At 64.9% G+C, this 230,686-nt stretch carries 206 protein-coding genes, 7 tRNA genes, 1 other RNA gene, 2 pseudogenes and 1 riboswitch (2 of these 217 cut by a window edge); of the genes and pseudogenes, 77 read left to right on the forward strand and 139 right to left on the reverse strand.

Going from position 1 to position 230,686, the window contains the following annotated elements; translation table 11 throughout:
• Positions 1-550 carry the beginning of an NAD(P)/FAD-dependent oxidoreductase gene (locus FB389_RS04650; protein WP_142111591.1) on the reverse strand. 872 nt of this gene lie to the left of the window's left edge, so 550 of the gene's 1,422 nt are visible here — the first part of the coding sequence; it begins with the start codon at positions 548-550; the stop codon falls past the left edge of the window.
• Between the two features lie 57 nt (positions 551-607).
• Between FB389_RS04650 and FB389_RS10840 the strand changes: the two genes are divergently transcribed.
• Positions 608-739: a hypothetical protein gene (locus FB389_RS10840; protein ID WP_281282024.1), complete on the forward strand. Its 132-nt coding sequence runs from the start codon at positions 608-610 to the stop codon at positions 737-739.
• Here FB389_RS10840 and FB389_RS04655 read toward each other — a convergent pair.
• The 4 genes from FB389_RS04655 to FB389_RS10895 form a co-directional block, all read right to left on the reverse strand.
• Entirely contained in the window at positions 736-1,698 is a 963-nt protein-coding gene (locus FB389_RS04655) for a Ppx/GppA phosphatase family protein (protein WP_142111592.1), read from the reverse strand. The two genes, FB389_RS10840 and FB389_RS04655, sit on opposite strands and share 4 nt — an antisense overlap.
• 33 nt (positions 1,699-1,731) lie before the next feature.
• Positions 1,732-2,292, reverse strand: coding sequence for a DUF501 domain-containing protein (locus FB389_RS04660; RefSeq protein ID WP_425467269.1), 561 nt, complete (start codon positions 2,290-2,292; stop codon positions 1,732-1,734).
• 152 nt (positions 2,293-2,444) lie between these two features.
• Entirely contained in the window at positions 2,445-2,945 is a 501-nt protein-coding gene (locus FB389_RS04665) for an FtsB family cell division protein (protein WP_142111594.1), read from the reverse strand.
• Positions 2,946-3,048: 103 nt separating this feature from the next.
• Positions 3,049-4,002: an HNH endonuclease family protein gene (locus FB389_RS10895; protein ID WP_142111595.1), complete on the reverse strand. Its 954-nt coding sequence runs from the start codon at positions 4,000-4,002 to the stop codon at positions 3,049-3,051.
• Between the two features lie 257 nt (positions 4,003-4,259).
• Between FB389_RS10895 and FB389_RS04675 the strand changes: the two genes are divergently transcribed.
• Positions 4,260-6,635: a serine hydrolase gene (locus tag FB389_RS04675; RefSeq protein ID WP_142111596.1), complete on the forward strand. Its 2,376-nt coding sequence runs from the start codon at positions 4,260-4,262 to the stop codon at positions 6,633-6,635.
• Between the two features lie 259 nt (positions 6,636-6,894).
• Here FB389_RS04675 and FB389_RS04680 read toward each other — a convergent pair.
• Positions 6,895-8,150, reverse strand: a pseudogene (locus FB389_RS04680) (IS3 family transposase).
• Positions 8,151-8,350: 200 nt separating this feature from the next.
• On the opposite strand from FB389_RS04680, the gene FB389_RS04685 reads away from it, so the two are divergent.
• The 4 genes from FB389_RS04685 to FB389_RS04695 all read left to right on the forward strand — a co-directional run bounded on the left by FB389_RS04685 (position 8,351) and on the right by FB389_RS04695 (position 10,348).
• On the forward strand, positions 8,351-8,740 hold the full coding sequence (locus FB389_RS04685) for a hypothetical protein (RefSeq protein ID WP_142111597.1): 390 nt from the start codon (positions 8,351-8,353) through the stop codon (positions 8,738-8,740).
• Between the two features lie 88 nt (positions 8,741-8,828).
• The gene (locus FB389_RS10425) at positions 8,829-8,981 is read left to right on the forward strand and encodes a hypothetical protein (RefSeq protein WP_170207877.1); all 153 of its coding nucleotides are present in this window, start codon (positions 8,829-8,831) and stop codon (positions 8,979-8,981) included.
• 151 nt (positions 8,982-9,132) lie between these two features.
• A complete protein-coding gene (locus FB389_RS04690; RefSeq protein WP_211344950.1) occupies positions 9,133-9,432 on the forward strand; it encodes a hypothetical protein in 300 nt (99 codons plus the stop codon).
• Complete coding sequence (locus FB389_RS04695) at positions 9,407-10,348, forward strand: HIRAN domain-containing protein (RefSeq protein ID WP_142111599.1); 942 nt, start codon at positions 9,407-9,409, stop codon at positions 10,346-10,348. Before FB389_RS04690 ends, FB389_RS04695 begins: the two co-directional genes overlap by 26 nt.
• Positions 10,349-10,825: 477 nt before the next feature.
• Here the strand turns inward: FB389_RS04695 and FB389_RS04700 are convergent, their stop codons facing one another.
• Positions 10,826-11,740 carry a hypothetical protein gene (locus FB389_RS04700; RefSeq protein WP_142111600.1) on the reverse strand — a complete coding sequence of 305 codons (915 nt, stop codon included), beginning with the start codon at positions 11,738-11,740 and terminating at the stop codon, positions 10,826-10,828.
• Between the two features lie 329 nt (positions 11,741-12,069).
• Here FB389_RS04700 and FB389_RS04705 point away from each other — a divergent pair, with 329 nt between their 5' ends.
• Complete coding sequence (locus FB389_RS04705; protein ID WP_142111601.1) at positions 12,070-12,894, forward strand: hypothetical protein; 825 nt, start codon at positions 12,070-12,072, stop codon at positions 12,892-12,894.
• A gap of 126 nt (positions 12,895-13,020) precedes the next feature.
• Here FB389_RS04705 and FB389_RS04710 read toward each other — a convergent pair whose 3' ends face one another.
• Positions 13,021-13,695 carry a TetR/AcrR family transcriptional regulator gene (locus FB389_RS04710; RefSeq protein WP_170207878.1) on the reverse strand — a complete coding sequence of 225 codons (675 nt, stop codon included), beginning with the start codon at positions 13,693-13,695 and terminating at the stop codon, positions 13,021-13,023.
• A gap of 52 nt (positions 13,696-13,747) precedes the next feature.
• Between FB389_RS04710 and FB389_RS04715 the strand changes: the two genes are divergently transcribed.
• The 7 genes and pseudogenes from FB389_RS04715 to FB389_RS04735 all read left to right on the forward strand — a co-directional run.
• Positions 13,748-15,079, forward strand: coding sequence for an ABC transporter permease (locus FB389_RS04715; RefSeq protein ID WP_211344951.1), 1,332 nt, complete (start codon positions 13,748-13,750; stop codon positions 15,077-15,079).
• Positions 15,079-16,857 carry an ATP-binding cassette domain-containing protein gene (locus FB389_RS04720; RefSeq protein ID WP_142111603.1) on the forward strand — a complete coding sequence of 593 codons (1,779 nt, stop codon included), beginning with the start codon at positions 15,079-15,081 and terminating at the stop codon, positions 16,855-16,857. The genes FB389_RS04715 and FB389_RS04720 overlap by 1 nt, the downstream gene beginning before the upstream one ends.
• Before the next feature lie 10 nt (positions 16,858-16,867).
• Positions 16,868-17,305, forward strand: a complete 438-nt coding sequence (locus FB389_RS10900) for a hypothetical protein (RefSeq protein ID WP_342776018.1) — start codon at positions 16,868-16,870, stop codon at positions 17,303-17,305.
• Between the two features lie 24 nt (positions 17,306-17,329).
• Positions 17,330-17,806 carry a hypothetical protein gene (locus tag FB389_RS10905; protein WP_342776019.1) on the forward strand — a complete coding sequence of 159 codons (477 nt, stop codon included), beginning with the start codon at positions 17,330-17,332 and terminating at the stop codon, positions 17,804-17,806.
• A gap of 6 nt (positions 17,807-17,812) precedes the next feature.
• The gene (locus FB389_RS04730) at positions 17,813-18,562 is read left to right on the forward strand and encodes a ParB N-terminal domain-containing protein (protein WP_342776020.1); all 750 of its coding nucleotides are present in this window, start codon (positions 17,813-17,815) and stop codon (positions 18,560-18,562) included.
• 60 nt (positions 18,563-18,622) lie between these two features.
• Positions 18,623-18,820: a hypothetical protein gene (locus FB389_RS10910; RefSeq protein ID WP_342776021.1), complete on the forward strand. Its 198-nt coding sequence runs from the start codon at positions 18,623-18,625 to the stop codon at positions 18,818-18,820.
• A 346-nt stretch (positions 18,821-19,166) separates the two neighbouring features.
• Positions 19,167-20,174: pseudogene (locus FB389_RS04735) on the forward strand (recombinase family protein); the annotation flags it as partial.
• Here the strand turns inward: FB389_RS04735 and FB389_RS10685 are convergent.
• The 6 genes from FB389_RS10685 to FB389_RS04760 all read right to left on the reverse strand — a co-directional run bounded on the left by FB389_RS10685 (position 20,094) and on the right by FB389_RS04760 (position 24,886).
• Positions 20,094-20,606, reverse strand: a complete 513-nt coding sequence (locus FB389_RS10685) for a hypothetical protein (protein ID WP_246043521.1) — start codon at positions 20,604-20,606, stop codon at positions 20,094-20,096. The pseudogene FB389_RS04735 and the gene FB389_RS10685 sit on opposite strands and share 81 nt — an antisense overlap.
• A gap of 121 nt (positions 20,607-20,727) precedes the next feature.
• Positions 20,728-20,800, reverse strand: a tRNA-Ala gene (locus FB389_RS04740).
• A 95-nt stretch (positions 20,801-20,895) separates the two neighbouring features.
• Complete coding sequence (locus FB389_RS04745) at positions 20,896-21,966, reverse strand: hypothetical protein (protein WP_142111604.1); 1,071 nt, start codon at positions 21,964-21,966, stop codon at positions 20,896-20,898.
• Positions 21,967-22,043: 77 nt separating this feature from the next.
• Positions 22,044-22,703, reverse strand: a complete 660-nt coding sequence (locus FB389_RS04750; RefSeq protein ID WP_246043522.1) for a GNAT family N-acetyltransferase — start codon at positions 22,701-22,703, stop codon at positions 22,044-22,046.
• Between the two features lie 3 nt (positions 22,704-22,706).
• Positions 22,707-23,954 (reverse strand): molybdopterin molybdotransferase MoeA, encoded by a 1,248-nt coding sequence (locus FB389_RS04755; protein ID WP_142111605.1) that lies wholly within the window; start codon positions 23,952-23,954, stop codon positions 22,707-22,709.
• Positions 23,951-24,886: a UTP--glucose-1-phosphate uridylyltransferase gene (locus FB389_RS04760; RefSeq protein WP_142111606.1), complete on the reverse strand. Its 936-nt coding sequence runs from the start codon at positions 24,884-24,886 to the stop codon at positions 23,951-23,953. Before FB389_RS04760 ends, FB389_RS04755 begins: the two co-directional genes overlap by 4 nt.
• Before the next feature lie 79 nt (positions 24,887-24,965).
• Here FB389_RS04760 and FB389_RS04765 point away from each other — a divergent pair, with 79 nt between their 5' ends.
• Positions 24,966-25,601 (forward strand): 5-formyltetrahydrofolate cyclo-ligase, encoded by a 636-nt coding sequence (locus tag FB389_RS04765; RefSeq protein WP_142111607.1) that lies wholly within the window; start codon positions 24,966-24,968, stop codon positions 25,599-25,601.
• 71 nt (positions 25,602-25,672) lie between these two features.
• Here FB389_RS04765 and mscL read toward each other — a convergent pair whose 3' ends face one another.
• The 5 genes from mscL to FB389_RS04790 all read right to left on the reverse strand — a co-directional run bounded on the left by mscL (position 25,673) and on the right by FB389_RS04790 (position 31,866).
• Positions 25,673-26,083, reverse strand: coding sequence for a large conductance mechanosensitive channel protein MscL (gene mscL, locus FB389_RS04770; protein WP_342776022.1), 411 nt, complete (start codon positions 26,081-26,083; stop codon positions 25,673-25,675).
• A 42-nt stretch (positions 26,084-26,125) separates the two neighbouring features.
• Complete coding sequence (locus tag FB389_RS04775; RefSeq protein WP_142111608.1) at positions 26,126-26,788, reverse strand: SAF domain-containing protein; 663 nt, start codon at positions 26,786-26,788, stop codon at positions 26,126-26,128.
• A 70-nt stretch (positions 26,789-26,858) separates the two neighbouring features.
• Positions 26,859-27,050, reverse strand: a complete 192-nt coding sequence (locus FB389_RS04780) for a hypothetical protein (RefSeq protein WP_142111609.1) — start codon at positions 27,048-27,050, stop codon at positions 26,859-26,861.
• A 15-nt stretch (positions 27,051-27,065) separates the two neighbouring features.
• Entirely contained in the window at positions 27,066-31,409 is a 4,344-nt protein-coding gene (locus FB389_RS04785) for a hypothetical protein (RefSeq protein ID WP_142111610.1), read from the reverse strand.
• Between the two features lie 384 nt (positions 31,410-31,793).
• Positions 31,794-31,866: transfer RNA gene (locus FB389_RS04790), tRNA-Arg, on the reverse strand.
• Between the two features lie 140 nt (positions 31,867-32,006).
• On the opposite strand from FB389_RS04790, the gene FB389_RS04795 reads away from it, so the two are divergent.
• Complete coding sequence (locus FB389_RS04795; RefSeq protein WP_142111611.1) at positions 32,007-32,444, forward strand: OsmC family protein; 438 nt, start codon at positions 32,007-32,009, stop codon at positions 32,442-32,444.
• Between the two features lie 87 nt (positions 32,445-32,531).
• Here FB389_RS04795 and FB389_RS04800 read toward each other — a convergent pair whose 3' ends face one another.
• The 3 genes from FB389_RS04800 to FB389_RS04810 form a co-directional block, all read right to left on the reverse strand.
• The gene (locus FB389_RS04800; RefSeq protein WP_142111612.1) at positions 32,532-33,494 is read right to left on the reverse strand and encodes a universal stress protein; all 963 of its coding nucleotides are present in this window, start codon (positions 33,492-33,494) and stop codon (positions 32,532-32,534) included.
• A 132-nt stretch (positions 33,495-33,626) separates the two neighbouring features.
• Positions 33,627-34,544, reverse strand: coding sequence for a C40 family peptidase (locus FB389_RS04805; protein ID WP_246043523.1), 918 nt, complete (start codon positions 34,542-34,544; stop codon positions 33,627-33,629).
• Positions 34,542-34,705, reverse strand: a riboswitch (cyclic di-AMP (ydaO/yuaA leader). (Overlaps the previous gene by 3 nt.)
• A 133-nt stretch (positions 34,706-34,838) precedes the next feature.
• Positions 34,839-35,540: an iron-dependent transcriptional repressor DtxR gene (locus FB389_RS04810; RefSeq protein WP_142111613.1), complete on the reverse strand. Its 702-nt coding sequence runs from the start codon at positions 35,538-35,540 to the stop codon at positions 34,839-34,841.
• A 130-nt stretch (positions 35,541-35,670) separates the two neighbouring features.
• Between FB389_RS04810 and serC the strand changes: the two genes are divergently transcribed.
• Together serC and FB389_RS04820 are read left to right on the forward strand one after the other, a co-directional pair.
• On the forward strand, positions 35,671-36,789 hold the full coding sequence (serC, locus tag FB389_RS04815) for a phosphoserine transaminase (protein ID WP_142111614.1): 1,119 nt from the start codon (positions 35,671-35,673) through the stop codon (positions 36,787-36,789).
• Complete coding sequence (locus FB389_RS04820) at positions 36,790-37,059, forward strand: DUF2530 domain-containing protein (protein WP_142111615.1); 270 nt, start codon at positions 36,790-36,792, stop codon at positions 37,057-37,059.
• Positions 37,060-37,241: 182 nt separating this feature from the next.
• Here the strand turns inward: FB389_RS04820 and FB389_RS04825 are convergent, their stop codons facing one another.
• From FB389_RS04825 to FB389_RS04835, 3 genes are all read right to left on the reverse strand, one after another.
• Positions 37,242-38,084: a hypothetical protein gene (locus FB389_RS04825; RefSeq protein WP_142111616.1), complete on the reverse strand. Its 843-nt coding sequence runs from the start codon at positions 38,082-38,084 to the stop codon at positions 37,242-37,244.
• A gap of 375 nt (positions 38,085-38,459) precedes the next feature.
• Positions 38,460-39,602, reverse strand: a complete 1,143-nt coding sequence (locus tag FB389_RS04830; protein ID WP_142111617.1) for a DUF3027 domain-containing protein — start codon at positions 39,600-39,602, stop codon at positions 38,460-38,462.
• Entirely contained in the window at positions 39,599-39,982 is a 384-nt protein-coding gene (locus tag FB389_RS04835) for a cold-shock protein (RefSeq protein ID WP_142111618.1), read from the reverse strand. The genes FB389_RS04830 and FB389_RS04835 overlap by 4 nt, the downstream gene beginning before the upstream one ends.
• Positions 39,983-40,115: 133 nt before the next feature.
• Here FB389_RS04835 and FB389_RS04840 point away from each other — a divergent pair, with 133 nt between their 5' ends.
• From FB389_RS04840 to FB389_RS04850, 3 genes are all read left to right on the forward strand, one after another.
• Positions 40,116-40,721, forward strand: coding sequence for an NYN domain-containing protein (locus FB389_RS04840; protein WP_142111619.1), 606 nt, complete (start codon positions 40,116-40,118; stop codon positions 40,719-40,721).
• 115 nt (positions 40,722-40,836) lie between these two features.
• Positions 40,837-41,559: a response regulator transcription factor gene (locus FB389_RS04845; protein WP_142111620.1), complete on the forward strand. Its 723-nt coding sequence runs from the start codon at positions 40,837-40,839 to the stop codon at positions 41,557-41,559.
• A gap of 23 nt (positions 41,560-41,582) precedes the next feature.
• Positions 41,583-43,358: a sensor histidine kinase gene (locus tag FB389_RS04850; protein ID WP_142111621.1), complete on the forward strand. Its 1,776-nt coding sequence runs from the start codon at positions 41,583-41,585 to the stop codon at positions 43,356-43,358.
• Here the strand turns inward: FB389_RS04850 and FB389_RS04855 are convergent.
• On the reverse strand, positions 43,348-44,046 hold the full coding sequence (locus FB389_RS04855; protein ID WP_246043524.1) for an HD domain-containing protein: 699 nt from the start codon (positions 44,044-44,046) through the stop codon (positions 43,348-43,350). The two genes, FB389_RS04850 and FB389_RS04855, sit on opposite strands and share 11 nt — an antisense overlap.
• A gap of 151 nt (positions 44,047-44,197) precedes the next feature.
• Complete coding sequence (gene groL, locus FB389_RS04860) at positions 44,198-45,820, reverse strand: chaperonin GroEL (RefSeq protein WP_142111622.1); 1,623 nt, start codon at positions 45,818-45,820, stop codon at positions 44,198-44,200.
• 211 nt (positions 45,821-46,031) lie between these two features.
• Here groL and FB389_RS04865 point away from each other — a divergent pair, with 211 nt between their 5' ends.
• Positions 46,032-47,339, forward strand: coding sequence for a glycoside hydrolase family 15 protein (locus FB389_RS04865; RefSeq protein ID WP_142111623.1), 1,308 nt, complete (start codon positions 46,032-46,034; stop codon positions 47,337-47,339).
• Here the strand turns inward: FB389_RS04865 and FB389_RS04870 are convergent.
• The 5 genes from FB389_RS04870 to FB389_RS04890 form a co-directional block, all read right to left on the reverse strand.
• Complete coding sequence (locus FB389_RS04870) at positions 47,336-48,037, reverse strand: LytR C-terminal domain-containing protein (protein ID WP_170207879.1); 702 nt, start codon at positions 48,035-48,037, stop codon at positions 47,336-47,338. The two genes, FB389_RS04865 and FB389_RS04870, sit on opposite strands and share 4 nt — an antisense overlap.
• A gap of 60 nt (positions 48,038-48,097) precedes the next feature.
• Positions 48,098-48,385, reverse strand: a complete 288-nt coding sequence (locus FB389_RS04875; RefSeq protein ID WP_211344952.1) for a DUF3263 domain-containing protein — start codon at positions 48,383-48,385, stop codon at positions 48,098-48,100.
• 136 nt (positions 48,386-48,521) lie between these two features.
• Positions 48,522-48,594 (reverse strand) — tRNA-Thr (locus tag FB389_RS04880).
• 117 nt (positions 48,595-48,711) lie between these two features.
• The gene (locus FB389_RS04885) at positions 48,712-49,524 is read right to left on the reverse strand and encodes a DsbA family protein (RefSeq protein ID WP_142111626.1); all 813 of its coding nucleotides are present in this window, start codon (positions 49,522-49,524) and stop codon (positions 48,712-48,714) included.
• Positions 49,525-49,696: 172 nt separating this feature from the next.
• The gene (locus tag FB389_RS04890; RefSeq protein ID WP_142111627.1) at positions 49,697-51,403 is read right to left on the reverse strand and encodes a serine/threonine-protein kinase; all 1,707 of its coding nucleotides are present in this window, start codon (positions 51,401-51,403) and stop codon (positions 49,697-49,699) included.
• 197 nt (positions 51,404-51,600) lie between these two features.
• On the opposite strand from FB389_RS04890, the gene FB389_RS04895 reads away from it, so the two are divergent.
• The 3 genes from FB389_RS04895 to FB389_RS04905 all read left to right on the forward strand — a co-directional run bounded on the left by FB389_RS04895 (position 51,601) and on the right by FB389_RS04905 (position 56,678).
• Positions 51,601-53,871 (forward strand): bifunctional alpha,alpha-trehalose-phosphate synthase (UDP-forming)/trehalose-phosphatase, encoded by a 2,271-nt coding sequence (locus FB389_RS04895; RefSeq protein WP_142111628.1) that lies wholly within the window; start codon positions 51,601-51,603, stop codon positions 53,869-53,871.
• Positions 53,872-54,062: 191 nt separating this feature from the next.
• A complete protein-coding gene (locus tag FB389_RS04900; protein ID WP_142111629.1) occupies positions 54,063-55,184 on the forward strand; it encodes an ABC transporter ATP-binding protein in 1,122 nt (373 codons plus the stop codon).
• A 177-nt stretch (positions 55,185-55,361) separates the two neighbouring features.
• The gene (locus FB389_RS04905) at positions 55,362-56,678 is read left to right on the forward strand and encodes a DUF4032 domain-containing protein (RefSeq protein ID WP_142111630.1); all 1,317 of its coding nucleotides are present in this window, start codon (positions 55,362-55,364) and stop codon (positions 56,676-56,678) included.
• A gap of 41 nt (positions 56,679-56,719) precedes the next feature.
• Here the strand turns inward: FB389_RS04905 and rlmB are convergent, their stop codons facing one another.
• From rlmB to FB389_RS04925, 4 genes are read right to left on the reverse strand one after another with little or no spacing between them, the layout of a single operon-like run.
• Entirely contained in the window at positions 56,720-57,661 is a 942-nt protein-coding gene (gene rlmB, locus FB389_RS04910) for a 23S rRNA (guanosine(2251)-2'-O)-methyltransferase RlmB (RefSeq protein WP_142111631.1), read from the reverse strand.
• Complete coding sequence (gene cysS / locus FB389_RS04915; RefSeq protein WP_142111632.1) at positions 57,661-59,100, reverse strand: cysteine--tRNA ligase; 1,440 nt, start codon at positions 59,098-59,100, stop codon at positions 57,661-57,663. Before cysS ends, rlmB begins: the two co-directional genes overlap by 1 nt.
• Positions 59,101-59,149: 49 nt before the next feature.
• Positions 59,150-59,668, reverse strand: a complete 519-nt coding sequence (gene ispF, locus FB389_RS04920) for a 2-C-methyl-D-erythritol 2,4-cyclodiphosphate synthase (protein WP_142111633.1) — start codon at positions 59,666-59,668, stop codon at positions 59,150-59,152.
• A gap of 32 nt (positions 59,669-59,700) precedes the next feature.
• Complete coding sequence (locus FB389_RS04925) at positions 59,701-60,183, reverse strand: CarD family transcriptional regulator (protein ID WP_142111634.1); 483 nt, start codon at positions 60,181-60,183, stop codon at positions 59,701-59,703.
• 124 nt (positions 60,184-60,307) lie between these two features.
• On the opposite strand from FB389_RS04925, the gene FB389_RS04930 reads away from it, so the two are divergent.
• The gene (locus FB389_RS04930) at positions 60,308-60,790 is read left to right on the forward strand and encodes a hypothetical protein (RefSeq protein WP_142111635.1); all 483 of its coding nucleotides are present in this window, start codon (positions 60,308-60,310) and stop codon (positions 60,788-60,790) included.
• A gap of 70 nt (positions 60,791-60,860) precedes the next feature.
• Here the strand turns inward: FB389_RS04930 and pstB are convergent, their stop codons facing one another.
• The 6 genes from pstB to FB389_RS04960 form a co-directional block, all read right to left on the reverse strand.
• Positions 60,861-61,640 (reverse strand): phosphate ABC transporter ATP-binding protein PstB, encoded by a 780-nt coding sequence (gene pstB, locus FB389_RS04935; RefSeq protein ID WP_142111636.1) that lies wholly within the window; start codon positions 61,638-61,640, stop codon positions 60,861-60,863.
• A gap of 82 nt (positions 61,641-61,722) precedes the next feature.
• The gene (gene pstA, locus FB389_RS04940) at positions 61,723-62,634 is read right to left on the reverse strand and encodes a phosphate ABC transporter permease PstA (RefSeq protein ID WP_142111637.1); all 912 of its coding nucleotides are present in this window, start codon (positions 62,632-62,634) and stop codon (positions 61,723-61,725) included.
• Between the two features lies 1 nt (position 62,635).
• Positions 62,636-63,664, reverse strand: coding sequence for a phosphate ABC transporter permease subunit PstC (gene pstC / locus FB389_RS04945; RefSeq protein WP_142111638.1), 1,029 nt, complete (start codon positions 63,662-63,664; stop codon positions 62,636-62,638).
• Between the two features lie 87 nt (positions 63,665-63,751).
• A complete protein-coding gene (gene pstS / locus FB389_RS04950) occupies positions 63,752-64,903 on the reverse strand; it encodes a phosphate ABC transporter substrate-binding protein PstS (RefSeq protein WP_142111639.1) in 1,152 nt (383 codons plus the stop codon).
• A gap of 136 nt (positions 64,904-65,039) precedes the next feature.
• Positions 65,040-65,747 (reverse strand): response regulator transcription factor, encoded by a 708-nt coding sequence (locus FB389_RS04955; RefSeq protein ID WP_142111640.1) that lies wholly within the window; start codon positions 65,745-65,747, stop codon positions 65,040-65,042.
• A complete protein-coding gene (locus tag FB389_RS04960; RefSeq protein ID WP_246043525.1) occupies positions 65,725-66,927 on the reverse strand; it encodes a sensor histidine kinase in 1,203 nt (400 codons plus the stop codon). Before FB389_RS04960 ends, FB389_RS04955 begins: the two co-directional genes overlap by 23 nt.
• 165 nt (positions 66,928-67,092) lie before the next feature.
• Between FB389_RS04960 and phoU the strand changes: the two genes are divergently transcribed.
• Complete coding sequence (gene phoU, locus FB389_RS04965) at positions 67,093-67,743, forward strand: phosphate signaling complex protein PhoU (protein ID WP_142111641.1); 651 nt, start codon at positions 67,093-67,095, stop codon at positions 67,741-67,743.
• An 87-nt stretch (positions 67,744-67,830) separates the two neighbouring features.
• Here phoU and FB389_RS04970 read toward each other — a convergent pair whose 3' ends face one another.
• A complete protein-coding gene (locus FB389_RS04970) occupies positions 67,831-68,571 on the reverse strand; it encodes a phosphoglyceromutase (RefSeq protein WP_142111642.1) in 741 nt (246 codons plus the stop codon).
• A 175-nt stretch (positions 68,572-68,746) separates the two neighbouring features.
• The gene (gene mshA / locus FB389_RS04975) at positions 68,747-70,009 is read right to left on the reverse strand and encodes a D-inositol-3-phosphate glycosyltransferase (protein WP_142111643.1); all 1,263 of its coding nucleotides are present in this window, start codon (positions 70,007-70,009) and stop codon (positions 68,747-68,749) included.
• 233 nt (positions 70,010-70,242) lie between these two features.
• Between mshA and FB389_RS04980 the strand changes: the two genes are divergently transcribed.
• Positions 70,243-70,542, forward strand: coding sequence for a (2Fe-2S)-binding protein (locus FB389_RS04980; RefSeq protein WP_142111644.1), 300 nt, complete (start codon positions 70,243-70,245; stop codon positions 70,540-70,542).
• Between the two features lie 124 nt (positions 70,543-70,666).
• Here FB389_RS04980 and FB389_RS04985 read toward each other — a convergent pair whose 3' ends face one another.
• The 13 genes from FB389_RS04985 to folP form a co-directional block, all read right to left on the reverse strand.
• Positions 70,667-70,999, reverse strand: a complete 333-nt coding sequence (locus FB389_RS04985; protein WP_142111645.1) for a histone-like nucleoid-structuring protein Lsr2 — start codon at positions 70,997-70,999, stop codon at positions 70,667-70,669.
• A gap of 80 nt (positions 71,000-71,079) precedes the next feature.
• On the reverse strand, positions 71,080-71,265 hold the full coding sequence (locus tag FB389_RS04990; RefSeq protein WP_142111646.1) for a hypothetical protein: 186 nt from the start codon (positions 71,263-71,265) through the stop codon (positions 71,080-71,082).
• Positions 71,266-71,290: 25 nt separating this feature from the next.
• Positions 71,291-72,751 carry a lysine--tRNA ligase gene (lysS, locus tag FB389_RS04995; RefSeq protein WP_142113557.1) on the reverse strand — a complete coding sequence of 487 codons (1,461 nt, stop codon included), beginning with the start codon at positions 72,749-72,751 and terminating at the stop codon, positions 71,291-71,293.
• A 163-nt stretch (positions 72,752-72,914) separates the two neighbouring features.
• Positions 72,915-73,835 carry a carboxylating nicotinate-nucleotide diphosphorylase gene (nadC, locus tag FB389_RS05000; RefSeq protein WP_142111647.1) on the reverse strand — a complete coding sequence of 307 codons (921 nt, stop codon included), beginning with the start codon at positions 73,833-73,835 and terminating at the stop codon, positions 72,915-72,917.
• Positions 73,836-73,887: 52 nt separating this feature from the next.
• Positions 73,888-75,576 (reverse strand): L-aspartate oxidase, encoded by a 1,689-nt coding sequence (locus FB389_RS05005; RefSeq protein WP_142113559.1) that lies wholly within the window; start codon positions 75,574-75,576, stop codon positions 73,888-73,890.
• A 110-nt stretch (positions 75,577-75,686) separates the two neighbouring features.
• A complete protein-coding gene (gene panD, locus FB389_RS05010) occupies positions 75,687-76,130 on the reverse strand; it encodes an aspartate 1-decarboxylase (RefSeq protein ID WP_142111648.1) in 444 nt (147 codons plus the stop codon).
• A 138-nt stretch (positions 76,131-76,268) separates the two neighbouring features.
• The gene (gene panC / locus FB389_RS05015) at positions 76,269-77,180 is read right to left on the reverse strand and encodes a pantoate--beta-alanine ligase (RefSeq protein ID WP_142111649.1); all 912 of its coding nucleotides are present in this window, start codon (positions 77,178-77,180) and stop codon (positions 76,269-76,271) included.
• Between the two features lie 10 nt (positions 77,181-77,190).
• Complete coding sequence (locus FB389_RS05020; RefSeq protein WP_246043526.1) at positions 77,191-78,123, reverse strand: Rossmann-like and DUF2520 domain-containing protein; 933 nt, start codon at positions 78,121-78,123, stop codon at positions 77,191-77,193.
• Positions 78,120-79,820, reverse strand: a complete 1,701-nt coding sequence (locus FB389_RS05025) for a PH domain-containing protein (protein WP_142111650.1) — start codon at positions 79,818-79,820, stop codon at positions 78,120-78,122. Before FB389_RS05025 ends, FB389_RS05020 begins: the two co-directional genes overlap by 4 nt.
• Positions 79,817-80,314 carry a PH domain-containing protein gene (locus tag FB389_RS05030; RefSeq protein WP_142111651.1) on the reverse strand — a complete coding sequence of 166 codons (498 nt, stop codon included), beginning with the start codon at positions 80,312-80,314 and terminating at the stop codon, positions 79,817-79,819. Before FB389_RS05030 ends, FB389_RS05025 begins: the two co-directional genes overlap by 4 nt.
• Positions 80,292-80,774 (reverse strand): DUF3180 domain-containing protein, encoded by a 483-nt coding sequence (locus FB389_RS05035; protein ID WP_142111652.1) that lies wholly within the window; start codon positions 80,772-80,774, stop codon positions 80,292-80,294. Before FB389_RS05035 ends, FB389_RS05030 begins: the two co-directional genes overlap by 23 nt.
• Positions 80,771-81,985: a 2-amino-4-hydroxy-6-hydroxymethyldihydropteridine diphosphokinase gene (gene folK / locus FB389_RS05040; RefSeq protein ID WP_142111653.1), complete on the reverse strand. Its 1,215-nt coding sequence runs from the start codon at positions 81,983-81,985 to the stop codon at positions 80,771-80,773. The genes FB389_RS05035 and folK overlap by 4 nt, the downstream gene beginning before the upstream one ends.
• Entirely contained in the window at positions 81,973-82,875 is a 903-nt protein-coding gene (folP, locus tag FB389_RS05045) for a dihydropteroate synthase (RefSeq protein WP_246043527.1), read from the reverse strand. Before folP ends, folK begins: the two co-directional genes overlap by 13 nt.
• A gap of 159 nt (positions 82,876-83,034) precedes the next feature.
• On the opposite strand from folP, the gene FB389_RS05050 reads away from it, so the two are divergent.
• Positions 83,035-83,235 (forward strand): hypothetical protein, encoded by a 201-nt coding sequence (locus FB389_RS05050; protein WP_142111654.1) that lies wholly within the window; start codon positions 83,035-83,037, stop codon positions 83,233-83,235.
• A gap of 180 nt (positions 83,236-83,415) precedes the next feature.
• On the opposite strand, the gene folE is transcribed toward FB389_RS05050, so the two are convergent.
• The 6 genes from folE to dacB all read right to left on the reverse strand — a co-directional run bounded on the left by folE (position 83,416) and on the right by dacB (position 90,392).
• Positions 83,416-83,982, reverse strand: coding sequence for a GTP cyclohydrolase I FolE (folE, locus tag FB389_RS05055; protein ID WP_142111655.1), 567 nt, complete (start codon positions 83,980-83,982; stop codon positions 83,416-83,418).
• Positions 83,982-86,105: an ATP-dependent zinc metalloprotease FtsH gene (ftsH, locus tag FB389_RS05060; protein WP_142111656.1), complete on the reverse strand. Its 2,124-nt coding sequence runs from the start codon at positions 86,103-86,105 to the stop codon at positions 83,982-83,984. Before ftsH ends, folE begins: the two co-directional genes overlap by 1 nt.
• Before the next feature lie 144 nt (positions 86,106-86,249).
• Complete coding sequence (hpt, locus tag FB389_RS05065) at positions 86,250-86,804, reverse strand: hypoxanthine phosphoribosyltransferase (protein WP_142111657.1); 555 nt, start codon at positions 86,802-86,804, stop codon at positions 86,250-86,252.
• Positions 86,805-86,841: 37 nt separating this feature from the next.
• Entirely contained in the window at positions 86,842-87,903 is a 1,062-nt protein-coding gene (tilS, locus tag FB389_RS05070; RefSeq protein WP_142111658.1) for a tRNA lysidine(34) synthetase TilS, read from the reverse strand.
• A 3-nt stretch (positions 87,904-87,906) separates the two neighbouring features.
• Complete coding sequence (locus tag FB389_RS05075) at positions 87,907-88,956, reverse strand: zinc-dependent metalloprotease (protein ID WP_246043528.1); 1,050 nt, start codon at positions 88,954-88,956, stop codon at positions 87,907-87,909.
• 38 nt (positions 88,957-88,994) lie between these two features.
• Complete coding sequence (gene dacB / locus FB389_RS05080) at positions 88,995-90,392, reverse strand: D-alanyl-D-alanine carboxypeptidase/D-alanyl-D-alanine endopeptidase (protein ID WP_142111660.1); 1,398 nt, start codon at positions 90,390-90,392, stop codon at positions 88,995-88,997.
• A gap of 483 nt (positions 90,393-90,875) precedes the next feature.
• Here dacB and FB389_RS05085 point away from each other — a divergent pair, with 483 nt between their 5' ends.
• A complete protein-coding gene (locus tag FB389_RS05085) occupies positions 90,876-91,391 on the forward strand; it encodes an inorganic diphosphatase (RefSeq protein WP_142111661.1) in 516 nt (171 codons plus the stop codon).
• Positions 91,392-91,465: 74 nt separating this feature from the next.
• Here FB389_RS05085 and FB389_RS05090 read toward each other — a convergent pair whose 3' ends face one another.
• The gene (locus FB389_RS05090) at positions 91,466-92,998 is read right to left on the reverse strand and encodes a C40 family peptidase (RefSeq protein WP_142111662.1); all 1,533 of its coding nucleotides are present in this window, start codon (positions 92,996-92,998) and stop codon (positions 91,466-91,468) included.
• A 482-nt stretch (positions 92,999-93,480) separates the two neighbouring features.
• Between FB389_RS05090 and FB389_RS05095 the strand changes: the two genes are divergently transcribed.
• The 3 genes from FB389_RS05095 (at position 93,481) to FB389_RS05105 (ending at position 96,928) form a co-directional block, all read left to right on the forward strand.
• The gene (locus FB389_RS05095; RefSeq protein WP_142111663.1) at positions 93,481-94,803 is read left to right on the forward strand and encodes a bifunctional o-acetylhomoserine/o-acetylserine sulfhydrylase; all 1,323 of its coding nucleotides are present in this window, start codon (positions 93,481-93,483) and stop codon (positions 94,801-94,803) included.
• 140 nt (positions 94,804-94,943) lie between these two features.
• Positions 94,944-96,158 (forward strand): homoserine O-acetyltransferase MetX, encoded by a 1,215-nt coding sequence (metX, locus tag FB389_RS05100; protein ID WP_142111664.1) that lies wholly within the window; start codon positions 94,944-94,946, stop codon positions 96,156-96,158.
• Positions 96,159-96,187: 29 nt separating this feature from the next.
• Entirely contained in the window at positions 96,188-96,928 is a 741-nt protein-coding gene (locus FB389_RS05105; RefSeq protein WP_142111665.1) for a maleylpyruvate isomerase N-terminal domain-containing protein, read from the forward strand.
• Positions 96,929-96,971: 43 nt separating this feature from the next.
• Here FB389_RS05105 and FB389_RS05110 read toward each other — a convergent pair whose 3' ends face one another.
• The 6 genes from FB389_RS05110 to FB389_RS05135 all read right to left on the reverse strand — a co-directional run bounded on the left by FB389_RS05110 (position 96,972) and on the right by FB389_RS05135 (position 105,310).
• Positions 96,972-98,501, reverse strand: a complete 1,530-nt coding sequence (locus FB389_RS05110) for a restriction system modified-DNA reader domain-containing protein (RefSeq protein ID WP_142111666.1) — start codon at positions 98,499-98,501, stop codon at positions 96,972-96,974.
• A 350-nt stretch (positions 98,502-98,851) separates the two neighbouring features.
• Entirely contained in the window at positions 98,852-99,367 is a 516-nt protein-coding gene (locus tag FB389_RS05115) for a MarR family winged helix-turn-helix transcriptional regulator (protein ID WP_142111667.1), read from the reverse strand.
• A 52-nt stretch (positions 99,368-99,419) separates the two neighbouring features.
• Positions 99,420-102,329 carry an FAD-binding and (Fe-S)-binding domain-containing protein gene (locus FB389_RS05120; RefSeq protein WP_246043529.1) on the reverse strand — a complete coding sequence of 970 codons (2,910 nt, stop codon included), beginning with the start codon at positions 102,327-102,329 and terminating at the stop codon, positions 99,420-99,422.
• 70 nt (positions 102,330-102,399) lie between these two features.
• A complete protein-coding gene (locus FB389_RS05125) occupies positions 102,400-102,933 on the reverse strand; it encodes a hypothetical protein (protein WP_142111668.1) in 534 nt (177 codons plus the stop codon).
• A 2-nt stretch (positions 102,934-102,935) separates the two neighbouring features.
• A complete protein-coding gene (locus FB389_RS05130) occupies positions 102,936-104,087 on the reverse strand; it encodes a TFIIB-type zinc ribbon-containing protein (protein WP_142111669.1) in 1,152 nt (383 codons plus the stop codon).
• Entirely contained in the window at positions 104,084-105,310 is a 1,227-nt protein-coding gene (locus tag FB389_RS05135; protein WP_142111670.1) for an SHOCT domain-containing protein, read from the reverse strand. The genes FB389_RS05130 and FB389_RS05135 overlap by 4 nt, the downstream gene beginning before the upstream one ends.
• Positions 105,311-105,632: 322 nt before the next feature.
• Here FB389_RS05135 and FB389_RS05140 point away from each other — a divergent pair.
• Positions 105,633-105,708, forward strand: a tRNA-Thr gene (locus tag FB389_RS05140).
• Positions 105,709-106,416: 708 nt separating this feature from the next.
• Here the strand turns inward: FB389_RS05140 and FB389_RS05145 are convergent.
• The 8 genes from FB389_RS05145 to topA form a co-directional block, all read right to left on the reverse strand.
• The gene (locus FB389_RS05145) at positions 106,417-107,256 is read right to left on the reverse strand and encodes a hypothetical protein (RefSeq protein ID WP_142111671.1); all 840 of its coding nucleotides are present in this window, start codon (positions 107,254-107,256) and stop codon (positions 106,417-106,419) included.
• A gap of 1,342 nt (positions 107,257-108,598) precedes the next feature.
• Positions 108,599-109,171 carry a hypothetical protein gene (locus FB389_RS05150; RefSeq protein WP_142111672.1) on the reverse strand — a complete coding sequence of 191 codons (573 nt, stop codon included), beginning with the start codon at positions 109,169-109,171 and terminating at the stop codon, positions 108,599-108,601.
• A 435-nt stretch (positions 109,172-109,606) separates the two neighbouring features.
• On the reverse strand, positions 109,607-111,175 hold the full coding sequence (locus FB389_RS05155) for an alpha/beta hydrolase (protein ID WP_142111673.1): 1,569 nt from the start codon (positions 111,173-111,175) through the stop codon (positions 109,607-109,609).
• A 5-nt stretch (positions 111,176-111,180) separates the two neighbouring features.
• On the reverse strand, positions 111,181-112,362 hold the full coding sequence (locus FB389_RS05160; protein ID WP_246043530.1) for a DNA polymerase III subunit delta': 1,182 nt from the start codon (positions 112,360-112,362) through the stop codon (positions 111,181-111,183).
• Positions 112,359-113,006: a dTMP kinase gene (gene tmk / locus FB389_RS05165; RefSeq protein ID WP_142111675.1), complete on the reverse strand. Its 648-nt coding sequence runs from the start codon at positions 113,004-113,006 to the stop codon at positions 112,359-112,361. Before tmk ends, FB389_RS05160 begins: the two co-directional genes overlap by 4 nt.
• 59 nt (positions 113,007-113,065) lie before the next feature.
• The gene (locus tag FB389_RS05170) at positions 113,066-114,133 is read right to left on the reverse strand and encodes a Gfo/Idh/MocA family protein (protein ID WP_142111676.1); all 1,068 of its coding nucleotides are present in this window, start codon (positions 114,131-114,133) and stop codon (positions 113,066-113,068) included.
• Positions 114,134-114,179: 46 nt separating this feature from the next.
• Positions 114,180-114,689, reverse strand: coding sequence for a DUF4190 domain-containing protein (locus FB389_RS05175; RefSeq protein WP_211344954.1), 510 nt, complete (start codon positions 114,687-114,689; stop codon positions 114,180-114,182).
• A gap of 80 nt (positions 114,690-114,769) precedes the next feature.
• Complete coding sequence (gene topA / locus FB389_RS05180; protein WP_142111677.1) at positions 114,770-117,487, reverse strand: type I DNA topoisomerase; 2,718 nt, start codon at positions 117,485-117,487, stop codon at positions 114,770-114,772.
• Positions 117,488-117,646: 159 nt separating this feature from the next.
• Between topA and FB389_RS05185 the strand changes: the two genes are divergently transcribed.
• Both FB389_RS05185 and FB389_RS05190 read left to right on the forward strand, forming a co-directional pair.
• Positions 117,647-118,411, forward strand: coding sequence for a response regulator transcription factor (locus FB389_RS05185; RefSeq protein ID WP_142111678.1), 765 nt, complete (start codon positions 117,647-117,649; stop codon positions 118,409-118,411).
• Positions 118,412-118,421: 10 nt separating this feature from the next.
• A complete protein-coding gene (locus FB389_RS05190) occupies positions 118,422-120,020 on the forward strand; it encodes a sensor histidine kinase (protein WP_142111679.1) in 1,599 nt (532 codons plus the stop codon).
• Positions 120,021-120,733: 713 nt separating this feature from the next.
• On the opposite strand, the gene FB389_RS05195 is transcribed toward FB389_RS05190, so the two are convergent.
• The 5 genes from FB389_RS05195 to FB389_RS05215 all read right to left on the reverse strand — a co-directional run bounded on the left by FB389_RS05195 (position 120,734) and on the right by FB389_RS05215 (position 127,253).
• Positions 120,734-122,860, reverse strand: a complete 2,127-nt coding sequence (locus FB389_RS05195; RefSeq protein ID WP_142111680.1) for an efflux RND transporter periplasmic adaptor subunit — start codon at positions 122,858-122,860, stop codon at positions 120,734-120,736.
• The gene (locus FB389_RS05200; protein ID WP_142111681.1) at positions 122,857-123,918 is read right to left on the reverse strand and encodes a hypothetical protein; all 1,062 of its coding nucleotides are present in this window, start codon (positions 123,916-123,918) and stop codon (positions 122,857-122,859) included. Before FB389_RS05200 ends, FB389_RS05195 begins: the two co-directional genes overlap by 4 nt.
• Positions 123,919-124,006: 88 nt before the next feature.
• The gene (locus tag FB389_RS05205; RefSeq protein ID WP_246043531.1) at positions 124,007-125,173 is read right to left on the reverse strand and encodes an ABC transporter permease; all 1,167 of its coding nucleotides are present in this window, start codon (positions 125,171-125,173) and stop codon (positions 124,007-124,009) included.
• A gap of 50 nt (positions 125,174-125,223) precedes the next feature.
• A complete protein-coding gene (locus FB389_RS05210; protein ID WP_142111683.1) occupies positions 125,224-125,967 on the reverse strand; it encodes an ABC transporter ATP-binding protein in 744 nt (247 codons plus the stop codon).
• Positions 125,967-127,253, reverse strand: coding sequence for an efflux RND transporter periplasmic adaptor subunit (locus FB389_RS05215; RefSeq protein ID WP_170207881.1), 1,287 nt, complete (start codon positions 127,251-127,253; stop codon positions 125,967-125,969). The genes FB389_RS05210 and FB389_RS05215 overlap by 1 nt, the downstream gene beginning before the upstream one ends.
• A 239-nt stretch (positions 127,254-127,492) precedes the next feature.
• Here FB389_RS05215 and pgi point away from each other — a divergent pair, with 239 nt between their 5' ends.
• Entirely contained in the window at positions 127,493-129,184 is a 1,692-nt protein-coding gene (pgi, locus tag FB389_RS05220; RefSeq protein ID WP_142113569.1) for a glucose-6-phosphate isomerase, read from the forward strand.
• 56 nt (positions 129,185-129,240) lie between these two features.
• Here pgi and FB389_RS05225 read toward each other — a convergent pair whose 3' ends face one another.
• Positions 129,241-130,779 carry a DUF7059 domain-containing protein gene (locus tag FB389_RS05225; protein ID WP_142111685.1) on the reverse strand — a complete coding sequence of 513 codons (1,539 nt, stop codon included), beginning with the start codon at positions 130,777-130,779 and terminating at the stop codon, positions 129,241-129,243.
• A 206-nt stretch (positions 130,780-130,985) separates the two neighbouring features.
• On the opposite strand from FB389_RS05225, the gene FB389_RS05230 reads away from it, so the two are divergent.
• The 3 genes from FB389_RS05230 (at position 130,986) to FB389_RS05240 (ending at position 136,415) form a co-directional block, all read left to right on the forward strand.
• Entirely contained in the window at positions 130,986-132,575 is a 1,590-nt protein-coding gene (locus FB389_RS05230) for a S1 family peptidase (RefSeq protein WP_142111686.1), read from the forward strand.
• Positions 132,576-132,589: 14 nt separating this feature from the next.
• Positions 132,590-132,994 carry a hypothetical protein gene (locus tag FB389_RS05235; protein ID WP_142111687.1) on the forward strand — a complete coding sequence of 135 codons (405 nt, stop codon included), beginning with the start codon at positions 132,590-132,592 and terminating at the stop codon, positions 132,992-132,994.
• A 97-nt stretch (positions 132,995-133,091) separates the two neighbouring features.
• Positions 133,092-136,415 carry a ricin-type beta-trefoil lectin domain protein gene (locus FB389_RS05240; RefSeq protein ID WP_142111688.1) on the forward strand — a complete coding sequence of 1,108 codons (3,324 nt, stop codon included), beginning with the start codon at positions 133,092-133,094 and terminating at the stop codon, positions 136,413-136,415.
• Here FB389_RS05240 and FB389_RS05245 read toward each other — a convergent pair.
• Complete coding sequence (locus FB389_RS05245) at positions 136,405-136,995, reverse strand: helix-turn-helix domain-containing protein (RefSeq protein WP_142111689.1); 591 nt, start codon at positions 136,993-136,995, stop codon at positions 136,405-136,407. The genes FB389_RS05240 and FB389_RS05245 overlap by 11 nt on opposite strands.
• 67 nt (positions 136,996-137,062) lie before the next feature.
• Here FB389_RS05245 and FB389_RS05250 point away from each other — a divergent pair, with 67 nt between their 5' ends.
• Both FB389_RS05250 and FB389_RS05255 read left to right on the forward strand, forming a co-directional pair.
• On the forward strand, positions 137,063-137,893 hold the full coding sequence (locus tag FB389_RS05250; RefSeq protein WP_246043532.1) for a class I SAM-dependent methyltransferase: 831 nt from the start codon (positions 137,063-137,065) through the stop codon (positions 137,891-137,893).
• Between the two features lie 101 nt (positions 137,894-137,994).
• Positions 137,995-139,008: an LLM class flavin-dependent oxidoreductase gene (locus FB389_RS05255; protein WP_142111690.1), complete on the forward strand. Its 1,014-nt coding sequence runs from the start codon at positions 137,995-137,997 to the stop codon at positions 139,006-139,008.
• Positions 139,009-139,077: 69 nt separating this feature from the next.
• On the opposite strand, the gene FB389_RS05260 is transcribed toward FB389_RS05255, so the two are convergent.
• On the reverse strand, positions 139,078-139,788 hold the full coding sequence (locus FB389_RS05260; protein WP_142111691.1) for an endonuclease/exonuclease/phosphatase family protein: 711 nt from the start codon (positions 139,786-139,788) through the stop codon (positions 139,078-139,080).
• Between the two features lie 6 nt (positions 139,789-139,794).
• Positions 139,795-140,886 (reverse strand): lipoate-protein ligase small subunit, encoded by a 1,092-nt coding sequence (gene lplB / locus FB389_RS05265; protein WP_142111692.1) that lies wholly within the window; start codon positions 140,884-140,886, stop codon positions 139,795-139,797.
• Between the two features lie 54 nt (positions 140,887-140,940).
• Between lplB and FB389_RS05270 the strand changes: the two genes are divergently transcribed.
• Positions 140,941-143,382 carry a DEAD/DEAH box helicase gene (locus tag FB389_RS05270; protein WP_246043533.1) on the forward strand — a complete coding sequence of 814 codons (2,442 nt, stop codon included), beginning with the start codon at positions 140,941-140,943 and terminating at the stop codon, positions 143,380-143,382.
• Positions 143,379-144,020: a type II toxin-antitoxin system PemK/MazF family toxin gene (locus FB389_RS10560; RefSeq protein WP_211344956.1), complete on the forward strand. Its 642-nt coding sequence runs from the start codon at positions 143,379-143,381 to the stop codon at positions 144,018-144,020. The genes FB389_RS05270 and FB389_RS10560 overlap by 4 nt, the downstream gene beginning before the upstream one ends.
• Here FB389_RS10560 and FB389_RS05280 read toward each other — a convergent pair.
• The 4 genes from FB389_RS05280 to FB389_RS05295 form a co-directional block, all read right to left on the reverse strand.
• Positions 144,004-144,336, reverse strand: coding sequence for a hypothetical protein (locus FB389_RS05280; protein WP_142111693.1), 333 nt, complete (start codon positions 144,334-144,336; stop codon positions 144,004-144,006). The genes FB389_RS10560 and FB389_RS05280 overlap by 17 nt on opposite strands.
• Before the next feature lie 28 nt (positions 144,337-144,364).
• Positions 144,365-144,763, reverse strand: coding sequence for a TadE family type IV pilus minor pilin (locus FB389_RS05285; protein ID WP_142111694.1), 399 nt, complete (start codon positions 144,761-144,763; stop codon positions 144,365-144,367).
• 2 nt (positions 144,764-144,765) lie between these two features.
• Positions 144,766-145,092: a DUF4244 domain-containing protein gene (locus FB389_RS10690; protein WP_246043534.1), complete on the reverse strand. Its 327-nt coding sequence runs from the start codon at positions 145,090-145,092 to the stop codon at positions 144,766-144,768.
• 235 nt (positions 145,093-145,327) lie between these two features.
• Positions 145,328-147,379 carry a heavy metal translocating P-type ATPase gene (locus FB389_RS05295; RefSeq protein WP_142111695.1) on the reverse strand — a complete coding sequence of 684 codons (2,052 nt, stop codon included), beginning with the start codon at positions 147,377-147,379 and terminating at the stop codon, positions 145,328-145,330.
• 74 nt (positions 147,380-147,453) lie between these two features.
• Here FB389_RS05295 and FB389_RS05300 point away from each other — a divergent pair, with 74 nt between their 5' ends.
• The 3 genes from FB389_RS05300 to FB389_RS05310 all read left to right on the forward strand — a co-directional run bounded on the left by FB389_RS05300 (position 147,454) and on the right by FB389_RS05310 (position 149,414).
• Positions 147,454-147,792: an ArsR/SmtB family transcription factor gene (locus FB389_RS05300; RefSeq protein WP_142111696.1), complete on the forward strand. Its 339-nt coding sequence runs from the start codon at positions 147,454-147,456 to the stop codon at positions 147,790-147,792.
• A 175-nt stretch (positions 147,793-147,967) separates the two neighbouring features.
• Positions 147,968-148,858 (forward strand): DNA-methyltransferase, encoded by an 891-nt coding sequence (locus tag FB389_RS05305; protein ID WP_142111697.1) that lies wholly within the window; start codon positions 147,968-147,970, stop codon positions 148,856-148,858.
• A complete protein-coding gene (locus tag FB389_RS05310; protein ID WP_142111698.1) occupies positions 148,851-149,414 on the forward strand; it encodes a hypothetical protein in 564 nt (187 codons plus the stop codon). The genes FB389_RS05305 and FB389_RS05310 overlap by 8 nt, the downstream gene beginning before the upstream one ends.
• Positions 149,415-149,591: 177 nt before the next feature.
• On the opposite strand, the gene FB389_RS10435 is transcribed toward FB389_RS05310, so the two are convergent.
• The 4 genes from FB389_RS10435 to FB389_RS10445 all read right to left on the reverse strand — a co-directional run bounded on the left by FB389_RS10435 (position 149,592) and on the right by FB389_RS10445 (position 152,762).
• On the reverse strand, positions 149,592-150,131 hold the full coding sequence (locus FB389_RS10435; protein ID WP_170207882.1) for a type II secretion system F family protein: 540 nt from the start codon (positions 150,129-150,131) through the stop codon (positions 149,592-149,594).
• Positions 150,128-150,688, reverse strand: a complete 561-nt coding sequence (locus tag FB389_RS10440) for a hypothetical protein (RefSeq protein ID WP_211344957.1) — start codon at positions 150,686-150,688, stop codon at positions 150,128-150,130. Before FB389_RS10440 ends, FB389_RS10435 begins: the two co-directional genes overlap by 4 nt.
• Before the next feature lie 98 nt (positions 150,689-150,786).
• Positions 150,787-152,043 carry a TadA family conjugal transfer-associated ATPase gene (locus tag FB389_RS05320; protein ID WP_170207884.1) on the reverse strand — a complete coding sequence of 419 codons (1,257 nt, stop codon included), beginning with the start codon at positions 152,041-152,043 and terminating at the stop codon, positions 150,787-150,789.
• Complete coding sequence (locus FB389_RS10445) at positions 152,040-152,762, reverse strand: CpaE-like family protein (RefSeq protein ID WP_170207885.1); 723 nt, start codon at positions 152,760-152,762, stop codon at positions 152,040-152,042. The genes FB389_RS05320 and FB389_RS10445 overlap by 4 nt, the downstream gene beginning before the upstream one ends.
• A gap of 107 nt (positions 152,763-152,869) precedes the next feature.
• Here FB389_RS10445 and FB389_RS05325 point away from each other — a divergent pair, with 107 nt between their 5' ends.
• Complete coding sequence (locus FB389_RS05325; protein WP_142111701.1) at positions 152,870-153,661, forward strand: HAD family hydrolase; 792 nt, start codon at positions 152,870-152,872, stop codon at positions 153,659-153,661.
• Between the two features lie 490 nt (positions 153,662-154,151).
• On the opposite strand, the gene FB389_RS05330 is transcribed toward FB389_RS05325, so the two are convergent.
• The 7 genes from FB389_RS05330 to FB389_RS05360 all read right to left on the reverse strand — a co-directional run bounded on the left by FB389_RS05330 (position 154,152) and on the right by FB389_RS05360 (position 158,807).
• Positions 154,152-154,955 carry a formate/nitrite transporter family protein gene (locus tag FB389_RS05330; RefSeq protein WP_142111702.1) on the reverse strand — a complete coding sequence of 268 codons (804 nt, stop codon included), beginning with the start codon at positions 154,953-154,955 and terminating at the stop codon, positions 154,152-154,154.
• Between the two features lie 62 nt (positions 154,956-155,017).
• Entirely contained in the window at positions 155,018-155,446 is a 429-nt protein-coding gene (gene dtd, locus FB389_RS05335; RefSeq protein ID WP_142111703.1) for a D-aminoacyl-tRNA deacylase, read from the reverse strand.
• A gap of 10 nt (positions 155,447-155,456) precedes the next feature.
• Positions 155,457-155,876, reverse strand: coding sequence for a type II toxin-antitoxin system VapC family toxin (locus FB389_RS05340; RefSeq protein ID WP_142111704.1), 420 nt, complete (start codon positions 155,874-155,876; stop codon positions 155,457-155,459).
• 3 nt (positions 155,877-155,879) lie between these two features.
• On the reverse strand, positions 155,880-156,158 hold the full coding sequence (locus FB389_RS05345) for a type II toxin-antitoxin system Phd/YefM family antitoxin (RefSeq protein ID WP_142111705.1): 279 nt from the start codon (positions 156,156-156,158) through the stop codon (positions 155,880-155,882).
• Between the two features lie 56 nt (positions 156,159-156,214).
• On the reverse strand, positions 156,215-157,348 hold the full coding sequence (gene ygfZ / locus FB389_RS05350) for a CAF17-like 4Fe-4S cluster assembly/insertion protein YgfZ (RefSeq protein WP_246043535.1): 1,134 nt from the start codon (positions 157,346-157,348) through the stop codon (positions 156,215-156,217).
• Entirely contained in the window at positions 157,348-157,866 is a 519-nt protein-coding gene (locus tag FB389_RS05355) for a heme-binding beta-barrel domain-containing protein (RefSeq protein ID WP_142111706.1), read from the reverse strand. Before FB389_RS05355 ends, ygfZ begins: the two co-directional genes overlap by 1 nt.
• A 182-nt stretch (positions 157,867-158,048) precedes the next feature.
• A complete protein-coding gene (locus FB389_RS05360) occupies positions 158,049-158,807 on the reverse strand; it encodes a hypothetical protein (protein WP_142111707.1) in 759 nt (252 codons plus the stop codon).
• Between the two features lie 116 nt (positions 158,808-158,923).
• Here FB389_RS05360 and FB389_RS05365 point away from each other — a divergent pair, with 116 nt between their 5' ends.
• Together FB389_RS05365 and FB389_RS05370 are read left to right on the forward strand one after the other, a co-directional pair.
• A complete protein-coding gene (locus FB389_RS05365) occupies positions 158,924-159,697 on the forward strand; it encodes a response regulator transcription factor (RefSeq protein ID WP_142111708.1) in 774 nt (257 codons plus the stop codon).
• 3 nt (positions 159,698-159,700) lie between these two features.
• Complete coding sequence (locus FB389_RS05370) at positions 159,701-160,621, forward strand: alpha/beta fold hydrolase (RefSeq protein WP_142111709.1); 921 nt, start codon at positions 159,701-159,703, stop codon at positions 160,619-160,621.
• On the opposite strand, the gene nth is transcribed toward FB389_RS05370, so the two are convergent.
• Complete coding sequence (gene nth / locus FB389_RS05375) at positions 160,611-161,312, reverse strand: endonuclease III (RefSeq protein WP_142111710.1); 702 nt, start codon at positions 161,310-161,312, stop codon at positions 160,611-160,613. The genes FB389_RS05370 and nth overlap by 11 nt on opposite strands.
• A 170-nt stretch (positions 161,313-161,482) precedes the next feature.
• On the opposite strand from nth, the gene FB389_RS05380 reads away from it, so the two are divergent.
• Together FB389_RS05380 and FB389_RS05385 are read left to right on the forward strand one after the other, a co-directional pair.
• Positions 161,483-161,842 carry a hypothetical protein gene (locus tag FB389_RS05380; RefSeq protein WP_142111711.1) on the forward strand — a complete coding sequence of 120 codons (360 nt, stop codon included), beginning with the start codon at positions 161,483-161,485 and terminating at the stop codon, positions 161,840-161,842.
• A 30-nt stretch (positions 161,843-161,872) separates the two neighbouring features.
• A complete protein-coding gene (locus FB389_RS05385) occupies positions 161,873-162,595 on the forward strand; it encodes a Crp/Fnr family transcriptional regulator (RefSeq protein ID WP_142111712.1) in 723 nt (240 codons plus the stop codon).
• A gap of 120 nt (positions 162,596-162,715) precedes the next feature.
• On the opposite strand, the gene FB389_RS05390 is transcribed toward FB389_RS05385, so the two are convergent.
• Entirely contained in the window at positions 162,716-163,195 is a 480-nt protein-coding gene (locus FB389_RS05390) for a RidA family protein (protein ID WP_142111713.1), read from the reverse strand.
• Between the two features lie 2 nt (positions 163,196-163,197).
• Entirely contained in the window at positions 163,198-163,362 is a 165-nt protein-coding gene (gene sp36 / locus FB389_RS10450; RefSeq protein ID WP_170207795.1) for a Sp36 family protein, read from the reverse strand.
• A 102-nt stretch (positions 163,363-163,464) separates the two neighbouring features.
• On the opposite strand from sp36, the gene FB389_RS05395 reads away from it, so the two are divergent.
• From FB389_RS05395 to FB389_RS05430, 9 genes are all read left to right on the forward strand, one after another.
• Complete coding sequence (locus FB389_RS05395; protein ID WP_142111714.1) at positions 163,465-165,720, forward strand: transglycosylase domain-containing protein; 2,256 nt, start codon at positions 163,465-163,467, stop codon at positions 165,718-165,720.
• A 5-nt stretch (positions 165,721-165,725) separates the two neighbouring features.
• Positions 165,726-166,685 carry a metallophosphoesterase gene (locus FB389_RS05400; protein ID WP_246043536.1) on the forward strand — a complete coding sequence of 320 codons (960 nt, stop codon included), beginning with the start codon at positions 165,726-165,728 and terminating at the stop codon, positions 166,683-166,685.
• Positions 166,686-166,727: 42 nt separating this feature from the next.
• Positions 166,728-166,801, forward strand: a tRNA-Pro gene (locus FB389_RS05405).
• 610 nt (positions 166,802-167,411) lie between these two features.
• Entirely contained in the window at positions 167,412-167,822 is a 411-nt protein-coding gene (locus tag FB389_RS05410; RefSeq protein ID WP_142111715.1) for a hypothetical protein, read from the forward strand.
• Between the two features lie 183 nt (positions 167,823-168,005).
• Entirely contained in the window at positions 168,006-168,437 is a 432-nt protein-coding gene (locus FB389_RS05415) for a helix-turn-helix domain-containing protein (protein ID WP_142111716.1), read from the forward strand.
• Positions 168,438-168,452: 15 nt separating this feature from the next.
• Positions 168,453-169,073, forward strand: a complete 621-nt coding sequence (locus FB389_RS10565) for a PIN domain-containing protein (RefSeq protein WP_142111717.1) — start codon at positions 168,453-168,455, stop codon at positions 169,071-169,073.
• 447 nt (positions 169,074-169,520) lie between these two features.
• Positions 169,521-169,658 carry a hypothetical protein gene (locus FB389_RS10460; RefSeq protein WP_170207887.1) on the forward strand — a complete coding sequence of 46 codons (138 nt, stop codon included), beginning with the start codon at positions 169,521-169,523 and terminating at the stop codon, positions 169,656-169,658.
• Positions 169,659-169,785: 127 nt separating this feature from the next.
• Positions 169,786-169,995 (forward strand): hypothetical protein, encoded by a 210-nt coding sequence (locus tag FB389_RS05425; protein ID WP_142111718.1) that lies wholly within the window; start codon positions 169,786-169,788, stop codon positions 169,993-169,995.
• Between the two features lie 140 nt (positions 169,996-170,135).
• The gene (locus tag FB389_RS05430) at positions 170,136-170,603 is read left to right on the forward strand and encodes a MarR family winged helix-turn-helix transcriptional regulator (protein WP_142111719.1); all 468 of its coding nucleotides are present in this window, start codon (positions 170,136-170,138) and stop codon (positions 170,601-170,603) included.
• A gap of 236 nt (positions 170,604-170,839) precedes the next feature.
• Here the strand turns inward: FB389_RS05430 and FB389_RS05435 are convergent, their stop codons facing one another.
• The 7 genes from FB389_RS05435 to FB389_RS05465 all read right to left on the reverse strand — a co-directional run bounded on the left by FB389_RS05435 (position 170,840) and on the right by FB389_RS05465 (position 178,536).
• The gene (locus tag FB389_RS05435; RefSeq protein ID WP_142111720.1) at positions 170,840-171,859 is read right to left on the reverse strand and encodes a Gfo/Idh/MocA family protein; all 1,020 of its coding nucleotides are present in this window, start codon (positions 171,857-171,859) and stop codon (positions 170,840-170,842) included.
• Positions 171,860-171,916: 57 nt separating this feature from the next.
• Complete coding sequence (locus tag FB389_RS05440; RefSeq protein WP_142111721.1) at positions 171,917-172,825, reverse strand: GRP family sugar transporter; 909 nt, start codon at positions 172,823-172,825, stop codon at positions 171,917-171,919.
• A gap of 362 nt (positions 172,826-173,187) precedes the next feature.
• Complete coding sequence (locus FB389_RS05445) at positions 173,188-174,258, reverse strand: 3-deoxy-7-phosphoheptulonate synthase (protein ID WP_142111722.1); 1,071 nt, start codon at positions 174,256-174,258, stop codon at positions 173,188-173,190.
• A 319-nt stretch (positions 174,259-174,577) separates the two neighbouring features.
• Positions 174,578-175,414: a family 1 encapsulin nanocompartment shell protein gene (locus tag FB389_RS05450; protein WP_142111723.1), complete on the reverse strand. Its 837-nt coding sequence runs from the start codon at positions 175,412-175,414 to the stop codon at positions 174,578-174,580.
• Positions 175,411-176,511 carry a Dyp-type peroxidase gene (locus FB389_RS05455; protein ID WP_246043538.1) on the reverse strand — a complete coding sequence of 367 codons (1,101 nt, stop codon included), beginning with the start codon at positions 176,509-176,511 and terminating at the stop codon, positions 175,411-175,413. The genes FB389_RS05450 and FB389_RS05455 overlap by 4 nt, the downstream gene beginning before the upstream one ends.
• Positions 176,512-176,548: 37 nt before the next feature.
• On the reverse strand, positions 176,549-177,205 hold the full coding sequence (locus FB389_RS05460; RefSeq protein WP_211344958.1) for a response regulator transcription factor: 657 nt from the start codon (positions 177,203-177,205) through the stop codon (positions 176,549-176,551).
• Positions 177,202-178,536 carry a histidine kinase gene (locus FB389_RS05465; RefSeq protein ID WP_142111725.1) on the reverse strand — a complete coding sequence of 445 codons (1,335 nt, stop codon included), beginning with the start codon at positions 178,534-178,536 and terminating at the stop codon, positions 177,202-177,204. Before FB389_RS05465 ends, FB389_RS05460 begins: the two co-directional genes overlap by 4 nt.
• Positions 178,537-178,705: 169 nt before the next feature.
• On the opposite strand from FB389_RS05465, the gene FB389_RS05470 reads away from it, so the two are divergent.
• Together FB389_RS05470 and FB389_RS05475 are read left to right on the forward strand one after the other, a co-directional pair.
• Positions 178,706-179,635, forward strand: coding sequence for a hypothetical protein (locus FB389_RS05470; RefSeq protein WP_142111727.1), 930 nt, complete (start codon positions 178,706-178,708; stop codon positions 179,633-179,635).
• 75 nt (positions 179,636-179,710) lie between these two features.
• Positions 179,711-180,655, forward strand: coding sequence for a ketopantoate reductase family protein (locus tag FB389_RS05475; protein WP_142111729.1), 945 nt, complete (start codon positions 179,711-179,713; stop codon positions 180,653-180,655).
• 37 nt (positions 180,656-180,692) lie between these two features.
• Here the strand turns inward: FB389_RS05475 and FB389_RS05480 are convergent, their stop codons facing one another.
• From FB389_RS05480 to recR, 4 genes are all read right to left on the reverse strand, one after another.
• Complete coding sequence (locus FB389_RS05480; RefSeq protein ID WP_142111731.1) at positions 180,693-181,040, reverse strand: TraR/DksA family transcriptional regulator; 348 nt, start codon at positions 181,038-181,040, stop codon at positions 180,693-180,695.
• Positions 181,041-181,094: 54 nt separating this feature from the next.
• Positions 181,095-182,177: an aspartate-semialdehyde dehydrogenase gene (locus tag FB389_RS05485; RefSeq protein ID WP_142111733.1), complete on the reverse strand. Its 1,083-nt coding sequence runs from the start codon at positions 182,175-182,177 to the stop codon at positions 181,095-181,097.
• A gap of 77 nt (positions 182,178-182,254) precedes the next feature.
• Positions 182,255-183,577 (reverse strand): aspartate kinase, encoded by a 1,323-nt coding sequence (locus tag FB389_RS05490; protein WP_142111735.1) that lies wholly within the window; start codon positions 183,575-183,577, stop codon positions 182,255-182,257.
• A gap of 180 nt (positions 183,578-183,757) precedes the next feature.
• Positions 183,758-184,357: a recombination mediator RecR gene (gene recR, locus FB389_RS05495; RefSeq protein WP_142111737.1), complete on the reverse strand. Its 600-nt coding sequence runs from the start codon at positions 184,355-184,357 to the stop codon at positions 183,758-183,760.
• 102 nt (positions 184,358-184,459) lie between these two features.
• On the opposite strand from recR, the gene FB389_RS05500 reads away from it, so the two are divergent.
• Positions 184,460-185,329 carry an SDR family oxidoreductase gene (locus tag FB389_RS05500; RefSeq protein WP_142111739.1) on the forward strand — a complete coding sequence of 290 codons (870 nt, stop codon included), beginning with the start codon at positions 184,460-184,462 and terminating at the stop codon, positions 185,327-185,329.
• Positions 185,330-185,459: 130 nt separating this feature from the next.
• On the opposite strand, the gene FB389_RS05505 is transcribed toward FB389_RS05500, so the two are convergent.
• Both FB389_RS05505 and ffs read right to left on the reverse strand, forming a co-directional pair.
• Positions 185,460-188,099 (reverse strand): DNA polymerase III subunit gamma and tau, encoded by a 2,640-nt coding sequence (locus tag FB389_RS05505; RefSeq protein ID WP_142111740.1) that lies wholly within the window; start codon positions 188,097-188,099, stop codon positions 185,460-185,462.
• A gap of 94 nt (positions 188,100-188,193) precedes the next feature.
• An RNA gene (gene ffs, locus FB389_RS05510) (signal recognition particle sRNA small type) lies at positions 188,194-188,290 on the reverse strand.
• A 200-nt stretch (positions 188,291-188,490) separates the two neighbouring features.
• Between ffs and FB389_RS05515 the strand changes: the two genes are divergently transcribed.
• The gene (locus FB389_RS05515) at positions 188,491-189,132 is read left to right on the forward strand and encodes an SRPBCC family protein (RefSeq protein ID WP_142111742.1); all 642 of its coding nucleotides are present in this window, start codon (positions 188,491-188,493) and stop codon (positions 189,130-189,132) included.
• Positions 189,133-189,138: 6 nt separating this feature from the next.
• Here the strand turns inward: FB389_RS05515 and FB389_RS05520 are convergent, their stop codons facing one another.
• The gene (locus FB389_RS05520; RefSeq protein ID WP_142111744.1) at positions 189,139-190,965 is read right to left on the reverse strand and encodes an AMP-binding protein; all 1,827 of its coding nucleotides are present in this window, start codon (positions 190,963-190,965) and stop codon (positions 189,139-189,141) included.
• A gap of 410 nt (positions 190,966-191,375) precedes the next feature.
• On the opposite strand from FB389_RS05520, the gene FB389_RS05530 reads away from it, so the two are divergent.
• Positions 191,376-193,028 carry a hypothetical protein gene (locus FB389_RS05530; RefSeq protein WP_170207888.1) on the forward strand — a complete coding sequence of 551 codons (1,653 nt, stop codon included), beginning with the start codon at positions 191,376-191,378 and terminating at the stop codon, positions 193,026-193,028.
• Positions 193,029-193,219: 191 nt separating this feature from the next.
• Here the strand turns inward: FB389_RS05530 and FB389_RS05535 are convergent, their stop codons facing one another.
• Positions 193,220-194,416: a sensor histidine kinase gene (locus FB389_RS05535; protein ID WP_142111747.1), complete on the reverse strand. Its 1,197-nt coding sequence runs from the start codon at positions 194,414-194,416 to the stop codon at positions 193,220-193,222.
• A 179-nt stretch (positions 194,417-194,595) separates the two neighbouring features.
• On the opposite strand from FB389_RS05535, the gene FB389_RS05540 reads away from it, so the two are divergent.
• The 4 genes from FB389_RS05540 (at position 194,596) to FB389_RS05555 (ending at position 197,889) form a co-directional block, all read left to right on the forward strand.
• Positions 194,596-195,315, forward strand: a complete 720-nt coding sequence (locus FB389_RS05540) for a response regulator transcription factor (RefSeq protein ID WP_142111750.1) — start codon at positions 194,596-194,598, stop codon at positions 195,313-195,315.
• Between the two features lie 113 nt (positions 195,316-195,428).
• A tRNA-Ser gene (locus tag FB389_RS05545) sits at positions 195,429-195,514 on the forward strand.
• 136 nt (positions 195,515-195,650) lie between these two features.
• Positions 195,651-196,205 (forward strand): hypothetical protein, encoded by a 555-nt coding sequence (locus FB389_RS05550; RefSeq protein WP_142111751.1) that lies wholly within the window; start codon positions 195,651-195,653, stop codon positions 196,203-196,205.
• A gap of 226 nt (positions 196,206-196,431) precedes the next feature.
• Entirely contained in the window at positions 196,432-197,889 is a 1,458-nt protein-coding gene (locus tag FB389_RS05555; protein WP_142113586.1) for an amino acid permease, read from the forward strand.
• 92 nt (positions 197,890-197,981) lie between these two features.
• On the opposite strand, the gene FB389_RS05560 is transcribed toward FB389_RS05555, so the two are convergent.
• Both FB389_RS05560 and FB389_RS05565 read right to left on the reverse strand, forming a co-directional pair.
• On the reverse strand, positions 197,982-198,464 hold the full coding sequence (locus FB389_RS05560) for an Lrp/AsnC family transcriptional regulator (protein ID WP_142111753.1): 483 nt from the start codon (positions 198,462-198,464) through the stop codon (positions 197,982-197,984).
• A gap of 3 nt (positions 198,465-198,467) precedes the next feature.
• On the reverse strand, positions 198,468-199,751 hold the full coding sequence (locus FB389_RS05565; protein WP_142111755.1) for a pyridoxal phosphate-dependent aminotransferase: 1,284 nt from the start codon (positions 199,749-199,751) through the stop codon (positions 198,468-198,470).
• Between the two features lie 192 nt (positions 199,752-199,943).
• On the opposite strand from FB389_RS05565, the gene FB389_RS05570 reads away from it, so the two are divergent.
• Together FB389_RS05570 and FB389_RS05575 are read left to right on the forward strand one after the other, a co-directional pair.
• Positions 199,944-200,243, forward strand: coding sequence for a type II toxin-antitoxin system VapB family antitoxin (locus FB389_RS05570; protein WP_142111757.1), 300 nt, complete (start codon positions 199,944-199,946; stop codon positions 200,241-200,243).
• A gap of 20 nt (positions 200,244-200,263) precedes the next feature.
• The gene (locus FB389_RS05575) at positions 200,264-200,923 is read left to right on the forward strand and encodes a LytR C-terminal domain-containing protein (RefSeq protein ID WP_142111759.1); all 660 of its coding nucleotides are present in this window, start codon (positions 200,264-200,266) and stop codon (positions 200,921-200,923) included.
• A gap of 126 nt (positions 200,924-201,049) precedes the next feature.
• On the opposite strand, the gene FB389_RS05580 is transcribed toward FB389_RS05575, so the two are convergent.
• The 5 genes from FB389_RS05580 to tadA form a co-directional block, all read right to left on the reverse strand.
• Positions 201,050-203,863, reverse strand: coding sequence for an FtsX-like permease family protein (locus tag FB389_RS05580; RefSeq protein WP_170207889.1), 2,814 nt, complete (start codon positions 203,861-203,863; stop codon positions 201,050-201,052).
• A 98-nt stretch (positions 203,864-203,961) separates the two neighbouring features.
• Positions 203,962-204,729, reverse strand: coding sequence for an ABC transporter ATP-binding protein (locus tag FB389_RS05585; RefSeq protein ID WP_142111763.1), 768 nt, complete (start codon positions 204,727-204,729; stop codon positions 203,962-203,964).
• Complete coding sequence (locus tag FB389_RS05590) at positions 204,726-205,406, reverse strand: PadR family transcriptional regulator (RefSeq protein WP_142111765.1); 681 nt, start codon at positions 205,404-205,406, stop codon at positions 204,726-204,728. The genes FB389_RS05585 and FB389_RS05590 overlap by 4 nt, the downstream gene beginning before the upstream one ends.
• A gap of 1,169 nt (positions 205,407-206,575) precedes the next feature.
• Positions 206,576-206,665, reverse strand: a tRNA-Ser gene (locus tag FB389_RS05595).
• Positions 206,666-206,715: 50 nt separating this feature from the next.
• Positions 206,716-207,213 carry a tRNA adenosine(34) deaminase TadA gene (gene tadA, locus FB389_RS05600; RefSeq protein ID WP_281282027.1) on the reverse strand — a complete coding sequence of 166 codons (498 nt, stop codon included), beginning with the start codon at positions 207,211-207,213 and terminating at the stop codon, positions 206,716-206,718.
• 111 nt (positions 207,214-207,324) lie between these two features.
• On the opposite strand from tadA, the gene upp reads away from it, so the two are divergent.
• Positions 207,325-207,966, forward strand: a complete 642-nt coding sequence (gene upp, locus FB389_RS05605) for a uracil phosphoribosyltransferase (RefSeq protein WP_142111767.1) — start codon at positions 207,325-207,327, stop codon at positions 207,964-207,966.
• 195 nt (positions 207,967-208,161) lie between these two features.
• On the opposite strand, the gene FB389_RS05610 is transcribed toward upp, so the two are convergent.
• The 5 genes from FB389_RS05610 to dnaK form a co-directional block, all read right to left on the reverse strand.
• Positions 208,162-208,467, reverse strand: a complete 306-nt coding sequence (locus FB389_RS05610) for a DUF1540 domain-containing protein (RefSeq protein WP_142111769.1) — start codon at positions 208,465-208,467, stop codon at positions 208,162-208,164.
• Between the two features lie 126 nt (positions 208,468-208,593).
• Positions 208,594-209,001 carry a heat shock protein transcriptional repressor HspR gene (locus tag FB389_RS05615; protein ID WP_246043672.1) on the reverse strand — a complete coding sequence of 136 codons (408 nt, stop codon included), beginning with the start codon at positions 208,999-209,001 and terminating at the stop codon, positions 208,594-208,596.
• Positions 209,002-209,135: 134 nt separating this feature from the next.
• Positions 209,136-210,122 (reverse strand): DnaJ C-terminal domain-containing protein, encoded by a 987-nt coding sequence (locus tag FB389_RS05620; RefSeq protein ID WP_142111773.1) that lies wholly within the window; start codon positions 210,120-210,122, stop codon positions 209,136-209,138.
• A 52-nt stretch (positions 210,123-210,174) separates the two neighbouring features.
• Entirely contained in the window at positions 210,175-210,792 is a 618-nt protein-coding gene (grpE, locus tag FB389_RS05625; protein WP_142113590.1) for a nucleotide exchange factor GrpE, read from the reverse strand.
• 5 nt (positions 210,793-210,797) lie between these two features.
• On the reverse strand, positions 210,798-212,681 hold the full coding sequence (gene dnaK / locus FB389_RS05630) for a molecular chaperone DnaK (RefSeq protein ID WP_142111775.1): 1,884 nt from the start codon (positions 212,679-212,681) through the stop codon (positions 210,798-210,800).
• Between the two features lie 214 nt (positions 212,682-212,895).
• Between dnaK and ddaH the strand changes: the two genes are divergently transcribed.
• Positions 212,896-213,654 (forward strand): dimethylargininase, encoded by a 759-nt coding sequence (gene ddaH / locus FB389_RS05635; RefSeq protein WP_142111776.1) that lies wholly within the window; start codon positions 212,896-212,898, stop codon positions 213,652-213,654.
• A 476-nt stretch (positions 213,655-214,130) separates the two neighbouring features.
• Here the strand turns inward: ddaH and FB389_RS05640 are convergent, their stop codons facing one another.
• The 3 genes from FB389_RS05640 to FB389_RS05650 all read right to left on the reverse strand — a co-directional run bounded on the left by FB389_RS05640 (position 214,131) and on the right by FB389_RS05650 (position 217,555).
• Entirely contained in the window at positions 214,131-215,981 is a 1,851-nt protein-coding gene (locus FB389_RS05640) for a heavy metal translocating P-type ATPase (protein WP_142111778.1), read from the reverse strand.
• A 131-nt stretch (positions 215,982-216,112) separates the two neighbouring features.
• Entirely contained in the window at positions 216,113-216,658 is a 546-nt protein-coding gene (locus tag FB389_RS05645) for a PH domain-containing protein (protein ID WP_142111780.1), read from the reverse strand.
• Between the two features lie 117 nt (positions 216,659-216,775).
• Positions 216,776-217,555 (reverse strand): HAD-IIB family hydrolase, encoded by a 780-nt coding sequence (locus FB389_RS05650; RefSeq protein ID WP_246043539.1) that lies wholly within the window; start codon positions 217,553-217,555, stop codon positions 216,776-216,778.
• A gap of 123 nt (positions 217,556-217,678) precedes the next feature.
• Between FB389_RS05650 and FB389_RS05655 the strand changes: the two genes are divergently transcribed.
• Both FB389_RS05655 and FB389_RS05660 read left to right on the forward strand, forming a co-directional pair.
• A complete protein-coding gene (locus tag FB389_RS05655) occupies positions 217,679-217,960 on the forward strand; it encodes an Lrp/AsnC family transcriptional regulator (RefSeq protein ID WP_142111782.1) in 282 nt (93 codons plus the stop codon).
• The gene (locus FB389_RS05660; RefSeq protein ID WP_142111784.1) at positions 217,896-218,990 is read left to right on the forward strand and encodes a DMT family transporter; all 1,095 of its coding nucleotides are present in this window, start codon (positions 217,896-217,898) and stop codon (positions 218,988-218,990) included. The genes FB389_RS05655 and FB389_RS05660 overlap by 65 nt, the downstream gene beginning before the upstream one ends.
• Before the next feature lie 71 nt (positions 218,991-219,061).
• Here FB389_RS05660 and FB389_RS05665 read toward each other — a convergent pair whose 3' ends face one another.
• The 4 genes from FB389_RS05665 to FB389_RS05680 form a co-directional block, all read right to left on the reverse strand.
• Positions 219,062-219,796, reverse strand: a complete 735-nt coding sequence (locus FB389_RS05665; RefSeq protein ID WP_142111786.1) for a nucleoside triphosphate pyrophosphohydrolase — start codon at positions 219,794-219,796, stop codon at positions 219,062-219,064.
• A gap of 25 nt (positions 219,797-219,821) precedes the next feature.
• Positions 219,822-222,332: a glycoside hydrolase family 65 protein gene (locus FB389_RS05670; protein ID WP_142111788.1), complete on the reverse strand. Its 2,511-nt coding sequence runs from the start codon at positions 222,330-222,332 to the stop codon at positions 219,822-219,824.
• On the reverse strand, positions 222,332-223,090 hold the full coding sequence (locus FB389_RS05675; protein ID WP_142111790.1) for an HAD family hydrolase: 759 nt from the start codon (positions 223,088-223,090) through the stop codon (positions 222,332-222,334). The genes FB389_RS05670 and FB389_RS05675 overlap by 1 nt, the downstream gene beginning before the upstream one ends.
• A gap of 192 nt (positions 223,091-223,282) precedes the next feature.
• Positions 223,283-227,203 (reverse strand): DUF7507 domain-containing protein, encoded by a 3,921-nt coding sequence (locus FB389_RS05680; RefSeq protein ID WP_170207891.1) that lies wholly within the window; start codon positions 227,201-227,203, stop codon positions 223,283-223,285.
• A gap of 274 nt (positions 227,204-227,477) precedes the next feature.
• Here FB389_RS05680 and FB389_RS05685 point away from each other — a divergent pair, with 274 nt between their 5' ends.
• On the forward strand, positions 227,478-230,686 hold the 5' portion of the coding sequence (locus tag FB389_RS05685; protein WP_142111794.1) for a DEAD/DEAH box helicase. 157 nt of this gene lie beyond the right edge of the window; 3,209 of the gene's 3,366 nt are visible here — the first part of the coding sequence; the start codon lies at positions 227,478-227,480; its stop codon lies off the right edge, out of view.

A 230,686-nucleotide genomic window follows, 5' to 3' on the forward strand; every position in this document is an offset into this window, starting at 1 on the left:
CTTCGATCCCCGCGAAGCCACCACCGATAAAGGTGAAGGTCAGCAACCGCTTGCGCAGGTCGGCGTCCTGCGTGTGCTTCGCGATGAAGATCCGGTCAAGGATTTTGTTGCGCAGGTACAGCGCCTCTTCGACGTGCTTGAAGCCGATTGCCTCCTCGGCCAACCCAGGAATTGGCAGCGTCCGCGCGATCGACCCAAGGCCCACAACCAACTCGTCGTAGGCGATGTCGAAGTCGTCGCCGATGGCCGGCGAAACGGTGACCTTTTTGTCTGCGTGGTTGATTTGCGTGACCTTGGCTTGCACCACCTCCACGCCGCGCAACGCGCGCAGGAACGGGGCCACTACCTCGCGCCCGCCGATGGCCCCCGAACCGACCTCGGGCAAGAACGGCGCGTACGTCATGTAGGGAAGCGCGTCGACCACCGTGATGCGGGCACGGGACCCGAGGCGACGCCGCAGGCGGCGGGCCGAATAAAGACCAACTGAACCACCGCCGAGAACAAGAATTCGGGGCGCACCAGACTTATTAGTCAAAGACGAACTAGACACACGGGTCTCCTGGGAAGAAACGAATCGATTCCATATCAGACTACGCCAGCATGGACTTTGTCAGAAATTGAGAGGGATTGTGACGTCGCTTACGCGGGCAGCGAAACGCCGCCGCGCGACGCCCTGCGGCCGCGCGACTTCGTCACCATTGCGCGCCGCAGCATCGTCAGCGCCGCGCGCCGCTCCTAGTCGACCAGCGACCAGGCGATTCCGTCCAAGATGTCATGCTCGGACGTCAGAACCCGCGACAGGGTGCGGCCCGCACCGGCGACCTCGGCGCACACGCGCGCCACCACCTCGGACCACACCAGCGCCCCGGCGGCGATGACGTCCACGCGCCCGGGATGCATGAAACCCAGCCCGGCCCGGTAGTCGCGGTCCCCGGTGTACAGGGCGCGCGCCGCCTCCTGCACCTGCTCGGGGGTGAGCATTGCGCCGTTGATGCGTGCTGGATCGTACCGGTCCAGCCCCAGGGCCAGCGCCGTTACGGTCGTGATCGACCCGGCCAGGCCCACCAAGGTCTCCGTCCTGCTCAGATCCACGTGCCGGCGTGCCTCGTCCAGGGCGGCCCGCACGTCGGCGCGCGCTCCCTCAAGTTCCGCGGGCGTCGGCGGGTCGGAGCGCATGTGCCGCTCGGTCATCCGCACGCAACCGACATTCATCGACCAGGCCCCCTGCGGGGCATTGTCGCCCAGCACGATTTCCGTCGATCCGCCGCCCAGGTCCACGACCAGGTACGGGCCCGGGTACACCCCACCGAAGACCCCGGTGGCGCCGCGAAACGACAAGGCGGCCTCCTCTTGCCCGGAGATAACCTCGGGGACCACGCCAAGGATCTGCTTGACCCCGTCGAAGAATGCGTCGCGGTTCGAGGCGTCGCGCGTCGCCGATGTGGCAACAAACCGCACCCGCGTCGCGCCCAGTTCGTCGATCCGCGCCTTGTAGGCGCGCGTTTGCGCGAGCGTTCGCTCCAGCGCGACCGGGTCCAGTTGCCCGGTACGGTCGACGCCCTGCCCCAGGCGGACCACGGTCATGGTGCGCTCAAGATCGCGCAGCGTGCTGGTCCGCGGATCGACGTCGGCCACCAGCAACCGGATCGAGTTGGTGCCGCAATCGATGGCCGCGACGCGCGTTGGTTGTTCAGTCATGACGCTCATTTCTAGGTAAGGGGGCTACCATAATCATGCGGATTCCGCGTCGGAGTGCGGGCGCGCCACGCATTGGCACCGGGCGGGGTCGTAGAGCCGGGCCCGGATCGCCATGGCCAGCGCCTCGTCCCCGAGCGGGTTGATGCCGGGGCCGGCGCTAAGCGCGTGCGCGAAAAGAACGTGGAGGCATTTGACCCGGGTGGGCATGCCGCCCGCCGAGATCCCGGCGATTTCGGGGACATCCCCAAGCGCCTCCCGCTCGGCCAGGTAGGCGCGGTGCGCCGCACCGTAGGCTGCGGCCAGGCGCGCATCCGCCTCCAGCCTCGCCGTCATCTCCTTCATCACGCCCGCTGCCTCAAGGGTGCTTGCCGCCGCGGTGAGCGCCGGATGGGTCAGGTAGAACAGCGTCGGGAACGGGGTGCCGTCCGGCAGGCGCGGCGCGGTCTTGACCGCGAGCGGGCGACCGCACGCGCACCGCGCGCTGATCCCGACGATGCCGCGCGGGGTGCGGCCCAACTGCCAGTTCACCTCGGCGATGTCACCGGGGGAAGGGGTGTGGGAGCGCTCGTCCTGCGATGTACTGAGCCGCGATATCGCCAGGCGATCCGCATCGCTCAACGTTGCCGGCGGGAACTGTTCGGTGGTCGTTTCGGGTGCTTGCACCCCACTATTGTGCCTGCATCCGCGCACCGACATTTGCATAACGGACGAGGCCCGCGCCCCCGCCGCACCTGTTTTCCGATTAGTTATTGGTTCGCGGACGGGTCGGCGGCGCTCGCCGATTCGGCACTCACGTTGGAGTTTCCGGCGACCTCGATCGACTCCCAGAGCGTCCCGTACCAGGAGTCTTCCTTGCCGATCGGGAACGTGACCGCCCCCGGCTCGATGGCCTGCCCCGTCTTGGGATTAGTCTCATCGACGACGGTTTGCGGGTCGATCACGCGGTAACGGGTTTCGCCGTCGTAGCCGTAGCTGAGGCGCTCGCGCGCCTGCGCTTCCACGTATTTCTGGTCCGACCAGCGATCAATTTCGGTCTGCAACTGTGAGTTCGTCGATTTCGCCTGCGATAGCTGCTGTTCGAGTTGGCGCGTCTGAGACTGCTGGTCGACGTAACGCATCGCCGTCGGGACCACGACCGCCAGGGCGCCCAACGCCGCAATCGCCATGATGAGCACCCGCACCGAGGTCGGGCCGACCCACCGCAACCGCTCGGGGCGGGGGCGGTCGACGGATACGCGCGGGCTCATGGGTTCGATTTTGCCGCCCGTACCTGGGAATCGAGCTCGCGGCGCGCGGGGGTGACGCCACCTGGTCCCCGCCAACCGCGCCGGCGCGGCGCGCCCGCAACCGTCAGCCCGCGCGCGACGCCCGATACCCGGCCTTCTGCGCGCCAGCGGCAGTCGCGAAGCACTGCTCGGCCTTCGTCACCTTGTAGTAGCGGCCGCCAGGCACGTGGTAGATCATCGAATTCCGGTTCCCCTTGATCGGGGCGGACGACGGGCATGAGCCACCCGCGCGGGGCGCCACGGGAGCCGACGACTTGCTCGATTTGGTCTTCGATTTCTTTCGCTTCTTCGTTGATGTGACCTTCGCGGCGGCGACGGAGAGGGCCGAGCGGTAGGTGCGCTGCCCGGGGCAGCCCGACAAGACGCGCTTCATCGCTGATTTTTCGGCGGCGGTCACCCACAGGTTGTATTTCGCCTTCACGGAAATCTGCCGCGCGACATAGGTGCACCGGTAGGACTTGTTCTTCGGCAGCCAGGTGGCGGCGTCGCCATCGCTCTTTCGCATGTTCGAGGTGTCGTCGACCGCGAGCAAGTTCAGCGGATCGTTCGCGAACGAGAGCCGCGCGCTCGCGGAAATCTGCTGGGCTCCCTTTTGCCAGGCATCGGAGAGCGCGACGATGTGGTCGATCTGCACATCCGCGCTGCGGGGCCCGCGCACGTAGGAGATCCGTTCTTTGGTGTACTTCGAACGCAGCGTGCCCGTCAGCACGATGCAGCCGTGGGTTCCGGCGCGGAAGATGGTCCCCTTCAGGTCGCGGCGCAAGATGTCGTTGCGCGTGTCGCAACCGTTGCGATCGACGTCCGACCACGCCGGACCGAACTTTGTCCTGGCGTAGCCGGTCTTGGGCGCACGCCCCTTGACCGCCAGCGAATCCAGCACTGCGGTGGCGAGCGTGCTGCGCGTGAACACCTTGGAAACGCCCGAACGCGTCGCCTGCGAGGCGGGGGCGCCGACCGCCACCGCGCCCGCGAATAGCGAAAGTGCCACGAAAATTGCCGAGATCTGCCGTTTCCTCACGCTGCCCGAGTGTAGTGCGGCTGCGGGAAGTTATCCACAATGCCGCATAGACTCTTGAAATTTCTCCGCCCATTTGGGACCATTGCGGGTTTCTGTCCACCCACCCTCGCGACTATAGGTTCTGATACTAATGCGCACAAAAGTCGCGAAACGACGCCGACATTTGATCGTGACGGTACCGCAAAGTGCAAATGGGTTGATTATCGCGTTCAATAGCGCCATTCAGGCGCACCTTTCACACAAAAAGGAACACGCCCTTGAACGCAAACCCCGCCCGCCCGCGCCGCCTCGTCGCGGCGATTGCCGCGACGTCCGTGCTGCTTGGTGCACTGGTCGCCGCACCGGCCACATCGGCTAACGCAGCGGATCCCTCGAATTGGCCACTGATCGTGACCCAGATCGTCCCGAACAACGCGGGAACGGATAACTTCGAATACTTCCAGCTCTATAACACCACCGATGCTCCCATTGACCTCGCAACCAGCGGCTACCAGTTGGGGTACTCGTCCAACTACACGCTGCCGGCATCGACCCGCACCGACTACAACCTCACGGTCTCTGGGACAACTACTACCGTCGCTCCGCATTCCTCCCTGGTGCTGTGGAACAAATACAACACAACGCAGCTAGCAATGGACGACCAGAGCTTCCGGGACTTCTGGGCGGCGCAGAACCCCGCTGCGCCGACCGATTACGCCCTGGGATACGTGACCGGGACGAATGGCATTTCCAACAGCGAATCTCGCGGCATCCGCGTCGTCGCCCCCGACAATTCGCAGGTCAGCTACGCGTTCGACGACAACGCCTCGTACGGGGACAACAAGGCCGCCGTGTTCCGGATCCCCGCCAACCCCGCCATCAAGCAACTCGAACTTCTCTACCCGCAGGCGCTCGCCGCCCCCGGCGCGCTCTTTGACGGCCAGCTGGCCGACCGCGACTACACCGCGGGCGCACCCACCAGCGAAAACCTGGACGGCCTGGTCGACACCAACAAGATCTCCGACATGCTCTCTCGCATGCACCTGATGGGAACCGTGCTCGTGGTCAAGAACGGGGCCGTGACCACCGTCTCGAACGGGTTCGCCGACGCCGAAAACGAGGTGCCGAATTCGCGCGACACGCTTTTCGCCACCGCCTCGCTCGAAAAGGCGATGACCGCAACCCTCATCAAGCAACTCATCGACGCGGGCAAGCTCAGCTTCGACGACACCCTCGGCGAGTTCTACCCGCAAGTGCCGTCCGCCGATTCGATCACCATCCGCAACCTCCTGGAGCACACCTCCGGCATCCGGATGCCCGAGATGCCGGTTTACGTCGATGACTCGGACCCCTCGCAAGGCGAGATCGTCCTGGAAACCCAGGAAGAACAGATCGCGCACGCGATCGATTCGATCACGATCGTGAACCAGGGGTCCTGGTCGTACAGCAATGGCAACTACACCATGCTGGCCGCGATCGCCAGCAAGATCGAAAACGAACCGTTCGAAAAGCTGATGCAGGAGCGCGTATTCGCCCCGGCGGGCATGAACGACACCTACTTCTGGGACACCATCCCGGCAGCTAAGCAAGACAGGGTCGCCAAGGAATACAAGTATCAAAACGGCGATTACAGCACCGAGGGTGGCCCCGTAGCGACCGCTTCGTTGCAAAGCACCCTGCTCGGCGCGGGCAACGTGTTCACCACCATCGACGACCTGCTGAAGTTCTACCGCGAATCCAACGGCGGGGCGATCTTGTCACAAGATTCATATGCGGAGCTCAGCAAGTCGAGTTTGCAAAACGGCTACGCAGGCGGCCTGTACCACTACGTGGGCGTCAAGCGCGCGCGCGGCAGCGCCAGCACCGACGTGGCCGGGGGCCGGTACAACTCGTTCGTGTACGGGTCGGAAAACAACGACGACCTGGTGCTGATCCTTTCGAACCAGTCGTACATTTCCGGCAACCCCGCGCCCCTGACGGGCTACGACCAGTTCGCGGAGTCCATCTACCTGGACCTGGTCGCGGACCCAACGATCGACCAGATCGACACCACGGCCCTGACTACCTCGATCGGGCAGGCCCCCACCCTGCCCGCCAAGGTGAATGTCAGTTTCGTTGGCGATGTCAAGGACAAGCAGATCACGGTCGATTGGGACCCGGTTCCCGCGTCCGCGTACGCCCAGGCGGGCACCTACACCGTCACAGGGTCCCTGGTCGGGTTGCATGGGACCGCGGTTGCCACGGTGGTCGTCGCGGCGGCGCCCACGGGCGGCGGCACGCCGGTTGTGCCGGGGACCGGGGGGACGGGGAACTCGTCGGTCACAAAGACACCGGTCAAGGTCAAGTCGCAGTCAATCAAGGTCTCGACCAACGTCGCCGCGCGCAAGGCTGCCAAGCTCAAGCTCGGCAAGAAGTACAAGCTGTCCTTCGCGGTTCCCGCCAAGGCCGCGGGCGCCAAGGTGACCGTGAGCGTGAAGGGGAAGAAGGTCGGTGCCGCAACGGTCAGCGCGAGCGGCGCGGTTCGCGTCACGATCAAGCTCAAGAAGGGACGAGGCCTGCGTGCCGGCAAGGCCTATAGCCTGAAGGTGAAGGTCGCTTCGACGTCCCTGTCCAAGGCGGCATCCGTGTCGAAGAAGGTTCGTATCGTCAAGTAGTCGGCCGGTGGGGGCGGGCGCGGCCGTGGCCGGCCCGCCCCCAACCCGCTCGTCCCAACGTGGGCTTACCCTGTCCTCGTAGGCATCTGGATTAGCGCGATGCTGGGGTTCCGCGGGGACAAGTGATCGGGGCGGTCGTTCGCGTTGATGTCGCTCCCAATCTGCTGCACTGGGCTGTTGAACGAGCGTGCTGAGACGATGAGGCGGTCGAGCCCCGCGCTCCCAAGCTAGGTGAACCGTCCCAGGTTTTGTGCCGCTTCTATGTGGGGAGCGGCTCTTGGGTAAGGGTCGCGTAGTAGGTCGCCTCGTATTCGTTTGGGGTGACCATGCCCAGGTGACCTGTGAAGCCTGCGGTTGTTGTACCAGTCGACCCATCTGGAGGTCGCGTACTCGACGTCTGTGATCGTTTTGTAGGGGCCGGTGTGGAAGACCGTGGTGGGTTACGCATTCGGCTTTGTATAGGCCGTTGATGGTCTCCATCAAGGCGTTATCGTATGCGTCGCCGGCTGACCCGATCGAGGGTGAGATTTGCTCGAACGCGTGGTGGTCGGTGAACACAATAGACGCGTATTGAGACCCGGCGCCTAAATGGTGTGTTAGTTGTCCAGGCTGGATTTGATGGCCTTGTCTGTCTCGTTCCCAAAGTGCCATCCGTAGCGGGATCATCACAAGGTCGACATGTGTGGTGGTATGGGCGCGGCAGGCCACGATCTTTTGGGAGTACACGTCAAGGATGAACGCGACATAAACCCAACCAGCCCATGTGCGCACATAGGTGAAGTCCATCACCCAGGTGTGGTCTGGGCCAGGAGCTGTGAAATTACACGATTGAGCAGGTCACCGGCCCGAATCCCGTCCTTGGACGGGATCGTGGGTGCGAATGGATTTAGCGCGCGTGATACCGGCCAGACCAAGAGCACGCATCGCCCTACCTACCGCGCCACGGGATGCATCGGGCAGCGCGGTACGCCGGATCAGCACGGTCACCTTCCTTCGCCCGTATAAGCCCTGCGCTGTCATTTTGCGGTAGGTCGTGCCATCGGGCAGAGCGCTGGTGGACCACACGCCCTGACGTACTGCGTTATGGACCCGTGCGTCAGCGATGGTCCGAAGCGCCACACGGCCCTGTTTCCAGGCCCGGTAGGTACGCGCAGCGATCTTTCACGCCCTGATCTCGCAGGACCCAGCAGATCGACCAGGGAGCATACCCCTTGGCGCGCATCTGATCGATGAACCCCATCATCAACGGCCCAGGGGGTCGAGTACACCAGCGAAGAAAGACGTCGCTGCTTTCAGAATCGCGACGTCTTCACCAAGCTGCTTGTTCTCAGCCTTCAGGCGCCTAATCTCGGCGTGTTCTTCGCTGGTGCGACCCTCACGGTTCCCAGCGTCGAAGTCGGCTTGCACCACCCACCTACGCAGCGACTCCACACCCACCCGTTCTTGACGAGCAACAGCGGCGATCGCTTGGGCATTCGATGGGTACTCACTACGGTGCTCGCGTACAAGCCGCACCGCTCATTCCCGAACCTCAAGATCAATCTTCTTTGCCATGACAGCCATCCTCTCAACTCACAAGGAAACGGCATCAAACCCAGGACGGTTCACTCTGGGCCTGAAAAGGATGGGCCGGACGAAGCCAATAACTCCACGCCCGGAAAGCGAAGAAAATCCCCATCCGACCACCCGCGACACGCCCGAGCCATCCACACGTTATGGCCTATAACCCGCCGTTCAAGACGATCATCAACGAGGCCGCCGAAGGCAAGAACGCCAAACGGGAACACTCAACATCTTCCGATGTCGCGTGTTCCCGTAAGGATGTTTGGGTGGACGTCGGTGGACTCAAACTAAGTGTGTGGAGCCGGATCGAGCGGCTGAGTTTGGCTTGGGAGCAGGCAAGGACGGCTACCGTCACAGAAGACGGGCTTCCCCTTTTTACCGAACTTGATTTCGTGACCAACCCGAGGAGACGAGCCCGAACCCCTTTGACGACTCAAGAAGTGGACCCAATCCGAACAGCACTCCTCGACTGCGCGAACGTAGCTTTGACCACCGATCAGTTCCAAGACAGTCAGACTGTTGCAGGAAGGAAGGCGAGCTAATAGGAAACGGATCTGCTCTGTCGGTGGTAATCCGTACCATTGAGAGTGTGTCATCCGACACATCCACACCGAGACAAAGGAGTCTTTCATGCGAGTAGCCGCCTACCATTCGATCAACCCCACCGATCCGGATGTCCATCACGTCCACGACAACTGCCCGAGCGGCCAGCAGATCCCGGCTCACAACCGACGATCCGGGACCAACAACTGGCCGCTCTGCAAGCACTGTCGCGACATGTAGCAATAAGGTGGGGCTTCGAGCGTACCTACGCTCGAAGCCCCACCTTAGGTCCCCCTCTCAGCAGCACTGTCAACGGGCCGTACTCGGTTGGCATCCGTTGAATGTCAATCAACATGGGTTTCGCCTGATTCTTAGGGTGGAGATGATCGGGATGGTCGTTCGAGTCGATGTGGCTCCGGATTTGCTGCACTGGGTGGTCGAACGGGCCGGATGTGACGAGGGGACGATCGAGCGTCGTTCTCCCAAGCCAGGAGACTGGACGTCCGGCACACACCAGCCGAACCTGAAGCACTTGGAGAAGTTCGCCAACGATACTCACACCCCGTTTGCTCTTTTGTTCCTCCCGGAACCGCCGGTGGAAAATGTGCCGATTCAAGACATGCGCACGATCGGCAACGTTGAGACGCTCGCTAGGCTGTCGTGGGATGGGTCTCATCGAAGAGCCCACTGACCCAGGAGGCGCTTCGTTGGCTGGTTTCTTCTCTAGATTGTTCAGTAGTGGTAGAACCGACGCCGAACCTGCAACGCGTATCGCGCCCACCGCTGCTACCAACGAACGCGAAATTGCCGTCTCCTTTCATGAAGATCTGGAAGTCTCGGGAGAGGCCTACCACCGCGATGGAATCGGCAGAATCTTCCGGAGTCTTGGGCGTGCTGAAGGCGGAGTCACGATGCAGACCGCGCACCTTATTCCGGAGCCAGAGAACAAGTACGACAGGACTGCCGTCAGAGTCATCGTCATGGGTGAGCAAGTCGGACATGTTCCGCAGGAAGCCAGCGCAGCGATCTTTCGCATCTGCGCAGGGATCGGGCGCGGCAATGTAGCGACTGTTCTCGCCCGCATTTGGGCACGCAACGATGAGGGGACCTGGAGAGCGCGCGTTACCCTCATGTTTTCCGGAGAACGCGAGACGGAGAAAGACTACGCCGCCGAGCGTCTTGAGGCCGAAGCATATTACGCCGAGCGAGAAGCTGAGAGGGAACGGAAAACGGCGGATAGAGCGGCGCGCGAAGCGGAGAAAGAGGCTCGCCGAACTGCTGGAGCTGTTGACGGGCAGTACTGGCCTCTGCTGAAACCATCAATCGCTGAGCTCAAGAGGCAGAAACGCTTCGAAGAAGCCCGCGATTTGTTAGAGCAATGCATTGACGCCGCCGAACGCGAGAGTGTCATTGTGGGGAGCACTCCGGATCCGTGGCCGTCTGAACAAATATCGGTTGTACTTCGTCGCCTCAAGGAGTACTCACAAGAACTCGCATATTTGGAGCGCTACGTGGCCGCATGTGGGGACCGAGATGCCCCGGAGAGTGTCATGGCACGACTGAGCCGGTCACGCCTCTCAGCCGAACGTGACCAGGCGGGCAAGTAGTAGGCTGCCCCCCGGCCTATACGCCACCGTTTGAGAAGGAGTTCTTACTAGAACACGGTGGACATCGCTAGGCTCAAACCGGATCAGTGGAAGCGGATCGAGCGGCTGGGTTTGGCTTGGGAGCATACGAGACCATCCGATGAAGCTTCGTCAGCCATAGCTTAAATCTGCATCCCGCCAGGCAATCTCCAACCCAAGGAGACGCGCCCGAGAATCCCTGACTGATCAGGAAGTAGACACAATCCGAACCGATCTCAGCAATGGAGTGAGCGTTATGTCAATCACCCGTCGGTTCCACCTAGATCGCAGTACTGTATGGGAGCACACCAGAGATTAGGACGCTGTGAGCACGACAGTCAACCTCTTTAGAGACCTTCGTCAGACCGGCTTTGCGGCCTCTGTCGAGCTCATCTCAGAATCATGTAGCGAGCAAGGGAAAGATGGCCGGGAGTTCCCTTTGGGTACCCCCGGCCTCCACTATGCGGCCTTTTCCTCCGACTTTTTCTTTTCGAGACGGCCAAGGACAAAGACTTTAAAGGCGGCCAGAAGATCGTCTCCGCTCTCGAACGCCCTCATCGTGACTGCAAGGTTTGTGCTGCGACCGCGTTCGAGGCCGCTCTGCTTCTTGAGTCGATCTTTTGGAGTCTTGTTGAGCTTGCCATCTGCACCCCGGACTGCTTGTTCGAGCTGTGCATAGGACAGCACGCTCGTGCCATAGTAGCGGCCCGCAGACATGAGCAGGGTGTGTCGAACCCACCCTGCTGGGACAAGCATGAGAGCCTTGCCGTCAGCGACAGGCAAAGTAATCTCTGCTTCCACCCAGGCTCGCTCCTCTGAGCTCCACACCTGCCTGGTAAAGGCACTAACCTGATGCCCACCCTCTGAAAACTGGGGATACCGAGCCAGCATCTGCGCCGTGAAGTGTGCCAGGGCTTCGAACACAATTCGGGTGGTGATGTCCGAAGTAATGTCACAATCGATACCATCGACAAACAGTGGAAGATCCTCGATCTGCTTGAGCACCCCGATCCGAACCAGGGCCTCAACATCCCCGGTAAGAATATCCCAGATCCCGGTACCGACGACATCCGCCCCTCCATGTCCATGAAAGCCGCGACGGGACATACCGAGCCGGGTCTCCCAAGGCTCGACGAATCGCTGCAAAAGCTGCTCTCCGTGACGGAGGCTGGCCGGAGTGCCAGCAAGGATGCTATCGGTGACTTGTGCAGTGAAGGTATCAAGACACCGGAGTGCATGATCCGCAAAAGGCTCTCCGTGTCCTTGCAACCGAATTGCGTGGGGGTCGACATAGAGACGGTTGTCGGCCGAGACCTCGACATCAACGAACGGAACGGGACCAGGAATCCCATAGTAGGTGGTGATAGTGGGCAAAATGCCCTCCTTCCTTGAGAAACAACCCGAGGAAGGAGCGGAGACCCTTTGTCTCCTCAAACTCCGGTAAGCTGGTTATGACCTTCCAAGTCATACCGCACCCTCGGGTCGGTAACGTCCCTGTTTCGTGGCAACGGAGCAGAGACGAAACTACGTAGCAAGCCAAGATAGATTCTCACCTTGCTCTCAGAAGCGCTCCGGTTGCCGCCGGGGCGCTTCTTTTGTGCCTTTCTAAGTATACCACATCTTGAACCCTTGTGTTTACATGTTCACACTGGGCTACTTGACTATGTGTGCTCGTAGGCTAGACTGTAGCCAGGAGGTCAGAGATGTCTGAGGAACAACAGTCGCAAAAGCGCCCGAAGGGAAGAAGCCCGGCGTATCCGGCGATCAGCTTGGAAAAAGCTATCCAGAGGGTTCGGCAACTGTACGCACGGGATAAGCAGTACGAGATCCCCGTAACTTCACTCCCTGAGATATGGGGCTACGCAAGCCTTAACGGGCCTGCGGGCCTCACCATTTCTGCATTAAAAAAGTTCGGTCTCGTCAACGATGAGGGTACCAAAGACGAACGTCGTATCTCTGTGACAGATTCAGCGGTACACATTTTGAATCATCCGAGTTCTGACGCGAGGACCGAGGCGATCAAAGATGCTGCTCTGCTGCCTCCGATTCATCGTGAGATGTGGGAAACGTATGGAGCACACCTACCGTCAGATGCCAACCTTTTGTGGCGCCTCACCCGTGAACAGGGCTTTACTGAAACCGGTGCCAAAGAGTTCATTCGTGAATGGCGCGAAACCATGGAGTTCGCGGAACTCGGCAAGCACGAAGAGGCGGACCCATCATCCCGCACCTCACAGCACATTGGCGACGACGAGAAGCCTCTCCATCAAGACGACCTGGTTGTTCCCGATACGCCCCGTGACTCTTTGGAACGTGAGGTGGTTTCGCCGGTTCAACAGTTCGACACTGAAGCTCGTGACACCGCGCCCGTTCAAAGTTACCCGATTCCCATTGCACTGCATGGACGACCACCAGTTGTAATCAGTGGCGCCTTTCCGCTATCAGCTCCTGAGTGGGCCCAGTTCAAAGCAGTGCTCGACGCAATGCGTCCTGTTCTCGTCAGAGATGAACTTGGCGGAGACGAGTGATTACCACCGATAGCTTTGCACCGAGTACAAGAATGGCCAAGCTCACCACGCCTTCGCGTATGAGATAGGACACACGGCGACACCGCGGTGGCGCAAACCCTCGTTTGCAAGACGCGTGGCAACTAATTAAGGGGTGCCGCCGGGCTCGCTGTTCCATTCGAGATCGCCGAGGATGTAGCGGTCGATCGTCGGGCCGACTGTGCTTGCGACTTGGCCTATTGAGAGCCCTGCGAGCGGAGGCACTTTCAGGACATAGCGGCCGATCACGAGCCCCAGCAGTTGCGACCCGGCCAGCGACACCCGCACCTCCGGATGGTCGGAACCGAGCTGCGGCGCCAGGCGACCGATGAGCTCTTCACTTACAAACCGAAGGAAGATCCGCCGGGATTCCTCGTGTGTGCCCAGCCCCCGGACGAGCCCGATGAACGCCGGCCCCATACCAGGATCCTCCAGTGCGGTAAGGACTGCTAGCAGGTAGCGGGTGCCCGGTGAGCCATCGCCCGCAGTTGAGCGCTCGGCTAGGAGGTTGGGAAAGCCGCGGGAGCGGAAGGTCTCGGCTATCGCGGTGCTGAAGAGGTTCTCTTTGGTGCCGAAGTAGTAGTGCACGAGCTTCGCGTCGACCCCCGCCGCTTCGGCGACCTTGCGGATCGTGGTCGCCTGATAACCGTGCTCTCCAAACTGAGCGGTCGCCGCTTCAAGAATCTGCTCCTTGCCAGCACCACCGTCTGATCTGGGGCCACGACGAGATGTCGCTGGGGCGACCTCCTCGACTGCCGTCACTTCGTCACCCTTTTGATCCACATTCCCCAGAGTACCAGCGAGGCGCCTATTTCATCAGTAGAGGAAATGTCCTATGCTGATTTCATCGAACGATGAAATAGGAGGTGGGGCGATGCGTGCCCTGATCGTGAAGGAGTTCAGAGAGCTGGCGCGTGATCGCCGCACGTTAGCGATGCTGGTCGTGCTGCCGGTGCTATTGCTGGTGATCTTCGGATATGCGGCGAACTTCTCGGTAGACCGGGTATCGGTGATCGTCGTCGGCTCTGAGGCAGAGGCGCTGGGCGATGAGCTCGGCAGCTACGACGTAGCCGTGGATGATCTTGAGATTGTTCGTATCGACCCAGCTATCGGCGCATCGGATGCCGAGCTGTTGCTTCGGGATCAGGAGGCGGACGCGGTGATTGTCGCGGACAGGACCACCGATGCGGATGCACTGCTGTCGGATCGGATGCGTGTGTATGTCGATGGGAGCGGGTTGTTCACGGCTCAGGCTGCGCAGGCCGTGTTCGTGCAGTTGGCTGCGGAGGACGCGCAGAATCGTATCGCTGACGCGCAGGCATCGGTCGATGGGGCGTTGGCCGACGCGGAGCAGGCGGAAGCCGAGCTGAAGGCGTTCGGTGAGGAACTGGCCGAGTTCCAGACGGCATTTCAACAGGCGCTTGCGACAGGCGGGCCGATGCCTGCCGCCCCGACTCCGCCGACGGGCCTGTCGATGCCCGATCTTCCCGAGATCAGTGCGCCGTCGCTCGATCCGGATGAGCTGGTGACAGTGCTGTTCAACCCGGATTTAAAGACCTCGTGGGTGATGGTGCCGGGGCTGATCGGCCTGATCCTGCTGTTCATCGGCGCCCTCATTACCAGCATCGGCCTGGTGCGTGAGCGCGAGACCGGCACTCTGGAACAGCTCGCTGTGATGCCGCTTCGCCCCTCGGCGATCATCGTCGGGAAGATCACGCCCTACTTCCTCCTCGCCCTCATCGATATGGCGGTCGTGACCGCGCTCGGGGTGTGGCTGTTCGGCGTGCCCTTCGTCGGGAGCCTGTGGCTGTTCAGCATCGCCGCGGTCGTGTTCCTATTCGTCGTGCTCGGCATCGGGGTGCTGATTTCATCGGTGTCGCAGAACACAGGGCAGGCGATCCAGATGGCGATCCTCTTCGTCGTCCCGCAGGTGCTGCTCTCGGGCCTGATCTTCCCGCTCGATTCCATGCCTCTCGGGGTGCGCTGGATCGGCTACGTCCTTCCGCTGACCTGGTTCCGGGAGATCGCTCAGGGCGTCATGCTCCGTGACGCGGGCCTCGACAGTCTCTGGCTGCCGCTCGCGATCCTCACCCTCATGGCTGTCGTCGCGTTCGGTGCTGCGACCGCCCGGATGCGGTTCTCCCTCACACACGGAGGTGCCCGCTGATGCTCCCCACCAGTATCCGCCTTGACGATGCCTCCGTCTTCTTCGGCAAACTCCCCGCGGTGGATGGCTTCACGGGTGCTTTCACTCCTGGCACGGTCACCGCTCTCATCGGTGGCGATGGTGCGGGGAAGTCGACACTGCTGAGACTCCTCGCCGGTCGCCTCAGTCTTCACAGCGGCACCAGCGAAGGCTTGCCGGTCGACCGTCGCGATGTCGGCTACCAGCCCGCGGACTCGGGCGTATGGCGCAACCTTTCGGTTGCGGAGAACATCGAGTTCGTCACCCGCACCTACGGCATCGATCCCGAACAGGCTCGTACCCGCTCAGCGGAGCTGTTGGCACTTGCAGGCCTCGATCATGTCACCGGGCGTCTCGCCGGGCGTTTGTCGGGCGGGATGCGGCAGAAACTCGGCGTGGTACTCGCGACCCTGCACCGTCCCGGCCTGGTGCTGCTGGATGAACCGACCACGGGGGTCGATCCCATCAGCCGCGCCGAGCTATGGAGCCTGATCGCCGGTGCCGCCGCAAACGGGGCAACGGTGGTCTTCGCCACGACCTACTTGGACGAAGCAGAACGCGCCAGCAGGCTGTTCCTCCTCGGCGACGGCAAACTGCTCGCCGCCGGTACCCCGGAAGACATCATCGCGCACACGCCCGGCGTCATCTCGCAAGCGCCCGTCGCCCTCGATGTCGCGCGCCGCGAACTCGCCTCAGCACACGCATGGCGGCGCGGCGACACAGTTTTCCGGTGGGAAGCGAATCCTTGCAACGATCGACCTGAAGGGTTCGAGACCGCGCCAGGTAACCTGGAGAACACGAGCATCGCGCTACTACTCGACCAGGACGACGCGCAGCTCGCCTCTATGAGCGTTGCCGATAGACGCATTCTCGAATCTCGGAAGACCACAGGCAGGCCTCTGGTCGAAGCCATCGATGTCGCACGCAGCTACGGCACTTTCAATGCGCTGGGCGGGGTCTCCCTCAGAGTCCTGCCTGGTGAGGTCGTGGGACTTCTCGGCGGCAACGGTGCGGGGAAGACGACGCTGATGCGTATCTTGCTCGGCCTAGAGACGCCCACAACGGGCACCGCGACACTATTCGGCGAGAAGCCCTCCTTGGAGACCCGCCGCCGTATCGGTTACGTCGCCCAGGGCCTCGGCCTCTACCCCTCGTTGTCGGCGATGGAGAACCTGGAGTTCGCGGCATCCGTTCACGGTGTCGCAGTGAACGAGCAAGCCCGCGACTTCGCCCATCCATTCGGTCGCAACCCGATCTCGTCGTTACCGCTGGGCACGAAACGCAGTCTGGCGTATTTCGCTGCAACCCTGCATGATCCCGAGCTGCTGGTGCTGGACGAACCGACCTCCGGCATGGACGCTCTCACCCGCGCCCGCCTCTGGCGCGACCTCCGCGCCGCAGCAGACGACGGGGCCGGCGTCCTCGTCACCACGCACTACATGCAGGAAGCCGCACAGTGCGATCGCCTCGTCATCCTCACCGCAGGCAAGGTAACAGCGGAAGGCACGGTCGCAGAGATCACCTCTCCACATATCTCGCTCACCGTCACAACCGAACACTGGGAGGAAGCGTTCACACTGCTCCGCAAGGCGGGCATTCCGGCACTCCTCGATGGGCGTACGCTCCGCATCCCCGGCGCAGACCACGACGAAACCCTCGCGCTGCTCGCACCGCTACGCGGAGAAGTCACCATCACCGAGAGCACCTCGACACTCGAAGAGACGATGATGATCTCTGCACTGGATCGCGCTTCGACCTGAATGACGAATCATGCCAGCGCTATCCCTCTGGAACTTCCCCTTCCATTTGAGCAAGGTGTGGGAGGAGGTGCGCACCTACCTGTCAGGAGGTGTGAGCACCATGACGACCATCACCCAGATTTCAGGATCGAGCACACAAGACAGAGAAAAGCTCCTCACGGGAGAGGAGCTTCGCGATCTCCTGTGCCGTCTCCACGAACAAGGCCCGGGAGCTTGGAGCCAAGACGCCGCGGTTCCCAAGCTCATGGAGTACGTGTGCGAGAAGTATGCGGCTCTCGCCGTCAAGCACGGGCTCGATCCGTGGGAGGCAGCATCGGCAGCGTTCGATGTGATGCGTACCTGCGCGGCGCGGGAAGCTCGCGATCCCTGGGCAGTGATCACGCATGCGGTGCGAATCACTTGCATTTACGAGGAACGTGCTCAGGGGCTGCTCTGCTCGGTTCACTAGGCCCGCCGCCCACGCTTTGCCGGGTTGCACGACCCGGAGCGTTTCAATACCCGCGCGTTCCCGCTGACAGATGGCCACCCAGCGTTCTCGACCGATCTGATTGACGAAGACGATTCAGCAGAGCGCGACAACACAAAGCTGCTGGTTCACTCGGTGGTTGAGCACACGATCGAACTCGTCATGCTTCTCGGGTGGCCGGGCGATGCAGCACGCCACAGTGTGGAGCGCATTTGCGATTGCCTCGCGGACGCTGGCTCCCCGAATCGGGCATCCGAGGCGCTCCGGCGTGAGCGGCATGTCCGGGCACTCCTCGATGTCTCTGCACACTCGTGGCTCTCGCTCGTGCATGGTCTGCTCGGCAGGCCGGGGCCACAGTGCGCAGTTGTGTCGGGTCGAGGCGTCCTCCTGCGCTTCCTGCTCGGCGAGACAATCCCGACGCTGCTATCGGATGACGATCTTGTTCGGTCGCTCGCTTTCGTGGCTCCCGGAGCCGGGAGGTGATCAGCCATGAGCGGAAAGAAGGGCGCGATCGAACTCGAACGTGCCGTCTCGTCGATCCAGGTCGGAAGACGGCACCGCACCGACCTCGGTGACCTCGAACCTCTGGTGGCCTCGATCAAGCGAGAGGGTCTGCTGCAACCGATCACGGTCACCCCGGATGGTCTCCTGGTGTGCGGGGCGCGGCGGCTCGCTGCGATCAAGCAACTCGGGTGGAAGACCGTGAACGTGTGGGTGCGCTCCGGCATCTCGGATCGGCTCGGGCAGTTGCTCGCGGAGCAGGACGACAATGTGCTTCACAAGCCGCTCACGCTCTTGGAAGCCGCCGCGCTCTACCGGGAACTGAAGGAGGTGCTCGCGCAGGATGCGGCGCAGCGCCAGGCCTTGACCCGGTTCAGTAGCGACCATCAGCCCGGTATAATCGGCGATGCACATCTTGCCTCACCGTCACACGGCACCCTCGGTAGCGCGAGGAAGCAGGCTGCGGCGATGGTGCCGGGCGGGATCTCGTACACAACGTTCGACAAGATCGGCTATCTCGAACGTGTCGCCGCGGACACAGTGCAGCCCGACAAGCTGCGGACCAGGGCTCAGACGGAACTGGATCGGATCAATGTGGGCGGCGCCGTCGACCCGGGCTACTCCCGTATTCGTGCAGATGTCGATGCTCAGTGGCGGGAGCGTCAAGAGGAACTTGAGCGCCTCGCCCGCGAAGCCCTCGAACGGGTACGCGACACGAGTCGGCGGAAGCGGAAGTAGCCCGCTCGCCCGCTTCCGCCGAAGCGGGATCCAAAGACCCCGCTCCCAACGCGAGTATTCGTGCTGATCTGGACAGACCTCACGGACTGGTGGAAACGCTACGACATCGATCAGCTCGCCTCCGAACTCACCGACGCCGAGGTAGAGCTGTTCTTCACTGCGCTCGACGGCAGCAACAAGTTCGCCGACAGGCTCCGCGTAGCACGAGAGCATCCGCAAGGAACCGAGCCAGCACCACGGCACTTGCGAGCACTCTAAGAATGTCGATGCCAACTCAACGGAAGATGGGCAGGGAATCGGAGACAGCCCCGACGTTCCCGGATGCTGCGGAGAAGCCGTGCGCACCTTGCCTCCATGCGCTACTTCCGCACAACGAGCACAGGCCGCAAGATCACGGCCGAACCACGCGTGCGCGAAGAACCCGATATGCAGCGCCTCGTCGCACTCGTTATCCATCTCGCCGAGCAACTCCACGCCGCAGAGACCCAGCAGGCTCAGCATCGCCCGATCGAAACGCGAGAAGATCACCGATCACCAGACCCGAGCTACCGCAAGCCGTTGCGATCGAAGAAGGAACCGAAGAAGAATGACACTCCTCACGCCCATGCCAGAACTTGAGGTCACCACCGTGGCAACGGCGGTGACCTATCAGCGCGTCTCCACCAAGGAACAAGCCTCCAAGGGCGGTCGTGACGAAGGATTCTCGATTCCCGCGCAGCGCGAAGCGAACACCAGGAAGGCCGAAGCGCTTGGCGCTCGTATCGTTGCCGAGTTCGTTGATGCGGGCGAGTCCGCACGCTCGGCAGACCGGCCAGACCTGCAACGCATGCTCGACTACGTCGCCTCGCATCAAGTGACCTACTGCATCGTCCACAAGGTTGATCGCCTCGCTCGCAACCGGCTCGACGATGTCGAGATTCACCGGGCACTCATCAGCGCGGGCGTCACCCTCGTCTCGGCGACTGAGAACATCGATGAGACTCCATCGGGCATGCTGCTGCACGGCATCATGTCGTCGATCGCGGAGTTCTACTCCAAGAACCTCGCAGCGGAAGTCAGCAAAGGCTTGAACCAGAAGTTCCTCACCGGCGGCACTCCCATGCGTGCGCCCATCGGCTATCTCAACGTACGCAAGCGCGACGACCGCGGCCGCGAGTTCCGCACCGTCGAGCTCGACCCCGAACCCGCACCGCTGATCCGCCGGGTGTTTGAGCAATACGCAACCGGTGACCGCACCGTCGTCGATCTGCTCGCCGAAGCCACCGCCCGCGGCCTGACCACGGTGCCGACACCGCAACGCCCGTCCGGACCCGTTGCACGCTCCGGGTTCTTCAAACTGCTCCGCAACCCGTACTACATCGGCATCGTCCGCTACAAAGGAGCCGAACACCCCGGAGCACACGAACCCCTCGTCGACATCGACACCTGGCACGAAGTACAGACCCTCCTCGACTCGCGCAAGATCGCCTCCGAACGCCGCCGCAAACACGACCACTACCTGAAAGGCAGCCTCTTCTGCGGCGCATGCGGATCACGCCTCCAACTCGACTTCCCCAACAACAAGCAAGGCCACCGATACGCCTACTACGTCTGCTCCGGGCGCGCCTCGAAACGCACCACCTGCACCCGCCGCGCAATACCCGTCGGGGTTGCGGAGCAACTCGTCGCCGACTGCTACCAGAGCATCACTATTACCGAAGCGCAATACGCAGGGCTCGCGGCACGAGTCGAGGCTGTATTCGACGAACGGCTCGCCGCGCGAAGCACGGAACTCGCTGAACTGGCCGCGACGCGGAAGCAACTGCAGGGCGAGAGCGACAAGATCCTCGCCGCGCACTTCGCCGACGCCATCGACCTCGATACCCTGAAACGCCACCAAGACCGCATCCGCGCAGGCATCACCGACATCGACCGGCGCATCAACCACGAACACGACCAGAACGAAGGGCCACGATCGCAGATCACGACAGCACTCCGGCTCTTGATCGACTGCGCACGCCTCTACGCACGCACCGACGACCAGGGCCGACGCCTCGTCAACCAAGCGTTCACGACCGGCATCGAGATCAGCGAAGACGAAGAAGCCAGCATCCGACTAGCCGAACCGTTCACCATCGCGGAACTCGCACCAACACATGTCGGGAGTTCTAGTACGTCTTCAATTGTGGAGCATAGGAGATTCGAACTCCTGACCTCTTCGATGCGAACGAAGCGCGCTACCAACTGCGCCAATGCCCCTCAACGACCCGGCAAGCCACCCGGCTTCCCGAACCGCAGATCAGTCTACCAAACTTCGGCGCACACCATCGCACCTAGGTCCCACGACCGCGGATTTATTCGCCGACCGCCCGGCGGCGCTCCAACACTCCGTCAAGAGCCGCGGCGCCCAGGGCCACGTTCCCCTGCTCCAGGGCGATCCGCTCGCGCTCGTAGGCGGGCCGCTGGGCTTCGCTGATCGCCTCGTCATCGGCCCTTGCGGCGTCCCATTCGGCGATCGTGCGCGACGCGCGTTCGATTTCCGCGCTCAGGGGCGCGGGCTCCCAGCGCGGCGCAGCGGCCTTGCGGGTGTAGGTGGGGCGCGGCACGCGCAACGGCAGCGGCACATCTAGTGCGTCGCCGACAACGGGCGTGCGCGCGGGTTCGGCTGATTCCGCCCCGGGCCGGGCGGCCGACGCAGCGTCGGCGGCGGCGCGGCGCGCATCCACCCGCTCCAGGCGTTCCTCGACGGAGGCCCCCCAGTCAAGCTTTGCCGCACCCGCTTCCGCGACCGCCTCGATGCTTCCGGTTGTCTCGCGCGGACGCGCGACGGGAACGGGCCGGCCCACTCGCCTTGTCCCGGGCCGGGCCGCTGCAATGCGGTTGGCCAACTCCGCGCGGCGCGCCATGCGGGCACGCCGCGCGAATTCGGCATCTTGCCGCTGCTGGCGCACGACCGCGCGGCGTCCCATGACAAGAACCGCCGCGATAAGGGCACCGGGAATCAGCAGCGTAAACGGTGAAAGCGAGGTAAGGACGACTACCGGGACAAGCGCCAGCAGCACCACGCCCAGGACCGCTGTCAACACCGCCCGGCGCCGGGCCTGCGCGCGCCGTTCGCGCATGATTTTGGCGCGCGCGCCCGGACGATCGGGTTGGCTCATGATGGTCACCTCGCGATATGTTGCGCTGTCGCTTGCCGGTAGCAGTTGGCGTTGAGTACCGCCACCCGGCCCGATGCAATCGGAAGTGGGCGCGGTTTCGACCCGTTCCCCGCCCGCGATCGCTAGAACCCGCAGATTCTCCGAAAACCGGTCCTCCGTGCGCGCCTGGGCGGCACGCTCGCGTCCCGTCAGGCGTCCGGGGACAAAGTACGCGATCCACACCAGCAAGATGACGAGCGCGACGATACCTGCGGGTGATTTCACACCACTGACGGTAAGCGTTTACGCTTCCGGCGCGCCGCAGCCCGTTCGGCGTGTCCGACGGTCGAATTACAATGCTGTTATTCTGCGTCGGCGTAGCGCGGCGGCCACGCGTCCCAGCGGGGGCCAAATGGGCCCCTGGCAAGCCACTCCTCGCTGTCGATCGCGAACACGATATGGTCGCGCCACTGCCCCGCGATAAACACCAAACGCGGCCTAATTCCCTCGCTCCGCAGCCCCAGCTTCGCCACAACCCGCAGGCTCGCGGCGTTTTCGGGCCGAATGCAGATTTCAATCCGATGCAGCCCGTATTCGCCGAGCAGAAAGTCGATGAGCATGCCGGTTGCCAGCGGCGCGATGCCCCGGCCCGCCACCTCCTGCGAGACCCAGTATCCAATGACGCCGGATAGCTGCGAACCGTATTCCAACGATCCGACCATGATCTGCCCGGCCAGAGCCCCGTCGACCTCCATTGCCAGCGGCACCCCCTCGCCGGCGCGCCCCTGCCGGTTGAGTCGGGCAACGTACCTACCGAAGGTCGGCGCGCACGGCCACCGGCCCGCGTTCGCGTTTCCCGGCGGACGCATGGGTTCCCAGGGCGCTAACCAGGCGATGTTCGCTCCGCGCAGCCGGTCCCACTCGGCCGCATCGCGGCGGCGCAGGGGCCGCAAGACGATGCTCGCCATCGGCGCCCCCGGTGGCAGATCGTGTCGCAGCACCACGGGCCAGCGGCCGGCCACCTCCTATTGCTCCAGCACCAGGCAGTGCAGTTGCTGCCCGCGCGGAACCGTCACCATCTCCTCGGGCACGACCGCGAGCGCATTCGCGGCCGACAGTGCGGCGATGGAGACCGTCTCCAGGTGGTTCGGATCCCCGACCGGCGTCAGTTCGTAGCCGTTGGCGGGCGATCCGGTGATGGACACGGGCACGAATTCGCGTTCGTGGGGCACCGATTGCCACGTGTGCAAAGAACGAGCGCTCAGCGCCGGTCTGTAAATGTCCGCGTATCCTGCGATGGCCCGCAGTGCGGGTCTGACAAACACTTCGAAGGCAATCAAGGCGGATACGGGATCGCCGGGCAGCGCATAGATCGGCACTTGGTGGTCGTCGGGGCCCAGGACCCCGACGCCGTGCAGCCGCCCCGGCCCCATGGCGACCCGGTCGAACCGCACCGTTCCGAGCGGCGCCAGCACATCGCGCAACGTGTCGCGAGGCCCGCTCGACAGCCCGCCGGTGGTCACGATCAGGTCGGCTCGCACCAGTTGGTCTTCCAGGGCCTCGCGCAGCTGGGAGCGGTCGTCGCTGAGCGGTCCGACCTGGATGGCCGTGGCCCCGGCATCTTGCACCGCGACGCGCAGTGCCGGCCCGTTGGCATCGAAGATGCGCGTGTCGTCGCCGTCGTTATCGCGCCGAGTCCGCGTCGCCGCGTGCAGTTCGTCGCCAACGGTGACGATGACCACGCGGGGGCGCGGGTGCACCGTGACGCGAGAAAAGCCGAGGCGCGCGGCAAGCGCGATCTGTCGCTCACCCATGCGGGTACCCGCGGCGATGACCTCCGCGCCTTCCGCCGCTATGGCCGCGTGCGGGATGATGTGCTCGCCCGGCGCGGGTGGGTAGGCGATGCGCACCTTGACGTCGCCGCGATCGGAATATTCGAGGGGAACCACAGCGTCAGCCCCGATGGGAACGGGCGCCCCCGAGGCGATTCGCATGGCCTGCCCAGCCGCAATCCGCGCGGGCAGTGATGTCGCCGACCAAACCTCGTCGACGACGGGCAACGCCACCGGGTTGGCGGGGGTGGCAGCGGCCAGGTCGGCGGACCGTAGCGCGTACCCGTCGCATCCGGAGCGCGCGTAGTGCGGAATATCGGCTGGCGCGACCAGTGGTTCGGCAAGGATGCACCCAACGGCGTCGGTGACGATGACGTCGAGGGGCGGGATCGGGTTAGCGACTCGCAGAACCTCAGCTAGGTGGTCCCCGACACTCCTCACTTCAGGCCCGCCACGTACCCGTGCAACCAGTCACGGAACCCTTCGCCCAAGTCGTCGCGGTCGGCGGCCAGTTGCACCACGGCCTTGAGGTAGTCCAGCTTGTCGCCGGTGTCGTAACGTCGGCCCCGAAACACGACCCCGTAGACCCCGTGCCCGGGCTTTTGTGGGTCGGCGGCGAGTTCGGCGAGCGCGTCCGTGAGCTGTATCTCGCCGCCGCGGCCCGGCGCGGTTTTCTCCAGGACCTCGAAGACCTGCGGGCTGAGCACGTATCGCCCAATGATGGCCAGGTTACTCGGCGCATCCTCGACGGCCGGCTTTTCGACCAGCGCTTCCACCTGCACGACATCGGTCGACGCGATTGGCTCCGTTCCCATCGTCAGGCCGTCGCCGGTCCCAGCAGGTGCCGCAGAAACCTTGGCGCACCCGTAGAGGTGGATCTGTTCGGCCGGTACTTCCAATAGTGCGATAACCGACCCGCCGGTGCGCTCGGCCACCTCGATCATGGCCGGCAAAATGGGGTCGCGCTCATCGATGAGATCATCGCCCAACAGCACGGCGAAGTGCTCGTTGCCGACGTGGTGACGCGCGCACAGCACCGCGTGCCCCAGCCCGCGCGGCTTACCCTGGCGCACAAAGTGGATGTTGGCCAGATCAACCGGCTGGCGAATGGAGGCAAGCCTGCCGGAATCGCCCTTCTTTTCGAGCGCTTCTTCGAGCTCCGGGACGTTGTCAAAGTAGTCTTCGACCGCGCGCTTGGTTCGGCCGGTGATCAGCAGCACGTCATCGAGTCCCGCGCCCGCGGCCTCCTCGACGACGTATTCGATGGCTGGCTTATCGACGACCGGGAGCATTTCCTTCGGAGTTGTCTTGGTCGCGGGCAGGAATCGAGTTCCGAGTCCGGCGACGGGAATCACTGCTTTTTCGATGGTCATATACCCGACGTTATCCCACATTTGACCAATTTCGGGGAACCTCTCAGGCAATCCTAGAGTTTTCTGCCAGAATGGTTACATGACTGGTCAAATCCAGCACCTGCCCGATCTCGGCGGGCTCGAGCCAGAAGACGCAAAGTCGGTTTTGCGCTCCACCATACGCGAACACCGCGCAACGCGTTCGGCCCGCCGCCGAACCGACGCTGGGGACGCCATCGGCATCATCGGATCGCACCTGGCCACCAAGCGTGCTGACAAAACCGTCGCGCTCTACGCTTCGCGCCCGACGGAACCCTCGACGGGGGCGCTTTTAGAGCGCCTCAGCGCCGCCGGCATCCGGGTCCTGTTGCCGGTTCTGGGCGACGGCCTCAAACGCGAGTGGGGCGACTTCAATGGCCTTAGCGACCTGGTCGAACGCGCCCCGGGGCGTCCGCCGGAGCCGTCCGGGCAGGCCTTCGCGATGCAGGAGGTCGCATCCGCGACGCTGGTGCTGGTGCCCGCGCTTTGCGTCGACACGAGCGGCTGCAGGCTGGGGCAGGGCGGCGGCTGGTACGACCGAGTTTTGGAGCACGTCTCACCGGATGCCTTGGTGCTCGCGGTGGTGTTCCCCGATGAGGTATTCAACATCGACGAGTTCCCCGTCCCCCGCGAACCGCACGACGCAATGGTTCACGGCGCACTGACACCCCAGGGTGTCAACATGTTCATCCCATGACGGCGTGTGGCGCCGTAGGCACGCTGCCTACGGCGCCACACCTGCGCTGCCGCGCGACGCGCGCCCGCGAGTTACTGCTGCGGGCGCTGCTGCGAAAGCAGATCGCGGATCTGTTCGAGCAGGACCACGTCCTCGGCCTTCTTCTCTACTTCCTCAACCGTCGGCGTCTTGGCCGCGCGACGCTCAGCGAGCTTATTGAGCGGCAGAACGATCAGGAAGTAAATGGCCAACGCGGTCAGCAGGAAGTTCAGTGCCTGCGTCAGCACGGTCCCCGGCGTGAAGTGGGCCTTGTTTACGGTGAAAGCTGCGACGGCATCGAGATTCGGTTGGCCGAAGATGGCGGCGATCAACGGCGTGATGACGCCCTCGACCAGTGCCGTAACGACCTTGCCGAAGGCGCCACCGATAACGACACCAACTGCCAGGTCAACCACGTTGCCACGTGCGATAAAGTCCTTGAATCCGTTGAGGATGTCTTTCATGGGCGCGCCTTTCCAGAATGCAATATGGGTAACACGTCCCATCTAATCACTTGTTGCTTGTGCCGTCACCATGACCAGCGTCACGCTCGTGAGCGACCCGTATGCTGCGATGGCTGCCGCCTCGGCGGCCTCCACGCCGACCAGCACCGCATCACTCTGGGCGCCAGACGCACCGCCGCCGGTGGCATCCGGCCAGGGAACCACCAATGCGGATCTCGCCAGTATCCGGGCGCCGCCGTCGGCGTCCGCGTCGGGCACCAGCACGTCCACGCGGTCGCCGGGGCGCAGCGACCGCGCCACCCGCGGTTCCGCGACCGCAACCGGCACCGCCTGCCGGCCACCGGCAAGGTAAGGCGCGAGCGCGTCGTCCCCGACCATGTCGGACGCAATCGCATTCCCGCGGGCAATATCGCGCACGGCGCTGCGCCCCGCCACCTCGGCGATCCGCGCGGTAAGCCCCCACCCCGCGTGGAGGGTGCCGCTCACCGACACCTGTTCTAGGTCCGCGGCGGTCAGGGATTGTCCCGCGCTGATGTCGCGCGCCGCGACGACAATCGACCCCACCGGAGCGGGGCGCGGTAGCAGCGCGGCGATGACACCCACCGCCACCAGCACGATCGCCAGGGGCCGCGTGCGGTACAGCCACCACGCGAGCAATTTGCGGCGCAGGTACCACGGCCGCGCAGAAACCTGTTGGGAGCTCATGGGCCCACGATGGCACCGCGAACCCGCATCCGCGCGCCCCGGGAGCGGCTGTGGATAACTTCTCCACGACCTAGTCGTGCGCGGTTGGCTCCCAATGTGGCGGGACCTCGCGCAGAATCTGCGCGGTCAGCCCGTGCTCGGGCAAGCCACCGCTCATTTCGTCCGCACCGCGCTCGTCGGCCGATGCGCCCGCAACGGGGCCATCCTCGCCGCCCGCGCGTTCGACACGCCGCCGAGCGCGCCCGGGAACCCTACCGGCCACGTCGCGCGCCCCCGCTCATTGCGGCAGGTCGGTCACGACGCGGCGAACGGCGGCGGTCAAGGAGGCATCCACCCGCACCGACCGCTTGGTGATTCCAAGCTCCCGGCGCAGTTCGGTCAGCCATTGCTCGAGCGTCCGCACGGCGCCGTCCAGCCCCAACCAGCGCACCAGGTCGTCGAGTTCGTCATCCGTGTACGCGCTCACCGGCAGGCCGCGCCGGATGTTCGGCGCCAGGATTCCGCTCGCCGTCGTCGACACTGCGCTGACCTGCGCCCCGGATTCCGGTTCGGATGCGCCAGCCTGCGCGCTTCCGGCCCCCTCGTCCAGGGAACGCGCATAGTCGGGAAGCTCACGGGCCGCGGTGGGGCGGGCCTCGTCCTCAATGCTGGCGGCAACGATCGGCAGCGCACCCGTTTCGGTGGTCGCGAGCGCCTGCTCCGCCTGACCATCGGCGGCGATGATGTCCTCGACCCACTGGGCGCTGCGTTGGTCCAGGAGGGTTGGCAGCGCACCCGTGACCGGCGCGTCGGACTCGTGGCGACGCTGGGCGATGGAGAGCACGGCCTGCCTGATCCGGTTAGCCTGTCGCTCGGGGTCAAGGAACAACGACACGGACCAAACCTGCATGACGGTCCACCCCAGCCGCTCCAGCCGCGCCGCCCGCTGGCGGTCACGCACCCGCACGCTCGGTTCGGCAACGTAGGCGTCATCGTCGGTAAGGACCGCGACCAAGAACTCGCCCGGGAAGTCGGGGTGCGCGACGGCAAGCGGGATCTTGTCGCCGCCGGGCAGGCCGTATCCGGTTTCCACCAGCAGCCCCGAATTCCACAGCCGCGCCGCCAGGTCGATGACGAGTTGGTTGGGTTGTTCGGCCTGGTCCGCCACGACAACCTCCTGGTCGGAGCTGACGTAGTCGTGCGCAAATTCGAGCAGATCCCCGAGCAGTTTCGCGCCGGGGGCCTTGAGCCGCGACGGATCAAGATCGTGTGCGCCGAACGAACTGACAATCGACAGCCGGTGGCGCACGTCGCCCAGCATCGACAGCAGCAGGGCCTCGCCTCCGCGTTCGCTCATGGGTCCGAATCGGTGCAGCACGCGACCGTGCGGGGTGCGCCCGAACCCGACCGCGAATATCACCGCGTCGCGGGTGACACCCGAAGCCCCGACCAGGTCGGTGATGACGACCGGCTCCGCCCGGCGCGGGTCGAAGAACATCAGCAACGCCGGGTGCCTGCGCACCTGCGCCAGCAACTCGGCACGGATACGCGCCGCGTGCAGCGGGGTCGAGGTGACGATGAGCAACGACTCATCGGGGCGCGACACGGCCTGATCGATTGCAAGTTCGATGACCTTCTCGATCTCGGCCTTGGTCGATTCGACCAGCCCCGTCTCCTCGTTGTGCATGCCGCGACCATCAACGACGCAAAGCGACACCAGCTTCTCCGCCTGCGGCAGCGGGATGGGGCGCAGGACGTCGCCGTACCCGTGGTCAATCAAGAATTGCGTCAAGTTCGGGTCGCGCGGCACCCAATCCCCGGAAAGCGACACCGATGTGAGTACCTCCCCCAGGGCCCCCACGGCGGTGCCCGACGCGCTGCGCCGATCGCCGACGACCATGACCTGGCGGCCCCGCGCCACCGCGCTCAGCGTGGTCTCCACGCTCAGGTGCTGGGCCGCATCGATGATGACCAGATCCACCGTGCGGTGGGGCGGGGTCAGTTGCGGAACTAGCGTTGGGGTGGCGATCAGTACCGGCCGCAGCCTGCGGACCACGTCTCCGTATCGCTCCAGCGCATCGCGCATCGACGCAAGCCGTTCGTCCACAAGCTCCGCGAACAGTTCATCGGACAGCTCCGCGTGCTCCCCCAGTACGTCGTGAATGTGCCCCGCGGCCGCCGCCTTGATCGGCGGCACAAGCAACCGCAGGTGCTCGGCATCGAGCGCCCGGAATCGGGCCGCGAGCGTCTCGATGCGCGCGCCATCGATCTGCGACAGGTACGGGTCGTTCGCCAATATGTCGTTGAAGGCGGTGGTCCACCACGCCAATTCGAGTTCGTCGGCGATCAGATCCAGCGCAACGCCGCGGCGGGCAACGTCTTCGACAAGCGCCTTGACGCCGGACCGATCCAGCATCTCCAGTACTTCGGCGTGCTCCTGAATCTTGTGCAGGGTGTCGACCGGGATGCGCAATTCGGCAAGCGACGACGCCATCTGGGACAGTTCCAATTCGAAGAACGAGTCCGCCCCGCGCCTGCCAAGCAGTTCGTCTAGGACGGCAACGTCTTCGCTGGCCAGCTGGAGGTGTTCGTTGGCGCGCGCAATCCCATTGGGAACACGCGGCCAGCCGCCATCGGGGAATGCGCGATGCCAGCGCTGGCGCTGTTCCTCGACGTTGATCAATTCCGCATGGAGATCCGCCACATGCGTGCCGGGACGAACCAGGTCGTTGGCGTGTTTGAGGAGGCGGCGCCGTTGCGACCACGACATGGATATCCCCTGTTCGGAACGCCACGCCTTCGTTGCGGTCGCCGCGATGAGTTCTTGCGCCGAACGCTCGAAGGCGGCGGGGACAAAGTCGTTCATCAGGGCGCGCAGATCCATCAGGACCGTCACTTGTTCGCGCCACTGCCCCAGCGTCATCGGGGCGGCCACTTGCAGTTCCTCGGTGATCGTGGCGATGTCGTCCCCGACCGCCACCAACAGGTCGTCCAGCAGTCGTTCCACCCGCACTAGCGCGCGGTCGGCGTCGTTTTGCCCCGCGAAGTGCGCGCTGGACCAGGGCGAAGCCGTCGCGTCTGCGGACAGGCCACCATCGGCGCCCAGCTGAATGATGCGTCGCGCCAGTTCCTGCCTATCGGCGGTGCTCAACGACCGCGCCGCGAGCGCGTCGAGGCGCACGCGCGTGCGCGGTCCATCCGTCGCGCTCGATAGCCCCACCAGCGCCTGCAACGCCTCGTAAGCACTGACTCCCCATTCGGGTCGCGGCGCATGCAGCGATTCCATGGTCCGGGTGAGTTCGGTGCGCACCGTCGTCAGTTCGCGGCGGACCTTCGAAACTCGCTGCACGTCGACGGGGTCGGCGTCGTGGGTCATCGCGCCCAGCAGCCGCTGGGACACCCGCGCGCGCCAGTTTTGATCCGGCGGCACGTCAAGGACCAGCTCCTCCAGATCGAGTTCGTGCAAGCGAACCTTGAGCGACGCGGCTGCCCGCCGGTGGCCGGGAACGTACATGACGGAACGACCGATCGCGGACGCCTCGGCCACGACCGCGGCAACTAGTCCCGTGGTGTCGGTACCAAGCGGTGCGTCCACAAAGATGTGACCGCCCGTTGCGAGCGCTTCCAGCACCCGGCGCCCGGAGGGATCTAGGTCCCCCACGCCGCGTTCCAGGTTCGGGTCGACGTCCCTACCGTCAAACGCAGGCAGTTCCACCGCCAACGAGGCCAGGCTCGGGGCGTGTCCGGCCAGGGCCGCGATGAGCTCGTGGTGTTCCAACCCCACCAACTCATCCAGGTCATCGACCAAGGCCTGACCGGGTTGCGTGAACGTGCCGATCAGGCGCCGCTCGGATAGCGTGAAGTCCTCGAAGACGGCGCGTCCCAAAGCGTCGATGCGGTCCAGTGCCGCCCCGGGGTCGAAGCCCTCGGAATCGAAGGTGGCCTGCGCCAGCGACTGCGGGTCCAGCAACGCGCCGCGGGCGCGCAGGGCGCGCGCCACCACCGGGTTGATTTCGATTGTGGGTTCGAGCGTCAGCTCGAAATCGGCTTGGTCCTTGCCGCGCGGCTTGATGCTAATGGGCCTCAGTAGCACTGGCGCGCGCACGGCGACCGGTTGCGATTCGCGATCGTCCCCGGCGTCGGCGGCGCCCGCGGTGTCTGTGACGCGCATCAAGGCGCTCAGATCCTCGAAGTCCGCCTTCGCGGGGTGCCGCTCGGTCCAGTGCGCCACGCCGATGACCAGGTACATGGGCGCGATGCCGAACTTTTCGGACTGTTCTTTGGCCCGCTCCAGGACCAGGCGCAGGTGGCGACGAGCCGACGGCAGCGTCGCAGTGTCGCGGAAGATGTTCGAGAGGCGAGTCGGCCTGCCGGTAAAGAGCTGCGCGACGCCGGAGGGATGCACCCCGGCCAAATCGAGTTTCGCGTCGTCCAATAGGTCGATGTCTCGCAGCGGTGATCCGCCCGACATCTGCACCAGGGCCTCGCGCCAGCGATCCACCGCGATGCGCACCAGTTCGCTCGCCGAACGGGGCCGAACCAGTTCCGGCGCCGCCACCTTTTCGGGCACGATGCGCGGCTGTGCCGGGGCCTCGCGGCGCGCGCTTGAGCCTTCAGTCATGGAGCCGGATGCCTGATCCACTGAGGTTCCTCCCGTTGGACAGGGCGCCCAAGGATAGGGGCACCCGATCTGACGCTAGCCAAGCAGTGAGGCAAATCCGGCCAGGGCACGCCGGAATGTGCAGAAAAACCGGGCGGGGAGTCGAATTGGACCCGGCGCGGGGCACAAAAACGGCGATGCGCACCACGCAGGGGGGCATGTGGTGCGCATCGCCTAGTTGTCGATCATGCCTTGTTTGTCCGCGGTTCGTCAAGGCGAGCGGCGTCGATCACAGCTCATTGCCGGGGCGGCGGGCGCGGCGGCGCTGGCCTCGTCGAAAAAAACTGCGGACTTTTTGCGGGCTATCGGCCCAACAGCAACCCCGTCCGTTTGACACAAACAGCCTTAGACCTGGCCTTTTACTTGTGCGCCCGATTGGATTCGAACCAACGACACCCGCTTTAGGAGAGCGGTGCTCTATCCCCTGAGCTACGGGCGCAGCGCGCGGGCGCGTGCAGATACTACTGTAACGGTTTTCCGCCACGCGGTCATCGCGCACCCTGCGCGCCGCCCGTCCCACCCCTGGAACCCGCGCCCCGTGCCCGCGTTACCCTGGGCCGACGGTGCCACAATGTTCGTATGACGCAAACAGATCCCAGCGCGTTCCCACCCGTCACTGTCAGCCGCCTCGCGCATCGGCGTTTCGTTGGCCGATCCTCTCGCGGCGGCGAGGTCGCCATCGGCGACGCCTCGTTCCCCGACACCTTCACGCCGGGCGAACTACTAAAAGTCGCCCTGGCGGCATGCGCGGGCTTCACCGCGGAATCGGCCGTCACTCGCAGGCTCGGCGACGACGCCGCCATGACGATCGAGGTCGGCGGCGACAAGGACCCCGCGCAAGACCGCTACCCCCGGTTTGCCGAGCGCATCGAACTGGACCTCTCATCGTTGGACCCCGTTGCCCGCGAACGACTCATCACCGTCGTCACCCGTTCGATAGAGCAGGCTTGCACGGTCGCTCGCACGGTGAAGGCAGGCGCGACAATTGACATGCGCGTTGTGGACCCGCGGGACTGACTTCTTCGGGACCACCCAAGCATTGACGAGGGCCGCTTCGCGGCGCGCCCGCTCCGCGCAGCGGAGCGGGCGACCTCGTCCCTTCCTTTAGACCGCGTCCAGTTCCGCGTCGTCGATATCGGTGCGCTTGTTGATGACGAGCACCGGGCACGCCGAGTGGTGCAGAACCGCCTGCGACGTCGAACCGAGCAGCAGCCCCGCGAAGCCTCCCCGGCCACGCGAGCCGAGCACCAGCAGATCCGCGGTCTTCGAGAAACGCGTGAGCAACTCGGCTCCGGTTCCGTCAACCACCACAATTTCCGGTTCGATCCCGGCGATCTCTGCCTTCGCCTTCGCGACGAGCTTCTCGATCCCCGCGCGCACATCCGCGACGATCTGATGCCGATCGATAGCCGCCGGAAGCCAGGCCAAAATCCCCGATCCCGAAGCGATCGGCACGCCACCGACGACGACCAGCTCCGCCCCCCAGTCCTTCGCCGCCTTCATGGCGACCCGCAACGCGACCTGCGAGGTCACCGAACCATCGACCCCGACGACGATGCGCTTTATGGGTCGCAGCGTAACGGCCGGATGGGTGTCCTCTATCGAGTTTTCTTCCAGGCCGCCCCCGATGGGCTGGGCCGACTGCAACGGAACCAAGACGGTGGGACAGTGAGAGTGCGCGGGCAGTGCCGAGGACACGGTGCCGAGCAGGCGTTCGGGTATGCCCGATCCACCGCGCGTGCCGACCACGACCGCCGACGCTTCCTTGCTCGCCTCAATCAGCGCGGCCGCCGCGTCACCCGGCACCACGCTCGCCGACGCCTCGACTCCTTGCGCGATGGCCTCCTCGCGGGCCTGCTCGGCCACCTTCTTCGCACCGGCGGCAATCGCGGCGTCGTCGAGCGCCGCGTATCCCCCGTCGAGCGATGCGACGGTGAAGGACGGCAGAGAGTACGAGCACAGCGCGATGACCTTGGCACCGTTCTTCTTGGCGAGCCTGATCGCCCACGCCAGGGCTACGCGGCTCGCCCGCGACCCGTCAACCCCAATGACAACTGGTTTTACCATGACATGAACCTCCGCTTCGAAGTCGCTGGAGGAGCCACCACCCACCGGCCCCGTCAGTCAACTCTACTCCGGGATTGCGTCAAGGGACGGGAAAAGCCGCCGCCGCAGAGCATGCGAGACGGATTGTCCAGACTACGAGATGCGAATGTAGACGGGGTTCGATTGGTACATAGCGCGAACGTTCACCGACTTGCCGGGACGCGGCGCATCGATGATCTTCCCGCCCCCAACGTAGATCGCGACGTGACCCGGGCTCCACACGATGTCACCCGGCAGAGCGTCCTTCGCGGACACGACCTTGCCCGCATAACGCTGCGCACCCGAGCTACGCGGAAGCGAGATGCCCAGCTTCGCGTAGACGTAGGAGGTGAAGCCTGAACAATCGAACCCGCTGGGCGTTGTCCCGCCGTAGACGTAGGGAACCCCGACGTAACGCTTCGCTATCTCTACCACGGCGGCGCCGCGCTCCGCGGCATCCGAGGTATCGACGACATCGCTCACGTCATCGCTGTCGGAGTCGCTCTTCGCCGACTTCTTGGTCGACTTCTTAGCCGCGGAGTCGCCGTCGGCGGCGTCCTTGGAAGAACTAGGCTCGTCGTCCTGCGCCTGCGCGTCGCTGGCGGAGTCGTCGCCGGAATCCAGTGCGGTCCGCGTCTGCGAACGCGACGCCGTCGCGGTTGCCGTCCGGGCGGTGACGGTGGCCGCAACCTCTTTTTCCTTTTCCGGCTTGGGCGCCTTCTTGACCTTGAGCTCGCTGGCGTCGTCGTCCCACACCACGCTCGATGCGACGGTGACGGGGGTGACAACGGCGGCACCCAATCCGGCCTCTGCGGCGACGGAGTGCGCATCGGCGGTCGCCGTTGTTTGCTCCGCCGCGATCGCACCCGCGGGGCTCACTACCGAACCGACCAGCATTCCCGATGAAGCGATGACTACGGCCGACCCGCGCCCAACCGCGGCGGCCTTTTGGCCTGCGACCTGCGTTGCAATCGACAACGGTGTCACGGGCCGAGCGTCAGAACGGTGGCGCCCACGTTGCGTGTTACTCACAAATGTCTCCTCAGCCGCCGAGGTGAGCTGTCGGGTTCGGGCGGAGAATGCCCGGCGCGGTCCGCATCGCGCGGCCCGCACTTCACCCCAAGATCACTTCCGTGATCGCTGTTGGTTCCCCCGTCCCAGCCGATGATTCTCGCATGAGGCTCCAAGCGGCGGCTGGGTTTGGCGTTCCGCTTGGGTCGCTTGGCGCCGTACGGCCCAAGCCCCTTTAGGTTAGCTCACCTCAAGGTGAATGTCACGGTCAGGTCACGAAGATTTAACCTTTGGTGGGTGCCGACCCGCCCGGCGCTACTCCGCAACGAACACGTGTTTAGCAAGTTCGGCGGCAAGATCCACCACCGAGTCGCTTCCGACCCCGCCCATGACGTACCGATCCTTGGATCGAGTGATCTCGATCGCATTCCCGGGAATCACTCCCACGCCCTCGAATTGGGCTAGCAGTTCCACATCCGGCTGCAACGGTTCGCCGATGCGCTTCACCGTCCTGACGACGGCCTCCCCATCGGCCACCGATCGCAGCGCTTCGTCGAGCGGGATCACGCCATCCCTGAACAGCTCCCGCGTTTTCTCCTCACCGATTTCTTCCAGCCCGGGAATCGGGTTTCCGTAGGGGTCAAAGTGGGGGTGCTCTAGCAGTTCGACCAGGCGGCGCTCAACCAATTCGCTCATCACGTGCTCCCACCGGCACGCCTCTTCGTGCACGTGGGGCCAGTCAAGGCCAATGACGTCTGTGAGCAGCCGCTCGGCGAGCCGATGCTTGCGCATCACCCGCGTCGCCGTTTCGATTCCCAGCGGGGTCAGCTCGAGGTGTCTGTCTCCCGCGACGACGACCAAGCCGTCACGTTCCATGCGGGACACGGTCTGCGAGACGGTGGGACCCGAATGCCCCAGGCGCTCCGCGATACGCGCACGCAAGGGGACAATCCCCTCTTCCGTCAGCTCGTAGATGGTCTTGAGGTACATCTCGGTCGTGTCGATGAGGTCACTCATCGGGGCCTCCTGCTCCTTGCTCCAACACTCGTACTAGCCTATCGCGACCGGTCGGCGCGCACGCCCAGATATCGTGACAACGGACGGCAAGTGGTCATATGCGCGACCGTTTCGCACTATTGTTGTGCCTGTGGCTGCTGAACTAACTATCCCCTCCTCGATCCTTCCCCTTGACGGCCGATTCGGTTCCGGGCCATCGAAGGTGCGCCAGGACCAGGTGAACGCGCTCGCCGCCGCCGGGCTCACGCTGCTGGGCACGTCCCACCGCAAGGCGCCCGTGAAGGACTTGGTCGGCGCGATCCGCGGCGGACTTGCGGATTTCTTCCACCTGCCGGCCGGCTACGAAATCATCCTGGGCAACGGCGGCTCAACGGCTTTCTGGGACGCGGCCACGTTCAGCCTCGTGCGCGAGCGCGCGGCGCACGGAGTTTTTGGAGAGTTCGGCTCGAAATTCGCCGCGGCAACGTCGGCCGCTCCCTTCCTTGCCGATTCGCTGGTTACCGACGGCCCGGCGGGTTGGGTGGCCCTGCCCGCCGCGGATCCGCGCGCGGACGTCTACGCGTGGCCCCACAACGAAACTTCCACCGGAGCGGCCGCCCCCGTGACCCGTTTGGGCGGATCCGACGCGCTCGTCGTCGTTGACGGGACCTCGGCCGCCGGCGGGTTGCCGATAGACATAGCCAACACGGACGTCTACTACTTCGCGCCCCAAAAGAACTTCGGCTCCGATGGCGGCCTGTGGCTCGCGGCAGTATCGCCTGCGGCCATCGAACGCATCGAGGAGATCGCGGCCTCGGGCCGCTGGATCCCGCAGTTCCTCTCGCTCAAGACGGCCCTGGACAATTCGCGGTCCAACCAGACGCTGAATACTCCGGCCATCGCGTCGCTCGTGCTGCTGGCCGACCAGGTGGCCTGGCTCAACGACCGCGGCGGGCTGGATTGGGCGACGCGGCGCACCGCCGAATCGGCGAGCATCCTTTACGCCTGGGCCGAAAGCACGCCCTACACGACGCCTTTCGTGCAGGACCCCACCCACCGATCGAACGTGGTCGGGACGATCGATTTTTCCGACGAGGTCCCCGCCTGCGCGATCTCGGCAATCCTGCGCGGGAACGGAATCGTGGACATCGACCCCTACCGCAAGCTCGGCCGCAATCAGCTGCGGGTGGCGATGTTCCCCGCCGTCGACCCGGACGACGTGCGCCGCCTCACCGAATGCATCGCGTACGTCGCAGAGAGACTGAGCTAGATGCCCTCCAGCGACCCCCGACCCCAAGACGCCGGTTCGTCCGCGCCGCCCGCACCGGCACGGTCCCGGACGGCGCTGCCCGCACGCCGCCGCAACCTGCTGCCATTCTTGATCACCGGAACGCTGGCCTGGGCGGTCGCGGCCATCGTCGTACTGACCCGCGGCACCATGAGCGGGGATAGCTTTCTTTCTTGCTTGACGACCGCGGTGTCGGGCGTGGTAGTCGGCCTGTGTTCGATCGGCTGGGTCCTGGCCGGCCGGCGCAAGTAACACGCCGGCGGTATCGCAATCGCTCAGGGGACGCTTTAGTGCACCCTCGCAGGCCGCCGCGGCGAACCGCGACGGCGGGCCGGCCCGCCTCCCAGTAGGCCCCTGGCCGCACGAACGAAGGCGGGGCGGCACCCGGCTTTAGAACCAGTGCCGCCCCGCCTTCGTGACGTTCGCGACGATTACTACCGCGTCTCGAAGAAGGTGTCGAGTACCGCCAGGTAGGCGAGAGCGACCGGAAGCCACTCGCGCTCGACTCCGTCGCGGTCGACGCGCTTGACCGTGGCGGTCGACAGATCATGCAGCGACGGCACTGCGTGGTCCGCATCCGCGCTGGCCGCCTTCGCCAGGACCTCGCGGGTCGCGAAGCCCTCGATCAGGCTCATGCCGGCGATCACGAAGTATTCGTAACGCAATTCCTCGTCGCGCGGGTGCAGGTTCAGCACGTCGTTGAAAACCACGCGGTAGCGGTCGGCGAGCCGCGCGATGACATCGTTGCGCTCGGTCTGCACCTGCGTGTCCGCGATGCGCGCGCCGTCCGGCAGGTCGGTCAACACCGGTGCCGAGATCATCATCTGCGCGTAGGTCTGCCACTCCGACGGCGCCGTGTAAGCATCGAAGCTGGCCTTGACGCCGCGGCGCACGACCTCCTCAACCAGCGACCGGCGTCCCTGCGGGGTGTCCAGCTTGCCCGCAAATTCCCCGGCTACGTCCTCAACGTGGGCGAAGACCTCGTCCTTGAGAATTTGCTCGGCGAACAGGCTTCCGCGCGCGCCACCCTGCGGCCCGCCCAGCGTTTCGTACAGATCGACCAGGTAGTCAGCCTTCGTCTGCCAGATGCGAAAGACCGACGACCTTGGAACCGACGCGCTGCGAATGAGATCGTCGAAGTGCGAGTCGTTTAGGTCCAGTGTCAGACCCGCGTTCCAGATGCTGCGGCGCCCGGCGTCGATCATTGCTGAACGAACCTCGGCCGCGGACATGCGACGCCGACGTGCAACGGAGTTACCTCGCGTATTCGTCTGCATCTCTTACCCTCCCTTTACATTCGGATTAGGTTCCGGGAAACCCGGGATACCACTTGTGTTAGACACATCGTATCTAATTCAACTGGGAATTCCCTTACAAAAGAACTCATCAAGGTATTTTCACCCGGTAACGTCGAGAGCTTTTCGCCCGCAAACAGCGTTTCACGACCATTATTACCGTGGTCGGCGAACTTATGTCCGGTAACGAACGATCGTCCTTTTTGTCAGCCTACGCACAAAACCCGCGTATCGCACGCCGGGACACGCGAATTCATCCCATGCATTTCCTATGAGTGTTGCCGGACACTTGAAAGCCCCGTTCACGAATGTGAGCGGGGCTTGGCCACGAAAACGGGCTCCTCGGCTTCGGTAAACCTACAGATCGCGCGGATTGTCCGCGCTCTCACCGGTCGGCGGCGACGTTTCGGCCCCCGCAGCACCATCCGTGCCCACCGCGTCATCGGCTACCACCGAATCATCGGCCCCCGCAGCGCCATCCGTGCCCACCGCGTCATCGGTGCCAGACACATCATCGGCGCCCGCCGCCTTATCGGCAGCAGGCGACGTTACAGTCGCGCCTGCACCAGAGGCGTCCAGGCCCCCACGCCCCGACTTCCCGCGAACGGCCTTGCCTCGCGCATTCTTGGCGCGCTTCGACACCGCGCCAGACACTGAATCGATAGGTTTATCGCCGTCCACATTTTTGTGTTCTGGATCACTATCACCGCCCTCGGCGGACTCGGTTCCTACTGCTTCTTCAATGTCGATCGTCAACTCATCAATGAGCGGCGACGGGTCCGCCCACAGCGACGGTACCTGCGGGGTATCCGTCTCCGAATGAGCCCCGCACCCGTGGTCGAGCGAGACCACCCGTCCGTCGTCGGAGGACCATTCATTGGCGCAAACACCAAAAACCTGGCCGAGCGCACCCTGCAGAGGAACCCAGAAGCCGCACGCGTTGCACGGGGCGCTGGCGTGAATGGCGACCGCGGTCGCGGGCCCGCGATCTGACGCGTACCAGCGCGCCGCCGCTTCGTCGCGCCCATCGCGGCTCAGAATGCGGGTCCGCTCCAGGGCCAGTTCCTCTACCGCGACCTCGTCGATGTCGGGATTGCCGCTTCGCTTGTAGCCGGGTTCCAACCGCGGATCGTCCGGGCGGAAGGGAAGCTCATCACCCGGCCCGATATCGCCCGGGCGCAGCCGGTCCGCCCACGGCAGCCACGAGGGTGCGAGCAAGGCGCCGTCGCCCGGGAGCAGCGTCACCTCGCAGATCGTTGCGGTCCGGGATCGCGGCGCCCGCGCAACCACCGTCGCCCAGTGCCACCCGAGGTAGCCCGGCAGCGTGCACGCAAAATTGTGGACGGCCAAGCGCTCGCCGACCATGGCAAACGAAACGTGCTCCCCCACATCGCCCGGCCGGTCGGCCGTTTGCATGGCGGCTTCACGCGCCAGATCTATGCACGCGGCGAGCACCGCGTCTTTCGCGGCTTTACGGCGGGCAGCCACGGGAGCCGTCATCCCTCGATCTCATCGGCGACTCGGCGCAGAACCGCTGCCGTGCGCTCCGCCTGCGCACCCTCGGGGTAGCGCCCCTTGCGCAGACGTGCACCGACCTCGTCGAGCATCTTGATGACGTCTTCGATGATCACCGCCATGTCATCGGGGGACTTGCGGTGCGCCTTGGTAGCACTCGGTGCGGGCGAAAGCAGGGTCACCGTCAGCGCCTGCGGACCCTTGCGCCCGTCCGCGACGGAAAACTCTACGCGTGCACCCTTTTTGAGTGACGTAACCCCATCGGGCAACGCGTTGGCGTGCAAGAACACTCGCGATCCGTCTTCGGATTCAATGAACCCAAAGCCGCGGTCAGCATCGAAGAACTTGACTTTGCCGGTAGGCACGGAGGACCTCACTCATAGAAACGAAACTGTCAGGATTGCCACGGGCACCCAACTCATAGTGTAGGTGCCCAACCTGATCATGCCACCATGGCCGATCAGTGAACGCACCAGTCTACACGCCGCAAACCCCGTAATGGCTTGTCTCCTGGACTCCGGGTACGCTCATATCGTGAACGATTTTAATGAACGTAAAACTTATCTGATTGTTGACGGCGAGAACATCGACGCGACCTTAGGCATGAGCGTGTTGGGGCGCAGGCCAAACCCGGACGAGCGACCCCGCTGGGATCGCGTCGCGGAATTCGCCGCCGAGTTGTGGGAACAGCCGGCAACAAACCTCTTCTTCCTCAACGCGAGTTCCGGGCAGATGCCGCTCAACTTCGTGCAGGCGTTGCTGGCGATGGACTACCGTCCCGTGCCGCTGGCCGGCGACGCCACCGAAAAGGTCGTTGACATCGGTATCCAACGAACCCTCGACGTGTTGGTTGGACGGCCCGCGGATGTGCTCTTGGCCAGCCACGACGGCGACTTCCTGCCGCAACTCGACGCGCTACTCGACCGCGGCCACCGCGTGGGCGTCATCGCGTTCCGTGAGTTCGTGTCCTCCCAACTGGCAGCCCTCTCGGAACGCGGCGTCACGGTTTACGACCTCGAGCACGTAGTGGGCGCGTTCACCACGCAGCTGCCGCGCGTTCGCATCATCCCGCTCGACGAGTTCGACCCGACCATGTTCATCTAGCCCGCCGGGCCGGGATTGGCGCCACAGCACGCTTCGATCGCGCATCCTACAAATTGACAACGAACACCCAACCACCTCCCAGGTAATTATCAGGGGGCAGTTAGATGCTGTGTATATGGCAAGCCCCGAAGCAAAACTCGTAGTCGTCGACGATGAACCCAACATTCGCGAACTGCTCATCACCTCGCTCCGCTTCGCCGGTTTCGAGGTGCACGGAGCGGCGGACGGCAGTTCAGCCCTCCAATTGGTGACAGATCTGCAACCCGATCTGGTCGTGCTGGACGTCATGCTGCCTGACATCGATGGCTTTACCGTCACCCGCCGACTGCGGGAAAAGGGCGTGCATACGCCGGTGCTCTTCCTGACCGCTCGCGACGACACGCAGGACAAGATCAACGGCCTGACTGTCGGCGGCGACGACTACGTCACCAAGCCGTTCAGCCTGGAAGAGGTCGTCGCCCGGATTCGCGCGGTGTTGCGACGCACCAGCCCCGAGGCCCCGGAGGACGACGCCATTTTGCGGTTTGCCGACCTGGCGATGGACGAGGATTCGCACGAGGTGACCCGCGCCGGGCAGATGATTGAGCTGTCGCCCACCGAATTCAAGCTGCTGCGATATCTCATGCTCAATGCTGGTCGCGTCCTATCCAAGGCCCAGATCCTCGACCACGTGTGGGACTACGATTGGGGCGGCGACGCTAACATCGTCGAGTCGTACATTTCCTACTTGCGGCGCAAAATCGACCACGTCAAGACGGAGGACGGCAAGGAGGTCGAGCCGCTCATCCACACCAAGCGCGGTGTCGGATACCTGATGCGCCAACCGGTCAGCCGCTGAGCGGCCCGGATCGGCACACCGACGTGGATTTCCCCGGCACCCCAGGCAAACCCCGCGAGAACGCGGCGGCAACGCCCGCGACCCAGCCTGCCCCACCCGCCGCGCCCGCAGAGGCGAGCGACGGCCTGGCGCGCTTCCAGCCGCAGGCACCGCACAACGAGGCGGCGCCCCCCGGCGCCGGCGCAGCAGGTGAACTACCCGGCGGCGCAGCGACCCCGCAGGGACCCGGACGCGCGGGCGACGCATCGGCCAACGATGCCCCGGAACGGGGTGGCGCAACCGCCGGTTCGACCGTCACGACGCTGCGCCGCGCCTGGGCGCGCGTACCGCTGCGCATTCGCCTCGTCTCGGTTATCACACTGCTGCTGGTGTGCGGCATCGGTGCCGTCGGAACGTTTTCGACGATGCAAATCGAACGACTGCTGCAGCGCCAGATCGACGAGCGGCTCTTCGACAACGCCACCAGCCTGTACAACCGCGGCGAGGTGGCATCACTGGAGGCCGCCACCGGCACCAATCCGCTGCCTACCGACTACTGCTTCGCGCTGGTCATCGGGACGCAACCATCGACCGCCCAGTCGCAGTACCTGTGCGCCAAGAGCAACGTCGCTGCCAACGGCATCCCCTCACTGGACGGTGCGCCGATTTCGACAACGGGCCTGACCACCGCGTTCACGACGCGGGGAATCACGCCTCCGGGCGGCACAAAGCCAACGCTATCGACGCCCACCTGGCGCGTGGTTGGCATTCCTTTGCAGGGAATTTCCGACGCCCACACAGCGGATATGGCGTACGTCGCACTGCCCCTCACCTACGCGGTTCGCACGGGGAACCAGGTCCGCGTGGCCTTTGTGCTGACCACGATGGCAATCGCGCTGGCCGGGGCGGTATTCGGGTACTTTGCGGTGCGCACCTCCCTCAAGCCGCTGCGGCGCATCGAGGCCACCGCCGCGCGAATCGCGGAGGGGGACCTATCGGCGCGCGTGCCGGCGATGCCGCAGAGCACTGAGGTGGGGTCGCTCGGCCATTCGCTCAACGTGATGCTGAGCCAGATCGAGGCCGGGTTCGACGCCCGTGAACGCTCGGAGGCGTCCATGCGCCAGTTCGTTTCGGACGCCAGCCACGAACTGCGCACGCCCCTGGCCACCATCCGCGGCTACGGCGAGCTCTACCACATGGGCGCGCTGACCTCGCAGGAAGCGATGGATGACACCATGCGCAGAATCGAGGACTCATCGCGGCGCATGGGCATGCTGGTCGAGGATCTGCTGGCCCTGGCCCGCCTCGATGAGGGACGAGCGCTCCGCCACGACCCCGTCGATCTTTTCGCGCTAGCGCGCGACGGGGCGATGGACCTTGGCGCCCTGGACGCGACGCGCAGCGTGCGGGTGACCGCATTGGACGGTTCGGACATAGATCCGGGCGACGCCCTCAGCGGCCGCGCCGTCGTCATCGGGGACGAGGACCGCCTGCGCCAGGTCGTGATGAACCTGGTGGGCAACGCCGTGCGGCACACCCCAACCGGCACGGCCGTCGAGCTCGGCGTCGGCACGCGCGGGGACATGGGCGTCATCTTGGTTCGCGACCACGGTCCCGGCGTATCCGCCGATCAGCTCCCGCGCCTCTTCGAGCGGTTCTACCGCGCCGATTCCTCGCGGGACCGGCGTTCGGGCGGGTCCGGCCTGGGACTTTCGATCGTGGCCGCAATTGCTGCATCGCTGGGCGGTTGCGCGGCGGCGTCGAACACCCCCGGTGGCGGGTTGACGATCGAGGTCGAGCTCCCGCTCGCTACTTCTTGAGCTTCGCGCGCAGCCGCACGATTTCGGCTTCCAGGTTCTCGCGTGCCTGCTTCTCCCAGGCCGCGGCACCGGGCGACAAGAAGATACGCTTGCGCCCCTGGATCTTCTCCAGGATTCGCAGCCGCGTGGTTATGTAGTCGTCCTCCGGAATGTCGCAGTACTCGTCGCGGATCGCGGTCATGTAGGCGCGGTACCGCTGCGGTGATTCCGCCAGAACCGCCAGGTCGGCATCGAGCAGCACGTTCGCGTCGCTGTCCTTGGGCCCCGCGCCGCCCGCCTGCTGGTGAACGGCGTGCACCAGTTCCGCGACCCGCTCGATGTTCGCCCCGGGGACGCCAAGCGCCGCAAGCTGCTCGCGCGCCAGGTTGGCGCTGGCCGCCGAATTTTCCCCCGCCCTGTTCTCGTAGGCGGACACCGAGTCCGCGGTGAACACGGCCCCGTGGTACCACGCGGCGAGGCGCACGGCGTTGGCGTCGTGCGCCTCCTGGGCAAGCTCGTCCACCCGCCGCAGGACGTCAATGAGATGGGTGATGCAGTGGTACTTGCGCGAGGGGTCGTCCCACAGCACCAGCAGGTCATGGGCGGTTGCGAGCAACGCCGCGTCGGACACGGTGGCGCCCTCCGCGTGGCATGCGCGCACCCATCCGGTCAAGAGCCACGAGGGTGCCGTGTCGGCGTGTATGGGCATGCCCCAAGCGTTGTCCACCGCGTGCCATATTGCAAACCGCGGTGCCCGAACGGTGGGATAGCGCCCGCAAGAAACGAGGGGTGCCACCCGGCAAACCCGGGTGGCACCCCTCGTGTGTGCAACGTTACGTTGCGGGCCTAGAGGCCGCGGATCAGAATCCGCCGCCGAAGTCCTCACCGCCCGGAGCGGCGGGTGCGGCCTTCTCCGGCTTGTCGGCCACGACGGCCTCGGTGGTCAGGAACAGGGCCGCGATCGACGAAGCGTTCTCCAGCGCGGAGCGGGTGACCTTAACCGGGTCGGTGACGCCTGCGGCGAGCAGGTCCTCGTACTCGCCGGTTGCCGCGTTCAGGCCGTGGTTGGCCGGCAGCGAGCGCACCTTCTCGACGACGACCCCGCCCTCAAGACCGGAGTTGGCGGCGATCTGCTTGAGCGGAGCCTCGATGGCAACCTTCACGATGCGAGCACCAGTTGCCTCGTCGCCCTGGAGTTCAAGGGTTTCGAAAGCAACGTTGCCGGCCTGGATCAGCGCCACGCCACCACCGGCGACGATGCCCTCTTCAGCGGCAGCCTTCGCGTTGCGGATAGCGTCCTCAATGCGGTGCTTGCGCTCCTTGAGCTCGACCTCGGTTGCGGCACCCGCCTTGATGACCGCGACACCACCGGCGAGCTTGGCCAGGCGCTCCTGGAGCTTCTCGCGGTCGTACTCGGAGTCGGACTTCTCGATTTCCGAGCGGATCTGCTTGACACGGCCGGCGATCAGCTCTGCGTCCCCGGCACCCTCAATGATGGTGGTCTCGTCCTTGGTCACGACAACCTTGCGGGCCGATCCCAGCACGTCCAGGCCAACGGTTTCCAGCTTGAGCCCAACGGTTTCGGAGACGACCGTGGCGCCGGTCAGAATCGCGATGTCCTGCAGGATCGCCTTGCGACGGTCGCCGAAGCCAGGAGCCTTGACGGCAACGGACTTGAACGTTCCGCGGATCTTGTTCAGCACCAGGGTTGCCAGGGCCTCACCCTCGACGTCCTCGGCGATGATCAGCAGCGCCTTGCCCTGCTTGATGACCTGGTCCAGCAGCGGCAGCAGGTCCTTGACGTTGGAGATCTTCGACTCGACCAGCAGGATGTACGGGTCTTCCAGAACCGCTTCCTGGCGCTCGGGGTCGGTCTCGAAGTAACGGGCGAGGAAGCCCTTGTCGAAGCGCATACCCTCGGTGAGCTCAAGCTCGAGGCCGAACGTGTTCGACTCCTCGACGGTGATGACGCCTTCCTTCTTGACGGTCTCCATCGCTTGCGCGATCAGGCGACCGATCTCCTCGTCACCGGCCGAAATGGCGGCGGTTGCCGCGATCTCGTCCTGCGATTCGATGTCCTTGGCCAGGGAGTGAAGCTCGCGGGTCACGGCGGCGACTGCCTTCTCGATGCCCTTGCGCAGAGCGATCGGGTTGGCGCCGGAGGCCACGTTACGCAGGCCCTCCTTCACCAGTGCCTGGGCCAGAACGGTTGCGGTCGTGGTGCCGTCACCGGCAACGTCGTCCGTCTTCTTGGCAACCTCTTTGACGAGCTCGGCGCCGATGCGCTCGAACGGGTCCTCGAGGTCAATTTCCTTAGCGATGGATACACCATCGTTGGTGATCGTGGGTGCGCCCCACTTCTTGTCGAGAACGACGTTGCGTCCCTTGGGTCCCAAGGTCACCTTGACGGTGTCGGCGAGCTGGTTGAGCCCACGCTCGATACCGCGACGGGCTTCCTCATCGAAGGCAATGAGTTTTGCCATGGGGAGTGTTCCTCCATTTGTGGCTGGTCGGAGTGATCACCCGGTGCCCGCGACGGACGGCCCGCGCCGCGCGTTCACATCACGCGCGACATCGAACCTCACCGGATGATCGGCAAATCTGTCACTCTCAGTCCAAGAGTGCTAACCCCATTATTGGCACTCTCCACTGGCGAGTGCAAGATGAATGCGCCGATGTCGCTACGCTGTGAGCGTGAAAAGGAGCGTTGGCGCCGCGGACACGCGCAGCCCGTGGCGGCGCGGCGCGCGCGCGATCGGAGTCGCCGTCGTCGTTTCGCTGCTGGGCACGTCTTGCACGCCCGCCGCGCCAACGACCGCGCACATCGCCCTTATCTCCGCCGGGGTCCGAGTCGAACCCGATGGGACGCGCACGGAGATTCCGGCCGGGGAAACGGGGGCGGGGGCCTCGTTGGAAGAAATCCTGTGGCTGGGCGAGGGCACGGTGCCCGGCGCGGGCACGCGCTACGAGGCACTGGCGCGGCGCGCGCTGCTTGATCTACGGGCGCTGACGGTGCCCGTACGCCTGGACGACGGAACGCAGGCGTTCGCCGCTGTTGCAGGCTGGGACCCGAAGTGGCGCTATGTGTGGCCACGCGACGGCGCCTTCGCGGCGGTCGCATTCGCGCAGACGGGGCACCTCGCACAGGCGCGAGGGATCCTGCGGTTCCTCGGCAGCGTGCAGGGGGACGACGGCGCGTTCCAGGCGCGCTACCTGCCCGACGACTCGGGGCGAGTGCCCGATGCGCGCCCGCAGCAGTACGACGCCGCCGGGTGGGCGATGTGGGCCACCGCGATGGTGCGGGCGCAAATCCCCGCCGCGGACGTGGCCGCCTTCGATGCGGAAACAGCGCCCCTATTGCGCCGATCGGTGGGGTACCTGTTGCGCACCACGGTGGACGGGACGCGGCTGCCCCCGGCCTCGCCCGACTATTGGGAGACCCGCTCCCACCGCGTTACCCTCGGTACCGCCGCATCCGCGCTGATGGGGCTGGAGGCCGGGGCCGATCTGGGGATGGTCGCGCCAGGTGTCGTTGCGCGCTACCGCGAGGTGGTTGTCGCAGCCTTCGGCTCCTTCGGATACCCGCGGGATCGCGGGTACCTGGGCAGCATCGGCCAAACCGCGTCCGACGGCGCGACCGCGTTCATCGCCCCGCCGTTCGTGTCGAGCGCACTGCCCGGAGCCACCCAGGCCCGCAAGGACGCCCTCGCCGCGATGATGCGTCCCGCTGGCGGCCTTGCCCCCGGCGGTTCCTGGCGCAACGACGGGATTTCCTGGACCCCCTCGGTGGGTGTGAACGCGCTCAGCGCGGCCTACAACGGCGATCCCGCCGAGGCCTACGCTTGGATCGACTGGATCGGCGCACACCTGACCACGGTAGGCTCTATTCCCGAAAAGGTGCTGGCGGACGGCTCCCCGGCCGCCGTCGCCCCCCTGGGGTGGAGCGACTCGCTGGTGCTGCTGACGCTCATCCGGTTGGAATCGGCGACGCGAGATTCCTAGTTGCGGTAGTCGCTCGCCAGGATCGCGGAGACGGAGCCCGTCAGCGCGGGAACCTTGAGGGTCTTCGATATCCCGAGCGTCTTGGCGACGCTCTTCGCGTTTGCCTCGTCGGCATCGGTCTTGAAGTAGACGACCGACGCGCTGACCGCGTTGCCCTTGTAGTTCGTTGCCGTCAGGCTGGACCATCCCGCGGCCTTCAGTTTGGTCGTTGCGCCCGCGGCCAGGCCCTTTGTGCTGGTCGCGTTCAACACGCGAACGGCCGTCGACTTATCGACGGTTGCCTGCGCGCTAGCGGCGTCGCTGCCCGCTTCGTCGTTGGCCTCGTCCTTCGTGGCGTCCTTGTCCTGGCTTGCATCCGCTGCCGCGTCCTTGCCGGCGTCAGCATCGGTGCTTGCATCCGTTCCGCCCTGGGTTGCGGCGGTCGACGCCGAATCCGTTGCCGCAGACGTCGTTGCGCTCGACGTCACGGTCTGCGACTCGATTCCGACGGTGTCAGCGATCTCTTCCGAGGTCAGTCCCAAGAGCGATGGGCCATAAGTCGCTGCCGCATACCCCAAGCCACCCGCCAGGACCAGGACGATGAGTGCAACGATCCACGCCTTGGCCCGCGACGGTTTGGCGCGATGCGCCCCCTGGGGCCCGCCGTCAACTGAGGCAACGTCAAACTCGTCCGCGGGATATTGGTATTCCTTGGTCACCAGCACAGGTTACCGGTAATTGCCGTGAAGGTGGCGTTAGCGCGCTTCAATTGCGCCGGATTACTGACGAGTTCCCCGCCTCCCGCTGCTCCGTTCACGCTGGCGCGCTTCGCGCATCCTGCGCAAACGCTTTACCAGCAGCGGCTGCGCGGCGAGCGCCGCGGGCGTGTCTATGAGTTTGTTGAGAAGCTGATAGTACTGCGTGGGACTCATTGCGAATTCCGCCGCGATGGCCTGCTCCTTGGCCGCCGCAAACTTCCACCATCCCCGTTCGAATTCGAGGATCGCCATCTCCATTTCGCTGAGGCCAGGCGCCTCGCGGTCGGCTTCGAATTGCGGCTCAGACATGGGTTCCATGGTAACCGCCCGCGGGGCATCTTCCTCCTGGAAACCGGCGTCTGTCAGTTGTGCGTGGGATCGCACGCGCCGCAAAAACACATCGGCCCCCGACCTGTTTTCGCAGGTCAGGGGCCGAATCTCGCGGAGCCGCCTGTCGGGTTCGAACCGACGACCTTTCGCTTACAAGGCGAATGCTCTACCAACTGAGCTAAGGCGGCGCGCGCCCAGACTACCGAAAATCGGTGCCCGAGTCACGTTCGGGTTGGCGGCAGGTCGAAAGCGAGCGGGGCTACGCCCGCACAACCTGCCGCCAACCCCGCGCAAGCGGCTGTCCGTTACGAACCAACGGCCGCGTCCAAGGCGGCCTTGAACGCATCGGCGTCCGTTGGGCTCCCCGCGTACTTCGTGTTGTTGATGATGATCGTCGGGGTGGAGAACGACCCGTCCTCGCCCGCCGCCACGGTGTTTTGCGTGGCCCGCGTGTAATTGTTGATCGTCCAGTCGATGAATTCCCCGCCGACGCTCGCGGCGGCGACGGTGTCGGATACACCGGCTTGCTTAGCGAGGTCCACGATCTCGTCGTCGGTCAGCCCCGACCCGGACTCGTCGGGCTGGTTGTCGTACAGGGTCTGGTTGAAGGCGAGCGCCTTATCCGGCTCGTTTTGCGCAACGTAGGCGAAGGCGCCGGCCGAACGCGAAGAGTAGGCGGTCTTAGATCCCCGCGACAGCATCGACAGCGGGTGAATCACGACGGTGATTTTGCCCGCTTCACGGTACTCGTTAAGGGTCGGATTGTTGGTTTCCTCGAACTTGCCGCACCAGGGGCACAGGAAGTCCGCGTAGACCTCCACGTTGATCGCGCCCTCGTTGGTGGTTCCGGCGATGCCATCCTTGCCGAATGGGATTCCGCCGTTCACACCAGTGGCGACGGTCGGGCCCGCAGCGTCTGCGGAGACAGTGTTTTTCTTGTTGCCATTGACGACGACAACCGCGATGAGCGCGGCCACGAGAATCAGCCCCAAAATGATCGAAAGCAGCGTTATTCGCCGCACGCGCGCTTCCTTCTTGAGTTGTTCGGCGCGCAGCGCCGCGGCCTTGTTCTTCGCCTGCTCACGAAGCTCAGATTTGGATGGCTGATTTGCGGCCATGTTTGCTATCTCCTGCTGGTCGGGTTGCTGCACTCACGATAGGTTGCGCCCCGCGGGGCGGCGCCCTTGGCGCAAGCAATCGTTGGGATCGGACGGATGCTATCGAAATAGCCTGAAAATTTGCCGGGCCTGTGAGCTCCCCTGCCGGAATCTTTGATTATGAACGAGTTCTTCACCACACCAGGTGCGGCGGACCGGGAAATGGCGCCCACACCGGGACATGGCTGCTCACCATCAGCTGCCACAGGATGAAGGTTACCAACGCGCTGACAACCCAGGCCGTGGCCGTCCCCCAACCGCGCGGGATCACCTTGTTGACGACGATTCGCGCACCCAATCGCGTCAGCCCGGTCAGCGGCCCGAACCACATCAAGACGAAGACCACGACGGCCGACCCCAGGAGAACCCATTGATAGGCCTGCGGGTCGCTGTCGGGCCCCGCTCCCACGACCACCTTGTGGTTGTCAAGCATCCACCACGCAAGGCCGCCCGTGGGGAGCAGGCCCGCGATCGTGACCAGGACCGCGGGCACCGCGCCCACGAGCGCGCGGATGGCGAGCCACGGCGCCAGCAGCCCCTGCACAACGCCATCCGAACCCGAGATGCCGCCGCGCGCCTCGCGCCGCGAGTGCACCGAGTCGAACACGACCCCGACCAGCCGGAACACGAGCCAGGCAATCCCAAAGACGATGAGCACGGGCCCCGGCCAGCTGGCGGCGGCCACCAGCAGCGGGACCCCGAGCGCCAGCGTCGCCCAGGTGCGGTGGGCAACGGTGGGGCGCACGTAAAACTCCGCGGGTTCGTCGACCAGGTCCGCGTCCGCCTCGGCGCCGCCGTCGTCGCCCGCGCTCGCGGCGGCGCCCGGGTCGACGGCGGCGAGTCCTGCGGACGCCGCTGCCATCACGCGGGTGTCGCCACCCGCGATCACACCGGGGGCGCTTTGGCCGGCCCCTGGCGGGGCCGCGGCCGCGCCAACGGGAGACGGGGCACTCGTCGGGGAAATGACCGCCGTTGCGGCGCCCGCGTCCACCACGGACGTGGCGGCATCAGCGGGCAAGACCGCGGGATCACCTTGCAACCAGGCCAACCGCAGCTGTTCGACCACTACGCCCGGGGGCGTGCGCTCGTCGGGATGGGGGTTGAGCGCGCCGAGCAGGGCGCGCGCCGTGCGCGGCCCCAGCCCCGCAAGGTCGACCTGCCCGGAGCGGGCCCGCGCCAGGACGGCATCGATCGGCCGCACCCCGAACGGCGGCCTGCCCGTCGCCGCGAACGCAATCATCGCGGCCCAGCCCCACCAGTCCGTCGCCATGGATGGCTCCGCGCCCTCGACCAGTTCGGGGGCCAGGTAGGCGGGGGTCCCCATCACCAGGCCCGTGCGGGTAACGCGCGCGTCCCCGACGGCCTGCGCGATCCCGAAATCGATGAGCACCGGGCCGTGCGCTGAAATCAAGACGTTAGAGGCCTTGAGGTCGCGGTGAATGACGCCGGCGGCGTGCACCGCGGTCAAGGCCTCATAGAGCTGATCGGCGAGGTTGAACAGGTCCTCGGCCCCGAGCTTGCCGCCCGCGTCGATTTCCTCCTCGAGGGTGGGCCCCTCTATCAGCTCGGTGACGATAAACATTTCGTCGCCGTCGGCCTCCGCATCGATCACGCGCGCGACGCCGTGATGACGGATCCGGCTGAGCACCTTGATCTCTCGCTGGAGGCGCTGGCGCGCCTCGGCGTCCGCGATGACAGACGGGTGCAACGTCTTCATCGCAACTTCCATGCCATCCGCATCGCGCGCACGGTAAACCGCACCCATCGCCCCCGACCCCAGCGGCGCAAGGATGCGGTAGCCGCCGATCATGGTCCCGGGCGCCAACCCGACTCGTTCCATGCCAACACATTATCGGTTGTTTGCCGACCGTGAACGGTGGCGTGCCGAATCCGAGTGCGCGCCGGTTGGTGGATCGCCGCCGCGACGCATCCTCCCCGAATCCGTCTCGATTCGTCCGCTACCGCGCTCTCCCACACGCCCCAATCGCCGTTTTTTGGATATGGTGGACCAAACGCCTATCAAGGAGTGGTCCACGCATGGCAAAGCCTCAGCATGATCTGGTCGTTGTAGCAAACAGGCTCCCGGTCGATCTCAGACTCGGCGAGGACGGCAGCGCGACGTGGAAAAGGGCGCCCGGCGGGCTTGTGACCGCGCTGGCACCGCTCATGCAGTCCAACGAGGGCGCCTGGGTCGGCTGGACCGGCACCGCGGACCTAGCAATCGACCCGTTCGACGACGACGGGATCTGGATGGTCCCGGTCTCCTTGTCGGACAAGGAAATCAAGGAATACTACGAGGGGTTTTCGAACGACACCCTGTGGCCTCTTTACCACGACGTGATCGCGGCGCCCGCGTTCCACCGCGAGTGGTGGGAGACCTACAAAGAGGTCAACGAGCACTTCGCATCTATGGCGGACTACGCCGCCGCGGAGGGCGCCACCGTGTGGATTCAAGACTACCAATTGCAACTGGTGCCGCAGCTGCTGCGCGCCGCCCGCCCCGACCTGCGGATCGGGTATTTTCACCACATCCCGTTCCCCCCGCTCGAAATCTACTCGCAGCTGCCCTGGCGCAAGCAGGTGATCGAGGGACTGCTCGGCGCCGACCTGGTGGGTTTCCAACGCAACGGCGACGCGGCAAACTTCCTGCGCTGCGTGCGGCGACTGACGGACCACACCACCTCCGGCCAGCAGATCGACATCGACGATTCCGAAGACCGCCTGGTACGCCGCGCCCGCGCCGCGGCGTTCCCGATCTCCATAGATTCGGGGCGCTTCAACAAGCTGGCCAAGACACCCGAGGTGCGCGCCCGCGCGCAGGCCATCCGCGAAGAGCTTGGCAATCCCGAATGTGTCTTGCTCGGAGTCGATCGCCTCGATTACACCAAGGGCATTTTGCACCGCATCAAGGCCTTCGGCGAGGTACTGCAAATGGAAGAAATCGATCCCGCCAAGGTCACGCTCATCCAGGTGGCGAGCCCGAGCCGTGAAAACGTCGACGCCTACCAGCAGCTGCGCGAAGACGTGGAGATCCAAGTTGGCCGCATCAACGGCGAATTTGGCGGGATTGGGCACGCGGTCATCAACTACCTGCACCATTCCTATCCCATGGAAGAGATGGCGGCCCTGTACCTGGCCGCCGACGTGATGCTGGTCACCTCGCTGCGCGACGGGATGAACCTGGTCGCCAAGGAGTACGTCGCGGCCCGCTCCGACGACCGCGGCGTGCTGGTCCTTTCCGAATTCACGGGCGCGGCCGAAGAACTGCACGGCGCGCTACTGATCAACCCGCACGACATCGAGGGCACCAAGGCGCAGATACTCAAGGCCGTCAAGATGCCGGTCGCGGAGCAGCGCCGTCGCATGCGCCGCCTGCGCCGCCGCGTGCTCACCGACGACGTCGCGAAGTGGTCCAACACCTACCTGGCGACGCTCAGCGACGTTGTCACCAGCCAGCCCGAGCGCGTCGATACCCCGCCATCCGGGACGCTGGGGAGCGACCTGCGTTCCGCTCTAGAAGAATTTTCGGACGAGCGCTCCCCCCTCCTTATCGCATCGGATTTCGATGGCGTGCTGGCGCCGTTGGTGGATGACCCGTCCACGTCGCGGACAGTCCCGCGCGCGCAGCGCGCGCTGCGTCGCCTCGCGGCGTTGCCGCAGTCCCAGGTGTCGCTGGCGCTGGTATCCGGGCGCAGCCTGGAAACGCTGGCACAGCTGAGCGACGCCCCGGTGGGGACCGAGCTGATAGGGTCGCACGGCGCCGAGCGCGGGCGCATCACCGAAGCGGGGCTGGTCCGCGACCAATTGCAGCTCTCCGAAGGCGAACAATCACAACTGCGGCACGTCACCGAGGGCCTGGAAGAGATCGCGGCCCGGCATTCCGGGGTGTGGGTGGAAAAGAAGCCGGCGGCGTCCGTCCTGCACACGCGCATGTCCACCCACGACGGTGCCGAGCAGGCCTCGGCCGCCGCCATCGAGCTCGCCACCAGGCTGGGGCTGCGCCCCCTCGAAGGCAAGAACGTTGTCGAGATCCCCGTCATAGAGTCGACTAAGGGCCGCGGGCTGGACGCGCTGCGCGCCGAACTCGGATCGACCCACGTCCTGTACATGGGCGACGACGTGACCGACGAGCACGCCTTCGCCGTCCTGGGCGACCACGATCTCTCCATCAAGGTCGGTCCGGGGGATTCCATCGCCCGGTACCGGATCGCCGATAGCTCGGCGGCGGCCTTGGTGCTCGAAAGGCTGGCCGGGCTGCTCGCACCGCTGACCAAGCCCAAGGGCAAACCGCGGGCGCGCAAGAGCTGATCGGGTCCGCGGGCAGCTGCCGCCGCAGGTGACATCCGCCACATGCGAGCGGAGAACTCGTCCCATCTATTCCAAATCGTGGGCGGCCGCGCTAGGCTTGTGCATGTCGGGAAAACAACCGATAACAACACAATATCCATCCATTCACAACGGATCGTCCGGCACGTACCTGCCGGTGAAGGGAACGCATCATGGCTTCCGTGACTTTTGATCACGCCACCCGGATCTACCCGGGAACAGACCGCCCCGCGGTCAACGACCTCAACCTCCACATCGAAGACGGCGAGTTTCTGGTCCTAGTTGGCCCGTCCGGCTGCGGTAAATCAACATCGCTGCGCATGCTCGCTGGCCTTGAGGACGTCAATTCGGGTCGCATTTTGATCGGCGACCGCGATGTCACCCACGTACAGCCCAAAGACCGCGACATCGCGATGGTGTTTCAGAACTACGCGCTCTACCCGCACATGACCGTCGCCGAAAACATGGGCTTCGCGCTGAAGATCGCGGGTGTCGACAAGGAAGAAATCAGGAAGCGCGTCGAAGAGGCAGCAAAGATCCTGGACCTGACCGAGTACCTCGGCCGCAAGCCCAAGGCACTGTCCGGAGGCCAGCGACAGCGCGTCGCGATGGGACGCGCGATCGTCCGCCAGCCGCAGGTCTTCCTCATGGACGAGCCGCTGTCAAACCTTGACGCCAAGCTCCGCGTATCAACCCGCACTCAGATCGCATCGCTCCAGCGCCGCCTCGGGGTCACAACCGTCTACGTCACGCACGACCAGACCGAGGCCCTGACCATGGGCGACCGCATCGCGGTCCTCAAGGACGGGTTGCTGCAGCAGGTCGGCACCCCGCGCGAGATGTACGACACCCCGGTCAATGTGTTCGTCGCCGGGTTCATCGGGTCCCCCGCGATGAACATCGGCACTTTCGATGTGGCCGACGATGTCGCCCTGATCGGTGGTGCCCGCGTGCCGCTCCCCCGCTACGTGCTCGGAGAGTTGGCCAACGACGGCACCAAGAAGGTCACGATCGGGTTCCGCCCCGAATCGCTCGACATTGTCCCGCAAGAGGACGCCGGTGCCATCCCGGTCTACGTCAACCTTGTCGAAGAGCTGGGCTCGGACGCATTCGTATACGGTACCCTTGCTTCGGAAACAACCGGCCAGCACGTGGTTCCCCAGGGACAGGAAGTCATTGTCCGAGTGAACCCGCGTGCGGTTCCCGCCAAGGGTTCGGTCATCTACGTGAAGATCCGCTCGGGTCAAGAGCACATCTTCTCGTCCGTCACCGGGGAGCGCATCGCTTCCGCGTGACGCAGGTGGACGCTGGCCGACGTCGCTTTCAGTAATTCGGTCGCAGGCACGCCGTGACCGCTCAGGTCATGGCGTGCCTGCGTTTCACGGCCCGCGCGGGTACCCCCCGCATCCGCGCGGCCGCGATCGGAACATCCGCCGCGCAGCGGCCACCACCAGGAAGGAGATCGGCACGATATGGCAACGGAACTCCAGATCACATCAGCGTCGGCCGACCCCGACCTACTCGATCTGCCGTGGGATGTCGCATTGGCGCAATGGCCCGCGAGTGTGCTGGCCGCGCTGCCTCGGGGTCTGTCGCGGCACGTGGTGCGGTTTGTGCGCATGTCGGGGCGGGTCATTGCGATCAAGGAAATCTCCGACATCGTCGCGCACGGCGAATACGAGCTGCTGCGCAAGCTCGATCGGATGGACGTTCCCAGCGTCGTCCCGCTCGCGGTGATCACCGGGCGGGTGGATGCCGACGGCAATGCGCTCGAGGCCGCGCTGATCACCGAACACCTCCAGTATTCCCTTCCCTACCGCTCGCTGTTCAGCCACATCATGGGCGCGGACACCGCGACCAGGCTGATCGACGCGCTGGCGGTGCTGCTGGTGCGCCTCCACCTTGTCGGCTTCTACTGGGGCGATGTGTCGCTGTCCAACACGCTCTTTCGCCGCGACGCCGAAACATTTGCCGCGTACCTGGTGGACGCGGAGACGGGCGCGCTCTACCCCAAACTCACCATCGGGCAGCGCTCGTACGATGTGGACCTCGCGCGCACCAACATCATCGGCGAATTGATGGATCTGGAATCAGGCGGCGTACTGGACGAGGGCACCGACCTGATCGCCATCGGCGATTCCCTCGTTGAGCGTTACAACGAGCTGTGGGACGCGCTGACCCTCGAAGAGTCCTTTTCAAAGGATGAACGCTGGCGCGTCAACGAGCGGATCGAGCGAGTCCACTCGCTCGGATTCGACGTCGACGAGCTCGCCATGTCCACCGAAGACGGCGGCCGGCGCGTGCGCATCCGCCCCAAGGTCGTCGAGGCCGGTTACCACTCGCGCAGGCTGGCGCAGCTCACCGGCCTGGAGGTGCAGGAGCATCAGGCCCGCCGCCTGCTATCGGATCTGGAGCACTACTGCGCGTTCGGCGAGAATCCGGGCTCCTCCGAGACGAAGCTGGCGCACCAGTGGCTGACCGAGGTCTTCGAACCCACGATCCGGGCCGTCCCCGTGGCGCAACGCGGCAAGCTTCAGCCCGCCCAGCTATTCCACGAGGTTCTTGACCACCGCTGGTTCCTTTCCGAGCAGCAGTCGCGCGACGTCCCGATAATCGAGGCGGCGCGCTCATACGGTCATTCGGTGTTGCCGACCCGCGAGGCGGAGCAGGCGATCTTGGGGCTGACCCCCGAGCAGGCGGCGTCCATGGACGACGAGGCGATCGCCCGCGGTGTGGTGGACGACGACCTTGCCGAGGGCGACCTAGCCCAGCTGGGCCCCGACCTGTAGGGCGGGCGCCGCGCCGCGCGCCTAACCCGCCCCGACAATCGCTATTCGGTGCGCTGCTTCGCCACCTCGTAGAGGGTGATCCCCGCCGCAACGGCGGCGTTCAGGGATTCCACGCTCGCGGCGATGGGAATGGAGACGATCGCGTCGCAGGTCTCGCGCACCAGGCGCGAAAGGCCCTCGCCCTCCGCCCCGACCACGACCACCAGCGGGTCCGCCGCGAACGGAAGCGCCGCGAGCGGCACGTCGCCCCCGGCATCAAGCCCGATGACAAACACGCCGGACTTCTTCAGGTCGTTGAGGGTGCGCACCAGGTTGGTCACCCGGGCGACCGGCACGCGCGCGGCGGCCCCCGCCGAAACCTTCCACGCCGCAACCGTGACCCCCGCCGCGCGCCGCGCGGGAACCAGCACCCCGTGCGCGCCGAATGCCCCGGCGGACCGCAAAACGGCGCCAACATTGCGCGGGTCCGTCACCGAATCGAGTGCCACCAGCAAAGGCGCCTGCGCCTTCGCCTCGGCGCCATCGAGTAGGTCCTCGACATCGCAGTACTCGTAGGGGGCGACCAGGAGGGCGATGCCCTGGTGGGCCGCGCCATCCGTGAGATCCTCAAGGTACTGCCGGGACGTTTCGACGACGCCGAGCCCGCGTTCCGCGCACAGTCGCAGGGCCTCGGTGATCCGGTCGTCGCTTTCCAACCGGTTCGCGATGTACAGGGTGCGCGCCTGCACCCCGGCGCGCAGCGCCTCCAGCACGGGGTTGCGTCCGGCAACGATCTCGCCGTCGATCTCCCGCTGCCGGCGGGCTCGCCGCGCCACCGCAGCGGGTTGTTCCTTCGACTTGTAGGCCTTGTGGTAGGGCCTGTCCTCCGCCTTCGGGGTGGGCCCCTTGCCCTCCAGCGCCCGGCGGCTATTGCCGCCGGATCCCACCTTCGGCGTCTTGGTGTGCTTGCGGACCGCCCCGCGCCGCTGCGAATTGCCCGCCATTATTGTTCCTTCTCGTTGTCCAGCAAAGTCCACCTGGCCCCCGCGGGGCCGTCCTCGACATGAATTCCCGCCGCCGTGAGCACGTCGCGGACCCGGTCGGCGGTCGCGAAGTCGCGCTCGGCGCGCGCCTGCTTCCTGACGGCCAGTTGCGCCTCGACCAGATACCCGAGCGCGTCCATGGCCCGATTGTCCCGCGCGCTGGCCCACTGCGGTGCCCCCGGGTCCAGCCCCAGCACATCCAAGATCGCGCGCACCTGCACCAGCGCCTCGCGCACCCGGGAATCGTCAGCATCAGCCAACGCAGAATTACCGTCGCGCACCAGGTCGTGGACAACGGCCAACGCGGCAGGAACATTGAGATTGTCGTCGAAAGCTCGCACGGCGCGCAGGTCCAACGCGCTGGCGCCGACCTCGTCCTCGCTGACCGTCCCGACTCGTTCGCTGGCGCGTTGCACAAATCCGCTGAATCGCGCCCAGTTAGCGGCCGCATCGTGCAGCGTCTGTTCGGACCATTCGATCATTGAGGAATACTGCGCGCCACCCAGCGCCAACCGCAGCACCGCCGCCTCGTGCTCTCGCAGGATCTCCGTGACGGCCAGCCCGTTACCGAGCGACTTGCCCATCTTCGCTCCGGCCACGGTGACCCACGCCGAGTGCATCCAGTAGCGCGCGAATCCGTCACCGGCAGCGTTGGATTGCGCCATCTCGTTCTCGTGGTGCGGAAAGCGCAGGTCCAGCCCGCCGCCGTGGATATCGAATTCGGGCCCCAGGTAGCGCGTGGCCATTGCGGAGCATTCCAAATGCCACCCGGGCCGCCCCACGCCGAACGGCGTGTGCCAGCTGGCCGTCGCCGGTTCGCCATCCTTCGGCGCCTTCCACAGCGCGAAGTCGCGCGGGTCGCGTTTGGCGGACCCGTCGTCGCCCGCGCCTTCGCCGTCCCCCGCCAGCGTCGCGTCGTCGCGCTGGTTTGTCAGCGACCCGTACTGCGGCCAGGAACCGGTATCGAAGTACACGTTTCCGGGCGTCGTGGTGTAGGCGTGGCCGCGGGCAATCAGCCGCTCCATCAGCTCGATCATCTCGGGGACGTGCCCCGTCGCGTGCGGCTCGTAGGTGGGACGCAGGTTGCCGAGCGCGTCGTAGGCCGCGGTGAAGTACTGCTCGTTGATGTACGCCCACGCCCACCAGGGTTCGCCCGCCCGCGCGGCCTTCGCCAGGATCTTGTCGTCGATATCCGTGACGTTGCGAACCATGGTGACCTTGTTACCCGCGCGGCGCAACCAGCGCACCAAGATGTCGAACGCAACGGCGGAGCGCATATGGCCGATGTGCGGCGGCGACTGCACCGTCGCGCCACAAACGTAGATTCCGACCTGTCCCGCCACGCGTGGGACGAACGGACGGACCGTGCGGGTTGCAGTGTCGAAAAGTTGTAGAGCCACGTTGCAAGGGTACCTTTCCTGGCGGTTCGCGCGCCCGGGCCCGCGTCGCCTAGCCTGAATGTGTCGGCGCGTCCGCGCTGCGGTACACGATCGCCGTCGCTATCGCCGCCGCGCCCTCGGCCCGCCCCGTTAGCCCCAAACCGTCAGTCGTGGTGGCAATCACGGTGACGTCCGCACCCGCCGCCGCCGTGAGTTGCGCTTGCGCCTCGTGGCGCCGCGGGGCGAACTTCGGTCGATTGGCAATGAGCTGGACGCTCACGTTGCCGATTTCAAACCCATTGGCACGGACGAGTTCCGCGCAATGCCGCAGTAGCGTCGCGCCGGAGGCACCGCTCCACCGCGGATCCCCGGTGCCAAATATCGTTCCCAGGTCCCCGATTCCTGCGGCGCTAAGCAGCGCATCGCAGGATGCGTGCGCCACGACGTCGGCGTCGGAGTGCCCGTCTAGTCCGCCGTCATCCGCCCACTTCAGCCCCGCGACCCACAGCGGCCTGCCGCTGCCGGGCGCCGTGAATGCGTGGACATCGACACCGGTGCCCACGCGCGGAATGGCGAAATGCGGGCTCATGTGTCAGGGGCCTACCGGCATATCCCGAAGCGTCAGGAAGCCAGCACCTTGTTAAGCAGTTCCTCCGCGACGCCCTCATCCGTGCGCTCCGCCAACGCGAGCTCGGAGACCAGGATCTGGCGGGCGCGCGCAAGCATCCGCTTCTCGCCGGTCGAAAGCCCCCGGTCGGTGCTGCGACGCGAGAGGTCACGAACCACTTCCGCAACCTTGATGACGTCACCCGACGCAATTTTCTCGACGTTCGCCTTGAAACGCCGCGACCAGTTGGCGGGTTCTTCGCATTCTTGCGCCCGTAACACCTCAAAGACGCGGTCGAGGCCTTCTTGGCCGACGACGTCGCGCACACCGACCAGGTCGATGTTGTCAGCGGGAACCTCGATGGTCAGATCACCCTGGGTGACACGGAGCTTGAGGTAGACCTTGTCCTGCCCACGGATAGTACGCGTCTTGATCTCTTCGATCGTTGCGGCACCGTGATGTGGGTAAACAACGGTCTCGCCAACTGTGAACGTCATGTGCAGATGTCCCCTTTCGCGGATCTCTATTCTATCACGAGGGGAATTTCACACTAAGATGGTCGTTTGGGCCGAAATGCCCGTTCACAACCGTCTTTCAGAACCGTTCGCCAGGGAGTTGTAAGTGCGTACCTCCGGAACCCGTCGCCGCGCGGCGATCATCGCAACCACGATCGCGGGCCTCGTCGCTGTGTCTGCTTGCAGCCCCGTGACAACCGACATGAACTACGCGCCGTCCGACGGGGTGCGCGCGAGCGTGAGCACGGTGACCGGAATCAATCTGCTTGCCGTCGCCAACGACGAGGGCACGCGCGCGAACTTTGTGGGCGCGTTCACCAACTCAGGGAGCGAGTCGGTCAACGTGACTCTGGAGATTCCGACCGGCACCATAGTCGCCGACAAGACCGTTGCCGCCCGCGGGCTCGTTGATTACAACCAGGACACGCCGCTTTCCCTTCAGGACCTGAGCGGGGCCAAGCCCGGCACGTTCTTGACCGCCACGATCAAGGCGGGCGACCAGAGCACGCAGGTGCGGATCCCGGTGCTTGGGCACCGCGAGGAGCAGGGCGTGGACCACTACAACGATCTGGTTCCCAGCGGCGAGTAGCCCGCGGCGGACGTCGCGGGGGCGGCCCGCAGGCGGCCAAGGGGCCGGCCCAACCGCGACGACACCCTCTTTAGCCGAAGCGGCCCGAGATGTAGTCTTCGGTCGCGGCGACCGACGGCGTCGAGAAGATCGTCGAGGTGTTGTCGATTTCGATCAGCTTGCCGGGCTTACCGGTCCCCGCGATATTGAAGAAGGCCGTCCTGTCACTCACGCGGGCGGCCTGCTGCATGTTGTGCGTCACGATCACGATCGTGAAGCGCTCCTTGAGCTCCGTGATCAGATCCTCGATCGCGAGCGTTGAAATCGGGTCCAGCGCCGAGCACGGTTCGTCCATCAGCAACACGTCCGGCTGCACCGCGATCGCGCGGGCGATGCACAGGCGCTGCTGCTGACCGCCCGACAGGGAGGCGCCGGGTCGATCGAGGCGGTCCTTGACCTCGTTCCACAGGTTCGCGCCGCGCAGGGAATGCTCCACGATCTGGTCGGCGTCGGACTTCGAAATCCGCTTGTTGTTGAGCTTGATGCCCGCAAGCACGTTTTCCGCGATCGACATGGTCGGGAACGGATTGGGTCGCTGAAAGACCATCCCGATGTGCCGGCGCACCGCGACCGGGTCGATCCCCGGGCCGTACAGGTCGGTTCCGTCGATCAGCGCCTCGCCGGTCACCCGCGCCCCCGGAATGACCTCATGCATCCGGTTGAGGGTGCGCAAGAACGTCGACTTGCCGCACCCCGACGGCCCGATCAGCGCCGTGACCTGGCGCGGCTCGATAGACATCGTGACGCCCTCGACGGCAAGAAAATCGCCGTAATACACGTTCAGGTCCTTGACATCAATTCTCTTCGACATCTCTTCGTTTCCTATCCGACGGTCCCGATAACGCACACTTGGGTGCGGGGAGGCGGGACTCGTCCATCAAAATTCCTGTAAATTACTTGGCGATCTTCGGCGAGAACTTCTTGGCGATAAAACGGGCCAGCAGGTTGAGCGCCATCACGATGATGATCAGCGTCAATGCGGCCGCCCACGCGCGATCGATGCCGACTCCGCCCTTGGAATACTCGGTGTATGCAAACACCGGCAGGGTCGCCATGCGGCCGGAAAACACGTCGTAATTCACGCGCGTCATCATCCCCACCGCAATGAGCAAGGGAGCGGTTTCACCGATGACCCGCGCGATTGCGAGCATCACGCCGGTGACGATTCCCGCAATCGACGTGCGCAGCACGACCTTGACGATCGTGAGCCACTTCGGCACGCCGAGCGCGTACGCCGCCTCGCGCAGTTCGTTCGGGACGATTCGCAGCATTTCCTCGACGCTGCGGATCACGACCGGAGTCATCAATAGCGCCAGCGCCACCGCGCCCATGACGCCCGCGCGATACGCGGGCCCCGCCACCAGGGTGAAGACCGCGAACGCAAACAGCCCCGCGACGATCGACGGGATTCCGGTCATGACGTCAACGAAGAACGTGATGGCGCGCGACAGCCGCCCACCGTTGCCGTATTCGACCAAATAGATGGCCGTCAGCAGGCCGATGGGCACGGCGATGACCGCAGCGACGAGGGTGATCAGCAAGGTCCCAACGATTGCGTGCGCGGCACCGCCAGAGGTCATTGACCCGAACACGCCAACCATGTCGGTTGTCAGGAACGACCAGCCGAACAGCTTCGCCCCGCGCTCAACCACGATCCACAGCAGTGAAACCAGCGGCACCAACGCGATTGCGAAGGCGATGTAGATCAGCGCCCTAGATAGCCCGTTCGCGAACCGGCGCGAGCGTGAAATGGGCGGAAACGCCAGCGCGGCAGGCAGCGCCTGGTTCTCAGTAAGTGCGCTCATGTCAGTTTGCCCCCGAAAAGTCCTTGCGCCGGGCAATGATGGCCCGTGCGCCCATGTTGACCAGGAAGGTGAATACGAACAGCGCCAACCCGGTCGCGATCAGCACAGACACCGACAGGCCCGAGGCCTCGGGGAATTGCGCGGCGATGTTCGCGGCGATCGTTTGGTGCTGGCCCGGCTTGAGGAGATAGAACGAGTACAGGAATCCCGGGGAAATGACCATCAGCACGGCCATCGTTTCACCGAGAGCCCGGCCAAGGCCCAGCATCGCAGCGGAGATCACACCGGAGCGGCCGAAGGGCAGCACCGCCATCTTGATGAGTTCCCACTTGGTGGCGCCCAGCGCCAACGCCGCCTCCTCGTGCAGCTTTGGGGTTTGCAAGAAGACTTCGCGCGCGACCGCGGTGATGATCGGAAGGATCATCACGGCGAGCACCAGCGACGCCGAGAGCACATTCTTGGCGGGCGCCTGATAATCCGCGAATAGGGGTATGAAGCCAAGGGTCTTCGAAAGCCACGTGAACACCGGGTTCAGCACCGGCAGCAGCCACAGGGCGCCCCACAGCCCGAACACAACCGACGGGATCGCGGCCAGCAGGTCGATCACGTAGGCGAGCGTTTGCGCTACGCGCCGCGGCGCATAGTGCGAAATGAACAGGGCAATCCCGAGAGAGAGCGGCACCGCGAAAACTAGCGCCAGAACGGAAGATAGCAACGTCCCGAACACCAGCGGCCCGATGTAGCCCGCAAGCGACGTGCTCTTGAACCACGAGATCTTTTCGAGATCGCTGGTCTTTGCCGTCAGCGCCGGCCACGCCTCGATGATCAAGAACACCGCTACGGCGGCCAGGACCACGAGGATGAAGATGCCGGCAGCCCGCGACAGGCCGGAAAACAAGACGCTCCCCCACTGGGGCCGTCCTATGGCTTTGATGTCTGAGGTGGCAGGCTCTGCCTTCACCTCGACCGTGGTTGTTGCGGGCCGTTCGGTGAGCACGCGACGCTCCTTGGTTTGTGCCGTCAGATTCATAGTGTTCGCACTCGAGCCCGGCGCGGGATCGGCAGCGGATTCACGCTCCCAATCCCGCACCGGGCTGTCGAATGATCGGCGCTGCTACTAGCCGGCCAACTTGATGGAGTCGATGGCGCTCTGTACTTCGGCGCTCAGCGCCGACGAAATCGGTGCCGATCCGGCGACCGCGGCGTCAGCGGCCCGCGCCTGCCCCTCGGAGCTGGCGACGTAGGTCAGGAAGGCCTTGACGTTGTCGACATCGGCCTGCTTGTCGTAGACCGAGCAAGCGATCTCGTACGAGACGAGAACCAGCGGGTAGGCGCCGGCCTCGGTTGTCTTGCGGTCGAGCTCAACGACCAGGCGGTTTGACGTGGCGTTGGCCGCGCGCGGGGAAGCGTCAACGACCTTGGCAGCGGCCTCGGCCGAGTAGGGAACGTAGTCGTCCCCGACCTTGATCGCTACGGTACCCAGGTCGCCGGCGCGGGAGGCGTCAGCGTAGCCGATCGCGCCCTCGGCACCCGAGACGGTGTCGACCATGCCCTGAGTTTTGGCACCGGACTGGCCGCCATCGATCGGCCACGTCCCGCTGGCCTCATGCGTCCAGGCGCCGTCCGAGGCCTTTTCGAGGTAGTCCGTGAAGTTCTCGGTCGTGCCCGATTCGTCCGAACGGTGGACCGGGATGATGGCGGTCGAGGGAAGCTTCACATCGGGGTTTTGCTCGGCAATTGCCTTGTCATCCCAGGTGGTGATCTCGCCCGCGAAAATCTTCGCGAGGGTCGCCGCGTCGAGGTTCAGGTGCTCGGCGCCCAGCCCGGGCAGGTTGTAGATGACCGCGATCGGGCTCACGTACACGGGAAGTTCCAGGGCCTCGCCGCCGAAGCAACGCTCCTTGGCCGACGCGATCTCCTCATCGGACAGCGCGGCATCCGAGCCCGCAAACTGCACCGCACCCGAGAGGAACTGCTCGCGCCCCGCGCCCGATCCCTGCGGGTCGTAGGTGACCGTCACGCCAGGCTCCTGGTCGTTGAATCCAGCGACCCACCCCTCCATGGCCTTTTCCTGCGACGAAGCGCCGGAGCCTGCCAGCTGGCCCGACAGCGAACCGGCCGCTGCGGAGCTCTGGCCACCGGTGGCGTTCGATGCCGAAGACGATGATTCCGACGAGCTGGAGCATGCTCCGAGCGTCAGGGCGAGGGCACCGACAACGGCTACTCCACCCCAGCGAGAACGACGGTTCAGGTTCACGATAGTGTCCATCCTTTTTAGCAATGTGGGCGTCACATGCCATCAGCGGTTCGCCAACGACAAGTTGCACGCTACGCACCGCGGGTAGCCAGCGGCTTGGCTACAGGTGAACAAAGGGTGAACGATCAAAATACGTTGCGGGACGCCCCTACGCTTCGCTGATATCGGCGAACCGGTAACCCAGACCGCGCACGGTCAGGACCAGCGTTGGTGCGGATGGATCCTGCTCGATCTTGGCGCGGATTCGCTTGACGTGAACGTCCAGCGTCTTGGTGTCGCCAACGTAATCCGACCCCCAGATCCGATCAATGAGTTGCCCCCGCGTGAGCACCCGCCCCGCGTTTCGCATCAGGTACTCGAGCAACTCGAATTCCTTCAACGGGAATGCAACACCCGCACCGCGCACTTCCACCTCGTGCCTATCGATGTTGACTTTCACGGGTCCTATCTCCAGTACGGAGTCCTGATCTTCCGCGGTCGGGGCGCCGTCGTCGCTTGTCGACCTTCGCAGCACGGCGCGCATGCGCGCCAGTAGTTCGCGGAAAGAATAAGGCTTCGTGACGTAGTCGTCGGCGCCTATCTCCAGGCCCACGATCTTGTCGACTTCCGCATCCTTGGCGGTGAGCATGATCACCGGGACGTCGGACTTCTTGCGGATCTCGCGGCACACCTCGGTGCCGGACAGTCCCGGCAGCATCAAATCGAGCAGCACGATGTCTGCTCCCGCGGCCTCGAAAGCGTGCAGTGCGCTCTTTCCGTCGGCCACAGCGGTGACCGCGAACCCTTCGCGTTCCAATTGGTAGGACAGGGATTCGCGGTAGGAATCCTCGTCCTCAACTATTAGCACGCTGGTCATGAAGTGCGTCTCCTATCTGGGAATGTAGCTGGGAGGGGGAAGGCCCGGGGTGTGGCTCCGGAATGAAAAGCGTGAAGGTGGAGCCTTGGCCCGGCACCGACCACACATCGACGCGCCCACCGTGGTCCTGCGCGACGTGTTTGACAATGGCCAATCCCAGGCCGGTCCCGCCGGTGTCCCTGGCCCGGGCCGGATCGGCCCGGTAGAAGCGTTCGAAGATGCGTTCTCGATCCGCGGCACTGAGCCCGATGCCGTGGTCAACGACCTGAATGCCGACCATTCCGGCCTCCGCAGTCACGCCGATGTGAATGGTGCTGCCGGGAGGGGAGTACGCGCTGGCGTTCGCGAGCAGGTTCCGCACGGCGGTCACCAGCAGGTCGTGGTCGCCGTAGACGCGGTGCTCGCTCGGTTCGGGCAGGATGATGGCCTGGTCGCGCCCGCTGGCGACGACCCGCACCGCGTCTGCCGCCTCGCTGACAACCTCATCGACGCTGACCTCCCGCAGATCCATGAGCGCGGCGGCGCCCTGCAGCCGTGAAAGCTCGATGATGTCGTGCACTAGCGCCGCGAGCCGCGTCGCCTCCTGCTGGGTCTTCGCGGCGAACCGCCGCACGGCGACCGGGTCGTCCGCCGCCGCCTCGAGGGTTTCCGCGAGCAGGCTAATCGCCCCGACCGGGGTCTTCAGTTCGTGCGAGACGTTCACGGCGAAGTCCTGCCGAATCTGTTCCATACGCCTGGCGCGCGTGTGGTCCTCGGCGAAGATCACGACGATGTCGTTGGTCAGGTGCGCGATTCGCACCTCGACGGTCTGCTTTTCGGTCCCGGTGCGGGGAAACTCGATTTCCTGATCGATGATGTCGCCCGTCCTGCGGACTTGATCGACGAGTTCCCTCAACTCCGCATGAACCAGGTACTCACCGCGCACCATCCCCATGGCGTATGCCGCGGGGCTCGCCCGCAGGACGACGTCGCCGGGCCCCAGCGCGATCACCGCGGAGCGCAAGACCGACAGCACCCGCACGATCTGGTCGTCGAGTTCCGGTTCAACCGGCGGCTGCACGCGCTGCTGCGCCTTCTCCGACTGCCGGAATGCTATGCCCGCGACCAAGCCCACCGATAGTCCGAGCAGGCCCGCGAGCAGCAATGGCCAGGCCGACCCGTTTGCGATAGTGGTGTCCACCAGCTCAGCCTAGTGGCGGATCGCACCGATGGCGCACGGTATCCATCGGCGTGCAACGAATTCACGATCCGTCCACCAGGAGTTCACCTGGGCGTCCCCCCGCGCACACCTGGTTGGCCGACAATCGGACTAACCAATAATCTGTGCAAGGAGACCGCAGCCACTATGCGCGACATTTTCGAAGCCGAGCTCACCCAGTTGGGCGACAACTTGGTCCAGCTTTCCGAACGGGTCAATACCGCAATTTCGGCGGCCGGCACGGCGCTCTTGACCGCCGACGTGGCGCTCGCGCAGCAAACGATTTCGGAGGACGACGCGATCGACGCGCTGGCGCGCGACACCGATGATCGCGCCGTGCTTCTGCTGGCCCAGCAGGCGCCCGTCGCCACGGACCTGCGCGTGGTCGTCTCGACGCTGCGCATGAGCGCAACCCTCGAGCGGATGGGCGACCTGGCCCAACACATCGCGCAGGTCGCTCGCCGTTCGTATCCCCAATGCGCGATCCCCGAACCGGTGCTTCCCGTCTTCAAGGCGCTGCACCAGTCCTCGGTGTCGCTTGCCGAGCGCCTCACGCGCCTGCTGGAGACGCGGGACTTGCTCGAAGCCAATGCGATCGAACGCGACGACGACATCATCGATGACCTGCACCACGACACTTTTTCTGCCCTGCTCAACCCGAACTGGGCGGGCACCACGCAAGAAACCATAGACATCACTTTGGTGGGGCGGTACTACGAGCGCTTCGGGGACCACGGCGTCTCGATCGCCCGCCGAGTGATTTACCTGGTGACCGGCACGGATATAGCGCACGTCTAGGGTAGGCAAGAACAGGGGTGTGGGTGGCGAACCGGAAAGTTCGCCACCCACACCCCTGTTTTTTGTTGCTCTATGCGGGCCGAGTTCTTACTTCTTGCCCTGGTTGGCGACGGCCTTGATTGCCTCCGCGGCCGCGGCCGGGTCGAGGTACTTGCCGCCAGGGTTGACCGGCTTGAAGTCCTCATCCAGTTCGTAAACCAGCGGGATGCCGGTCGGAATGTTCAGACCGGCGATGTCGTCGTCCGAGATTCCGTCAAGGAACTTCACGATCGCCCGCAGCGAGTTGCCGTGCGCGGCCACCAGGACGGTCTTTCCCGCCTTCAGGTCCCCGAATACTTCTTCTTTGACGTAGGGCAGCGCGCGCTCAAGGACATCCTTGAGGCATTCGGTCCGCACCACGGGAGCGTCCGCGTACCGTGGGTCGGTGTCCTGCGAGAATTCGGAGCCGAGCTCGATTTCGGGCGGCGGGACATCGTACGAGCGACGCCAGAGCTTGAATTGCTCCTCGCCGTACTTCTCCAGCGTTTCGGCCTTGTTCTTACCCTGCAACGCACCGTAGTGACGCTCGTTCAGGCGCCAGTTGCGCTTGACGGGGATCCACAGGCGGTCCGCGGCATCCAACGCCAGGTTGGCGGTGTTCATCGCGCGGCGCAGCAGCGAGGTGTGAACGACGTCGGGCAAAATACCCGCATCCTTCAGCAATTCGCCGCCGTGCTTCGCTTCCTCGCGGCCCTTGTCGGACAGCGCTACGTCAACCCAGCCGGTAAACAGGTTCTTTGCGTTCCATTCGCTCTCGCCGTGGCGGAGCAGCACAAGCGTGTATGTCATGGGATCCATCATGCCGCATCTCGCGCTATTCGTGATGGGCCGACAGGCCTAACTTCCGGCGAATGCACGCCCAGGTGGCGAACCTACGGCTCCGCCGCGCATGCGACTGCCGAAAGGCGAGCTCCCGCCGCCCGCCTGCCGCGCCGCTCGATCGACGAAACGCGGGCGCAAGCGATTATCCAACGCGGGCTTGGGAACGAGCGCTGCGCGCACCGTTGTACAGGGCAAGGGTGCGTTCCGCCATGGATTCCCAGGTGTAGGTCTCCGCATGGCGGCGCGCCGCGGACCCCAAAGCCGCCAGTTGTTCCCTGTCCGCTAGCAGGTTCCGCATCGCCAAGGCCCAGCAGCCCGGGTCGTGGCTACCGACGACCTTGCCCGTGCGGCCATCGACCACCACCGAACTAAGCCCCCCCGCACCCGAGGTGAGCACCGGGGTGGCGCAGGCCTGCGCTTCCAGCGCCACCAGTCCAAACGTTTCGTAGTACGAGGGCACGACGACCAAGTCGGCCGCGCGATAGAAGGCGGCGAGCGTGCGCTGCGCGACGGGATCGTGCCAGATCACCTCGGCTCCCAATCCCAGCTTCTCCACCAGCTTCTTTAGCTTTGTGCGCTCGTTGTGACCGCTCGAGTCCCCGACGATGACGAGGGCCGGCAGGGGCTGCGATTCCAGGCCCGCGGCGATCCAGTCGCGCCACTGCGCGAGCGCCCTCACGACCACGTCGGCGCCCTTGAGCGGCTGAATGCGACCCGCGAACAGGACGACCGGCCGCCCGGGCGCCACACGCCATTCCTCCCGCGGTCGCGTGCGCGGCGCCAATGCCGTGGGGCTGAATGTTCGCACGTCCACGCCCGGCGGGATGACGCTGACGCGACCCGGTTCGGCGCCATACATCGAGATCAAGTCCTGCGCCTCGATTGGCGTCGACGCAATCAGCCGATCGGCTTCGGCAACGACCTGCTCCTCGCCGACGATCCGGCCGACCGGCTCCTTGCTCGCCTTCGGCGCCAAATTCGCGTTCTTCGCGAGGGCAAGTGTGTGCATGGTGTGTATCAACGGCACGGACCACCTGTCTGCCGTCAACCATCCGGCCATTCCAGAGAGCCAGTAGTGCGAGTGAACCGCATCGAACCGGTTGGCGGGCAGCCCCGCCTCGTACCGCAGGACCCCGGCCGTGAACGCACACATCTGTCCGGGCAAATCGCGCTTATCTAAGCCCTCGTAGGGACCTGCATCGATGTTGTGGAGGCGCACCCTGTCGCCGACGAGTTCGGTCGCGTGCAGCTTCGCGCTGGTGCGACGCGTGAAGATGTCGATGTCGACGCCGCGGCGCCCCAATGCCAGAGCAAGCTCGCGCACGTAAACATTCATGCCACCGGCGTCGCCGGTGCCCGGCTGCGCGCTCGGCGACGTGTGCGCGCTGATCATCGCGATTCGCATCGAAATCGATTGTTCCCCTTCAAGCTAGAAGTCTCGTGCGCGGAAGTGGTCCGCCCCCGTGCGATCCGGGCCATCCCCCGCGCTTGCGCGCACCGGCCGGGTTCGCGTGGTTGGCCCTACCGCGGCGCGCCCGCCGCAAGAGGCACGGCGCAATGCGGGCGAGTTCCCGCCCCGGGCACGCGGGGGACAAATGGCCCACGACATTTAGGACAAAGGAGGCGCACCATTGAAGCATGCCCGATTCTTCATCAGCCGGCCACACATTCTCGTTGAGCGCACTGAGCGATCTGTTGAGCGACAAGGACCAAACCCCTGCGGTTTCGGAACAGGAAGCCGCGCAGATCGCCGACGACACAATCGTGTGCTGGTGCAATAACGTTTCCGCTGGTGAAATCCGTCAAGTCCTTGCGGACGGAACCGCGACCGACCTGGAATCCGTCCAGCGATGCACGCGCGCAACCGGCGGCTGCGGCAAGTGCTTGGCAACAGTGACCGCAATAGTCGAATGCGAGCTGCACCGCGCGGGGCGCTGAGCCCGTCCGCGCAGGCCCGCCGCCACCTGACCCCGCCGGACGCGAAAAACGGGCGCCATACGGCCGCCGCACCGCCCCGGCAAGCGCACCAACGAGCACGATCCGCGATCGCGCAACCCCGCGCTCAGTGGGCGTCGAGGTAGGCCTGCTGCATCTCCGCCGAAATGCGCCCGCGCGCCGACACCTGGTAGCCGTTGTCGATGAGCCAGGTGCGCATGTCGGAGGTGTTGTTGCGGCCCTCGACCCGTCCGGCACGCTTGACCGCCTGCCCCTTGTTGACCCGGCCCACCCGGCGCGCGTGGCGAATCCACACAGCGATACTGTCGCGCAGTCGCGCGGCGTTTTCATCATTCAAGTCGATCTCGTAGGCGGTGCCATCTAGCGCAAATGAAACGGAACCGGTGGCCGGGCCGCCGTCGATGTCGTCTTCGAGAACAACCTGCACGCGCTGCGCCATGATATATACCTTCCCCTGAAAACAGTTATCGGCTCGATATTATCAGAATTGCCATTCGCGCAAAGCCCCTAATGCGACATTCAACTTTCCGGATGTGAATCGCGACTTTCCGAATTCGCCTTTTCTTCTTCTAGGCGATCCAACTCGCGCAGGTATTCACGCTCACGCCGATCGGCGCGCATGACGGCACGAATGACAAAGAAGAAAATAGCCCCAACGCCGATAGATGGCGCAACGGTGCTAAAGATTGCCATCGCTGTGCCCATGGGTTCAGCCCTGCTTTCGTGGTACCTAGTTGGCCGGTTTGACCAGCGGGAACAATACGGTTTCGCGGATGCCAAGGCCCGTCAGCGCCATCAGGAGGCGGTCAAGGCCCATTCCCATGCCCCCGCTCGGAGGCATTCCGTATTCCATCGCCGTCAGGAAGTCTTCATCCAGCGCCATGGCCTCGTCGTCACCCGCGGCAGCGGCGCGCGCCTGTGCCTCGAAACGTTGCCGCTGAATGACCGGATCGACCAATTCCGAATAGGCGGTAGCGAGTTCGAATCCGCGCACGTACAGGTCCCACTTTTCGACCAATCCTGGAACAGATCGGTGATCGCGGGTGAGCGGCGACGTTTCCACGGGGAAGTCGCGCACAAATGTCGGCGCGAACAACCCGTCACCGACCCGATTCTCCCACAATTCCTCGACCAGTTTTCCGTGCGAAACCTTCGCGGGATCAATCTTGATCTCGAAGGAATCGGCGAGCTTTAGGAGGTGAGAAACGGATGTTTCTGGGGTGATTTCTTCACCCAACGCTTGCGAAAGAGAACCATACATTGTTATGTGGTCCCATTCGCCGCCCAGCTCGTAGGTCGTCCCGTCTGGAAGCGCTACTTCGGTCGTCCCCAGCGCGTCTTTTGCGGCCTGCTGAACCAGGTCCTGTGTCAGGGTCGCCATGGAGTTGTAGTCGCCATAGGTCTCGTACGCTTCGAGCATTGCAAACTCGGGTGAGTGCGTCGAATCGGCACCCTCGTTGCGGAAATTCCGGTTTATTTCGAAGACGTTGTCAATGCCGCCCACGACGGCCCGCTTGAGGAAGAGCTCCGGGGCGATGCGCAAGTACAGGTCGATATCGAACGCGTTCATGTGCGTGACGAAGGGCCGCGCGGCAGCCCCGCCGTGAATTGTTTGCAGCATCGGCGTTTCGATCTCCAGGAATCCACGCCGCCTAAAGTTGTCGCGCAGCGATTGCACGACGGCGGGGCGCAGGCGCGCCATCTTCCGCGCACCCTCACGCGCGATCAGGTCGACATAGCGTTGCCGAACGCGCGATTCCTCGCTCAGGTCCTTGTGAAGAACGGGCAGGGGGCGCAGCGACTTCGCCGCAATCTGCCAAGAATCCGTCATGATCGACAGTTCCCCGCGCCGGGAACTGATCACGCGGCCGTGCACAAACAGGTGGTCGCCCAGGTCCACCATCGCCTTGAATTCGTCCAGCGAATCCTTACCGACGATCGCCTGCGAAAGCATCGCTTGCAGGCGGTTGCCGGCCCCGTCTTGCAGGGTGACAAAGCACAGCTTGCCGGCGTTTCGCAGGAACACGACGCGCCCCGCGACCCCGGCCTCGTCCGCGGTCTCTTCGCCGGTTTCCAGGTGGCCATACTGCGCGCGGATCTGCTCGATGGTGTGCGTGCGCGGCACCGCGACCGGGTACGCCTGCTTGCCATCGGCCAGCAGGCGATCTCGCTTGTCGCGGCGCACCCGCATCTGCTCGGGCACGTCCTCGCTTTCGTTGGGCGCAGGGTTCTTTTCAGCGTTCGGCTTGGAAGTCACGATGTGATTCTATCTTTCGCACGTGGGGGTCTTGGATTCGGGTGGGGTATATCGCGGCCGGGGCACCCCACGCAGGCCGGATTCTTGGAGCGCGGGCTCACGCTACAAAATCGAGGCCGATATCGACGATCGGGCTCGAATGCGTCAGCGCACCCACGGACAGATAATCGACTCCCGTTAGCGCGACCTCGCGGGCGTTGGCCAGGGTGAGCCCGCCGGTGGCCTCCAACTCGACCCGCCCAGTCGTTTGCTCTTCGGAGCGGATCGCAGCGACGGCCTGGCGCATCGTGGCCACCGGCATGTTGTCCAGGAGCAAGAACCGCGCACCCGCGTCGATCGCCGCGAGTGCCTGCTCGACGGTGTCCGCCTCGACCTGGATATCGACATCGGGTTGGTGTGCGCGAACAAGCGAGATGGCCCGCTCGATGGATCCCGCTGCCGCAATGTGGTTGTCCTTGATCATGGCAACGTCGTAGAGTCCCATGCGCTTATTCGTGCCGCCGCCGGCGCGGACCGCATATTTGTCCAGCTCGCGCATGGTTGGCATGGTCTTGCGGGTATCGAGCACCCGCGCGCCGGTACCCGCGAGCGCGTCGACCCACCGCCGGGTGGCCGTCGCAACCCCGCTGGCCCGCGACAAAATGTTCAAGATCGTGCGTTCCGCGGTCAGCAGCACGCGTACCGGACCCTCCATCCGCACCAGCTCGGTTCCAGCCTCGACGAGGTCCCCGTCCGCCGCCAGCAACTCCACCGCAACCTGCGCCAGACCGAAGCGCGCCTGCACATCCGCGAGCGCGAACTCGATTACTTGCAGGCCTGCGACAACGCTGGGTTCGCGGGCCACGAGCACCGCCTGGGCGCGCTGCGCGGAATCGAAGATTGCGGCGGTTGTCACGTCGCGCCCCGCGGGCGGAACGCCCTGCAGGTTTCCGGTCGCGGCAGGCGCCACGCCCAGGTCCTCGTCCAACGCGTTCCTGGTGAGGTCCTGCAACCAGGAGGGGCGGCACTCGTCCATCATCAACATTCCCTTTGCTAAACGTTAGGTGTGCTCTAGAGGTTGGGGCGCGCCGCTAGCCGGCGCACGCCGCGAGCGTGGAGGTCAGGGGCGCGTCATGCAACTGCAAGGCCCCGTCCGCGGCGAGCGAAAGCACGATGCGACGACCCCACTGCGGGTCGCGCTGCGGGAAGTCCGTGCGAAAGTGCCCCCCACGGGATTCGGCGCGGGCGAGGGCGGCGGCGGTCAGCGCGATCGCCCCGCCCAAAATGTTAGAGGTTTCCCACTCCGCGAACTGCGGATGCGCGACGACGTCCTCGCGGGCGTGCGCGTCGATCGGCACATGGGACAAGGTGCGCAGTGCGGCAGCGAGCGAGTCGCGGCTGCGGACGACACCGGAACCCGCCGTCATGACTCGCTGAATTCGCGACCGCGCGGCACCCGCCACCAGTCCCGAGGACCCCTCGCGGGGCGCGGGGCGCAGGCGCGGCAGTTCCCCGCCATCGATGCGCCGGACGATGTCGGCGGCGGCGCGGCGGGAAAACACCAGGCCCTCCAGCAGTGAGTTGGATGCCAGCCGGTTGGCGCCGTGCACCCCCGTGCAAGCGCACTCGCCCACCGCATACAGCCCGTCGACGCTGGTGCGACCGTTCGTATCCGTTAGGACCCCGCCCGAGTGGAAATGCTGCGCGGGGGCCACCGGGATGAGATCGTTGCCGATGTCGAAACCGGCCTCCCCCAGCCTTTCGCTGATGGTGGGGAACCTGTGCCGCAGGAACGCGGCGCCCAAATGACGGGCGTCCAGCAGCACGTGATCGGCGCCCGTCGCGGACATTGTCCGCACGATCGCGTGCGAGACCACGTCGCGCGGGGCCAATTCCGCGAGCGGGTGCACCGCCGGCATGAAACGGGCCCCGTCCACGTCCAGCAGGTAGGCTCCCTCGCCTCGCACGGCCTCGGAAATGAGCGTCAATTGCCCGCGCGCTCCCGATCCCAGCCACAGTACGGTCGGATGGAATTGCACGAATTCCAAGTCCGCGAGTTTCGCGCCGGCCCGCAGCGCGGCGCCGATCCCGTCCGCCGTTGCCTGGGATGGGTTTGTGGACGAGGTGAACAACTGGCCGATCCCGCCGGTCGCTAAAACAACCGCGCGCGCGTGGATAGCACCGATGCCGTCGCGGGTTCCCTCGCCCACGACGTGCAAAGTCACCCCGCACGCGCGCCCCCGGTCGTCGGTGAGGACGTCGATCATTTGCGCGTGTTCGATCACCTCGATGCCGGGATGGGCCCGCACCTGCTCGATCTGCGCGGCCAACGCCCGGGAGATCTCTGCACCGGTCGCGTCGCCACCGGCGTGGGCGATGCGCGATGCATGGTGCCCGCCCTCCAGGCCGAGCAGCAGTTTCCCGTCATCGCCGCGATCGAAGGCGGCACCGCGAGCGACCAGGTCCGCAATGGCTTGCGGTCCCTCGGTAACAAGGACATCGACCGCATCCGGGTCACACACCCCGACGCCAGCCACCAACGTGTCCTCCAGGTGCGCCGCGGCGGTGTCGCCGGGATCCAGCGCGGCCGCGACCCCGCCCTGCGCCCACACGGTGGAACCCGAGGAAAGCACGGTCTTGGTCAGCAGCACGACCTTCCCGACCCTGCCGCATAGGTCCAGGGCCGTCGTCATTCCGGCGACTCCCGACCCGATTACCACCACGTCCGCATTCGTTATCCATCCCGGCGCGGGTGCGGCCAAGGAGGTCGGCAGGATCAGGCGTTCGCCATCCGCACCGGCAGCGCGGCGCGCCGCGGTGGCGGGCGCCGGAGGCGTCCCCGTTCCGGGTAGCTCAGCGGCGGGAAGCGGGGCACTCGTCCCCGAATTGTTCACTGCATGCCCCCGGGCGCCGCGTTGGGAATCGCGCTGGTGCGCAGCCCCGACCCGGGCGGGGCCTGCCCGGCGTCGGCGCCCGTGTCGGCGATCGCGTTGGCGCCGTCAACGAACACGACCCGCGGCCGGTATGTCCGCGCCTCCTGGTCGGCGAGCGAACCGTACGCAATGATGATCACCACGTCTCCCGGCCGGATCAGGTGCGCGGCCGCGCCGTTGACGGCAACGATCCCGCTGCCCGCCTCACCCGCGATCGCGTACGTCGTCAGGCGGGCGCCGTTCGTCACATCGACGACATCAACCTGCTGCCCGACCAGGATGTCGGCGGCGACCAGGAGGTTCTGGTCGATGGTGATGGATCCCACGTAGTCGAGGTCAGCGTCCGTGACGGTTGCGCGGTGGATTTTGCCCACCATCATGGGGCGTATCAAGGAAGTCAAGGTCATCCTTCTCTCACAGTACCGGGGTGGGGCGCGCCCGGGATCGGGTGCACCCGGTGCCCCAGAATCGGACGCGTGGGCTCCGTCTCGGGCGGCGCTGCGGGGGTGCCCCCGTGGCGGGCAGACCGCCGCGGGCCGTCACCGGCGGGCGGCGCCATTTACCTGCACCAGCTCATTATCCAGCAGCCGCGTTTCCCCGACGCGGGCGGCAACCAGGACGCGCAGCGGCCCCACGTAGTCGTCGGGGACCTCCCCCAGTGTCTCAGGTTCGCGTGCCACCGCATAGTTCACGGTGATCCGGTCGCCTTGCGCGAGCACGTCGCGGGCGGCGCGCGCAATCCGACTCGGCGCGGCTCCTGCGGCGGCCGCCTGCCGCGCGGCCTCCAGGCTGCGCGGCAGGCGCAGCCCCAGATCCCGCTGGGCGGGGGTCAAGTACGCGTTGCGGGAGGAAAGCGCCAGGCCGTCGGGGTCGCGAACGATGTCCGCCGCTTCGATCGACACCGGCATGGCAAGGTCGCGCACCATGGTGCGGATTGCCACGAGTTGCTGCGCGTCCTTTTGCCCAAAGATCGCGTGCGTCGGTGAGGTGAGGTTTAAAAGCTTTGCGACGACGGTGAGCACCCCATCGAAGTGCCCCGGGCGGACCGCGCCCTCCAGTATCGTTCCCAGCGGCCCCGCACTAACGGATACCTGCGGCGGGCCCCCGGGATACATTTCGTCCGCGCTCGGCGCGAACACGACCTCGACGCCCTTGCCGCTGAGCGCCTCGACATCCGCGGCAAGCGTCCGCGGGTAGGAATCGAAGTCCTCACCCGCGCCGAATTGCAGCGGGTTCACGAACACGGTGACGATGACGTGGTCCGCCAGCCCGCGCGCCTTTGCAACCAGGCTCACGTGTCCGGCGTGCAGTGCGCCCATGGTCATCACCACGGCCACGGACCCCGTCATCGCGGCGCGGGCCGCGCGCAGGTCCGACCGCGTGTGCACGACGAGGGGGCGATCGCCTCGCGTGGTCTCGCCGTGCGTCGCTTGCTCGAAGTGGGCAATCATCAATACCCTTCTAACTTTCGCTCGGAGTTGAACCAAGTACATCCAACACGGCCATCAGGCCGCGCTCGCTGAGCCGCCCGGCGCGGAACGCGCGCAGGGCGGTGGACCGCGCCATCGTCAGGTACGCGTCCGCCAAATCCGTATGTTCGCTGGCCCGCATGACGTCCACGTGACCAGCAAGGGTTCCCACGTCCGCACGCACCGCCGGACCCGTGACCGCCAGCATCGGGTCGGCGCCATCGGATGCGTACCGCAACGCCCCCTCCACGCTCGCGTGCACCAGGTGGGACAACAAGGTGCCCGGGTTCTCTATTCCCGCCGCGCGCAACACCTCCGTTGCCTGCGAAACCAGCGTGACTGCGTGGTTAGCCGCGTGCGTCAGCGCCGCGTGGTAGGCGACGCGGGCCCGAGGATCGACGACCACCGGCTCGCCACCCATCTCGACGACCATCGCCTGCGCGATCGGCAGGAACGGGGCGGGCGCCGTTACGGCGAATGAGGTCCCGACCATTCGCCCGATATCGATCGAAGTGCCGGTGAACGTCATCGCGGGGTGGATCGCCAATCCGATCGCGCCCTGCTTGGTGGCGGGTTCCAGGATATCCAGCGCGTGCGCTCCCGACACGTGCACGACGATTTGACCGAGCTGCCACCCGGTCGTCGCGGCCAGTCCCGCAACCAGATCAGCGATCGCGTCATCCGGCACGGCAAGAAGCACCACCTCACAGCGCTCAACCACCTGCTGGGCGCTGAGCAAAGGAACGCCGGGCAGCATCGCTTGCGCGCGCTGGCGCGAATCATCGGATCCGGCATTAATCCCAACGATCGAATGCCCGGCGGCGCGCAGCGCACTACCCAGCACCGGACCGACGCGGCCCGCACCGATGACGCCAACCCCCATGCGCCCCGGTTTCGGTGCGCGCGATTGGACCGATTCCGTCACGCGTCCGCCCCCCTGGGGGCCGGTGCTAGCACGGGCGTTGCGCCCGCATCGGCCGTCCCGGCAAGACCCGCGGCGTATCGCGCCGCGGCATCGCGCAAGCGGGCGGCATCCCCGGCATCGAGGTGATCCACCGCGCTGTCCACCGGGCCGCCAACCATGTGGAACGTCACCGAGGCCACGGACTTGCGCCTGTCAAACATCCCGGCCGTGACCGCCACGGACTGGCAGTGACGCAGCCAGATCACTGCGGCGGAGCGGAGCACTCGTCCGCTGCGAAGGTACGCAACGTCACCATCCAAGAAAACCCCGCGCCGCGCGTAATCCAGTGGATCCCAGCGTCGCACTCGCGCCGGAATCCCCACGAAGGGGTCCGCGGGGTCCGCGCGCCGGCCCAGCATCGCACGCTCCAGTGTCTGCGCGGCCGCACCGGTGAACCATTGATCGTTCAGCGCCGCCAAGAATGCCGCCACCTCCGCGCGCGTTGCCAACGGCAGGAGCTCCACGTCTGACTTTTCCGACCCGTAACCGGCAATCGTTGCCTTGACGTCCCACCAGCCGAAGCAGCGGTGAAGCGGGCCTTGGGTGACCGCGAGCGCGTGAATGCGCTCGACCGGGACGGTCTGGGTGACGTGATCGGTGAGCCCCCGGCTTACGCGGACAGTCGCCGCGCCTGCCGCGCCGCCCGGCATTCGCACCGCAACGTATCCGAAGTTCTTTGCGACCTGCGAATACATGTTCGATCCCAACGCAACGACGAGGCCCACCAGCGCCACCAAGCTCATCCACTTACCGGTTACGACCCCAAACGAAACCGTCGCCACGATCACCAGCAGCGCGACCACCGTGCCGACGCTTGTGGCCGCGCCCGCGATGACGCGGCCGGTGGGGATGGCGACGATCGGGGTCGCGTCGTGGGGGTGCTCGCGCGGTGCGCCCTGGGCAGGAGCGGCGCAGGCGATCTCGTTTCCGGACACGGCAGCATCCTGCGGCAACGGGTCCATTGCCTCAGGCGCAATCGCCGCGGCCGGAGCGTTGACGAGAGTGCGCGCCTGCGGGTCGGCGGGGCGCGGCGCGGGGGCAGCGCCGGGAGCGGGGGCAGCGCCGGGAGCGGGGGCAGCGCCGGGAGCGGGGGCAGCGCCGGGAGCGGGGGTTCCCGGTCGCGATTGCAGCAACTCCTCGCGGAGCTGCTGGGCCCGCGGATGCGAAAAGAACCCGAGTTTGACCTCGGAGTCATCCCCGCCCGCGGTCTCAATGCTAAGTTCGGCCAGGCCCAGGATTCTGGCGCCGAGCGGCCTGCGGATGTCTATCGCTTCGATGCGGTCCAGGACCGCGGTGACGTGGGAGCGGAAAATGATGCCGCTTCGCACGTGCAAAGATCTGTCATCGATCGCGTACTGGTAGCGCCACCACGACAGGTACATGCCGCCAATGATCACCAGCAGCGCCGCGCCTATCGCACCCCACAGGTAGGCGTTGGCCAGCAGGCGCAGAAAGTTCACGTCCTGCCCGCGCCGGGATGCGTCTTCGAAGTAGTCCACGACCTGGCGCACAACGAACGCCGCGATCGCCAGCAAGAATATCCACACCCTGACCAGGGGTGATGCCGAGTGGACCCGATGCCAGACCGGTTCGCTTTGGGGCGGGGACGGCGCGGCTGCCGCGGGTGCCCGATCCGCCGCGCGGGTGGTATCCGTCATAGCTTGAGCATCCGCGCTTCACCCGCCGCCGTCAGGTGATCGCGCAGGGCCGCGGCGCGGGCGGTCGGTATGCCGGATATGCCGCCTTGCGTTTGCGATGAGGCCGTCGCGATTGTGACCGATGACAGCCCTGCCCGCCGCAGCCAGGGTCCCGACGCAACGTTCACCGTCTGTATCCGGCCATAAGGAATGACCGTGAGGGTGCGCAACATGACGCCTTCCCGGATGACCAGGTCGTCCTCGCGGCACATGAACCCGAATGCCCGCACGCGGCGCGGTATCAGCGCCGCGTTGACGAGCGCCAGCGCCACCACACCCCCCGCGATCGCCCAGATCCACCACCGACCGAAGATGATGGCGAAGATCACCGGAATCAGCGCAATCACCAGGAATGCCGCGGCGGCACCGAGTTGCTTTATCGTACGCATCGCTGGTGCCAGCGGCTCCCAGGTCCCCTGCACGTCGAAGGGGTCATGCCTGTTGTCGCTGGCCATGGGCGTCCTCTCCCTGCGTGCCTTCGGGTGGCGGGATTCGCCCGAACCGCTCGGTGATGTAACCGGCCGCCGCAAGAACGGTCGCGCACAGGGCGGCCACCGCGGCGCTCACCAGGCGCGCGCGCTGCGGCTCGATGCCAATGTCGCCCAGCGCGTAGAGGGCCTGCGCGCCGTACCAGCCCGCCAGCATGGCGCCCGCGTGACTGGCGGCCTTTCCCAGCACCACCATGCGCGCGGCCCGCAAGCCGGTTAGGCCCGGGCGGTTGCCGCGCAAGTACGATCGCAGCGTCAGCCCGGCGACTATCACCACCGCCGCCAGCAGGAGTTCGATGCCGGCCACCAGGTACGAAACCGCAGGCAGCCTGATTCCCCGCGCGGCCAACGCCATGAGCAGGGCAAAGGCAACCAATCCGACACCGGCGAACCAGGCCAGTAGGTGCGCGACGCGCGTGGGTTTCATGAAAGCGCCTCGTGGCCCACCGGCCACACCGTGTCCGCGGTCGGGAGCGTGTCGGTCGCGAACCAGTCCAGGGATAGTGCCTTGACCCCGAAACGGTCGGGCGCCAAGGCGGCTAGCTGCTCGATGGTCTGCCCCGATTGCGGGTCAAGCACGGCCGTGGGGTCCAGATGCGCCCACGGGAGCAGCACGAAGGCGCGTTCGTGTGCGCGCGGGTGCGGGATCGAAAGGTCTGGTTCCTCGATCACGAAATCGTCGTAGGCGATGATGTCAATGTCTAGGGTTCGCGGCCCCCATTGCACGTTGCGTTCGCGCCCAAACATCTGCTCGATGGAACTGGTCAGCATCAGCAGATTCGCCGGAGAATGGGTGGTCACGATCGTGATGACGGTGTTGAAATAGTCGGGTTGTTCGACGGGTCCCCCGACCGGCGCGGTCCGCGCCAACGGCCCGACTCCGGTGATCGCAATGTTCGGCAGCATCGAGATTTCGCGAATGGCCTGGCGCAAGGTGCCGGCGGCGTCACCGACGTTCGCGCCCAGCGCCAACACCGCGGGCACCGGCAGGCTCGGCTGGTACGACGAGGCGGTGTGTATGACGGGAGTCGGCGCGCTGACGCTGCGGCGCACGGGCAACGCCTGATCCTCCCGCGCTTGCGAGGGGGCGCCCAAAGGCGCGGGCGTGACCGGATCGATGGGCGAATCGATCGACGAGGCCTCCGCCTCCCGCGCTTGCGAGGGGGCGCCCAAAGGCGCGGGCGTGACCGGATCGATGGGCGAATCGATCGACGAGGCCTCCGCCTCCCGCGCGGCCCGCTGCCCGTCGACGGGGGCGTCGGCGATGGCCACGAGGTCTGCCCGGGTGCGCCGCACCGTGAGCGTCACGTCGTCGAAGGGCACGGGTATCGGCGCGGAGGGCTTGTGGATCGTTATGGTTGCCGTATCGACCGCGTGGTAGCTCAGCACGACCGCGGCGAGGTGGGCCGCGAGCGATTCGATCAAGTCGAAGCGGGTTGCGGCAACCTCGCCGGCCACTCGTTGCGCGATGATTCCGTAGTCGGCGGTCAGTGACAGGTCGTCTCGCATGGCAGCTTGTCGCGTGTCAAGCCCGATTTCGACGTCGACGACGAATTCTTGACCGTCGCGCTTTTCGGATTCCAACACGCCATGGAAGCCGTAGGCCCGGATCCCTGTGATTCGGATCAGGTCGCCCATCGGTTGACTCCTTCATTCTCGGACGCGCCCGCCGGGGATGCGGCACGCCATTGCTCACCTATCGCTACTGCGTCCGCCGTGCTGGCAACATCATGTACCCGCACGCACCACGCGCCCCCTATCGTAGCGAGTGCGCTCACCACAGCTGTCGCCAGATCGCGATCCGCGGGCGGCCGGGCGGCGCCGCCCGGGATCACCTGCGCCAAGAATCGCTTGCGAGACGCCCCCACGAGCACGGGGAACCCCATGTCCCGCAGTTGCTTGAGGTGAGTCAAGAGCGGCCAGTTGCTGGCACCCTGCTTTGCGAATCCAAGGCCCGGATCGATGGCCAGCAGGCCCGTGTCGGCCCCCGCATCGACATAGGCTTCAATGCGGCCGCGGAGCTCGCCTACCACCTCGGAAACCACGTCCTGGTACCTATCGTGCCGATCCATGTGCGGGGAATGAGCCCGCCAGTGCGAGAGGATGTACGGCACGCCCAAATCGGCTACCTGCGATAGCATCCGGTCGTCCGCCAAACCGCCCGACACGTCGTTGATGATCGCGGCGCCCGCCTCAACTGCCGCCGCGGCCACCGCGGATCGCATGGTGTCTATGCTGACCGGCACGCCGTTTTCGGCGAGCCTGCGAACAACCGGGATGACCCGCCGAAGCTCCTCGTCGACGGGAACCCGTTGCGCGCCGGGGCGCGTGGACTCGCCGCCGACATCGATGATGTCGGCTCCGTCCTCGATCATCTCCGTGGCGTGTGCCACGGCGGCCTGCGCGTCGATCCACCTGCCTCCGTCGGAGAACGAATCGGGCGTGACGTTGAGGATGCCCATGATCTTGCAGGGCGCCGGCGCCAAGAGCGCCGCCACCGGGGCTGCTGCGTTATCGGTGGATTCCACCCATCTACTGTAGGTCAGGTCCGGGACCACAACGTGGGATAGGTCACGCTTGAAGTGGACCCGGCGAAATCGGGATGAAAGTCTCACAGTGGACGCAAGCCGCCACACTAACCTCGAACTAATCGAGCGCTACAAGCAACACACCCCAAGGAGACGATCATGGGCAACTACGATGACCTGACACCAGCCGAGCAATCCTGGGCCGTGGCCGACGAGGCACGCGGGTACATTGCCAATGTCGCAATGGATCCACTGGACGTCGATGCCCTTGAAGCGCGCGTGCGCCGCGCCAACCACCTGGTCGAGCCGGCAATCGTGTTGGAACTCATCAGCCTCTTGCGCGAGGCGCGCGCAAACTAATACCGGTGCGTGCCACTGATTAGCGCGCAGTGAGGGCTGGGAGGCCGCCAAGGGGCGACCTCCCAGCCCTCACTGTCTGCAACGGAAAACAAACCCGGCACCGCTCGCGCCTACCCGGCGCCCCACCCGTGCCGCTGGCGGGGCCCGCCGCGTCAACCGGTGGGCGGCTAATGCGGGCGGCTAACGCCCGTGGATGAGTCCCATGACCTCGGCGCGGGTCGCGGGGTTGCGCATTTGCCCACGCACCGCCGAGGTGACCGTCTTAGCCCCGGGCTTGCGGACGCCGCGCATGGACATGCAAAGGTGCTCGCATTCCAGGACGACCGCGACACCGCGGGGGTGCAGGTATTCCACCAGCGCCTCGGCTATTTGCGTGGTCAGCCGCTCCTGGACCTGGGGGCGTTTCGCGTACACGTCCACCAACCGCGCCAGCTTGCTCAACCCGGTCACGCTGCCCTGCTCCGAGGGGATGTACGCAACGTGGGCAACGCCATGAAACGGCACCAGGTGATGCTCGCAGGTCGAATACACCGAAATGTCCTTCACCAGGATCATTTCGTCGTGATCGATATCGAACACGGTCTCCAGCACGTCCGCGGGGCTCTGCCCCAATCCGGCGAAGACCTCTGCGTAGGCGCGGGCGACGCGCTGCGGGGTTTCCCGCAGCCCATCGCGGTCCGGGTCCTCACCGACGGCCAGGAGTATCTCCCGCACGGCGGCGGCGACCCGCTCGGTGTCGACTGCCATCACTTGCCGTCCGGATCCGTGGGCGGCAGGAACGGGTTGCGTCCCTCCTCGGCCGGCTGCTCGTGGGGTTCCGAATCGGAGCTGCCGCCTCCCGCCTCGCCCGGTGCAACGGTTCCGGCGCCCGCGGGCGAATCGGCGGGCCCGGCGGTCACGGTGTTCGCGGCGGGCGTTGCGCCCGCCTGCCCGGCCTCCTGGTGGCGCCGATACGCCTCGAGTACCCGCGCGGGCACCGCCACGGGTCCGCGCTCGGCCGATCGACCCTCGCCCGACGACCAGGGGGCCCGCGGCGGATTCTTCACCACTGGCGCAAAGACCGTGGCGATCTCGGCCTCGCCAAGCGTCTCGCGTTCCAGCAGCTCGGTAACGAGCGTGTCGAGCACGTCGCGGTACCGGATCAGGATGTCGCGCGCTTCGTCGTGGGCATTCTCAACGAGGCGGCGGACCTCGTCATCGATTGTCGTTGCAAGGGCATCGGAATGCGCCGAGCTTCGCCCCATGTCGCGGCCGAAGAACGGTTCGGTCGACTCATCCGACAGTTTGACCGCGCCCACCGCGGCGGACAGCCCCCATTCGGTGACCATTTTGCGCGCCGTGTTGGTCGCCTTTTCGATGTCGTTGGCCGCACCCGTGCTGGGATCGTGGAACACCAGTTCCTCCGCCACACGCCCGCCCATCGCGTACGCCAGTTCGTCGAGTAATTCGTTGCGGGTCTTCGAGTACTTGTCCTCCGTGGGCAAGACCATCGTGTACCCCAGCGCCCGTCCGCGCGGAAGGATCGTCACCTTTGTCACCGGGTCGGCGTAATGCGATGCCGCTGCCACCAGCGCGTGCCCGCCCTCGTGATAGGCCGTCACCAGGAGTTCGTTGGGGTTCATCACCCGGCTGCGCCGCTGCGGGCCCGCGAACACACGATCAATGGCCTCGTCCAGCGCCCGGTCGTCGATCAGGTTCGCACCCGAGCGGGCCGTCAGCAAGGCGGCTTCGTTCAACACGTTCGCCAGGTCGGCACCGGAGAATCCCGGCGTCCGGCGGGCGACGGACTCCAGGTCGAGCCCGGGCACCATGGGCTTGCCCTTTGCGTGGACTTCCAGGATCTTCAAACGCCCCTGCATGTCGGGCGCGTCCACCCCGATCTGGCGGTCGAAACGCCCCGGCCGCAAGAGCGCGGGGTCCAACACGTCGGGGCGGTTCGTCGCCGCGATCAAGATGACGTTCGTGTTGCTATCGAATCCGTCCATTTCGACCAGCAACTGGTTGAGGGTCTGTTCCCTTTCGTCGTGGCCACCGCCCATGCCCGAACCGCGCTGGCGACCGACCGCATCGATCTCGTCCACAAAAATGATCGCGGGTGCGGATTCCTTCGCCTGCTGGAACAGATCGCGAACCCTCGACGCCCCCACGCCGACGAACATCTCGACGAAATCGGATCCGGAAATGGAGAAGAACGGCACGCCCGCTTCGCCTGCTACAGCGCGGGCCAGCAGGGTCTTACCCGTTCCCGGCGGGCCGTACAGCAGCACGCCCTTGGGGATGCGCGCACCGACGGCCTGGAATTTCGCGGGTTCGGCCAGGAACTCCTTGATCTCGCGGAGCTCATCGACCGCCTCGTCGGCGCCCGCCACGTCGGCGAACGTCACCTTCGGCATGTCCTTATCGACGAGCTTGGCGCGCGACTTGCCGAACTTCATCACGTTCGCCCCGCCGCCCTGCATCCGCGACATCAGGAAGTAGAACAGTGCGACCAGGATGATAATCGGGAACAAGAGGGTGAACAACGAACCCCAAATGCTCGTCTGCGGTACCTCGGAGTTGTATCCCTTCGCCGGGTTTGCCGTCGCAACGGCTTGCGCGATCGTGTCCGCCTGGGGCGCCGCGTAGTAGAACTCGACGTTCTTTCCCAGTGCCTTGTTGTCCTTGGTGAACGCCTGGGTGAGCTCCAGTTCAACGCGCTGATCGCCGTCGACGATGGTTGCTCGCTCAACCGTGGTCCCCTTGAGCAGCGTCAGCCCATCGGACGTGTCGATCTGCGCGACCGGCGTGCGCGTGAAGATAGACAACGCGATACCCAAGATGGCAACGCCGAGCAAAATCCACAGGCCCGGACCCGAAAAGAATTTCTTCATAGTGCGCTAGAGGCTACGCCCCTGGCTCCCTTCAATACTCCAAGTAAATTCGAGTTCCCAAACTACCGCGGCAACCCACGGATTTGCTGTGCGATGAGACCGATTTCGCCACGGGCGTGGAACCGCTGGCCTTTCCTGGGGCCGTTACCCGCCGTAAACCTCGGGCTTGAGGGTGCCCACGTAGGGAAGGTTGCGGTACTGCTCGGCGTAATCCAATCCGTATCCGACCACGAATTCATTGGGGATATCGAAGCCGACGTAGCGGACATCCACCTCGACCTTCGCGGCATCGGGTTTCCGCAGCATCGTTGCAATTTCAACGGATTCGGGCCCCCGGCTGCGCAGGTTGGCCACCAACCAAGACAGGGTCAGACCCGAATCGATGATGTCCTCGACCACCAACACGTGGCGGCCGTGTAGGTCGGCGTCCAGGTCCTTGAGGATGCGCACGACCCCGGACGACTTGGTGCCGGAGCCGTACGAGGACACGGCCATCCAGTCCATGCTCACCGGAATAGTCAGGCGGCGTGTGAGATCCGCCACCACCATCACGGCACCCTTGAGGACGCCCACGACCAAGACGTCCTTATCGGCGTAGTCTCGCGAAATATCGGCCGCGATCTCGTCGAGACGCGCATTGATTTGATCGGTTGAGAGCAAAACATGCTCGATGTCGTTGTCCAGAGAACCGTTTGACACGGCCTGACTCCTTCGGTGGTGGTGGTTATTGTCGTGATTACGAGCCGAAACCCGCGTTCGAACGCGTGAACACTAGCGTGCCACAGTCGCGGGCAGCGAAGACACTTCCGGGCAGCGCCACGGGGCCCTGACCGTGCCAGTTTTCGATGAGCTGCGCCAAGGAACGCACGTGGTTGTGAGTCAAAGAACCCGGGCGGGCACCCGCGGCGATGGCCAAAGTCCGCAAGGCACGACCGACGAGCGCCCCGTGCGCCCTTTTCAACTCCGCCGCATCGGCGGTCACCACCGGCATGTCCCCCGCGCCCCCCGCGCCCGGTTCCGACTGCGCGGCGGGGCGGATGCGGGCGGCCGCCGCCGCGCGTTCCACCAGGCGTTGCGCCTCTGCTTCGAGGTAGTCCGCGTCGGCGCGCAGCAGGCTCGCACTGCGGGCCAGCGACCCCGGAACCTCCGCGCCCAGCACGTCGATCAGCGCTGGCATGGCGTGCGCGCGCAGCCGCGAGCGCACGGGGTCACCCGCGGTTCCCGCATTCGTTGGGTCGATCCAGTATTCGATTCCCAAGAATTCGCACGCCTGCTCGGTTTGCCGCCGGGTGATGCCAAGAAAGGGGCGGTGCCACAGGCCGTTGACCGCGCTCATGCCCGCCAACGACCGGGCGCCCGATCCGCGCGCCAGCGAAAGCAGGACGTTTTCCGCCTGGTCGTCCAGGGTGTGACCCAACATGATTGCCGTGGCACCCGCGGCGTCGGCGGCGGCCCGCAGCGCCCGGTAGCGCGCGGTGCGGGCCCGCGCCTCGGGGCCCCCGCCGCCGCCAGCCTGGACCGCGACAGCCTGGACCTCCACGGGCTCTAGACCAAGGTCGGTGCACTGTTGCGCCGCCCGCCGCGCGACCTCGGCGGATCCCGCAAGCAGCCCGTGATCGACGATCACGGCGCCCGCCCGGTACCCGCGGTGATCCGCGGCGTTGCGGGTGGCGGCGGCCAGCGCCAACGAGTCGGCGCCGCCGGAGCACGCGACCAGCACGGTGGATCCTTGCGGCAGCGCCGCCAAATGCGATTCGACTGCCCGGCGGGGGGCGTCCAGTGGTGTCTTGCGTGCCATGACTCAGCTGGGCACTCGCTCGAGCCAGGCAGCGGGGTCTGTTATTTCCGTTGCGGTCGGAAGCGTTTGCGGGCCGCGCCACGCGGCAGCAATGCCATCCCTGCCCCGCGCGGCTTGCACCGCTGAAACAAATGCGGCGCCGCTGCGGTACTGCTCGAGTTTCGCCTCCATGCCCAGCAACCGGGCGATGACCCTGGCCGCGCCGGTGAGGCCATCTCGTCGCTTCTCGAAACCGCGGCGCAGGTCGGCCACCGTGGGAATGAGATCGGGGCCGACCGCATCCATCGTGACGTCGGCGTGCCCCTCCAGCAGCGACATGATCGCGGTCACCTCCGCCAGTTTCACGCGCTGGTGCGGCGAGAGCATCCCCTCCATGAGCCCGCCGCCCGCGGTTCCCCGCACGCTCGAGACCAGCGCCCGCGCGAAGCGAGTAGTCATGATCGCGCCGTGGGCCACGGCCGCGACCCCTTCGATCACTGGATTGGTTGATTCATCCGTATCCGCGGGCCGCGCGGGTGAAGTGATGCCGGCGATCAGAGCGATAAAGTGCTCGACCAGCCAAGGGGCCGCCCGGAACTGGGCCGCGTGGGTCAGTTCGTGCAGGCAGACCCACAGCCGGAAGTCGGTGGGATCGGCGTCCAGCACGCGCTCCGTCGCCGCCATGTTCGGTGCAATGAGGTATAGCCCCGGCCGCGCCCCGTAGGGGTCGAATTGCCCGAGCACCCGGCTCGATAGCAGCGCGAGCATCCCGGCGGCCTCGGCGGTTGCAACCGACCGGGCTGCGGGGCCCGCGGGCGCGCCCGCGCCCAGCAGCGGCGAGGACAGCCGCGACATGGCCGAAGCGTTCCCTCGCGCCCAACCGGCGCGATCCACCACATGCACTGGCGCTCCCGGGCCGCCGCCATCGAGCAGGCCCGACAAACCCGAATACTCGACCGCGGGAGCCCACGCCTTGGCCGCCTGCACCCGCAGGTCATCTGTGAGCGCCTGCATCTCGGTCGCCCGCAGGTGGGGTCCCGGTGGCGCAATGCGCCCCGCCGCCCGCGCGGCCATATTCCAGTCCAACGGCGCAGACCCCCCGCCGCCCCCGCTCATCCGGTGAGCCCCGAAACGAAGTCGTCAATGCGTTTTCTGCTGGCCCAGGTGCTCGGCGATTTATCTGCGATCAAAACGAAATTCAGTGGGCGCTGGGTCTTGGTCTGGACGGTTCCCGCCAACGCCACCACCTTCGGAAGGGTGCCCGTCTTAGCCCGCACGTTGCCGCGAGCTTGTTCGCTCGTCATGCGATCGGCCAATGTCCCGGTCCATCCCGAGATCGGCAGCCCGGCCGCCGCATCGTGGTAGGTGCCGTCGCCCGGGGTCGCGAGCGCCGTCACCGCGGCGAGGAGAGTGCGCGCCGTGACCTTCGAACCGTCCGCCAGCCCCGAGCAGTCCGTCAGGTGCGCCTTTGAAACGTCGATCCCCTGCTCACCCAACGTCGCAAGAACCGCCTTGGTGGCACCGTCGAACGAGGCGGGGAGGCCTCGTTGTATTGCCACGAGCCGTCCCACCACCTCGGTGATCGTATTGTCCGAGTGATCCAGGAAGTAGCTCACGATCTGCTCGATTGGTGCGGAATGCACGCTGCCGAGCTCGGTCGCATCGGCGCCGGCCGTGACGCGCGTCGGGCCGCCGGTGACCGTTATGCCCTTTTCCGCGAGGCGCTTGGCGAATACCTTCGCCGCCTCCAGGTCCGGGTCGTTGTACCGCGGGGCGTATTCGCCTTCCTTCATCCTGCCCGTATCGACGGCGAGCGGCACGACGGGCGCCGCGTAACCCTCTGCGGGCGATTGCGACCACACGCCGTGCGTATTCGAGTCAAAGAGGGACGAGTCGTACCCGACCGTGACCTCCGTATCCCCAGCGGTGGCTAGCTTCTGCGCAACCTGGGTGGCCAGGTCCCCCAATCCGGCGCGACCGTTTATTTCGGTGGGCTTTCCCTTCTTCGCGGACAGCATCATGTCGCCGCCGCCCACGATTACGACCTGCGTGGCACTAGCCTGGACAACCTTGGTCGTAAGCGTGGAGGTCGGGTCAAGCGAGTCGAACGCGGCGACCGCGGTCAGGATTTTTTGGGTCGAGGCCGGCGTCATCGGTTTGTCGATGTTCTTCGCAGCGATGACGTCACCCGTGACCGCGTCGGTGACGACGGCCGCGAAGGACTTGCCCATCGCGTCCTTGTCGTCCGCCAATTTCGCGATGCCTCCGGCGATATCCGCCGTGGTCTTGGGCGTGCTGCTCGTCGCCCCGGTGGGGGCTGCGGCCAGATCCGTGGCTGCAACCGCACCGGGTGGGTCGGGAAATGCGGCGGCCGCGGCGGGCGGCGGATCCGTGGTTAAGTAGCCCGGGACAAGCCCGGTGGCGTCCGCCCAAAGATACGTTCCCGACAGCACCACGACCAGCACAAAGACGGTCGCGCCGAGGCGTCTTTTGCGTTTCCTGCTCGCCATCGTGGTCAAACTTCCTTCGAAGATGCGGGATTCCGGGCGCCTACACGAGTTGCCGCGGGTGCCCAGGGGTTCAAGCGTAGCCTGTTGCATTCAAGCGGGGCCCGCACCCGCCTGCCGCGTCGCGCCCCCTGCTACACGTTTTCGGCGCTGCGCCGCCACACCAACCCGCGCAACGACCACCCCACCGCCACACCAACCCGCGCAACGACCACCCCACCGCCACACCAACCCGCGCAACGACCACCCCACCGCCACACCAACCCACGCAAGTGCGTTGCCATCAGCGCGCTCCAACAGTGGGCGGGCTCTCCCCGGGCGCCGCGCTCAGGCACGCCCACTGCGATCGCCCCCTCGCGCGGGCGCGGACAAGTTGTCTAAGTGGTGTTTCGATTCGTGTTGTTTGCGAAATTTCGGGCATGATTGGGGGATAAATCGGCAACGCGCGGGTCCCTGCGAACCGCGCATTCGGAGGGCGAGCGACCAGTGGCACTTGAGTTTGACGTGACGATAGAGATCCCCAAGGGGCAGCGCAACAAGTACGAGGTTGACCACAAGACCGGCCGCATCCGCCTCGATCGCATGCTCTTCACAGCAACCCGGTACCCGGATGACTACGGGTTCATCGAGGGCACTCTCGGCGAGGATGGGGACCCCCTCGACGCCCTGGTGTTGCTGGAGGAACCGACGTTTCCGGGCTGCCTGATCCGCTGCCGAGCGCTGGGAATGTTCCGGATGCGAGACGAATCCGGGGGCGACGATAAGGTGCTGTGCGTTCCGACCGCCGACCAGCGCGCGGCTTGGCGGCAGGACATTGACGACGTTTCCGACTTCCACCGCCTAGAGGTGCAGCACTTCTTCGAGGTCTATAAGGATCTGGAACCGGGCAAGTCCGTCGAGGGCGCCCACTGGACCGATCGCGCCGAGGCGGAGAAGGAAATCGAGCGCTCCTTCCAACGCGCCATCGATGCCGGGTACTACATCGGGCACGACGAGCGCTGACCGCCCGCGGGGCTTTTAGTTCGGGCGGTGAGCCTAGGCGGCGGAAAGCCTTCGCTTCCCCGCTCGTGCGGTTGTTAGACGCGCCCCGCGTACGGCATGATTCGCGAGTATCGAACCGATGTTATTCGCACCGTCAAACCGGGGCGGGGCGCTTCGATCATTTGCCCACCACCGATGTACATCGCCACGTGCGTGATTGATTGCGGATCGGTGGGGTCGCTGCCCCAGAACAACAGGTCGCCGGCCCGCATGTCCGCCATGTTGATCTTCTTGACCTGGACGTACTGCGAGCGCGAGGTGCGTTGCAGGCTGACGCCCGCGGTGCGCCACGACGTCATCGTCAGACCCGAGCAGTCGTAGGCGTTCGGTCCCGTAGCTCCCCACCCGTAGCTGATTCCGAGCTTGGTCTTGGCGGCCGCCACGGCCGCCTTTCCCTGGGCCGCCGTCGACACGGACGTTCCGGTACCGAGCAGGTCGCCCGAGCCGGAGCCTCCACCCGATCCGGATCCCGACCCGGAACCGCTGCCCGAACCCGAGCCACTGCCCGACCCGGAACCAGACCCACTGCCCGAACCCGAGCCGCTGCCCGACCCGGAACCAGACCCACTGCCCGACCCGGAACCAGACCCACTGCCGGACCCGGAACCACCGCCCGAACCCGAGCCAGACGAGGATCCCGCACCGGTGCCGGATGAAGACGACTTCGCGGAGTCCTTCTTCTTCGCCTTCTTTCTCGCGGCCTTTTCGGCTTTCTCGCGTGCGGCTTGTTCCTCGGCCTGCTGTTGCGCCGCGGCCTGGCGGTCTCGTTCTTCCTTCTCGCGCTTTTCTTGGGCCCGCTGCGCCGCCAACTCGCGCGCGGCCTCTAGTTCGGCCTGCCGCGCTTTCTCCGCTGCGACCGTTGACTGCTGGATCTGCGCCAGTTCAGCGATCAACGAATCGCGCTGAGATTGCGCATTCTCTTGCAGCCGCTGCGCCTGCTCTTGCTGATCTTCGGCGTCCGCGAGCGCGTCCTGCGCGGCCGCCTCCGCGGCTTCTTCTTGCTCGACGGCCTTCAACGCCGATTGCGCCAGCGTTTCCGCAACCACCGTGTCTGCCTGGAACTGTTGGACCGCGCGCTGCGACTTGTCACGCACCAGGTCCTGCGCCGACGCGACCGCGACGGCCTCGTCGAATTCATCGGCATTGAGCAACGCCTGGACGGTGGACGCACCGTACCCAGAACGCGCGGTATCGCGCACTATCTCAACGAGGTTCTTGCGCGATGCCTCGCGCTGCGCATCTGCCTGGTCGCGGCGTTCCTGGGCTTCCTTCGCCGCGTTCTTGGCGTTCTGCAGATCAACGGTAGCTTGGGCGTAGTCCTCCGCCGCCTTAGCGACCGCATCCCACGCATCGTCCACGTTGGAACTCAGTTGCGCGATCTGGGCGTCCAGCGCGGACACCTGGGTCTTGACCGAAGCGCCCTGTTGCTGCAGCGATTCGAGCGATTGGCTCGGATTCGGCACCGCCTGCGCAAGGCCACCCGTCGCGAACATGGCGAAGGCGGCACCGGCCGCCGCCACTGCGACGCGGAGCGAACCGCGGGAACGTCCGTTTTTCCTGTTCGCCATGATTCTCCTGCGGGCCGTGTGTCGAATGGTGATACTCCACCGCCAACTAGGCTATACAACTTTGCTCACTTTGGAAACAGATTCACCACCAGTCACACTAGTAACATCCCGAACCGTACGCTCCGGGAGGCGTTTGCCAGCGCATCGGCTCCGCTCGACCTCCCATTTGCATCCACGCAGGCACCCCGCGCGCGCGACCGCGCCCCGCGGGCGGCCCGCGGGGCGCAAACGCCCAGCAACGCCCCTGCCCACCGCAAACACCGCGGTCCCTCGCGCCGCCGGCAGCAACGAAGCGCGACCCAGTTGCCGACGATTGCAGCCCATTTCGGTTGGCGCACTCCCGGGGGCGGCGGGCCTCGTCCCAAATTACGAGACAAGGGGCTGCGATTTGAGACAGATGGTGGATACAGTCTGCTTGTAGCGCATCGCGTTCGCGCATCTAACCTGGCCCAGCAAGCCCCCTGAACACGGAGAATCACCTCATGAGCAATGCAGACTGGTCGTTCGAGACCAAGCAAGTCCACGCCGGGCAAACGGCAGACCCCACGACCGGTGCGCGGGCGCTACCGATCTACCAGACGACATCGTTCGTGTTCCCCGACGCCGACACCGCCGCCGCGCGCTTCGCGCTGCAAGACCTGGGACCGATCTACACGCGCATCGGCAACCCCACGCAGGACGTCGTCGAAAACCGCGTCGCGGCACTCGAGGGGGGCGTTGGCGCGTTGCTGCTCAGCTCCGGCCAGGCAGCGGAGACGTACGCGTTCCTCAACGTGGCGCAGGCCGGCGACCACATCGTCGCCAGCGCCAGCCTCTACGGCGGCACGTTCAACCTGCTGCGCCACACTCTTCCGCGGCTGGGCATCGAAACCACCTTCGTGACCGACCCGCACAACCCGCAGGAATGGCGCGACGCTATTCGCCCCAACACCAAGGCGCTCTTCGGCGAAACCGTCCCGAACCCGCGCTCGGACGTGCTGGACATCGAAACCATCGCCGCGATCGCTCATGAAGCAGGGGTCCCGCTGATCGTCGACAATACCGTCGCGACCCCGTACCTCCTCAACCCGATCAAGTACGGCGCGGATATTGTGCTTCACTCCGCAACGAAGTGGCTGGGCGGGCACGGCACCTCGATCGGTGGCTTGATCGTTGACTCCGGCAACTTCGACTTTTCGCAGGACCCCGAGAAGTTCCCCGGCTTCAACACCCCCGACCCCAGCTACAACGGCCTGGTATACGCACGCGACCTGGGCGTCAACGGAATCCTGGGGGCCAACCTCGCGTTCGTCCTCAAGGCGCGGGTGCAGCTGCTTCGCGACCTGGGCAGCGCCATCTCCCCCTTCAACGCCTTCCTCATCGCGCAGGGCATCGAAACGCTCTCGCTCCGCGTCGAGCGCCACGTCTCGAACGCGCGCACCGTCGCCGAATGGTTGGAAGCGCGCCCCGACGTGGAACTGGTGAATTACGCATCGTTGCCGTCGAGCCCGTGGCACGCCAACGCCGAAAAGTACACGCCGAAGGGATCGGGTTCGGTCGTCTCGTTCGAAATAGCGGGCGGACTGGAGGCCGGGAAGGCTTTCGTCTCAGCGCTGGAGCTGCACTCCAATGTCGCCAATATCGGCGACGTTCGCTCGCTCGTGATCCACCCGGCATCGACCACCCACAGCCAGTTGACGCCGCAGGAACAGGCCGACGCGGGTGTCACGCCCGGCCTCGTGCGGCTCTCCGTCGGCATCGAGAACATCGCCGACATACTCGCAGACTTGGAGAAGGGATTTGCCGCGGCAGCGGCCCAGGCCTGATCCGCGCAGGTTTCCCCGAACTCGTGGGTGTGACCGTCCGCTGTTGTCCACAGGGCGGTCACACCCGGCGTCTTTTCAGTCCGGACGCGTAGAGTCGGTTATCGATGCACTTTTTGGACAAGACATGAGACGGAACCGACGTGACTCGTTGCGATGACTTCCCCCGCGGGAAGCAGCCGCACCGGCGTAGCGAATTCCCGCTTCCGGTGCCGGTAACCGGTGCCTGGCTTGAGGGAGACCCGGTAGGGCATCGGCAGTTCGCGAACGTAGGTCCCCTGATCCTCGAATCGGGGCTGTCCCTTCCCGACGTCACCGTCGCGTATGAAACCTGGGGACGGCTGAACGATGCGGGCACCAATGCGATCCTGATCCTGCACGCATTGACCGGAGACAGCCACGTCGTTGGGGACGCGGGCGACGGGCACCGCAGCGCCGGTTGGTGGAACGATCTGGTCGGCCCGGGTAAGCCTATCGACACCGACAAGTACTTTGTCGTCGCGCCGAACGTACTGGGCGGATGCCAGGGAACGACGGGCCCCGCCAGCCTCGATCCGTCGGGCAGGCGCTACGGCAGCCGCTTCCCGCGGGTCACGGTCCGCGACCAGGTCGACGCCGAAATCGCGCTCACCACCGCCCTCGGGATCGGCTCGTGGCACTTGGTCATCGGCGGTTCAATGGGTGGTCAGCGCGCGCTCGAATGGGCGCTCCTGGGACCGGCAGCCGGCATCGGCGTCGATGGCATCGCCGTGATCGCCTCATCCGCCCAGTTCACCGGCGACCAAATCGCGTGGTCACACCCGCAATTGGCGGCTATTCGCGGCGACGCGCACTTTCGCGGCGGCGACTACTACGACGCACCCGCGGGCCAGGGGCCACACAATGGCCTGGGGATCGCCCGCCAAATAGCGCATGTCACCTACCGCAGCGCCGAGGAACTGGACACGCGCTTCGCCCGGGTCCCACAGGGAGCGGAAGAACCGTTGCACGGCGGCCGCTTCGCGGTCCAGTCCTACCTGGATCATCACGCGTCGAAGCTGGCATACCGGTTCGATGCCAACAGCTACGTGACCCTCACCGAATCTATGCTCTCGCACGATCTGGGCCGGGATCGCGGCGGGGTCGCGACCGCCCTGCGCTCAATTCGCACCCGGGCACTGATCGTCGGGGTCGATTCGGATCGCCTGTTCCCCTTGGAAGCTTCGCGCACCATGGCGCGCCTGATTCCCGCAGCCGATCCGCTGCGCACCATCCATTCCCCCTACGGACACGACGGGTTCCTGATCGAGTTCGACCAACTCGCCTCCATCGTGAAAGACTTCGAACTGAGCCTCGAAGAACGCACGGCGCCCCATTAGGCGGTGGCCCGTTAGGAGTTGGGAAGTCAGTGAAGACTAATTTCGACGATGCGCGGACAGCCCTGGCAGCCCAGTGGGAGCGCCTCGATGCGTGGCTGTCGGTTTTGGACGAGGTCCCCGCGTGGCAGTCGCGGCCCAGCACTCTACCGGATTGGACCGTTGGGGAACTGGTCGCACACCTGGGTCGCGCGTTCACCGCATTGACGGCGTGCGAGCCGGCACCCGCGGGAACTATCCCCCTGCCCCTCGCCGAATACCTGGGCATGTACCCCACGCGAGCGCATGAAATTTCTCAGGTCACCAAGGCGCTCGCCGCAGATATCGCGGGCGACCCGCTTGCGGCAATCCGCGCAGAGGCGCGCGCCGCTTTCACCGCGCTCGATGCGCTGGCGGGCGCCGCACCGAGCCCGGGGGAACTGGTCGTACAGGCGCGCCGAGCCCCCATCACGCTGCGTGACATGACCATATCGCGCCTGATCGAGATCGTTGTCCACGCCATCGACTTGCAGGATTCGCTGCAGGGCGTCGTCGACTCGCGCGGCGATGCCTGCCCCCTGCTGCCCGCCGCGTTGCAGATCGTTGCCGACGAATTGCTTCGCATCGTCGTCATGCGCGGGGGCTGGAGTGTTTCCGTTCGCGATCCCCGCCTGTGGGTGCAATTGGCGACGGGGCGACGCTCCTACGACACCGACGCGCTGGCACGCGCACTCGAACCACAGTTCACCTCGGATTCGATCCCCGATCTAGGACGAGTTCTTCCCATCCTTTGATTCCGTCCCCGCGGCGCTGCGCGCCCCGCGCGGTTAGGGGTGCCTACTGGAACACCTCGCGCCAGGCCTCGGCGAGCGTCGGCCCGTTCTCGCCGATCCGCCACAAGTTCCAGCCGTCGGCGACCGACAACGAACCCGACACCGCCTTGGCGGCCCTGGTCGGATCGGTGAACGTTTGGCCGCTCGAGGTCGTTATGACCCCGTTAGGGCTGAGCGTCGAGGTGAAGCGATCGCTCGAGTTGGCGCGATTCCATACGAGCGGGACTGCGTCCTCGAGGTACCCGCACAAATCAGCCAGATTGCGCGCTTGGGAAGCGTCGCCGGGGGAACCCGCCGCCGGCTGGGCCCGGTGCGAGCGTTGCAGTGCCTCGACGGTTTTTCCCGTCACGGCGGCCTCGAGCGCGACGGTTTTGACCGCGAGCGAACGCGCGGGCGGGCGATGCGTTCCTTGGGCGGGGCGCGGCAGTGTGGTCCGCGGCAGGGCGCGCCGCGGGGCCGGGTCAACGATGGGGATCTCCGCCGTTATGGCTAGCGGTTCGGCGAGCGCGTAGGTTCGGCCCACGGATATGTGCGCGGTGGGCGCGCCAGACGACGGGACATCCAGGCCCCCGGGGATAGCGATCGGGATCCCCGTGTCCTCATCGATCTCCTCAGTGGGCACCGCCACTGCGCCCGCCGGCTCGACTGCGCCCGCCGGCTCCGCCACGGCCTCCGGTTCGACTGTGCCCGCCGGCTCCGCCACGGCCTCCGGCTCGACTGTGCCCACCGGATCGACTGTGCCCACCGGATCGGCCATGGCCACCGGATCGGCCACGGCCACCGGTTCGACTGTGCCCACCGGTTCGACTACGCCCGCCGGTTCGACTACGCCCGCCGGTTCGACTGCGCCCGCCGGCTCCGCCACGGCCTCCGATTCGACTGTGCCCACCGGTTCGGCCACGGCCACCGGTTCGGCCATGGCCTCTCCCACCGAGCCGACTGCGCCCGCCGGCTCCGCCACGACCTCGGCCGCCCGGTGCGCATCCGCGGAAGCTTGCGGGTGAGAATTGGCCCCGGTCGGGTTCGCGGCGTGCACCGCCCGCGTTACGCGGGCGACGACCTCCGCGGTGATTGGCAACACTTCAAGCGCGCCGGCCTGGGCGCTCAGGAACCGCACTGCGTCGTCGATGTCGTGGGAGGCCGTACCGCACACGATGATGAGCCGCGGCGGTGCCGCCAGTTGGCCGACGGTCCCCACCAACTCGGGATTCTTCGCGTAGAAGCCCGCCAGGTCGCTTTCGAAAGCCTCACGCCCCCCTTGGTACGAGGACGCCATCGCGGACCGCGACCGATACCCGAGCCTGCCGGCAACGCGGATCGCCTCCATGAGGCCGACCAGGTCGACGTGGAAAAGGACCTGCACAACGACCTGCCTGCCCTGCGCATCGAGCGCGACGAGCACCCCGTCATCGGCCGCTTCGTGCCCCTTCGGGACCACCCAGGACAGCACCAACAGGGGCTCGTCGATCAGAACGGCTGCGTGATGAGCCAGGATGCGACGGACCCTCTCTTCAAACTGTCCCGATTCGCTCACCTCTCCCGCTCCCGCCGAACGGCGCGCCAGCAAGCGAAGCGAGCGTGGGACGGCCGCGGCTGGGGCTGCGATCCGAGACTCGTCATAATTGCATGGTAAAGCAGAGTCGAACCGCGCGAAACCGCAAACGACCATTTCGTGGCGAATTACATCAAATTCACCGCAAATACCCGGTAATAGCCGCGGTATAAACGCGAGATTCCGGCTCCTAGCTACCCCGCTCCCCGCGCCCCACCGCGCGGTTCCGCCCATGCGGTGGGGCGCCTGCAACGACCCAGCCCGCATGACCGGACAACGCTCCAGCGCGCGACGGCGACAGGGTTCCAGCCCGCAGTCCCAGCGACTTTCCCCTAGACGCCGTCCGGAGCCGGGGCCTTCTCGCCGCACGCCTGGCGCAGGCCCTTGCGATCGCCGGGATCCAGCGCTTCCAGCATCGCGTCCGTTATCTGGTCGAGGGCCCGCAGCTGGTCGGGGGTCAGCCTGTCGATCACGACGTCGCGCACGCTCGCCACATGCGTAGGGGCCGCCCGCACCACCAGGTCCCACCCGGCATCGGTCAGCGTCGCAAGGGTGACGCGTCGATCTAGTTCGCTGGTTGATCGAACCACCAGACCGCGGTCTTCGAGCCGCCGGATCACGTGCGAAAGGCGAGGCAATGTCGCGCTAGTGCGCGCCGCCAGCACGGTCAGCGGCATGGTGCGCCGATCCGATTCAGAAAGCTGCGCCAAGACGATGTACTCAAAGTGGTTGAGGTTGTGGTCGCGCTGCAACGGCTGGTCGAGCGCGGCAGGGAGCAACTCCGCAATCACTTCGAGTTTTACCCATGTATGAAGCTCTTGCGCGGAGAGCCAACGAACGTCATTCATGACACCATTGTAATTGGTTGTAACAACAACCTAAAGCCCGCGGGGCCCACCCCTACAATCGATCGGCGATGACCTGAGCGAGCGTCTTACCTTGCACCCCGGCCAGGTCAGCCGCCTGGGTACGGCAGGAAAACCCGTCCGCCATGAAAATGTCCCCCTCGCCCGCGGCCCGCAGCGCTGGCAACAGCTCATTCTCCGCGACCTGCACCGATACCTCGTAGTGCCCGTTTTCCATCCCGAAGTTGCCCGCAAGACCACAGCATCCCGACAGCGTCGTGAGCTGCGCTCCCGCATCCTTCAACAGCTTCTCGTCGGGGCCAAAACCCATCACCGAATGGTGGTGGCAGTGAGGCTGCACAATCGCCGTCACATCCGATAGGTCCGGCATGGTCCAGCGGCCTTCCGGGCCGACGGGGGCCGGGGCAGTCAGCAACTCCGCAAGCGTCATGGTCTTGTTGGCGACGGCGACCGCCCGCGGGTCATCCGGGTGCAGTTCGAGCAGATCCGACCGCAGCACGCCCGTGCACGATGGTTCCACGCCGATGATCGGGATTCCGGCGACGGCAAACGGGCCCAGCACCTTGAGCAACTGCTCCTGCTTCTTGCGGGCCCCGGACAGCTGCCCAGTGGAAATCCAGGTAAGACCGCAGCAGGCCTCTCCACCGGGAACGATCACGTCATAGCCGGCCGCGTCCAGCACCCGCAACGCAGCCTTGGCCGTATCGGGAGTCATCGAATCGGAGAACGAATCAGCCCACAACACGACCCTGGGGCGCGCAGCGGCCGCTCCATTCGCGGAAGAAGGCGTGGCGGCGCTGAGGCGGACCTCGTCCTGCTTCCTAACCCACTTCCGAAACGGCTCGGTTGCGAAAGTGGCCATGGCCCGCCGCGGGTCCATACCCCCGACCCTGAGCACCAGCCTTGCGAAGGGACGGAAGCTCAGGAACCAGTTCGCGATCGCCGCCAACGGCGCAAATCCCGAAACCAGGCGCGCCCACCGCGGCAACCATCCCAGCACGTAGTGGTTGACGGGGCGGACCTTGCGCTCGTATTTGCGGTGCAAAACCTCGGCCTTGTAGGCCGCCATGTCAACGCCCGCGGGGCAATCGGATGAGCAGGCCTTGCAGCTCAAGCACAGGTCCAGCGCATCCGCGACCTCGGGGGCGGACCAGCTGCCGGTGATGAGCGAACCGTTGACCAGTTCCTGCAGCACGCGCGCCCGCCCGCGGGTGACATCCTTTTCATCGCGCGTGGCCTGGTAGGACGGGCACATAAACCCGCCCGCACTGAAGTTGTCCGCCCGGCATTTACCCACACCCGTGCAGCGGTGAACGGCCTTGGTGAAGTCGCCGCCGTCGTGCTTGAACGCGAATCCGGTGGTCGGATTGACCGGCTTGGCGTTGGGCCGGCGCAGGTTTGCATCGAGCGGGTCGGGGCGCACAACAACGCCGGGGTTTAGCAGATCGTTGGGGTCGAACAGGCCCTTGAACTGCGCAAATAGATCGATCGCCTGCTGCGAGTACATAGCCGGCAGCAATTCGGAGCGCGCTCTGCCATCGCCGTGCTCACCGGAAAGGGACCCGCCGTGACGCGCCACAAGCGCGGCGGCATCCTCCAAGAACCGGCGGAAAACTGCCGCATTGTCCTCGAGCGGCAGGTTGATCCGAACGTGAATGCAGCCGTCGCCGAAGTGGCCATACGGCACCCCGTCCAGGCCGTATTCCTCCAACAGTCTGTCGAAGTCCCGCAGGTAGGCGCCGAGGTTTTCCGGCAGCACCGCCGCGTCCTCCCAGCCGGGCCACCCCTGGTCGCCCGACGGGGTCCTCCCCGCCAGCCCGGCCCCATCGGCGCGAATGCGCCACATGCGCGTGGCCTCGGGTCCCGCCGGAAAGATCATGGCCTCCTCGGTGCGGGCGACGCGCACCAAGTTCCGGGCGTTTTCCATGGCGTCTTCGGCCGTCTCCCCACCGACCTCTACCATCAACCAGCCGCTGCCCGCGGGCAGCGTCGGCACGGCGTCGCGTCCCTTTGCGCGCTTGATGATGTCGATCAGGCGCGCATCCATGCCCTCGATCGCAAGCGGCTTGCAGGCCAGCAACAGTGGTACATCGTCGGCGGCAAGCGGCATCGACTCGTACCCCAAGACGACCAGCGTGGGGGCGGAGGGGACGGGCACCAGCCGCACGGTGGCCCGCAACATGGTCACAACGGACCCTTCGGTGCCCGCGAGCGCCTTGGCCAGGTTCGACCCGTTTTCGGGAAGTAGGTGTTCGAGCGAATACCCCGAAACCTGGCGCCCAAAGCGCCCCAGTTCGGTCCTGATGAGCGCCAGATTTTCCTGCACCAATTCCGCAAGACCCGCAACGGCGTCCATGCCCTGCCCGTCCGGCCCGACCGTGAAGCGGCGCCCCGTCCCGTCTATCACGTCCAGCTCGATGATGTTGTCGGAAGTCCGCCCGTATGCAACGGCGTGCGGCCCGCAGGCGTTATTGCCGATCATGCCGCCCAGCGTCGCGCGGTTCTGCGTGGACGGGTCGGGCCCGAACCGCAAGCCGTAGGGCGCGGCCGCCTTTTGCAGGTCCGACATGATCACGCCGGGTTCGATGACGGCGGTCTGCGCGACGGGGTCGATGCTGATGATCTTGTTGAGGTGCCGGGAGAAGTCGATGACGACGCCGGGGCCGATCGAATTGCCCGCGATCGATGTCCCTCCGCCGCGGGTTGTGATCGGGATGCCCGCCTCGCGGCACAGTTCCAGGGTGGCGATGACGTCATCGATCGAGGCGGGGATCACAACGACTTCCGGAACCACGCGATAGTTCGAGGCATCAGTCGAATACTCCGCACGTCGCAGATTAGAGGACGAGACCTCCCCCTCCACGCGCGCGCGTAGTCGCTCAACGAGCGGTTCGACGTCGGGGCGGATCGGGCTCGGGGCGTTTGCTGCAGGTGCGGTTGTCACCGTCCTATTGTCCCATCACTGGCGGCGTGCGCCGGGACGTTCGGCTCCGTGCACCCGCGCGTCCGTGCCCCTACTCGGCGGCGGGAGGCGTCTGCCCGGTGCCCGGTTGGAAGGTCTGCCCCGGTCGATACGTCGGCCCCGATTGGGAGCCGTAATCCGGCACGGTCGCTTGCCCGGAAGTGGCGGCGGGTCCCCCGCCCGGCGCCTGCCCGGCTTGCGCCGAGTGAGCAGAATCGGGCAGCCGATCACCGCCTTGGGGCCCAGCTCCCGCCGCCTCATCCAGCACGGATTGGATGGCGTCGGTGGCCGCGGGCCACGCGAGTTCCAACCTGACCTGCGCGGCCGCGTCGTTGTCGTTGCGACCGTCGATCTGTTGGGAGCGCAGGCCCTTGCGGCTACCCGTCTTCGCGTCGTTTCCCTGCACGTTGGTCGCCTGCGAGGTCGTCGTGTCCTCGAATTTGAACCGCGCGTTCGCGTTGCGGTAGTAGTTCCACACGAAGTAATACAGGGCGACGCCCGCCAAGACCGCGAAGATGAATAGGGCGCCCGGCCCGTTCGAGTCATCCGACGTGGAACTCGCGTACACCGTCGCCGCTACCTGCATAATCACAGGAAAAACACCACCCCTCCGCCAATCAGCGTCACAAGCGTCACGGCGGCGGAGAAGAATCCCAGCTTCGCCTTGTTGATGGGAACGGACCCCATCACCGCTCCGGTGCGGCCGTTGACGGCAATATAGTGCAAGAATTCCTTGCCGCTTCCGCGCCTTTCGTAATAGGAATACAGCCAGATCGGCGCGTACATCGAAAGATACCGGGCGCCCTTGACCTTGACTTTCCCGCCGGTCCACTTGACGCCGCGGTCGTACTTTGTCAGGGTCCGCCGCATCAGCGAAGTGCCGATCCCAAAGACCATGCTGCCGACGCGCCAACCGACGTCCTGGACATCCAAATCACGCTTCTCCGAGGTGTACCCGCCCAGGTAATTTGCGTTGTACTCGACTGCCTTCTTCGTGTCGAAGGGCAGCACCGCGTTGATGACGTTCGCCGTGTCCTGCGCGCGGCTCATCCCTGCCCGCTGGCCCGAAGACTCGACCGTTAGATCGTCCACCGTTATGTCGAAATCCCTTGCCACGCGGTAGACGTCCGCGTCGTATCGGGTCTCGGAAGAGTTCTCGCCGGTGCTGACGGTGTATCGCCGCGTCTGCACCTCGCCCTCGCCCGCCATTTCGACATGCGCGTTGACGTCCGCAACCAGGTAGGGCATGTAAACACCCACCACGTTGGCGGCAGAGAACTCCCTCTTGAACCCCTTATGGGCGAAGAACATCCGCTTTTTTGCGAATTGATTGACGAGTTCCACTGCCTGGTCGTGGCTCAGCGAGAACGGCAGCACAGCATCCGGCACGGCCCCATTCGCCACCCTCTGGTTGAGCGAGAGCACGGAACGGCACCAGTGGCACCGTGCCTGCACGTTGGTGGCGGAGTTGATGACGACTTCCGCCCCGCAACCCTGGCACTTGATCGTGACGACATCGGCAGCGTTGGGGTCGATTGCGCCCGCTCCGCGAGCGACATGCATACCCGTCAGCGCGGAGATCTCAGTGTCGTACCCCAGCGCCGCCTCAATGTTGCGCTCGGTCCACTGCGCGCGGCAATAGCGGCAAATCAACACGCCCTTTTGCTGCGAGTAGGCAATATCCGTCGAACCGCACGTCGGGCACTTATCGTGCCCGCCCACCTGCAGGGGAACGCTCATAGACCGAGGACCTTGGCCTTCGCCGCGTCGAAGTCCGCCTGCGTGATCAACCCGGCGTCGAGCATCTGCTTGAACTGCGCGAGCTTGGCTACGGGATCGCCCGCATCGCCGCCGCCGGGAGCGGCCGGCTGGGCAGCGGGCGCTTGCTGCGCCGGCGGAGCGGGGGTCGCAAACGGGCCGGGTGTCGGCTGCGTCGGCTGCTGGATCGAACCCGCCATGCCGCCCGCTGTGCCCGCACCCATACCGAACATCGCCAGGCCCGCACCGCCGCCGGTTTCCCCGGCCGCCTGCACGCCGCGCGCGACGGACTGCTGCAAGAAGGTGTTGCCGCGCTGCCCAGAAAGCGCATCCGCCTTCTTGACATCGGAGAGCAACGCGCGGGTGTCCTCGTCATATTCAATCGCTTGGATAGCGACGCTAATGATCTCCAAACCGCGTTCGGTTCGCCACTTATACCCGTCCTCAACCGCCTGACCCAGCGACTGCGCGAATCCGAGCGCATCGGACTGGATCCGTGTGATCCGGTTTCCCTTGGACGGGTCGTTGGTGTACATCGAAAATGCGGGAGAAAGCGCGCTGACGACCTCGTTAAAGAGCTGCGAAGCCGCGTCGTTGTCGATGTCCGTGAAGTCGAATACGGGACCGTTGGGAACAATGTATGTTGCCGGCACGAAGCGAGTGACGAACAAGACCGGATCGACGATCTTTAGCGTGTACGTGCCGCGGACCAATGCCCCAACCTGCGCGTTGAGGTACGCATCGTCCCAGTAGATTTCCGACTGCGTGCCGAATCGGTTGTTCGGGATTTCCTTGAGGTTGACATAGATTGCCAGCTGCTGAGCCCCCGGCTGCCCGCCAAATTTGAAGCGTTCCCAGGACGTCTTGACCAGAGGGGAAATGAACCCGTCGCCCGCAAAGATGGATTGCGAGTTCTGGTCGTCGCTGGTGAACGTGTAGCCGCCCGGCTCGGCAATGAAGCCACTAATGCGACCCTCCGTGAAGGTGATCAGCCCGTAACCTTCGGGGACCACAATCTTTGAGCCATTCGTGATGATGTTGGACGAACCCTTGGTGTTGGACCCGCGCCCCGCGTTTTGCCCCTGGGGGACTGCCGCGAAAATCGCTGCCGTGGGGGAAAGTCCCGCAGGCGGGGCCAAAAAGTCAAGCCATTGATCTGCAAATGTCCCGCCGATTGCTCCCGCAAACGCTTTGATGAATCCCATTCGTCACTCCCCTAGTCGAGTGGCGCACCCAGCGGGTTCGCCTTTGATCGCGGTTCGAGTCTTAGAGTACTTTGCGAATCCGCAAAGAGCCATGGCTGCGGCTGGGTAATCAGTTAGCAATTACTGAGCGCTCCATGCGTCGTGTCGCGGTCGCACCATGACCGCCTGTACCAGGGCGCCTTCGCCAAAGGAATGCACCGACACCGCGCGGGCAGTGCGGCACGCCCCCGCGAAAAGGGAGGCCCCACTGCCCCGACTTTTGCATTTTCCCTATCGTTGAGTACAGTAGTGGGCGGTCCGCGCGTCACCACGCGTAGGCCACGCCGCCTTAGCTCAGTCGGTAGAGCGATTCACTCGTAATGAATAGGTCACCAGTTCGATTCTGGTAGGCGGCTCCATAGGGGATGCTTGATTTTTCGCGGATTCTTCCGCGATTCCGCGGCAGGTTCTTCGCGACCGTGCTCACATTGTTCACCGTTTTCCTTTTCCGAGGCTACTCCCTGTCGTTCGAGGCGAGCCTAGTCATAAACGGGTTGAACTACTTCGGACAGTTTCGCGTACGACAGCTACGCCACCATTCGCTGTCGCGCTGCGTTTTCTTGCTCCAGCAACCGGCTCCGCATACGTGCTTCGCGCGATTCGCCAACACGGCCTCGCACGACATCATCACGGAACTAATACGCATACGGCCCGAACACAATGGACCCTCAGGTCCGCCCTTCCGGGCAAGCCAAATCAGGCATCATCTACTCGTGTGACAGCCCGTTCGACGCTATTCAGGAAGGACATCAAAGTCAGTATCTTTCAAAGGCGGAGATACAACAATCGAACCCAAAACCCTAATTACGATCCCAGCAGCAATCAAGGAGCAACCCAGGGGGGTAAGGGTCCACCGCATTGTTGTGATCAAAAGATCAACGATGTCAAGACCAGGGTTAATGACCTGGTTCGTGATGCGGTCCTCAGCCAGGCTCGCGAAAACTTTGGGACCATAGACAGCAACAATGGGTCCCAAGACATTCAACGCTATTCCCCAGATGAAGCATCGCCGGACCGCATCATTAATCCTGTGGGGTATCGGAAAATTGCTCACTGATTTCTCCACTTCAGGTGTTCCATTTGCCTGCCGCATAGATAGAAGCAAGTGACGTCGCTTTGAAACGAGCTTTCCCAGCAACGTTCCCCCACGGAACTGCCTTCGTAGTAGCAGTATTACTGAACGCAGATCCCAGATTGTAATACTGCGACCAGGTTCCGAAGACACTGCCGTTGTAGCCACGGTAGTAGCCGTATCCTCGACCGGCGGCACCCTGGTTCGATCCTTCGGTCACAGTGAATGTGTACGCGATTTTGACGCCCCAGTCGACGCCGATGATCGTGTCGCCCTCGTAGGACGGAGACCAAGCGTTGGCCAGAGCAGCCCAAGTTCGAACGTTTGCCTTAGCTGCGGTCGAAGGAATATCTGAACTACTTGTGAGTTCGACAGTGCGCCCGGATTCATCGCTCGATAAGAGAGTGGCACCTAAGTTGTCAGCAATTTCGATTGCGTCTCCGAAGTTTCCAGTTCGTTTGGCGAGCACGATAGTTTCGATGTCTTGGATTGTCATGCCGCTAGGCAACGAGCCATCGGCCTCAGCCAGCACGACGAAAGGGTCAGCATCCCTGTCGTTTACGTTCAAGAGTTTGGACTGTTCCGCTGCTGCAGAGCCGAATTCGGCCGATGGCTCGTAGAAACCCTCAGAATCGGGGTAGAGCACCACGTAGCCGTCACCGTTCAACGGCGGTCGTGCTTCTTGCGTCGAATTTGGTCGGGTATCAGCTGCAGTCGAACTTGTGCTGCCCGCAACGACAATATAAAGGCCAAGCATCACTGCCACTGCGCTTGCTGCAAGTTGCCTTTTGTTCTTCCACACTGATTCCCACATCCTTGTAATCAACAGCGTCACTCAAGTTTTCCTGAGTATACACTGAAGAGACTGAGTCCACTTGGATTGCATCAGTCCTCAACTGCTTAGTCGGTGCGGAGCACCTTCCGAGGCAGTCGGCCGACCCCTCCGGTCCTGCCTTGGGCGTCCAGCGCCCGTCCAGGCTACCCCGGCGCTCCCACTAGCAACCTGCTCCAGTACGACGCATGCCATACCACGGCGCTGAGGCCGATTCTCGCGCAACCTGACGTCTCAGTTTGCTAGAACTGGCCGTGGTATGACACGCGTCCCACCTGCACGGACGGCTGACAGCGGGACCCTCGCGCTACGGAGTCCCTGGCCGACACGCCGGAACCCCGGCGGCAGGACCTACGAGGCTCATCAATCAGGTGCCCGTCCGTGGACGTTCCTCAACACACGGTCTAAGGCGGTGGCGGCTCGTTCGCCATCAACTAGTCGACGAGCAGCTACTGCCCAGACGAACCGGTCAGAGCAGGAAGCTTCGCTTTTTGCCATCAGCGCCGCATAGTCCTGACGATGACGGCGCTGCACCGCACGCGTCAGGCCTGTAAGTGACCATCGCGTGTGTTCCGACGTGGCACGTCCTCGCGCATCGCTCACTGTCACCACCCGCGACCGAGCGCCCCCCTGATCGTGTGCGCGAGCCTTAAAGAAAAGCGAGTGGCGGCCGCGTGCCGCCTTATCGCAGGCCATCAGGTGAGCAGCATAGTGGAGTCGCCGCCCATGCTCACGCCCGTAATCTGACGACGGACCGCCCCCATCGGACACGTCCTTCACCATGTACTGCACGGCCTTGGTCATGTACCAAATCGATTGGACGGTTTTTCCTTCAGCAATCAGCGGATCAGCCTTCACCTGAGTCCCGAAGTGGTAACGCTGCCCGCATGTGTCCACTATGGACGCAGTCCGCGCGATATTCGCTAAGATCGCGGGCATAACGTACTCACCTGCGGGAAGCGCAGGACCGCGTTCACACGGAGCGACCCTCTCGCCTGCCACTCTCGGGCTAGCGCATACGCCATCGACGGTACAATTCGCCGTATTTCCCGGACCACTCGATTCCACAGCCGGCCAATCTGGTAGTTCCAGAACACCGCATCGTCGCAGTCGTCGTCATCCAGATCAAGGGGTAGACCACGCAAAGTCAGCATCCTGTTCTGGATCATGGCTCACACCGCAGCTCACCCTGGCGGCGGGTTTCGCCTGTTCGACGCAGCTTTGGGATCGTCTGAAAGTCGTGGGCATGCCCCGATTATGCGGTCTGTTCCAGGGTTCCTTATTCGGTTCGTTTGTTGCCTTGATGCTGCCTTTGCGGGGCCGACCCATGGGCCAGCCCCGCTAGCTATATTCCCTGGCTTTTACCTTGCGCCCGCGCCTGCAGCGCCTCGGACTGAACCATAAAGTCCTCGGTATCTAGCACCGTGCCCTCAAACTTTTGCTGCAGCATCGCCATGGTACGTGCGACCATTGGCGCCGCGCGCCGCCGTGCGATCATGTGCAACGATGACGGCATCTCTTGGGTTAGCTCCTCAGGGTCTGGTGGAATCCACGACACCTCGTAAACGTGCGGACCGTAGTCACGCCAGTCGACGGTCGCAAGCGCCGGCGGCAAGTCACGGGTTGCCCGTGACCGTTTGATGACGATGGTCCCGTCGTATTCCAAGGTGGTGTAAAGCGCGGTTGTCCCGTCGGAATCCTGATATTCCTGGGCTCGCGGCAACACACTGCGCACGACCTCTTGCACAATCGACATCGGTTGCGGGTCTGGCGAATATAGCCGCAGATCGACCAGTGATTCTGGGTCGGGACGCAAAATCGTTCCCGATTCCTGGATCACGCCACCCCAACAGTGCTTAGCCACGGCCAGCGCCCATTCGCGCAATTCGGCGACGTGTCCCGGTTCAACCTCTGGCAACACGAATATGCTGTGTGGAACACCCAAAAGCCCCAACTGTTGGGCCTCTCGAGGTCCCAACGGCAAAGGCCCCGTAAGGACAATCTCTGGAGTCAACGCGAACTGTGGGTCAACAGGATCGGGCGCCGACATGGCGCCGCGAAAACGCGCGCCCCCGGACATTTTGGGTGCTTGCCGGGAACTTGCGGATTCCTCCGGGGTCACGACCCACTGCGGGCGCTCAAATTTGGCCGAGGCCAGCGCCACAATATTGCGGTGCTCCGGAATGGCGAGGCACGCATGCATCGCCGCTTGCACTGGCAGAACTTCCAACGCTAACGATGTCATAGGACGACGTTAGTCGGGCCATGATGCGGGAGTGTTACGTGCTGCGTTCCATTTTTGTTTCAGATTGCTTTGCGGTCACTCGAACGCGATGAACCATTGTGCTCTGGATCAGCAGGTTGTCCCATCCTTCGGCACAGTGCCACTGACTAAATAGTCGTCAACAACGCCAAGGACGCAGTCGTTGGACATGCCGTAGGCTCCGTGTCCCTCGCCCTCATAGGTGACCAGGATGCCGCCGTCCAGCACCTCGGACAACCCCTGCGCCCACGAATACGGGGTCGCGGGATCGCCCGTCGACCCGATGACCACAATGGGCCCGGTGCCCCGCGCGCTGACGTCGTAGTCACGCTCGATCGGGGAGTAGGGCCAGTCGTAGCAGTCCCACACCCGCTGCACCCACGCATCGCCCAGGGTCGGCGCCGCCCGCATGATCGAGTCGGCTATCTCGGTGCCGCGGGCGAGCGTCAGCGTCGTCTGCGGTTCCAGGCAGCTGATGGCAACAAAGGCCTGCCCCGCGGTCCCATCAAAGGAACCGTCCTCGTTGCGTGATTCGTACGAATCGGAATTGGCAAGGAGTTGCGAACCATTCCGGTCCCGAATCGCCTCCCCGAGCGCGCTGGTGAGCACCGGCCACAGCGATCGTGAATACAGCGGATAGATGATCCCGACAAGCGCACGGCTCTGGGTCAGTTGCCTGTCATCCGCACCGGTCAGTGGCGATTGCGAGACGTCATCGAGCAGGGTCGCGATCTGGGCCAGGCCGTCATCGACGCTTCCGGATAACGGGCACCCGGATTGTTCCAGGCAGTAAGCAACGTATGACTTCAGCGCCGCTTCGAAGCCGGCGGCCTGGTCGATTTCCATTTGCGCCGGGTCCACCCGCGGATCGATCGCGCTGTCTAGCACCATGCGCCCGGCCCGTCCCGGGAAGAGCGCCGCGTAGGTGCTTCCGAGCAGGCTGCCGTACGAGTAGCCCAGATAGTTCAGCTTCTTCTCCCCCAGCGCGCTGCGGATCGCGTCCATGTCGCGGGCAACCGACTGGGTGTCGACGTGGGCCAGCAGGTCCCCCACCGCGGCCTTGCAGGCTTGCGCAAACATGCGGGACGAGGCCCGGGCCTCGTCCATCCCGCTGGCCGTGAAGGGGAAGGACTGCGCCAGGCGGGCGTCCCACCGCTCGTCGGAGTAGCAGCGAATACCGCTGCTCAGACCGGTACCGCGCGGGTCGAAGCCGATCACGTCGTAGGCGTTGAGGGTGTCCTGCCCGAAAATGCGCTTGACGTGGGTCACGAATTCGGTTCCCGATTCGCCTGGTCCGCCGGGGTTGATGAGCAGCGAGCCCTGCGCCTTACGGGCCGCCGGCAGCTTTTTCAACGCGATGGATACCTGGGCGGTGCCCGGGTCCGCCCAGTCGAGCGGCACAGTGATGCTCCCGCACTCGAATGAGCCATCGCAGGTGGACCAGTCGATTGCCTGCCGGTAATACCTGCGCAGATTCTTGGGGATGCTGCGATCGGCTTCCGCGTTCGCCCCCGTTGCCAACTGCCCCTGCCCGCCGTCGCTCGACGTGGGCAGCGAAACCTGCACCTTGTCGTAGGTTGGCGCTGAACACCCAAGATTCGCCAGGATAGCGGTCCCCGCCGCCAGCAAGGCAACGAACTTGCGTCCCACCGCGCTCACCTAGCTCACCCCGCGCCTTGCGGCCCGGCGGCCAGGTGGGAAACGGCAGGCATCGCGATCGCGATCAGCATCGCCTCGACGGCGAGTATTGGCGCCACGTTGCCCTCGATGCGTAGCCTCGCGGTCCGCACTGCGTCGATCGCCGCGACCACGTGCGACGGTTCGGTGCGATTGGCGCAGGCCAGGATCGCGTCTTCGAGCTTTTCGTTTATTGCGGGCACCTCGGCCGATAACTGCGCGACCAGGACGTCGCGCAAGGCCCCTGAGATGTCCGTCAGCATCTGGTCGATCGTGTCCGTCTCGCGGCGCTTGCGGCGGCGCTTCTGGTCGTCTTCTAGCTGGCGCACCTGCGCCCGCACCGCGGGAGGCAGCGTCTTGAGGTCCAGCGCCCCCAGCGTCGCCAGCAGGTGAGCGCGCTCCTTAGATTCAACCTGATCGGCGACCGCGCCGGCTTCCGCCTTCACCGCGGCGATGATTCTGCCGGCGGTTGCGACCGCGCCGGTAACGTCGCTGAGCCGCAGGACCTCTTCCAGCACCGCGTTGCGTTGCGCGAGGATCTGCGGTTCGCGAGCGAATCTGCGCGCGCGACCGATGTGGCTTTGCGCGGCCCGCGCCGCTGTCAACGCAGTTTCGCGGTCGATTCCATCGCGCTTGACGATAAGATCGGCGACGGCCTCGGGGGCAGGAACGCGCAGGCCCACCTGTCGGCAACGCGAACGGATCGTCACCAGAACGTCCAGCGGGCTGGGCGCGCAGAGGATCCAGACGGTGTGCGGTGCCGGTTCCTCGATCGCCTTGAGCAAAACGTTCGTGGTCCGTTCGAGCATGCGGTCAGCGTCTTCGATCATCATGATCCGCCACGGCCCGCTCACGGTCGTGCGCCCGGCTTTCGATACCAGCTCCCGCACCTCATCAATCGTGATCGTGACCTTGTTGGTGCGCATCACCGTTACATCCGGATGCGTCCCGGCCGCGATCGAGCGGCACGACGCGCACGTCCCACACCCGCCGTTGGGGCATTCCAATGCAGCGGCGAAGGCCAGTGCGGCATTCGACCTGCCCGACCCCGGGGGCCCCGTCAGCAACCACGCGTGCGTCATCGACGCGGGATCCCTGACCGCACGCTGCAATTGGGCGACCGCCCCCGGTTGCCCCACCAACTCATCCCAGACGTTGGATTCGCTCACGAATTGACCCATCCCCTCCTGCCGCACTCGGCCATAATCTCCCCATGCACCCGCGCGATGGACATGCTCGCATCAATCACCAGCCAGCGCTGCGGGTCGCTCGCGGCACGTTCCAAGAACGCTGCGCGGATCCGCTCGCGGAACTCAACGGTGGTGCTCTCCATCCGATCGGCATCGCCATTGCTGCGCGCCGCTGCGACGGCGGGGCTCATATCCAGTAACACGGTGAGGGTGGGTTGCAACCCACCCGTCGCCCACCGCGAAAGTGCCTCGACGTCATCGACGGATAGTTTGCGCCCGGCCGCCTGGTACGCGATCGAGGAATCCGCGTACCTATCGGTTACCACGAACGCGCCGCGAGCCAGCGCCGGGCGAATTATCTCAGCGACGTGTTGGGCGCGGTCTGCGGCGAAGATCAGCGCCTCCGCGCGGGCGCTCATGTCGCGTCCGTGCAGCACCATCTGGCGAAGTTGCGTTCCCAGCGCTGTTCCACCGGGCTCGCGGGTTGCGATCACCTCGCGGGCGGTCTGTGCACGCAGGGCGCTCGCCAGCAAGTCGATCTGGGTGGATTTGCCTACCCCGTCGCCTCCTTCAAAGGAGACGAAAATGCCCGCCTCGGGGTCAACAGCAGCGTCTGGATTCACCCCCAAAGCCTAACGGCTCCCCCGGTCGCGCATGCGGCACCCGCCGGGCGTGTGGATAACTAGTCGCCCTCACCCGGATACACGACGCCAAGCGCGGCGCGCGCCCGGTCCAAGACGGTAAGCACCTCGATCGTGTCGCGCCATGGATTGCGGGCGCTTTGAATCTGCCCGGCATCGATGCACCGCGCCACCTCCGCGGCCTCGAACGCCAGCCCCGCGTGTCCGGCCGGGAATCCGGGCGAAATCTCCTTCGTGAGCCCGTCAGGCAGGTGCAGGCGAACCGATGCGGGGCAGTAAAAGTCCCCGGGGACCTCGATCCACGCCTCGCTGCCCGCGATGACCGCCGTCGTCGCCGTTTTCGCCCACAGCGTCGTGTGCAGCGCTGCGACCGCCTTGCCAGGATAGTCAAGGAGTAGCGCGGCCTGCCCGTCCACCCCGGTGTCCGTGAGCTTCCCGGTTGCCTGCATGGACGCGGGCGCCCCGAGAAAATCGTGCGCATAAGCGACCGTGTAAACACCCAAGTCCAGCAACGCCCCGCCAGCGAGCGCGGGGTTGAGAAGACGCCCGTACGGATCGAAATCGAGTCGCTGCCCGTGGTCCGCGATGATCGAAACGATCTCGCCGATCTGTCCCGAGTTGATTATCTCGTGGACCAATGCTGTGGCCGGCAGGAAGCGCGTCCACATCGCCTCCATAGCGAATAGGTCGGAGCGGAGCGCTCGTTCAAAAATCTCCAAGCCCTCGGTCGCGTTGCGCGCAAAGGCTTTCTCCACCAGCACCGGCTTGCCAGCCTCGAGCGCCAGCAGGGCGTGGTCGCGATGGTGCGAGTGGGGGCTCGCAACGTAGATTGCGTCAACGTCGCGGCTCGCAACCAGGTCCTCGTAGCTTGCATAGGCGCGCGGGACGTGAAAGTCGTGCGCGAAGGAACGCGCCTTTTCTTCGCTGCGCGATCCCACCGCCGCAATCTGGGAAACCGTGTGGTGTTGGACCGCGCGCGCAAACATGCGCGCTATGCCTCCGGCGCCCAAAATCCCCCAGCGAATAGCCGGTGCTGTCGAGGGATCCGGCACCGGCGCCCCCTTGTCGAGCGGCCTCGCGGCGGGCAGATCGTCGATGCAGATTGCCATTGTCGTGATCCCTTCGATCGGTCGCTGCGGGCCAGTTCCGGCGCAGCTATACGGCCGTTGCGGTAGCCATGCCGTCGCCAGACACGGAGGCCAGCGCCACAACTATAACGACAACGAACAAGAGGTAGAGCGCGATTGTTAGGTAGCCGATGATCAGGCCCGCGATCGCGAGGCCGCGGCCGGATTCTCCCGTGCGGTTTATCTTGTTCAGCGCGAGATGCCCAAAAACAACCGGCACCGGCCCGAGCCCCAAAACCGCCGTTACCAGCGAGACGATCGCGAACGCGTTGGTGACGCCAGCCGGGGGCTGCGCGTACCCGACCTGCGAATATCCCGACTGGGTATAGCCCGACTGGGTATAGCCCGGTTGAGAGTAGCCGGGCTGAGAGTAGCCGGGCTGAGAGTAGCCGGGCTGAGAGTAGCCGGGCTGAGAGTAGCCGGGCTGCGGGAACTCAGACTGGACCGGCGCGGCGTATGGATTCTTGCCACCAGCGGAGTCGGCCTGCGGCACGGCCCCGCCTTGGTCGTACCTGTATCCGCGGTATGGTTCGTCCACCGCTCTGCCCTCCTTTACCAAGCCGTCCCTCCCAGCCTACCGAGGCTACCGAAGTTACGACGGGCGATCGCCCACTGTGATTACTTCTTTTTCGCCGACGAGTTCCCCGCCCGCCGCGGAGCCCGCGCCGTTCGCTTCGCCGGTCCTTTGGCCCGCTTCTCGGCAAGCAATTCGACCGCTTGGTCAAAGGTTACAGACTCGACGGTCGCATCGCGTGGCAGTGTCCGGTTGGTGACGCCGTCGGTCACGTAGGGCCCGAATCGCCCGTCCTTGATCACGATCGGCTTCTGCGAGGTCGGATCCTGCCCCAACTCCCGCAGCGGCGCGCTGGCGCTCGTGCCGCCTCTTCCCCGCTTGGGTTGCGCGTAGATCGCCAGAGCCTGCTCCAGCGTGATCGTGAACAGTTCCTCCTCCGAACCGATCGTCCGCGAATCGGTTCCCCGCTTCAGGTACGGGCCGTACCGGCCGTTCTGGGCGGTGATTTCGGTGCCGGTCTCGGGATCGGTTCCGACCACACGCGGCAGAGAGAGCAGCTGCAACGCGTCATCGAGTGTCATAGTTTCGATCGATTGCGATTTGAACAGCGAGGCGGTCCTCGGCTTCGGCAACGCCGCGAGCGCCCGTTTCTTCGCGGCCGCGCTCAATCCCTCTTCCAGAACAGGTTCCGGCAGCACCTCGGTCACGTACGGGCCGAACCTTCCCGGCTTCGCCACGATCTCGTGACCGCTGGCCGGGTCGATCCCCAAGATGCGCCCGCCGTCGGCGCCGGCCGCCAGCAGTTCCTTCGCCTTTTCGACGGTGAGTTCATCGGGAGCTATGTCATCGGGAATGGAGGCACGCGGGGGGTTTTCGCCCTCCTTGACGGGCGCCGACAGATCCTCCAAATACGGCCCGTATCGGCCCACCCGCACGCGGATGTCGTTGCCGATCATCACCGAATTGATGTCTTTGGCATCGATATCGCCCAGGTCGGCGACCAAATCGTGCAGGCCGGCGCGGTCGGCCTCGCCGTCCCCCCCGAAGTAAAACTTGGTGAGCCAGGCTACGCGGTCCTCGTTACCGGACGCGATGGCGTCCAGATCGGCCTCCATTTGCGCCGTGAAGTCGTAGTCGACGATCTGCCCAAAGTGCTCTTCAAGCAGCCTCGTCACGGCGAAGGCCAACCAGCTGGGCACCAGCGCCTGCCCGCGATTGGTGACGTAACCGCGATCCTGGATCACAGAGATGGTCGCCGCGTACGTCGACGGTCGCCCGATCCCGCGTTCCTCAAGCGCACGCACCAAGGAAGCCTCGGTGTAACGCGGTGGCGGGGTCGTCGCGTGCCCCTCGGCCGAAAGCTCATCGGCGCTCAGCGCATCACCCTTGGCCATCTGCGGCAGGCGCTTGTCGGCGCTGTCTGCTGCCTTCGAATAACGATCGGCATCGCGCGATTCCTCGTAGGCCGCCAAGAACCCCGGGAACGTCACAACCGTGCCAGAGGCACCGAACGTAGCCACCTGCCCGCCGCCGGCGGCGGTTTCCATCTCGATGCGCACAGTCGCCGTGTTGCCGCGCGCGTCCGCCATCTGGCTGGCGACCGTCCGCTTCCAGATCAGTTCGTAGAGCCGGAATTCCTCGCCCGAAAGCGTGCCCCTGACATCCTGCGGAGTCCTAAACGAATCACCGGCGGGCCGGATGGCCTCGTGCGCCTCCTGCGCCCCCTTGGCCTGCTTGGCGTAAACGCGCGGCGAGGCGGGAACGTAGTCCGCGCCGTACAGTTCGCTGATCTGCTTGCGCGCCGCGTTGACCGCCTGCGTGCTCAGCGCCGACGAGTCGGTGCGCATGTAAGTGATGTAACCGTTTTCGTACAGGGATTGGGCGACTCGCATGGTCTGCCTGGAAGACAGGCGCAGCTTGCGCGATGCCTCCTGTTGCAGGGTCGATGTCGTAAATGGCGCGGCCGGCTTGCGGGTGTACGGCTTGGTCTCCAGGCTCGAAACCGCAGCGGGCCGGCCCTCCAGGGCGGCGACCAATGCGCGGGCGGCGGCCTCGTCCATCGCAATGGCGTCCCGATTCTTGAGCTTTCCCTGATCGTCGAAGTCGCGACCGGTCGCGACCTTCTTGCCGTCAAGGAGCAGCAGCCGCGCCTCGAACGCGTGGCCCGCGTCGGGCCCGGTCAGCGGCGCAAAAACTCCAGCAAGATCCCAATAGCCGGCCGAGATGAAGGCCATGCGTTCGCGCTCGCGCTCGACTACCAAACGAGTCGCGACCGATTGCACGCGCCCCGCACTCAACCCCTGGCGCACCTTGCGCCACAGCACGGGTGAAACCTCGTACCCGTAAAGGCGATCCAGGATCCGCCGCGTCTCTTGCGCATCCACCAGGCGCGCATCGATGCTGCGGGTGTTGCCCAGCGCGCGTTCAATGGCCTCGCGGGTAATCTCGTGAAATACCATCCGGTGCACGGGCACCTTGGGCTTGAGGGCCTCCAAGAGGTGCCACGCGATGGCCTCACCCTCGCGGTCCTCATCGGTCGCGAGGTAGAGTTCGTCGGCGTCCTTGAGCGCCGCCTTGAGTTCGCGGACCTTCTTTTTCTTGTCCGCATACACCTCGTAGTACGGTTCGAACCCGTTCTCGACATCGACGGCGAACTTACCGAACGGCCCCTTCTTCATATCCGCAGGCAAGTCGGAAGGCTGCGGCAGGTCACGGATGTGCCCCACCGACGCCTCGACCTCGTATTCGTCGCCTAGGTACCCCGAAATCGTGCGAGCCTTTGCCGGAGACTCAACGATCACCAGTTTGCGTCCTGCGGACATTCACCACTCCCGTCACGGTTCTGTGCCCCATGAGCCTACGACGTTTTCATGGGGCGCGACGACACACCAGACTACAGACGCTACCAACATTCTCAATTTCATAGGTTGCCCACAGGTTTTGCCAAGGCAATTACTCAGTGATTCATGGAGTATTGACATATGGGATCAACCAACACGAAAACGCAGGCCGCCGCGGGGCAACTTGTCAGGTCAGATGGTAGCGCGGTGCGCGTCCTTGTCGTCGATGACGAACCTAACCTCGCCGAACTCCTCAGTGCCGCGCTGCGGTACGAAGGCTGGGATGTCGCCGTCGCGCTTACGGGCAACGACGCCCTCAAGGGCGCACGCGAATCGCGTCCCGATGTCGTTGTCCTGGACGTCATGCTGCCGGACATGGACGGCCTGACCGTTTTGCGCAAGCTGCGCGAGATCGATTCCAATATGCCCGTGCTCTTCCTCACCGCGCGCGATTCCGTCGAGGACCGCATCGCCGGCCTGACCGCCGGAGGCGACGACTACGTCACCAAACCATTCAGTCTCGAAGAGGTCACCGCCCGCATCCGCGGCCTGCTGCGCCGCTCCGGCCTGGAGACCGCTCAGCCCGAATCACGGATCGTCGTCGGCGACCTCATTTTGAACGAGGACAGCCATGAAGTGTCGCGCGCGGGCGAAGAGGTGCGGCTCACCGCCACCGAGTTTGAATTGCTGCGCTACCTGATGCGCAACGAGAAGCGAGTTGTTTCGAAGGCGCAAATTCTGGACCGGGTCTGGAACTACGACTTCGGCGGGCACGCCAATATCGTCGAGCTGTACATCTCCTACCTGCGCCGCAAGATCGATGCGGGCCGCTCCCCCATGATCCACACGATCCGCGGCGTCGGCTACATTCTCAAGCCCGCGGCCGACGCTCCCACCGGACAGTAAGGTGGGCTCCTTGGCTCGCCTGCGCACCGGCCGCGCCAGGGTGTACGGGGCGCGCGCGCCCCTGCGCACGCAAATCGTCACGCTGGTTGTCGCCCTGCTCGCCGTATTGAGCGCGATTACGACCACCGTGTCGTATTTCTCGTTGCAGTCGACGCTGTACAAGCAGCTCGATACGCAACTGGACATGGTGGCGGGGCGCGCCGCGGGGGTGCGGGGGCCTCGTCCCCCTGATAGCTCCGCCGACTCCCAAACTATGGGCGGACAGGATGGCGCGGGCGCGCCCCAGGACGCGGGCGCGCAAACGGGATCGAGTCCCTCATCGAATACGACGGCCGACGCGAACTCATCCCAGGATGCGACGGTTCCAAGTCCCGGTGACCAGATTCCCAATGCCGTCATCGGCGGCACAATCGTTGTGCGCGTAACCAACGGCGTGGTCAATGACGCCGGATACTTCAACCCGGAGTCGGGCGCATACACCACACTGACCGACAAGCAAATCGCGGCCCTGCAAAAGGTCAGGAGCGACGCATCGGCGCGCTCCGTCAGCGTTCCCGAGCTAGGCACCATGCGCGTTATAGCCCGCACCGATCACGCCGATTCCGTGGTCATCACAGCGATGCCGATGACCCAAATGACAACCACCCTGCGCGATTACCTGGTCGTTTCCGTCGGAGCGAGCACGCTACTTGTGATAGTGGCCGGATTCTTGGGGGCCATCCTGGTGCGCAGGTCGCTGCGCCCCCTAGACCGGATGGCAACGGCCGCGCAGGCGGTATCGAAGATGGAGTTGTCCCGCGGCGAAGTCGATGTGATTCCGCGCGTCCCGGTCCACACCGATGGCGCAACGGAAGTCGATCACGTGGGCACGGCTTTGAACACGATGCTCAGCCACGTCGAAACATCGCTCGCGGCCCGCCACGAATCCGAAATGCAGGTGCGCCAATTCGTTGCCGATGCGAGTCACGAGTTGCGCACCCCGCTCGCCTCCATTCGCGGTTACGCGGAGCTCATCGAACGGTCTCACCAGGAGCTTTCGGCGGAAACGCACCGCTCCATTGACCGTATCCACTCCGAGGCGATACGCATGGGCGGACTGGTCGAGGACATGTTGCTGCTCGCGCGGTTGGACGCCGGGCGGGGGCTGGCGCACGAGCAAGTAGATCTCTCCGCGCTAGCGATCGATGCGATCACGGACGCGCATGCGGCGGGGCGCGACCACGATTGGGTGCTCGATCTTCCTGATGATTCCGCCGTTGAAATACCCGGGGACGAGGCCCGCCTGCGCCAAGTGTTCGCCAATCTCCTGGCGAATGCGCGCGTGCACACTCCGGCGGGGACGCGGGTGACGCTGTCGGTGGCGGCAACCTCCACCGGCGCAACCATTGATGTCTGCGATAACGGTCCGGGCATTTCACCAGAGCTGCTGCCCCGGATTTTCCAGCGCTTCACGCGCGCCGACAGTGCGCGCAGTCGGTCCGGGGGGTCGACCGGCCTGGGCCTCGCGATAGTGGCCGCGATAGTCAAGTCTCACGGCGGCAAGGTCGACGTATCGTCTGGTGACGGTAAGACTTCGTTCAACGTCTGGCTGCCCGGGGCAAGCGCGTAGGTCATCCGGCGGGGGCTGTGGCCGCCCGCCGATCGAGTAGCGCGCACCCTTGCCACCCGCCGATCGAGTAACGCGCACCCTTGCCACCCGCCGATCGAGTAACGCGCACCCTTGCCACCCGCCGATCGAGTAACGCGCACCCTTGCCACCCGCCGATCGAGTAACGCGCACCCTTGCCACCCGCCGATCGAGTAACGCGCACCCTTGCCACCCGCCGATCGAGTAACGCGCACCCTTGCCACCCGCCGATCGAGTAACGCGCACCCTTGCCACCCGCCGATCGAGTAACGCGCACCCTTGCCACCCGCCGATCGAGTAACGCGCACCCTTGCCACCCGCCGATCGAGTAACGCGCACCCTTGCCACCCGCCGATCGAGTAACGCGCACCCTTGCCACCCGCCGATCGAGTAACGCGCACCCTTGCCACCCGCCGATCGAGTAACGCGCACCCTTGCCACCCGCCGATCGAGTAACGCGCACCCTTGCCACCCGCCGATCGAGTAACGCGCACCCTTGCCACCCGCCGATCGAGTAACGCGCAAAGCGCGCGTATCGAGATCACCCCCTGCACCACACCAACCGATCTCGATACACGCCTCGGCGCACTCGATCAACGAACGCCAGCACTCGATCGGTACACACCGCCCCCACAAAAACAGGTGCCGGGCCCCCGAAAACGGTTGCCCGACACCTGCCTGCGCGGCCACACCACCTAGCCGCGCGGACCCCCACTCATTCCAGACGGCATGCCACCACTCATGCCGCCGGGCATTGCGCCGCCCGAGCCGGAGCCGCTTCCGGAGGACGAACCACCCGAAAGGTCTGACAGGGACGACGAAGACTCGTCGTCGTCACTTGTCATTGCCTTCGTCAGGTCCGCCAGGACGATGGTCTCGCCGACCTCAAGGCCGTCCGTGACCTCGGTGAGTTCTGGCCCTACGGCACCAACGGTGACCGTCCGGACGCTCGCCTCGCCATTCGTCACGACCTGAACGCTTGCAGTCGTGCCGTCGCGCGTGATCGCCGAGCTCGGAACGGAAATGACGTCAGCCTTTTGCGCAATGTTGACGGTGAGCGCCGCGGAGGCGCCCTCGTTGAGTCCAGTGGAAGTACTGTCCACCGCGAAGACCACGGAGTACTGTGGCGTTCCGCCGGACGACACATTGGTTATCCCGACGCTCGACACGGTTCCGCTGATCTCGCCGACCCCCGAGGTAGTTCCGGTGAACGTCTGCCCGACCGCCAAGAGCTTCGCGTTAGCAAGCGACACAGTGGCCTCGACCAAGTAGCCATCCGGTCCCAGGATGGTTACGGCCTTGGATGTGTCGCCCGCCGTCACGGAGTCGTCAACAGCCATGCTGATGTCCGCCACGGTCCCACTGATTGGCGCGGTGAGGGTACCGCTCTTTGCCGCCTGCTTCGCGGCGGCAAGTTGAGTGCGGGCCACGGTGATCTGGGCCCTGTCCGCCAGGATCGTTGCCGCGGTGACCGTTGAAGACGTCGACCCCGCCGAGCCTCCGGTTCCCGCCGACGAGGAGGAGCCGCTCATATCGCCCGATCCAGAAGTGCCACCTTGGGTTGCACCGGAGCCGCTCTGGTCCGAGGGCGCCGAGCCTCCGGTCCCCGATTGGCTGCCCGTGCCTGCCGCGCTCTGGTCCGGCATCCCGCCGTTTGCCGTAGAACCACCCGCTTGCGTGCCCGACTGCCCGTTGGAACCAGATTGCCCCTTCGAACCAGCACCACCCGCCGACCCGGACTCGTCCTTCGACCCGGATCCGCTCGATGACCCGGAACTGCCGGAACCACCCGAGGAACCGGAATTGCTACCCGATCCGCTCGAAGACCCGTCCCCGCTGTTGGATGAGCTTTGCTCACTGGCCACCTTCTTGGCGGCGGCGGCGAGCGCGGTGGCCGCATCGTCAAGCGCGGTGACCTTGTTATCGAGGGTCTTTGCCAGCGATTGCAACGTGCTTTGCGCTTCCTGCACGGAAGCCAGGCTGCCCTGCGCCTTCTGTATCGCTTCCTGACAGGTTGCAAGGTATGTGGCGGCGTCCTCGTCGGACGGATCCGTGACGGCAAGGAACGCCGCGCAGGCGCCGGCCGACCCGACGACATCGGAGAGATCGTCGTCCGAGTCTGAGATATCGCCGGAGATGGAATCGTATGCGTCGACCAGGTCCTTTTGCGCCGCCGCCACGGCCGCACTGGCGGTATCGTATGCGGCTTGTGCTGCCTTCAGCTCCGTTTCGGCACTGGTGGACGTATCGGCGACGGTTTGCGCGCTGGCGCTGCTCGCCGCCACGGAACTCGACGTAATGTACACGGCGGATGCCGCGGTAGCGGTGCCCGTACCGGCGGACTTCGATTCCTGCGCGGTGTACGACGCGTTGGTGATGGTTGCGGACGTCGACGAACTGGCATTCGAGGCGGACGTGGTCGACGACGTGCTCGACGTCCCCGATTGCGTCTCCAAATCGGTCGCTAGCTGTGTCTTTGCATCGGATAACGTCTCGCGCGCGTCCTTGATCGTGTCCGCCAATTCGTCCGCATCGAGCTTGGCAAGCGTGTCGCCCGCCTCGACTTCCTGCCCGACGCTCACCTTGATCGAGGCAACGGTTCCATCTGCCGCGAAGGCGGCATCTTTGCGGTTGACCGAGGCCACGGTCCCCGTCACGGCGAGCGTCTGGTTCACGGTGCCCTTCGTGACGGCGGCGGTGCGATACTTCGCCGCGGGCTCGCGGTTCAACGCGTATGCGGTCGTTCCGCCAACTAGCACTGCCGCGACGGCCAGCCCTGCGACGGCGGTCTTGAGCTTGCCGCGTTTACGCCTCGCCATCATTGTTCGCTCCCCTGATCGTCGCTTTGCCCGCTCGAGCCCTGCCCGCGCCCGCCGCCAAATCCACCTGAATTGCAGCCGTCATCACCCTTCTTACTCACCGCGATTGTGGTGGCCGTGACGGTTCCGGTCGAGTCCGATTCGCCCTGGGCGACCATGCAGCTTCCCTTGACAACGTCATCGGCGGTCCCACTAACGTTCTTCGTGATCGTGGTCGAACTCGTGATTGTGAACGAGCGCTCCGTCTCTTGTGAACTTGTCACCCCGGTGCCGCCCGCTGTTCCTTGCCCGGCTGCATCCGACGAATCGGTGGAGTCCGTGGACGCGGTGGCATCGTTGCCGGCAGGCATCGAAGGCATGGTGCTCTTGACCGTGATGGTGTCACCGTCTACTGCTGTTACTTCACCAAAAGCGGCGGAGCCCATCTGGCCGTTTGCTCCGCCCGGACCCGACTGGCCCGAGCCAGTCGCGTCCGATCCGGACGAATCGGCCGGGGGTTGCCCGCCTTGGCCGGTTCCCGATTGGTCCTGCGCCGCTTGACCGGAATCTTGGCCGTCGCTCTGCCCGGGCGGCGCGCCACTCGGCGCGCCGCCCGGTCCCCCGCCGCCCATCATGCCGCCGCCCATCTGGCATTCTCCGTCACTCGCCGCGGAGACTTGGACCGTGGTTGCGGTGAATGTCGAGTTCGCGTCGCTGGTGTCGGCGCCCGCGTCGCTATCCGTTGCGTCCGCCCTCGCAACCACACAGGAGCCGACCGTGATGTCCGCGGCCTTACCCGTCTTCTCGACGGTGAAGGTCGTCCCGTCGTTCCATTGCACGGCCGTCTGGGAGGACGATCCCTGGACTTGTGCGATGGTCCCTGACACCAGCGCGATCTCACCGGACACGCGATCACCAGTATCTTCTTGGGCTGCGCCCGCGGAGGACTGCGCCGCGGCGGAGGGCGCCGCCGTCGTGCTCGAACTTGCGGAGGACGAGCAGCCCGCCAGCACCACCCCGGCGACGGCCGCCAGGCCGAGAATGCCGGTGATGCGCGGCGAGATGAGGATGGATGATTTCATTGCTTTTCCTTTGCGGATCGAAGAATTGCGGTGCGCGGGCCTGCAGCGCATCCGAGGTGGTCGAGAGGGAGGTTCGACAGGTGCGGTACTATTCCGCCCTCAGCGCGTCGATTGGCGCTAGGCGGGCGGCCCGCACCGCGGGGTACACGCCGAAGATGACACCGATGGCGACTGCGATCCCGATCGATCCCACGACCGCCACCGGCGATATCACGACCGATGACCCGAGCAGTGCCGGCAATACCTTGGCCGCCGCGATTCCCAGGAGCGCACCGACGATGCCTCCGCTGAACCCCAGGATTGATGCTTCGACCAGGAACTGCCTGCGAATCGCGCCCGGCGGTGCGCCAAGGGCCTTGCGGAGCCCGATTTCGCGGGTCCTCTCGGTTACGGATACGAGCATGATGTTCATGACCCCGATGCCTCCTACAAGCAGCGAAAGGGCGGCGATTCCGGCCAGCAGAACCGTCAGAGTTCGATACACCGACGTGGCTGTGCTCACCAAAGAATCCTGGGACGAGATGGTGAAGTCGGCGTTGTCCGCGTTGGTGATCGAGTGAAGGTTCAGCAGGAGGTTTGTCGCCTCTTGGTTTGCGGCCGAGATCGTGTCCGTATCGGTGGCCTTGAGATAGATCGTGTTCACGCTTTCGCGCTGGGTCCCGCCGACAATCGTGTCCGCCATCGCGGGCATCGACACGATCGCGATGTCGTCCAGATCGCTCGTAGAGTTCGATCCCTCGGCCGCGAGCACGCCAACAACGTTGAAATCGGCTCCTGCAATGGTCGCGGTCTGCCCGACCACGTAGGTCGTGCCGAACAGCTCTTCCGCCGCGGACGGGCCGAGGACGACTTCGTTGGTGGAATCGGGATCGACGAACGAGCCGATGGAGACCGTACGTGATCGCACCGTCAGCCAGTCATCCGTCACGCCCGTAACCGTGGTCGTCCAGTTGGTGTCGCCCGCGGTGACCGATTCCGACGATGTCTTTTCCGCGGCTACCGCCGCGACATCCGGAACCGCAACGCTGGAGGCCATCGCATCCGCATCCGACACCGTGAGGGTCGCCCCCGTGCCGAATCCTCCCCGCACGCCCGAACTATCGGTACTTGACCCGGGAGTGACGATGAGCAGGTTGGAGCCCAGCGAAGAAATCTGCTCGCTAACGTCCTTCTGCGTCCCCAAACCCAATCCGACGGTCAGGATGACCGCGGCGATTCCAATCAGGATTCCCAGCACGGTGAGTAGCGATCGCATGGCGTGTGACCGTATGGCGTGCCAGGCGGTCGACGTAGTTTCTGCCCAATTCATCGCGCACCCGCCTTGGAAAGGCTGAGTTCCTCGACCAGCCCATCGCGCATATGGATCTGACGCTCGGCGCGCTCCGCGACTTCCACCTCGTGGGTGATCAACACAATCGTTCTTCCTTGCTCGTGCAGGTCGTCGAACAGCGCCAACACGTCGTTGGTAGAAGTTGAATCGAGGTTTCCGGTCGGCTCGTCGGCAAGCAATAGTGCAGGCTCCCCGACCAATGCGCGGGCCACCGCGACTCGTTGCTGCTGGCCGCCGGACATCTCACCGGGCCGGTTTGCGGCCTTGTCGCCAAGGCCGACGCGCTCCAACGCGCGCAGCGCCCGCCGATGCCTTTCGGCCCGCGGCACGCCGCGATACACCAGGGGAAGCTCCACGTTGCGCTGCGCGCTCAGGGAGGGAAGGAGGTGGAACTGCTGGAACACGAAACCAATCTCCTCGTTGCGCAGCAGCGCTAAATCGGTCTCGTCCAGGTCGGCCACGACGTGCCCCGCCAACCGATACTCGCCGGCGGTGAGCACATCGAGGCATCCCAGGATGTTCATAAGCGTTGACTTGCCGGAGCCGGACGGGCCGGTGATAGCGACGTAATCGCCGCGGTTGACGGTGACGTCCACCCCGCGCATCGCTTCGAACTCGATGCTGCCGCTGCGGTAAGTCTTGCGGCCACCGACGAGTTCGATGACGGGCTGTGAGTCAGGGGGCGTGGTACCGGCCCGCGGCGATTGTGTGTTGGCCATCAGTTGCCGCCCTGACCGCCGCCGAACCCGGAAGGAGGACCCCCCTGGCCGCCGCCGCCTGAGGGCGGCGTGAAGTCACCGCCTGCGGGGAATCCACTCATTTCCCCGCTGTCGCCCGAGCCGCTTTGCGAGCTGTTGCCCGTGCCCGAGAACGGCTGATATTGCACCGTATCGCCTTCGCTCAGGCCCGAGGTGATCTCGACCATATTTCCGGACGTCTCCCCGGTTTCGACGGTGGTTGCGGTGGTCGTTGTTCCGTCGGCACCAACCAGTTCGACCGTTGAGGCACCATCACTGGTCGTGACGGCGGCGGATGGAATTGCCAGCACGTCGGTACGGCGTTCGTAGATGATCTCGATGTCGACGCTCACCCCGTCGTAGATGCCCTCCGGGCTGCCCGTAACGGCAATGGTGACCGGGTAGGCGATTGCACCCGATGACGTGCTGGGGATCTTTCCGACCTCGCTGACGATTCCGTAGAGCGTGTCGGTTAGGTCATCCGACGTCATCTGCACCTGCAAGCCGGTCTTTATGTTCCGTATATCGGATTCGGAAACGGTGGTCGAAACTTCCCAATCATCGGTTCCAACGATTGTGATCGTTCCCGACGTCGTGGACGCCGCAGCGGATTGCGAGCTTGCACCCGACGTCGTGCCGCCCTGCGACCCCGAGCCGGACGTGCCGCTCGCCGCGGAAGAGGTCGATGACGACGTGCCGGTCACTACGTCCCCGACCTCGAGGTCCACCGCCGTCACAAGTCCCGCCACGGTCGATTTCAAGACCTTGTCGCTCATCGCGGCCTTGGCTTCCTTGTACGCCTTCTTCGCAATCTTGAGCGCAGACTTGGTGGCGCTGATTCGCGCGTCGGTCAGATCCGTTCCATCGTCATCGGCCTTCGCGGATTGGTAGTCGGCAAGCGCCGAGAGGTAGGTGACTTTTGCCGCCAGCTTCGCTTCGGTCAGTTGCGTGGTGTCGATCAGGGCGAGCTTTTGCCCCTTCTTGACCGTGTCTCCTTCGCTCACGTACACCTTTGTCACGGTGCCGGACGCTTCAAAGGCGGCGTCCTGCGTGACGGCCGGGGTGAGGGTCCCCGATGCCGTAACCGATTTCTCCATCGTCGTGGTCGCCGCGGTCGCGGTGGTCGTACGGGCGGCCGGTGCCGCTTCGCTTCGGTTTCCGCGCATCACGAAATAGGTCACTGCCAGCGCCGCGACCACCACAACGGCGATCAACGGCACCAGCCATTTCCACGTGGGTTTGCCCCGCAACCGCGCAACTAGCTTCATCTTTAACTTCCTCAAAGTGTCAGCAGTGTCCATCACTGTCGTCACTACGCTAGGAACCGGACTTGAAGAACTTCTTTTGCGCGCCTGTGCCCAACCTGTGCAAATTTCTGGCAACGTTGTCGGGACGATCGGATCGCCCACCGCACGCGCGCAACAAGTAGGGTTTGAGTGAGGGCGTCGTACTTATTCGCGCGGCGCGCGTTGTCATCACCCAGCAAGAACTAAGAGACGAGGACCAAGTGGCCGATCAGCCAGCTCCGATTGATGTCACGACGACTTCCGTGTGGGCGCAGTTGCAAACTCACGCGGCGGAATCCAAGCCCGATTTGCGCGCATGGTTCGATAAAGACCCCGATCGCGCTGAGCGTTTCACGTTGCAGGCCGCGGACCTAACCGTCGACCTGTCCAAGAACCTCATCGAGGATCAGACCGTCGAGTTGCTGGTGAAGCTGGCCGAGCAGGTGAATCTGGCCGAACGCTTCGAGGCGATGCTGAGCGGTCAACACATCAACGTCACCGAGGATCGCGCGGTCCTGCACACGGCGCTGCGCCGTCCCGCGGGCCAGGAACCCGAACTGGTCGTCGACGGCCAGGACGTTGATAGGGACGTGCACGACGTGCTCGATGCCATCGCCACCTTCGCGAATAAGGTGCGCGACGGCCGGTGGGTCGGCGTCACGGGCAAGCCCGTCAAGACGGTCGTGAACATTGGCATCGGCGGCTCCGATTTGGGACCGGTCATGGTTTACGAGGCCCTCAAGCCGTACGTCCAAGAGGGCCTAGAGGTGCGGTTTGTTTCGAACATCGACCCGGCGGACGTCTACGAGAAGACCGCGGGCCTGGACCCCGAAACCACGCTTTTCATCGTTGCATCCAAAACCTTCACGACCCTGGAAACTCTGACCAACGCGCGCCTCGCGCGCGCCTGGCTGTGGGAGCAGCTGTCCGCACGCGGCATCATCGACGACTCCGACGAGGCGCGCACGGACGCCGTCTCGAAGCACTTTGTCGCGGTCTCGACGGCACTGGATAAGGTCGAGGCATTCGGGATCGACCCGACCAACGCTTTCGGTTTCTGGGATTGGGTCGGCGGCCGCTATTCCGTCGATTCCGCTATCGGCACCTCGGTTGCTATTGCGATTGGCCCCGACCGGTTCGCCGAGTTCCTCGGCGGTTTCCACGCGATTGACCAGCACACGCGCACCACGCCGTTCGCGCAGAACGTGCCGGTCCTCATGGGCCTGCTCAACGTGTGGTACACGAACTTCCTCGGCGCGCACACGCACGCGGTGCTTCCGTACGCGCAGTACCTGCACCGGTTCCCCGCCTACTTGCAGCAGTTGACGATGGAATCTAATGGCAAGTCCGTGCGGTGGGACGGCACCCCCGTCACCACCGAAACGGGCGAGGTCTTTTGGGGCGAGCCCGGCACCAACGGCCAGCACGCCTTCTACCAGCTCATCCACCAGGGGACGCGCTTGATCCCGGCGGACTTCATCGCGGTGGCCAATCCCGCGCGCGCCCTCCAAGACGGCGGAACCGATGTCCACGCGCTGTTCCTGGCCAACTACTTCGCGCAGACCAAGGCCCTGGCCTTCGGGAAGACCGCCGACGAGGTGCGCGCGGAGGGCACCCCCGAGAGCATCGTTCCGGCCCGCGTTTTCAGCGGCAACCGGCCCTCGACCTCGATCTTGGCGCCCGCGCTCACGCCCGCGGTCGTCGGCCAGCTGATCGCACTGTACGAACACATCACCTTTGTGCAAGGCATCGTGTGGGGCATCGACTCGTTCGACCAGTGGGGGGTCGAACTCGGAAAGAAACTGGCCCTCGAAATCGCGCCAGCGGTGACCGGTGATGGCCTGGCGTTGGCCGATCAGGACCCCTCGACGCGCTTGCTGATAACCAAATACTTGCAGATGCGCACGAACTAGAGGCGCGGCGGTGGCGGCCCCGGCGACAAGCCGGGGCCGCCACTGCCTTCCACCCATTAGTTTGCTACACGCAAGATCCCGTCAACGAATGCGGCGCGGATTTCAGGCAGCAACCTCGCGGTCAACGAATCGGCGGGCTCCGCGACGATCGCGGCGATCGCGGCGATGAGTTGCCCGATGGACAACGCCCCGTCACATGCGCCCAAAAGCCCCGCGAATTCGCCGGAGACGTTGACGTGATGGCACAGTCCGGAACCCTGGCGGACCATGATCACGGCCGGGTCCGCATCCCCCGGGCGGTAATACCGTTCCTCGGTGACATCATCGGCGACCACGAACCGGGTGTTGACCAGGTCAGCGGGGTTTTCGGCCAGCCACGTGCGCGCCGCCACGCCGCGTTCGATGGTCTCCCCGAGGGGTTGAATGACCTGCCCCCCATGCTCGACTATCGATTTCCATGTCTCCCGCGGCGAGGCGGGGCGATGCAAGACGGCGAACCCCATCGCGACGGAGGCGACTCCGCGCACCTCGAAGTCCTCGATGTAGTCTGCGTATGCCCGCTCCCAGCCGTTGGTGTCACGGTCGCGCGTCAGCCCCCCATCGCGCAACCACGTCTCCGCGTATTGCGCAGGATCGAGTTCCTCCCGGCGGACCAACCAGGCATCCAGATCCTCCGGTACCCACGACCCCAGACGCTCCCGCCACGCGGGCCCTTTCGGCCCGAACTGCTCCCAATTGACAAGCAGTTGCGCAATTCCGCCGGGCCGAAGATGCGCCCCGGCTTCGCCGATCACCGCCTCGACCAGCGCGTCGCCCTGCATGCCGCCGTCGCGATACTCGTAATCGGGTATGTCGCGCGATGCGCGCGGGGTTATCACGAACGGAGGGTTGGACACGATGAGGTCGAACGACTGGCCCGCGACGGGTTCAAACAGCGACCCCGCACGCAGTTCCACGTTGTCGATGCCGTTGAGGGCAAGGTTGAACGCGGCGAAACGGAGCGCTCGTTCTGAAATATCGGTGGCAACGACCCGGTCGCAGTGCCGCGCTGCGTGCATCGCCTGGATTCCACAACCCGTGCCCATGTCTAACGCGAGCGCGACGCGGGCGCGAACCGTCAAGGCGGCCAGCGTCAGCGATGCGCCGCCCGCACCCAAAACGTGGTCGGCCGCGAGCGCTCGACCGGTTTGGATCTCGGAGAGGTCAGACGCGAGCCACCAGTCGATCGGCCCGGCGCTATCGACGGCGCTGTACGGGCGAAGATCGAGGCCCGCCACCCATCGCAGCCCATCGCCGCTCGGTTCCGCCAATCCCAGCGACGTCGCCCCGTCCTCCTGGCATGCGGGCAGTGCGGCGCGAAGTTCGCCCGGGGTCACGGCGTCGCCCAGCATGAAAAGGCGGACCAGGGTCGCCAGTGGCCCGTTGGCGGCCCGCGCAACCCGCAGCGCCGGCACCGTTTGCTCGCGGCTCAGCGCCGCGGCCGCCACGGGGCCCAGCAGCGCTTCGACCGCGGCGACGGTGTAGTTGGCGTTCGAGAGGTCGGCGCGCAGGTCGCGCAGGGCCAGGTCATCGATGCTCAGCGGTGGTGTAGACATGGTTTCTACCCTAGGGCGTTGCGCGCGCCGGCGGGCCAGCGTGAGCACTCGCCGCGCGGTGACAACGCTGTCAGGGTACTGTGGAGCTAGTCAACCGGTTTGACTAAGTCGCGACCGGGCGGCGACAGCGAAGTCGTTGCCCGCGCATAGGAAACCACAGTGCGGTTGTTCAGCGTCGAGCGGCCGCAACAACGGAAGGCAAGGAAGTGAATCCACGGAAACTCAGCGCGATCTTGTGTTCGTTCGCGCTCTTCGCAACTGTGTCCGTCACGGCGGTAGTCGCGGGCAACAGCGCGTCCGCGCAGCCCGCGGCCGCCGCCGCGGCACCCGCAAGGACTGCGGGCGGGACGCTTGCCGCTGCCGCCGCGGGCGCCACGCAGGACGACGTGTACGCGGCCATGAAGCGAGATCTCAGCCTGTCCAAGAAACAAGCCAAGAAGCGGATCAAGTTCGAGGCCAAGGCCATCAAGGTCGAAAAGAAGCTGCGCAAGAAGCTCGGCGGCAAGTTCTCAAGCCTGTGGATCACCAAGAAGGGGACCATCGCCGCCACGGTGACCTCGAAGAAGGCCGCGAAGAAGGCGAAGAAGCTCGGCGTGCAGAAGGTAAAGATTGTCGCGACGACCGTCAAGAAGCTTGAGAAGAAGGCGACGAAACTGCGCAAGACCCCGCGATCGATCAGCAGCAAGGTCACGTCGTGGTGGGTAGATCCGGTCACGAATAAGATCGTCATTCAGGCGAAGTCGAAGGCAGCGGCCAACTCGGCGGCAAAGAGCGCGGGCCTCAAGGCCGGGCAATTCGCGGTCGAGGTTTCCCAGGATTCCATAGTGCCCGTGCGCGATTACTGGGGCGGTGACCCGCTCAGCGGTTGCACCCTCGCGTTCGCGGTCGAGGGCGGTTTTGTCACCGCGGGGCACTGCGCGGTCGAGGGGCCCGGCCACGTTCTCAAGACAGAACTCAATGGCACGCAGATCGGAACCGTTGTGGCGCAGCAGTTCGGTGGCGGCATCGATGCAGCTTACGCACGCAATGAGAACGGTTGGACCGGACGCGGCAAAGTTACGCACTGGAACGGCGGCGGCGCCGTCGACATCAATGGCTCATCCGAGGCGCCCATTGGGTCGCACCTATGCAAAGCGGGACGAACCACGAAGTGGACCTGCGGCTACGTGTTGAAGAAGAACGTGACGCTGAACTACAACAACGGCGCCAACCCCGTTGTCGCCACGGAGACTTCGGCATGCGCCTTAGGCGGGGACTCCGGGGGCGCCTACGTTTGGAACGATCAGGCGCAGGGAATCACCTCGGGATCGAACCTCGACATGAATAACTGCCGCTCGTGGTTCCAACCGATCAATACGATCTTGCAAAAGTGGAACCTCAAACTACTTGTCGGCGGCGGTACGTCGAGCGGCACGCAGGTCGCGTCCATCCAGGGCTGGCAGAACAAGTGCATTGACGTTCCCAACTCGGAGTTCGTCAACGGCAAGAAGGTGCAGATTTGGGACTGCAATGGCACCAACGCGCAGCGAATCGAGTTCCGGAGCGACGGCAGCTTGCGCGTCGGCGGAAAGTGCCTGGACGCCGAGGGCTGGGGCACGGGTAACGGCACCAAGGTCCAGTTGTGGGACTGCACGGGCGGCGCCAACCAGCAGTGGACCCTCAACTCAGCGAAGGATCTGGTCAACAAGCACGCCAATAAGTGCGTCGACGTTCAAGATTGGGGCAAGAACAACGGTGCAAAGCTGCAATTGTGGCAGTGCTCCGGGACGGCCAACCAGAAGTGGTGGAAGAAGTAAATTAGCATGAGCGCATGCGTTCAGTGATCCGCGGAATCGGGTGGGCCGGCCTCGTCGGTGGCGTCATCGCCGAATGGGCCGGTCCGCCCGATCGATCGTATATCCCGTTCATCGTCATCGGCGCGGCGCTGATTATCGCGAGTACGCAACGCCGTCGCCGCGAGGAGACGGACTACACGGCCGCCATGCTGGCCTCCGCGGGGTACAAAGATCCCGACGAGTCCCTGCCTGCGGGAGTCGAGTCCGCGACAAAGCCTAGGTCGCGCGGCGGCATCGGCTTCTTGGTGTTCCTGATTGTCTTGGGCGCAATACTCTGGCCCATACGCGCGGACATAGTCGAGCACTTCGGCGATTCGACCGGTGCGACCAGCCCCTGGGACTCATCGCAGGACCCCTTCGGCTTTCAGGTCGACGACTAGGCGCACTTCATCTGCAGCACGCCGCGCCCCGGTGGCCGCGAAATGGTAACGTTATAGACGCCGAGTCTGACAACGCTGCCAGGCACGGTTTTCCGTGATGTCAAGGAGGACATTGGTGGCTCCCGTCTTTGCTAGCAAGTCAAGAAGCAGACTCACCGCACTCGTTAGCGCAACGTTGCTTGCCCTCGGGTCCGCGACCGTCATTGGCCCGTCGACCGCGGATGCCGCCGACGGCGCGGTCGCATTCTGGTTGACGGACACGAACAACTCCTGGGGCTCACGCATGGAGCACAAGCCGGACCTCGCGTGGTCGTCCAGCGCCGGCGGCGCCAATGCGACGATTGAGTTGGACGCGTCCCAGACGTACCAGTCGATTGCCGGGTTCGGCGCTTCCCTCACGGACACCTCGAGCTACAACGTGTCGACGCTGTCTTCCACCAATCAAGAAAAGTGGTTCACGGACCTGTTTTCGCGCAGCACCTCATCCAGCGAAGGCATAGGACTCTCCTGGCTGCGGCAGCCGCTCGGCGCGTCCGACTACATCGCGCCGCAGGGTCGCAGTACGGTCGCAGCAACCGGGTCGCTGTTCTACACCTACCAGGACAATCAAAGCAATGGCGTGGACGTCGGCGCCGATAATCGCTCGATCGACATGGTCAACCGCGCACTGGCAAAGAACTCCGGGATCACCGTGATGGGGACGCCGTGGTCGGCGCCGGGTTGGATGAGACAGAACAATTCCATTTTGGGCAATATCGGCGGACGCCTCAAATCCGACCAGGAAGATGCGTATGCAACGTATCTCACCGAGGTGGTCAAGCAGTATGCGGCGCGTGGAATCACGCTGTCCTACATATCCCTGCAAAATGAGCCCGAATTCGCTCCCGCCTACCCGGGCATGAAGATGGACGCATCGCAGCAGGCATCGGTGGCGAAAAAGACTGCCGCGAAGCTGGCGCAGGCCGGACTGTCGACAAAAATTCTTGGCTGGGATCACAACTGGGACAACACCAGCTACCCCTCGACGGTTCTGGCGCAGTCTGGCGACGCGGTGGCGGGCACGGCATGGCACTGCTATGTGTTCAAAGACGGAGTGAGCGCTTCAGCGCAGACCACCGTGCACAACCAGTATCCGAACAAGGACATCTTCTTCACGGAGTGCTCGGGAACCGAAACGGGGGACGCGGCGAAGGACTTCTCCGACACCGTCTGGTATCACATGGAAAACTACGCGATTCCGGCGTTGCGCAACTGGTCGCGGTCGCTGTCATTCTGGAATCTGGCGCTCAATTCCTCGCATGGCCCGTTCCCCACCGGATACCGGGTATGCGTCCCCGAGGGATCGAACAACGAGAACGACTCGAATTGCTCGGGCATCACCACGGTCAAGTCCGACGGCAACTACACGCGCAACGCCGGCTACTACGTCCTGGGGCACTTCTCCAAGTTCGTGGTTCCGGGGGCGGTGCGCATCAAATCCTCCGAAACCACCAGTTCGGTATCCAACGTGGCCTTCAAGAATCCGGACGGCACCTACGCCGTGGTCGTCCACAACGGTGGAGGTGCGCAAAGCGTCAAGGTCACGTTCGAAGGAAAGTCGTTCGTGGAAAACCTGCAGGAAAATGCGATCGCTACCTTCACCTGGGGAACACCGACGGCCGTCGAGCCCGCCGACCCTGTCGTAAACGAGGCGGATGGGCCCACCGGAGCCATCATCAATGTGGCCGACGGAGCGGGGTCGGGCAAGTGCCTTGACCTGAGCTCCGGATCCGAGACCAAGGCGAACGGAACGGCGATCCAGCTGTATGAATGCAACGGCACGCCAAAGGGGCAGCGATTCCAGCATCGCAACGACGACAAGACGATACGCATCCGCGGCAAGTGCGTGACGACTGCCGCCGACACCGTCGGATCCGTAGCGCAGTTGTACGACTGCGATGCCAGCCGCACCAAGACCTGGACGGTGGCGGGCAATGCAATCAAGTCGCCGAGCGGCCTGTGCTTGGCGGTGCCGGGGGACTCGTCCAATAACTTCACCCAACTGCAGTTGAGCGCATGCTCTACCGCCGCGAGCGGACAAAGGTGGCTGCTTGCGAACCGTTCCACGGTCGGTACCACCTCGATCGCGAGCGGTAAGGCATCGAACAAGTGCCTGGGGATCGGCCAGACCGCGGCGGTCGGAGTGAACGTCGAATCGGTGGCATGCGCCAGCGCGACGAAAATCGACCGGGCTGCGGATGATTCGTTGCGGATCGGCGGACTGTGCGTTGCCTACCGCGCCAGCGATTCCAACACCGCCGCGGCGGATGGGGCCAAGCTATTCCTCACGCAATGCACGGGCCAGTCCGCCCAGAAGTGGGATTTCACCGCGTCCCGGGCGGTGCAACTCGCCGGAACGGAACAGTGCCTCGACCTGACTGATGGCAACGTCACCTCGAACGTGCAGCTGCAAACCTGGACGTGTGATACCACAAACCCCAACCAGCGGTGGGACATTTCCAGCGAATCCACCGGCGGCGGTAACGACACCGGAGGCGGCAACGACACCGGCGGGGGTAACGACACCGGCGGGGGTAACGACACCGGAGGCGGCAGCAACACCGGCGGCGGCAGCAACACCGGCGGCGGCAGCAACACCGGCGGCGGCAGCAACACCGGAGGCGGCAGCAACACCGGCGGCGGCAGCAACACCGGCGGCGGCAGCAACACCGGAGGCGGCAGCAACACCGGAGGCGGCAACGACACCGGCGGGGGTAGCGCCGGAAGCCAATCGTCGACGCTGACAGCGACGCTCATGACGGGCGGGACGGCCGATGCCGCCTCGTGGAAATCTGGCAGCTACACGATCACCGCGGCCGGGCTCGCCAACGTGGTGGCGCGGACGGGCGTGCTTACCGTTTACGTAGCCGACGGCTTCGAGCCGGCAACCGGATCCGTTCTTGCAACCATCGCCGGCACGAAGGTGACCCGCACGCTGCACGGCGGAGCAGCCACCTTCTCGATGCCCAAGCGGTTCCAGGCAGTGGCGGTGCCAATAACCCTGACGTATCGTCCGGTCCAAGGCGCATCCGTGGTGGCCCGCGCCACTGCCACATTCGCCCCGGCCAGGTCCGCGATCAAGAAGGTGAAGATCACCACCGGCGCCCGCACCAAGAAGACGATCCGCGTTCGCAAGGCGGCGGTCCTCCGTGTTGGAGTCTCAGCGCCAGCAGGCGTTGCGGTGACGGGAACCGTCACGCTGCGCGTGGGCAAGAAGAAGCTGGGCTCGGCGAAAGTGCGTAAGAGCGCCGGGTCGTATTCGGCAAAGGTAAGGATCAAGGCAGGCAAGAACCGCAAAACCGGGCGGATCACGGCCACCTATTCCGGAAATTCCGCGCTCAAGAGTGCAACGAAGAAGCTGACCGTCAAGGTCAAGAGGTAAGCGTGCCGGGCGGACCGCCAGCGTACCCGTCCCCGCCGACACGAGTGTGAATCCGCGCGCCTTCTTCGTTGAAGATGCTGATTATCTGCGCCTGCTTGCCGCCGGCCGCGCTTATGGAATGCGGTACTGAGGTATCGAATTCGGCGGCTTCCCCGCGCAGCAACGTGATGGAGTTGCCGCCGAGCCGCACCAGGACTCGCCCCGCCAGCACGTACAGCCACTCGTAGCCCGAATGAGTGCGCAAGGCGGGCGGGTCCCTGCGTGCCAGCAGGGTGATCTTGGCGGTCTGGATGGGTGATCCCGGCCCCGCCAGGGGCGTGATAATCGCTCCTGGCGCGCGGATGATCGCGCGGCGCACCCGCGGATCGGGGGTCGGCCCCGCCAGCAGATCGTCGATCTTGACATGCAAGTGCCGCGAAATCGGTACCAGCAGTTCGAGGGTCGCCTGCCGCTTGCCGGCCTCGAGTCTGGAGATTGTTGAGGACGAGATCCCCGTCTCCCGCGATAAGTCTTCCAGAGTTAGCCCCCGAGACCTGCGCGCAGCTCGCAAGCGCGGGCCTACGGATTCCAAGGCATCCATGCGATTCTCCTTGCCGTTTTGGCAAACATTCTTGCACCGAAGCGGAAGCTGCCGCCACCATGAACGGATGACACATCATCACTCACGCACGCGGTCGCAACACGGGGGCGGCCATCCAACGCCGCCGCAGGACCCCGAAGGACGCGCCGGGCGCACCACCGCGGGTTCCACCACGGGCTCCACTAGCGAGACCACCGGCGATACCACCGCGAACACCACCGCCGGCCCCGGCCACCCGGACCCGACGGACGCCACCCCAATAGATCCCGCCGCCTACTGGGAGCGGCGCTACGCTTCCGCATCCGGGGCCATGTGGTCCGGGCGGGTGAACGCCCAACTGCAACAAATCGCATCCAACCTCACCCCGGGAACGGCCCTCGACCTGGGCTGCGGCGAGGGCGGCGACGTGCTGTGGCTGGCTAATAACGGTTGGCGAGCGACCGGAATCGATATCTCGGAGACGGCGCTGGCGCGGGCGCGCAAGCGCGCACGCGCCGCGGGACTTGCGTCATCGGCAACATTCATTGCGCTCGACCTTTCGCGGTTGGGCAAGGCGACCTTACCCGCATCCGCATTCGACCTGGTCACCGCGAGCTTCCTACATTCGCCGGTCGAACTTGAACGAATCAGCATCCTGCGCGCGGGCGCGGACCTTGTGGCTCCCGGCGGGCACCTACTCATCACCACGCACGCTGCTCCCCCGCCGTGGTCGCGCTCCGCGCACGGCGACCATCACCACCGCTTAGTGCCGCCGCAGACCGAGGCCGAAATGCTGTCCCTCGCGGACGACGAGTGGGAGACGCTCCTGGTCGAGTCGCGCGTGCGCGCGGCGACCGGCCCCAACGGAGAGCTAGCCGAGCTCGAGGACGGAATACTGCTCTTTCGTCGTAACGGTTGATGTCGGGGAGGCGGGCCTCGTCCGTCGGTCCTTGAGAAACGAGCCGGACGGAAATTACATGCACGGGAATATATCTGCGGGCGGCGGCGCTACACCCTGATGTGAAAAGGATCGGCTTCTTATCGTTCGGCCACTGGCACCCGCGCACCCTCACTCGCACCGCGAGCGATGTCCTGCACCAATCGGTTGACCTGGCCGTTGCCGCCGAGGAACTCGGCATAGACGGGGCGTATTTCCGCGTCCACCACTTCGCGCGCCAACTCGCCTCGCCCTTCCCGCTCTTGACCGCGGTGGGGATGCGCACTTCGCGCATCGAAATCGGCACCGGCGTCATCGACATGCGGTACGAAAACCCGCTCTACATGGCGGAAACGGCCGCCTCCGCCGATCTGTTGAGCGGCGAACGCCTGCAATTGGGCATTTCGCGAGGATCGCCCGAAACTGTCATCGACGGGTACAAGGTCTTCGGTAACATCCCGCCCGCGGGCACCACGGACGCCGAAATGGCAGCCCGGCATACCGAGGCATTCCTTGCCGCGATCGAGGGCGCGAAGCTGGCGCAATCCGACCCAGCCCGCACCGGAGTCAGCGGTCGAGTCGCGATCGAACCTCGCTCGGAGACTCTGCGCGAACGCATCTGGTGGGGGTCCGGTACGCGCGGATCCGCGATCAAGACCGCAGAGCAGGGGATGAACCTGATGAGTTCAACCCTGCTAACTGAGGACACTGGCGTGCCGTTCGATGAACTCCAGGCCGAACAGATTCGCATGTATCGCGAGGCATTCGCCGCGGGCGGCTGGGGTAGAGAGCCACGCGTGTCCGTATCGCGCTCTGTCACACCGTTGGTCTCCGAGCAGGATCGGCAGTATTTCGGGCATCGCAGCGCGCAGGATTCCGAACAGGTCGGCTACATCGACCCGCTCACGATCGCGCGGTTCGGCAAGTCGTATATCGGCGAACCGGACAAAATCGCCGAAGAGCTTGCCAACGACAAGGCCGTACAGGCCGCCGACACGGTCCTGGTTACCGTTCCGAACCAGCGGGGTGTCGATTACAACGCTGCGTTGCTTGAAAACATCGTCAAGCATGTGGCACCCGCTGCCGGGTGGCGGTAGGGGTCGGGCGCTAGCTAACCCTTAAGAACCACCCGAACAGAAGTGGTCCAGCGGTTTTGCGGGCGCGGCCTAGCTCCGCGCCCGCAAAACCGACAGGATCGGTAAGTGGTCGCTCGCGGTCGGTGCCGGCGGCGCATTCACAGTCCGGCACTGCACGACCTCGATTTCGGGTCCGGCAAAGACCCCATCGATCCGCGAGTGCGGTGCCGCCGCGGGGAACGTCGGGGCGGCCGCGCCCCCGGCATCGGCCGCGCACACCGCGCCAGCATCTATAAGACCCGCACCGGTGAACGCCGACCAGGTTGCCGACCCCGGCCCTTCGTTGAAGTCGCCCGTGATCACGGTGACGGGGCGCTCGTTCGCAGTATTTTTCAACAGAGTCCGGACGTGGCGCGCACGCTCAACCGGATCGAGCGACAGGTGAACAACCACCACGCGCACGCCGCGAACCCACACCATGGCCGCGCCGCGCAGGATCGGGATTGCCGGGCGCTGACGCGCGCCCCAGACGCGGAACCGCAGCGCAGAGCCGCGCCCGCAATCGATGCCGTCGCGCACCAGAATCGCCGCGGTTCTGGCACCCCGACCGCGCACTACCACGCGCATTCCGGTCGCCCGCGCAAGCGCACGCAGGCGCCCCCGATACAGCCAGCGCGGAGGTTCTTGCAGCGCCAGAACGTCGGGGTCACACGCGCGCACAACCTGCGCAACCCCCGCAGGGTCCATGGATAGGTGCTTGACGTTATAAGTCAGCAGGCGCAACGGATCGGGGTATTTCACAGTTCCCTACGGAACCCGTGCAGTCCATTCGGCATCACGGAACTTGGTGTCGACCAGTTCCGCGGTCCGCGCCGATTCTTCTTGGGTCAGTTCGCTTTCAACAGTGGTGTAGCGGTTCTTGAACGTGTCCAAGAACCGGCCGATCACCTGGTCGCGCGGCAGGTGCGTCTGGGACCGCACTGGGTCGACGCGCTTGTTCGCGCTCTTAGTCCCCTTGTCCGATAGCTTTTCGCGCCCGATCCGCAACACCTGCAGCATCTTGTCGGCGTCAATGTCGTAGGCCATCGTGACGTGGTGCAGCACCGCCCCCGGCCCGCCTGCGCGCGGGGCGAAGCGCTTTTGCGCCGCACCGGCGATCTTTCCCTGGGGCGAGGCGATATCGTTCAGGCCCGCGTACCTGGCCTGCACGCCCACGGACGCCAGCGCCTCCAACACCCAGTCGTCCAAGAAGGCATAGGACTGCTCAAAACTCATACCGTCGACCAGGGATGCCGGCACGACAAGGGAAAACGTAATGCAGTTGTTCGCTTCCATGAACATCGCGCCGCCGCCTGAGACCCGCCGCACAATATCGACGTCCAAGTCGCGGGCGGCCGCATCATCGACCTCGTTGCGCAGCGATTGGAAGGAGCCGATCACCACCGCCGCCGAATCCCACTGCCAAAAGCGCAGCGTCGGGCCGCGCAGCCCGGCGGCGGTTTGCTCGCCCAAGACCTGGTCCAATGCCGCGTGCCAGGCGGGATGACGCACCCCGGTGTCCAGGTATTCGAACGTGTGGTCGTGCCATCCGCTCGAGTGCCCCAGGGCCCGCCGCACGGCCATCGCCACCGCGTGCGCGTCGAAACCGACCATGGTGATCGGCACACCAAACGAAGCATCTTGTTCCGCCCGGGCGATCGCGTCCGTGATCGCGGCGGCAAGCGTCCCCGCCGGCGCGTGTGCGGGTTGACCCACCAGCGCCCTATCGATGATCGCCAGCGCCTCGTCGGGATCTAGGAAAAAATCGCCGCTGACGTGCACCTCCGTGAGATGGTCGTCCTCAACTTCCAGGTCAACCGCGACCAGTTTCTCGCCCGGGACCTTGAATTCTCCACGCATGGGTACGACATTACCCGCTGTTTACCGCGAAAAGGTGTGCCACGATGGTGCGCAATGACCAGTGCTGCCGACGTGCTTGCAACCCTTATGTCCCGCGTGGGTGATCACGGGCAGGTTCGCCATACCCACCGCATCCCGGGTCGCGGTGCGGTACACGAAGACTGGCCCGCGTGGGCCAATCCCAGCCTGGTCACCGCCTATCGGGGCGCGGGTGTCGAGCGCCCGTGGGGGCATCAGGTGCGCGGCGCCGAAGCGGTATGGAACCGCCAGCACACGGTGCTGGGGACGTCTACCGGTTCCGGCAAATCGTTGTCCTACTGGCTGCCTATCGTCACGCGAGTGGTTGACGGCAAGCGGGCGCTCGATGCGGGAAAGATCGGCGGGGATTCGCGGGCAACGGCGATCTATCTTGCTCCCACCAAGGCGCTGGCCGCGGACCAATTACAGTCGTTGCTGGGGTTGCTGGGCCGCGCCGCTTTGCGCGATGTGACTGCCGACACCTGCGACGGCGACACCCCCAAGGAAGTGCGCGACTGGGTACGCGCCCATACGGACATTGTGCTGACCAACCCCGACTTTTTGCACTACACGCTGCTGCCCGGTCACGAGCGCTGGGTGCGGCTGTTGCGCTCCTTGCAGTACGTCGTGATCGACGAGGCCCACTACTACCGCGGTTTGCTCGGGGCGCACTTGGCACTGATTCTGCGCAGACTCATGCGCCTTCGCGCCCACTATGCGCGCCCCGGTTCGCCGCCGCTGACCGTCGTCGTTGCGAGCGCAACAATCGCCGACCCTTCGCAGTTCATGCAATCGCTTGTGGGAATGCGCGATGCACCGATCGCGGTAATTGATAGGGACGAGGCCCCCGTCGGCGAGCGACTGTTTGTCCTGTGGCAACCGCCGCGCTTGGAGGATGTGCGTGCCGATGCCTTCGATTCCGCGGCGCTGCTGGACGATGACGTGGACGATTCGGACCTTGCTGGCGCGCTGTCTCCCGAGGCCACCGACGCGCGCCGCTCCGTGGTGACCGAGGCTGGAATCATCACCGGTCAGCTGGCGCATGCCGGTGCGCGCTTGTTGACGTTCACGCGGTCGCGGCGCGGCGCTGAAACCGTTGCGGCCGTGGCACGCGACCAGGTTGGTTCGGCGCGCGTGGCCGCCTACCGAGGCGGGTATCTTCCCGAGGAACGGAGGGCCTTAGAAAAGTCGATTTCCCGGGGAAGCCTGCGGGCGCTCGCCACGACCAATGCGCTGGAGTTGGGGATCGACATTGCGGGCCTCGACGCGGTCGTGATCGCCGGATGGCCGGGTTCGCGGGCGTCTGTGTGGCAGCAGGGCGGGCGCGCGGGGCGGGCGGGGAGTTCGGGGTTGGTCATTCTTATTGCCCGCCAGGACCCGTTGGACATGTACCTCGTCGACCATCCGCCCGCGCTGTTCGACGCGAGCGTGGAGGCAAGCATCATCGATCCCGCCAACAAGTATGTGTTGGCGCCGCACGTGTGCGCGGCGGCGGCCGAGTTGCCGTTGGACGACGCGGGCCTGGCGTACCTGGGCGAGGGCGCCGCGGACCTTGCCCGGGAGCTGGCAGACGCCGGATTCCTACGCCAACGCGGCTCCCGCTGGTTTTGGGGACGGCACGAATCAGCGTCTGCGCTGACTGACCTGCGCGGTTCGGGCGCGGGAACGGTCACGATTCTGGACGGCGAATCCGGGGTGGTCATTGGCACCCAGGATGCGACGGGGGCGGATTCTGCGCTACACGCGGGAGCGATCTACACCCATCAAGGCGCGACATTTGAAGTCACCGCATATGACCCACAGGACCTTCTTGCCGTTGTTTCGCGTGCGGACGTTCATTTCCACACGTGGTCGAGGTCCGTCACCAGCACGGAGATCATTGCCGCCCGGATGCAGACGGCCTGGGGCAATGGCGCCGTGCGGTGGGGCTTTGGAGATGTTGCCGTAAGTTCTCAGGTTGTCGAGTTCGAACGCAAGAACAATGCCGACAACGTATCGTTGGGGCGATTTGGGCTGACCTTGCCCGTGCGCCGTCTGGAGACCTGCGCCGTGTGGTGGTCGGTGTCGGGCGACGTCTTGGAGCAGGTCGGCCTGGCGCGGGCGGAAATCCCCGGCGCCTTGCACGCGGCCGAGCACGCCGCGATCGGCCTGCTGCCCCTGTTCGCCACCTGCGACCGCTCGGATATTGGTGGGCTGTCGACTGCGTGGCACGAGCAAACCGACCGGGCGACAGTCTTTGTGCATGACGGTGCGCCCGGCGGCGCCGGATTCGCTGAGCGAGGCTACCGGGTGGCACAAACATGGCTGGAACGCACCCTAGCCGTGATCGATTCGTGCCCGTGCCGCGCGGGGTGCCCGGCGTGCGTGCAGTCCCCCAAGTGTGGCAACGGGAATCACCCGCTCGATAAGGCGAGCGCCGTTCGCTTCTTGCGCGCGGTGCTCTCTCACGCGCCGCTAGCGGAGAATAATGTCCTATGAGAACCTTCGCACGGATTATCCAGGCACTCCTCAAGGAGTCCTCCGCCCGCAGGAACCGCCAAGCTCGGACAGGCAAGCCCGCCCGCACCGCAGGAACCTCCACCCCTACCACGGGCAAGCTCGCCGGCTCCGCGGGTGGGAGCACCGGTTCCGCCGCTTCTGCACAAACTGGTGCGGCTACGAACGGGGACCAGGCGAGGACGTCGACCCCGCGACCGCAGTCCCGGCCAAAGCCCGCAGCGACGGCGGACTATCCGGGCGACTACACCGGAAGCATCACGGCTCAGTATGCGCCCAACCTCGATGGGGACGCCGATCCCGGAGAAATCGTGTGGACATGGGTGCCGTTCGAGGAGGATTATTCCCAGGGCAAGGACCGCCCGGTGCTAGTTATCGGGACCGATGGCGAGTGGATGCTGGCCCTGATGCTCACAAGCAAGGATCACACGCGCGACCTGGAGCGTGAAGCGAGGTACGGCAGGCGCTGGATGGACATCGGGACAGGTCCGTGGGACAAGGCGGGCCGCCCATCCGAGGTGCGCCTGGACCGCATCATTCGCGTCGACCCGAACGCAATCCGGCGCGAGGGCGCAATCGTCGCCAAGAGTCTCTACGACGCGATCACGGCCGCGCTCTAACCTCCCCCGCTGCTTCCTGGGGCCCTGCCCGCGCCGATCCGGCGGGCCCACCCGGGTCAAGACGCACGATCACGGAAGCCACTCCCGCGGCATCAACGTCGCAGCTTCCCACCACCCCCTTGGCGCGCTCGACGACCTCGGTTGCCACTTGGCACGGGGGAAATCTGTCGCTTTGCGCTGCGGTCGCCGCTGCCACCGCGGCGATATCTGCGACCCCCTGCACCCGCACCCGTTCAATATGATTCCCAATCACCATCGCGAGCACCGAGCCCAGCGCCACACCAATTGCGACAATCGCGGCCATCACCGAAGTCATTGCGTCATCACCTGGCCTTCCGAAAACGTCACAGGGAAACCCCCACCAAGTGCGCCTCCGTCGGCGCGCTCTGCCTTGCTGACATCGCAAGACCCCGCCAAGGCCCCGGGACAGACCTGGACACCTCGACGCTCACCCACCCGTTGGATTCGGAAATCGAGGCGCGGGCCTCGTCCCCCGCAATTCTCGCCACTAACTGCGCCGCACCGTCTTTGTCCCCCAATGCCGCCTGCCGCGCTGCAACCGCCGCTGCCCGCTCAATGCCCACCCGCTGTACCCCGACCTGCACCACCGCAATCATGAGCGTCAACACCACGACGACAACGGGTAGCGCCACGGCAACCTCTACCGTGGCGCTACCTCGCTGCCCCGCCACGGCGGCACCCACCTGCACCGGCGCTCCACCAGCGTTGCCAACCAAACGCATGCTCACACGCTCAAGGCCGACTTGATAATCCCCTCGAGCAAACCCCGGACCGAATCCGATTTGAGGACCACGATCAACAACCCCGCGAACCCTGCGGCCGCAATCGTCGCAATGGCGTATTCGGCCGTGGCAAGCCCCGCGTCGCCGCATCGACGCATCTGATTGCCGACCTTGGCCACGTGCGCGCGGCACCGCGCCGAGATGCCTACCGGCACGGTGTCGTGAATCGCACTTTCGTGATGAACAAACGTAGCGGTCGAGGTGCGAGTCGCATCGCTGGCCCGATCCGGCCGGTCCCCGTGAGCCCCCGGCGAAATTGTCTGAAGCATGTCCTGAATCCCTTCTTCGTAGCGTCAATGTGCACGTTCACCGGGCCTCTTCGCGACCCGATAGATGAGATATTCCAGGAGCCTGGCCCACTTCGATGTACCCGCACGGCCATGTGGATAACTTCTCGCGGGTGTGCCCGCTACTAAGCCGTGCGCCAAAGAATCCGACCCAGCGGTCGCCGAACCGCGCAGCAGACCCGCTCGCGCGCCCAATGCTCGCGCGGTTGGCGCCAGTTCACAGGGCGGCCTTGTGCTCTCCAAGCGGTTGCCCATGCAGTGGGTTTTCTTCGTGATCGATGCCCAGGTGTTCCTTGCCCGGTTGAAAGCTCAGCAGGCGCAGCGCATTGGCCACGACCAGCAGGGTGGAGCCTTCGTGAATCAGCACGACCAGGCCGATGTTGAGCCCACTGAAGGTCATGACGATCAGGAATGCGACAACCAGCATGCTGGCTGCGAGGTTCTGCGCGATGATCCGGCTCGTGGCCCGGCTGAGCCTGACACTGAACGGGACGCGGCCCAGGTCGTCGCTCATCAGCGCAATGTCGCAGGTTTCGAGCGCTACCGTCGAGCCGGCGGCACCCATGGCGATGGCCACGTCTGCTTTGGCCATCGCGGGGGCATCATTCACCCCGTCCCCGACCATCGCGATTGGCCGGTACCGTTCACGCAGCATTCCGATCTGGGTGACCTTGTCTTCGGGCAGAAGGTCGCCGAAAGCAGCGTCGACGCCAACCTCGCGCGCCACGGCTTCGACGACAGGCCGGTTGTCGCCGGAGATCATAATCATCTGCCCGACGCCGGCCTCGCGCAGCGCCTCCATGACCTGGATCGACTCAAGCCGCGCCCGGTCCATCACCCCCACCAGGCCTAGGAACTCGCCGTCGAAACGTACGATCATGCTGGTCTGACCATCGTCTTGGGTCTGCCGGTAGCTGTCTTGGAGTTCGGCCGGTAGCCCCAACCCTTGTTCGCTGAACATGCGCAGGTTGCCGACTTGCACGGGTCGGCCGTCGACGGTAGCGGTTAGGCCTCGTCCCGTCACGGCGTGCAGGTCGGCGGCCGTCACTTCCCGGCCCGGGGGAATCCGGCTGCCAAGATCGCGGACAATCGCCGCCGCCAGCGGGTGGTCGCTCAGGGACTCGACAGCAACAAGCACCGGGACAAGCGCTTCGCCCGCAGGCCCGGAAGCCGGCTTCACCGTCGTCACACTGGGCGTGCCCCACGTGAGGGTCCCGGTCTTGTCGAAGGCGATGGCTTTGACGCGGCCGAGAGTTTCGAGCGGCGCGCCACCCTTGACGAGCACACCAGCGCGTGCCGCCCGGGCAATGCCTGCCAGCACCGCGGCCGGGGTGGCGATGGCTAGGGCGCACGGGCTAGCGGCGACCAGCACGGTCATCGCCAAATAGAACGCGTCCGCGAAATCGTTGCCGCAGCCCAGCCACGAGACGAACAGCGTGACCAACACGCCGAGGATGACCGCGGGTACGTACCAGCGCTGAAACCTGTCGATGAACAACTGGGTGGGTGAAGCAGCCTGATCGGTGCTGGTCACCAGTTCGACCACCCTGCTGAGGGTCGAGTCGGCGGCCGTCGCACTTACCCGGATTTCCAGCGCGCCGCTGCCATTGACGGTGCCCGCGAACACCTTATTCGCAGCGGGGACGGCGTCGGCGCTTCGCGTGGCCAACTCCGGGTCAGCCACCGGCGCCTTCTCCACCGGAATGGATTCGCCCGTCACGGCGGATTGATCGACCGCGGATCTTCCCGAAATCACGAATCCATCGGCGGAAATCCTTGAGTTCGGGCGCACAATCACGACGTCGCCGACGCGCAGGTCATCGACCGGCACCTCGACGGTTTCTGCGTCGCCCCGGCGCACCAGCGCCGTGCGCGGCGCAAGTTGCGCGAGCGATTCAATCGACCGGCTCGCCCGGCCCATGGCGTAAGCCTCCAATGCGTGCCCCAAGGAGAATAGGAACAGCAATACCGCTCCCTCGCCCCACTTCCCGATCGCGCCGGCGCCGATGGCGGCGACCAGCATCAGGAAATCGACCTCGAACTTGCCCCGCAGGGTCGAGGCGATCGCCTCCTTGAAGGTGAAGAATCCCCCGAAAAAGTACGTTGCGAGGAAGAACGCCAGCGACACCCACTGCGCGGGCACGTGCATGACGTACTCACAGACCATCCCGGCCGCGTATGCGACTCCCGCGGCGATCGCGAACCACAACTCGATGTTGGAAGCTCCGTGCTCGTGGCGATCCGGCTTGCTTGCTGAAGAAGTATCCATAATCACGACTATACATCACGACATTCTGATATGTGCATATCTTGTTGCGGGGGCCTTGTTATAGAATGATTCTCATGAAGCAAAATCTGCCTGCCGCGAGCAGATCCGCTCTCGGCGAGGAGGACGCGCAGTATCTAGCCGAGGTCATGCGCGCCTTGGCCTCGCCGCTGCGGTTGCGGATTCTAAGCTGCCTACTCGAAGGGCCCGCGACGGTCAGTGAGTTGTGCGAGCGGTTGGGCTCGGCGCAGGCTGCCGTGTCGAATCACCTGCGCCTGCTGCGCCACCTCAATCTCGTGGTCGGGGTCCGACACGGACGGAACGTCTGCTATCGGCTCTTCGATGAGCACGTGAACGACCTGCTGAACCAGGCCATCGGCCACGCATCTCACCTACCCGACCGAAGTTCAGAGTGACCCCTGGGTCCGGCGGTTGCCCCTGGCTTCGAGAGCGAGACGTGAGCGGGCGAGCAGAACCCGCGGGCCGCTGGGACGCGTGATCGATGCCTTCAAGAAAGGCCCCCTGCTGGGCGCGCCGCACCCCTCTTAGCGGCCCGCCTGCGCTGTCACAGGCGCGTGATTGAATGGGTATATGACAGCGAGACAACCAATGTGGGCGCCGGACGGAGACAATCTCATCGTAGAGGCAGACAACCTGGATTTCATCAAGACTCTGCCCGATGAGAGCTTCCGGATGATCTACATCGACCCGCCGTTCAATACCGGACGCACCCAGCGTCTCCAGTCCCTCAAGACGCGCCGCTCGGCGACGGGCTCGCGTGTCGGATTCAAAGGTCAGACCTACGAGACCGTCAAGGGCACACTCCACTCTTATGATGATGCATTCACGGACTACTGGGCGTTCCTGGAGCCTCGCCTGCTCGAAGCGTGGCGCCTCCTCACCCCCGATGGCGCGCTGTATCTTCACCTCGACTATCGAGAGGTCCACTACGCGAAGGTCGTCCTGGATGCGCTTTTCGGGCGCGAGAGCTTTTTGAACGAGATCATCTGGGCGTATGACTACGGCGCACGATCAAAGACCAAGTGGCCCACGAAACACGACAACATCCTGGTGTACGTCAAGGACCCCGCGAACTACGTTTGGAACGGCCAAGACGTGGACCGCGAGCCCTATATGGCACCGGGGTTAGTCACGCCTGAAAAAGCGGCCCTCGGCAAACTCCCCACCGACGTTTGGTGGCACACCATAGTTCCCCCCGCGAGCAAGGAGCGCACTGGGTACGCGACGCAGAAGCCGGTCGGCATTATTCGCCGAATGGTTCAGGCAAGCACCAACGAAGGCGACTGGGTGCTTGACTTCTTCGGCGGAAGCGGCACAACGGGCGCGGCGGCGCGTGACCTTGGCCGGCGGTGGGTATTGGTTGACAGCAACCCAGAGGCGATCGCCGTCATGGAAAGGCGGCTCGCCGACGGCGCTCTGGATTCTCGGGTCACAGTACTGCATACTTCGCAGGGTGAGTGAACCTACGAACCGAAACCCTGATTACGTTGAGCTTGTTGCCGCGTCGGCGTCGCTCGCCGACGCTTACGCGGCTGACGAGGACGACCCCTGGGCGACCAGCCCGTTTGGGTGGATCCTCAAGCTCCCCTCGCGCACCAAGGGTGCGGTGGGCGAGAAGCTGATCTCGAAATGGGCCGAGAGCCAGGGGTTCCCGGTCAAACGGTCACCGAATAGCGAAGCCGACCGCATCATCAATGGACACCGCATCGAGATCAAGATGTCGACGCTGTGGAGCACGGGCGACTTCAAGTTTCAGCAGATTCGCGAGCAAGAATACGACTACTGTCTCTGCCTCGGCCTGATGCCGCAAGACGCGCGCGCTTGGCTGCTTCCCAAGGATCTGCTGCGTCAGTACGTGATCGGGCACACGCCCCAACACACCGGCGCGGGGGGCTCGGACACCTTCTGGCTTGGGTTCCCGGCCGATAGGCCACCCGCCTGGATGGCGGAGTACGGCGACACCCTAGAAGACGTCGCCGATGCGTTCCGCAAAATGGGACGCGGGTCGCACGGCTAAACACCGCGTTGGGCCACCACCGCGTCGGGCTCCCGCGCTCGCGTGGTTTGAAAACACCTTGACCGATCCGATCACGCCTGCCGACGTTGTCCGCGCGTTCATTCTTGGGTGCAAGCGCGTAAGGAGTAGGAACGAGCGCCGACTCGCACGCCCCACAGCAGGCACTCCACAGCGCGCTCACCCCGCCCCTCCGTTCCAAAGACCGAGCGCAAGCGGCGCCATGCCCAAGAAGACAAACGCGGGGAGAAAACACGCGCCAAGGGGAATCACGAGCAGCACGCTCAGCCGCGCCGCGGCCTGAGCGGATCGTGCCGCTTGTTCCTCACGCACTCGCGTGCTCAGCGACTGCAGGGCGGCCTGCGCATTTGCGCCGTGGTTCCACGAGCCGCTTAACGCATCCAGCAAGCGCCGCGGCACGCCATCCACAGGTGAAGAAGCAGCCTCCCAGGAACTGCCCGCTCGCACGCGGGCGAGGAAGCCCGCGAGCGCCTCCCCCTCGGCCCCCGCAATTTGCTGCGCCGCGACCGAGAGCGCGACCAGCAGCGGAGAACCGGATCTGATCGCGGTGCTCACCACGGCGATCACCAGTTCATCGTCCAGCTGCGTTCGCCGATCGCTTGTCGCCCCGCGCTCGACGATGACCCTGCCACCCGCGATCCGGCGAGGCAGTCCTTCCACCGCCGCCGCTATTCCGGCTCCGACCAAGAGCCAAATCACCGTCCGCCCCCCGCTCGCGTTTGCCGCACGGCGGCCAGCTCCGCGCGCGCAAGAATAGTGCCGACCCAACGCACCCCCGCGGCCAAGAACCCCAGGCCAGCCACCGCGCTCATCGTCCCGAAACCCCCATCGACGTAGATCTCCCAGACACGCACGCCCAGCAGCGCAGACAGTAGGGCGGCAACCAGCGGCAGCGCCATCATGACGCGGGCGCTCATCTTTGGACCGGCGAATGCCGTTGCCCGCGCGCGCTGCGCCTCTTCGTGCGAGCGAATACTCGACGCGATCTGGCTCACGACGTCCGCTAGGGGGGAACCGAGTTCCCTCGACATTCCCGCAACCACGTGGACGGCCCGCGCGTACGCGTGCAGTCCGCCCGTTGGGCCGCTTCCGCGCGACGAATCCGGCATTCTTCCGCGCCCGACACCGCGCAGCGTTCCACCAACCTGACCTAGGTCCCACGCTGCAACCAAGGCCTTTGGGGTCGGCACGCCGTCCGCCCCGCAATTCACCCCCGCGGCCCTCCAGGCCTCTTGCGGCGGCGCGCCCACCCTCATAGACGACGCCACCGATTCCAGTGCAGCCGCGACATCTCCCCCGAACATCCCACCCGCAGGCGCGTCAGTGCCGAGCCGCGCAACACCAATTGCGCGTATCATCGCGCCCGGTCCGATCGGTGCGGAACCGCCCCCACTCGGGCAGCAAGCGGCCCCCACCCATCGCGCGGCCTGAACTGATTGCGCCCATCCCATTGCGCCACCGGTTCGATCAGTAGATCATCGCGGTTTGGTGCCAGAACCAGCATCGCGATATCCGTGACCCGACGCTCGACGCTGCCGCCAACGTCGACCCTGGAAACGTGCACTACCAGGTCGAGGGCGCTGGCGGCCTGATTCGCCAGCACGCGCGGCGGCAAGCCACACATCAGCCCCAACGAAACAAGCCGCGCGGCAACGTCGGCGGCCGTATTTGCGTGCAATGTGCCGATTCCCCCGGGGTGACCGGTGTTAAACGCAATCAGCATTTCGCGCAGTTCAGCGCCGCGTACCTCCCCTACGGCGATGCGGTCGGGGCGCATGCGTAACGCTTCCTTGACTAGTTGCTGCATCGAGACTTCCCCCACCCCCTCGGCATTCGCCCTGCGCGCCTGCAATCGAACGACGTGCGGGTGCGCGACATCGATCTCCTTCGATTCTTCGATCAGCACAATTCGTTCGTTCGTAGGGACTTGTTGCAACAGCGCACCGAGAAGTGTGGATTTGCCTGACCCCGTCGCGCCGGAGACTATGATCCCCATTTTCTCCGCGACGCACCTGCCGAGCAGGACCTCCCATTGCCGAGGCATCATGCCCCTGGCCGTCAGGTCGGCCAGCGTCCAGGGCTCGCTTCGCGGGATGCGCAACGAAATCACGGCACCGGAATCGACCAGGGGATGAAGCATCGCGTGGAGCCTGACCCCGCCGGGCAGCCTGCCATCGGCATGCGGGACCGCATCGTCCAATCTGCACCCGGCCGCCGCGGCCAATCGCATCGCGAGTGTGCGCACGTCACTGTCGGCCCCAATATCGATGTTCGCCTTTTCCAGACCGTTTCCGCGGTCCCACCACACATCGTTTGGCCCGTTGACAAGCACGTCGGTAGTTCCCGGGGTCGCCAGCAGTTCCTGCAATGGCCCGGCACCCGTCAGATCGGCCCAGACCCGCGCCAACACGTCGGCCTGTTCGGCGGAGGTCAGCATCCGTGTCTGCTCCCACACCCGCGCCCGCACGCGGTCATACGTCAGGTCCGCGCCATCGCGCACAAGGCCCTGCCTGATCGCACGCGCCATCGCCGCCGCCCGCTGCGCACCGCGTCCGCCCGCCCTGTCATCGGCACGGCCCCCGGGCGGAGCAGGTGGGGGAAAGTCGATCATGGTGCCTCGCCCCGCACCATCCGCGCAAGCGATGCGGCCGCATGCTCCGGTGTCGCGCCGCGCGGTGTGGCAGACCGCCCGGCATTCCACCGCGGCTTTGCCATGGACGGGCCAACCCCGCAATCGACCGCCTTCGGCAGCCCGCGAACATCGCGGATCACCGTCGCAACCCGGCAGCCGTAGGCGTTGGAAAGGTCCCACGGCGCCATAGTGTCGGCGCGTGCCACGCGCGCCGCGAGGTGCACCGGGGCCCCGCATGTCCGCACAAGGGCCGCGACCTTAGCAGCGTCAGTGACGCGCGGACGCGCGACCGCGATCACCTGCCCGATCTGGTTTCGCAGGGCTTCCCCGCGCCCGGACATCAGGTCCACGCACCCCACGTCTACGACAACAATGCGTTGCATGCTCAGCGCGTTGATGACCTCGATATGACCGGGATCACCGATGTCCGTGTCGGCGTCCGCGCCGCCCAGAATTGGCACCCCGTACCAGCTGGGCATGCTGGAGATGGCGCGATTCGGATCTCCCGCCGACGACCCAGCCATCAGGGCGGGCCAGCGCAGCCCATCGTCCAACTCGATTCCCGCCAACTCGAGCGCGTTGCCCAGTGGCCGCCCGTCCACGGCAACACCGCCCAGCGCGCCGGCCAGATGCAGGGTAAGGGTCGTGCACCCCGCCCCGCCGCTGGCGCCCGTCACCGCAATCACTCGTGAAGTCATGTCACAACCCTGATCTAGGTCGCATCAGCGACGCCCCCCAGATTCCAGGGTGTGGATAACTTTCCCCAGCGCTCCACTTCATCGCCAAAGCCGCTAGGCTCGTATATGTGAGCTCCCCCAAGACCGCGGCCTTCTTTGACCTGGACAAGACGATCATCGCGACGTCCAGCGCTGCGGCCTTTTCGCGCCCGTTCTTGGCCGGCGGCCTGATGTCGCGGCGCTCGGTCCTGCGCAGTGCCTACGCCCATTTCCTGTACATGATCGCGGGGGCCGATGAGGACCAAACCGAGCGCATGCGCCGGTACCTCTCGGACTTGGTGACCGGTTGGGACGTTTCCCAGGTGCAATCGATCGTCGCGGAGGCCCTGCACGACTACATCGACCCCTACGTCTATGCGGAGGCCGTCCAGCTCATCGCGGAACATCATGCCGCGGGGCGCGACGTTGTCGTGGTTTCCGCTTCCGGCTCCGAACTCGTCGAGCCAATCGCAGCGGCGCTCGGCGCCGATCACGCAATCTCGACTCGCATGGAGGCTGTCGACGGCCGCTACACCGGTCGGATCGATTTCTACTGTTATGGTCCGGCCAAGGCCGAGGCGATGCGGGAATTGGCCACCCGCGCGGGCTACGACCTGTCGCGGTCGTATGCCTACTCCGATTCGATCACGGACGCCCCGATGCTAGAGGCAGTCGGATTCGCATACGCCATCAATCCCGACCGCAACCTGCGCAAGTTGGCGGCGGAGCAGGGCTGGAACACGCTCGTGTTCACGCGCCCGGTGTCATTATGGAACGAGTTCCCCGTCTCCCGCACGACGGCCACCATTTCGCTCGCCGCGATCCTGACCGCCATCGCGGCGGTCATCGCCGTCGCTGCCTGGCGGCGCCACGCTCGCTGAAATACCAGCGATTCCAGGGTCCGCCGCGACCGCCGTTCACATTTCGGAAGAATCCGTCTCACTATTGCGCCAATTGTCGAGTAAATGTGGCGCAGGACACATTGTGGCAGCATAATTGAAGCACAACAAAAAATGGGAAAGCGGAAACCCACACGCGAGGCAACCCACTCACATCGGGTACGTCGAACACGCAGCAGCGGTAACGACGAACATACGGCGCGCTTGCTAGCCCGCTTTCCCAGTTGCAGGCGAATGGCGCTTCGACCACTTGGCGAAGTGCCATTCCCATGTTCAGCCATATCGGACTAGGACTGCGAAACCGTGCGCGCCCAACGGGCGCCTCCGGCCCGCAAGCTTCCCACGCAGCGAGCCAGGCGAGTACCACAGCGCGCGCCCAACGGGCGCCTCCGGCCCGCAAGCTTCCCACGCAGCGAGCCAGGCGAGTACCACAGCGCGCGCCCAACGGGCGCCTCCGGCCTTGCGGCGGCCGTTAGGCGGCGGGGGCGGCCTCGTCCTTGATCTTTTCTTTCCGCTTCGTCGAACTTACATACGCCAGCCCCACCATCGCGCCACCGACCAGGTTCCCCAGGCCCACGTAGAGCATGTTCGTCGCGTAGTGTCCGACGGTTGCGCCCTCGTAGCCGCTGAGCATCCCCACGGCGTAGGTCGTCATGTTCGCCACGACGTGCTCGAACCCGGAGGTAATGAAGGCCATGATGCACCAAAACACGACAATGAGCTGCGCGGTTTCGGATTTGAGGCGGGCAACCGACCAGATCGCAAGGCACACCAGCACGTTACAAAGCACCCCGCGGCCGAACATCTCGTAACCGGATTCGTGCGCCTTGGCCTTGAGCATGCTCTCCAGCATCTGCCCACCCGGCGTTTCCGGGCCCGCGACCTTAGACATCCACACAAACACGGAAAAGACCCACGCGCCGGCGAAGTTCGCCAGGAACGTGAACCCGAGCGTCATTCCCCATTGCTTGCCGTCGATGGCACGGCGCGCCCAACCCTGCGTGAGCGTCATCATCGACGAGGTTACCAATTCGCCGCCGGCGACGACGACCAAGGTCAACGCGACCGGAAAGACCAATCCGCTGACCATCTTCGCCCAGCCGGAACCATTGGCAAGCAGCGGCCCCGCGGCAGTGACCATGATGATCACGCCGACGCCAATGTAGGCGCCCGCGAGCATGGCCTGCACCAGGAATCGCCACGGCGCCGCAATGCCGTTCGCCTTCTTGGTGGCGTTGTAGTCCTGGAGTTCAAGGGTCTCGACTAAGTTCAGCACCCGACCATAGTGTCATCCCGGCCGGCCGGGCATTTGGGACTTTTTGCTGCGCTAACCGCGGTTTAGGACTCGAGCAGAATCGTCATCGGCCCGTCGTTGGTCAAGCTCACTGCCATGTCGGCGCCGAATACGCCCGTTTCCACCGTAAGTCCGTATTCATCGCGCAAAGTCGCAACGACCTGATCGACCAGAGGCTGCGCGACGGCGCCAGGCGCCGCGTTGTTCCAGGTGGGCCGCCTCCCCTTGCGCACATCCGCGTACAGCGTGAACTGGGAGACGACTATCACCCAACCGTCCGCCTCCCGCACGCTGCGTTCGCCCGCCAGCAATCGCAGATCGGCGACCTTGCGGGCGATGTAAGCCACGTCACCGGGCCCGTCCTCGTGCGTCACACCAACCAGCACAACCAGTCCCGGCCCCGCCTGCGCGGCCACGGTGGCCCCGCCTACGACCACCTCGGCTCGCGTCGCCCGCTGCACTACCGCCCGCATGCCCAGTCCCCTATCCGCACACCGGCAGGCCGCGTCCCCGCGCGGCCGCCTCCAAACGTGAATCCCACACGGCGAAGATCATATCGCTCGAATTGAACCGTTCCGCTGCCGCCAGGTGCCAGGCGTCGTCGGCGCGGATGTCGCATTCGACCGCGAGTCGCGCCGCGCGTTCCGCCGCACCCGGACTCGCCTCCATGACGCACATCTGCGCGAGCGCCGCCTCCCATTGCCGCAGGGCGGCGACCATATCGGCCTCACCGAGAAGCGCCGCGCGCCGCGCCTGCGCCAAGGCGGCGGGGACCTGCACCCGCGCGACATGCGCAGTGATCAGCGCGTCGGCCCTGACCCACAGGCGCCGCGCCAGCGCGGTCCGCGGCGAGTGCACGCACAGCGAGACCAGCGCTGCCGCGTCAAAGTACACGACCGCCATCTCTCAGCGCCGCCTGCGGGAAAACAGTGCGGCAACCGCGCCCTTGGACTCCGTAGCGGGGCCGGATTCACCGGCTACGGCCGCGGGCGGCTCGGCTCGAGGGCTGGCCGGCAAACTCAGCAGGCCTTCTTGTACAAGTTCGGTGATCAGATCAGCGCAACCCACGGCGCTGAGCCGCGCAACCGGCACGCCGCGTTCCGTGATAACGATGTCCTCGCCGGCCTTGCTGCGCTCGATCCACGACTTGAGTTCCGCCCGAAAGGCGCTCACGGAGACGTCCATGCACCAATGGTACAAGACCGGCGTGTCAATCCGTACGTTATTGCGCCACCCCGCGCCTATGTCCCCTGGATCATCCCCACCCGCGGTAGGCCCTTCATGAGCGGCCCATGCCCTGCGGGACGATCGACGGATTGCCCGCTGGGATCCACAATCGGCTCCTGCGCCGCGCTCACCACCACATCGGGTGCGCTCTGGCTGACGACATCCAGGGGCGCATCCGCGGCCACCGAACGCTTGATAAGAGCCAAGGCGATCGGGCCCAGCTCATGATGACGAACGGACGAGGTCACCGTCCCCACCACCCGGCCCGCCGCCAGGACACCACTCCCGTGCTCCGGCAGGACGTCGGCGGAACCGTCAAGGTGCAAGAACACCAGCCGCCGCGGCGGCCGCCCCAGGTTGTGCACGCGCGCGATCGTTTCCTGCCCCCGGTAGCAGCCCTTGTGCAGGTGGACGGCCGTGCGGAGCCAATCGACCTCGTGGGCGATGGTCCTGGCGTCCACCTCGCTGCCGTAGCCAGGTCGCCACGCGGCGATCCGCATCGCCTCGGCTGCCCATGTACCGGCCGGGGTGAACCCCTGCTCGGCCAGGTCCGCAACCACGTCGCGCGCCGCTGCGGCGGGCACCGCCACCAGCTTCCAGCGCCTGGCGACCCCGGGGTGGATGTCCTCGCCGGGGCCGTAACGGGTACCTCCCGGGGCGACATGCGGCCACGGGTCTTCCCAGATCAGGTACCCGGCAGCCGCCGCGGGGACGTCCCCGTTGAACCCCAGCACGGCAAAGTTCTGGGAATCATCAACGACACTGACGCGCATAGCGAACCGCATCTTCGTCAACCATTCGCCCACGTACCGCGCTTGCGCGGGCTCCACGATTAGCCACGTCGATGCACCGTCGTCGACAACGCCCAGCGCAGCCTCAAGCTTGCCCTGCGGGCTCAGCAGCAAAGTCTCGGTGCCGACCCCGGGCGCTAAACCAAGCAAAGACTGACTCGTCAAGGAATTCAGCCACGTCAGTCGGTCTTCCCCGGCAACCCTGATGACGGCAAGATGCCCCTGATCGACGACGGCCCGGCCGCGCTCGAGCGCGCGCTGCTCGGCAACGGGGTCCCCGAAGTGCCAGGCAACCCGCCCGCCTTGGTCCGCATCGGCCACCGCACCGGGCAGTTCAAGCATGCCGGTAAGCGCCACTACTGGCTCACTTTCTCCATCGCGACCGACACGTAGGGTTGCAGCGGTTGATCGAAGGCGGACAGTTCCCACAGCCACATGAGCTGGCCCTTGACCAGCCCGTACATCCGCTTGGAGGCCGCTACCGCCGCCGCGCTCGAAGTGCGCGCAATGACATCCGAAACCAGGGTCGCGCGGCCGTTATCAGCCCCACCGAGGTACACGCAAACGCGTCCGGCCGGGTCGCTAATCATCGCCTCGAGCGGCGCCAGCGACTCCGCCAAGCCCTCCGGTTGTTGGGGGGCGACGCGCCAAAATCCGGATTCCGTAGACCAAGGGGCGGTGGCCTCGTCGGAAATTGTATTTATGTCGCACCGGTATTCGTAGAACGGGCCGGTGCCCGGGGCAAAAGTGACGTCCACGACGATATCGGTGCGCGCAATACCCGGGTAGCTCAGTTCGCCGCGTCCGCGCCAATGACCATTGAGGAACGCGACGGGGTATAGCTCCGGCGGGAAGTCCTGCGGGAGTTCAATCACGGGGTGATTTCATTACGACTTGAACAGGCGGTAGACGATGTAACCCGCGAACCAGGCAACCGTCACCGTCACCAAAACCAGCAAGCTCAAAAAGAAAGTTTCAAGCGCCTGAATATCCATGTTGCAACCCTACCGGAGTATGCGGCGCGTTGCGTGGCCGCGAAGTCCCTCATCTAGCAGGACTACACGACCAGGGTCAGGCGAGCGATCGCGTATAGAAACGGACCCGCGGCGACGATCGGGGCCGCGATAGCTGCCCACGCAGCGCGCGCGGAACGCAATGCCGGGATCCGCACGAAGAGCATATGGCTCATCGCCACCGCCAGGCCGGACAGAACCCCCACGGCGATCGCGGTCAGCATCCGCATGGGGATTATTGACTGCGCGACGACGACCGCGCCGACCACCGCCGCCAAAGAAGAGGTTGTGAACGAGGCCCACCCGTACATGGGTAAGGCGGCGATCACCGCAGCAACGGCCAGCGCGATTGCCCCCAACGTGATGACCTTATGGCCCACCACCGTGCGGTCCGCGGCTAGCCAGCCCGCGGCGCCAGCGACCAGAACCGCCCCCGCTACGGTGCCGAGCAGGGATTGCGTGAGCCTGCTGCGATCGTCCGGCCGCGTCAACTCATTGATGAACGCCAGGACCACCGCAAAGGCCAGGACAAGCGGCACGGACCTGATCCACGGTTCCCGCGGTGCCGCGAAGACCACCGCCAAAGCCCCCAGCCCGGCAAGCGCGATGACGAGCGCCGAACCAACCCGCGCCGGCAGGCCCAGAAGAACCGGCCACCCTATTGCCATAGCTATGACCACAACAGACAGGACAAGCGCGGTGCCACTCACTCCCCACGCCGCCCCCGCGGCCAGCAGCGATGCACCAATCGCGGTGGCGACAGAGCGCGTCGACAGGTCGTAGATGGTAGGAATGAACTTCACCTAACAAGTGTCGCAGACGCGGCGCCACGCGGTGATTCTCGCTTGATCGATAAAATTCGCGGTACGGTTTACCAGTAGCGACCACCCACGCCACAGCGACCCAGGGAGGCTAACCGATGGCTGAGCTCTTGTTGCTCACCGCTGCGACGGGAAGTTCAGCCACAGTCCTTCCCGCGCTGGGCCTGCTCAACCACCACGTGCGGGTGCTCCCCATGGAGCCGTCTGCGCTGATCGAGGCCCCCGACTCCGACGTCGTTTTGCTCGACGCGCGCAAGGATCTTGTGACGGCGCGCACCACCTGCCGCATGCTGCGCGCCACCGGGCTGACCGTCCCGCTCATCCTGATCATGACCGAGGGCGGGTTGATGGTGTTGACCGCCGACTGGGGTGCGGACGATTTTATGCTCGACACGGCGCCGCCCGCGGAGGTGGAAGCCCGCATACGTCTGGTGCGCGAACACGACAGCTTTGCCGGACACGACGAGCAGCCGGAAGAAATCTCCACCGGCGACCTGGTCATCGATGCCTCCGGGTACACGGTCCGCCTGCGCGGGCGCGCGCTGGACCTGACCTATAAGGAGTTTGAGCTCCTCAAATACCTGGTGCAGCACCCCGGTCGCGTCTTTACCCGCGCGCAACTACTGCAAGAGGTCTGGGGATACGACTACTACGGTGGTACGCGCACCGTAGACGTCCACGTGCGGCGCCTGCGCGCCAAACTCGGATCCGAGTATGACCAGCTGATTTCCACCGTTCGCAACGTCGGGTACCGGTTCGACCCGCCCAAGGATCGCCGCAACGCGGGCGGCCCGCAGGGGCACGAACCAGCGGCGGTCGAACCCGATGCCGATCCCGCAGCACAGGAAGCGCCCGAAGCGGAAGATTCATAAGCGATGCCAGCCGATTACTCCGAGATTCTGCTGGACGGTCCCTGGACGCACCGCAACGTCGCCGCGAATGGATCGCGATTCCACGTCGCCGACGGAGGCGACGAGGACACTCGCGCCGTCCCAGTTATCCTTCTCCACTCCTTCCCGCAAATGTGGTGGACGTGGCGCCACCAGCTGGCGGCCCTAGCAAGTGCAGGTTATAGGCCCATTGCCGTTGACCTGCGGGGATACGGCGCCTCAGACAAGCCTCCGCTTGGCTACGACATTCCCAACATTTGTCGCGATGTGTCCGGGGTCATCCGCGCCCTCGGATTGCGCGAAGCCGTCATCATCGGCCATGGTTTGGGCGGTGTGGTCGCGTGGTCGATGCCCACGGTGGTGCCCGCGGTGACGACCGCGGTCGCCGCGATTTCGGCACCACACCCCGCGCGCATCCACGCTTCGGATCGCGGTGTGCATTCGCGCACCGTGCGCCACAAGATCGTCTCCCTGCGCCTCCCCGGAGTGGCCGAGCACCAACTGGCCCACACAGATATGGTCGCCCGCATCCTGAAGTTCGGCGCCGTGATGCCGTGGACGACCCAGGCATTGAACACCTACCGCACCGCGATGCGTTTACCCTCCGTCCCGCGCACCAGCCTGGAACCACTCCGGTGGCTCACAAATCATCGGGTGACTCCCACGTATCGCCGGTTCCTCAGCACCGTGCGGGGCGGCATATCGGTGCCCGCGCTGCAACTATCGGGCCGCTTTGACCCCGTGTTCGATCCGCGTTGGCTCACGGTCGACGCCGCCGCCTTGTGCTCGCAGTACCGCAGCGAGCAAATCATGGCGGCGGGTCATTTCGCCCACGAGGAGCGACCGGACGCGGTCAACGAAATCCTGCTCGACTGGTTGGGTTCGCTGCCCGGCGCTACACGCTAGGGGCACCCGCCCCCTGCCCGCGGGCGTTCCCCGCCGTCGGAGCAGGTGAGGCCGATGGGCACAGCGGGGCGAGCGCGCATTGCGCACAATTCGGTCTGCGAGCCGCACATACCCGACGCCCCAGGAAGATCAGACGGTGCGAAAGCAAGGGCAGCTCCCGCGCGGGAAAGATCGCCGTCAGGTCCCGTTCGACCCCCAGCGGATCGGCGTGTGACGTTAGCCCGAGCCTGCGCGCTGTCCGCATCACGTGCGTATCGACGGCAAGCACGGGCGCCCCAAAGGCCTCAGCCATCACGACGTGAGCCGTCTTTCGCCCGACCCCAGCAAGACCGACGAGTTCCCCCTCGTTCGCCGGCACCTCGCCCCCATACCGATCGTCCACTTGGTGAGCCATCTCGATGATGTTCGCCGCGCGGCGCGTCCCGAACCCCAAGGAGTTGATCACCGCGCGCACCCGCGCGGTGTCCGCGGACGCCAAGTCGACGGGTTGCGGCCACCGCGCGAACAGTTCCGGGGTGACGGCGTTCACACGTTTGTCGGTCGTTTGCGCCGAAAGAACGGTCGCGACCAGGAGCTGCCATGGAGACGAATAGTCCAGTTCGCAGCGCGCATCGGGAAAGGCCTGCCCCAAGCGCTCATATATCTGTGCGGCCCGCAGAATCGCCTGATTCCGGGTATGCGATGGCTCCATCCACACATGATCTCAAACGCCACGTTGTGCGACGGCATCGCAACGCTCGTCCCGCGGGTCCGTGTGGCTGCAGCGGACTCGCCGCCAACCGCAAAAGCGTCAATTCATCCGGTGAAATTCTCAAGCTGAGCGGGTGAGTTGCCGAAAGCCACCTGTGAAAGGAAGTAGCGATGCCCGACCTGCAGCATTCCACCATGTCTCAGCGACTCAACGATCGACGCGGATCCTTGCGGGCCCAGCTGTCGGCCGCCAGCCATTGGCGTCGCCTTGTGCGCGCAAAGATCGACCTCACGGTGGCGCGTGCCGCCGGGCCCAACCAACTGTTGCCCATCGACGCGAGCGAGGAAAGCACGCGGGCGCTCAATGAAGCGCTCGGCGAGGCTACTACCGTCCCTTCCGACCTTTTCGAACTGAGCGACCTACCGCGCCTGCGCGAACTGGATGAGCTCCTCACCTTGCGCGAAGCCGCACTGCGCCGCGACCTGATGGAGGTTACCGACCAGCTAGTCCAGCACCTCGCCGAACTCTAAGGTGGCGCAATAGCAGGTAGGTTTGTCACTATGGGTCATGGCCCGGTTGACGAAGCAAGACGAGAGGACGCCGTGAGCACCGAGAACACCGTAATGAGCGCCCCCCTATTCGCAGGCATTGACCAGGAAGAGGCCAGCTCGCTCATCCGGTCAATGACCCAGATTCGGCTGCGCCGTGGCGATGTGCTGTTTCGCGAGGGCGAACAAGGCGACCAACTTTTCGTGATTACCGCGGGCAAAGTCAAGCTGGGCAGGACATCGCAGGACGGGCGCGAGAACCTGCTCGCAGTGCTGGGTCCCGGCGAGATGCTCGGGGAACTGTCGCTGTTCGATCCCGGGCCGCGAACCGCCACCGCGACGGCGGTCGCGGACGTGACGCTTCTTGAGCTGCCCCACGAGCGGCTTGCCGTGTGGATACGCACTCATCCCGCAGTGGCTATGCCACTCCTTGGCGCCCTTGCGGTGCGCCTGCGACGCACCGACGAGGCGCTGGCAGACCTGGTCTTCTCGGATGTCCCCGGGCGCGTTGCCAAGGCCCTGCTGGACCTTGCAGACCGTTTTGGGCAGCCGGAAGGCGACGGGGTGCGCGTGACCCACGAACTGACGCAGGAAGAACTGGCGCAGTTGGTCGGCGCTTCACGTGAAACGGTAAACAAGGCACTCGCGGATTTCACGACACGGAAATGGATCAGGCGCGACGGACGCACCATCATCTTGGTGGAACTCGACCGCCTGCGCCGGCGGGCACGGTAGGCAATTCGCGTGCCGCAGGGCCGCCGCCGCTCACGGCGGCCCGGTTGCAGCGGCCCGACCGCCAAGGCCCGCTCACAGTGGCCGCAGCAAGGAACCGCCGCGGCTAGCGCCAGGGGTGGGTCATTTGGTTCCGACCCGCACGACGAGCTCGATTTCGACCGGCGCGTCCAGCGGTAGCACGGCAACGCCGACGGCGCTGCGCGCATGTGCCCCTGCGTCGCCGAAGATTTGCCCAATTACTTCGCTGGCACCGTTGACGACGCCCGGTTGGCCCGTGAAGGTCGGATCGGATGCGACAAACCCGACCACCTTAACCACCTGCTCCACGCGGTCCAGGGACCCCACTTGCGCCGCTACGGCTGAAATCGCATTGAGCATCGCTGTACGCGCAAGGTCGCGCGCGGCGTCGGGGCTCACCTGCCCCGCACCCGTTCCAACCTTGCCCGCGATCGGCAATTTGCCTTCGACGAGCGGAAGTTGCCCCGCCGTCCACACCAGGTCGCCGGAGCGTATCGCGGGCACGTAGTTGGCCAGAGGGGATGCTACCGGCGGCAATTCAATGCCAAGCGCCGCGAGGCGCGCTGAGATGGAGCCAGCCATGATCAGCCCTCCGCCTTGGGGCGCTTCAGGTAGGCGACCAGGCCGTTGCCGTCGGGGCCGGTCACCACCGTGACGAGTTCGTATCCCTCGTCCCCCCAATTGTCCAGGATCTGCTTAGTGGCGTGACTGATCAGCGGCACCGTTACGTATTCCCATTTTGTAGTCATGGTCAAAGCCTACTGGTGTTTCACGCAACGATTACATGATTTCCACATACCGTCTTTGCGACTTCCCCCTCGCCTCCGCGCCGTTCGCGTACCCTGGGATGCATGGGTTTTCAGTCGGTGCGTGGCAAGCTTCCTCGTAAGTCGAAACATACGGTAAACGTCGCGGCGCTGTTCGCCGCAATCGCGACCTTCGTTGCAGCTTCTCTTGTCGGCGGGCTGCTGGTCGGTGCGCTGGCGGCACCGCTGGCCATCGGCGCCTCGAAAGTGACCGATGGCGGGGTTGAGCTTTTCAACGGCCTGCCCGACAGCCTGGAGACAACCAAACTCTCGCAGGCCAGTTACATCTATGCGCGGGACGGCAAAACCCTCCTCGCGTCGTATTACTGGGAGAACCGCATCGTCAAGCCGCTTTCGGCAATCTCCACGAACCTGCAAAACGCAGTCATCGCCACCGAGGACAAGCGATTCTACGAGCACGGAGCGATTGACATGACGGGTATGACCCGCGCGCTCGTGAACAACGCTATGGACCGGGACACGCAGGGCGCATCGACGCTGACCCAGCAGTACGTGAAGAACGTGCTCATTGAGCGGGCCCACGCCGCCGGCGACACGGAGGGAGTCACCGAGGCGTCCGAGGGCACCTACGAACGCAAGCTGCGCGAAGCGCGCTTGGCCATTGCGCTCGAAAAGACCAAAACGAAGAACGAGATCCTTGAGGGATACCTCAACATCGCCCAGTTCGGAAAGTCCGTATACGGAGCAGAGGCAGCCGCGCAACACTACTTCGGCGTTTCCGCCAAGGAACTCAGCATCGTTCAGGCCGCCACCATAGCCGGCATCACCCAACGCCCCAGCGCCTACGATCCAACGGTGCACCCGGAAGCCTCCGAACGCCGCCGCAACATCGTCCTCAGCCTGATGTATCAGCAGGGATACATCACGAAGGAAGAATACGAGGAGGCGCGCAAGCAGCCCCTGGCCGACACCCTCGACGTGCAAGACATCAAGCAGGGATGCGCGGCCGCCGAATCAGCGGCATTTTTCTGCGACTACGTCACGAAGGTCATCACGCAGGACCCGACATTCGGGAAAACCACCGAAGAGCGCACGGAGTTGCTCTATCGCGGCGGATTGCGAATAGTCACGACGCTCAACGCGAAGCTGCAAAAGACGGCAACGAAGATCCTCAAGAAGTCCGTTCCCGCCAACGATCCCCACGGGATAGCAACGGCGATGACCAGCGTCGAGCCCGGCACGGGCGAGATCACCGTCATGGCGCAAAACCGCGATTACGACGCCAGCGACAACCCCAAGAAGTACACAACGGCGATCAACTACAACACCGATCAGGAACACGGCGGTTCCCGCGGGTTCCAGCCCGGATCGACCTTCAAGCCGTACACCTTGACCGCCTGGCTGCAGGCGGGTAAAACACTCAACACGGTCGTCAATGGGTCCGGTCGCACCTACAACCTCAGCTCGTTCCCGGCGTCGTGCACCGGTTTCGCCGGAACGTGGACCCCGGGGAACTCCGAGGGAGCCCGCCGCGGCAGCATGACGGTCTTGACCGCAACCGCACTTTCGGTGAACACGGGATACGTTGCGATGGCCTCGCAGCTGGACCAGTGCGATATTGCCAAGGCAGCTTACGAAGTCGGCTTCCGCCCGTCGCTTTCCAATGGTGAGGATCTGTCCAAGAACTACTTCACTGAGGACGGCATCGAAGTCACCCCATCGATGACCCTGGGTATTCAGAACACCTCGCCGCTGGCGCAGGCCTCCGCATACGCAACCTTCGCCAACCAGGGAAAGTACTGCACGCCGATCGCGATACTCTCCGTCAAGGATTCCGACGGCAAAGACCTGGATGTTCCCGAGGCGGACTGCCACCGCACTATCAGTTCCGATGTCGCCAACACGGTCACGTACGCGCTGCAGCAGGTCCCGAAGGCGGGGGGCTCCGCTCCCCTCGCCGTGCTGTCCGGCGGCCGCCCCGCGGCAGGTAAGACCGGAACCGCGGGCACCAACACCCACACGTGGTTCGTGGGATTCACCCCGCAACTGTCGACCGCCGTGTGGGTGGGCAACCCCACCAAAGACGTCAAGATGCGCTACATCAGCATAGGCGGGCGTCCGTCCCAAATCATCTACGGTGGAACCATCGCGGCCCCGACCTGGAAGACCTTCATGGACACCGCTCTCAAGGGCAAAGCGATCAAGAAGTTCCCTTCCCCCGATTACTCGCTGGTGGGCCGCGCCGCGGTCATCAAGACATCGTCGTCGCAGACCAAGTCCGATTCATCCGATAGCGGTTCGAAGAAATCGACGGGGAACTCGTCGGATAAAAAGGACTAACGGGAGTGCGTGAACCCAAGCGGCCCACGCCGCGCCGTCTTGCGCTCGCTGCCGGGGTGAGTGCTGCGGCGGCCGGCGCCGCGCTGGCATGGGGTGCGATCGAGTCGCACCTCTTCACCGTCCGCGACTATCGGATTCCGATCCTCCCCGCGGGCACCCGCCCGCTGCGGATTCTGCAGGTTTCCGACCTGCATCTGATCCCAGAGCAAGCCGACAAAATTGCCTGGGTCCGCGAACTCGCAACGCTCGAACCCGACTTCGTCTTGAATACCGGGGACAATTTCGGTTCCCCCCAAGCGCTCTGGCCGTTGCTGCACGCCCTGGAGCCTCTGCTGGCATTCCCGGGCGGATTTGTCCTGGGTTCGAACGACTACTTCTCGCCCCAATTTCGCAACCCGCTGCGGTATCTTCTTGGCCATTCGGGTCAAGCCGCGCGCCGACGGACACACCCCGATCTGCCGTGGCAGGCGTTCACCCAGCGCATGGAGGAGGCCGGCTGGCTGGACCTCAACAACCAGCGCCACCTCTTGGCTTGGGACCGGATCGGCATCGACCTTGTTGGCCTGGATGATCCTCATATTGGACGAGATTCCCTCCCCCCGCGTGTTGCCTCCCGCGAGGATTCACCCGTCCGGGTGGGAATCGTCCATGCACCGTACCGGCGAGCTCTGGATACGCTGCACGCGGACGGTGCGCAATTCATCATTGCCGGGCACACCCATGGCGGACAGATATGCGTGCCATGGTTTGGTGCCCTGACGTCGAACTGCGACCTGCCGCCACGCCTCGCCAGTGGGCTCCACACATGGCCGGACTGCCGACGGGGTGCGGTCAGCGATCGAGACCCAAGCTGGCTGCACGTTAGCGAAGGCGTTGGCACAAACCCATTCGTCCGCCTGCGTTTCGCGTGCCGGCCGGCGGCCAGCATGCTCACCCTCGTTCCGCGTGGTGAGGGCGCTTTTTGATATTGCCTGAAACTCCGATAGAGTGTATTGGCTCGACAGCCACGGGGTGTGGCGCAGCTTGGTAGCGCGCTTCGTTCGGGACGAAGAGGTCGCAGGTTCAAATCCTGTCACCCCGACAAATTCGGCTAGGGCCCGCGCAACGCGGGCGCTAGCCGATTTTTTATTGCGCTGCCAGGATTTGGGAGGAGAAGCCCCTGTGGGGCTTCGACGGTTCCTTTCACCTCGACCAAATGCAATGGCTCTGACCAGCGGAAACGCTGGCCGGAGCCCTTTGTCATGCCACCGCCGAATCGCCGTCAGTACACATTTTGGACCATAGCCGCACTCGACGACCCCGCTGGTCGAGTTGCCCGCGCAGCGGGCGTATCGAGACCACCCCCGCGCGCGCCGAGCGCGCCCCTTCCAGTCGAAACCCCTGCTCAAACCACCGCACTCGAACCAAAACCCCGCACTCGGCGTCCCCGCGCACCCTCTCACGCGCCGAGCGCACCCCTTCCAGTCAAAACCCCCTCACAAACCACCGCACTCGAACCAAACCACCGCACTCGGCGTCCCCGGGCACCCCCGCGCGCGCCGAGCGCGCACCTTTCAGTCAGGGCCGGCCAAGAACGGCGACCTTCGCGGGTCGAGCCGCCCGCGCACTCGAACCAAACCCCCGCACTCGACGACCCCGGACACCCCCGCACGCCAAGCGCGCAACTTTCAGTCAGGGCCGGCCAAGCACGCATGCGCCTCGACGCCGGCATCCGACTCCAAGACGTCATCGCGAACGCCGGTCTCGACACGTTGGCAGCCCTCGCCGAGTGGGCGCCCGCATGGCTCGACACCCAACACCACGCCACCCCGTCAGGGCTCACCGCAGGCAAACCCGCACCCACCTCCTATGCCCACCTGCACCACCTCATCGGTGACCGCGTCGCGGAACTCCTCGGAGACATAGCAAGAACCGCCCACGACGCCGCAACTGACGCCCAGGCCGTCACGGCCTACGCCGAATCCATCCTGGACTACCTCCAAACCACCATCGACGGTCAACCCGCCACCGCCACCGCCACCGGCCTCAGCGTCACACTCACCGCGCACTACGCCGAACAAGCAGCCCGCGGCCGCACCACCAACGAAGACGACGCTGCTTAGCCCCACGAACCGGTGTGGTGCCGCCCCGATCCTTGCCGGAGACGGCACCACACCGCATTACGCTGTGATCGTGAAGGTGACAGACGAGCCAAGTTGCACATATAAGTGAAAACTGCGACGATGGCGGGACTCGGTGACAGCGCCGTAGCGCACCACCCAATACTTGTCAGGAGATGACCTGCCGTGACTGACACAATCGTCACCACTCCCATACAGCGCGCAGCAGCTCAGGCGATCACCCATGCAGTGCCTGTAGATGAACCTTTGGTCGTCAACGTTCGGAGCGCAGACAGTTCGGAGGAGATTCAGCTACCAGCGTTTCTGGCGACTCTCCTGCGTAACGTACTCGAAGGCGTCGCATCCGGGGCGAATATCGTCATCAGTACTATTCCCGAAGACCTCACCTCGACGGTTGCCGCGAAGCGCCTAGGAGTGTCACGCCCAACTTTGATGAAGTTGATTGCACAAGGGGATATCGATGCGTTCAAAGTCGGCACGCATACACGGGTTAAGACCGCAGAGATTGAGCGGTACAGGAAGCAACGGTTCGAGAGACAGCGATCCGCCTTCGAGGAATTCCGGAACGTAGACCGCGTGCTTAGTTCGGGAGAATAGGCTGAACTAACGACGATGCCCGGACTCACGAAGGTATTGCCTGACGCTAACACTCTCTTCAGTCGCACTCTGCGCGACTGGATCTTCCTCGTGCGCTTGGAAGCGTCGTCAAGCATGTACACATTGCATTCGACAGAAGATATCCTCACTGAGTTCATCCACGCATATAGGAAGGCATATCCGGCCGCGTCCGGCGAGACCATTCGGGGCCAGCGTGCGCGGATCGTCACTACCATTGATTCGATGATTGAGCAATACAGTGTCGACGGCAGTTACACCGGAAACGATGTACACGACCAACATGTTCACGCAGCAGCGTGTGCGGGCAATGTCGACATCGTGATCTCCTCGGATATCGACCTACTATCAACTAACGACGATCAGGACGCCTACGAAGTCCAGCACCCCGACACGTTCCTCTGTCTTGTTGCCGATTCCTCACCTCGATTGGTCAAGAATGTGGCTATCAAGCAATTGATGTACTGGGAAACGCATGGCGGTGAGCGAATGGTCCCATCGCTACAATCCGCAGGTTGCCCAAAGTTTGCTGAGAAGGTCGCGGACCTCATGGGTTCGGAACTGAAGAAGCCCTTCGGGACACACCTCAAACATGTGCTCGCTCTGCCGCGCGACTAAACCAACTACTTCATCCCTCCCGTCGTGGGGGGACCAAGACCGCCCGAATCAAAGCTGGCAGTTGGCAGCTGTCGTGGACAGCCGGGCCACCTTCACCCAGAAAGCCAGAGCCGCCCTAATCCCGCCTGGCGATGCGCCTGGGGGCCAATCATGGTGGTCGGCAGAAAGCTCACTGCCCTCACTTCGAGGCCATGCTCCGCGGAGCAGCCGACTACTCGCTCGCGGGCTGCCCGTAGTAGTCCGGGCCAAGCTCGCGAAAGGATCGTTGTCCCCGCGCGCCGACTCAAGAAAGGCGTATACGCCGTATCGCTCTTCGCTGTCGACATGATCGAGGTAGCTGGGCGTATGCCGCGTCAGCCTTGAAATAGCAGGCAGTCAGAACACGCGGGCTAGTGCCCCATCGTCACCCCTGGCTTTCATGTCTGACACTAGGTGCATCATGTGCTCATGAGCGACGAAGCTGAGCCTACGAAGGGCAAGACCTGGTACGAACGTGACTATCCGGTTGTGGCAGCAGCGGTCTCTATCTGCCAGGAGAATCGATTCAACCGCGCCATGACCAAGGACGTCGCCCTCGCGGCGTGACTACAACCTGTCACCTATCCGTGCAGCAGACCCCAGTTCTCGCCTGGCCACGCCGAGGACGTACGCCTGACGCACCCCTCAACCTTCTCTGCAGTGGATTGTCAGACGGTCAGGGCACGATGCCGCTATGAGAGTTTCTGATGGCATTGACCTAGCAGCAGAGTCGGCACCACGACGAGTACTCCGCGCGATTGGGATCGCTATTGCGCTCGTCGGATTATCACCTACGGGCCGTGAGTGGGTCGCCCACATGTTCACCTGGTACGTCAAGGACAAGGCGGCGGGCATCCTCGAACAGTTCGCCCCGGTGTTCAGCGGGATCATTGTCCACCCCTAAGCACGACCGCGGGTGTCCGCCCGGTAGACACCGAGCGCAGGGCCGAAGGACAGGTGGACGGTGCATTTCGACGGGAACGATACGACGGGAGACGGGGCACTCGTCCCTCATTCAGTTCACTCCCAATATATACTCCTTTTATGGACAATCTGGTTTCTCCGCCCCCGAACCCCGACGCAGCTCGCCTCATGGCCGCGGCCAGCTCCTTCATCCGCACCGCTGCCCGCACGACCGACCATCACCTACCCACTCTCGCAATGAGCGCGATGGCTCACCTTGAACGCCTGGGCAAAGCGCGCATTGGCGAACTGGCACGGTTGGAGCGGATCACTCAGCCTGCGATTACCGTTGCGATCAGGAAGCTCGAGGCGGCGGAACTGGTGGTGCGCAGCTCGGACCCCTGGGACGCGCGGGCTTGCGTTCTGTCGCTCACCCCGGCCGGGGTTGCCGAACTGGCCGCGTTCCGCGCCCGCGCGGACGAGACCATGTCGGCCGCGTTAGAGGGCCTCGCGGAGGCCGACCGCCAGAGGCTGACTGATGCAGCCGAACTGCTGGAGCTGCTCACCGACCGGTTCCCCGCCGCGTACTGGGAACACAGCCGCCGATAGCCCCCGGGCAAAGGCCGCAGCCCGGCTGCCTTCCGGCAGGTTGGGGCCAGGACCGGCCAAGTGGATTGGGTCAAGGCCCACGGTTATAGTGCCAAAAGTGGCGGACGCCGCCGAGGCGCACAATCGCTGCGCTACTCGGCGGCGTCCGCCACCAACAGACCCGCGCTCGACGCGCGGTTCACGTACTGCTACCCGAGCACCCGACCCATCGCTACGCGAGTCAGGACGCCCGCCGCCTACTTGTACAGGTCGGGCTTTTCGGGGATGTTGATCTCGACGCGGCGCTTGTCGTGCAACGACGCCAGCGCTGCCTCGCCCGTAATGTTGGCAATGTAGCCATCCCAGGCGGTCGGGATAGCTGCGGGCCCGCCAGTGCGCGCGACCGACTGGAAGAACGCCTTGAACTCTTCGTTGTACGACTCTTCGAAGCGGGCGGTCCAGCTGGGGTCAATTTCCCGGGTGATAGCCAGGTTCTTGCGGATCTCGGGCATGGCGGGGTCGGGCAGCGCGACGATCCCGGACTCCCCTACCAGGCGGCACTGGATGTCGTAGCCGTACTGGCAGTTGATGTTGATTTCGACGGTGATGATCGCACCGGATTCGGTCTCAACGATTGCCAGCTGCGGTTCGTCCAGGTCGGGCGCCGGGTTAAGCGAGTTGCGCTTGCCGATCTTCATCTCGATCGCCGCGTAGTTTTCGCCGAACAGCCACTGCATGACGTCGATCTCGTGAATAAACGTGTCAAGGATGACGTCATCGGTCTTGTAGTAGCTGGTGGCCGGCGCCGCGTTGTAGTGGCGGCAGTTCGACAGCAACAGGGATCCGATTTCGCCAGATTCGACGATCGCCTTGAGCCGGCGGTATCCGGGGTCGTAGCGGCGGTTGAAGCCGACCTGCACGAACCGGCGGCCGGCGGCGACCTCGGCGTCAACGATCTTGCGGGATTCTTCCGACGTCTTGGTCAGCGGCTTTTCGGTGAGCACATTCTTGCCAATTTCGATGCACCGCAGAATCGGCTCCAGGTGAGCGTCATTGCGGGAGGCAACCACAACCACGTCGATTGCGTCGTCATCGATCAGTTCCTGCGCGGATCCGTAGACCTTCGCATCTACCTCGAAGTCGCTTACAGCCTTGCGGGCGGCCTCGTCCACAACATCAAATACGCCAGCGACGCGTCCCCCCGCAACTGTGTTGCGCACCCGCTCAATGTGATCGCGACCGATCGACCCGCACCCAATAAATCCAACGTTCAACATGTCAATTAGACCCTTCTAAAGATTATTTCGGCGAACCGTCACGGTTCGCCATCTGCCTTAGTTCTTGGTGACACCGATCAGGACGCCGCCGATAGCGACCAGCGCCAACCCGGACAAAACGTAGATGAGTTCCTTCTTGGTCTTGCGTTCCTCCAGGATCAGCAACCCACCCAGCGTCGCGACGATGACGTTCATCTGCGATAGCGTCCACCCGACGGCGGCACCGTTGCGCTGCACCGAAATCAGCATGGTGAGGTTTGCCGCGGCGAAGCAAATACCGGTGAGCATGTTGGCCCAGCTCTTCTTGCCGAATACGCCGACTTCCCGATCGGTGGCCTCGCCCTTCTTCGACTGCATGTAGGCGATGATGATCGTCGTGATCACCATGACAACCGCCTGCGGGAAGAGCAGGTCAAGGGCATCGACTTTGAAGATCAGACCGGCGGTCGCGTAGAACACGAACGCAAGCGAGCTGAGCAGCAGGATCGAAAAACCCTTCTTGATGTTCGAAGCGTTGTCGATCTCCCCGGTTTCCGCGCCCTTTTCGCGGAAGGTCGTCATCCACACGCCGATGACCAAGAGCAGCAGGGCGGGCAGGCCCACGCCGAACTGCCACCCGTTCTTCCACTCGTGGAAGAACAAAACGCCGACCAGGGTCGTGCCGAGCAGCTGAGTTCCAGTCGAGATCGGCATCGCGCGCGATACGCCCATGAGTTCGAACGAGCGGATCTGCAGGATCTGTCCTAGCGCCCAAGGAATACCATTGAGCAGCGCCGCCAAGATCAGCGAGGCCGTCCAGGCGTTCGCCGACGGTGGGCGAATAATGAGCACGGCCACGGCCACGACGAATGTCGTCAGCACCATACCCATCTGCTTGTTGGCGGTCCGACCACCGACTTTTTGCATGACTATGCCCTGAACGCCCCACCCCAGCGCCGGCACCAGTCCGATCAGAATATCTGACATCGTTGTCTCCCTCTGCCACAGCAATGCCCGGACGCCGGGCCGTAGATTCATCGTTCCAGGATTCATGGGATGACCGTAGGGCGAGAGTCCTATATTTGGCCCATCGGACGCAAACAAAACCGCCTTTATGTGCGCATTCAGAGTCCCGCAGTCGTAATGGAAGGCAATTGGCGACGAGGCCCGCCCCCCGCACACCCGGCCTTCGAACTAATGCGGCACCCGCGAAGCGCGCCACCCCCGCCACAATTTGCTGCTCTCGCTCACGCCAAGAAGCGGAATCGGGAGTTTTAGATATTAATCCGTACGCGGGTGCCAACCTCGGTGGCGCTTGTACTGGGTTCGGCTACAAAGCACCGCAGCCACTAACCACCCACCACGACCCGGCGTGCGCGCACCGCGGCAGCGAGTTCCCGCAACAAAGCTGCCGTGTCATCCCAGCCGATGCACTTGTCTGTTATGGACTTTCCATAGACCAAGCCGCTCGGCGCGGGCGCTTGGTTCCCGGCCTCGATGAAGCTTTCGAGCATGATCCCGAAGATCCCCTCGTTGCCGGCCGCGATGGAGGCGGCGAGTTCCCGCGCCACCTCTGCCTGCCGCACCTCGGACTTTCCGGAATTTCCGTGCGAGGCATCGACGACCAGGCGGGGGGGCAGTCCACCAGCGACACCGAGCTCATTGGCGGCCGCGACGGAGGCATCATCGTAGTTGGGGCCGTGGGCGCCGCCCCGCAATATGATGTGGCAGTCGGGGTTCCCTGAGGTTTCCACCGCCGCCGCGCGCCCTTGCGGATCGATCCCGAAGAAGACGTGAGAACTCGCCGCTGTGATACAGCCGTCGACCGCCGCCTGCACGGACCCTTCGGTCGCGTTCTTGAAGCCGACCGGCATGGACAGCCCGGACGCTAGCTGCCTGTGAACTTGGCTTTCGGGGTTCCTGGCCCCGATTGCACCCCATGAAACCGCGTCAGCGATGTACTGGGGGCTGGTTGGCTCCAAGAACTCGTTAGCGGCCGGCACGCCCGCGGCCAGGACATCGAGCAACACCCGGCGGGCCAACCGCAGACCCTTGGTGATGTCGTGGCTCCCATCCAAATTCGGGTCGTTGATCAGGCCCTTCCAGCCGACGGTGGTGCGCGGCTTTTCAAAGTAGACCCGCATCACAACGACCAGGTCGTCCTGCAACTGAGGGATCATGGCAGCGAGTCGCTGCGCGTAGTCGATTGCAGCCGCTGGATCGTGAATCGAACACGGGCCGACGACAACAACCAACCGGTCGTCATCTCCGTGCAGAACCGCACGGATGTCGTCGCGGCCTCGCGCCACGACATCGGATGCTGCGTCGCCCAGTGGTAGCTCGGCCAGCATCTGCGCCGGGGAGGGCAGTGCCTCCAGGGCGCGAACGTGCAAATCGGACGTTATGGCTGGGGCGTTCATCGGTGTTCCATTCTTCAGCGGTCGGACTGCGGTTGAGGTCGGTCAGCCCGGTGCGGCGCTGTGACTCGCGGAGCCCGTCTGACATGACGAAGGGCCCGGCACGCAACTTGCGGCCAAGGCCCTGGTGGCTCCGGGTGGATTGTGGTCAGGCGCTCACCTGCACGGCTCCACCGGGAGCCTGCATAAAGCGATACCAACGATTTCCGGTCACGCCAACATCGTAGCACCGATCGCAACAATGGCTTTCAACCCCGAGTTTTGCGAAAAGAGCACACCCGGACCTTTTGCAGCGCCACGGCGCGGGTCGGTCGGTGCCCCCCTAACGTTCCAACACGACGGACGCCTCCGAGGTGTAATCCAGGAAAGTGAACGATTCTTGCAGGTAGAGCTCGATCTCGGTCGCGGTGTGCGCCAAGTACCCGATCGACACGTCCTGCCCCAGCGTGAGCTCCAGGTCCCCGCCGCGCGTTGTGACCAGATATCCGCCGGTAATCGCCGGGGCCCACACGACGCGCTCGACCAGGCGTTCCAAAAGCTCGCGGATCGGATACCCATGGTCGCGCGTTTCCGACACTTCGGTGTAAAGATCCGCATCGAGCACAAGCGCGTAAGGGCCATCCACGCCCGCCAACCGCAGCACCGTCAGCGCCTTTGCTACCGTATCGGGAAGGTCGCGAGGATCCTGCGGAAGCTTGACGGGAGCGTTGCTGGACCCGGCACGGATGCCGCGGATCTGGGCTTGCGAGTACCCCTCAAAGATTGCCTTGTCTTCGGCCCGCGCCAGCAACGCCGCAGCGTCCTTGACCGGCTGCCAATCCGAATCGTTCGCTCCGCGCAACACGTCATCGACCGCCTCACGGGTCACGGTGAACGGCACGCGCAACTCGACTAGCGGAGCCACCTGCCGCAACCGGCTCGTGATGCCCGCGGCGGGCGGTTCGATGCCACGCAGGTGCCCGGTGCTGCGCGCGGCCTCGTCTTGGCCAACCGGCCCGACCACATCGACGATCCGCCGCCCCGCAACGTTGCGGGTGAAAGTCCGCTGCGCCTCTTCGGCGATTTGTTGCCAGGCCAGATCCGTAATCGGCGCAAGCCATCGGTGCAGATTCGACGCTCCCACGGTGGGCGTTTCCAAGTTTGATCCCTGATCGGTCATTTCCGGTCTCCCTTCAGGCTGCCGATACCGAGCGATTCGGTTTCGGTTCGAGATAGCGCCGCAACGCTGCCAGCCGCGCCCGCGCCCGCGCTGGCTCGCGTGGCCCCCGCCAGAGCGTTTGGCAGGTCCTCTAATTGATCCAACGTTGGCACGTAGAAAACTGTTCCGGTTTGCGCAGTCGAAACGTCCAAGATTCGGTCGTAATTGCCGGCCGGCTCGCCCACAAACATGCGCTGCAGCATCAATTCGGTGACCCACAGCTTGCCCGAGTACGCAATGTAGAACGTTCCGTACTCGCCCGTAGCCGGGTCGCCGAACGCCATGTTGTCGCGAAGGATCGCTTCCTCGGAACCGTCCGGTCCGGCGATCGTATTGAGGCTGACATGCGAATTCGACGGCTGCTCGTCATCGCCAAGTTCAATGTCATCGACCTTGGTGCGACCTATGACCCGCTCTTGCTCCTCCGTCGAGAGCGAGTTCCAGGCCGCCAAATCGTGGACGTATTTTTGCACGACGACGTAGCTCCCCCCGGCGAAGCCGGGGTCCTCGTCCCTATCGATGAGGGCCGCCCGAACAGCGGATCTGCCGGTCGGGTTCTCGGTTCCGTCGACAAATCCGAGCAGATCGCGCGAATCGAAATACCTAAATCCGGTCGTGGACGATGCGACCGTGACGCTTCCGCCGAACGCCGCGAGCGCCTGCCGCACCAGTTCGAATACCAAATCCTGGCGGTTGGCGCGCACGTGCAACAAGATGTCGCCGCTCGTTGCGGGTGCGTTGTGAGCTGCGCCGCGGATTGGCACGAATTCATGCAATTCAGATGGACGAGGCCCGCCCTCCCCATGGATGCGATCCCACAGCGCGGAACCGATACCCGCGATGCAAGAAAGGTCGGCGGCCGGCTCCCTGAATCCGACGGATCGCACCAGCGCGTTGATGTCCGAAACGGTCGCAACCGCCTCCCGCAGGTCCGCGTCGGCGGGCCCCACCTCAAGGACTACGAACATCGCGGAGGTGGTAAGTGGGGTGACGATCGCCTGCGATTCCGGAATGTCCGCGGGGGGCTGGTCGGCAGATGTCGTCGCGTCGAGTGGCACGCATCAAGCCTAGGCGCAATCGCGCGCCGATGCGTGGCTACTCGCGGACGCGCCACCCGGCAGCGACGATAAGGGCAGCTAGTTGCACCCGGTTTCCGGCCTCCGACTTCGCCAGAATGGTTACCAGGTGCGACTTGACTGTGGTCTCGGACACAAAGAACTCCCTGGCGATTTCGGCGTTGGTCTTTCCCTGCGCCACGGCGACCGCGATTTGGCGTTCGCGTTCGCTCAGTTCCTGTAGTCGCGCGGCAGCCTCGCGTTGATGGCGCGTCCCAGCGGAATTGCGCACAGACTCGATCACCACGCGCGCCGCGCGCGGCGACAGCGCCCCGTTGCCGGCCGCCACCTGCCGAACCGCCTCGATGATCTCTTCGGGTCCGGACGTCTTCGCCAACAAGCCATCCGCGCCCGCGGTCATCGCATCCATGATCGCTGCCTCGGTGTCGAATGACGTCAATGCGATTATCCCCGGCGGGTTGTCCAGTTCCAGGACGCGCTTCGTCGCTTCGATGCCGTCCATCCGTTCCATCCGCAGGTCCATCAGCACAACGTCCGGACGCATGGAGCGCACCAACGCAACCGCCTCGTCGCCGTCGCGGGCGACCGCGGGCACCTCGATGCCGGCAGATTCCAGGATCCTCTTCAGTAACTGCAACGTCAACGCATCATCGTCAATGATCGCTACGCGTATCACCGCACGCCTCCATTCCCGACTTCCGCGGGTCTCCAGGGCAGCCCCGCCCGCACCACCCACATGTCGTGCTCGACACCCGCGCGCAGGTCGCCGCCCAACGCCCTGGCGCGTTCTTGCATCCCCATGATCCCGGAACTGGCGCCGACGGCGCTGCGGTGCCCCTTTTCCAACCACGAGGCGACCACCACGGTAATTCCGTCCTGCGGCCCCCCGACTACCGTGACCGTGATGGGCGACGACGGCGCGTGTCGCACCGCGTTGGTTACGGATTCCTGCACGATTCGGTAGATAGCGCTCGCGGCGGTCGAGGCCAAGGCATCCGCGCCGCGAATGTCGATGTGGTCCTGGATGCGGATGCCGGCGCGGCGGGACTCGTCGATAATCCTGCTCAAAGCGCTGGGGGGCGTTGCGGCACCCGCATAGCCGTCGACGGTGCTATCGCGCAGGCTGCCTATCAGCGAGCGCAGTTCACCGAGCCCGCGATTGGCAAGCTGACGCACGGCGCGCGCGCTTTCTATGGCGGCGGGGTCGGATGTGCCGACCTCAAGGGCGGAGGCGTGCAGCGAGATCACCGAGAGCCCGTGCGCTACGGTGTCGTGCATTTCGCGGGCGATCAGATCGCGTTCCTCTTGCCGCTCGATTTGGCCCCGCAGTTGTGCGGCGACGTGTTCCTTCTGGGCCGCGTCGGCGCGGTAGCGCCGCACCAGGGCAATTGTCAGCGCCACCGCCCACACCGCCACGGCGACGGCTATGTAGCCGGTCCCGGTCAGCACGGTTTGGTGCCCGGTCGTCATTGAGTAGGAAAAGATCTTGTGCTCATCGGGGCGCAGCCAGTCGTGAAAGAATGCCATGGCCGTAACGACGCCGCCGAATGCCCCAGCGGCGATGGCCTTGGGCCGCGAAGCCTGCGGGATGAACCACACCATGGCGATCAGAGTCCCCAGCGGGTCCAGCGGCAGGATCACGGCGCCGGCACCGACTGCCGCCATGACGGTCCCCGGGTGGGTCTTGCGCCACTTCATCGCCTGCCCCGCGCCGAAAGCCGCGATGAAGGCCACCATGCCCAGCGCTCGCTGCGTAGTCATCGGCGCGTCGGGGCCCGCCGCCACGGCGTAGGAGGAAAACAAGATTCCCGCCAGCGTCACCAGCGTGATAATTCCGCCGTTCTTGGTCCTGCGCTGGGGCGGCGCACCCACGGCGATCCCGGATTGTGCGCGGTGGCCCGACCTCGGCGGGTTCCCCGGCTGCGCGGCATACCCACCCGGCCCCGGCTGCGCGGCATACCCACGCGGCTCCGGCTGCGCGGGCGTTGGGTGGCGGTTAGTGGGCACACACTGACGCTACCGAACCGGACGCCGGTAGTCGATCCACCGATCGATTCCGAATTACACCCAGCGTTCCATCGACCGGTCAGCCACTGCGCCCAGATGGACGATGAACACATCGTTGCAGGTCAGTAGCGTTCCCGTGTAACCACACGTACCGACGATTGGAATTTTCATGAGTTCGAATATGCCGTTCCCGGAACCCGGCCTGCAACCGCCGACAAGCTTCGCGCCGCCCCAAACGCCACCCCCGCCGCCGCCTCCTCGCAAGAACACGCTGGGCCTGATCGCCCTCATCGTGGCGATAGTTGGGGTCATCTTCGCCTGCGTGCCCGGCGCCCTGATTATCGGTTGGGTTCTCCTTCCCGTCTCCTTGGTGCTGGGGGTCATCGGCGCCGTCCAGAAGGACAGCCCCAAGGGGACTTCAATCGCCGCAATCGTTGTCGCGATCGTGGGCGGAGGCGTCGCCGCGGTTGTCGCGATTGCCCTGGTCGGGAACGCCGTGGGCAAGGCCATTTCCGCGGCGGCTCCCAGCGCCAGCACCTCCGTGTCGGCCGAAGCAACGACCGACGCGACGACCGATTCACAGCGAAACGACCCCGACACCGGCGCAAGCGGCGAGGATACCGATAATCCCGACGATTCCGATGCGGCCGGGGAGACTTCCGCGGACCGGGGAACCTCGCGCGACACCCCGGCGCCGATCGGCACGAAGCTCACCACCGACGACTGGAAGATCACGGTGAAGAAGGTGACGCTCGACGCCGACAAGCAGGTAGCGAAGGCAAACATGTTCAACGACGAACCGAAGAAGGGCTCGGTCTACATTCTGGTTTATGTCACCGCGACCTACACCGGCGACGACGACCAGGGCTCGATCCCGTGGGTCAGCGTCGACTACATCACCGCAGACGGCACCACGATTTCGGGCACCGACTCGCTCGCGGTGGCGCCCAAGGCGTTCAATCGCATCGACGCGGTCTACCCGGGCGGCAGCGTCAAGGGAAACTTTGTGTTGGAGGTCCCCAAGAAGGGCGTCGGAGACGGGGTTCTAGCGATCACCCCCCAGCTGTTTGCCGACAAGGTGTTTATCGCGGTCAAGTAGCGCGTTCGGGGCGGGCCAACCTGCGCCCGCCCCGTTTCGCGATTGCCCGAAACACGGAGGGTTTAGCCTAAAGCTATGCAGATCACAGTCATTGGCGCGGGGGGCTTGGGCGCTTACTACGCCGCCGTCCTGCAACGCTCCGGGTCCTCCGTCCAGCTCTTCGTCACGCCTCGTCACCTGGCACCGATCAGGGATCACGGCATCAAACTGACAACAGATAGCGACGAGGCCTCCGTCTCCCCTGCGGCGGTAACCGATCAGGTCCGCGACCTGGCGCAAACGCCCATAGTCATCAACACGGTCAAGACCTACCAGTTGGACTCGTCGATCGCGGCCACGCGCGCGTCCCTGCTTCCCGACGGAATAGTGCTGACGCTCCAAAACGGAGTGACGTCGCCGGGTCGCCTGCGCGCGGCGTTGGGGGACAACCTGGTGGTTCCCGGCCTGACCGGGATCGTCTCCGCGATCGAGTCCCCCGGGCACGTGCGCCAGCGCGGGCCCCAGCCCTTCATCACCATGGGTGATAGGCCGCTTGGGGAGGCGGGGGCCTCGTCCCAAAAATCGCGAATTATCCAGGAATTGGTGCAGCGCCTCAAGGAGGCGGGCGTTGCCGCGGACGCGACGGGGGACATTACGCGCGAGCTCTGGAAGAAATTCATGCTGATCTGCACCATGTCCGGGGTGGGCACGCTGTGCAATGCCCAGCTGGGCGAATGGCGCGATTTTGGCCCGACTCGCGAACTGCTGCTGCAATCCGTCCGCGAGGTGCGCGCCGTCGCCAATGCGCACGGCATCATGGTCACGGACGGCGACGAGCGGCAGATTATCGGGCAGCTCGATCGGGCCGCGGCGGCAGCGACCGCGTCAATGCAACGCGATCTCATGGCCGGGCACACCTCCGAACTCTCCGAGCAATCGGGGGCCGTGGTTCGGCTCGCAGCGGAGGTCGGGGTTGCGGTGCCGCTGCACACGACCATCACGCGGGTGCTGTCGCTGCATGCGCACCGCGGGCACGTGTGACGAAGATGGCGGGCACTGCCCGCACCGGGCCCGGGTACTAGCCGCCGGATCGCTGGCAGTCCACGCATAGCCGGGCATAGGGCCGCGCCGCCAGGCGGCCCGCGCCGATCGGCTTTCCGCAGTATTCACAGGCCCCGAAGGTCCCGGCGTCCAACTTGGCGAGCGCGCGATCGATTTCGTCCAGGCGGGCGCGCGCGCCGCGGGCTATGCTGGACGCCTGCGCGCGCTCGAACCCGATAGTTGCGCCCTCCGGGTCGTGTTCGTCATCGCCGTTGGAGCCCCGCGAGGCCTCGATCAAGGAGCCGATATCGCGTTCGCGGGCAACCGCGGCGGTCAGCGCATCCGCGCGCGCCGCGCGCAGTAGCGCTGGATAGTCGGGCTCCATCACACCATTGTCGCAGTGGATGGACCCGATTCGCGTACCGGCCGGCGCCGCTTGCTAAGCCACGATCCGGTCGGCGACCAGTTGCGCGATCTGGACCGCGTTGAGCGCAGCGCCCTTGCGCAGATTATCGGACGAGATCACCATGACCAGCCCGCGGCCTCCCGGAACCGATTGGTCTTGGCGGATGCGGCCCACCAGCGACGGGTCGATTCCGGTCGCTTGCAGCGGGGTTGGCACGTCCACCAGGTGCACGCCCGGCGCGCCGTCCAACAGCGCGGTGGCTTCTTGCGGGGTGATGGGCTGCGCGAACTCGGCGTGCACGACGAGGGTGTGACCGGTGAAAACCGGAACGCGGATGCAGGTTCCGGCGACGGCAAGTTCGGGTATTTCCAGGATCTTGCGGGATTCGTCGCGGAGCTTTTGTTCCTCGTCGGTCTCGCCGCTGCCATCATCGACCAGGTTCCCGGCGAGCGGCACGACGTCGAAGGCGATCGGGCGCACGTAGACCTTGGGCTCCGGTAGGGTGACGGCGCCTCCGTCCAGCGTCAGGCCCAGCAGGTCCTGTTCGACGCCGCGGCGGATCTGTGATTCGAGTTCGCGAGCCCCGGCCAGACCGGATCCGGACACTGCCTGGTAGGTCGAAACCCGCAGTCGTTCCAGTCCGCGCGCATCGGCAAGCGGTTTGAGTACCGGCATCGCGGCCATGGTGGTGCAGTTCGGATTAGCGACGATCCCCTTGCGCGCCTGGTCCAGAGCGTGCGGGTTGACTTCGGAGACCACGAGCGGAACGTCGGGGTCCAGGCGCCACGCGGACGAGTTGTCGATGACGGTGGCACCCGCTTCGGCGAAGAGCGGCGCATACTGCTTGGAACCGGCTCCGCCTGCGGAGAACAAGGCGATGTGGATACCGCGCAAGTCATCGACCGTCGCCTTCGCGACGTCTTCGACAACGACCTTGCCATCCCGCCATGGCAATTGCGTTCCCGCGGAACGCTGGCTGGCGAAAAAGCGGACGTCGGCCACGGGGATGGTGGACTCGTTCAATAATGTCCGCATGACCGTGCCAACCTGGCCCGTCGCGCCGACGACGGCTACGGTGAGACCTTCACTTGGCTGCTGCTGGATATTCACGGTCATGCCTCTCGGTGCTTGGGTTGCTGGGTGGGTCTGGGTGCCAGGCGCCGCGTGCTGCGGCGTGTGGGTTGGCGTTTGGGCTAGCGGCCGGTGCCGCCGTATACGACGGCCTGTCCATCGGAATCGAGACCGAATGCGGAGTGCACGGCGCGCACTGCCGAATCGAGTTCCTCTGCGCGGGTGACTACCGAGATGCGAATTTCCGACGTCGTGATCATCTCGATGTTGATTCCTGCATCTCGCAGCGCACCGAACAGCTTGGCGGAGATGCCGGGGCTCGACTTCATTCCCGCACCGACCAGCGACAGCTTCCCGATCTGGTCATCGAAGAGCAGTTCGTCGAAGCCTATGTCGGCGCGGGCCTTGGTTAGCGCCTCGATTGCTGCTGGCGCGTCCGCGGCCGGGAGCGTGAACGAGATGTCGGTCAGGCCGGTCTGTTGGGCGGACACGTTCTGAACGATCATGTCGATGTTGGCGCCCGAAATTGCGACGATCTCAAAGAGCCGCGCGGCGGTCCCCGGGACGTCGGGCAGGCCCACAACGGTGATTTTCGCTTCGGTGCGATCGTGCGCAACACCCGAAATGATCGGCGCTTCCATGTCGTCCCCATTCTTCGCTTCGTTTGCTGCCTGCGCGTCCTGCGGCAGCAAGCCGGGAATACCCGTTCCTAATTCATCGGTCACCAAAGTTCCTACGCGGCCCGAGAACGACGAACGCACGTGGATTGGAACCCCGTAGCGGCGGCCGTACTCCACGCAACGCAACGCCAGGACTTTGGCACCGCTGGCCGCCATCTCAAGCATCTCGTTGTAAGTGATCCGCGCGACCTGGCGAGCCGTCGGCACAATGCGCGGATCGGCGGTGAAGATCCCGTCGACATCGGTGTAAATCTCGCAGACGTCCGCACCCAATGCCGCGGCGAATGCGACCGCGGTCGTGTCGGATCCGCCCCTACCCAAGGTGGTGACGTCGTTGGTTTCGGTGTTGACGCCCTGGAATCCGGCAACGATCGCCACCATTCCCTTGTCCAAAGCCTTTTGAATGCGCCCGGGAACCACGTCAATGATCTTGGCTCGCCCATATTCGGCATCGGTGATCAGGCCCGCCTGCTGGCCGGTGTAAGAACGCGCCTTCACGCCTAGCGCATCGATCGCCATCGCGAGAAGCGACATGGAGATTCGCTCACCCGCGGTGAGCAAGATGTCCATCTCGCGGGTCGGAGGCGCGCTGGTGAGTTGCGCTGCAAGATCTATCAGTTCGTCGGTCGTGTCACCCATTGCCGAGACCACGACCACAACGTCGTTGCCCGCAAGCCTGGTTTGCGCGATTCGGCGTGCGACTCGCTGGATGCTTGCCGCATCGCTCACGGACGAACCGCCGTACTTCTGGACGATCAGTGCCACAACTCACTCCGGGTCGGTATGGAATCTGTACCGTTGATGGCACGGTACCGGCCGCCCAATTGTAGCGGTGACCGCATGACGGGCGCTCGTTCGCCCACAATGCGGGCACCGCGCCCGCGCGCAACCTGGCGCCGCAACCGGGCGCACGGGAGCAAACTCCTTCGCGGTGCGCGCACTACGTCACACGCCCACCTGGGTGCGGCCCTCAAACGCGCGACCAAGGGTGACCTCGTCCGCGAATTCCAGATCGCCGCCGACGGGCAAACCGGATGCCAGCCGCGTAACTCGGATCGGAAGCGCAGATAGCAGGCGCGCAATGTACGTCGCGGTGGCCTCGCCTTCGACATTGGGGTCGGTCGCCAAAATCACCTCTTTGACGGTGTCGTCCTGGAGCCGGGTCAGCAATTCTCTGATGCGCAGATTGTTTGGCCCGATCCCCCCGATCGGATCGATCGCCCCGCCGAGTACGTGATACTTGCCCCGAAATTCGCGGGTCCGTTCGATGGCGACGACGTCCTTCGACTCTTCTACGACGCATATCACCGTGTCCATGCGCCGCGGGTCCGCGCATATCTGGCACTGCACGCCCTGCGCCACGTTGCCGCAGATTTCACAAAAGCGCACCCGCGATTTCGCGTCAACTAGGGCCGTTGCGAGTTTCTGCACCTCTTCCGGCTCCGCGTCGAGGATATGAAAAGCGATCCGTTGCGCGCTCTTGGGGCCGATCCCCGGAAGCCTTCCGAGTTCGTCGATGAGGTCCTGCACTGCGCCTTCGTACACACATCAATCGTAGTGCCACCGCCTGACATTTCACGGATGCGGCTTTCAGATAACCGGGCCTACATTAGAAACAACAGATTTCTACGTGAAGGGGCGGTTGGCATGACGATTGCGGTAGCAGGTTCAACGGGGCATTTGGGACGATTGACGATCGAACACCTCGTGGCGGGCGGCACCGATCCGACCACCATCGTGGCGTTGGCGCGCGATACGCTTCGGGCTCAGCAAGCGTTTTCGGGCGGCATACAGATCCGGGCCGCTGATTACGACGACACCGAAACACTCGAACCCGCGTTGAGCGGGGTCGACACCCTGGTCCTCATCTCCGGCAACGACGTCGGTGCACGCGTGGTCCAGCACCGCGCTGTCATCGACGCGGCCAAGGAAGCCGGGGTCAACCGCGTGGTCTACACATCGATGCTGGGCGCTAGCGCGGCCCTGATCAATCCGATGGGGGCCAGCCACGCCGCGACGGAGAACGATCTGCGCGAATCGGGAATGGCGTACACGCTCATGCGCAACGGATGGTATTCGGAGAACTTCATTGACACCGCGCGTCAGGCGGTCGCAACGGGGGAAATCCTCGGCAGCGCCGGGGACGGCAAGGTCGCGTCAGCGGCGCGGGACGACTTCGCGTCCGCGCTGGCGATCGTTGCCGCAAACGACGGGCATGATTACGCGACGTATGAGTTGGGCGGTGACACCGCGTGGTCATACGCGGATCTTGCGAAGACCGTCACCGAGATTTCCGGGCGCGACGTCACGTACCGCGACGTTTCCGAACGCGAGCACGCGGACACGCTCGTGGCCCTAGCCGGGTTGGATGAAGGAACCGCGGCGTTCATCGCCACGATCGATCAGTCGATCCGCGCCGGCGAGTTGGGAACCGTCACGCACGACCTATCGGTCCTGATTGGTCGGCCCACGACCCCCATCGCGCGCACCCTCGCTGACGCACTGTCGGCGGAGTAAGCACCCTCGCTGACGCACTGTCGGCGGAGTAAGCACCCTCGCTGACGCACTGTCGGCGGAGTAAGCACCCTCGCTGACGCCCTGTCGGCGGAGTAGGCACCCTCGCTGACGCGCTGTCGGCGCAGGGAAACTAGCGTTCGTTTTCGATCACTTCATCGATCACGACACCGTCCAGCATCTGCATGATGAGCGGGGCTCCGAGGAGTCCCGAATCCTCCATCGCCACCGCGCCATCGTCTGACCAGGCTTCCTCGACGTCCTGGTCCGACGGTGCCGGGCGCCGGTCGGCGCGTTCCGCGGGGTGGGGGCGCCGGTCGGCACGTTCCGCGCCGACCCGGCCCCCCGAAGTTGCAGGCTTGCCGGCGGGAGCGCCCGCGGCGTTTTGGTGCCGGCGGACGGGAATAGGTGGGAGCGAGGCCGAGATGCCGCTGGCTGCCGACCGCGTGACCGCCGACCGGGGTGTTCCGGTTGCAGCGGCAGGTTGTCCCTTGTCGGCGCTTTGCGGCACAACGTGGTCCGACCCGCGGCTACCCTCCGCAATGACTTCGGGTTCAGGGGCAGGTTCATCGAGCCAGCCGGGGGGTTCCGGTGCGTCGTAATCGACCTGCGCGCCGCGCCGTGGTTGCCCGGCGCCTCGCTCGTGGTCCGCGTCGGTCGCACCGGGCCGCCGCTCCGGGCCGGAACGGTGTTCGCGTTGGGCGCCCTGCGGCGCGCGGGCGCTGCCGCCCTGTTGGCCCGCCTGCGGGTCCGCCCCGCTGACGGCTTCTCGTCGAGCATTCGCGGGTGGGCGTTGGGATGTTTGCCCTCCGCGCGGCGCCGGGCCGCCCCTGGCCGCATTATTCGTGTTGCGCGCGGCGCGGCCGTCTGCTGCGCCGGGACCACCCGCAGCACCTCCCGCGGGTCCACCGCTTGCGGCACGACCGCCGCGGTCATCGCCGCGGCCATCGCGCAGGTCGCCGCGGACGTTCACCTTGGCCCCAAGCGCCACCTCGATGGCCGCCGCGACCAGAGCCGCGTGGTCTGATGACCGGAATCGCTCCAAGAGCCCCACCGATGGAAACAGCAGGGTGACATCGTCTCCGGCCAGCGCCCCGACGGTTGCGCTTTGGCTGACCAACGCCCACGTCGCCTTGCGCATACCGGATAACGCGGCCAGCACGTCGTCCCACCGCCGCGCAAGGACTTCCGTTTCCACGCGAACCACATCCGCGCTGGCCTGCGCCCGCGGCGCCGCGGGCGCCGCACCCCGACCCTGCTCCGCCGCGGGCACCGCACCCCGACCCTGCTCCGCCGCAGGCACCGCACCCCGCCCCTGCTCCGCCGCAGGGGGCCGGGTCGCGTGGGGGGCGGCCTCGTCCCTTCTTTCGTTTGCGCGCGACTCGCTTTGCCGCGTAGCCGCGCGATTGTTGTTCCCGGCCGCCGCCGCGAGCGCATCGCCGAGCGCATCCGCGCGCGACGCCGGGCGAGGTGCGGATTCTTGACCTACGCGGGGGCCCCCGCCCTCCTCAGCGCGCACCGTCGCGGTCGGCGCCGGACGTCGTTGCGCCCCGCCGCGGCCGCCATCCGCGGGCCGGTCGCCGGCCCCCGCAACCGCGGCAGTTCCCGCCGCCGCCTCAAGCGCGTCGACGCGCGCGGCGACCTCACGGATTCCGTCAACGCCCGCTGGCACCAAAAGCCTGGCGCACAGGAGTTCCAGGTGAAGCCGCGGCGAAGTCGCCCCCACCATCTCGGTGAGGGCGCCGTTGATGGTGTCCGCCGCAGCAGATAGCTGGGCGACTGACGCCGCGCTCGCCTGCCGCTGCATGCGTTCGACCTGGTCGCTCGGGTAACCGCGGAAGACCGAATCGCCTTGCTCTCCGGAAACGGCAAGCACCAGAAGGTCACGAAACCGCTCCAGCAGATCCTCGACGAAGCGTCGCGGCTCCAGACCCGTAGCAATGACCTGTTCGACGATCCGGAACAGGCGTGCACCGTCACGACCCGTCAGCGCCTCCACGACGTCGTCGATCAAGGTTACGGGCGTGAACCCGAGCAGGCCCGCCGCCAACTCGTACGTGATGGTCCCGTTTTCGGCCCCTGCCATCAGCTGATCCAGCACCGACAGGGAATCGCGCACGGATCCCCCGCCCGCGCGCACCACGAGCGGTAACACACCCGCATCGACCGCGATCCGTTCCGCTCCGCACACCTGCTCCAGGTACGGCTGGAGCACTTCCGGGGGGACCAACCTAAATGGGTAGTGGTGAGTTCGCGATCGGATCGTTCCGATGACCTTTTCGGGTTCGGTGGTTGCGAAGATGAATTTCAGGTAGGGCGGCGGCTCCTCGACGATCTTGAGGAGCGCGTTGAACCCCGCCGAGGTCACCATGTGCGCCTCGTCGAGGATAAAAATCTTGTAGCGATCACGCGAGGGGCTGAAAGTGGCCCGTTCCCGCAGGTCGCGCGCGTCGTCGACGCCACCGTGGCTGGCGGCGTCGATCTCCACGACGTCCAGGCTCCCCGACCCCCCGCGGCCCAACTCGATGCAGGATTCACACTTGCCGCACGGATCCGCGGTGTGGTGACCTTCGGTGTTTTCTGCACAGTTCAGCACCCGCGCCAGGATCCGCGCCGACGTCGTCTTCCCGCATCCTCGCGGCCCGGAGAACAGGTAGGCGTGGTTCACCCGGCCGGCCTCAAGTCCGCGCATCAGCGGCACGGTCACGTGCTCTTGTCCGATCACTTCTTCGAACGTTTCGGGCCGGTAGCGGCGATACAGGGCTTCACTCACCCTTAGAACTTTAGACGGTTCGCCTGACACCGCGAGCCGGATAGACACCCCGGTGGACAACTTCTCCGGATGCAGCCGGATCGGCCCGCGAAATGTCAAGGACCCCCCGCGCACCCGCCAGAGCCCACCTACCCTTGCTACCTTCCGGTCCTGGGGGAGTTCAGCAGGATGACGCCACGCGAGGGGTCGACCATTAGGGTACCGCACATCCCGGCATGTCGAACAACTTCGGGACGAGGCCCGCCAACCCGCTTCCGCCGCGCCGCGTCGCGATCGTGACCGCCGGCGGCCGCGACGCCCGCGCACAGCGCCGACGCTCTAAGCAAACGCATGGGTCGGATCTTGTGCGCTAGTGGTTGCCATATCGCCGCAACGGTGGTTTCGTAAAGTTATGGCAAAAGCTGCGCGCACGTTCAAGAATCTGACATTTTTAGCGATCGGGTCGATTGCGGGCGCGGTTGCGCTGGGCGGGCTCCGTGCCTGGTCATTGCGTTGGGGAGCAGACCCTCTCGAGGAGGGCGGTTATCTGCCTGGCGACGAGGCGATGGCCTACGCCGACCACCAGTCCACGCGCGCCATCACCATCCGCACCGCCCCCAGCCGCGTGTGGCCGTGGATCGCACAAATCGGCACCGGCCGCGCTGGTTTTTACTCCTACGACTGGCTTGAGAATCTGTGTGGTCTGGATATCCATTCCGCCGACAAGATCGTCCCCGACCTGCAAGGGATCGCGGTTGGCGACACCGTCTCGCTCGCGAAGGGCGTCGATTTGCAGGTAGCCGAGCTTGAGCCCGAAAGCCACCTGGTGCTCACGGGAACCGGCGTCGACGACAAGAAGATGCCGTTCGAGTTCTCGTGGGCGTTCGTGCTTCACCAGCAGGCACCCGCGCGCACGCGGCTCATCGTCCGCGAACGCTATCGCTATTTGGGTCCGCTCGCCGCAGCCATCGTCGAACCGGTTTCCTTGGTCAGCTTCCTGATGAGCCAAAGAATGCTGACCGGCATCAAGGCCCGCGCCGAAGCGACCGACTAGGACGCCCTAGCCCCGAAACTCGCCCTCCGGGCGCGCCGACGGGTCCGCGTACAGTTCCGCCTCCAGCACCCGCAACTCGACCCGCCGGATCTTCCCGGAGATGGTCTTTGGCAGCTCCGATGCGAATGTCATGCGGCGGATTCGCTTGTACGGAGAAAGCCGCTCGCGCGAGAAGCCAAACAGCTCCTGCGCGGTCTCGGCGGTCGGCTCCACGCCCTCGACCAGGGTCACGTATGCCTTCGGCACGGCCAAACGCAGCGGATCTGGCGACGGGACGACTGCGGCCTCCGCGACCCAGTCGTGCTCCAATAGCGCCGATTCCAGTTCGAACGGAGAGATCCGATAGTCCGATGCCTTGAACACGTCATCGGTTCGCCCGACGTAGGTGATGTAGCCGTCCTCGTCGCGGTAGGCCACATCCGAGGTGTGGTACCAGCCATCGCGCATAACCTCGCGGGTGCGCTCTGGGGCGTTCGCGTATCCGGGAGTCAGCCCGATTGGCCGCGAATCGAGCGATAGACATATTTCGCCCGGGTGCCCCGGCTCGGTGATCTCGTCCCCATCCTCGTCACGCAAGGTCACCACGTACCCAGGCGCCGGTTTGCCCATTGACCCCGACTTCACGGGCTGTCCGGGAAAGTTTCCGATCTGCAGGGTCGTTTCGGTTTGCCCGTATCCGTCGCGAATAGTCACACCCCAGGCGTCTTCAACCTGCGCAATGACCTCCGGGTTGAGCGGTTCGCCCGCGCCGACCACCGATGTCGGCGGGTGTTTGAGGCGCGTCAGATCCGCCTGGATGAGCATCCGCCACACGGTCGGCGGCGCGCAGAAACTCGTGATCCGGGCGCGCTCCATTTCGTCCAGCAGCCTGCCCGCGTTGAATCGCTCGTAGTTGAACAGGTACACGGTCGCGCCAACGTGGAAGGGGGCAAAAAAGTTGGACCAGGCGTGCTTGCCCCAGCCCGGCGACGAGATATTGAGGTGCACGTCGCCGGGACGCACCCCGATCCAGTACATGGTCGACAGGTGACCGATGGTGTAGGAAACCTGCGTGTGCTCCACCAGCTTGGCTTCGGCGGTCGTTCCGGACGTGTAGTACATGAACAGGGGGTCGCTGGCGCTGGTTGCTTGCTCCGCCGTGAAATCGGTGGATCGATCCGCCACCGTTTCTTCGTCGAAATGGCGCCAACCCGCGGGCGCTTCGCCGGTGGTGATGCACACCATGTCGCCCGTTAGGTCGCCGAGAGTGTCGTAGTTGGCCAATTCACTGCCGCGCGCAACGACGACGCGCGCGCCGCCCGCGCTGATGCGTTGGCGCAATTCCACGGCGTCGGCCAGGGTCGTCGTCGGCATCAGCACGGCGCCGATCTTCATCATCGCGAGGGACAGCACCCACAGCTCGACCTGGTTGCCGAGCACGAATAGGACGCGGTCGCCCCTTTCGACGCCCTGCTCCCGTAGCCAGTGAGCCGCCTGGTTCGACCGTTTCCGCAGGTCAGCGTACGTCCGCTTGGTTTCGCTGCCGTCCATTTCGACGAGCCACAGGGCAAGCCGGTCCGCGGTGTGCGGATCCGATGCAACCACGTCGAACCAATCGAGTGCATAGTTGAAATGGGGCGGATCGGGCCACACAAACTCCCGGACCGCCTTGTCGTAATCCTCGCGTACCGAAAGCAGGAAATCGCGGGCCTTGCGGAAGTCCAGGGTCGCCTGCGAGGTTTGGCCCGACACCAGCGCGGAGCCGGGCAGCTTTGCTGTCGCTATATCGATCGACGAGGCCCCCGTCCCTCCCTCGATTGCGTCGATTTGAGGTGAAGCATCCGCGTTGGTCATCGATCGTCCTTCTTCCAAAAGTTCTACCTACGCCACCGTAACCTACGGTTCCGTAGTTTCGCTGGGACCGTGAATCAAATGCGGTGCCGGATCGGTCACACCCGACGCGCGCCGACGAGCACCCGATGGGCTTCGCCCGTCGTGTTTTCTATCCCGGCACCGGGGCGGATCGTCGTGTTGCTCAACCGTTCGATCGCGCCTGTCGTGGTGGTTAGTTTTCGAAGCGGGCCGGATCGTCCATGGTCGCTTCGGGCGCCGGGGCGCAAGCGGGCCGGATCGTCCATGGTCGCTCCGGTCGCCGGGGGCGGAAGCGGGGCCTGACGTATTAGGCTTGGGTGTTTAGGTTTCTTGGCCCGGTGTTGGCGTCTAGTGGATTGGGGTGTGTCGTGGTGCGGTGTGGCTGGCGTCCGGTGGCGAGGTCGGCGGTGGCCGCCGTGGTGGGATGCGCGTTAGCCGCGGGCGCGATGCCCGCGGGCGCGGTGGCTGCGGGGGCTGTGCCTGCGGGCGTGGGGGCGGTGCCTGCGGGCGCGGTGTCGCGGGGCGTCTTTGTCAAGGTGAGCGCTAAGCAGGTGGGGCCGCGGTTGGTGCGGGCCGAGGTGAGGGTGGTGGTTCGTGCCCCGCGCGCCGATGCAGTGCGGTGGGTGGTGGTTCGTTATCGGCCGGCCGGCAGCGTGAAGTCCGGCGGGGCTGATCAGCGCAAGCGGGTGGCGGTGCGCTGGTCGGTTGGCAAGGGCGCCTACGTGGGGGTCGTGTCGTTTCGTTCGAAGCGTCCGGGGTCGGTGCGCGTCAAGGTTGCGGGCGTGGGGTCGGCGAAGGCGTCCGCGCGACTGCTGACCACAAAACTGTCCGGGTGGGATTCCTCGGCCAAGGTGACGAAGGGTAAGGCCGTGAAGGACACGGTGGCCGTGTCACCAGCCTACGGTCGCAAGGTGCTGCTGCAACGGTACTCGGGCGCCTCGTGGGTGACCGTCCGTACGTACACGGCGCCGAACAGGTCGAAAGCTAACGTGGCTGTGACCATTACTGCGGCGGAAGCTCAAGCCTATAAGAAATGGCGCGTGCAGGCCGTGGGCACCGGAATCGCGAAGGCTAAGTCTTCCGGTGTGAAGAAGCTGAGCGGCAAAGCCACGTTGAATGACCCCGGTACGCCGGACCCCGCGACGCCGTCAACGCCAACCACCCCTGGGACGGGCAACGGGTATGCGACCTGCAATGACGTGTTTGGTAACCCGATTGCGAACTGCTTGACGATCTCCACCGTCGCCGGCGTCTGGAGTAGGGATGCGGCCTGCGGGGTGACAAAGGTTTGCGTGCGTAAACCAACTGCCGAAGAGATCGACTGGGGGCTCGTGCCGGCTGAGACGGTGCAGTGGCCGAACAAGACATGGTCGTTGCTGCAAAGGTTCACTACTCAGCCCGCATCAGGTTGGAGCACCACCAAGACTGAGACATTCTATGTCCCGGGCGTGGCGGAAGCACTTAACGACTGGGGGGTCGCGAACGGGTTCCTTGAGGAGGGCAGCAACCACTTCCGGCCGTTGAAGACGGCGTCGGGCGGTGGACCGACCGTGACTGGGACGTATGTGACCGCGGACGGTTCGACGAAGACCATTAAGGTGCCCGGCCAGGGCGGCTTTGCACAGTGGTGGCAGGAACAGACCTTTGGGCTTTCACACGGGGACTACTGGTCACGGAGCTCGGGCGAGATTCACTCTTGTGGTACACGCACTGGCCAGGACTGTACCCCCTCAAGTGCCAACAATGCGCGCATGTACACGAACGCCAACTACCCAGTGTCGGGATACAAGTGGGACTGCAGCGAGCAGGTGTGGGGAGGTTCCGCGGATGAAACAGCGCGTGGATACCTTGCTGGCATCAATCAGACCGCCGAACCAGCACACTGGGCTGGGCTGCGCAATGCTTCGAACGCGTCGAATCCAATTTATGCGAACTGGGGCGGTGTTAGGTGGGATGAAGGCGGAACCTCAGTGGTCGTTGAAATGTGCCAATTGCTTAACACCACGACTGGGGCTCCTTCGGTTCTACCAGGCGAAACTGCGTAGAAGGTATGCGCTCCGAACCCCGCCGGATTCAGTTACCGGCGGGGTTCTTTGCCGTCACCAACCCGCTACCGTTCACTGCCCGGCATGCTTTCACCGTGTCGACACGCTCATGGTTTCAAGGGACCGGGATAGTTTTCCGCCGGCCCGCCGTGCGGGCCACTCGACCAGCGGAATTGGGCCCGATCGACGGATCACAGCGGCAATCGCATTGCGACGGCTGTCATGCCGTCAACGTCGAGTCCGGTTTCAAGATCGCCCCCGGCAATTTTGGCGCGGCGCCGCAGGCCACCGAGGCCGCTCCCCTCGTCGGCCCCCGGGGACCATGGCCTCCCGTCGTTGGCGACCTGCACAAGAAGCGCGTTCGGGCAGCCAGTCGCATCGTTCTCGGCCCCGAACGAGACCGCGACCTTTCGCGCGTGTCCGTGCTTGAGGGCGTTGGTGAGCGCCTCCTCGACGAACCGCAGCAGCAGCATCCTCGTTTCCGACGAAATGCTGCTGGCAGTGAAGTCGTCCAATTGACGCACAGCCGCATCGACAGAGAACGAGGCCTCTATATGCGTTGGGAGGCGCCCCAGCAGAAGACGGATGGCGCCCCGCAATCCCACCTCGAGGCCGTCCGGTGACAGGAGACGGCTTGTGGCGCGGATGGTCTCGTCCCTGATATTCGCTAACTCGGCGCGGATCGCCTCTAAACTGACCGTCACCTCGGCCCTCTCCGGGCATTCCCCCGTCATTCTCCGCATGACACCGGTCAGTTCCGCTTCCATGACGACAAAGCGCTGCTGAACGGAACCATGCAACGCTTCGGAAACGGTGCGGTGAACTCGCATCTCCTCTTCGCGCAGGGCCTCAGTCGCGACAATTTGCGCCAGCTTGGCGGCTTGCGCTTCGGCCGCGAGCTGGCGTTCACGCCGCTGATGACGCATTGACCCCGTCGCGAAAATGGTGGCCACGCCGTACATCAGAATTCCGCCCATAAGCTCGAATGCGATGATGATTCCATCGGTGGTGACATAGATGCGCAACAGGGCCTGCAACCCGATCCTCGCGGCGGCTCCCAACACCACGACGGCGCCGCCCAGGATCACGCGCTGACGCAGGCCAGATATCCGGGGCAGATCCAATCGCGAGATAGCCCAAGAAGCCACCACCAACGGCGTCACCGACGCCAGAATTCGCGTCCACAAGAGGCCGTGGATGTTGGATGGACCGCTCGATTGCCCGGCCAGGTAATACGCCTGCACAAGGCCCATGGCGATGAATGTCGAACCGATCATTAAAATCGAATAGAAAACCCATCGCCGGTCCAACTCATCGGCGGGGCTAGGCGGTTCCACATTGATGCCGAAAGCCGCGTGCCATTGCCGCTCTTTAGCGCTGATCGCCATGAAAACTCCTTAGGCGCTTGGCCGCGCCCGCGCCGCGGGCCGTTGGATCGTAGTCGATTCGCTCATCGTTGCGCGAGGAACGCCCTCGCTTCCCCACACTTTACGCACGCCGCTGGATCTTTCACCCTAACCGGGCCTCATTACCATGCGTTGAATGCGCCATCAGCAATAATGACACCATGGCTGATGAAACGGAATTGGAATCGGGTTCAGCACGATCCCAAAATGAGATCGCGCGCGAGGGAATCCGTGTTGCAATCGTTGAGGACAACAACCTTTTCCGGGAAATGCTGGTTGCGACTATCAACGCCACACCCGGCATGACGCTGGTTGCATCGTGCGCGACCGCCCAAGCCGCCCGCACCCAAATCCTCCCCGGTTCCGCACACATCGTCCTCATGGATATCTCGCTGCCCGATGGCAACGGCATCGCCTTGGGCCTGTCATTGCAGCGCCGGGACAGCAAACTGCGCGTCCTGCTACTGTCCGCGCACAACGCGATGGAACTGCTGCTGGACCTGCCGCAGGGCATGCAGGGGAAGTGGTCTTACCTGTCAAAGAACTCGTGCGTGTCGGTCACCATGCTGCTAGCTGCGATCCGACGCACCACGGCCGGTCGGCAGGTTCTTGATCCCGGTCTCGTGGACAAGGCGCGGCCCCGGGTTGGAACCTCCGTTGCCGCATTGAGCGCGAGACGTTACGAGGTGCTGCGCCTCTTGGCCCAGGGGTTGTCCAACGCGGGGATTGCCGAACGGCTCGGAATCGCCGACAAGTCCGTCCAAAACCACGTGAATTCGATCTACACGGAGTTAGGAATCGACCCCGACCCGAACGAGAATCCACGGGTCATAGCGACCCTGCGCATGCTGGAAGAGACCGGCACGATTGCTGGCGAATAGGGCCCCACCAGTCTTGGGCGTAGACCCGGCCGCGATCGTTGTTTCGCGAACGATTCGTCTAATCGGCGTCGACTCCGGTATCCTTTTGTGGCTGGTGCGCTTGCGCGCCGCCCGGAGGATTCGCCTAGTGGCCTATGGCGCACGCTTGGAAAGCGTGTTGGGTTAAAAGCCCTCGGGGGTTCGAATCCCCCATCCTCCGCGACAAGACCCCGGGACCCCAGTGGTTCCGGGGTTTTTTGTTGCCATTGAGACATCATAGGCCGCGCCGCCGCGCAGTTGCTCGTCCGTTCAAACTGAGGCAACATAGGTCCATGAGACTCGATACTCACTGCCCCATGCTGACATTTCGGAAACATATCGTCGCGGCCACCGCAATTCTTGCTTCCATCGCGCTGGCCGGTGCCGGGGCGGCGCCCGCCAGCGCCCTCGCTCCGCAGGTTCTGCAGGGCGGCGTTGCTCCCGCGGCCTCAGTCACCGCGCAGATCAATGACTCGGGCCGCCAGGACGACGCACCGGCCACCCTTCGCCGCGCCGCGCCCAGTGAGCACAAAGAAGGCCAGAGGGCGTTCAAGGCGCTTGTCAAAGCAGGCAGGTCCGGCTCGTGGAAGAAAATTCGGAAGCACACTGTGACCAAGAAGGACGCCAAGAAGGTTCGGGCCTTCTTCAGGTCCTTGAAGAGGGCCAAGCGCCAAGGTGCCGAGATAAACGGGGGTGGTGACATTGTCTTCTGCGGGACTATCGGCCAGGCTTCGAGTTGCACGTACTTGGGCAACGTGTACTGGCGTGGTGACCCGGCGACGAACGAGGTGATACTCGAAGCCACGGCCGTGTCGAAAACGGGCAAGGTGCGATTCCGCGTGACGACCGCGGAAGGTGCCCCGCAGCGCTGACGGAACAGTAGGCGGCGGCGCGGCCGCCGATCTAGGACAAATGGGCCGCCAAGCAGCCGCACTGGTGCGCCACAGTTATTGGAACAAATAGTGTCCAAGTACCGCACATTGAATTGAGACAACGATGTCAGCACCTAGTTGGTTTTCGGCGACGCTAGCGTCGGTATCGACGTTGGCGAACGACGTGGGATCCGCCATCACCCGGCGCAAACCCGTCGAACAGTCGATGCTCGCCATGCAAGACCCGACGCGTTCGCTCAAGCGCGAGCTGACAGCCTGGGATCTGGCAACCCTGGGGGTCGCGGTGGCGGTCGGCGCAGGCATCTTCTCGGTGGGGGCCACGGCAGCCGCGAATTATGCGGGCCCCTCGGTCATTCTCTCGTTCGTTATCGCGGCGATCGTGTGCGGCCTGGCGGTAATGTGCTACGCAGAATTCGCTTCCACGCTGCCGGTCTCCGGCTCCGCCTATACCTATTCGTACACAACGATGGGCGAATTGGTCGCCTGGATAATTGGCTGGGACCTGATCCTCGAGATGCTCCTCGCCGCATCGGTCATCGCGAAGTTCTGGGGCGTCTACCTGGCCGACGCCTTCCGGCTGTTCAACGTCGAGATTCCCCTCACCTTTCACATCGGGGGGATCGAGGCGACGTGGGGCCCCATCCTGATCGTTGGCATATTTACCGCGCTGCTGGTCATCGGAACAAAGCTCAGCACCCGCGTCACGAACATCTTCACGATCCTCAAGGTCGGCATCACGCTCTTTGTCATTGTCGCCGGGGCGGGCTACATCAAGCTGCAAAACTACACACCATTCGTGCCACCATCGCAGCCCGCGGAGCACAAGACGGCCATGGAGCAGCCGCTCTTCGCATTCCTCTCGGGCCTGACCCCGTCAACCTTCGGCATCGTGGGGATACTGTCCGCGGCCGCGCTGGTCTTCTTCGCCTTCATCGGCTTTGACGTTGTAGCGACGACGGCCGAAGAGGCCAAGGACCCCCAAAGGACCCTGCCGCGAGGCATTCTGGGCGGGCTAGCCATGGTGTCGGTGCTCTACATTTTGGTGACTTTGGTTGTGACGGGCATGGTCTCTTACAAAGACCTTGCGGCCAGCGGCACGCCCTCGTTGACAACGGCGTTCGAGCTCGTCGGGGCCACCTGGGCGGGCAAAGTCATATCCGTCGGGATCCTAATCGGCCTGACCACGGTCGTGATGGTCCTGCTCCTGGGCCTAACGCGGGTTGTATTCGCGATGAGCCGCGACGGGCTGCTCCCCCGCGGCTTGTCCAGGACCAGCCCTCGCTTCCACACCCCGGTCCGCCTCCAGATCATCGTCGGTGTCATTGTGGCGCTGATCGCGGGCGTAGCCAAGGTCGAGTTGCTCGAAGAAATGATCAATATCGGTACGCTGTCCGCATTTGTGCTCGTCAGCTTCGGTATACCAATTCTGCGCAAATCCCGCCCCGACCTAAAACGCGGCTTCCGCGTCCCCTGGTCCCCGACCCTCCCGATCATTTCCGGGGTCGCCTGCCTGTGGCTGATGGCAAATCTCACCGTGACGACGTGGATGCGCTTTCTCATTTGGCTGGGCATCGGGTTGGTCATTTGGCTGAGTTACGGACGGCGGCGCAGCGTAGTTGCGGCATCAAACGACGAGGCCTCCGCCCCCGCGCTCGAAAAATAGCCCATAAGGAGCCCGCTGCACGCGGAGCGGCCGGGGCCGACCGGGCCCGCATCTCCCGGCCGGGTCGAGCATTCGGCCCGGCCGCAGTGCCGCTACTCCTCGAAGTAGGCCTGCAATATGAGTGTCGTCTGCGTCGAAACGGGGACACTGGCGTGGATCGTGTTCAACAAATCTTCGAGATGGCTGGGAGATTGGGTGCGGACCAACAGCATGTAACTCGGGGCACCTGCAATCGAATAGCAGGACATGACCCCCGCGATCTCCGCCAGGCGTGCGGGTATCTGCGATTGCTGCGAGTAGTCCAGGGGCGTAACCGACACGAACGCCGAAATCGGCGTGCCCAGCGCCTCGTGATCGACAACGGCGCGGTAGCCGGCAATGATGCCTCGCCTCTCGAGCTTTTGCACGCGCGACTGCACGGCCGACACCGAAAGCCCGGTCTTATCGGACAATTTCGCCAGCGTGGCCCTGCCGTCGGCAGTGAGTACCTCGATTATGGCGCGGTCGACCTGATCGATGACCTCAGATTGCGGAACGCGAGACAGCTTGCCGGTGGAAATCGGCCGTTCGTTCATAGGTTAAGCGTAAGCGACCATCGCATGGCGCCGCGAAAACTCGACGATGCGCCGCATTCCTTCGCGGATCTCCTGGTCATCACCCGCATAGCTGATCCGCACAAAGCCTGCACCCGCGGCACCGAAGGCTTCACCAGGGATCACGGCCACGCGCTCTTCTTCTAGCAACAGGTCCGCGAACCGCTGCGAGGTCAGTCCCGTCCCGGTCACGTCGACGAAGGCGTAGAAAGCGCCCTGCGGCGCGACGCACGTCAAGCCGGGGCAGTCTGCCAGCGCCTCCATGACCAATCGCCTGCGCGCATCGTACGCGCCGCGCATGGCGCCGACCTCTTTCTGCACCCCCGTGAGCGCGGCGACCGCGGCGTACTGGGCCGGGGCGTTGTTCGACGAGTTGATCAGCTCCGCCAGTTTCGAAGTTTCGGCGATGACGTGCCGGGGCGCCAGCATGTAGCCGATCCGCCATCCGGTCATCGCGTACGTCTTCGAGAGCGAATCGACCACTATCGCGCGGTCCTTCATCCCATCGCACAGCGCAATGCTGGGAGCGCTGACGCCTTCGCCCACGGGGCGCCCCGCGCCATAACGCGCTGCGGCCGGAGCCTGCGCGCCTGACGGCCCGGTGCCGCGCTCCGCCGCGTACTCAGCGCCATAGACGAACGGGTGGTAGACCTCGTCGGAAATCACCCACATGTCGTGCCTGACGCACAGTTCGGCGATACGCGCCAACTCCGTCAAGGGAGTCACCGCACCGGTGGGGTTGGAGGGAGAGTTGACGATTATTGCTCGCGTGCGGTCGGTGATGGCGGCGGCGATGTCGTTCGCGTCCATGCGCATGCCGTTTTCAGCACGCAACGGTACGTATACCGGCGTGGCCCCGCACAGCAGAATCTGCGCATCGTATGACGTGAAATGCGGAGAGCACAAGATGACCTCATCGCCCGGGTCCACCGTTGCGCGCAACGCAAGGTAAAGACCCAGTGTCGCGCCCGGAACCGCCTGGATTTCGGTCGCGGGGTCGTACCGCAGGCCCTTAACCTTGCGGGAATAGTCGGAAACGGCGAGGCGGAACTCGTCGATGCCCAAGACGTTGGTGTAGTGCGTGCGGCCCGCTTCGATAGCGCCGCATCCGGCGGCGGCGACGTGCGCGGGAGCGGTGAAACCCGGCTCCCCAACCGCGAACGAGATCACGGAGTCGTAGTCGTCGCATTTATCAAATACGTCACGAATGCCCGATCTCGGGGCCATAGCGGACAGATCGGAGATCTTTCTGCGCTGCGGTTTCTTCATGAACACAATTGCCACCTCCTAGGGGATATCGAAGGCGATCTTCCTCAAGATCGACACTCGCAACGGATATCTTACACCAGTCAAGCGTCGTTACAGTATTTTTTACTCCTCAGGCCGCGGCGCTGGCCGTCGCGCGGCAAGCGGAGTTCCTGCCGCCGGAAAAATGTCAGCCTGTCCGCTTAGAATGTCCCCATGATCTTCCGCGCGGTTGGGGACGAGCGCCCTTATCCCGACCATGGTCTTGAATCCACGAAAGACTGGTCCGCCATAGCCCCGCGCCAGGTCCGCCTGGACCAACTCGTCACGACAAAGCGCACGCTAGACCTTGATACCCTTTTGGCAGAGGACTCGACGTTTTACGGCGACCTGTTCGCCCACGTGGTGCAGTATCGCGGGGTCATGTACCTCGAAGACGGACTGCACCGCGCGCTGCGGGCGGCCCTACAACAAAGACATCTACTGCACGCGCGCGTGCTGATACTCACCGACTGACGGATTGATAGGTTGACGAGGTGCCCACACCCACGACTACGCAGGTTGACCCGGTCGCCCGCGCCCGCAAGCAGCGCATTCGCCGCAAACGCGCCCGCCAGTCGGTCGTTTTCGGATCGTTGATCGCGTTCATGGTGCTGGCCGCATTGCTTGCCGTCGCGGTGTACAACAACGCGATCAACGTACCGTTTGCTACCGGGTTTTCGTCCACCGCCGTCCCAACGGACGCGCCGATCACCCCGGCCTGCCTGGCAGAAGGAAAGACCAAGCCCGTGGGTTACCGCAAGATCAAGGTACGGGTCTTCAACTCCTCCGATCGCAAGGGCCTAGCGGCGACAACGGCCCAACAACTCGAAAAGCTCGGTTTCCAGATCACTGCCACCGGAAACGTCGACGACAACGTGGCCAACGCGCGCATTAGCTACGGAGCTAAGGGGATCGCGCGCGCGTACACGCTGGCCGCTCACATCTCCGGCGCAGTCCTGGATTACGACGACCGCACGAGCGTTTCCATCGACCTCACCGTGGGCGCGAGCTTCGACGGCCTGATCGACGAGAAATCGGTGACCATCAAGTCGGGCACGCCCATGGAGGATCTGCCCGGCTGCGCCCCCATCGACACGCTGACCCCCAGCAAGCAATTGCACCCAACGGTGGCCGAGGCCAAGACGGAGAAGTAAACCGCATACGGCCCGCGAGCGCGCATCGATTCGGCGCCTCGACCCCTGGGCGTCCAGCGATTGTTCAGCGATTGCGGATGCGCCCCGGGCACTCGGTTCGACCCGCGGCGCATCGGCCCGCGGCGTTTACTCGATTCGCCTGACCATCTCCATGCGCGAACGAGTCAGTGCTGCTGCGAGCACAATTACCGTCGCGAGCACCACTGCGGCCGCAAGGCCGAGTTGCCACCACGGGATGACCACGGTCATCAGGGGCCCATACTGGGCTCGATCGGCCAGCGTCAGCGCAACGCCGAGAATTATTCCACCGGCGCTTCCCAGCACCGAACCAGTCACCGCGATGAACCCGGCCTGTCCGGCCGCCACACGCCGGCGAAGCCGCGGCGAGGCTCCGACGGCGGCCATGGTGGCAAGGTCCGGGCGCGATTCGGAGATCGATAGTGACGTCGAGATCCAGGCGGAGGCAAGCACCAAAGCTGCGGCAATTCCCAGCATGATCCATGTGCCCTTGACCGCCTCGTCGTCGGCTGACGCATTAGGTCCCGGATCGGCGGTGACCGTGATGTCAACAGCATCACCCGCGTTGGCAGGCGAACGTGCCGCCCGAGCAATCGCCTCAACCTGACTCGATGTGACCGCAGCCGCGCCGGTTTGCACCACAACTATCCGGCGCTCGACGCTGGCACCCTGCGATTTAGCGACGGCGGGCGGTATGACCGCGGACACGCTCCCCCTGCCCATGGCATCGCATTCCACCGCAGGAACATCGCTTTCCGCTTCAAAATCGGATGGTGCATTGAGGTCACCGCTTCGTGAATTGGCGCTCCAGGTGAATGACGCGGTTCCGTTCGGGCTCACTGTGCCAACCGGCACAACCGCCTTGCCGGAGCGTAGCGCCGCAGCGGCGCCCGGGCACTCGCCCTCCCCGGCCAACGCATCGAAGGAGCTGCCGTCATCGACCGCAATTGATGTCGGAATGGGCCCGAAGTAGTTGTCCACCGCGGGCCGCGAGGTCACGAACGAGTATCCGAGGGGGTAGCTGGTGTCGTCGTCGTAGGACAACGGTGTCGCCCACCCAGCCAGCTGCCATTGATCGTCCAGCATGGCGATCCCGAGCGCGTGGGTGGCACCCGCATCGGGGAACTGGCCGCGTACGGCGTCGGCGATCGTCGCAATGTTGGAATCGCTCAATGGCGGCTCAGTGCCATCCACGAAGGCCGCGATGGTTCCGGCCGGCAAGGCCCACGGGCGTGCAACGACTTCGAAGCGCGCCATGGAGTGTTGGTGGATCGCCACAGCGGTCATGCTAGCGGTGGCCGCCACAATCGCGGCCACTGCTGGCACGGTACGGGCCATATGCCTCGCCGCATCGCGGGCCGCGTAGCGCAGCGCGGTTGGCAGGCGGCGCGCCACCGTAGCGATCGCGGTAATAATGAGCGAAATCATCATGATCAGGCCGACCTCTAAGGCGGCGACCCCGATGATAAGAAGGTAACGGGATGCCATCACGGCTCCCACGCTCGTTGCGCCGGCCCCCGCGGCCGCGAGCGCGATTCCCAGCCACGACAGGACGCTCGGCCGCGACCGCGCGGTCTTGAGGGGACGTTCGCTCGGCGCAACCGACATTCTGCGCGCGGCCGTCATCGCGGGTATCCACGCGGCCGCGGCCGCCATCACAATGCCTGCAATCGCAATGACTACCAACAACTGCGACGGAATCACCAGGTTGGTCACGAACCCTGGCGCAAACGCCCACCCGATGAGGACTCCCGCAACGCCCAATGCAACGCCGATCAGCGACGCAACGGCACCCAGCACTACGCCACCACCCAGAGTCACCGCGGTCAGGGTCCGCCTGTCGGCACCATTGACCGCCATTGTCAGCAGGTCCCTCTCAGCGCGCTGCGCGCCCACGGCAAAGGCGGGACCCACCATCAAGATGGCCTGGGCCAGCCCGATGGCAAGGATCAGCAAAACCCATAGCTGTTCCGTGTGAGTCTGCTGGTCTTGCCACGAGGTATCTGCCTCCCCGGGCAGCGTCGCCGCAGGATCAACAGCGCGGCTGACCGCGGTTGCCCCGACCTCGTTGAGCGCGCGTACGCTACCCCAATCGACGGGTGCTCCCGCGACCAACCAATCGAGCCCGTATTGACCGCTGCCCTGGTAGAGCTGACCCTGGGTGGTGAGGGCCGACGCGATTTCCTGCGCAGCCTGTGCCGCGTCGGCGGATAGCGTGACGGCGTCTGCCGGATACACGGACCTGGTGCCCGCGGTGGGGCTGAGGATTCCAGTTACTGTGTACGTCGCATCAGGCACGTTCACCGATGTTCCAAACGTCTGCGATGCCACCGCAGTAATCGTTTGGCCGGAAACGATCCCCAACCTATCCGCGATTTCGCCAGAGAGCGCGATCTGCCCGGGCACAGACGGCAGTTCGCCCTGTTTGACCGCGTACAGCGCTCGCGTCGCCGTCGTCCAGGTAGTGGCCGTCAATTCCCCGTCTACGCTCGCGTCGCCCGCGGTGAGTCGCCGCGGGAACCGATAGATCGATGTCACGTCCGCTCCCGAGCCAAGCGTCGCGGAGATTTTGGCAGGAAGTGCCCGCACAGCGTCCGCGGTGACCGCGACCGGGGAACTATCATCCTGCGCCTGACCGGTGTCGGTGCCCGCCGGGTAGTCGTACTTCGCATCCGCGCTTTGCCTGACCGCCACGCCGGACACGTAGTGAACCCTCGCGGTCGCCTCGGGACCGATGTCGCGGGCAAGGGTGGTGTTCCAGGTGACCTGCTGGGAGGAGATCATCACCGCAGCGAATGCAGCAACGGCCACGGGGAGAATGACCATGACGACAATGAGGGCAGACCGCCCCCTGGAGCGCCGCGCTTGCCGCGCCCCGTATCGAAGCGCCACGTGCCAACGCCCGCGGCGTGAATTAGCCACCCGCGCGCCACCTCTCAGGTGCCGCCGACGGCCATCGGAATCCTTGCCCGGGGAAGACCCCATCGCGCCCGGCAGGGCGCCGTGGCGCGCATGTGCGGTCACTGCAATCCCACCCCCAGCAGGGTCTCCGGCCCACCGGGAGTCGCCGCCGACTGCACGACCTGCCCATCGCGCAAGAAGATCGTGCGGTCCGCCCATGCGGCATACCGGGCGTCATGCGTCACCAGAACCCCAGCAGCCCCGGCATCGATCCTGGACCGCAACAGGCGCATCACAAGTTCTCCGGTGACGGAGTCAAGGGCGCCGGTGGGCTCGTCCGCCAGAATCAACCTCCTTGAGCCCACAAGCGCACGCGCGATCGCCACGCGCTGACGTTGACCACCGGACATCTCGTCGGGAAACCTGTCCGTGAGTTCGACAGCATCGATCTCCATGAGCGCGCGCCGCGCCTCGCGCCGGGCGGCCCGCGGGCGGCGCCCGTCAAGTTCTAAGGGCAATGCCACGTTTTCGCCGGCAGTGAGCGCGGGGATCAGGTTGTAATCCTGGAATACGAATCCGGCGTTCCGGCGGCGCACCGCTGCCCGCTCTGTCGCCGAAAGCTGGCCGACGCTGTGGCCGCCGATGCGCACGGTGCCCGCACTCGCTATCTCAAGCGCGCCGGCGATCGTTAGAAGCGTGGACTTGCCCGATCCGGAGGGCCCCATCACGGCGACGAGTTCCCCGGGACACACCGTCAGGCTCACGCCGCGCAAGGCATGGACCTGATTCTCGGCCGTGCCGTATGTGCGGGTGATGTCGATAAGTTCCAGCGCTGGAACGACCAGCGTTGTTTCTGGAACGCCAGCTGCGGCGCGCGCGGGCATCATCGCGGTTCCCCCTGCGAGTCGCGAGTCGAGGCGCCCCGAATCACCTTGGATGCACCCTCCATAGCGGGGCGCTGTTGCCGTGCGGACCTGGCGCTGGGCGGAGCGCCGGGCTCGACGGGAACTGCCGCACTCGCGTGCGAATCGCGTTCCGCCCTGGCCAGGGTTCCCTCGATGTGGTCGAGCCACCTGGTCTCTGCTTCGGCCTTGAATATCAGGGAATCCAGAACCAGACTCCAAGCCAGATCCGCGCGCCCCAGCCCTCCCGCGGCCTCCATCGTCGTCAGCTTCAGGTGCGTGTATTCATGCAACGCTCGCATGGTTTCGGCGCGTTGGACGGCCACGACCGCCTGCACGTCCACGCCAGGAACCGTGACCGCGAGCGCTAGCTTGATCGCGACCTCGTCGCGGGCCGGGGCGTCGCGCCCCACTGCCGACTGCCACCACCGCGTGGCTTCGGCTCGCCCCTGATCGGAGAGAGTGAATACGTCGCCGGAGGCCTCGTCCGCATCCCTTTTCACCACCAATCTGTCGCGCTCAAGGCGCCCCAGGGTCGTGTATGCCTGACCGATGTTGAGCGGCCAGGCGCCGCCGGTGCGAGTGTCGAACTCCTGGCGAAGTTGGTATCCGTTCATGGGGCGCTCGGAGAGCAGGGCCAAGAATGCGTGCCGAATCGACATGATCCCTCCTTAGTTACCGCGTAAGTATTGAACCATGCTTACACAGTAACCATGAAGGGTGCAACTGGCGCGCCCGCGTCAGCGCCACCCGATCGCCACCGGACCCAGCGAACGGCGCCAGATCGCGATCGAGGGTCGTGGGTCGGGTTTGCGCGCGGATTCCGAAACGGTCCGGGTGCGCGCGACGAGCGCTATCGAGTGCCGCGTCTTGGTCGCGGTCTATCGGGTCGGCATGCCCTTAGTGGACACCGGCATGCGCGCGCGGTCCGATTCCCGATTGCCGGTGGCGATTGTTACACGCATTGACGAACTCGTCCATGACGAGTTCCTGCCCGGCCTTCACGAGTGGCCGACGCAGCCTCGCAATCTCCGCCCGCTCCCTCGATGGCGATCCGACCGGGTCACAGGGCTGTTCACCCTCGAACAAGCCGGCGCCACGCTGCCTGCGCCACTTAACCATCGATGGCCACGACCGGTGTGATCAAAGACATCGAGCTCACCAAACAGGTGATCCTTCAACTCGCCCTGCGGGCGTATTTGCTGTAGACCGCTGGCCTCAGCTCACCCTGACACGCAGGGGATGACGTCCATCAGCGAAACTACCGTCACAACGAGAATGCTCCAATCCAAGACCCCGAGTGTGGAGAATGCGTACTTCACCTTGAGTCAATTCGACATAATTCGTGGTGACCCATCTGAGCACGAGGCATTCACCACCCGCCGCCATGCCAGGACAGCGACGCTCACCAGCAGGAACGAGACCAAGAGCCATCGGACTGTCAAATTCGCGCTTGCCCTCCAAACATGGTTCTCCTCACACAGCCTTTACGACGTCGGCCACAGTCGGCAAGTCGAGTTCGCAGTCGAAGACGGTCGGTGCATCTGGGCGTCCATGACGGTGAGAAAGCCCACGCCACTTTCGTGTGGCTGGACTGCAACGGTGGCGTCTTCGGCGGTGGCGTAGATGACAGTTCCATCATCACTCTTGGCCTATAACCCAAGTCCCCCTCCGTCAGATAAACATGTGGAGCCCGCCCCAGACGGGACGGGCTCCACATATTTGGCGGTAGCGGTGGGAGCCGTCGCTCGCAGACGCTCGCTCCTCCCAAATCCCCCTCCGTCAGATAAACATGTGGAGCCCGCCCCAGACGGGACGGGCTCCACATATTTGGCGGTAGCGGTGGGATTTGAACCCACGGTGGACTTTCACCCACACACGCTTTCGAGGCGTGCTCCTTAGGCCGCTCGGACACGCTACCTTGCGCCCGCTAGACTACCGTGAAGTGGGCGGAATTCCCAATCGAGCGCACTATTGTTGCCGCGGATCACCGCGCCGCTCTAGGAAGAAGGCCGATAGTTGGGCGGAGCACTCGTCGGCCAATACGCCCGGGACCACCTCAATCCAATGGTTCATTCGCCGGTCGCGAACTATGTCCCAGACTGACCCGCATGCTCCCGCCTTCTCGTCCCAGGCGCCAAGCACAATCCGCCGGATCCGTGCCCCGAGCGCGGCGCCCGCACACATTGCACAGGGTTCCAACGTGACGACCAGCGTCGCATCGGCAAGTCGCCAGCGCCCCACTGCGGTAGCGGCCTGCCGCAGCGCCATCACCTCGGCGTGGCCGGTGGGGTCGCATCGCGCTTCCCTATCGTTCCACCCGCGGCCCAGAATCTCGCCATCGGACCCGACGACCAATGCCCCCACAGGGACATCTCCCGCGGTTTGCGCGCGGTCAGCGAGCGCCATCGCTTCCCGCATCCAGGCGCTCTGGCGTGCAGCATCGGCGGCTAGGTCAAGGGGCGTCACGTCACAAGTGTGGCATCGGTGGCTTTCATAACCCAACGAGCGAACGATCACCCCCGCAATCCGGGCTAAAGTCGCCGACGAAGGCTGGCCTTTGACGGTAGCGTAAGAACTATGGAACTTCACGTAGCTGACCACCCCCTCATTGCTCACAAAGTCACCGTCTTGCGCGACAAGAACACCGATTCCCCGACCTTCAGACGTTTGGTTGAAGAATTGGTGACACTTTTGGCGTACGAGGCAACCCGCGACGTGCGCGTCGAACAGGTTGAGGTGACCACGCCGGTTGCGACGACCACCGGCACGCACATCGCAGACCCTCGTCCCATCGTCGTCCCGATCCTGCGTGCCGGCCTTGGCATGTTGGACGGCATGGTCAAACTCCTGCCGACCGCCGAAGTCGGGTTCCTGGGAATGCTGCGCGACGAAACGACGCTGGAGGCCGTCACCTACGCAAACCGCCTGCCCAATGACATGCGCGGACGTCAGTGCTTCCTGATCGACCCCATGCTCGCAACCGGCGGCACACTGATCATGGCTATCGAATACCTGCTCGAACTGGGCGCCCGTGACGTCACTGCCGTGTGCCTGCTCGCAGCGCCCGAGGGCATCGAAGCCGTGCGCGAGGCGATCGAGGGCACGGGCGCCAGCGTCAAAATCGTCGTTGCCGCAGTCGACGAGCGGCTGAACGAAAAGGGCTACATCGTCCCCGGTTTGGGGGACGCCGGCGACCGCCTCTACGGCGTCGTGGACTAGGCCCGCCCTGCAAGCAACGATGCCCCGGCGGGGGTTGATGACTTACGTCGTCTCCGCCGCCGGGGCACCTGCAAGAATTATGCCACGAGATTCCCGCGCCTCGTGCCAAAAAATTAAGAAACGCGTTCGTGCACTATTTGCCCCACGAACGCGTTTCCACTGAATTTCCGGGAATTCAAACGAAATGAAATCCGGTCAGCGCGACTCGAATGTAAGGCATCCAGGGTGACTCACGTTGTCAGGTCCCGCCCCAATGCGCACGGACGCCGCGCCACACTCTAGGTGAGAGTTGTGCGAGCAGTCGGAGCGGTGGCACGCGCCAACCTCGGCGACTACCTTGTCCAGTCCCCCCTTGACGCTAAGGGGAATGAACGTTGCGCAGCTCGCGGAGCTTGCACCGCCGATAGTGATGGCACCCGCGTGGCAGGCGTGTTCGGTGTTGTAGGAGCACCCGTCAACGGAGCACTCGGCGATCTGGGGAAGGTCAGCTACGGTCGACATTTCGGCCTCCTAATGGTGAGATTTCTTGACTGATTTCACCACGATAAACCGAATTAATAAATCCCGCTAGCAAGTTAGGCCAAACTAATTAATGCGAATTCGCCAACGAATTAGACAACATATTTGTTAGTTATTTGATTCATTCGTTGGCGTTTGAGCGCCCTGCCGGTGCGCGTGCCGGACTTGCCCGCGGCTCGGACCCAGCGCACCGCGAACAACGACGGTTCCCGATTCGCGCTGTGTGCGCGTCTTGCGCACGACAACCACGTTGCCCGACGAACCGGCAGAAAAGATCCGGCTGCCGGGTTCGCGGGTGAGGAGCAAATCAATGTGCCCGCGCAGCCGTGTAACCTCCGACTCAAGCGCCAGGATACGGCGAATGCCCGCGAGGTTGATTCCCTCTTCCTGGCTCATGCGCTGAATCTCGCGCAGCGTTGCAATATCACGCAACGAGTACCGCCGGCCCCGCCCAGCAGTTCGCCGGGGAGTAACCAAGCCGGTGCGATCGTATTGGCGCAGGGTTTGCGGGTGCATCCCCGCAAGCTCGGCTGCCCGTGAAATGACGAAGAGCGGCTCGTTGAGCTGCTCTTCGGTGATGCGGGGGGCGCGGTGGGCGAACTCGTCGGTTCGCCCACCCCGCCCGTTGTCGCTCGGAATACCGGCCATTGTCACAGCGCGGCTTCCCGGCGCAGTTCCTCGCGCACATCGGTGTCCGCAGTCGCCGCAGCGAACTGCTGGACTGCGGTGCGGGTGGCCTCGTCCATGTTTTGTGGAACCACGATCTGCACGGTTCCCAGCAGGTCACCGGCACCCTTCGACGTGGCAATGCCCCTGCCCTTGACGCGCAGGACGCGACCAGACGGCGTGCCCGGAGCGATCTTGACCTTCACCATCTTGCCGTCGAGCGTCGGCAACTCGATCGTGGCACCCAGTGCCGCCTCGGCAAACGTCACCGGAACGGTCAGTCGCAGGTTGCGTCCATCCATCGTGAACACGGGGTGAGGTTCGACATCGACCGAAATAATCAAGTCGCCGGCCGGGCCGCCATTCGATCCCGGCCCGCCCTTGCCGCGCAGTCGGATCTTTTGCCCGTCGTGGACCCCCGCCGGTATGCGAACCTTGACCGGCTTGCCATCGACGCCGAGGGTGACGGTCGAGCCCTCGACCGCCTGCCTGAAAGGCAACCTGGTGCGAGCGCTGAGGTCGCGGCCGGGCCGCGCCATCGGCGCCCCGCGGAAGCCGTTTCCCCCGCCGCCGAACATCCCGCCCAGGATGTCCTCGAAGCCACCGCCACCGGAGGTTGAGAAGCGCACGTTTCCGCCGCCTCCCCCGCCGCCGAACATGCCACCCAGAAAGTCCTCGAAACCGCCCGCGCCGGCGCCAGCGCCGCCGGGTCCCGCCGCGAAACGCGGGCCTCCACCGGCCATCTGCCGCACGGCATCGTATTGCTTGCGTTCCTTGGCATCACTGAGCACGGTGTACGCCTCAGAGATGTCCTTGAACTTGGCTTCCGCCACCGCGTCACCCGGGTTCTGATCGGGGTGATACTTGCGAGCTAGCTTGCGGTACGCCTTCTTGATAGTGGATTGGTCGGCGTCCTTAGAGACACCGAGCGCAGCGTAGAAGTCCTTTTCGATCCAATCCTGTGCGGTCATGGCGCCTCCCTTCGGTGTTCAAGCAGCGTTGAATTTGGGTAATTGTTGAATGTCACTGTGCGGGGCCGGTCACGGCCACACGGGCGGCGCGAACGACCTTTTCTCCAATCCGATAGCCCGGCTCAATGACGTGGCTGATCGTGATCGCCTGCGCGTCGGGGTCCTCCTGATGCATAAGCGCCTCATGCAGGGTCGGGTCGAACTCCTCGCCCACAGCCCCGAAGGACTCCACATTGAACTTGCTCAGCGCCCCGGTAACCTTCTCGACGATTGCCGCGAAAGGTCCCGAAAGCTGTTCGTGTTCTTTAGCGCGCGAGATGTCATCCAGCGCTGGAAGCAGCGCCGACAGCACGTCCTCAACGCCCTTCGTCCGCGCGGCTTCCTGGTCGCGCAGGGCCCGGTTGCGGTAGTTCGTGAAGCTCGCGCGTTCGCGTTGCAGATCGTCGAGCAACTCAGTTGCCTTCGCCTGCGCAGCCGCCAACTCGTCGTCGATTGGTCCCGCCGGATCAAAATCCAGGTGGGCGATTGGGTCATCAGACCCCGCACCCGCGGGTGCGGACCCGGCACCAGCCTGGTCCGCACCCTCGCGCACGTCCCCGGTTTCGGGGTCGATACGGCGGTTGTCAACGAAGTGGAACGGCTCCTTGTCTTCGTTGCGTTCGCTGTTCATGTCCGTCACTTGGCTTCGTCCTCGTCATCGACGATCTCGGCGTCGACCACGTCCTCGTCGCTGGCCGATCCGGCCCCGGCTGCACTTGCCGCATCAGCATCGGCAGCACCCTGCTCGCCCGCAGCCTGTTCCTGCTCGGCGGAGGCGTACAGCGCCTCACCGATTTTCTGCGCGACAGTGCTCAGGTTCTCTGCCTTTGCCTTCACCTCGTCAGCGTCGTCGCCCTCCAGCGCCTTCTTGGTGTCGGCGATGGCCGCTTCGACCTCCGTCTTGACGTCGGCGGGAACCTTCTCGCCGTTGTCCTTGAGGAGTTTTTCGGTCGAGTAGACCAGGGCCTCAGCCTGGTTGCGGGCTTCGGCATCCTCCCGACGCTTCTTGTCCTCGGCCGCGTGCGCCTCGGCTTCTTTGACCATGCGGTCAATTTCATCCTTCGGCAGGGCCGAACCGCCGGTGATCGTCATGGACTGTTCCTTGCCGGTGCCGCGATCCTTGGCGGATACGTGCACAATGCCGTTGGCGTCGATGTCGAAGGTGACCTCGATCTGTGGCACACCGCGGGGGGCCGGAGCGATTCCGGTCAGATCGAAGGTGCCCAGCGGCTTGTTGTCACGGGCAAATTCGCGTTCGCCCTGGAACACCTGGATGAGCACGCTCGACTGGTTGTCCTCTGCGGTGGAGAAGATCTCCGAACGCTTGGTCGGAATGGCCGTGTTGCGCTCGATGAGCTTGGTCATAACCCCGCCCTTGGTCTCGATGCCAAGGCTCAGCGGCGTGACGTCGATCAACAGCACGTCCTTGCGCTCACCCTTGATGACACCGGCCTGCAACGCGGCACCGACGGCGACTACCTCATCCGGGTTGACGCCCTTGTTGGGCTCCTTACCGCCGGTCAGCTCCTTGACGACCTCGGTCACAGCGGGCATACGCGTGGAGCCACCGACCAAAACGACGTGGTCAATGTCCGCAACCTTGATCCCAGCGTCGCGGATGACCGCGTGGAAAGGCGCCTTAGTGCGCTCAAGCAGGTCCTCGGTCATCTGCTGGAACTGCGCGCGGGTCAGCGTGGTGTCCAGGTGAATTGGGCCGTTCTCGCTCATCGACAGGTACTGCATCGAGATGTTGGTGCTCGTCGCGCTCGACAGTTCCTTCTTGGCCTGTTCGGCAGCCTCACGCAGACGCTGCAACGCAATCTTGTCCTTCGACAGGTCAACGCCGTAGCTGTTCTTAACCTCTTTGATCAGGTGCTCAACGATCCGGTTGTCCCAGTCGTCACCGCCGAGCCGGTTATCACCGCTGGTCGCGCGGACCTGAATGGTCGAAAAGTCGTCCTCGTCCTTGCCAACCTCCAGAAGCGAAACATCGAACGTTCCACCACCGAGGTCGAAGACCAGGATGAGTTCGTCTTCCTTGCCCTTTTCCAACCCGTACGCCAGCGCGGCCGCAGTCGGCTCGTTGACGATCCGCAGGACGTTCAGCCCGGCGATCTGTCCCGCATCCTTGGTGGCTTGACGCTCGGCGTCATTGAAGTAGGCGGGGACGGTAATGACCGCATCGGTCACGGGCTCGCCCAGGTACTCCTCGGCGTCCCTCTTCAGTTTGCCCAGAATACGGGCGGAGATTTCCTGTGCCGAATACTTCTTGCCGTCGATCTCTTGGGACCAGTCGGTGCCCATGTGGCGCTTTACGGAACTGATCGTGCGGTCAACGTTGGTCACCGCCTGCCGCTTCGCGATCTCGCCTACCAGGACCTCGCCGGTCTTGGAAAATGCGACGACGGACGGGGTCGTCCGCGCCCCTTCTGCGTTCGCGATAACTGTGGGTTCGCCACCCTCGAGAACTGCTACAACCGAGTTGGTGGTTCCCAGGTCAATTCCTACTGCACGTGCCATGTGTGTTGCACTCCTTCTGTCAAAACTCGGGGTGGATTTGGTCGCCGCCATCGATCCGGCGGACGACACCCGAGCCTCTTGAGTCTCCATCACTCAACTTACGCCTTGAGTCTGCCCGACGCAAGTCTTACTTCACGAAGTTGAGTCTAATTGGCTCAACATAGCGCCGCCCGAGATTATTCCGGGCAACCCACCGCCGTGCGACAATCGACGCATGGCACGCCTTCTAGTCCGTCCCCCGTCACCAAAACTCGGCATGGGCGAGTTGACCCATTTCTCCCGCGTCGCAGTCGACGCGGACTTAGCGTTGGCGCAGTGGCGAGGGTACGTCGATGCCCTCGCCGCTGCCGGATTCTCCCCGCTTGAGGTCGCGTCCGCAGACAATCAGCCAGATGGCGTCTTTGTCGAGGACACGGTTGTCATGCTCGGCGCGACCGCCGTCATATCCCTTCCCGGCGCGGCCTCTCGCCGGGGCGAGATCGACACAATGGCCCGCACCGTGAGCGAACTGGGGGTCGATGTCCAGCGGATCGTTTCTCCCGGGACGTTGGAGGGCGGAGACGTTCTCAAAGTCGGGTCGACCGTCTATGTCGGTCGCAGTTCACGCACCAATGACGCCGGCATCGCCCAGCTGGAGGCCATTGCCGCCCGCCTCGGCTACCGCGTCGTCGCCGTGCCCGTCACCAAGACGCTTCACCTCAAGAGCCAGGTCACCGCGCTGCCGGATGGCACCGTCATCGGGTACGAGCCATTAGTTGACTCCGCCGCGGTGTTCCCGAAGTTCCTGCCGGTGCCCGAACCCGAAGGCGTTGCCGTCGTCGTCCTGGACGAGTCGACCGTATTGATGTCCGCCGCCGCGCCGCGCACCGCCGAGCTGTTGCGCGAACGCGGCCTGGCAGTCATCGCGGTCCCGATTACCGAGTTTGAAAAGATGGAGGGATGCGTGACCTGCCTTTCGGTGCGGGTCCGATAGGACGAGGCCCGCCCTCCCGCTGGTCGAGTAGCCCGGGCACCTTTCGGTCACACGCCCCCGCACAAACCGGCGCACTCGAACCAAAACCCCGCACTCGACGACCCCGCTGGTCGAGTTGCCCGCGCAGCGGGCGTATCGAGACCACCCCCCCCCGCGCGCCGACCGCGCCCCTTTCAGTCAAAACCCCTGCACTCGAACCAAAACCCCGCACTCGACGCCCCCGCTGGTCGAGTTGCCCGCGCAGCGGGCGTATCGAGACCACCCCCCCCGCGCGCCGAGCGCGCCCCTTTCAGTCAAAACCCCCGCACAAACCGGCGCACTCGAACCAAAACCCCGCACTCGACGCCCCCGCTGGTCGAGTTGCCCGCGCAGCGGGCGTATCGAGACCACCCCCGCGCACGCGCCGAGCGCGCCCCTTTCAGTCAGTGCCGGCCAAGAACGGCGACCTTCGAGGGTCGAGCCGCCCCCGGACTCGATCAGCGGGACGCGCGGGGCGCCCGCAGCGCGCGCAACGCCCACAGGATCGACGTCAGATCGACCAGTTCTTGCAGCGCGGCCCCCACCACGGCGGGGATGGCCCCCGCGCCGGCGACCAACATGAGCACCACCGACAGTCCGATGCCTATGCCAATCGACTGCTTCGCTACCCGCACGGTCTGACGCGCTATAGTCACCAGCCGTGCCACGCCGGCGAGCGAATCGACCATGATCACCGCATCGGCGGAGTCCGAGGCCGCGGTGGCGCCCGCCGCCCCCATCGCAACGCCAACATCGGCCGCCGCTAGGACGGGCGCGTCGTTGATCCCGTCGCCGACCATCATCACGGGCCTGCGCGATTCTCCCCGCACCGCATCGACCTTGTCCGCGGGCAGCAGCCCCGCACGGATGTCGTCGATCCCAACCGCGTCGGCGATCACCCGCGCCGTTGCGGCCCCGTCCCCGGTGAGCATCATCACGTGCTCGACGCCCCCACCACGCAGCTCCGCGATGACCCCAGCCGCCTCCGCGCGGACCTCGTCGGCGAGCTCAATCCACCCCGCGTATTTGCCATCGATTCCGACATGAACCGCCAACCTGCCGGCCGGAAGATGCAGGGACGAGGCCCCCGCCTCCCCGTCCGCGGCCCCCGCAAACGCACGGCGACCCACGCGCACAGCCCGCCCTGACACCTGGGCGGCAACGCCGTGACCGGCCTGTTCGACAACACCGCTGGATGCCCGCACGGCCAGGCCCCGTCCCTGTGCAGCCGCAACTATCGGGCCAGCCATGACGTGTCCCGAAAACTGTTCGGCCCCCGCCGCGAGCGCCAGCAACTCGTCGGCGCAATGCGGGCCGTCATCTTGCGGATGCACGGCGACCACCTGGGGGTGTCCGTGGGTCAGCGTGCCGGTTTTGTCGAATGCGGCGGTGCGCAGCCGCGCCAGGATTTCCAGGACCCCGCCCCCTTTGACGACGACCTGGACGCGCGCCGCGCGGCTCATTCCCGCGAGGAAGGCGACCGGGGCCGCGATGAGCAGCGGGCATGGTGTCGCGACCACGAGAACCTGGGCAATGCGGGCCGGGTCGCCAGAGACCACCCAGGCGACCCCGGCGATGACCAGCGCCACCGCCGTGAACGGGACCGCTACCTTGTTCGCGAGCCGGACCATCGGGGCCTTCGAGGCCTGGGCCTCGCGGACCAGATCAACGATTCGTTGGTACTGGCTTTCGGCCGCGACGCGGGTCGCGCGCAGTCGCAGGGCGGCAGCCCCGTTGACAGCCCCGGACATGATCTGATCGCCAGCGCCAACCGATACGGGCATCGGCTCGCCGGTCAGGCTGGCCTCGTCGATGGAGCCATTGTTCGACAAGACAGTGCCATCCACGGGCACGATCTCGCCGGGCAGCACGACCAGTTCGTCGCCGACTGCGACGTCGGAAGCGGCGACGATCTGCGCGACCCCGGAGGCAGCCACGCGGTGCGCCCGGGAGGGAGCTCGCTCGAGCAGGGAGGTCAGGGTGCGATTCGCGCGATGTGAAGCGAAATCCTCCAGCGCCTCCCCGCCCGTGATCATGAGGACGACGATGAGGGACGCCCAATAGTCACCTACCGCAGCCGTCGATACGATCGCAAGGATCGCCAAAATATCGAGGCCGTACTCGCCGGCGGCGAACTCGCGGATCATTCCGACCAGCTGATTGACCGCCACGACCAGGACGAATGCGGTCAGCGGCCAACGGCCATATTCCCCGCGCCCCAGTGCAAGAAGCGCCAGGCCGACCATGGCCACCGCGAGTGTTGCTGCAACCCACGGATAGGCGCGCACCGCCACCAACATTTTCCTCATATATCACGGTATATCAGATACGAGCGCCCCCTCGCATCCAAGGTGAGCCTTGTCTGATCTGCGGCAAATCGTTGGAATTTCAGCGTAAATGCGCTTTTGCTGCGGGCGAATCCCGGCGGGTTTGCGAGTGACTACTCGTCGGAGACCGCGCGCGTCTCACGCCCCTCGAATTCATCGGCCTCGCGCTGCGCGCCGCTTGTGTTGCCGAAGAGCAGTTCGGTGACGATGACGTGGACTCGCTCGACTTTCGGTACGTCCGGCAGTCGCAGCGGTTCTTCCGCCGCGGTCGTGAACACCAGGGTCCCGCAACCGAGGACTCGGTCGGTGATGGAGCGGTCGTAGGTGACGTTGTTGATCCGCGACAGCGGCACATCGTGGCCGGTCTTGTTGAGGATGCCGCGGCGGGTGATGATGCGCCGGTCGGTCAGCGTATACGTGGATGTCGACCAGCGAAGAAAGGGCAAGACAAACCATGCGACGACGCCGAGAGCGGCAGCGATGCCGATGACCCAGTACGACCACGGGCGCCAGGAGTCCGGCACCACCATGACGGCCAGCGCCGCCACGGCCAAGATGGCGAGCAGGGCGAGCACGGGGACGATGAGCGCCTTGGCATGCGTCCGCAGGGAGAGGATTACGCGCTCGTCCTTGCCCAGGATTTTTCGTGAAATTGCCATGGTCCATGGTGCCATGCGCGAAGCGACGCTGACGAGCCCCGCTCCTGTTTGCGCCCGCCAACGAGCGCGCCCGCGATGGGGTGCCGGGGAACGTGCGACATTGGCGATGCCCAGTTTCTACAGCTGCGGGATGAGACCCTCCAGGAATTCTGCGGTATCCGTCCATCCGGTGACGGCGTGGCAGGGAACCCCCAGCGCCTTGACAGGGTAGTCGTTTCCGTCCGGGTCCAGGCGGTCCCCCACGAAGAGCATGTCGTCGAGCGGGATACCGGTCAGCGCGGCCAGCTTCCTCATCCCGTATGCCTTGTCGATGCCCTTACGCGTGATGTCAACGGAGGTGGAACCCCCGGACCGCACCTCCAGATCCGGCACGTCGGCGGCGACTGCGTCGCGCAGCGCGGACTTCTTCGCGCCGGTCGGATCCCACGCGGATTTGGCGGCAACGGGCGCCTGCTGGCCGAGCGCGGAGAACGTGATCTGGCTGCCCCGATCCTCCAGGATCGGCCCCCACGTGTCGGTCTCCCACAGGCCCAGTTCCTTGGCTCGCTTTTCAACGGAGGCGAGCGCCCGGGACTTTTCATCGTCCGTGAGGTCCTCGGCGTAGATCTGATCCCAGCCACCGCTCGAGTGCGTGTAGTACTGCGTTCCGCAGGTCGGCATCAGGTGCAGGCGAGACAGTTCCTGGTCGCTGGCCCCCGTCAGGTTGTCGATGACCTGCATTGTGAACTGGCCCAGTTGCCCACCGGAGATGATGCAAACCGGCACGCGGTCAAGGAGCCTGCGCAGCAGGTCCGCCATGCGCGGGTCGAGTGGCGACTTGGAGGGCGCGAGCGTGTCGTCGAGGTCGAATGCAACAAGTTTGGGGGTGCGGCCGGCGGCGCTGTCAGCAATAGTCACCCGCACATTGTACACAACATGTACCGAAACGTTTCGGCATTGCGTCGTTGCGCTGCATGGGACTCGACGCGCGACAATGGAATCAGGCGCCACCCGTGCCAGCACCTACTTGGAAGGCCAGCCATGATCACCGCCATTGTCCACATCGACACCGAACCAGACCAGATCCCCGAGGTTGCCCAGACCCTCGCCGACCTGCCCGGGGTCTCCGAGGTTTACTCCGTAACCGGAGACATTGACCTGATCGCCTTGGTTCGAGTTCGCCGCCACGAGGAACTGGCCGACGCAATCGCCGCCGGAATCTCGAAGGTGCCCGGCGTCCTGCGCACGCAGACCTTTATTGCGTTCCGCGCCTACTCCGAGCACGATCTGGAGCGGGCCTTCGACCTGGGCCTCGACGACTAAGGACCACGCCCTGATAGCTCTAGCCCTCGCCACGGCCGTAACCGTCGGCGCGATTTTGCCCGTCCAAACAGCGATTAACACCCGCCTGTCGCGCGCCCTCGCATCCACCTGGCTGGCCTCCGCGTCGTCGTTCCTGGTGGGCACGACCGCGCTCGCCGCGGTATTCATTGCGACAAGGCCGGACCTGTCGGGGTTCGATGCCGGCGCGCAGCCCTGGTGGATCTGGATAGGGGGCGCGTGCGGGGTCGTGTTCCTGACGCTCAACATGGTCCTGATGGGCCATATGGGCGCCGCGACCGCCGTCGTCATTCCGGTGGTCGGGCAGGTTGTCGGCGGTTTGATTATCGACGAGTTCTCCCTTGTGGGGGCGCCCGCACACCCTATATCTGCGGCGCGAATAGTCGGCGCCTCGCTGGTCATCGTCGGCGCGTGGTTGTCGTCGGTGAACCGTTCGGCGCGGCCCTTAGCCGCGCCGATCGAAGAGACTAGCCCGGCCGCCCAGCGCACCGGCGGCAACGCGACCCGAACGGCCGCCGGTCCCGCCGCTCAACGGACCGCGAACGCAAGCATCCGGCGGGGGCGTTTCTTGCCCGCCCTCGTGGCTGTGGGCGTTGTCGGTGGGATGCTGTCCGCCGTACAGACCACCGCAAACGGTGCACTCGGCGCGCGCGCCGGCTCGGCGATTTTTGCGGCCCTCGTGTCGTTCGCGGTCGGTGCGGTGTGCCTGGTGGCGATCACCCTCGGCGCGCGCACCTGGCGTTCGATACCGTGGGAGACCGATCGTCCCGCTCCCAAGTTGTTCGTTGGTGGCCTGCTCGGTGCCGCGTTCGTGGCGGGTTCCGCGTACGCGGCCCCCACGCTCGGAACCTCGGTGACGGTCTCCGTCGTTCTGTTGGGGCAGCTGATAGCGTCCCTGGTGATCGACCACTTCGGCGCCCTCGGCGCGGCGAAGCGCCCCGTTACTTCCCTGCGCCTGCTGGGCGCCGCAACGGTGCTAGCGGGCGTCGCCGTCGTGCGACTCATCGGTTGACCGGTTGGCACGGCTGACACGGCTAGACGCCCGCAGAGCCATGCGCCTCATCGGCTAACGGGCTGGCACGGCTAGACGCCCGCAGAGCCGGTTTCCCCTGCGGAACCGATCACTCCTGCGTCGCCCAGCTTCACCTCGGCGTCACGAATCTCGCCTGCAAGCTCGCGGACGGTCGCCCGCAACGCGTTTTCCGGGTCAAAACCCTGCGCGCGGGCCGCCGCGGTCATAGCAAGCAGCATCCTGCCCACTTCGCGTTCGTCCGCGAACGGGAACGACGCGGCCATGGAATCGCGATCCCCCATGAGCCCCAAGGACTCGCCACGGGAAATGACCTTGGCGGCGAGCGCTAACGCCGGGAGCGACTGCGGCACCCCCTCAAGAACCGATGTGCGCGCGGCCTTTTCCTCGTCCTTTATCCGCTTCCAACTGGCTTCGATTTCAGCGATGTCTTGCGTTCGCTGCGATTCGTCGCCGAACACGTGGGCGTGGCGGCGGCGCATCTTCTCGTTCGTGGCAGCGGCGATCGAATCGAGGTCGTACCCTTCGCCATCGCGGCGCGCAATTTCGGCGTGAAAGAGCACTTGGAACAGCACGTCCCCCAGTTCCTCCGCCACCTCTTCCGCGTCCCCCGCTTCGATCGCGTCGATCGCCTCGCACGATTCCTCAAGCAGGTACTTAGCAAGGGTCTTATGGGTTTGCTGCCGATCCCAGGCACATCCGCCGGGCGCGAGCAGCACATGCACGGTTTCGATCAACTGGTCGACGGCAGACTCCGCCCGTGGCGCGTCAGAGAATAGCGATGGCATGCCCCCACCTTACGTGCACCCACCATCAGATGTCGTTGGTGGCCTGGTGCACCGCGGCGAGCGACTGCGGCACCGTCGCGGTCATGCGAGTCCCGTCGGCGCGCCTTGTCCCTTCGATGTCGCCGACATCTGGTGACCCGATGATGCGCGGCGATTCCGGCAGCATGACGGTGACGGCCCCCGCCGAGGTAACCGTGACTAGCTTCCCGCACACGACGATGTCCGCCGCATCGCCGTCCTCCACGCTGAGGGTAACCTCACCCTGCCGCACGTCCACGCGCACCCGCGTGCCAAGCAGGCAGAGCCTGAAGGTGAGTCCCTCCCACACCTCGGGCAGCCGCGGATCGAGCGAGAAAGTGCCCACGTAGTCACGGAATCCGCCAAACCCGCAAACCAGCGCATTCCAGACCCCGCCGATGGACGCAACGTGCACACCGTCCGCCGCGTTGTGGTGCAGGTCGGCCAGGTCCACGAAGGCCGCAGAACGGAAGTAGTCGAGCGCCAGTTCTTGGTACCCCACTTCCGAGGCGATGATCGACTGCACCACGGCGGACAGCGTCGAGTCGCCGGTCGTCAGGGGGTCGTAGTAGTCAAAGTCGGCCAGTTTATCGGCCGTCGTGAATTCGTCACCCTGCAAGAAGAGCGCAAGCACGACGTCGGCCTGCTTGAGAACCTGGAACCTGTAAATGACAAGCGGATGGTAGTGCAGCAACAACGGGCGCTTGTCCGGCGGGGTATTGGGAAGGTCCCACAGTTCCTTTTCCAAGAACTGCGCATCTTGCGGGTGAATCCCCAGGCGGCCGTCGTACGGGATGGCCATGTGCTCGGCGGCCCGGTGCCACTGGGCCGTTTCATCCTCGGTGATCCCCAGTCGCCGGATCGCGTCCTGGTAGTGCTGCGGGAAGTCCCGCTTCAGCAGCGCCAACGCCCGCAACGCCCCGCGCAGGTTCGCGCGCGCCATCACGTTAGTGAACATGTTGTCGTTCACCACCGTCGTGTATTCGTCCGGGCCGGTGACGCCGTGAATATGGAAGGTATCGTCTCCATTTTCGCGCCAGAATCCCAGGTCTGCCCACAGACGTGCTGTTTCGACCAAGAGATCGATGCCCTCGCGGGCCAAGAAATCCTCGTCGCCGGTCGCGTTGACGTACTGACGCACCGCGTGGGCAATGTCCGCATCGATGTGATACTGAGCTGTACCGGCCGCGTAGTAGGCGGAAGCCTCTTGGCCGTTGATGGTGCGCCACGGGAACAGGGCACCGTTCTGGTTCAGTTCGACCGCACGCTGCCGGGCGGCGGGCAGCATTGTGTACCGGAACCGCAACGCATTGCGGGCGTACAACGGCGACGTGTAGGTCAGGAACGGAAGCACGTAAATTTCGGTGTCCCAGAAGTAGTGCCCGGAGTATCCCGAACCGGTCACACCCTTCGCGGGAATCCCATTTCCCTCCGCGCGCGCGGTCGCCTGCGCAAGCTCGAAAAGGTTCCACCGGATGGCCTGTTGCAGTTCGGGCTGCCCGTGGACCTCCACGTCGGATCGTGCCCAAAAGTCGTCCAACCAGGCACGCTGCCGCTTGAACTCGCCGCGCGCCCCTCGCTCCGCAACCCTGTCGAGCGTCATCTCGCAGCGTTCGATGAGCTCACGCGACGGCACACCGCGCGAGGTGTGGTAGCTAACCAGCTTGGTAACCGTGGTGGGCACGCCCGCGCGCGCGTGCACCTGGTAGACCTGCTTGCATACGTCCGCCTCCGCGGATCCCGATTGCGTGTACGGGTTATCCGTCTCGATTGCGTGATCGGCCACCACACCGATGGTCATTCCCGACGAGGCCGCCCGATACCCCAGGGCGAGTCGCCCCTCGCGGTGCCAGTGGACCTCGGGCAGCAGGACTCGTCCCTGTAATGATTCCGCCTTGCGGGGATCCATCCCCTCTCCCATGGCGGCACTGGGAACGTAATACTCGTCTTGGCCGTCTTGCCGATTGAGCATCTGACACGAGATAGTGACCGGCACATCTGCCCCGTCCAAGACCGTTACCTCGTAGGTCATGACGGCAAGGTGACGTTCGGGGAAGGAAACCATGCGCTGCGACACGATGCGCACGCGCCTACCCGATGGCGTTTGCCACACCAAATCGCGGCGCAGCAAGCCGTCCCTGAAGTCCAGTTCGCGGGAATACTGGTGCAGATCCGCGACGGAAAGCAGCAGCGGTTCGTCATCCACGTAGATGCGGATGGTCTTCGCGTCGGGGGCATTGATGATGGTCTGCCCCACCTTCGCGAACCCGAAGGCCTCCTCAGCGTGGCGAATGGTCCAAGTCTCGTGGAATCCGTTGACGAAGGTCCCCTGGGAATGCGAATCGCGGCCCTCTTCGACGTTCCCGCGCAAGCCCAAGTAGCCGTTACCGACCGCGAAGAGAGTTTCGGTTACGCCCAGATCGGATCCGTCGTAACGGGTCTCGACCAGTCGCCAAGGATCAACGGGGAACCGGGTGCGGTCGATCGGATCGCCGTGCGGTGCCTTGCCGTGAGCCATCACTGCGCTCCGTTCGCCGCGGCGAATACGGGAACCGCCTCGGCAAGGTCGTCGACCACCACATCCGCACCGCTATCCAATAGCACCCCGGTGCCCGCACCGCGGTTCACGCCGAGCACCAGCCCAAAGGAGCCGGCGCGGCCCGCGGCCACGCCCGACGGCGCATCCTCGATGACGACCGCCTGCCCGTACGGGACGCCCAGTTGGTCGGCGGCAAACCGGTAGGTATCGGGCGCAGGTTTACCGGCGAGACCCCGCTTAGCGGCCAAGAGCCCGTCAACGACGATCGGGAAGAAGCCGTCGAGCGACGCAGCCCTGAGCACCGCCACCGCGTTGCGGCTGGATGAGACGACCGCCATGGAGACGTCGGCGGCGGCCAGCTGCCTCACGAATTCCAACGAACCTGCGTAGGGCTGCACGCCATCGCTCGCGAGAACGGCGCTGAACTCGTCATTCTTCTTGTTCCCAAGCCCGCACACCGTACGCGCATCCGCACCATCGGCAGGGTCGCCGTAGGGCAGCTCGATCCCGCGCGAGGCCAGCAGGTCGGCGACGCCTGCATACCGCGGCTTGCCGTCCAGGTAGGCAAAGTAGTCGGCATCCGTGTAGGCGGCGACCCCATAGTCGGTAAAGACCTGCCCGAACATGCGGGCCCACGCCCGCATGTGCACCTCAACGGTCGGCGTCAAAACGCCGTCCAGGTCGAACAGGTACGCCGCCTTGCCTATCAGGTCGTCGCTTCGCAGCAGGTGTGCCATTGCCAAGATCCCTTCGGTGCGCCGGATGCGAGGCGGCGCATAGAACACGCCTGCCCTGGTCGTTCGATAGTAGTAGGCCCGTATGACAGTGACGTGAACGGCGTGTATTTCTTTGCCCACTGGCAAACGCGGGTGGCCCGGTACCGAAAAAGGTAACGGGCCACCCGCGTTCGCCTCACTCCAGGACGTGCGCTACGCGGCGTTGCCGCTCCAGCGCTTTCGCCCGATCACGAGCGCGCCACCGGTGAGTATCAACGCCAGCGCTCCGCCGACCCAGGGCAGAGGGTTGGAGCCGGTCTTGGGAAGCGTCTTGCCGCCGGTGCCGCCCGTGCCGCCGTTCGCCGGCGTTCCGCCCTTGGTGTCGACCTTCGCGGTGTCGGTCGACGGCTTCGGGTCGTCCACGCCCTGGGGCGGTGTTGCGGTAGCGGTCGCGACGTTGACGACTTTGCCCGCGGTGACATCCTTGGCGGTGATCACATAGACCTCATTGCCCTTGCATGTCGTGGCGGCCCCGGGGGCCAGCGTCGTTTGCTCGCAGGTGGCCCCGCCGATCATAGTGTCATCAATCTTCACGTCCGTGAGCGTGACCGTTCCCGTGTTCGTGACCGCGAAGGTGTAGCGGATCTTCTCGCCCAATCCGCCGACCTTGTTGCCGTCCGAATCCTGCAAGGTTGCCGTCTTCACGATCGCAAGAGCGGCCTTGGCTTGGGCTGTCGGAACCGTTTCGTCGTCGCCATCGGTTACCGTTCCGCCCGCGGGGGGAACGGCCGTCGCAGTGGCCGTATTGGTGTAGGAACCGGCCACCACATCAGCATCGGTCAGCGTGTGCTTCTTTGGAGAAGCACAGGTCGCGGAGTCGCCGACCTGCAACGAGGCTGCGCAGGCAAGACCGGTGACACCCAGCTTGGGGTCCGAGATGGTGACGTTGGTCAGATCGACGTTGCCCACGTTGGTGACGGTGAAGGCGTAGCTCACAACGTCACCCGCGTCGCCCGTGATGCCGTTGCCGTTGGTGTCCGCTACCGTGCCCTTCTTGACCAGGTCGATGGCCGGGTTGGCCTGCGCGGTCGGGACATTGGCGTCACTGGTGGGGTCCGTCGGGTCGGGCACTCCGGGCACCACCGAGGTGCCGTGCGCGGTGGCAGTGTTGTCGACCGAACCCTTCGCGATGTCGGACGGGGTCACGACGTGCCGCGTGCTGGCCGGGGCCTGGCACGTCACAGTCTGCGTGGGATCGAGGCTCGCCGCGCACTCAAAAAATGCCAGCCCCAGCTTCGAGTCGGTTATGGTCACTGGCGAAAGCGTGACGTTACCCGTGTTCTCGACGATGAAGGAGTAGGTGATGGTCTCGCCCAGGTCAGCGACGGCGTCCGCACCGGACACGCTTGCCACCTTGGTGAGCTTCAGACCCGGCACCCCGGTGGTAACAGGCACCGATTGGTTGTCGGTGTTGGTCACGTCGGTCAGGCCGCTTGCGGCCGGCGGGGTACCGGTCGCCATCACTGTGTTGAGGTACAGCGACCCAGCAAGGCCCAGGTCGGCTTGGCTAACGATGTGCGTCCCGGTCGTCGAACAGGTCGCGGTATCACCCGGGGCAAGACTCGCGACGCATGCCGAGCCGGCCGGGACGTTGCCCTTGGGGTCGCTAATCGTGACCGGCGCAAGGGTCGTGTTTCCGGTGTTGGTGACCGTGAACGAGTAGGTGATCGTGTCACCAACGCCAGCTGCGGCTGGCTTGGCGTTCCATGCGGCATCCTTACTCACCGTGATGCCCGCGGTCGGGTCGGCTAGCGGGGTGTCGTGGTCGCCTGTGTTGGTGGGCGGCGTCAGGTTTGACCCGCTGGGCGGGGTTCCGGTAGCCGTCACCGTGTTGGAGTAGTTTCCGCTGCCCGCATGGCCCGCCAAGATGTCGGCTTCGGTGACCGTGTGGGTGCCGACAGCGCTCGCGTCGCAGTCGGTCCACGTCGTGCTCGGCGCGAGCGATGCCACGCACTGTACCGCGGTCGAGATTCCGCCATTCGGGTCGGTGATCGTGACCGGTGCCAATGTGACGTTGCCGGTGTTACGCACCTTGAACGAGTAATTGATGGTATCGCCAAGCTTCGCGGCAGCCGGGGTCCCCGGCCACGTGGCGGACTTCTGCACCTCGATGCCCGTGGCAGGGGAAACCAGTGGCACGGTGGCGTCGTCCTCGTCGGTCACGTCATTGCCGCCTCCGGCGGGTGTCCCGCTTGCCGTGACCTCGTTGATGTAGCTCGACCCGGCCAGTATGTCAGCCTCAGTGACAGTGTGGGTGGCCGTTGTCGAACACACCGTCCAATCGGCACCAGCGGGCAGCGACGACACACACGCCTGAGCGGTGGTGAGACCAGCCTTCGGGTCGGTAACGGTCACGGGCGCCAAATCCACGTTCCCCGTGTTCCTCACTTCGAAGGAGTAGTTGATGACGTCACCGACTTGCGCGGGGCTGTTACCGCTCTGAACTGTTGCCGTCTTTCGCACCTCGACCTTGGGGTTGTAGATGACCGGCGCCTTGGCGTCATCGGGGTCGGACGGATACATGACGTCTGTCGGGTCGTATCCCTTGGCCGTCGCCGTATTCGGGAACTTCTTGTAGTTCGCGTCGGACGGGTCCAACGCGGCGGCTGCGTGCGCTTCGGCAGCGGTCAGCGTGTGGTAACCGCCCTTACAGATCGCCGTCTTGCCGCTCGCGAGCGCCATGGGGTAAGCCGCCGAACCGCCATCTATCGTGCACGAAAAGTCGGTTGCGGAGGAATCAAGCGCCGCGTCCTCGATGACGACTCCGTGCAAATTCGATAGGCCGTTGTTCTTCACTTCAAAAACGTAGGGAATCTTGTCACCAGGGTTGTATCCCCCGGCCTTGTACAGCGAGCTGGTCGAATCAATGTCCTTGTTGAGGTTCAAAACATCGAGCTTGTCAACGGTCTTCACCGTCAGGTTACGCACCAGGTGCACATCCGCCGCGTTACCGGTCGACGCGGCCAAACCGAACTTATAGCTGTCAGGCACGTTCGGCAGGTTCGCGCTCAGGACCGTAATCCACGCGCCGTTCTCACTGAACTTGACTTGGATCGTGACATCGACGGAGTTGTCCGGCTTGGCCGGGGAAACCTCGATGTCGACCCACCTGGTCGCGGCCTCAGCGAATGCATCAGCCTCGCTGGCCGTGAAGGTCTTGTTCCACGGCCACGCGGAGTCCCACTCCTGCCGCAGGCTCCCCTGCGCCGCCAGGAGCTGTGTCTGCGCGGCAACGCAATACCCGTTCATCCACTTGCCGGAACCATCCTTGGCGCCCGGCCCGCGCAGGACTATCGAGTCCCTGTGCGTGCCCGTGATTGCAGCATCCCCGGAGCAGGTGTTGTTCCCGCGACCCTCGCCATTGTTTGTGTAGTTCCCCCATGCATCGAGACCGAGCCCCAGGAATCCACCGGCCACACCCGGCGTACCGCCGTTCTCGGACTTTTGCGCGTATCCGAGCGAGCCACCATAGGCGCCGACGTTGGTCAAGTTTTCCGCGCCATCCGTCAGGAAGAAGCTGATGCCATCGGCGCCCCAGCTGCGAAACAGCGATCCGTCCGTGGATCCGCCCATGGATCCGGCATTGAGGAATCCTCCGTACTGGGCCTGCTCGAATTGCACGTGAATGCCGTTGCTGGCGGGCAGCGCCTGGTTGTACACCAGACCGCCGCGCCGCGCCTTGCTGCTGTCGCCCTGTCCCTGGTTCCCCAGGTTACCCCCGGAAGCGTCGGTCAGCTGTAGCCAGCCCTCACCGTCCCCACCCGTTCCCTGCGAAGGCACCACGCCGACCTGGTACGAATCGCAATTGGATAGGTTGGAATTACCCGTCACGGCCGCGCTTCCCGCTCCTGCGCCGGTCAGGCATGCGTTATCAAGCCCAACAAATTTCGGATCTGTCACGCCGGAACCGCGAAAGGTCTCCGATAGTAGGACCGTTCCGCCGGAAGCGGGATCGGCCACCGCATTCGGCAACGTGAGCGCCGGTACCGCGACGCCCAGCGCCGCGACCAGGCCCGCAGCCAGGCCCCCTCCTATCAATGATCTTTTCTTGCCAAACATGCGAATCGCAGTCACCGAATTCCCCTCCATGTGATGTAAAAGACACTCCAGCACTTTCCCATTCCCAAGTATAGATTCCACTCGCCAACCCGCAACGACTACGTCGACATCGTTGTCACCCCAAAATCGCCAGAATTGCACCAGCCGCGGCACCTTTGTGCTATTTGTCACAGTAGCGCGACCGCTCGGCACCCTTCGACCCGTGCGGGACATCCCTGCCGCATCGCAGAAGCGAGAGTGCGACGGTGTTGATTCACGGCCCGCATCGCGGGCCTGGTTCAATAGAAGGATGCCCACTGCCGCCCTGATCAAAGCGCTCGTAGGCCCAGCTGCCTACGCCCGCGGTCGCGTCTACGCTGATCAGGGTCGTGTGGAGGGGGTGGCCGATAGGCCGGTTGGCACCGCCGCACTGCGGCGTCAGGGAGTCAAGCGCACCCTGGTGGCAACCGTGCGCGGTAGCCGCCGATCCCCCTACATCTGCACCATCCAACTGGGCGGATCGCGGGCAGAGACCCCGCTGTCCAGCACCTGCACCTGCCCCGTAGGGCTAGATTGCAAGCACGTGGCAGCAGCGCTTCTCGAGTATTCGCGCCGGATTGACGGCGAACCGGGTAGCGATGCGGGCGGTGCGCCAGCCACGGCTGCGGGGCGCACGCCCGCCTCGCGCACGCAGTGGGAGAAGGAACTGGGCGACCTGGCGGCGCCAGCCCCGCCCCGACCCCCGACGTTCAATACCCCACCGATCGGCCTCCAAGTGTCGTTCACCCACGGCATGAACCGCGCTTCCATGTACAGTTCACCCGACCGCGTGCGACGCGGGGCCCACCTCGATGCCGTCATGCGCGTGGGACTGCGACCTCTCACCCAGGGGCGCAGCGGACGCTGGATTCGCACCGGAATCTCCTGGAACGACATAGCTTCGTTCTCCGAGTATCAGCGGAATGACCGCGTGGATGCGCTGCGCGCGCTCTTCGTGCTCGCGGCACCGACCAATCGTTACCAAATTCCCGACACTGTGTGGCTTGACCAGGCGCCGGGCGCCGCGGTATGGGCCGCATTGGTCAAGGTTGCGCAGCTAGACATCCCGTTCCTGTCCGACACCGCCGACCGCGCTCCGATAGAGATTGCGACTGCCCGCGCATCCACGGCCGCCACGATCTCGGCCAGGCCCGACGGCGGCCTCGAACTCGTCGCCAATTTCCACAGCCCCGACGCGGACCTCGACGCCGCCCTCAAGCTCGGCGCGGACCCCATCGGCATCCCCGCCCATGGCCTAGCCATCATGGGAGAAGCGGACAAACATGCCATCCTCGTACCGACCGAAAACGCCGTCGACAGCGGCGTTCTGCGGTTGATCAAGCGTCGCACCCCCCTGATGATCCCCGCGGATGACACCGCGCGGTTCTACGAGCAGTCCCTGCCGGCACTCAGCGCCCGCATCGACCACATCGAATTCGTCGGGGGAAACGAGTATTCCCGCCCAACACCAATCCTGACGTTCGTGATCGGCATCGACGAGCACCACAACGCTCAGGCGACTGCCCGCTGGCGCTATTGCATCGGAGCCGCCCGCGTCGCCGAGTATGCGGCGGGTGATCCCGCCCTGGTCAGCCCCGATGACGCGGACGGGATGCGCGACCGGCAAGCGGAATCCGCCGTCTGGCACGCAGCGCACGCATCCGCGGCGATCGCCGGCCTACTCGGTCGCATCGGCGGCGCCGAGGGCGGCGTCCTGCGCACCGCGGGCGAACACACCGCGAGCCTTGTCGCACGCACCCTGCCTGCCATCGACGCCGACATCGAAGGCCGCTCGGATATCCGCGTTGAGCGCGTTGGGGCCGCGCCCCGTTACCGCATCGCAAGCGACATGGACGTCACCGTGTCAGCCGATCAAACCAGCGATCGCGACTGGTTCAGCCTACGCATCCGCATCAACGTCGCCGGCAAGGAAGTGCCGATGGTCGACGTCTTTACCGCCCTGGCGCGCGGCGCCGATGAGATGCTGGTCGACGGGGTCACACTGGTGTCCCTTTCCGACCCTCGCCTGGATCGCCTCCGCGAGGCGATCGAAACGGCCCGCCAAATGCAAGACGCACGCAGGGACGAGATCCGCGTCGGCCGATTCAACGTCCAACTTTTTGAAGAACTGGACGATCTGGGGCTGTTGGACGACCGCGCGGACCTGTGGCGCTCCCGCGTCGGCTCACTGCGGGCCGCTCCCGCCGCCGATGCCCCTATTCCGGCGACCCTTCACGCCACCCTGCGCGAATACCAGGATTACGGATACCAGTGGCTGGCTTACCGCATAGATCGGCAACTGGGTGGGATTCTCGCCGATGATATGGGGCTGGGCAAGACGCTCCAAACACTCGCCGCCATTGCCCGCCAGCGCGAACGGCACCCCGATTCGGGGCCCTTCCTCGTAGTAGCCCCCACGTCGGTGGTTGGAAACTGGTCCACCGAGGCACGGAAGTTTGCACCGTCCTTGGTCACCCGGACGGTCGAATCCACGCAGCGAAGGCGCGGTTCCACGATTGCCGAGGTCGCGAACGGCGCCGATATCGTCGTGACGTCTTACGCTTTGCTGCGCTTGGAGGCCCCCGCATACAACCAGATCGCATGGTCGGGAATGATCGTGGACGAGGCCCAGTTCGTCAAAAACCATAACAGCGTCGGATACCGCACGGTCCGGGATCTACCAGCGCCGGTCAAGATCGCTTTGACCGGAACGCCACTGGAAAACAACCTGATGGAGCTGTGGTCCATCATGTCGATCGTCTGCCCCGGGCTGCTGCCGGACGCCAAGACGTTTTCCACCCGCATCGAGAAGCCGATTTCCAAGGACCACGACACCGCGCTCATTGGTAGGCTGCGCGGTGTCATCGCACCATTTGTCCTGCGGCGAACCAAGGAGGTTGTCGCCGGCGACCTTCCGGAGAAGATCGAGCAAGTCACCGACGTCGTTCTCAATGCGCGGCACCGCAAGGTCTATGACCTTTACCTCCAGCGGGAACGAGGCCGCGTCCTCGGGCTCGTCGAAAACCTGGACCAGCACCGGATCGAGGTTCTGCGGTCACTCTCGATACTGCGCCAGGCGAGCCTGGACGTTTCGCTGGTGGATGAGGAACACGCCCAGGTGGCCTCGTCCAAACTTGAGGTGCTCTTCGAAATGCTGAGCGAGATTCTGGCCGACGGGCACAACGTGTTGATATTCAGCCAGTTCACCCGGTTCCTCGGCAAAGTGCGCAACCGCCTAAGCGAAATGAACGTCGAGCATGCTTACCTGGACGGACGCACCCGCAACCGCAGCAAACAAATCGAGCGATTCACCAACGGTGACGCGCAGGTGTTCCTCATCTCGCTAAAGGCCGGCGGCTTTGGGCTCAACCTGACGTCGGCGGACTACTGCATTCTGCTTGACCCGTGGTGGAATCCCGCAGCAGAGGCGCAGGCGGTCGACCGCGCGCACCGCATCGGGCAGACGCGGCAGGTCATGGT

This window comes from Rarobacter incanus (assembly GCF_006715765.1).
GTDB classification, from domain to species: Bacteria; Actinomycetota; Actinomycetes; order Actinomycetales; family Cellulomonadaceae; genus Rarobacter; species Rarobacter incanus.

Coding starts and splice junctions, on each gene's coding strand:
- FB389_RS04655 (WP_142111592.1), bottom strand. CDS start 1,698: ATGACTGAACAACCAACGCGCGTCGCGGCCATCGATTGCGGCACCAAC.
- FB389_RS04665 (WP_142111594.1), bottom strand. CDS start 2,945: ATGAGCCCGCGCGTATCCGTCGACCGCCCCCGCCCCGAGCGGTTGCGG.
- FB389_RS04685 (WP_142111597.1), top strand. CDS start 8,351: ATGGCCTATAACCCGCCGTTCAAGACGATCATCAACGAGGCCGCCGAA.
- FB389_RS10425 (WP_170207877.1), top strand. CDS start 8,829: ATGCGAGTAGCCGCCTACCATTCGATCAACCCCACCGATCCGGATGTC.
- FB389_RS04690 (WP_211344950.1), top strand. CDS start 9,133: ATGGTCGTTCGAGTCGATGTGGCTCCGGATTTGCTGCACTGGGTGGTC.
- FB389_RS04695 (WP_142111599.1), top strand. CDS start 9,407: ATGGGTCTCATCGAAGAGCCCACTGACCCAGGAGGCGCTTCGTTGGCT.
- FB389_RS04705 (WP_142111601.1), top strand. CDS start 12,070: ATGTCTGAGGAACAACAGTCGCAAAAGCGCCCGAAGGGAAGAAGCCCG.
- FB389_RS04715 (WP_211344951.1), top strand. CDS start 13,748: ATGCTGATTTCATCGAACGATGAAATAGGAGGTGGGGCGATGCGTGCC.
- FB389_RS04720 (WP_142111603.1), top strand. CDS start 15,079: ATGCTCCCCACCAGTATCCGCCTTGACGATGCCTCCGTCTTCTTCGGC.
- FB389_RS10900 (WP_342776018.1), top strand. CDS start 16,868: ATGCCAGCGCTATCCCTCTGGAACTTCCCCTTCCATTTGAGCAAGGTG.
- FB389_RS04730 (WP_342776020.1), top strand. CDS start 17,813: ATGAGCGGAAAGAAGGGCGCGATCGAACTCGAACGTGCCGTCTCGTCG.
- FB389_RS04760 (WP_142111606.1), bottom strand. CDS start 24,886: ATGACCATCGAAAAAGCAGTGATTCCCGTCGCCGGACTCGGAACTCGA.
- FB389_RS04765 (WP_142111607.1), top strand. CDS start 24,966: ATGACTGGTCAAATCCAGCACCTGCCCGATCTCGGCGGGCTCGAGCCA.
- mscL (WP_342776022.1), bottom strand. CDS start 26,083: ATGAAAGACATCCTCAACGGATTCAAGGACTTTATCGCACGTGGCAAC.
- FB389_RS04775 (WP_142111608.1), bottom strand. CDS start 26,788: ATGAGCTCCCAACAGGTTTCTGCGCGGCCGTGGTACCTGCGCCGCAAA.
- FB389_RS04795 (WP_142111611.1), top strand. CDS start 32,007: ATGACGCAAACAGATCCCAGCGCGTTCCCACCCGTCACTGTCAGCCGC.
- FB389_RS04800 (WP_142111612.1), bottom strand. CDS start 33,494: ATGGTAAAACCAGTTGTCATTGGGGTTGACGGGTCGCGGGCGAGCCGC.
- FB389_RS04810 (WP_142111613.1), bottom strand. CDS start 35,540: ATGAGTGACCTCATCGACACGACCGAGATGTACCTCAAGACCATCTAC.
- FB389_RS04820 (WP_142111615.1), top strand. CDS start 36,790: ATGCCCTCCAGCGACCCCCGACCCCAAGACGCCGGTTCGTCCGCGCCG.
- FB389_RS04825 (WP_142111616.1), bottom strand. CDS start 38,084: ATGCAGACGAATACGCGAGGTAACTCCGTTGCACGTCGGCGTCGCATG.
- FB389_RS04830 (WP_142111617.1), bottom strand. CDS start 39,602: ATGACGGCTCCCGTGGCTGCCCGCCGTAAAGCCGCGAAAGACGCGGTG.
- FB389_RS04840 (WP_142111619.1), top strand. CDS start 40,116: ATGGCTTGTCTCCTGGACTCCGGGTACGCTCATATCGTGAACGATTTT.
- FB389_RS04845 (WP_142111620.1), top strand. CDS start 40,837: ATGGCAAGCCCCGAAGCAAAACTCGTAGTCGTCGACGATGAACCCAAC.
- FB389_RS04855 (WP_246043524.1), bottom strand. CDS start 44,046: ATGCCCATACACGCCGACACGGCACCCTCGTGGCTCTTGACCGGATGG.
- groL (WP_142111622.1), bottom strand. CDS start 45,820: ATGGCAAAACTCATTGCCTTCGATGAGGAAGCCCGTCGCGGTATCGAG.
- FB389_RS04875 (WP_211344952.1), bottom strand. CDS start 48,385: ATGTCTGAGCCGCAATTCGAAGCCGACCGCGAGGCGCCTGGCCTCAGC.
- FB389_RS04885 (WP_142111626.1), bottom strand. CDS start 49,524: ATGGCCGCAAATCAGCCATCCAAATCTGAGCTTCGTGAGCAGGCGAAG.
- FB389_RS04890 (WP_142111627.1), bottom strand. CDS start 51,403: ATGGAACGAGTCGGGTTGGCGCCCGGGACCATGATCGGCGGCTACCGC.
- FB389_RS04895 (WP_142111628.1), top strand. CDS start 51,601: ATGGCAAAGCCTCAGCATGATCTGGTCGTTGTAGCAAACAGGCTCCCG.
- FB389_RS04900 (WP_142111629.1), top strand. CDS start 54,063: ATGGCTTCCGTGACTTTTGATCACGCCACCCGGATCTACCCGGGAACA.
- FB389_RS04905 (WP_142111630.1), top strand. CDS start 55,362: ATGGCAACGGAACTCCAGATCACATCAGCGTCGGCCGACCCCGACCTA.
- rlmB (WP_142111631.1), bottom strand. CDS start 57,661: ATGGCGGGCAATTCGCAGCGGCGCGGGGCGGTCCGCAAGCACACCAAG.
- ispF (WP_142111633.1), bottom strand. CDS start 59,668: ATGAGCCCGCATTTCGCCATTCCGCGCGTGGGCACCGGTGTCGATGTC.
- FB389_RS04925 (WP_142111634.1), bottom strand. CDS start 60,183: ATGACGTTCACAGTTGGCGAGACCGTTGTTTACCCACATCACGGTGCC.
- pstB (WP_142111636.1), bottom strand. CDS start 61,640: ATGTCGAAGAGAATTGATGTCAAGGACCTGAACGTGTATTACGGCGAT.
- pstA (WP_142111637.1), bottom strand. CDS start 62,634: ATGAGCGCACTTACTGAGAACCAGGCGCTGCCTGCCGCGCTGGCGTTT.
- pstC (WP_142111638.1), bottom strand. CDS start 63,664: ATGAATCTGACGGCACAAACCAAGGAGCGTCGCGTGCTCACCGAACGG.
- pstS (WP_142111639.1), bottom strand. CDS start 64,903: ATGGACACTATCGTGAACCTGAACCGTCGTTCTCGCTGGGGTGGAGTA.
- FB389_RS04955 (WP_142111640.1), bottom strand. CDS start 65,747: ATGACCAGCGTGCTAATAGTTGAGGACGAGGATTCCTACCGCGAATCC.
- phoU (WP_142111641.1), top strand. CDS start 67,093: ATGCGCGACATTTTCGAAGCCGAGCTCACCCAGTTGGGCGACAACTTG.
- FB389_RS04970 (WP_142111642.1), bottom strand. CDS start 68,571: ATGACATACACGCTTGTGCTGCTCCGCCACGGCGAGAGCGAATGGAAC.
- mshA (WP_142111643.1), bottom strand. CDS start 70,009: ATGCGAATCGCGATGATCAGCGCGCACACGTCGCCGAGCGCGCAGCCG.
- FB389_RS04980 (WP_142111644.1), top strand. CDS start 70,243: ATGCCCGATTCTTCATCAGCCGGCCACACATTCTCGTTGAGCGCACTG.
- FB389_RS04985 (WP_142111645.1), bottom strand. CDS start 70,999: ATGGCGCAGCGCGTGCAGGTTGTTCTCGAAGACGACATCGACGGCGGC.
- FB389_RS04990 (WP_142111646.1), bottom strand. CDS start 71,265: ATGGGCACAGCGATGGCAATCTTTAGCACCGTTGCGCCATCTATCGGC.
- lysS (WP_142113557.1), bottom strand. CDS start 72,751: ATGCGGGTGCGCCGCGACAAGCGAGATCGCCTGCTGGCCGATGGCAAG.
- nadC (WP_142111647.1), bottom strand. CDS start 73,835: ATGATGGACGAGTGCCGCCCCTCCTGGTTGCAGGACCTCACCAGGAAC.
- panC (WP_142111649.1), bottom strand. CDS start 77,180: ATGATTGCCCACTTCGAGCAAGCGACGCACGGCGAGACCACGCGAGGC.
- FB389_RS05025 (WP_142111650.1), bottom strand. CDS start 79,820: ATGACGGATACCACCCGCGCGGCGGATCGGGCACCCGCGGCAGCCGCG.
- FB389_RS05030 (WP_142111651.1), bottom strand. CDS start 80,314: ATGGCCAGCGACAACAGGCATGACCCCTTCGACGTGCAGGGGACCTGG.
- FB389_RS05035 (WP_142111652.1), bottom strand. CDS start 80,774: ATGAAACCCACGCGCGTCGCGCACCTACTGGCCTGGTTCGCCGGTGTC.
- folK (WP_142111653.1), bottom strand. CDS start 81,985: ATGGGCGACCTGATCCGAATCACAGGGATCCGGGCCTACGGCTTCCAT.
- FB389_RS05050 (WP_142111654.1), top strand. CDS start 83,035: ATGGGCAACTACGATGACCTGACACCAGCCGAGCAATCCTGGGCCGTG.
- folE (WP_142111655.1), bottom strand. CDS start 83,982: ATGGCAGTCGACACCGAGCGGGTCGCCGCCGCCGTGCGGGAGATACTC.
- ftsH (WP_142111656.1), bottom strand. CDS start 86,105: ATGAAGAAATTCTTTTCGGGTCCGGGCCTGTGGATTTTGCTCGGCGTT.
- tilS (WP_142111658.1), bottom strand. CDS start 87,903: ATGGCACGCAAGACACCACTGGACGCCCCCCGCCGGGCAGTCGAATCG.
- FB389_RS05075 (WP_246043528.1), bottom strand. CDS start 88,956: ATGGCCGCGCGGGCGGCGGGGCGCATTGCGCCACCGGGACCCCACCTG.
- dacB (WP_142111660.1), bottom strand. CDS start 90,392: ATGGCGAGCAGGAAACGCAAAAGACGCCTCGGCGCGACCGTCTTTGTG.
- FB389_RS05090 (WP_142111662.1), bottom strand. CDS start 92,998: ATGGCGAACAGGAAAAACGGACGTTCCCGCGGTTCGCTCCGCGTCGCA.
- FB389_RS05095 (WP_142111663.1), top strand. CDS start 93,481: ATGAGCAATGCAGACTGGTCGTTCGAGACCAAGCAAGTCCACGCCGGG.
- FB389_RS05115 (WP_142111667.1), bottom strand. CDS start 99,367: ATGAATGACGTTCGTTGGCTCTCCGCGCAAGAGCTTCATACATGGGTA.
- FB389_RS05125 (WP_142111668.1), bottom strand. CDS start 102,933: ATGCAGGTAGCGGCGACGGTGTACGCGAGTTCCACGTCGGATGACTCG.
- FB389_RS05130 (WP_142111669.1), bottom strand. CDS start 104,087: ATGAGCGTTCCCCTGCAGGTGGGCGGGCACGATAAGTGCCCGACGTGC.
- FB389_RS05135 (WP_142111670.1), bottom strand. CDS start 105,310: ATGGGATTCATCAAAGCGTTTGCGGGAGCAATCGGCGGGACATTTGCA.
- FB389_RS05170 (WP_142111676.1), bottom strand. CDS start 114,133: ATGGCAATCTGCATCGACGATCTGCCCGCCGCGAGGCCGCTCGACAAG.
- topA (WP_142111677.1), bottom strand. CDS start 117,487: ATGTCCGCAGGACGCAAACTGGTGATCGTTGAGTCTCCGGCAAAGGCT.
- FB389_RS05185 (WP_142111678.1), top strand. CDS start 117,647: ATGGGATCAACCAACACGAAAACGCAGGCCGCCGCGGGGCAACTTGTC.
- FB389_RS05195 (WP_142111680.1), bottom strand. CDS start 122,860: ATGATGGCGAGGCGTAAACGCGGCAAGCTCAAGACCGCCGTCGCAGGG.
- FB389_RS05200 (WP_142111681.1), bottom strand. CDS start 123,918: ATGAAATCATCCATCCTCATCTCGCCGCGCATCACCGGCATTCTCGGC.
- FB389_RS05205 (WP_246043531.1), bottom strand. CDS start 125,173: ATGCGATCGCTACTCACCGTGCTGGGAATCCTGATTGGAATCGCCGCG.
- FB389_RS05210 (WP_142111683.1), bottom strand. CDS start 125,967: ATGGCCAACACACAATCGCCGCGGGCCGGTACCACGCCCCCTGACTCA.
- FB389_RS05215 (WP_170207881.1), bottom strand. CDS start 127,253: ATGAAGCTAGTTGCGCGGTTGCGGGGCAAACCCACGTGGAAATGGCTG.
- FB389_RS05225 (WP_142111685.1), bottom strand. CDS start 130,779: ATGTCTACACCACCGCTGAGCATCGATGACCTGGCCCTGCGCGACCTG.
- FB389_RS05235 (WP_142111687.1), top strand. CDS start 132,590: ATGCGTTCAGTGATCCGCGGAATCGGGTGGGCCGGCCTCGTCGGTGGC.
- FB389_RS05240 (WP_142111688.1), top strand. CDS start 133,092: ATGTCAAGGAGGACATTGGTGGCTCCCGTCTTTGCTAGCAAGTCAAGA.
- FB389_RS05245 (WP_142111689.1), bottom strand. CDS start 136,995: ATGGATGCCTTGGAATCCGTAGGCCCGCGCTTGCGAGCTGCGCGCAGG.
- FB389_RS05250 (WP_246043532.1), top strand. CDS start 137,063: ATGACACATCATCACTCACGCACGCGGTCGCAACACGGGGGCGGCCAT.
- lplB (WP_142111692.1), bottom strand. CDS start 140,886: ATGCGTGGAGAATTCAAGGTCCCGGGCGAGAAACTGGTCGCGGTTGAC.
- FB389_RS05270 (WP_246043533.1), top strand. CDS start 140,941: ATGACCAGTGCTGCCGACGTGCTTGCAACCCTTATGTCCCGCGTGGGT.
- FB389_RS10560 (WP_211344956.1), top strand. CDS start 143,379: ATGAGAACCTTCGCACGGATTATCCAGGCACTCCTCAAGGAGTCCTCC.
- FB389_RS05280 (WP_142111693.1), bottom strand. CDS start 144,336: ATGACTTCGGTGATGGCCGCGATTGTCGCAATTGGTGTGGCGCTGGGC.
- FB389_RS05285 (WP_142111694.1), bottom strand. CDS start 144,763: ATGCGTTTGGTTGGCAACGCTGGTGGAGCGCCGGTGCAGGTGGGTGCC.
- FB389_RS10690 (WP_246043534.1), bottom strand. CDS start 145,092: ATGCTTCAGACAATTTCGCCGGGGGCTCACGGGGACCGGCCGGATCGG.
- FB389_RS05295 (WP_142111695.1), bottom strand. CDS start 147,379: ATGGATACTTCTTCAGCAAGCAAGCCGGATCGCCACGAGCACGGAGCT.
- FB389_RS05300 (WP_142111696.1), top strand. CDS start 147,454: ATGAAGCAAAATCTGCCTGCCGCGAGCAGATCCGCTCTCGGCGAGGAG.
- FB389_RS05305 (WP_142111697.1), top strand. CDS start 147,968: ATGACAGCGAGACAACCAATGTGGGCGCCGGACGGAGACAATCTCATC.
- FB389_RS10440 (WP_211344957.1), bottom strand. CDS start 150,688: ATGAGGGTGGGCGCGCCGCCGCAAGAGGCCTGGAGGGCCGCGGGGGTG.
- FB389_RS05320 (WP_170207884.1), bottom strand. CDS start 152,043: ATGATCGACTTTCCCCCACCTGCTCCGCCCGGGGGCCGTGCCGATGAC.
- FB389_RS10445 (WP_170207885.1), bottom strand. CDS start 152,762: ATGACTTCACGAGTGATTGCGGTGACGGGCGCCAGCGGCGGGGCGGGG.
- dtd (WP_142111703.1), bottom strand. CDS start 155,446: ATGCGGGCGGTAGTGCAGCGGGCGACGCGAGCCGAGGTGGTCGTAGGC.
- FB389_RS05340 (WP_142111704.1), bottom strand. CDS start 155,876: ATGGCGGTCGTGTACTTTGACGCGGCAGCGCTGGTCTCGCTGTGCGTG.
- FB389_RS05345 (WP_142111705.1), bottom strand. CDS start 156,158: ATGGACGTCTCCGTGAGCGCCTTTCGGGCGGAACTCAAGTCGTGGATC.
- FB389_RS05365 (WP_142111708.1), top strand. CDS start 158,924: ATGGCTGAGCTCTTGTTGCTCACCGCTGCGACGGGAAGTTCAGCCACA.
- FB389_RS05370 (WP_142111709.1), top strand. CDS start 159,701: ATGCCAGCCGATTACTCCGAGATTCTGCTGGACGGTCCCTGGACGCAC.
- nth (WP_142111710.1), bottom strand. CDS start 161,312: ATGGAGCCATCGCATACCCGGAATCAGGCGATTCTGCGGGCCGCACAG.
- FB389_RS05380 (WP_142111711.1), top strand. CDS start 161,483: ATGCCCGACCTGCAGCATTCCACCATGTCTCAGCGACTCAACGATCGA.
- FB389_RS05385 (WP_142111712.1), top strand. CDS start 161,873: ATGGGTCATGGCCCGGTTGACGAAGCAAGACGAGAGGACGCCGTGAGC.
- FB389_RS05390 (WP_142111713.1), bottom strand. CDS start 163,195: ATGGCTGGCTCCATCTCAGCGCGCCTCGCGGCGCTTGGCATTGAATTG.
- sp36 (WP_170207795.1), bottom strand. CDS start 163,362: ATGACTACAAAATGGGAATACGTAACGGTGCCGCTGATCAGTCACGCC.
- FB389_RS05395 (WP_142111714.1), top strand. CDS start 163,465: ATGGGTTTTCAGTCGGTGCGTGGCAAGCTTCCTCGTAAGTCGAAACAT.
- FB389_RS05410 (WP_142111715.1), top strand. CDS start 167,412: ATGCGCCTCGACGCCGGCATCCGACTCCAAGACGTCATCGCGAACGCC.
- FB389_RS10565 (WP_142111717.1), top strand. CDS start 168,453: ATGCCCGGACTCACGAAGGTATTGCCTGACGCTAACACTCTCTTCAGT.
- FB389_RS10460 (WP_170207887.1), top strand. CDS start 169,521: ATGAGCGACGAAGCTGAGCCTACGAAGGGCAAGACCTGGTACGAACGT.
- FB389_RS05425 (WP_142111718.1), top strand. CDS start 169,786: ATGAGAGTTTCTGATGGCATTGACCTAGCAGCAGAGTCGGCACCACGA.
- FB389_RS05430 (WP_142111719.1), top strand. CDS start 170,136: ATGGACAATCTGGTTTCTCCGCCCCCGAACCCCGACGCAGCTCGCCTC.
- FB389_RS05435 (WP_142111720.1), bottom strand. CDS start 171,859: ATGTTGAACGTTGGATTTATTGGGTGCGGGTCGATCGGTCGCGATCAC.
- FB389_RS05440 (WP_142111721.1), bottom strand. CDS start 172,825: ATGTCAGATATTCTGATCGGACTGGTGCCGGCGCTGGGGTGGGGCGTT.
- FB389_RS05445 (WP_142111722.1), bottom strand. CDS start 174,258: ATGAACGCCCCAGCCATAACGTCCGATTTGCACGTTCGCGCCCTGGAG.
- FB389_RS05450 (WP_142111723.1), bottom strand. CDS start 175,414: ATGACCGATCAGGGATCAAACTTGGAAACGCCCACCGTGGGAGCGTCG.
- FB389_RS05470 (WP_142111727.1), top strand. CDS start 178,706: ATGAGTTCGAATATGCCGTTCCCGGAACCCGGCCTGCAACCGCCGACA.
- FB389_RS05475 (WP_142111729.1), top strand. CDS start 179,711: ATGCAGATCACAGTCATTGGCGCGGGGGGCTTGGGCGCTTACTACGCC.
- FB389_RS05480 (WP_142111731.1), bottom strand. CDS start 181,040: ATGGAGCCCGACTATCCAGCGCTACTGCGCGCGGCGCGCGCGGATGCG.
- FB389_RS05485 (WP_142111733.1), bottom strand. CDS start 182,177: ATGACCGTGAATATCCAGCAGCAGCCAAGTGAAGGTCTCACCGTAGCC.
- FB389_RS05500 (WP_142111739.1), top strand. CDS start 184,460: ATGACGATTGCGGTAGCAGGTTCAACGGGGCATTTGGGACGATTGACG.
- FB389_RS05515 (WP_142111742.1), top strand. CDS start 188,491: ATGGCAAAAGCTGCGCGCACGTTCAAGAATCTGACATTTTTAGCGATC.
- FB389_RS05520 (WP_142111744.1), bottom strand. CDS start 190,965: ATGACCAACGCGGATGCTTCACCTCAAATCGACGCAATCGAGGGAGGG.
- FB389_RS05535 (WP_142111747.1), bottom strand. CDS start 194,416: ATGGCGATCAGCGCTAAAGAGCGGCAATGGCACGCGGCTTTCGGCATC.
- FB389_RS05540 (WP_142111750.1), top strand. CDS start 194,596: ATGGCTGATGAAACGGAATTGGAATCGGGTTCAGCACGATCCCAAAAT.
- FB389_RS05550 (WP_142111751.1), top strand. CDS start 195,651: ATGCTGACATTTCGGAAACATATCGTCGCGGCCACCGCAATTCTTGCT.
- FB389_RS05555 (WP_142113586.1), top strand. CDS start 196,432: ATGCTCGCCATGCAAGACCCGACGCGTTCGCTCAAGCGCGAGCTGACA.
- FB389_RS05560 (WP_142111753.1), bottom strand. CDS start 198,464: ATGAACGAACGGCCGATTTCCACCGGCAAGCTGTCTCGCGTTCCGCAA.
- FB389_RS05565 (WP_142111755.1), bottom strand. CDS start 199,751: ATGAAGAAACCGCAGCGCAGAAAGATCTCCGATCTGTCCGCTATGGCC.
- FB389_RS05570 (WP_142111757.1), top strand. CDS start 199,944: ATGATCTTCCGCGCGGTTGGGGACGAGCGCCCTTATCCCGACCATGGT.
- FB389_RS05585 (WP_142111763.1), bottom strand. CDS start 204,729: ATGATGCCCGCGCGCGCCGCAGCTGGCGTTCCAGAAACAACGCTGGTC.
- FB389_RS05590 (WP_142111765.1), bottom strand. CDS start 205,406: ATGTCGATTCGGCACGCATTCTTGGCCCTGCTCTCCGAGCGCCCCATG.
- upp (WP_142111767.1), top strand. CDS start 207,325: ATGGAACTTCACGTAGCTGACCACCCCCTCATTGCTCACAAAGTCACC.
- FB389_RS05610 (WP_142111769.1), bottom strand. CDS start 208,467: ATGTCGACCGTAGCTGACCTTCCCCAGATCGCCGAGTGCTCCGTTGAC.
- FB389_RS05615 (WP_246043672.1), bottom strand. CDS start 209,001: ATGCACCCGCAAACCCTGCGCCAATACGATCGCACCGGCTTGGTTACT.
- FB389_RS05620 (WP_142111773.1), bottom strand. CDS start 210,122: ATGACCGCACAGGATTGGATCGAAAAGGACTTCTACGCTGCGCTCGGT.
- grpE (WP_142113590.1), bottom strand. CDS start 210,792: ATGAACAGCGAACGCAACGAAGACAAGGAGCCGTTCCACTTCGTTGAC.
- dnaK (WP_142111775.1), bottom strand. CDS start 212,681: ATGGCACGTGCAGTAGGAATTGACCTGGGAACCACCAACTCGGTTGTA.
- ddaH (WP_142111776.1), top strand. CDS start 212,896: ATGGCACGCCTTCTAGTCCGTCCCCCGTCACCAAAACTCGGCATGGGC.
- FB389_RS05640 (WP_142111778.1), bottom strand. CDS start 215,981: ATGAGGAAAATGTTGGTGGCGGTGCGCGCCTATCCGTGGGTTGCAGCA.
- FB389_RS05645 (WP_142111780.1), bottom strand. CDS start 216,658: ATGGCAATTTCACGAAAAATCCTGGGCAAGGACGAGCGCGTAATCCTC.
- FB389_RS05655 (WP_142111782.1), top strand. CDS start 217,679: ATGATCACCGCCATTGTCCACATCGACACCGAACCAGACCAGATCCCC.
- FB389_RS05665 (WP_142111786.1), bottom strand. CDS start 219,796: ATGCCATCGCTATTCTCTGACGCGCCACGGGCGGAGTCTGCCGTCGAC.
- FB389_RS05670 (WP_142111788.1), bottom strand. CDS start 222,332: ATGGCTCACGGCAAGGCACCGCACGGCGATCCGATCGACCGCACCCGG.
- FB389_RS05675 (WP_142111790.1), bottom strand. CDS start 223,090: ATGGCACACCTGCTGCGAAGCGACGACCTGATAGGCAAGGCGGCGTAC.